The sequence below is a fragment of the Gracilimonas halophila genome, from assembly GCF_042684365.1.
In the GTDB taxonomy this organism is placed as follows: domain Bacteria; phylum Bacteroidota; class Rhodothermia; order Balneolales; family Balneolaceae; genus Gracilimonas; species Gracilimonas halophila.
In genome coordinates this window covers 230,687-461,372 of the sequence record NZ_JBHULI010000024.1, presented here as the reverse complement: position 1 = coordinate 461,372, position 230,686 = coordinate 230,687, and the positions used below count along the sequence as shown (strand labels likewise).

At 40.7% G+C, this 230,686-nt stretch carries 207 protein-coding genes, 1 tRNA gene and 5 pseudogenes (2 of these 213 cut by a window edge); 105 read left to right on the top strand and 108 right to left on the bottom strand.

Annotation, left to right across the window (positions count from 1 at the left end):
- Positions 1–3,740, bottom strand: partial view of a DUF2341 domain-containing protein gene (locus tag ACFSVN_RS08490; protein ID WP_390300988.1) — the beginning only. Its footprint begins 3,748 nt before the window's first position; 3,740 of the gene's 7,488 nt are visible here — the first part of the coding sequence; its start codon is at positions 3,738–3,740; its stop codon lies off the left edge, out of view.
- A 173-nt stretch (positions 3,741–3,913) separates the two neighbouring features.
- Positions 3,914–7,552, bottom strand: a complete 3,639-nt coding sequence (locus ACFSVN_RS08485) for a T9SS type A sorting domain-containing protein (RefSeq protein ID WP_390300986.1) — start codon at positions 7,550–7,552, stop codon at positions 3,914–3,916.
- A gap of 208 nt (positions 7,553–7,760) precedes the next feature.
- Between ACFSVN_RS08485 and ACFSVN_RS08480 the strand changes: the two genes are divergently transcribed.
- The 5 genes from ACFSVN_RS08480 to ACFSVN_RS08460 all read left to right on the top strand — a co-directional run bounded on the left by ACFSVN_RS08480 (position 7,761) and on the right by ACFSVN_RS08460 (position 11,438).
- A complete protein-coding gene (locus ACFSVN_RS08480) occupies positions 7,761–8,462 on the top strand; it encodes a sugar phosphate nucleotidyltransferase (RefSeq protein WP_390300984.1) in 702 nt (233 codons plus the stop codon).
- A complete protein-coding gene (gene rfbD / locus ACFSVN_RS08475) occupies positions 8,449–9,327 on the top strand; it encodes a dTDP-4-dehydrorhamnose reductase (protein ID WP_390300982.1) in 879 nt (292 codons plus the stop codon). The genes ACFSVN_RS08480 and rfbD overlap by 14 nt, the downstream gene beginning before the upstream one ends.
- Positions 9,324–9,869, top strand: a complete 546-nt coding sequence (rfbC, locus tag ACFSVN_RS08470) for a dTDP-4-dehydrorhamnose 3,5-epimerase (RefSeq protein WP_390300980.1) — start codon at positions 9,324–9,326, stop codon at positions 9,867–9,869. Before rfbD ends, rfbC begins: the two co-directional genes overlap by 4 nt.
- Before the next feature lies 1 nt (position 9,870).
- Positions 9,871–10,875: a dTDP-glucose 4,6-dehydratase gene (gene rfbB / locus ACFSVN_RS08465; protein WP_390300978.1), complete on the top strand. Its 1,005-nt coding sequence runs from the start codon at positions 9,871–9,873 to the stop codon at positions 10,873–10,875.
- Between the two features lie 89 nt (positions 10,876–10,964).
- Positions 10,965–11,438: an EVE domain-containing protein gene (locus tag ACFSVN_RS08460; protein ID WP_390300976.1), complete on the top strand. Its 474-nt coding sequence runs from the start codon at positions 10,965–10,967 to the stop codon at positions 11,436–11,438.
- Between the two features lie 17 nt (positions 11,439–11,455).
- On the opposite strand, the gene ACFSVN_RS08455 is transcribed toward ACFSVN_RS08460, so the two are convergent.
- Together ACFSVN_RS08455 and ACFSVN_RS08450 are read right to left on the bottom strand one after the other, a co-directional pair.
- Positions 11,456–11,608 carry a hypothetical protein gene (locus ACFSVN_RS08455; protein WP_390300974.1) on the bottom strand — a complete coding sequence of 51 codons (153 nt, stop codon included), beginning with the start codon at positions 11,606–11,608 and terminating at the stop codon, positions 11,456–11,458.
- A complete protein-coding gene (locus ACFSVN_RS08450; protein WP_390300972.1) occupies positions 11,601–11,774 on the bottom strand; it encodes a hypothetical protein in 174 nt (57 codons plus the stop codon). Before ACFSVN_RS08450 ends, ACFSVN_RS08455 begins: the two co-directional genes overlap by 8 nt.
- A gap of 152 nt (positions 11,775–11,926) precedes the next feature.
- Here ACFSVN_RS08450 and ACFSVN_RS08445 point away from each other — a divergent pair, with 152 nt between their 5' ends.
- Positions 11,927–12,721: a bacteriorhodopsin-like gene (locus ACFSVN_RS08445; RefSeq protein WP_390300970.1), complete on the top strand. Its 795-nt coding sequence runs from the start codon at positions 11,927–11,929 to the stop codon at positions 12,719–12,721.
- 69 nt (positions 12,722–12,790) lie between these two features.
- Here the strand turns inward: ACFSVN_RS08445 and ACFSVN_RS08440 are convergent, their stop codons facing one another.
- Positions 12,791–13,726, bottom strand: coding sequence for a Brp/Blh family beta-carotene 15,15'-dioxygenase (locus ACFSVN_RS08440; RefSeq protein WP_390300968.1), 936 nt, complete (start codon positions 13,724–13,726; stop codon positions 12,791–12,793).
- A 61-nt stretch (positions 13,727–13,787) separates the two neighbouring features.
- Complete coding sequence (locus tag ACFSVN_RS08435; protein WP_390300966.1) at positions 13,788–14,705, bottom strand: hypothetical protein; 918 nt, start codon at positions 14,703–14,705, stop codon at positions 13,788–13,790.
- Between the two features lie 186 nt (positions 14,706–14,891).
- Here ACFSVN_RS08435 and ACFSVN_RS08430 point away from each other — a divergent pair, with 186 nt between their 5' ends.
- From ACFSVN_RS08430 to ACFSVN_RS08415, 4 genes are all read left to right on the top strand, one after another.
- Positions 14,892–15,590 (top strand): alpha/beta hydrolase, encoded by a 699-nt coding sequence (locus ACFSVN_RS08430; RefSeq protein WP_390300964.1) that lies wholly within the window; start codon positions 14,892–14,894, stop codon positions 15,588–15,590.
- Between the two features lie 149 nt (positions 15,591–15,739).
- Complete coding sequence (gene rmuC, locus ACFSVN_RS08425; RefSeq protein ID WP_390300962.1) at positions 15,740–17,086, top strand: DNA recombination protein RmuC; 1,347 nt, start codon at positions 15,740–15,742, stop codon at positions 17,084–17,086.
- A gap of 125 nt (positions 17,087–17,211) precedes the next feature.
- Positions 17,212–17,601, top strand: a complete 390-nt coding sequence (locus ACFSVN_RS08420) for a transglycosylase domain-containing protein (protein WP_390300960.1) — start codon at positions 17,212–17,214, stop codon at positions 17,599–17,601.
- Positions 17,602–17,610: 9 nt separating this feature from the next.
- On the top strand, positions 17,611–18,534 hold the full coding sequence (locus ACFSVN_RS08415; protein WP_390302324.1) for a histidine kinase dimerization/phosphoacceptor domain -containing protein: 924 nt from the start codon (positions 17,611–17,613) through the stop codon (positions 18,532–18,534).
- A 13-nt stretch (positions 18,535–18,547) separates the two neighbouring features.
- Here the strand turns inward: ACFSVN_RS08415 and ACFSVN_RS08410 are convergent, their stop codons facing one another.
- Positions 18,548–19,237: an RluA family pseudouridine synthase gene (locus ACFSVN_RS08410; RefSeq protein ID WP_390300958.1), complete on the bottom strand. Its 690-nt coding sequence runs from the start codon at positions 19,235–19,237 to the stop codon at positions 18,548–18,550.
- A gap of 119 nt (positions 19,238–19,356) precedes the next feature.
- Here ACFSVN_RS08410 and uvrC point away from each other — a divergent pair, with 119 nt between their 5' ends.
- From uvrC to tkt, 9 genes are all read left to right on the top strand, one after another.
- Positions 19,357–21,198, top strand: coding sequence for an excinuclease ABC subunit UvrC (uvrC, locus tag ACFSVN_RS08405; RefSeq protein ID WP_390300956.1), 1,842 nt, complete (start codon positions 19,357–19,359; stop codon positions 21,196–21,198).
- A gap of 205 nt (positions 21,199–21,403) precedes the next feature.
- Complete coding sequence (locus ACFSVN_RS08400; RefSeq protein WP_390300954.1) at positions 21,404–22,045, top strand: RNA polymerase sigma factor; 642 nt, start codon at positions 21,404–21,406, stop codon at positions 22,043–22,045.
- Positions 22,032–22,577 (top strand): anti-sigma factor, encoded by a 546-nt coding sequence (locus ACFSVN_RS08395; RefSeq protein ID WP_390300952.1) that lies wholly within the window; start codon positions 22,032–22,034, stop codon positions 22,575–22,577. The genes ACFSVN_RS08400 and ACFSVN_RS08395 overlap by 14 nt, the downstream gene beginning before the upstream one ends.
- Before the next feature lie 140 nt (positions 22,578–22,717).
- Positions 22,718–23,515 (top strand): ParA family protein, encoded by a 798-nt coding sequence (locus ACFSVN_RS08390; RefSeq protein WP_390300950.1) that lies wholly within the window; start codon positions 22,718–22,720, stop codon positions 23,513–23,515.
- Positions 23,516–23,533: 18 nt separating this feature from the next.
- Positions 23,534–24,463 (top strand): ParB/RepB/Spo0J family partition protein, encoded by a 930-nt coding sequence (locus ACFSVN_RS08385; RefSeq protein ID WP_390300948.1) that lies wholly within the window; start codon positions 23,534–23,536, stop codon positions 24,461–24,463.
- On the top strand, positions 24,438–25,070 hold the full coding sequence (locus tag ACFSVN_RS08380; protein WP_390300946.1) for a DUF5683 domain-containing protein: 633 nt from the start codon (positions 24,438–24,440) through the stop codon (positions 25,068–25,070). Before ACFSVN_RS08385 ends, ACFSVN_RS08380 begins: the two co-directional genes overlap by 26 nt.
- Positions 25,071–25,077: 7 nt before the next feature.
- Positions 25,078–25,779 carry an LOG family protein gene (locus ACFSVN_RS08375; protein WP_390300944.1) on the top strand — a complete coding sequence of 234 codons (702 nt, stop codon included), beginning with the start codon at positions 25,078–25,080 and terminating at the stop codon, positions 25,777–25,779.
- Between the two features lie 130 nt (positions 25,780–25,909).
- Complete coding sequence (locus ACFSVN_RS08370) at positions 25,910–26,944, top strand: tetratricopeptide repeat protein (RefSeq protein ID WP_390300942.1); 1,035 nt, start codon at positions 25,910–25,912, stop codon at positions 26,942–26,944.
- 148 nt (positions 26,945–27,092) lie between these two features.
- On the top strand, positions 27,093–29,090 hold the full coding sequence (tkt, locus tag ACFSVN_RS08365; RefSeq protein WP_390300940.1) for a transketolase: 1,998 nt from the start codon (positions 27,093–27,095) through the stop codon (positions 29,088–29,090).
- A gap of 13 nt (positions 29,091–29,103) precedes the next feature.
- On the opposite strand, the gene ACFSVN_RS08360 is transcribed toward tkt, so the two are convergent.
- From ACFSVN_RS08360 to deoC, 5 genes are all read right to left on the bottom strand, one after another.
- Positions 29,104–30,177, bottom strand: a complete 1,074-nt coding sequence (locus ACFSVN_RS08360) for a PP2C family protein-serine/threonine phosphatase (protein WP_390300938.1) — start codon at positions 30,175–30,177, stop codon at positions 29,104–29,106.
- A gap of 177 nt (positions 30,178–30,354) precedes the next feature.
- Positions 30,355–30,888, bottom strand: a complete 534-nt coding sequence (locus tag ACFSVN_RS08355; protein ID WP_390300936.1) for an SPOR domain-containing protein — start codon at positions 30,886–30,888, stop codon at positions 30,355–30,357.
- A 9-nt stretch (positions 30,889–30,897) separates the two neighbouring features.
- Positions 30,898–31,767, bottom strand: a complete 870-nt coding sequence (locus ACFSVN_RS08350) for an aldehyde dehydrogenase family protein (RefSeq protein ID WP_390300934.1) — start codon at positions 31,765–31,767, stop codon at positions 30,898–30,900.
- A gap of 18 nt (positions 31,768–31,785) precedes the next feature.
- Positions 31,786–33,288 carry an aldehyde dehydrogenase family protein gene (locus tag ACFSVN_RS08345; RefSeq protein WP_390300932.1) on the bottom strand — a complete coding sequence of 501 codons (1,503 nt, stop codon included), beginning with the start codon at positions 33,286–33,288 and terminating at the stop codon, positions 31,786–31,788.
- A 42-nt stretch (positions 33,289–33,330) separates the two neighbouring features.
- Entirely contained in the window at positions 33,331–34,230 is a 900-nt protein-coding gene (gene deoC / locus ACFSVN_RS08340; protein ID WP_390300930.1) for a deoxyribose-phosphate aldolase, read from the bottom strand.
- Between the two features lie 226 nt (positions 34,231–34,456).
- Here deoC and ACFSVN_RS08335 point away from each other — a divergent pair, with 226 nt between their 5' ends.
- Positions 34,457–34,834, top strand: coding sequence for a DUF1761 domain-containing protein (locus ACFSVN_RS08335; protein WP_390302321.1), 378 nt, complete (start codon positions 34,457–34,459; stop codon positions 34,832–34,834).
- Positions 34,835–34,891: 57 nt separating this feature from the next.
- On the opposite strand, the gene ACFSVN_RS08330 is transcribed toward ACFSVN_RS08335, so the two are convergent.
- From ACFSVN_RS08330 to ACFSVN_RS08310, 5 genes are all read right to left on the bottom strand, one after another.
- Positions 34,892–36,925, bottom strand: coding sequence for a cation:proton antiporter domain-containing protein (locus tag ACFSVN_RS08330; protein ID WP_390300928.1), 2,034 nt, complete (start codon positions 36,923–36,925; stop codon positions 34,892–34,894).
- 162 nt (positions 36,926–37,087) lie between these two features.
- Positions 37,088–39,130 (bottom strand): S9 family peptidase, encoded by a 2,043-nt coding sequence (locus tag ACFSVN_RS08325; protein WP_390300926.1) that lies wholly within the window; start codon positions 39,128–39,130, stop codon positions 37,088–37,090.
- 95 nt (positions 39,131–39,225) lie between these two features.
- Positions 39,226–39,780, bottom strand: coding sequence for a DUF427 domain-containing protein (locus tag ACFSVN_RS08320; protein ID WP_390300924.1), 555 nt, complete (start codon positions 39,778–39,780; stop codon positions 39,226–39,228).
- Positions 39,781–39,798: 18 nt separating this feature from the next.
- Positions 39,799–40,284, bottom strand: a complete 486-nt coding sequence (locus ACFSVN_RS08315) for a TspO/MBR family protein (protein WP_390300922.1) — start codon at positions 40,282–40,284, stop codon at positions 39,799–39,801.
- A gap of 71 nt (positions 40,285–40,355) precedes the next feature.
- A complete protein-coding gene (locus ACFSVN_RS08310; protein WP_390300920.1) occupies positions 40,356–40,481 on the bottom strand; it encodes a hypothetical protein in 126 nt (41 codons plus the stop codon).
- A 228-nt stretch (positions 40,482–40,709) separates the two neighbouring features.
- Between ACFSVN_RS08310 and ACFSVN_RS08305 the strand changes: the two genes are divergently transcribed.
- The 16 genes and pseudogenes from ACFSVN_RS08305 to ACFSVN_RS08230 all read left to right on the top strand — a co-directional run bounded on the left by ACFSVN_RS08305 (position 40,710) and on the right by ACFSVN_RS08230 (position 61,567).
- Complete coding sequence (locus ACFSVN_RS08305; RefSeq protein WP_390300918.1) at positions 40,710–41,168, top strand: single-stranded DNA-binding protein; 459 nt, start codon at positions 40,710–40,712, stop codon at positions 41,166–41,168.
- Between the two features lie 140 nt (positions 41,169–41,308).
- Positions 41,309–42,694, top strand: coding sequence for a hemolysin family protein (locus tag ACFSVN_RS08300; RefSeq protein WP_390300916.1), 1,386 nt, complete (start codon positions 41,309–41,311; stop codon positions 42,692–42,694).
- Positions 42,695–42,698: 4 nt separating this feature from the next.
- A complete protein-coding gene (gene murB / locus ACFSVN_RS08295) occupies positions 42,699–43,724 on the top strand; it encodes a UDP-N-acetylmuramate dehydrogenase (RefSeq protein ID WP_390300914.1) in 1,026 nt (341 codons plus the stop codon).
- A 70-nt stretch (positions 43,725–43,794) separates the two neighbouring features.
- The gene (locus tag ACFSVN_RS08290; RefSeq protein WP_390300912.1) at positions 43,795–45,285 is read left to right on the top strand and encodes a M48 family metalloprotease; all 1,491 of its coding nucleotides are present in this window, start codon (positions 43,795–43,797) and stop codon (positions 45,283–45,285) included.
- 86 nt (positions 45,286–45,371) lie between these two features.
- Complete coding sequence (purB, locus tag ACFSVN_RS08285; RefSeq protein WP_390300910.1) at positions 45,372–46,667, top strand: adenylosuccinate lyase; 1,296 nt, start codon at positions 45,372–45,374, stop codon at positions 46,665–46,667.
- A gap of 650 nt (positions 46,668–47,317) precedes the next feature.
- Positions 47,318–47,671: a helix-turn-helix domain-containing protein gene (locus ACFSVN_RS08280; protein ID WP_390300908.1), complete on the top strand. Its 354-nt coding sequence runs from the start codon at positions 47,318–47,320 to the stop codon at positions 47,669–47,671.
- Positions 47,672–47,722: 51 nt separating this feature from the next.
- Positions 47,723–48,181, top strand: coding sequence for a MauE/DoxX family redox-associated membrane protein (locus ACFSVN_RS08275; RefSeq protein ID WP_390300906.1), 459 nt, complete (start codon positions 47,723–47,725; stop codon positions 48,179–48,181).
- A complete protein-coding gene (locus ACFSVN_RS08270) occupies positions 48,172–48,462 on the top strand; it encodes a hypothetical protein (protein WP_390300904.1) in 291 nt (96 codons plus the stop codon). Before ACFSVN_RS08275 ends, ACFSVN_RS08270 begins: the two co-directional genes overlap by 10 nt.
- A gap of 101 nt (positions 48,463–48,563) precedes the next feature.
- Positions 48,564–49,574 carry an NHL repeat-containing protein gene (locus tag ACFSVN_RS08265; RefSeq protein WP_390300902.1) on the top strand — a complete coding sequence of 337 codons (1,011 nt, stop codon included), beginning with the start codon at positions 48,564–48,566 and terminating at the stop codon, positions 49,572–49,574.
- A 170-nt stretch (positions 49,575–49,744) separates the two neighbouring features.
- Positions 49,745–50,671: an NHL repeat-containing protein gene (locus ACFSVN_RS08260; RefSeq protein ID WP_390300900.1), complete on the top strand. Its 927-nt coding sequence runs from the start codon at positions 49,745–49,747 to the stop codon at positions 50,669–50,671.
- 74 nt (positions 50,672–50,745) lie between these two features.
- On the top strand, positions 50,746–51,357 hold the full coding sequence (gene lepB / locus ACFSVN_RS08255; protein ID WP_390300898.1) for a signal peptidase I: 612 nt from the start codon (positions 50,746–50,748) through the stop codon (positions 51,355–51,357).
- A 596-nt stretch (positions 51,358–51,953) separates the two neighbouring features.
- Positions 51,954–52,346: pseudogene (tnpA, locus tag ACFSVN_RS08250) on the top strand (IS200/IS605 family transposase); the annotation flags it as partial.
- A 443-nt stretch (positions 52,347–52,789) separates the two neighbouring features.
- Positions 52,790–55,831 carry an efflux RND transporter permease subunit gene (locus ACFSVN_RS08245; protein WP_390300894.1) on the top strand — a complete coding sequence of 1,014 codons (3,042 nt, stop codon included), beginning with the start codon at positions 52,790–52,792 and terminating at the stop codon, positions 55,829–55,831.
- Positions 55,832–56,013: 182 nt separating this feature from the next.
- Positions 56,014–57,087, top strand: a complete 1,074-nt coding sequence (locus ACFSVN_RS08240; RefSeq protein WP_390300892.1) for an efflux RND transporter periplasmic adaptor subunit — start codon at positions 56,014–56,016, stop codon at positions 57,085–57,087.
- A gap of 93 nt (positions 57,088–57,180) precedes the next feature.
- Positions 57,181–60,345, top strand: a complete 3,165-nt coding sequence (locus ACFSVN_RS08235) for an efflux RND transporter permease subunit (RefSeq protein ID WP_390300890.1) — start codon at positions 57,181–57,183, stop codon at positions 60,343–60,345.
- A gap of 82 nt (positions 60,346–60,427) precedes the next feature.
- Positions 60,428–61,567, top strand: coding sequence for a 6-bladed beta-propeller (locus ACFSVN_RS08230; protein ID WP_390300888.1), 1,140 nt, complete (start codon positions 60,428–60,430; stop codon positions 61,565–61,567).
- Positions 61,568–62,044: 477 nt separating this feature from the next.
- On the opposite strand, the gene ACFSVN_RS08225 is transcribed toward ACFSVN_RS08230, so the two are convergent.
- Genes ACFSVN_RS08225 through ACFSVN_RS08215 form a run of 3 tightly spaced genes read right to left on the bottom strand, consistent with a single transcriptional unit; the run spans position 62,045 to position 65,483 of the window.
- Positions 62,045–63,529: a class I adenylate-forming enzyme family protein gene (locus ACFSVN_RS08225; RefSeq protein WP_390300886.1), complete on the bottom strand. Its 1,485-nt coding sequence runs from the start codon at positions 63,527–63,529 to the stop codon at positions 62,045–62,047.
- Positions 63,530–63,537: 8 nt separating this feature from the next.
- Entirely contained in the window at positions 63,538–64,611 is a 1,074-nt protein-coding gene (gene menC / locus ACFSVN_RS08220; RefSeq protein ID WP_390300884.1) for an o-succinylbenzoate synthase, read from the bottom strand.
- Positions 64,611–65,483 (bottom strand): 1,4-dihydroxy-2-naphthoate polyprenyltransferase, encoded by an 873-nt coding sequence (locus ACFSVN_RS08215; RefSeq protein ID WP_390300882.1) that lies wholly within the window; start codon positions 65,481–65,483, stop codon positions 64,611–64,613. The genes menC and ACFSVN_RS08215 overlap by 1 nt, the downstream gene beginning before the upstream one ends.
- 294 nt (positions 65,484–65,777) lie before the next feature.
- On the opposite strand from ACFSVN_RS08215, the gene ACFSVN_RS08210 reads away from it, so the two are divergent.
- The 5 genes and pseudogenes from ACFSVN_RS08210 to ACFSVN_RS08190 all read left to right on the top strand — a co-directional run bounded on the left by ACFSVN_RS08210 (position 65,778) and on the right by ACFSVN_RS08190 (position 70,551).
- Positions 65,778–67,952, top strand: coding sequence for a glutamine synthetase III family protein (locus ACFSVN_RS08210; protein ID WP_390300880.1), 2,175 nt, complete (start codon positions 65,778–65,780; stop codon positions 67,950–67,952).
- Between the two features lie 90 nt (positions 67,953–68,042).
- A pseudogene (locus ACFSVN_RS08205) lies at positions 68,043–68,363 on the top strand (tRNA-binding protein); the annotation flags it as partial.
- A gap of 58 nt (positions 68,364–68,421) precedes the next feature.
- Positions 68,422–68,865 (top strand): DUF2141 domain-containing protein, encoded by a 444-nt coding sequence (locus ACFSVN_RS08200; RefSeq protein WP_390300878.1) that lies wholly within the window; start codon positions 68,422–68,424, stop codon positions 68,863–68,865.
- A 98-nt stretch (positions 68,866–68,963) separates the two neighbouring features.
- Complete coding sequence (locus ACFSVN_RS08195) at positions 68,964–69,224, top strand: hypothetical protein (RefSeq protein ID WP_390300876.1); 261 nt, start codon at positions 68,964–68,966, stop codon at positions 69,222–69,224.
- Positions 69,225–69,339: 115 nt separating this feature from the next.
- Positions 69,340–70,551: an ABC transporter permease gene (locus ACFSVN_RS08190; protein WP_390300874.1), complete on the top strand. Its 1,212-nt coding sequence runs from the start codon at positions 69,340–69,342 to the stop codon at positions 70,549–70,551.
- 2 nt (positions 70,552–70,553) lie between these two features.
- On the opposite strand, the gene ACFSVN_RS08185 is transcribed toward ACFSVN_RS08190, so the two are convergent.
- From ACFSVN_RS08185 to ACFSVN_RS08160, 6 genes are all read right to left on the bottom strand, one after another.
- Positions 70,554–70,832 carry a GNAT family N-acetyltransferase gene (locus tag ACFSVN_RS08185; RefSeq protein WP_390300872.1) on the bottom strand — a complete coding sequence of 93 codons (279 nt, stop codon included), beginning with the start codon at positions 70,830–70,832 and terminating at the stop codon, positions 70,554–70,556.
- Between the two features lie 67 nt (positions 70,833–70,899).
- Positions 70,900–71,736 carry a 1,4-dihydroxy-2-naphthoyl-CoA synthase gene (locus tag ACFSVN_RS08180; RefSeq protein WP_390300870.1) on the bottom strand — a complete coding sequence of 279 codons (837 nt, stop codon included), beginning with the start codon at positions 71,734–71,736 and terminating at the stop codon, positions 70,900–70,902.
- Positions 71,733–72,554 (bottom strand): 2-succinyl-6-hydroxy-2,4-cyclohexadiene-1-carboxylate synthase, encoded by an 822-nt coding sequence (gene menH, locus ACFSVN_RS08175; protein WP_390300868.1) that lies wholly within the window; start codon positions 72,552–72,554, stop codon positions 71,733–71,735. Before menH ends, ACFSVN_RS08180 begins: the two co-directional genes overlap by 4 nt.
- Positions 72,554–74,266: a 2-succinyl-5-enolpyruvyl-6-hydroxy-3-cyclohexene-1-carboxylic-acid synthase gene (gene menD / locus ACFSVN_RS08170; RefSeq protein WP_390300866.1), complete on the bottom strand. Its 1,713-nt coding sequence runs from the start codon at positions 74,264–74,266 to the stop codon at positions 72,554–72,556. The genes menH and menD overlap by 1 nt, the downstream gene beginning before the upstream one ends.
- Positions 74,253–75,719 carry an isochorismate synthase gene (locus ACFSVN_RS08165; protein WP_390300864.1) on the bottom strand — a complete coding sequence of 489 codons (1,467 nt, stop codon included), beginning with the start codon at positions 75,717–75,719 and terminating at the stop codon, positions 74,253–74,255. Before ACFSVN_RS08165 ends, menD begins: the two co-directional genes overlap by 14 nt.
- Before the next feature lie 123 nt (positions 75,720–75,842).
- On the bottom strand, positions 75,843–76,118 hold the full coding sequence (locus ACFSVN_RS08160) for a DUF4290 domain-containing protein (RefSeq protein WP_390300862.1): 276 nt from the start codon (positions 76,116–76,118) through the stop codon (positions 75,843–75,845).
- 161 nt (positions 76,119–76,279) lie between these two features.
- On the opposite strand from ACFSVN_RS08160, the gene ACFSVN_RS08155 reads away from it, so the two are divergent.
- Positions 76,280–77,263 (top strand): PLP-dependent cysteine synthase family protein, encoded by a 984-nt coding sequence (locus ACFSVN_RS08155; RefSeq protein WP_390300860.1) that lies wholly within the window; start codon positions 76,280–76,282, stop codon positions 77,261–77,263.
- A 24-nt stretch (positions 77,264–77,287) separates the two neighbouring features.
- Complete coding sequence (locus ACFSVN_RS08150; protein ID WP_390300858.1) at positions 77,288–77,605, top strand: DUF3467 domain-containing protein; 318 nt, start codon at positions 77,288–77,290, stop codon at positions 77,603–77,605.
- 39 nt (positions 77,606–77,644) lie between these two features.
- On the opposite strand, the gene ACFSVN_RS08145 is transcribed toward ACFSVN_RS08150, so the two are convergent.
- On the bottom strand, positions 77,645–78,661 hold the full coding sequence (locus ACFSVN_RS08145; RefSeq protein ID WP_390302318.1) for an LptF/LptG family permease: 1,017 nt from the start codon (positions 78,659–78,661) through the stop codon (positions 77,645–77,647).
- 58 nt (positions 78,662–78,719) lie between these two features.
- The gene (locus ACFSVN_RS08140; protein WP_390300856.1) at positions 78,720–80,150 is read right to left on the bottom strand and encodes an LptF/LptG family permease; all 1,431 of its coding nucleotides are present in this window, start codon (positions 80,148–80,150) and stop codon (positions 78,720–78,722) included.
- Positions 80,151–80,397: 247 nt separating this feature from the next.
- Between ACFSVN_RS08140 and sov the strand changes: the two genes are divergently transcribed.
- Positions 80,398–87,648, top strand: coding sequence for a T9SS outer membrane translocon Sov/SprA (gene sov, locus ACFSVN_RS08135; RefSeq protein WP_390300854.1), 7,251 nt, complete (start codon positions 80,398–80,400; stop codon positions 87,646–87,648).
- Positions 87,649–87,662: 14 nt separating this feature from the next.
- On the opposite strand, the gene lnt is transcribed toward sov, so the two are convergent.
- Together lnt and rsmI are read right to left on the bottom strand one after the other, a co-directional pair.
- A complete protein-coding gene (gene lnt / locus ACFSVN_RS08130) occupies positions 87,663–89,210 on the bottom strand; it encodes an apolipoprotein N-acyltransferase (protein WP_390300852.1) in 1,548 nt (515 codons plus the stop codon).
- Positions 89,207–89,890 (bottom strand): 16S rRNA (cytidine(1402)-2'-O)-methyltransferase, encoded by a 684-nt coding sequence (rsmI, locus tag ACFSVN_RS08125; protein WP_390300850.1) that lies wholly within the window; start codon positions 89,888–89,890, stop codon positions 89,207–89,209. The genes lnt and rsmI overlap by 4 nt, the downstream gene beginning before the upstream one ends.
- A 160-nt stretch (positions 89,891–90,050) precedes the next feature.
- On the opposite strand from rsmI, the gene ACFSVN_RS08120 reads away from it, so the two are divergent.
- Both ACFSVN_RS08120 and ACFSVN_RS08115 read left to right on the top strand, forming a co-directional pair.
- Positions 90,051–90,437 carry a VOC family protein gene (locus ACFSVN_RS08120; RefSeq protein ID WP_390300848.1) on the top strand — a complete coding sequence of 129 codons (387 nt, stop codon included), beginning with the start codon at positions 90,051–90,053 and terminating at the stop codon, positions 90,435–90,437.
- The gene (locus ACFSVN_RS08115; protein ID WP_390300846.1) at positions 90,421–90,771 is read left to right on the top strand and encodes a hypothetical protein; all 351 of its coding nucleotides are present in this window, start codon (positions 90,421–90,423) and stop codon (positions 90,769–90,771) included. Before ACFSVN_RS08120 ends, ACFSVN_RS08115 begins: the two co-directional genes overlap by 17 nt.
- Before the next feature lie 4 nt (positions 90,772–90,775).
- Here the strand turns inward: ACFSVN_RS08115 and ACFSVN_RS08110 are convergent, their stop codons facing one another.
- The 3 genes from ACFSVN_RS08110 to ACFSVN_RS08100 are packed head-to-tail and all read right to left on the bottom strand — an operon-like array spanning position 90,776 to position 92,046.
- Positions 90,776–91,459 carry a DUF2490 domain-containing protein gene (locus tag ACFSVN_RS08110; RefSeq protein WP_390300844.1) on the bottom strand — a complete coding sequence of 228 codons (684 nt, stop codon included), beginning with the start codon at positions 91,457–91,459 and terminating at the stop codon, positions 90,776–90,778.
- Between the two features lie 3 nt (positions 91,460–91,462).
- Positions 91,463–91,843, bottom strand: coding sequence for a hypothetical protein (locus ACFSVN_RS08105; RefSeq protein ID WP_390300843.1), 381 nt, complete (start codon positions 91,841–91,843; stop codon positions 91,463–91,465).
- Complete coding sequence (locus tag ACFSVN_RS08100; RefSeq protein ID WP_390300841.1) at positions 91,840–92,046, bottom strand: hypothetical protein; 207 nt, start codon at positions 92,044–92,046, stop codon at positions 91,840–91,842. Before ACFSVN_RS08100 ends, ACFSVN_RS08105 begins: the two co-directional genes overlap by 4 nt.
- Before the next feature lie 161 nt (positions 92,047–92,207).
- On the opposite strand from ACFSVN_RS08100, the gene ACFSVN_RS08095 reads away from it, so the two are divergent.
- From ACFSVN_RS08095 to ACFSVN_RS08085, 3 genes are all read left to right on the top strand, one after another.
- Positions 92,208–92,906: an alpha/beta hydrolase gene (locus ACFSVN_RS08095; RefSeq protein ID WP_390300839.1), complete on the top strand. Its 699-nt coding sequence runs from the start codon at positions 92,208–92,210 to the stop codon at positions 92,904–92,906.
- 121 nt (positions 92,907–93,027) lie between these two features.
- Positions 93,028–93,699, top strand: a complete 672-nt coding sequence (locus tag ACFSVN_RS08090) for a response regulator transcription factor (RefSeq protein ID WP_390300837.1) — start codon at positions 93,028–93,030, stop codon at positions 93,697–93,699.
- A 68-nt stretch (positions 93,700–93,767) separates the two neighbouring features.
- Entirely contained in the window at positions 93,768–94,445 is a 678-nt protein-coding gene (locus ACFSVN_RS08085; protein ID WP_390300835.1) for a TrmH family RNA methyltransferase, read from the top strand.
- Between the two features lie 57 nt (positions 94,446–94,502).
- On the opposite strand, the gene ACFSVN_RS08080 is transcribed toward ACFSVN_RS08085, so the two are convergent.
- The 6 genes from ACFSVN_RS08080 to ACFSVN_RS08055 form a co-directional block, all read right to left on the bottom strand.
- Entirely contained in the window at positions 94,503–95,873 is a 1,371-nt protein-coding gene (locus ACFSVN_RS08080; protein ID WP_390300834.1) for a M28 family metallopeptidase, read from the bottom strand.
- Between the two features lie 119 nt (positions 95,874–95,992).
- Positions 95,993–96,967, bottom strand: a complete 975-nt coding sequence (locus tag ACFSVN_RS08075; protein ID WP_390300832.1) for a M23 family metallopeptidase — start codon at positions 96,965–96,967, stop codon at positions 95,993–95,995.
- 83 nt (positions 96,968–97,050) lie between these two features.
- Positions 97,051–98,082 carry an HPr(Ser) kinase/phosphatase gene (hprK, locus tag ACFSVN_RS08070; RefSeq protein ID WP_390300830.1) on the bottom strand — a complete coding sequence of 344 codons (1,032 nt, stop codon included), beginning with the start codon at positions 98,080–98,082 and terminating at the stop codon, positions 97,051–97,053.
- Between the two features lie 9 nt (positions 98,083–98,091).
- Positions 98,092–98,391 carry a ribosome hibernation-promoting factor, HPF/YfiA family gene (hpf, locus tag ACFSVN_RS08065; protein ID WP_390300828.1) on the bottom strand — a complete coding sequence of 100 codons (300 nt, stop codon included), beginning with the start codon at positions 98,389–98,391 and terminating at the stop codon, positions 98,092–98,094.
- A gap of 28 nt (positions 98,392–98,419) precedes the next feature.
- A complete protein-coding gene (xerC, locus tag ACFSVN_RS08060; RefSeq protein WP_390300826.1) occupies positions 98,420–99,337 on the bottom strand; it encodes a tyrosine recombinase XerC in 918 nt (305 codons plus the stop codon).
- 70 nt (positions 99,338–99,407) lie between these two features.
- Positions 99,408–100,556, bottom strand: coding sequence for a glycosyltransferase (locus tag ACFSVN_RS08055; RefSeq protein ID WP_390300824.1), 1,149 nt, complete (start codon positions 100,554–100,556; stop codon positions 99,408–99,410).
- Between the two features lie 59 nt (positions 100,557–100,615).
- On the opposite strand from ACFSVN_RS08055, the gene ACFSVN_RS08050 reads away from it, so the two are divergent.
- Positions 100,616–101,683, top strand: a complete 1,068-nt coding sequence (locus tag ACFSVN_RS08050) for a hypothetical protein (protein WP_390300822.1) — start codon at positions 100,616–100,618, stop codon at positions 101,681–101,683.
- Positions 101,684–101,698: 15 nt separating this feature from the next.
- Here the strand turns inward: ACFSVN_RS08050 and ACFSVN_RS08045 are convergent, their stop codons facing one another.
- A complete protein-coding gene (locus ACFSVN_RS08045) occupies positions 101,699–102,364 on the bottom strand; it encodes a lysophospholipid acyltransferase family protein (RefSeq protein ID WP_390300820.1) in 666 nt (221 codons plus the stop codon).
- Between the two features lie 49 nt (positions 102,365–102,413).
- On the opposite strand from ACFSVN_RS08045, the gene ACFSVN_RS08040 reads away from it, so the two are divergent.
- The 3 genes from ACFSVN_RS08040 (at position 102,414) to ACFSVN_RS08030 (ending at position 105,003) form a co-directional block, all read left to right on the top strand.
- Entirely contained in the window at positions 102,414–103,073 is a 660-nt protein-coding gene (locus ACFSVN_RS08040; protein WP_390300818.1) for an O-methyltransferase, read from the top strand.
- 60 nt (positions 103,074–103,133) lie between these two features.
- Entirely contained in the window at positions 103,134–103,631 is a 498-nt protein-coding gene (locus ACFSVN_RS08035; protein WP_390300816.1) for a protease complex subunit PrcB family protein, read from the top strand.
- 130 nt (positions 103,632–103,761) lie between these two features.
- The gene (locus tag ACFSVN_RS08030; RefSeq protein ID WP_390300814.1) at positions 103,762–105,003 is read left to right on the top strand and encodes a glycosyltransferase; all 1,242 of its coding nucleotides are present in this window, start codon (positions 103,762–103,764) and stop codon (positions 105,001–105,003) included.
- On the opposite strand, the gene ACFSVN_RS08025 is transcribed toward ACFSVN_RS08030, so the two are convergent.
- Together ACFSVN_RS08025 and ACFSVN_RS08020 are read right to left on the bottom strand one after the other, a co-directional pair.
- Positions 105,000–106,145, bottom strand: a complete 1,146-nt coding sequence (locus ACFSVN_RS08025; protein ID WP_390300812.1) for a THUMP domain-containing class I SAM-dependent RNA methyltransferase — start codon at positions 106,143–106,145, stop codon at positions 105,000–105,002. The genes ACFSVN_RS08030 and ACFSVN_RS08025 overlap by 4 nt on opposite strands.
- Positions 106,146–106,237: 92 nt before the next feature.
- Entirely contained in the window at positions 106,238–106,669 is a 432-nt protein-coding gene (locus tag ACFSVN_RS08020) for an FKBP-type peptidyl-prolyl cis-trans isomerase (protein WP_390300810.1), read from the bottom strand.
- Positions 106,670–106,756: 87 nt separating this feature from the next.
- Between ACFSVN_RS08020 and ACFSVN_RS08015 the strand changes: the two genes are divergently transcribed.
- On the top strand, positions 106,757–107,185 hold the full coding sequence (locus ACFSVN_RS08015; protein WP_390300808.1) for a CoA-binding protein: 429 nt from the start codon (positions 106,757–106,759) through the stop codon (positions 107,183–107,185).
- An 81-nt stretch (positions 107,186–107,266) separates the two neighbouring features.
- Here the strand turns inward: ACFSVN_RS08015 and ACFSVN_RS08010 are convergent, their stop codons facing one another.
- Together ACFSVN_RS08010 and ACFSVN_RS08005 are read right to left on the bottom strand one after the other, a co-directional pair.
- Positions 107,267–107,755: a YajQ family cyclic di-GMP-binding protein gene (locus tag ACFSVN_RS08010; protein ID WP_390300806.1), complete on the bottom strand. Its 489-nt coding sequence runs from the start codon at positions 107,753–107,755 to the stop codon at positions 107,267–107,269.
- 118 nt (positions 107,756–107,873) lie between these two features.
- Entirely contained in the window at positions 107,874–108,578 is a 705-nt protein-coding gene (locus ACFSVN_RS08005; protein ID WP_390300804.1) for a hypothetical protein, read from the bottom strand.
- Positions 108,579–108,621: 43 nt separating this feature from the next.
- Between ACFSVN_RS08005 and ACFSVN_RS08000 the strand changes: the two genes are divergently transcribed.
- Complete coding sequence (locus tag ACFSVN_RS08000; RefSeq protein ID WP_390300802.1) at positions 108,622–108,948, top strand: gamma-butyrobetaine hydroxylase-like domain-containing protein; 327 nt, start codon at positions 108,622–108,624, stop codon at positions 108,946–108,948.
- A gap of 60 nt (positions 108,949–109,008) precedes the next feature.
- On the opposite strand, the gene ACFSVN_RS07995 is transcribed toward ACFSVN_RS08000, so the two are convergent.
- Complete coding sequence (locus ACFSVN_RS07995; protein WP_390300800.1) at positions 109,009–110,106, bottom strand: aromatic ring-hydroxylating oxygenase subunit alpha; 1,098 nt, start codon at positions 110,104–110,106, stop codon at positions 109,009–109,011.
- A 73-nt stretch (positions 110,107–110,179) separates the two neighbouring features.
- Here ACFSVN_RS07995 and ACFSVN_RS07990 point away from each other — a divergent pair, with 73 nt between their 5' ends.
- On the top strand, positions 110,180–111,199 hold the full coding sequence (locus tag ACFSVN_RS07990; protein WP_390300798.1) for a Fe(3+) ABC transporter substrate-binding protein: 1,020 nt from the start codon (positions 110,180–110,182) through the stop codon (positions 111,197–111,199).
- Positions 111,200–111,320: 121 nt separating this feature from the next.
- Here the strand turns inward: ACFSVN_RS07990 and ACFSVN_RS07985 are convergent, their stop codons facing one another.
- The 7 genes from ACFSVN_RS07985 to ACFSVN_RS07955 are packed head-to-tail and all read right to left on the bottom strand — an operon-like array spanning position 111,321 to position 121,321.
- The gene (locus ACFSVN_RS07985) at positions 111,321–113,015 is read right to left on the bottom strand and encodes an ABC transporter permease (RefSeq protein ID WP_390300796.1); all 1,695 of its coding nucleotides are present in this window, start codon (positions 113,013–113,015) and stop codon (positions 111,321–111,323) included.
- Positions 113,016–113,043: 28 nt separating this feature from the next.
- Positions 113,044–114,486 (bottom strand): phytoene desaturase family protein, encoded by a 1,443-nt coding sequence (locus tag ACFSVN_RS07980; RefSeq protein WP_390300794.1) that lies wholly within the window; start codon positions 114,484–114,486, stop codon positions 113,044–113,046.
- A gap of 5 nt (positions 114,487–114,491) precedes the next feature.
- Positions 114,492–116,153 (bottom strand): S8 family peptidase, encoded by a 1,662-nt coding sequence (locus ACFSVN_RS07975; protein ID WP_390300792.1) that lies wholly within the window; start codon positions 116,151–116,153, stop codon positions 114,492–114,494.
- 46 nt (positions 116,154–116,199) lie between these two features.
- Positions 116,200–117,333 (bottom strand): DUF445 domain-containing protein, encoded by a 1,134-nt coding sequence (locus ACFSVN_RS07970; RefSeq protein ID WP_390300790.1) that lies wholly within the window; start codon positions 117,331–117,333, stop codon positions 116,200–116,202.
- Between the two features lie 33 nt (positions 117,334–117,366).
- Positions 117,367–117,825 (bottom strand): rRNA maturation RNase YbeY, encoded by a 459-nt coding sequence (gene ybeY / locus ACFSVN_RS07965; RefSeq protein ID WP_390300788.1) that lies wholly within the window; start codon positions 117,823–117,825, stop codon positions 117,367–117,369.
- An 11-nt stretch (positions 117,826–117,836) separates the two neighbouring features.
- Entirely contained in the window at positions 117,837–118,283 is a 447-nt protein-coding gene (locus ACFSVN_RS07960) for a hypothetical protein (RefSeq protein ID WP_390300786.1), read from the bottom strand.
- A gap of 59 nt (positions 118,284–118,342) precedes the next feature.
- Positions 118,343–121,321, bottom strand: coding sequence for a protein O-mannosyl-transferase family (locus tag ACFSVN_RS07955; protein WP_390300784.1), 2,979 nt, complete (start codon positions 121,319–121,321; stop codon positions 118,343–118,345).
- A 178-nt stretch (positions 121,322–121,499) separates the two neighbouring features.
- Between ACFSVN_RS07955 and ACFSVN_RS07950 the strand changes: the two genes are divergently transcribed.
- On the top strand, positions 121,500–123,038 hold the full coding sequence (locus ACFSVN_RS07950) for a sodium-dependent transporter (protein ID WP_390300782.1): 1,539 nt from the start codon (positions 121,500–121,502) through the stop codon (positions 123,036–123,038).
- Between the two features lie 138 nt (positions 123,039–123,176).
- On the opposite strand, the gene lon is transcribed toward ACFSVN_RS07950, so the two are convergent.
- From lon to rsmB, 5 genes are all read right to left on the bottom strand, one after another.
- Positions 123,177–125,717 (bottom strand): endopeptidase La, encoded by a 2,541-nt coding sequence (gene lon, locus ACFSVN_RS07945; protein ID WP_390300780.1) that lies wholly within the window; start codon positions 125,715–125,717, stop codon positions 123,177–123,179.
- Between the two features lie 129 nt (positions 125,718–125,846).
- Positions 125,847–127,361 (bottom strand): DUF5723 family protein, encoded by a 1,515-nt coding sequence (locus tag ACFSVN_RS07940; protein WP_390300778.1) that lies wholly within the window; start codon positions 127,359–127,361, stop codon positions 125,847–125,849.
- 24 nt (positions 127,362–127,385) lie between these two features.
- Complete coding sequence (locus tag ACFSVN_RS07935) at positions 127,386–129,671, bottom strand: ATP-dependent helicase (protein ID WP_390300776.1); 2,286 nt, start codon at positions 129,669–129,671, stop codon at positions 127,386–127,388.
- Positions 129,672–129,754: 83 nt separating this feature from the next.
- Complete coding sequence (locus tag ACFSVN_RS07930; RefSeq protein ID WP_390300774.1) at positions 129,755–132,457, bottom strand: valine--tRNA ligase; 2,703 nt, start codon at positions 132,455–132,457, stop codon at positions 129,755–129,757.
- 121 nt (positions 132,458–132,578) lie between these two features.
- Complete coding sequence (gene rsmB, locus ACFSVN_RS07925) at positions 132,579–133,898, bottom strand: 16S rRNA (cytosine(967)-C(5))-methyltransferase RsmB (protein WP_390300772.1); 1,320 nt, start codon at positions 133,896–133,898, stop codon at positions 132,579–132,581.
- A 392-nt stretch (positions 133,899–134,290) separates the two neighbouring features.
- Here rsmB and atpD point away from each other — a divergent pair, with 392 nt between their 5' ends.
- The 3 genes from atpD to ACFSVN_RS07910 all read left to right on the top strand — a co-directional run bounded on the left by atpD (position 134,291) and on the right by ACFSVN_RS07910 (position 137,069).
- Positions 134,291–135,790: a F0F1 ATP synthase subunit beta gene (atpD, locus tag ACFSVN_RS07920; protein WP_390300770.1), complete on the top strand. Its 1,500-nt coding sequence runs from the start codon at positions 134,291–134,293 to the stop codon at positions 135,788–135,790.
- 20 nt (positions 135,791–135,810) lie between these two features.
- Complete coding sequence (atpC, locus tag ACFSVN_RS07915; protein WP_390300768.1) at positions 135,811–136,068, top strand: ATP synthase F1 subunit epsilon; 258 nt, start codon at positions 135,811–135,813, stop codon at positions 136,066–136,068.
- 101 nt (positions 136,069–136,169) lie between these two features.
- Positions 136,170–137,069 (top strand): hypothetical protein, encoded by a 900-nt coding sequence (locus ACFSVN_RS07910; RefSeq protein WP_390300766.1) that lies wholly within the window; start codon positions 136,170–136,172, stop codon positions 137,067–137,069.
- A gap of 16 nt (positions 137,070–137,085) precedes the next feature.
- On the opposite strand, the gene ACFSVN_RS07905 is transcribed toward ACFSVN_RS07910, so the two are convergent.
- The 3 genes from ACFSVN_RS07905 to ACFSVN_RS07895 are packed head-to-tail and all read right to left on the bottom strand — an operon-like array spanning position 137,086 to position 141,232.
- On the bottom strand, positions 137,086–139,434 hold the full coding sequence (locus tag ACFSVN_RS07905; RefSeq protein ID WP_390300764.1) for a penicillin-binding protein 1A: 2,349 nt from the start codon (positions 139,432–139,434) through the stop codon (positions 137,086–137,088).
- Between the two features lie 14 nt (positions 139,435–139,448).
- Positions 139,449–140,210, bottom strand: coding sequence for a UDP-2,3-diacylglucosamine diphosphatase (locus ACFSVN_RS07900; RefSeq protein WP_390300762.1), 762 nt, complete (start codon positions 140,208–140,210; stop codon positions 139,449–139,451).
- A 2-nt stretch (positions 140,211–140,212) separates the two neighbouring features.
- A complete protein-coding gene (locus ACFSVN_RS07895) occupies positions 140,213–141,232 on the bottom strand; it encodes a polyprenyl synthetase family protein (RefSeq protein WP_390300760.1) in 1,020 nt (339 codons plus the stop codon).
- 101 nt (positions 141,233–141,333) lie between these two features.
- Here ACFSVN_RS07895 and pfkA point away from each other — a divergent pair, with 101 nt between their 5' ends.
- From pfkA to ACFSVN_RS07810, 17 genes and pseudogenes are all read left to right on the top strand, one after another.
- The gene (gene pfkA, locus ACFSVN_RS07890) at positions 141,334–142,323 is read left to right on the top strand and encodes a 6-phosphofructokinase (protein WP_390300758.1); all 990 of its coding nucleotides are present in this window, start codon (positions 141,334–141,336) and stop codon (positions 142,321–142,323) included.
- A gap of 3 nt (positions 142,324–142,326) precedes the next feature.
- Complete coding sequence (locus ACFSVN_RS07885; protein ID WP_390300756.1) at positions 142,327–143,613, top strand: glucose-6-phosphate isomerase; 1,287 nt, start codon at positions 142,327–142,329, stop codon at positions 143,611–143,613.
- A gap of 11 nt (positions 143,614–143,624) precedes the next feature.
- A complete protein-coding gene (locus ACFSVN_RS07880; protein ID WP_390300754.1) occupies positions 143,625–144,263 on the top strand; it encodes a deoxynucleoside kinase in 639 nt (212 codons plus the stop codon).
- Positions 144,264–144,316: 53 nt separating this feature from the next.
- Complete coding sequence (locus ACFSVN_RS07875) at positions 144,317–144,826, top strand: YceD family protein (RefSeq protein ID WP_390300752.1); 510 nt, start codon at positions 144,317–144,319, stop codon at positions 144,824–144,826.
- A 10-nt stretch (positions 144,827–144,836) separates the two neighbouring features.
- Complete coding sequence (gene rpmF / locus ACFSVN_RS07870) at positions 144,837–145,016, top strand: 50S ribosomal protein L32 (RefSeq protein ID WP_390300750.1); 180 nt, start codon at positions 144,837–144,839, stop codon at positions 145,014–145,016.
- A gap of 11 nt (positions 145,017–145,027) precedes the next feature.
- The gene (plsX, locus tag ACFSVN_RS07865) at positions 145,028–146,011 is read left to right on the top strand and encodes a phosphate acyltransferase PlsX (protein WP_390300748.1); all 984 of its coding nucleotides are present in this window, start codon (positions 145,028–145,030) and stop codon (positions 146,009–146,011) included.
- A gap of 13 nt (positions 146,012–146,024) precedes the next feature.
- Positions 146,025–147,017: a beta-ketoacyl-ACP synthase III gene (locus tag ACFSVN_RS07860; protein ID WP_390300746.1), complete on the top strand. Its 993-nt coding sequence runs from the start codon at positions 146,025–146,027 to the stop codon at positions 147,015–147,017.
- Positions 147,017–147,904 (top strand): ACP S-malonyltransferase, encoded by an 888-nt coding sequence (gene fabD, locus ACFSVN_RS07855; protein WP_390300744.1) that lies wholly within the window; start codon positions 147,017–147,019, stop codon positions 147,902–147,904. Before ACFSVN_RS07860 ends, fabD begins: the two co-directional genes overlap by 1 nt.
- A 10-nt stretch (positions 147,905–147,914) precedes the next feature.
- Positions 147,915–148,664 (top strand): 3-oxoacyl-[acyl-carrier-protein] reductase, encoded by a 750-nt coding sequence (gene fabG, locus ACFSVN_RS07850; protein ID WP_390300742.1) that lies wholly within the window; start codon positions 147,915–147,917, stop codon positions 148,662–148,664.
- A gap of 97 nt (positions 148,665–148,761) precedes the next feature.
- Positions 148,762–149,001 (top strand): acyl carrier protein, encoded by a 240-nt coding sequence (locus ACFSVN_RS07845; protein ID WP_390300740.1) that lies wholly within the window; start codon positions 148,762–148,764, stop codon positions 148,999–149,001.
- 24 nt (positions 149,002–149,025) lie between these two features.
- Entirely contained in the window at positions 149,026–150,270 is a 1,245-nt protein-coding gene (gene fabF, locus ACFSVN_RS07840) for a beta-ketoacyl-ACP synthase II (protein WP_390300738.1), read from the top strand.
- A gap of 5 nt (positions 150,271–150,275) precedes the next feature.
- Positions 150,276–151,022 carry a ribonuclease III gene (rnc, locus tag ACFSVN_RS07835; protein WP_390300736.1) on the top strand — a complete coding sequence of 249 codons (747 nt, stop codon included), beginning with the start codon at positions 150,276–150,278 and terminating at the stop codon, positions 151,020–151,022.
- A gap of 122 nt (positions 151,023–151,144) precedes the next feature.
- Positions 151,145–152,527 (top strand): magnesium transporter, encoded by a 1,383-nt coding sequence (mgtE, locus tag ACFSVN_RS07830; RefSeq protein WP_390300734.1) that lies wholly within the window; start codon positions 151,145–151,147, stop codon positions 152,525–152,527.
- A gap of 16 nt (positions 152,528–152,543) precedes the next feature.
- Positions 152,544–153,392, top strand: a complete 849-nt coding sequence (locus tag ACFSVN_RS07825; RefSeq protein WP_390300732.1) for a thymidylate synthase — start codon at positions 152,544–152,546, stop codon at positions 153,390–153,392.
- The gene (locus tag ACFSVN_RS07820; protein ID WP_390300730.1) at positions 153,389–153,856 is read left to right on the top strand and encodes a dihydrofolate reductase; all 468 of its coding nucleotides are present in this window, start codon (positions 153,389–153,391) and stop codon (positions 153,854–153,856) included. The genes ACFSVN_RS07825 and ACFSVN_RS07820 overlap by 4 nt, the downstream gene beginning before the upstream one ends.
- Positions 153,857–153,971: 115 nt before the next feature.
- Entirely contained in the window at positions 153,972–154,124 is a 153-nt protein-coding gene (locus ACFSVN_RS07815) for a hypothetical protein (RefSeq protein WP_390300728.1), read from the top strand.
- A gap of 12 nt (positions 154,125–154,136) precedes the next feature.
- Positions 154,137–154,403 (top strand): annotated as a pseudogene (locus tag ACFSVN_RS07810) (response regulator); the annotation flags it as partial.
- 10 nt (positions 154,404–154,413) lie between these two features.
- Here ACFSVN_RS07810 and ACFSVN_RS07805 read toward each other — a convergent pair.
- Positions 154,414–155,664 (bottom strand): HD domain-containing protein, encoded by a 1,251-nt coding sequence (locus ACFSVN_RS07805; protein ID WP_390300727.1) that lies wholly within the window; start codon positions 155,662–155,664, stop codon positions 154,414–154,416.
- Positions 155,665–155,777: 113 nt separating this feature from the next.
- Positions 155,778–156,215, bottom strand: a complete 438-nt coding sequence (locus ACFSVN_RS07800; protein WP_390300725.1) for an acyl-CoA thioesterase — start codon at positions 156,213–156,215, stop codon at positions 155,778–155,780.
- A gap of 23 nt (positions 156,216–156,238) precedes the next feature.
- Between ACFSVN_RS07800 and ACFSVN_RS07795 the strand changes: the two genes are divergently transcribed.
- The gene (locus tag ACFSVN_RS07795) at positions 156,239–157,420 is read left to right on the top strand and encodes a M20/M25/M40 family metallo-hydrolase (protein WP_390300723.1); all 1,182 of its coding nucleotides are present in this window, start codon (positions 156,239–156,241) and stop codon (positions 157,418–157,420) included.
- A gap of 76 nt (positions 157,421–157,496) precedes the next feature.
- On the opposite strand, the gene ACFSVN_RS07790 is transcribed toward ACFSVN_RS07795, so the two are convergent.
- The 6 genes from ACFSVN_RS07790 to ACFSVN_RS07765 form a co-directional block, all read right to left on the bottom strand.
- Positions 157,497–158,282, bottom strand: a complete 786-nt coding sequence (locus tag ACFSVN_RS07790; RefSeq protein ID WP_390300721.1) for a fasciclin domain-containing protein — start codon at positions 158,280–158,282, stop codon at positions 157,497–157,499.
- A gap of 9 nt (positions 158,283–158,291) precedes the next feature.
- Positions 158,292–158,843, bottom strand: coding sequence for a fasciclin domain-containing protein (locus tag ACFSVN_RS07785; protein ID WP_390300719.1), 552 nt, complete (start codon positions 158,841–158,843; stop codon positions 158,292–158,294).
- A 189-nt stretch (positions 158,844–159,032) separates the two neighbouring features.
- The gene (locus ACFSVN_RS07780) at positions 159,033–159,956 is read right to left on the bottom strand and encodes an L-threonylcarbamoyladenylate synthase (RefSeq protein ID WP_390300717.1); all 924 of its coding nucleotides are present in this window, start codon (positions 159,954–159,956) and stop codon (positions 159,033–159,035) included.
- The gene (gene mfd / locus ACFSVN_RS07775; RefSeq protein WP_390300715.1) at positions 159,949–163,293 is read right to left on the bottom strand and encodes a transcription-repair coupling factor; all 3,345 of its coding nucleotides are present in this window, start codon (positions 163,291–163,293) and stop codon (positions 159,949–159,951) included. The genes ACFSVN_RS07780 and mfd overlap by 8 nt, the downstream gene beginning before the upstream one ends.
- A 115-nt stretch (positions 163,294–163,408) precedes the next feature.
- A complete protein-coding gene (locus tag ACFSVN_RS07770) occupies positions 163,409–164,404 on the bottom strand; it encodes a vWA domain-containing protein (RefSeq protein ID WP_390300713.1) in 996 nt (331 codons plus the stop codon).
- Positions 164,405–164,406: 2 nt separating this feature from the next.
- Positions 164,407–165,402 carry a hypothetical protein gene (locus tag ACFSVN_RS07765; RefSeq protein WP_390300711.1) on the bottom strand — a complete coding sequence of 332 codons (996 nt, stop codon included), beginning with the start codon at positions 165,400–165,402 and terminating at the stop codon, positions 164,407–164,409.
- Positions 165,403–165,555: 153 nt separating this feature from the next.
- Here ACFSVN_RS07765 and ACFSVN_RS07760 point away from each other — a divergent pair, with 153 nt between their 5' ends.
- Positions 165,556–166,848 (top strand): peptidoglycan DD-metalloendopeptidase family protein, encoded by a 1,293-nt coding sequence (locus ACFSVN_RS07760; protein WP_390300709.1) that lies wholly within the window; start codon positions 165,556–165,558, stop codon positions 166,846–166,848.
- Between the two features lie 17 nt (positions 166,849–166,865).
- Here ACFSVN_RS07760 and ACFSVN_RS07755 read toward each other — a convergent pair whose 3' ends face one another.
- Together ACFSVN_RS07755 and ACFSVN_RS07750 are read right to left on the bottom strand one after the other, a co-directional pair.
- Positions 166,866–167,741, bottom strand: a complete 876-nt coding sequence (locus tag ACFSVN_RS07755; protein WP_390300707.1) for a DUF58 domain-containing protein — start codon at positions 167,739–167,741, stop codon at positions 166,866–166,868.
- Positions 167,742–168,167: 426 nt separating this feature from the next.
- A complete protein-coding gene (locus tag ACFSVN_RS07750) occupies positions 168,168–168,785 on the bottom strand; it encodes a hypothetical protein (protein ID WP_390300705.1) in 618 nt (205 codons plus the stop codon).
- A gap of 74 nt (positions 168,786–168,859) precedes the next feature.
- Between ACFSVN_RS07750 and ACFSVN_RS07745 the strand changes: the two genes are divergently transcribed.
- Positions 168,860–170,821, top strand: a complete 1,962-nt coding sequence (locus ACFSVN_RS07745) for an aconitate hydratase (protein WP_390300703.1) — start codon at positions 168,860–168,862, stop codon at positions 170,819–170,821.
- Positions 170,822–170,832: 11 nt separating this feature from the next.
- Here ACFSVN_RS07745 and ACFSVN_RS07740 read toward each other — a convergent pair whose 3' ends face one another.
- Positions 170,833–171,852 carry a glycosyltransferase family 2 protein gene (locus tag ACFSVN_RS07740; protein ID WP_390300701.1) on the bottom strand — a complete coding sequence of 340 codons (1,020 nt, stop codon included), beginning with the start codon at positions 171,850–171,852 and terminating at the stop codon, positions 170,833–170,835.
- Between the two features lie 99 nt (positions 171,853–171,951).
- Here ACFSVN_RS07740 and ACFSVN_RS07735 point away from each other — a divergent pair, with 99 nt between their 5' ends.
- Positions 171,952–172,497, top strand: coding sequence for a metallophosphoesterase family protein (locus tag ACFSVN_RS07735; protein WP_390300699.1), 546 nt, complete (start codon positions 171,952–171,954; stop codon positions 172,495–172,497).
- On the opposite strand, the gene ACFSVN_RS07730 is transcribed toward ACFSVN_RS07735, so the two are convergent.
- The 9 genes from ACFSVN_RS07730 to ACFSVN_RS07690 all read right to left on the bottom strand — a co-directional run bounded on the left by ACFSVN_RS07730 (position 172,487) and on the right by ACFSVN_RS07690 (position 179,295).
- On the bottom strand, positions 172,487–173,983 hold the full coding sequence (locus ACFSVN_RS07730) for a phytoene desaturase family protein (RefSeq protein ID WP_390300697.1): 1,497 nt from the start codon (positions 173,981–173,983) through the stop codon (positions 172,487–172,489). The genes ACFSVN_RS07735 and ACFSVN_RS07730 overlap by 11 nt on opposite strands.
- Before the next feature lie 14 nt (positions 173,984–173,997).
- Positions 173,998–174,528: a PH domain-containing protein gene (locus ACFSVN_RS07725; RefSeq protein WP_390300695.1), complete on the bottom strand. Its 531-nt coding sequence runs from the start codon at positions 174,526–174,528 to the stop codon at positions 173,998–174,000.
- Positions 174,529–174,615: 87 nt separating this feature from the next.
- A complete protein-coding gene (msrB, locus tag ACFSVN_RS07720) occupies positions 174,616–175,194 on the bottom strand; it encodes a peptide-methionine (R)-S-oxide reductase MsrB (protein WP_390300693.1) in 579 nt (192 codons plus the stop codon).
- A 94-nt stretch (positions 175,195–175,288) separates the two neighbouring features.
- Positions 175,289–176,770 (bottom strand): hypothetical protein, encoded by a 1,482-nt coding sequence (locus ACFSVN_RS07715; RefSeq protein ID WP_390300691.1) that lies wholly within the window; start codon positions 176,768–176,770, stop codon positions 175,289–175,291.
- Between the two features lie 98 nt (positions 176,771–176,868).
- Entirely contained in the window at positions 176,869–177,399 is a 531-nt protein-coding gene (locus tag ACFSVN_RS07710; protein WP_390300689.1) for a peptidylprolyl isomerase, read from the bottom strand.
- A gap of 7 nt (positions 177,400–177,406) precedes the next feature.
- Positions 177,407–177,877, bottom strand: a complete 471-nt coding sequence (locus ACFSVN_RS07705; protein ID WP_390300687.1) for an acyloxyacyl hydrolase — start codon at positions 177,875–177,877, stop codon at positions 177,407–177,409.
- A 144-nt stretch (positions 177,878–178,021) separates the two neighbouring features.
- Complete coding sequence (locus ACFSVN_RS07700; RefSeq protein ID WP_390300685.1) at positions 178,022–178,363, bottom strand: hypothetical protein; 342 nt, start codon at positions 178,361–178,363, stop codon at positions 178,022–178,024.
- Positions 178,364–178,368: 5 nt separating this feature from the next.
- Positions 178,369–178,602, bottom strand: coding sequence for a cold-shock protein (locus tag ACFSVN_RS07695; protein ID WP_390300683.1), 234 nt, complete (start codon positions 178,600–178,602; stop codon positions 178,369–178,371).
- A gap of 108 nt (positions 178,603–178,710) precedes the next feature.
- Entirely contained in the window at positions 178,711–179,295 is a 585-nt protein-coding gene (locus ACFSVN_RS07690) for a hypothetical protein (protein WP_390300681.1), read from the bottom strand.
- A 210-nt stretch (positions 179,296–179,505) separates the two neighbouring features.
- Here ACFSVN_RS07690 and ACFSVN_RS07685 point away from each other — a divergent pair.
- Positions 179,506–179,587, top strand: a tRNA-Leu gene (locus tag ACFSVN_RS07685).
- Positions 179,588–179,742: 155 nt separating this feature from the next.
- Here the strand turns inward: ACFSVN_RS07685 and galE are convergent.
- From galE to ACFSVN_RS07670, 3 genes are read right to left on the bottom strand one after another with little or no spacing between them, the layout of a single operon-like run.
- Positions 179,743–180,756: a UDP-glucose 4-epimerase GalE gene (galE, locus tag ACFSVN_RS07680; RefSeq protein WP_390300679.1), complete on the bottom strand. Its 1,014-nt coding sequence runs from the start codon at positions 180,754–180,756 to the stop codon at positions 179,743–179,745.
- Positions 180,757–180,760: 4 nt separating this feature from the next.
- Complete coding sequence (locus tag ACFSVN_RS07675; protein WP_390300677.1) at positions 180,761–181,120, bottom strand: taurine dioxygenase; 360 nt, start codon at positions 181,118–181,120, stop codon at positions 180,761–180,763.
- Positions 181,121–181,131: 11 nt separating this feature from the next.
- Positions 181,132–181,503, bottom strand: coding sequence for an acyl-CoA thioesterase (locus ACFSVN_RS07670; protein ID WP_390300675.1), 372 nt, complete (start codon positions 181,501–181,503; stop codon positions 181,132–181,134).
- 182 nt (positions 181,504–181,685) lie between these two features.
- On the opposite strand from ACFSVN_RS07670, the pseudogene ACFSVN_RS07665 reads away from it, so the two are divergent.
- The 4 genes and pseudogenes from ACFSVN_RS07665 to recD all read left to right on the top strand — a co-directional run.
- A pseudogene (locus ACFSVN_RS07665) lies at positions 181,686–181,766 on the top strand (ParA family protein); the annotation flags it as partial.
- 339 nt (positions 181,767–182,105) lie between these two features.
- Positions 182,106–185,168, top strand: a complete 3,063-nt coding sequence (locus tag ACFSVN_RS07660) for an exodeoxyribonuclease V subunit gamma (protein WP_390300673.1) — start codon at positions 182,106–182,108, stop codon at positions 185,166–185,168.
- A complete protein-coding gene (gene recB, locus ACFSVN_RS07655) occupies positions 185,165–188,662 on the top strand; it encodes an exodeoxyribonuclease V subunit beta (RefSeq protein WP_390300671.1) in 3,498 nt (1,165 codons plus the stop codon). Before ACFSVN_RS07660 ends, recB begins: the two co-directional genes overlap by 4 nt.
- Positions 188,663–190,468: an exodeoxyribonuclease V subunit alpha gene (gene recD / locus ACFSVN_RS07650; RefSeq protein WP_390300669.1), complete on the top strand. Its 1,806-nt coding sequence runs from the start codon at positions 188,663–188,665 to the stop codon at positions 190,466–190,468.
- Between the two features lie 280 nt (positions 190,469–190,748).
- On the opposite strand, the gene ACFSVN_RS07645 is transcribed toward recD, so the two are convergent.
- Positions 190,749–191,453, bottom strand: a complete 705-nt coding sequence (locus ACFSVN_RS07645) for an FKBP-type peptidyl-prolyl cis-trans isomerase (RefSeq protein WP_390300667.1) — start codon at positions 191,451–191,453, stop codon at positions 190,749–190,751.
- A 140-nt stretch (positions 191,454–191,593) separates the two neighbouring features.
- Here ACFSVN_RS07645 and ACFSVN_RS07640 point away from each other — a divergent pair, with 140 nt between their 5' ends.
- Together ACFSVN_RS07640 and ACFSVN_RS07635 are read left to right on the top strand one after the other, a co-directional pair.
- Positions 191,594–193,168 carry a DEAD/DEAH box helicase gene (locus ACFSVN_RS07640; RefSeq protein ID WP_390300665.1) on the top strand — a complete coding sequence of 525 codons (1,575 nt, stop codon included), beginning with the start codon at positions 191,594–191,596 and terminating at the stop codon, positions 193,166–193,168.
- A gap of 75 nt (positions 193,169–193,243) precedes the next feature.
- The gene (locus ACFSVN_RS07635; protein WP_390300663.1) at positions 193,244–194,413 is read left to right on the top strand and encodes an alkaline phosphatase; all 1,170 of its coding nucleotides are present in this window, start codon (positions 193,244–193,246) and stop codon (positions 194,411–194,413) included.
- 86 nt (positions 194,414–194,499) lie between these two features.
- On the opposite strand, the pseudogene ACFSVN_RS07630 reads toward ACFSVN_RS07635, so the two are convergent.
- The 14 genes and pseudogenes from ACFSVN_RS07630 to ACFSVN_RS07565 all read right to left on the bottom strand — a co-directional run.
- Positions 194,500–195,267 (bottom strand): annotated as a pseudogene (locus ACFSVN_RS07630) (PAS domain-containing sensor histidine kinase); the annotation flags it as partial.
- Between the two features lie 17 nt (positions 195,268–195,284).
- Positions 195,285–195,422: a PAS domain S-box protein gene (locus ACFSVN_RS07625; RefSeq protein ID WP_390300661.1), complete on the bottom strand. Its 138-nt coding sequence runs from the start codon at positions 195,420–195,422 to the stop codon at positions 195,285–195,287.
- Positions 195,367–197,208 carry a PAS domain-containing protein gene (locus ACFSVN_RS07620; protein WP_390300659.1) on the bottom strand — a complete coding sequence of 614 codons (1,842 nt, stop codon included), beginning with the start codon at positions 197,206–197,208 and terminating at the stop codon, positions 195,367–195,369. Before ACFSVN_RS07620 ends, ACFSVN_RS07625 begins: the two co-directional genes overlap by 56 nt.
- Positions 197,209–197,334: 126 nt before the next feature.
- A complete protein-coding gene (locus ACFSVN_RS07615; RefSeq protein WP_390300657.1) occupies positions 197,335–197,469 on the bottom strand; it encodes a hypothetical protein in 135 nt (44 codons plus the stop codon).
- 222 nt (positions 197,470–197,691) lie between these two features.
- Complete coding sequence (locus ACFSVN_RS07610) at positions 197,692–198,165, bottom strand: outer membrane beta-barrel protein (protein WP_390300655.1); 474 nt, start codon at positions 198,163–198,165, stop codon at positions 197,692–197,694.
- A 77-nt stretch (positions 198,166–198,242) separates the two neighbouring features.
- A complete protein-coding gene (locus ACFSVN_RS07605) occupies positions 198,243–198,740 on the bottom strand; it encodes a hypothetical protein (RefSeq protein WP_390300654.1) in 498 nt (165 codons plus the stop codon).
- Between the two features lie 157 nt (positions 198,741–198,897).
- Positions 198,898–199,932, bottom strand: a complete 1,035-nt coding sequence (gene nuoH, locus ACFSVN_RS07600) for an NADH-quinone oxidoreductase subunit NuoH (RefSeq protein ID WP_390300652.1) — start codon at positions 199,930–199,932, stop codon at positions 198,898–198,900.
- Positions 199,933–201,669, bottom strand: a complete 1,737-nt coding sequence (locus ACFSVN_RS07595) for a molybdopterin-dependent oxidoreductase (RefSeq protein ID WP_390300651.1) — start codon at positions 201,667–201,669, stop codon at positions 199,933–199,935.
- Between the two features lie 59 nt (positions 201,670–201,728).
- On the bottom strand, positions 201,729–203,015 hold the full coding sequence (nuoF, locus tag ACFSVN_RS07590; protein WP_390300649.1) for an NADH-quinone oxidoreductase subunit NuoF: 1,287 nt from the start codon (positions 203,013–203,015) through the stop codon (positions 201,729–201,731).
- Positions 203,016–203,017: 2 nt separating this feature from the next.
- The gene (locus ACFSVN_RS07585) at positions 203,018–203,563 is read right to left on the bottom strand and encodes an NADH-quinone oxidoreductase subunit NuoE family protein (protein WP_390300647.1); all 546 of its coding nucleotides are present in this window, start codon (positions 203,561–203,563) and stop codon (positions 203,018–203,020) included.
- A 1-nt stretch (position 203,564) separates the two neighbouring features.
- Positions 203,565–204,851 (bottom strand): NADH dehydrogenase (quinone) subunit D, encoded by a 1,287-nt coding sequence (gene nuoD / locus ACFSVN_RS07580; RefSeq protein WP_390300645.1) that lies wholly within the window; start codon positions 204,849–204,851, stop codon positions 203,565–203,567.
- 6 nt (positions 204,852–204,857) lie between these two features.
- The gene (locus ACFSVN_RS07575; RefSeq protein WP_390300643.1) at positions 204,858–205,370 is read right to left on the bottom strand and encodes an NADH-quinone oxidoreductase subunit C; all 513 of its coding nucleotides are present in this window, start codon (positions 205,368–205,370) and stop codon (positions 204,858–204,860) included.
- Positions 205,371–205,374: 4 nt separating this feature from the next.
- Entirely contained in the window at positions 205,375–205,857 is a 483-nt protein-coding gene (locus tag ACFSVN_RS07570) for an NADH-quinone oxidoreductase subunit B (protein WP_255135729.1), read from the bottom strand.
- 8 nt (positions 205,858–205,865) lie between these two features.
- Positions 205,866–206,240 (bottom strand): NADH-quinone oxidoreductase subunit A, encoded by a 375-nt coding sequence (locus ACFSVN_RS07565; RefSeq protein ID WP_390300641.1) that lies wholly within the window; start codon positions 206,238–206,240, stop codon positions 205,866–205,868.
- A gap of 237 nt (positions 206,241–206,477) precedes the next feature.
- Between ACFSVN_RS07565 and ACFSVN_RS07560 the strand changes: the two genes are divergently transcribed.
- The 16 genes from ACFSVN_RS07560 (at position 206,478) to mltG (ending at position 217,133) form a co-directional block, all read left to right on the top strand.
- Entirely contained in the window at positions 206,478–207,056 is a 579-nt protein-coding gene (locus ACFSVN_RS07560) for a bifunctional nuclease family protein (protein WP_390300639.1), read from the top strand.
- Between the two features lie 3 nt (positions 207,057–207,059).
- The gene (gene bshC, locus ACFSVN_RS07555; RefSeq protein WP_390300637.1) at positions 207,060–208,676 is read left to right on the top strand and encodes a bacillithiol biosynthesis cysteine-adding enzyme BshC; all 1,617 of its coding nucleotides are present in this window, start codon (positions 207,060–207,062) and stop codon (positions 208,674–208,676) included.
- Positions 208,673–209,248, top strand: a complete 576-nt coding sequence (locus tag ACFSVN_RS07550; protein ID WP_390300635.1) for a 5-formyltetrahydrofolate cyclo-ligase — start codon at positions 208,673–208,675, stop codon at positions 209,246–209,248. The genes bshC and ACFSVN_RS07550 overlap by 4 nt, the downstream gene beginning before the upstream one ends.
- A 41-nt stretch (positions 209,249–209,289) precedes the next feature.
- Positions 209,290–210,021 carry a PspC domain-containing protein gene (locus tag ACFSVN_RS07545; RefSeq protein WP_390300634.1) on the top strand — a complete coding sequence of 244 codons (732 nt, stop codon included), beginning with the start codon at positions 209,290–209,292 and terminating at the stop codon, positions 210,019–210,021.
- Positions 210,022–210,199: 178 nt separating this feature from the next.
- On the top strand, positions 210,200–210,766 hold the full coding sequence (locus ACFSVN_RS07540; RefSeq protein ID WP_390300632.1) for an ATP-binding response regulator: 567 nt from the start codon (positions 210,200–210,202) through the stop codon (positions 210,764–210,766).
- Between the two features lie 6 nt (positions 210,767–210,772).
- On the top strand, positions 210,773–211,168 hold the full coding sequence (locus ACFSVN_RS07535; RefSeq protein ID WP_390300630.1) for a sensor histidine kinase: 396 nt from the start codon (positions 210,773–210,775) through the stop codon (positions 211,166–211,168).
- 7 nt (positions 211,169–211,175) lie between these two features.
- The gene (locus ACFSVN_RS07530) at positions 211,176–211,340 is read left to right on the top strand and encodes an ATP-binding protein (protein ID WP_390300628.1); all 165 of its coding nucleotides are present in this window, start codon (positions 211,176–211,178) and stop codon (positions 211,338–211,340) included.
- Between the two features lie 5 nt (positions 211,341–211,345).
- Entirely contained in the window at positions 211,346–211,504 is a 159-nt protein-coding gene (locus ACFSVN_RS07525) for a PleD family two-component system response regulator (protein WP_390300626.1), read from the top strand.
- Between the two features lie 7 nt (positions 211,505–211,511).
- Complete coding sequence (locus ACFSVN_RS07520; RefSeq protein ID WP_390300625.1) at positions 211,512–212,114, top strand: response regulator; 603 nt, start codon at positions 211,512–211,514, stop codon at positions 212,112–212,114.
- A 183-nt stretch (positions 212,115–212,297) separates the two neighbouring features.
- Complete coding sequence (locus tag ACFSVN_RS07515) at positions 212,298–212,711, top strand: hypothetical protein (RefSeq protein WP_390300623.1); 414 nt, start codon at positions 212,298–212,300, stop codon at positions 212,709–212,711.
- Positions 212,712–212,897: 186 nt separating this feature from the next.
- A complete protein-coding gene (locus ACFSVN_RS07510) occupies positions 212,898–213,269 on the top strand; it encodes a hypothetical protein (protein ID WP_390300621.1) in 372 nt (123 codons plus the stop codon).
- A 30-nt stretch (positions 213,270–213,299) separates the two neighbouring features.
- Complete coding sequence (locus ACFSVN_RS07505; protein ID WP_390300619.1) at positions 213,300–213,617, top strand: DUF2752 domain-containing protein; 318 nt, start codon at positions 213,300–213,302, stop codon at positions 213,615–213,617.
- On the top strand, positions 213,601–213,942 hold the full coding sequence (locus ACFSVN_RS07500; protein ID WP_390300617.1) for a TM2 domain-containing protein: 342 nt from the start codon (positions 213,601–213,603) through the stop codon (positions 213,940–213,942). The genes ACFSVN_RS07505 and ACFSVN_RS07500 overlap by 17 nt, the downstream gene beginning before the upstream one ends.
- Before the next feature lie 5 nt (positions 213,943–213,947).
- Positions 213,948–214,484, top strand: a complete 537-nt coding sequence (locus ACFSVN_RS07495; protein ID WP_390300615.1) for an HD domain-containing protein — start codon at positions 213,948–213,950, stop codon at positions 214,482–214,484.
- 80 nt (positions 214,485–214,564) lie between these two features.
- Entirely contained in the window at positions 214,565–215,833 is a 1,269-nt protein-coding gene (locus ACFSVN_RS07490) for a BamA/TamA family outer membrane protein (RefSeq protein ID WP_390300613.1), read from the top strand.
- A 217-nt stretch (positions 215,834–216,050) separates the two neighbouring features.
- Positions 216,051–217,133 (top strand): endolytic transglycosylase MltG, encoded by a 1,083-nt coding sequence (gene mltG, locus ACFSVN_RS07485; protein WP_390300611.1) that lies wholly within the window; start codon positions 216,051–216,053, stop codon positions 217,131–217,133.
- An 8-nt stretch (positions 217,134–217,141) separates the two neighbouring features.
- On the opposite strand, the gene ACFSVN_RS07480 is transcribed toward mltG, so the two are convergent.
- Positions 217,142–218,842, bottom strand: a complete 1,701-nt coding sequence (locus ACFSVN_RS07480; RefSeq protein ID WP_390300609.1) for an ABC transporter substrate-binding protein — start codon at positions 218,840–218,842, stop codon at positions 217,142–217,144.
- Between the two features lie 143 nt (positions 218,843–218,985).
- Positions 218,986–220,572, bottom strand: a complete 1,587-nt coding sequence (locus tag ACFSVN_RS07475) for an AbgT family transporter (RefSeq protein WP_390300607.1) — start codon at positions 220,570–220,572, stop codon at positions 218,986–218,988.
- A gap of 140 nt (positions 220,573–220,712) precedes the next feature.
- On the opposite strand from ACFSVN_RS07475, the gene ACFSVN_RS07470 reads away from it, so the two are divergent.
- Positions 220,713–221,378, top strand: a complete 666-nt coding sequence (locus ACFSVN_RS07470) for a hypothetical protein (protein ID WP_390300605.1) — start codon at positions 220,713–220,715, stop codon at positions 221,376–221,378.
- Here ACFSVN_RS07470 and guaA read toward each other — a convergent pair whose 3' ends face one another.
- The 8 genes from guaA to metG all read right to left on the bottom strand — a co-directional run.
- Positions 221,379–222,929, bottom strand: coding sequence for a glutamine-hydrolyzing GMP synthase (guaA, locus tag ACFSVN_RS07465; RefSeq protein ID WP_390300603.1), 1,551 nt, complete (start codon positions 222,927–222,929; stop codon positions 221,379–221,381). It lies immediately after the preceding gene.
- A gap of 103 nt (positions 222,930–223,032) precedes the next feature.
- Positions 223,033–223,413 carry a glycine cleavage system protein GcvH gene (gcvH, locus tag ACFSVN_RS07460; protein ID WP_390300601.1) on the bottom strand — a complete coding sequence of 127 codons (381 nt, stop codon included), beginning with the start codon at positions 223,411–223,413 and terminating at the stop codon, positions 223,033–223,035.
- 1 nt (position 223,414) lies between these two features.
- Positions 223,415–224,767 (bottom strand): acetyl-CoA carboxylase biotin carboxylase subunit, encoded by a 1,353-nt coding sequence (gene accC / locus ACFSVN_RS07455; protein WP_390300599.1) that lies wholly within the window; start codon positions 224,765–224,767, stop codon positions 223,415–223,417.
- A gap of 9 nt (positions 224,768–224,776) precedes the next feature.
- Positions 224,777–225,250, bottom strand: a complete 474-nt coding sequence (gene accB, locus ACFSVN_RS07450) for an acetyl-CoA carboxylase biotin carboxyl carrier protein (RefSeq protein ID WP_390300597.1) — start codon at positions 225,248–225,250, stop codon at positions 224,777–224,779.
- Positions 225,251–225,258: 8 nt separating this feature from the next.
- On the bottom strand, positions 225,259–225,828 hold the full coding sequence (gene efp / locus ACFSVN_RS07445) for an elongation factor P (protein WP_390300595.1): 570 nt from the start codon (positions 225,826–225,828) through the stop codon (positions 225,259–225,261).
- A 66-nt stretch (positions 225,829–225,894) separates the two neighbouring features.
- Positions 225,895–227,241, bottom strand: a complete 1,347-nt coding sequence (locus tag ACFSVN_RS07440; protein ID WP_390300593.1) for a sodium-dependent transporter — start codon at positions 227,239–227,241, stop codon at positions 225,895–225,897.
- A gap of 48 nt (positions 227,242–227,289) precedes the next feature.
- Positions 227,290–229,311 carry an alpha-amylase family glycosyl hydrolase gene (locus ACFSVN_RS07435; RefSeq protein ID WP_390300591.1) on the bottom strand — a complete coding sequence of 674 codons (2,022 nt, stop codon included), beginning with the start codon at positions 229,309–229,311 and terminating at the stop codon, positions 227,290–227,292.
- Positions 229,311–230,686: the 3' portion of a methionine--tRNA ligase gene (metG, locus tag ACFSVN_RS07430; RefSeq protein ID WP_390300589.1), read on the bottom strand. Its footprint extends 658 nt past the window's final position; the window shows 1,376 of its 2,034 coding nt (coding positions 659–2,034); its start codon lies beyond the right edge, outside the window; the stop codon is at positions 229,311–229,313. The genes ACFSVN_RS07435 and metG overlap by 1 nt, the downstream gene beginning before the upstream one ends.

Sequence of the window (230,686 nt, the reverse complement as noted above, 5' to 3'; positions counted from 1 at the left end):
CCTCCGTTATTTCCACCTGCAGCATCATAACGGATTGTTAATGTCTTGTCTTGGGTTGAAGGTGTTTCAGCAATAAATAAACCCCGGTCAGTATTTGTCTGATCTGACTTCAAAACCATGAAAATGGTGAATTCAGTAGATCCATTGATATAGTTTTCACCGTCACTGTCAACAAAATGGTCACCGTCTCCCGCAAAATTTATTGAAGGTTGGTTATTGAGTGGTGTAGAGCTGCCAACATAGGATGGACGGGTTCCTCCATCTGCGGTTCCTGTATAATCGTTTCCATTGCCACTTTGATCCTGCCAGGTTACTACTTCGCTTCCGCTGGTGATAACTCCTGCATCGGCTCTGAGCCAAACCTGAAGGCCATTAATGGCCTCTACGGCGTTAACTTCAATGATCCGTTTTAGTGTATCACTTGCAAGCTCTCCATCATGAGCAATAAAACTTATTTCCCTTTCCGGGCCGGTTGGGATGGAGGCAAAGTTTGAGTATTCAACAGTTCGAATGGCTGTTTCATAATCGCTTAATGAGGTAGTTCCCTGCAACTTGAGCCGTCCGGTTTGGTCATCAAAATTCCCGGTAATTCCAAAGATCTCAGAATAAAGGAGTTCATCCTCCAAAGGCTTAAAATTATCGGTAATGATTACAAATGCGCTGTCAATTTGTGTGTCATCAGGGTCTGAAACCTGTAGGGTAGATGTTATCTCTATAGACGCATTATCATAATTTAGAGCCGAGGATTCAATATTGGTTAGTACCGGGGCTGAATTGGTAGCAATTACATCCAAATCTCTGGATTCTGTGTTACTGTTACTGGCTCCATCATTCACTGTAAATGAGATAGTTCGGGTTATCTCTACAGGATCGGCACTGAGGTTTTCATAGGTTACAGCTTCAAGTGCAGTAGCGTAATCAGCTTTTGATGCAGAACCGGTAAGTGTTAAAGTTCCGGTTGTGGCATTCCAGCTCCCTGTAATTCCAAGCTGATTGGAGAACCCTAATTCGTCTTCTCCGAGGGTATAATTATTGGTTATGGCAATAATAGCACTTTCCATATTTGTATCATCATTATCTGTGATGGATACTGTAAAAGCTACACTGCCATCTACAGCTCCACTTCCTTCGTTATAAGTCAGGGCTGGACCGGAAATACCTGAAAGGGAAGGGGTACTGTTTATTGCGATTACATTCACACTTCGTGAAGCCGTATTACTTACATCGTCCCAATCTTCCACTTCAAAATCTATGGTTCTGATAGCAGTTGATGGATTTACGGTATTTGTGTTCTCATAGGTGACTGAACGTAAGGCTGTCTGATAGTTTGCGGGAGAATCATCTCCGGAAAGTGTTAAAATACCTGTTGTAGAATTATAACTTCCGCTGATGTTTCCAACAGGTGTGAAGTCTAACACATCCTCAGAACCCACAAAATTGGAAGAAATGGTTACAGTAGCCCCCTCCAAATTGGTGTCATCAGGATCAGAAACAGTAATAGATGAAGTAAGAGAGATAGGTGGATCACCTTCCGAGTAATCAATATTAATACCTTCAATAGAAGATAGAACAGGAGGTTCATTACACCATTTATCACATAGATAATCGTATATACTGGCAATTTGTCCTCCATTTAAACTAGTATTCCATGAGGCGAATTCACCGATCAATCCATCAAAATTATTTGTTCCACCAGGGTTATTTCCAAAAGTAACCGGGTCCCTTGTACCATCTTCGGCCCCTATTACAGGCCCTCCATTATGGCTATTCATAGTGCCGGCTGTTTGACCACTAACCTGTACAGCTGCTCCATTCATACTGGCTTGCCAGGTGCCCGAACTGGCATTATGACTTGCTATTACTATATAACTCTCATTCGCTTGAACCGCCCCAAGATCAATTGATTCATCTCCATCAGTCCAACTGTTATTTGTACTCCAGGCATATGCATAGGCATTTCCGTCTTTCACAGATATCTGGTATCCATTCGCACCGCCGCCTTGTTCGTATACCACTTGAAGTCCTGCAGTTGTAGCTCCTGTTCGGAATACGATAGCAAATGATTTTTCAGTGAAATTACTGGTGTTCAGTAAAGCATTACTCGCCCGGTTTAATTGGTTTCCTGATCCATTAAAAATAATGCCGTTTCTTGTTCCAAAATATGAGGAGTTATAGGTTGGCTGTTCTCCTCCGGTTCCTGAGAATGAAAGATCTGTACCCGAGCCAACGGCGTTGTCTGAATGGTCACCCCAAGTTGCTATATTCGTTCCGTCAGCAGGCTGATTAGAAGCCAGGTCTCCGTTGACATCCTGAGCGTCAAAATGAAAAACAGGATTGGCAATATCTGTGGATAGATCCGATAGTGTGGTTATGATGTTAATATCTCTTGTAATGATATTACTGTCATTCGAGCCATCATTAACTGTAAAAGAAATAGTTCTGGTACTCTGGTCTGGACTTGATCCGTTCGTATTGTTATAAGTAACATCCCGCAGAGCTGCCTGGTATTGGGCTATGGTGGCCGACCCTGTAAGTGATAAAATGCCGGTACCTGAGTTCCAGGTTCCCGTAATTCCATTCTGATCGGTGAAGTTGAGTACATCCTCAGAAGCAATATAATTTCCGGTGATTTGAATTTCTGCACCCGAAAGAGTAGTAGTGAAAGGATGATCAACCGTTATCAAAGAGGTGACAAAAACTGAAGAACCTCCTGCAAAGAAACTCTGAGGAGTGGATTCAATATCAGCGAGTACAGGTGGATCCGGAATTTCAGAAATAAAACTTCCCGGCGCATTTTGATTATTATACTCTGTAGCAATCCAGTCTGCAGAGCGGGCGACATTGGAGATCCGTACCTCATCCATCAAGCCGTCAAATTGGAAGCCTGAACTTGATAGTGTCAGAGGATCTCCATTGTTGGTAAAATTAAATGGGGTGCCATTTGTGGCATCAACGGCACCATCAATATAAATGGCTCTTCCGTTTGTAGTTGAATTCGTGAACGTCAGGTAATAATTCGTCCCATCATTCAAAGCACTTCCATCAAAAGCGGTGCCATCGTCATTAAAAGTAATGTTGTTGAAATAATAAGCAGCATAGGAACTGTTATAAGCTCCTTTAGTAACAAGATCCGGGCCCACCGTATTTAAGTTAGATCCGTTCATCCAAAATGAGATAGTGATATCCCCGGTGATATTTAGAGTGGGATCGTCAGCGATACTTATAATGTCGTTTCCATTTCCCGCATTAAAATCACGTCCATCACCTATTAATCCGGGTACTACACTGGTTCCGCTTGTGGTTCCGTTATTTCCATTATTTGTTGCATCGGATAAATCCGCACCAAGGTGTAAAACCATTTGATAACCTGAATCCCATGTTGTATTAACAGATTGGTCCGTTGTTTGGCTTGTATTACCGTAATAAATGAAGAACTCAGTATCAGCAGTGGCACTTAAGGTGGGGAAGCGAACCCAGAATAAGATCTCTCCTGTAGTAGCATTGTATGATTCCAACTCATGGTCTAAAACAGTAGAACCATCTGCGGAGGTAAAAACAATATCGTATCCGTTTGGGCTTTCAACATCTCCACCGTTACCTGTTGATCTTAAATCATTGTCAGTGAGGGAGATAAGTACCGGAAAATCAGTCAGATTTCCAGAGCCGGAAACCTGAGCATTATCTACAGCAAATTTTTTACGCAGGTCATAACCCGGCACCTGTGCGGAAAGAGTTTCCACACTAATTAGTGCTATTAGCAGGGTCAATAGTCCAATATGTGCGCTGTGGATGATTTTCACACTTTCGGGTTAGGCTGAGTTTGGAGGCAAATATAGTTATTGGATATCTAAACTTGGGAATAATTAGCCATTTCTAACCCGTATGAAAATAATCTATAAGAAGGAAATAAGCATTATTTAATCAGCGTCATTTTTTTAGTAAAAACCCCGTTCTTCGTTACCAGCCGATATAAATAAACTCCACTCGAAACGCGGCTGGCATCCCATGTAAAAGTGTGGGTCCCGGCTTGTAATTCAGAATCAACAAGAGTTGCTACCTTGCGGCCAAGGATATCAAAAATGGAGAGTTCGGTATAGCTCTGAAGCGGAAGATCAAATTGAATTCTTGTAGTAGGATTAAAAGGGTTTGGATAATTTTGTTCAAGGGTAAAATCCGAGGGGAGCTCATTAGCATCTGAACCGGGATCAATTCTTAATACAAACCGGGTGTTTTCCGGATTTGTTTTACTTTGAATTTTAGGAAGTGATCCCTTGCTTTTATTTGTGGCTGCTTTTCCTTTGACGCCCTGATGGCTAAAGATATAGGAAGGCTGATCTCTAAGGCTTACTTCACTATTCTCTTTTTTATCAATTAAGGTAATAGTCCAGCCTTCCGGGATATTGTCCATATTTTGCAGCTTTAGATACATATTCTTAGAAACAGAATACCCCTCTTCGAATGCCTCAACCTGCAACGGAATTTCAATTGGAATACCAAAGTTACGAGGCAGATTATTGATTGAATATTTCTCGCCGCTGGATGAAAATGAGGATAATTCTATGTAATTGTTGATACCTGAAAATGGATTTAATCGATATCCATCTAATGGATCCTTCCCAATTTTTGCGTTTTCAGAAAACATAAAATGTGCAGAAACCTCACGATTATCTTCGTCCACTATTTTTACTGAGAACATGGGGTGACTATGCTTGCCCGATGAGTTTGTTTTACCGACATAGGCACCTCCGGTTGTTTTAGCACTTTCATTAACTACTAAAGAAGCGGGGGATGAGTTTGCCTTGACCCAGAATCCCTGAAATGGTGCTATTAAACCGCTGCCTAAATCTCCGGTTGAGCCGTTCCACGTTAAAAATTGATTGCTGTCATAGTCCCAGATATAAATAGTTTGATCAATGTTTGTTTTGGTCCAAGAAGTAGGATCATCCCAATCGATAGTAGCAGCATAGGGATTCCCAACCAAGTTCCATCTGGAATCGGCTGAAGCTGTAAAAGTAACACCTAGATCAACAGGTCCTTCATTTTCCTGGCCTTGAACATCCAGGGTCAATGGTAGTGGAAAAACATCATTGTAGTTCGGGTCAGTATCAATATCCCCAAAGATATAGGTGAATAATCCAACTCCCTCACTGATGGTGTTTGATGCATTAGAAGGGGCTCTCCATCGTTGATTATCAGTACCGGGATAGGTCTCATCATAAAAAAGGACATTAGGTTGTAATGTATCTCCGGGGTTTGACCCTGTACTGTAATAGGCTCCTGTAAAACCCTGTGTCACGGTTTTGTCAAAAAGATCATTGAAATCTGTGTTGATTGGTGAGGAAAGTAATCGCCATCCATTGGAACCGGTTATGGTTCGTTCAATTTTAAGGTTGCCGCTCCCAATAGACTTGGTATTTGCGATCAAATTCTTTCCGGAACCAATACTGAAAGTGCCACTTGTTAAAAAGAGTGTGCCATTGACCCGAATATTATTGGTTGATAAGGTTGCTCCGGAGCTATTTGATATCGCCAAATTTTGGACTGTTTCCGGCAAACCGCTTCCTGTATTTTGCCCAACGGTACCATTGTAAGTATAACTGCCTGAAGTGCTGAATGCACGGGTTGTGGTTTGAATGTTTCCTGATGCACCTGATGCGTTAATTCCGGCCGGTGAACCGATTCTGAGGGTTCCTGTGGTAACTTCAAATGTACCGTTCCCGGTAATGGTTTTTATCCCGGTAGTTAAAACCCCACCGCTTCCTACACGAAGAATAGCTCCTGACTTTACTTGTACCGCTGTTTGATTTTCGATGCTGTTAGAACTTGAGATCGTCACCAGATCGCCATCGCCTATGATAACGGTTGCATTATTTGTATTGCCGGGGTGATCGGAAGTAGAAGGTGTTCCGGAGTGGCCGGTTTTGGACCAGGTACTTGCGGTAGCCCAGTTCCCTGAAGTAACGCTGTAAAAAGTAATGGGGCCAACTTTGGTAAATCTCTTGATGTGGTTGTTGGATAATTCTCCACCATCAGTACTTTCCAGGTTATTCATAATGATCCGGTATTCCACATCCTCAAGAATAGCAGCTATGGAAAGTGTTACCTGCCGGCTGTTCCCACCGGTATTCAATGTAGCACTGTTTACAGTTACGGAGCTGGAATTACTTACCCTTTCAATGTCATAATTGGAAACATTCTCAGCAAATGATTCAACCATTGCTTTGTTAAAGGTGATAAATACCGTGTTAACATCGGTGGCGACAGCTGAGACGGCAAATGGGTCAGGACTCGTTACATTATCTGAACCATCTCCATTCACTTCTCCCTGAATATCTAATTGGTCATCGTCTTGTACATTTACGGAACCTCCTTCGTTAACAGTCAGGTCTCCCTCTATTGTAACTACATTTTCTGAATCTCCATCTGTTTGAAAAGTAGCGCCTGAGTCTACTACAACATTATTAAAAGTAATATTATTACCATTTGTAGTAACCGTTTGAGTACTGTCTCCACTAAAAGTTACCGTACTCGATTCCGCATCAAAATCACTGCCCCCACTCACTTCAAAATCACCGGAGAGCGCTAAATTACCACTTCCAAGCGACATGGAACCACCGCTTGTCACCGAAGCATTACCAGCTACATTTATAGTCCCGGAATCCACAAAGAGATTCCCATTGCTTGAGAAGTCAGCGTTACCATTAATATTTACGGTTGCATCCTGAACATAAAAATAACCAGAGCTTTGAACTTGCACATCACTGTTGATATCCACGGTTCCGGAACCCAGATAAGCATATGCGTTTCCCTCTACATCTAAAGTTGAATTAAAAACTAAATTCCCGGAATTAAGATTAAGCTCTCCATTACTGACGATATTGGCAGGACCATCAAATATCGCCGTTCCATCATCACCATTAAAGTCTCCATTTACGGTAGTTGTACCGTCAACGGTAAGAGTAGCAGTACCTAAATTGAAGATTGAGCTTTGGCCAACAGTCAGATCCCCGGATACATTAATTGTTCCTGAACCGGCGTCAAACCTTTTATTAGAGCTACTAACAGTTAGATCACCATTAAAATTAGCCGTTCCATTTCCTAAAGAAAACCCGGGCTGTGTTGTATTTCCTCCATTTAGAGAAATGTTGGCATTTGTTGTAAAATTGCCACTTGTCATTTCTACATACCTGTTTACATTTGATCCGAAGGTCATTGATGTTCCGGTATGATTAACGGTTCCTCCATCAATATGCAGGGAACCACCGTTTCCATTAAACTCAATTTCATTCGTAACGGTTAAAGTTCCACCGGATATAACTGTGAGATAGGTAATACCTGCCCCTGGATAGTAACTCCCCAGCTGAATAGAATTGACGGTTACAGAAGTGTTGAGGATGGGCTTGTTTGGAAAGTTAGTAATAACGACTCTGTAGCCAGGGCCGGGCACACCATTACTCCAGTTAGAGGCATTATTCCAGTCGCTGTTAACGGATCCATTCCAGGTGGTAGTTTGTGCAAATGCATCAATTCCGGCTATACCTGAAATTAGCATACATAAAATTAAAATAAGTAGACTTGTCTCGTGCTTGATCAATTTATGTCCTAAAATTCTCTGCAAAACCATTGTTGTTTAAAATATGCTTTACTTAAGTTATTGAGCAGTTAATAATTATTAATTAACAGACTCTAACAATGATTCGAAGATGTAAATTAACTTTTCTTATTTTGAGTAAAACTGAGCAATTGAATAAAAAATTTCTATGAAAGGTATCATATTAGCAGGCGGAACCGGCTCTCGGTTATTTCCCTTAACAAAGGTTACGAATAAACATCTCCTTCCGATTGGAAATAAACCTATGATCTATCATCCGATCGAAAAATTGACCGAAGTTGGCATTGAAGAGATCCTGATAGTGACAGGAACAGATCACATGGGAGATGTGGTAAATTTACTGGGTTCAGGTAAGGATTTTGGATGCCGTTTTACCTACAAAGTTCAGGATGAAGCGGGTGGTATAGCTCAGGCTTTGGGTCTTGCCGAAAACTTCGCAGGTAATGAACCTGTAGTGGTGATACTTGGAGATAATATCTTTGAATCTTCTCTTAAAAAAGCGATGGAAAATTATGACGGAACCGGAGCCCAGATCCTTATCAAAGAAGTTCCGGACCCAAAACGCTATGGTGTTGCTGAATTGGATGGCGAGGATGTGAAGTCGATTGAAGAAAAACCTGAAAACCCCAAATCAAGTTATGCTGTAACGGGGATCTATTTTTATGATTCAAAAGTATATGAATGTATTAAAACCCTGCAACCTTCCGGACGGGGTGAATTAGAGATAACTGATGTAAACAATTTCTACATCAAGAAAGGAGAAATGAAAAGTTCAGTAATGGAAGGGTGGTGGACCGATGCCGGAACTCCGGAATCTTATCAAATAGCAAACGAGCTTGTGCGGAGTTAATATGCGGGTCTTGGTTACGGGAGGAAACGGACAGCTTGGAAGTGAATGGGTCAGCTACCTGAATCGTCAGGAAGTTGAGTTTATTGCACTGCCTTCTTCAGACTTCGATCTTACTGATCATGCCGATACCCGGCGCGTAATGGGGAATTTAAAGCCTGACCTTATTATCAACTGTGCTGGATATACAAAAGTTGATCAGGCTGAGGAAGAACCTGAAAAGGCTTTTGCTGTTAACAGCGAAGGTGTTAAGAATCTTGCAGACTACTGTGCCTCGAATAATATAAAACTGGTTCACTTTTCTACTGATTATGTATTCCCCGGGACAAAAGAAGACCTGCAGAATTATCCTCAGGGATATTCGGAAGATCACTCCACAGATCCGGTCAATACCTATGGTGAAAGTAAATTAGCCGGTGAACAGGCGATTAGGGAATCCGGTTGCGAATTTATAATAATACGGGTGGCCTGGCTTTGTGGAAAGCATGGGAGTAATTTTGTGAAAAAAATGCTGAAAATGGGGAGAGAAAGAGAGGAACTGAACGTCATAAACGATCAGCTTGGATGTCCTTCTTTTGCCCACAACGTTGTTCAAAACTGCTGGAAATTAGTAGCAGAAAATAAACTGGGAACATATCACATTTGTTCAGAAGGAAAGATAAGCTGGTATGATTTCGCCAAAGAGATATTTGAGCAAATGGAAATACAGGTAAATTTGAAACCGGTTAGCAGTTCTGAATTCCCTGCCAAAGCTAAACGCCCGGCATTCTCTTTATTAAATACCCAAAAAATTAGTAACATCACCGGCATTAAACTAATTGACTGGAAAGAAGGATTAAAGAACTTGTTAGCAGAATTGAGAGTATGAAAATTTCAGAAACCCGTATACCTGCGGTTAAGATCATTGAACCCCGAGTGTTTGAAGATGACCGGGGATATTTTTTTGAAGCCTATCGCAAATCTGTTTTGGCTGAGGCCGGGATTGAAGATGAGTTTATTCAGGACAATGTTTCAAAGTCATACCGAAATGCGATTCGGGGTTTGCATTATCAAATTCAAAATCCGCAAGCAAAGCTCGTGCAATGCCTCAGAGGCTCGATTCTTGATGTTGCTGTAGACCTTAGGCAGGATTCTCCTTCATTTGGGAATTATGTAGCAATAAAATTGTCGGATGTAAGCAAGAGAATGCTGTATATACCTAAAGGCTTTGCTCACGGATTTTCAGTACTTTCAGATGAGGCCATTGTAGCCTACAAATGTTCGGACTACTACAATGCGGAACGGGAACGCGGTGTACGCTGGGATGATCCGATCATAAGAATAAATTGGGATGTAAGTCGCCCGATCCTCTCTGAAAAAGACCGCAAACTACCATTATTTTCATCTATCAAAGAAGAAGATCTATTTTAATATGCGTATCATTGTAACAGGGGGAGCCGGATTTATAGGCTCTAATCTTATTCTAAGACTTTACGAACAACATCCTGATTGGGAGATTTTCAACCTGGATAAATTGACGTATGCTTCGGATCACTCACACCTAAAATCCATCAAAGATTCGGGAAGATATTATTTTAAAAAAGTGGATCTGGTGAACAGGGATGAGGTCAAGGATGTGGTAAAGACATTCAAACCACAGGGAGTTTTTCACCTGGCAGCTGAATCTCACGTGGATAATTCCATACAGGGTCCGGAGCCATTTATTCAATCGAATATTGTAGGTACGTTCAATATTTTGGAACAGTGCAGGTTGCTGTGGAAGGAAGATGAAGACGACTGGAAGAACAATAGATTTCTGCATGTTTCAACCGATGAAGTATATGGTGAACTGGAGGGAGATGGCTTCTTTAATGAAGAGACTCCTTATGCACCGAATTCTCCCTATTCAGCCTCTAAAGCCGGCAGTGATTTTATCATTCGTTCATACTATCAAACTTATGGTATGAACGTCGTGACCACGAATTGCTCAAATAATTACGGTCCGCATCAACATGATGAAAAATTGATTCCTGTAGTCATCCGGAATGCCATTCAGCATAATGAAATTCCTGTTTACGGGAGAGGAGAAAACGTGCGAGACTGGTTATTTGTACATAATCACTGTGATGCTCTTGATGTAGCCTTTCAAACCGGTAAGGCCGGAGAAACTTATGTGATCGGTGGAAATAATGAATGGAAGAATATTGAATTGGTTCGCAAGATCTGTGACATCCTAAATGAAGAAGTTGGAAAAGGTCCTGATGGGGATTACAAGAACCTGATAACTTTTGTGGAAGACCGACTGGGACACGATTTCCGCTATGCCATTGACGCCTCAAAGATAAAGGAAGAGCTTGGCTGGGAAGCTTCTCAGGATTTTGACGGAATGCTTCGCCAAACAATTTTGTGGTATGTAAATACGTATAATTCTATGTGAATGAATATTAAATGCTAAATGTGATTTTTTGAACATTTAGCATTTAATATTCAAAATTTAACATTAATAAAAGAGAACCAATCGAGATTATGGCTGAGAAAAAATATTGGCTAATGAAATCAGAACCGGAAGATTATAGTATTGATGACCTCAAGGAAGATGGGGAAACCCCATGGACGGGAGTCAGAAATTATGGTGCCCGAAATTTTATGCGTGATGAAATGAATGTGGGAGATGGAGTTCTGTTCTATCATTCCAACATCTCAACGCCCGTGATTGTTGGAACAATGGAAGTTTGCAGTGAGCCATATCCAGATCCGCTTCAGTTTGATCCCAATTCAAAATATTTTGATAAGAAAAGCTCTGAAAGCGAACCTCGCTGGCAATTAGTGGATGTAAAGTTTGTTCAGAAGTTTGAGACTTCAGTTACCCGTGATGCCATGAAAGAAGAAGCAGCTCTTGACGATATGGAATTATTCCGACTGGGACGCTATTCAATTACTCCGGTTCGGGAAAGTGAATGGAAAAAGATACATGAAATGGCCGGGGCTGATATTAAATAAGCTTTTTCCTGCTGAGATTATTTTTTGATCTCAGCGTTACTTTCCTCTGGAAAGGAATCTGTGACACGTTCATCTTCCAGTTCTCTCATCTCCTTGATGGTTAAGCCATATCCAACAAGAAAAAGTACAGTAGCAACAATTCCGGCAAATAAAATAAACGGATCACCCATTGTAGCCTCCGTACATATTTTTGATATACACTCCGAATCCAAGGAGGGAGGGAACCCAGAGCCCGACGAAAAGTCCTGCTTCCTTATCCACAGCAAACCATAAATAAATGGAAAGAAACATAGACAGAAGAGCTGAACCTAAAATAAAAAGATCAGATTTTTTCATAATTATAAAGTCTATTTGATAGTTTAAATGTTCTGTTAGAGTTAATGTAAATCTTACCCTTAACATTCCTTTGAGCAAAAAAACGAGAAAGGGAACTTTCATATTAGATTAAAAGTTTTGTTGTAGTTAATTTAAACTATAACGGAGACGCTATGTTGGAACAACCAACCTTAACATTCGGTGAGTATACCTTAGTATACAATATGTTGTCTTTCGCTATCGCAGCGATGATCTTTTCAGGCCTGTTTTTTGTATTGGCCCGAGACAGAGTAGCCCCCAAGTACAGAATTTCTTTAGTGGTATCAACGCTTGTAGTAGGTATTGCAGCGTATCACTATCTAAGAATATTCAATTCCTGGGAAGCGGCATATATGATAACTGACGCAGGAAACTATATTGCATCAGGTAAACCATTCAATGATGCTTACAGATATATTGACTGGCTTTTGACAGTTCCTCTTTTGGTCGTTGAGCTGGTATTGGTAATCGGTCTTGCAAAAGACAAACAAAGCAGCATGCTTACAAAGCTGGTAATAGCCGCATTTTTGATGATTCTATTAGGGTATCCCGGAGAGATTTTAATGGCTGATTCCATGTTTTCAATGCGTGGACTTTGGGGCTTGTTGAGTACAATTCCATTCATCTACATCGTATATATATTATGGGTTGAACTTGGAACTGCAATGGAAGGACAATCAGGACAGGTTCAAGTACTTTTCAGAAATATCCGACTATTGCTATTAGCCACATGGGGATTTTATCCTATCGTATATATGGCTCCATTTTTTGGCTGGACGGGAGCAGAATCAGAAATCGCAATACAAGTAGGCTACTCAATAGCCGACGTGTTGGCGAAAGCCGGATACGGCGTGATGATCTATGCCATAGCAAGAGCAAAATCTGAAGCTGAAGGATATGAAGTTGGTCAAAGCGCTGTAAGTGCTTAAACCAGTCTATTCATGAAGAGAGCAATAAAAACCCTGTTGGTAAAAGGCAGGGTTTTTTTATGCGCTTTATTATTCCGGGTTGAAATTGCCGTACATCTTTTCAACTACAAACATATGGGGCAGGGTTAATACGCTGATCAGAATAAATAAAAGAGCAACAAGCAAGTCAGCATTTCCAAACGCCTGTAGGGCAAAATAAAGAACAATCAGGCCTGCATAAGACAATACGGAGTAAAGAAAGGTATTCTTATAGAACCATTTGAAAGAGACATTCATACCAAATTTATTCAGGTAGTTTAGCATGGTTTTAGTATGATTGAAGGCGTGCCAGCAACCAAAATAGACAGAGAATACAAAAATAGGCTCACCAAATGAAAATAGCAGTGACACAACAAGTGCATCTGCTGTAAACCAGGACCTAAGTAATTCGGGGCTTTTTAATAAACTGACCAATAGAAACATGACTGGATAAGTGAGGGCAAATGTCAGCGTAAAAATATAGGGTTCCATAACTCCAAAAAGCTGGTCCGAAAAAGAAAATCCCGTTACTTCTTCAATTACCACTGAGGAATAAAAGGGGTCACTACCAAACAGAATTAAGCCGACTATGGTTAAGCCACGGGAATAAAGCAGAATGTGTTTTGCAAACCCTTCTAAAGAAAAACGTTCTGCATCAGCTTGTCCAAAGTGATAGAGGGTCATCAACAGAAAAAGGATAAGTCCTGTCAGCGGAGAGAGGAACCAAAGTACTCCATATATAGCCATTATGCTCAGGTATGATATGTAAAATATGAGCTGATTTCTGGTATTCTTTGCTCGCCTGAATGCCTTAAAAGCTATCACATGATCCAAAGCTCCGTGTGGCATCCCTATTACGATGATCACAATAGCTAAGACCCAAAACCTGACCTCATGAATGAAGTCAGGAAACAATAAATTCAACAATAAGGCAGCTGCCCCTGCCAGTACCTGATAAATAATGTGTGAAGTGTGTGTTTTGTTCAAATTTTATCAGCTTAAAATTGAGTTTCAAGAAAAACTTAACAGTAAAAGATCAGTTCCACGGCTACAGGTAGGCATAACTTTCTCTGGTACTTTCTCCTTTGTCTATTTTGTCGTAGAGAGAATATAGGTACAGTACCAAGACACCAAAAGCCACGCCGGATATAAGTAACAGGATACTAGCCAGCCCGTCAGCTGAAAATGAAACCCGGATCAATACGGTGGTTACAACAAATCCGGTGTTTCGGATAAGCAGGCTGTAACGATCCGTGTATCGGAAAGAAGCGATCAGGATCAGAACATCCACAATGACCAAAGCCAGGAAGAATTCATGGTAGAAAATATTGTTGAAATCCCTAATGGTAGTTACTACACCTAAACTTAACTGGTTCAATTCAATGACCCAGTGGCTGAAACTATAAATGGAAAGAAAAAGAAACAAAGGAACCAAAAGAATACAGAGAATCTTTTTATAAAGAATAAACCCTTCGATATTAGCAGTTACTGTATGGTTTTTTCGGCTTACCAGCAGATAACGAAATAGGAAGATCAGAAAGAACAGAATGAGAAAACCAGTTATGTCGTAGAATAAAGTGAGATTTTCGGAAGCAAAAAGATCAACATCCTCTAAATCGAGATTTGAAATATCTTTAAAGATCTTACGAATGAGTATCAAAGAAACTATCTCGTACTGTTTGGCTATTGATACGGAGAATGAACGAGGTAAATAATAGATCAATAAATACACTTCGTAGAACAGGATAAAGGAAAAGGGGGTGTAAATAGCGGCAATGGGATTGGCCAGCAAACCCTCAACCTGAGCATGAACTTCAATAATATCAGCCATGTTAAAAAATACAAGAACCAAATGGACTATAAATCCTAAAGTTGCAACATAAAGAGTGGCAACTTCAATGGTATGTTTGATATCTTCATTGAAGAATTTTTCAAAAAATAAAAGGAAAAGCTTTTTAGAGAACATGCATTAGTAACCATAATTTACTTTGTTCAGTTCATACCTTTCAGCACACGTTTGTAAATATTTATTAAGATCATGAGAACATTTAAGAACTCATTTATAAGCGCAGGGGCCTTGTTATTACTCTGTTACCTCGCCGTTTGTGGTTATTTTTATTTAATACAGGAATCAATCATCTTTAGTCCTAGGATGCTTGATAAAGATGCCCGCTACGACTACAGCTTCGAATTTGAGGAGCGCTGGTTTGAGCCGGAACCGGATGTCCGAATTCATGCCATTCACGCTTATACCGATGCTGATTCAGTCAAAGGCTTAGTGATGTCTCTGCATGGGAACCGAGGAGCCAATCGAACAAATTCAGATAAATACACGCTTTTCCTGAATAACGGCTACGATATGATCTATCCTGATTATCGGATTTACGGAAAAAGCAGGTGGAATATGGATAATGAAAAAGATCTTGTTGGCGATATAAGCCATGTGTTTGAGGAAATGGCAGAGGAGTATGGAGAAGAGAATATTGCCATTGTGGGATATTCTCTTGGTTCAGGAGTTGCATCTCAGGTAGCCAAAGAGCACGACCCCAAAATGTTGATCTTGTGGACCCCCTTCTACAGTCTGGTCGATGTCAAAGACTCTCAGTTCCCGTTTCTTCCTGATTTCCTGATGCAATACCAGCTTAGAACTAATGTTGCTCTCCGTGAAATTGAAGAACCTGTTCATATTTTTTATGCCGGAGCGGATGAAGTATTGCCGATTAAACGATCACTTAAACTCACTGAATACCTCAAAGAAGGCGATACCTATAAAGTAATCGAAGGCCAGCGGCATGGATGGATCTACAGGAATCAGGAGTTGATTCAAGGCTTAGAGAAATTGTTCAGATAGCTAAGTAGATTTTAACAGATCACTATAGCCGGCATTGTTTAAGTTTCATGAACCTGCTGTAAAACAATTTCTTTAGTAGATGACAATAAGTGTCACCTGTGGCATTTATATTTGATCTATAATCGAATAGAAATCAAAAAGAATAACCTATGAATACCATTTCAATTGTAACCGGAATTATTATCGGGGCTATTGCCGGTTATATTATTGCTCATTTCAAATCCAAATCCGAAAGCTCACGGCTGGAAGAGCGAAATCAGAATCTTAAGGATCAGCTGGAGGAAGTTGAAACTGAATACGATCAGCTTCAGCAAAAAAGCGAGCAGGAGCTATCACAGGAAAGAGAGCGAGGTAACGAGCTGGATAAGAAGTTGGCTTCTCGTGAGGCAGATTACAGAAACTTGCAGGAGCGGCTCAATGAACAGAAGAAAGAGCTGGCCGAAATGCAGGAGCAGCTTACTACTCAATTTGAGAACCTTGCAAATAAGATCCTGGAAGAAAAATCCGAAAAATTTACCAAACAGAACAAGGAGCAGATCGATCAGTTGCTGAATCCTTTGGGAGAAAAGCTTGAGGCCTTTAAGAAGAAAGTCGAAGAGACTCATAAAGACGAAGTAGAAGCTCGAGGTTCCCTCAAACAAGAACTGAAGCATTTGATGGAGCTCAATAAAACCATGAGTGAGGATGCCAAGAATTTAACCAAAGCACTGAAAGGAGATAACAAGGCGGTCGGTGATTGGGGGGAAGTGATCTTAGAGAGAATCCTGGAACGTTCCGGTTTGACAAAAGGAAGGGAATATGAAACTCAGAAAGGTTTTTCCAAGGAAGACGGTATGGGGCACAACAAACCCGATGTGGTTGTGTATTTGCCGGATGAGAAATTTATGGTGATCGATTCGAAGGTTTCGTTGAAGGCGTATGAGAAATTTAGTTCGGCTGAAGATGAAGGTGAACAACAGCAATTCCTTAAAGAGCATGTGAATTCCATTCGTGCCCATGTTAAAGGTCTGAGCGGGAAAAATTATGAACAGATCCATGGTTCAAAAAGCCCGGATTTCGTTCTTCTCTTCATTCCTATTGAGCCTGCATTCAGTTCTGCGCTACAATATGATTCTAATTTGTACTACGAGGCCTTCGATCAGAACATCGTGATCGTTAGTCCTTCTACACTGCTGGCCACTCTTGCTACCATCGACAGTGTGTGGAAACAGGAATATCAGAATAAGAATGCGATGGAGATTGCTAAACGTGGAGGGGCACTGTACGATAAATTCGTGCTTTTCGTGGAAAGTATGAACGATATTGGGCAGCGTATCCGACAAACGCAGGATAGCTATGATGAGGCGATGGGCCGACTTTCAACCGGAGCCGGTAATCTGGTCCGCCAGGCTGAGATGATCCGTAAACTTGGGGCTAAAACTTCTAAACAGCTACCGGATGGAATGGTAGATGAATTTGAGGATGAAATGTTGGACGAAAATTCGGAGTCTGAATAAATTAAATGACCCTTCAAATAGCATAAGCCTAATACATAGGCTTAAATTTCATAAGATTCCGTTCATAAAAAGAAACAAAATTCTCCTAAGTCAGTATCTCTTTCAAAATTTAATACCTTTGGTCTATGGAAGAGCAAACTTCATTTCCCTGGAAAAAATATGGACAGATTGCCGGAGGGGTATTACTCGGCTGGACGTTTTGGTTTTGTCTTTTGCTCATGATCCTTCGATGGGTGAACCCGCCATTTACGGCTTTTACCATTCAAGAAAACTGGGAGGAGTTAGAAAAAGAAAGATATAACCTGAGAGAATTCTGGATTCGGGCTGAACAGATTCCGGATCACTTGAAATTGGCACTGGTCGCTTCCGAAGATCAGCGATTCTATGAGCATTGGGGACTTGATTTGGCAGCCATTGAAGAGGCCATAGAAGAAAAAAAGCTAAGCGATACCATTATCAATGCACTTCCAAGTCATTTTTATATGTTTGATGAGGAAATGAATTTCATAAGATGAAATAAGAATATAGTTGAAACCACGGGAAGGACGGATGAAGAACTCATAGATCTGAGTCCTGCAGACTTCTTTGAAGGTGAGGATATACAAAGAGTCAGCGAATACGTAAGAAGAACAATGAATGGATTTGAAGGTTCTATTCAGGCTGATCTGGTGATGAAAGACGGTTCAAAAGAACCTTATTTATATCATGCAATTGCATTCGAGAATAGTGGAAAGAAGTATTTTCTTGGAACGGGACAATCGGTAGCTGAGCAGGTAGAATATCAATCCAGTTTAAAAAATCTGATCCATGAAAAGGAGGTACTACTGCAAGAAGTTCATCACTGTGTAAAAAATAATCTGGCAGTGATATCCGGATTCCTTCAGCTACAGGAGTTGATCTCAGAAGATGAAGAGACTAAGTCCGTATTACTTTCAAACTATATGCGTGTGAAGTCGATGGCGCTTATACATGAAGAATTGTATAAAGCCAAAGATTTTACAGGGATCGATTTTGAGCATTACTTAAATGAAATGCTGATTGTTCTGAAGGATAAACTCTGTCCTCCTGAAAAGAATATAAAACTTCACGTTTGTTCTGAATCCATTTATATGAATTTGAATCAGGCTGTTCCTTTGGCATTGATCATCAACGAACTGGTTTCCAATGCATACACATTTGCATTTGAGGGGAAAAATCATGGAAATGTTTGGGTTCGTTTTAAACTGAGAGGAGATCAGATCTACCTTAGCATAGAAGATGACGGCATCGGTCTTCCTGATGATTTCATATTAGAAGAAAGCCCTACTTTGGGAACTACTTTAGTTGTTTCTTACTCAGAACAGATTGACGCAGACATTAATATCTCCTCAGAAAAAGGTACCCATTATGAGCTTAGGTTCTCAAATAAAACGGCTAGATCAGGATCAAATCTCCACATTGCAGTGTAGTTCTAAACAGTGATCAGTATTCAAACATGTTCCAGGGACGACCGGTAGGTTTTGGAGCTTTAAATATCATGAGTTCTTTTTTAGTAGGATGTTCAAGCTCCATTTTTACTGACCTTAATGCGATATCCTGATCTCCTTTTTTAGGATTTCCGTATTTATGATCTCCCCACAAAGGATGTCCTTCCTTGGAAAATTGCACTCGAATTTGGTGAGGTCGGCCGGTGATCAGATCTACTTCAATTACACTGAATTTGGCACTCTGCTTTATGCTGATAAACTTCAATCGGGATTCTTTTGCATCACCCTTAGGTGATTTGTACGCCTTTACAACATTGGTCCTGTTATCCTTTTTGAGAAAATGAACATACTCTCCGAATACCGGTGCCTGTCCTTCAACAAGTGCCCAGTAGGTTTTGTTAATGGTTCGTTTTCGAATTTGGTAGGAAAGCCGGGAAGCTGCTTTTGAAGTTCTTGCCAATACCATTACTCCGCTTACCGGACGATCCAGACGGTGAACCAATCCTAAAAAAACATCACCGGGCTTATTATATTTCTTCTTGATGTATTGCTTACAAAGGTTTAGTACATCAGGGTCGCCGGTATGATCTTCCTGCGAAAGCAATCCCGCTGGTTTATCGATCACCAAAAGATGATTGTCTTCGTAGATGATAGGAATGTTGGGAGTTGTTTTAGTTGTATCCATATGATCAAAATTATGAATTCTATAAACCAATAATGGAGTAAAAATTAATTTGAATAAGGTGAGGTCAAAATTTCAATAAACCAGTGCAATCAGCAACTGAATTCTGTTATCTTTAAGGCATGAGTAACGAAGGACAAGTAAAACTCTCAGAGAAAGTCGCAAATTTACCCACCTCACCGGGCGTGTATATTTACAGAGATGCCAATGAATCTGTATTGTATGTAGGTAAGGCAAAACGGCTTAGAAATCGTGTTCGGTCATACTTTCAGGATTCTCGTCCTACTGACGGGCGTATCAAAACCATGGTTTCAAAAATAGATGACCTGGAAGTATTTGTAACTGATTCAGAGGCTGAGGCACTTATTCTGGAGAACAATCTCATTAAACAATATCAGCCTCGGTATAATATCATGTATCGGGATGATAAGTCCTATCCATATATCTGCATCACCGATGAGACCAAGCCAAGGGTATTTCCAACCCGGACTGTGGTGAAAGACGGAAGTAAATACTATGGTCCTTATGACAGTGTGGGAGCTATGAAGAGGATGCTGGAGACTATCCGGAAAGCATTTGGGCTTTGTACATGTGCTGTTTCCCAAAAAACCATTGATAAAACCCGGGGTGTACCAAAATGGCATTCCTGCTTTGATGACTATCTGGAAAATTGTTCCGGTGATTGGGATAATGAAGTTTACCAGGCTACGGTCAAAAAAGTGGACCGGATGTTGAATGGTAAGACCGACCAGTTGATCCGTGAGCTTAAAGAGGAAATGCAGATCGCTTCGGATGCTTTGGTATTTGAGGAGGCCGCCCAGCTTCGTGATAGCCTTGAAGCTGTTCAGCATTACAGCCAGAAGATGAAAATGGTGGTTTCTAAAAAAGTGGACCGTGATGTGTTTGCTATCAGAAAAGACGAAGAAATTGGCGAGGCATGCGGTGTACTATTTAAAGTGAGGGAAGGGAAGATGATTGGAAAGTTTCATCGATTCCTGAAAAATATTGAAGGACTGGAAATGGGTGAGATGTTACAATCTTTTGTAGAAGATTATTATACCGGTCAGTACATGGCGGCTATTCCCGATGAAGTATATTTGAGTCATGAGTTACCCGAAACAGAACCTCTGGAACAGTATTTACAACAGGAGAGAGGAAAGATCGTACCGGTGCATGTCCCTCAGATCGGGGAGAAAAAGCAACTCATTAAAATGGCACAGGCGAATGCTAAACTACATCTGAATGAACGTGCACTTGAAAAAGCAAAAGCCGAACGAGACCGAATTCCTCATGCAGTAAAGGAATTGAAAGAACATCTAAAACTTGATCGCCTTCCGAGGAGAATTGAGTGTTTTGATAACTCGAATCTTCAAGGAACCGACCCTGTGGCATCTATGGTCTGTTTTGTGGATGCCAAACCAAGAAAGAGTGAGTACAAGCGGTTCAATATAAAAACAGTAGAAGGTCCGGATGATTTTGCTTCTATGAAGGAGGTCTTAGCACGCCGATATTCCCGGGTAATGAAGGAAGGGACTCAGATACCTGATCTTATTATTGTAGATGGCGGAAAAGGTCAGTTGAGCTCAGCAGTAGAGGCTCTTAAGGAAATCGATTTTTATGGAGAATGTGAGGTCATCGGTTTAGCTAAAAGACTTGAAGAAGTATTTTTGCCAGGAATGTCAGACCCGATCATGATCCCCAAGAAATCATCGGCACTCAAATTGCTACAACAGGCGCGGGACGAAGCTCACCGATTTGCCATAACTTTTCACCGCCAAAAAAGGAGCACTCGAACAGTAAAAACGGAGCTGCTTGATATAAATGGAGTGGGAGAGAAGACAGCTAAGAAGCTACTCATAGAATTTGGATCAGTAAAGAAAATAAAAGCAGCCAAAAAAGAAGAAATACAGGCTGTAGCGGGGAAGTCTGTGGGAGAAAAGGTATACAACTATTTTGAAGGATAGGTCGTCATCACCCAAAGAAGTACAAAACTGCTCACATTAACATGTTATATGAATACCGTGTCAGCAATAGTACAATAGTGTCAGATGGTAAAGTAAAAATGAGCACCATCTGAAACGTTCTTAATAATCTGAAAGTTATTGAAACATAAAGTATCTGTTTTAGTTTGATTATTTGGAGCAGAATCCCAAATTTAGGGTGAATATTATGAAATTGATTAAGAGACACGTAGAAAAACCTAATTACAAAAGCCTCAAAGACAGAGAGCTTGTAAAAATCTTCCGCAAGAATGCGGATGAATCTGCTTTTAATGAATTGATGAACCGTCATCAGCAAAAGATCTATTCTTATATTTACAGCATGGTAATGAATCCTGAAATTGCTAATGACCTTTTTCAAACTACCTTCACCAAGGTAATTACAAAAATGGATGATACGTACAATGAACAGGGAAAATGGATCGCCTGGGTTATGCGTATTGCACATAATGCAACCATTGATTATTTAAGAAAACAAAAACGATATATTGACGTTAGTGGATGGAGTGACGAAGATTCTTCAACCGATTATTTCGATCGAATGGAAGATGACAGTGTTGTGGATGCTGACGAGCAGATTGTTGAAGCCGAAACTCGTTCAAGCCTAATGAAACACATTGCCAAACTTCCTGAAGAACAGCGCTCGGTCGTTTTGCTTAGACATTATTATGAAATGCCATTTAAAGAAATTGCAGAACTTACCGATGTATCCATCAACACCGCTTTAGGGCGTATGCGATATGCACTCATAAACTTAAGAAAGTATTTTGAGGAAGAACGAGAAGAAGAGCAAAAACATGCACACGGATGAAAATAAGGCTATTCGTTATCTAATGAAGGAAATGGATCCTTCTGAAGAGATCGAGTTTGAAAAGCAAATGCGGGAAGACGGAGATCTACTGATCGAAGTTGAAAGCTTGAGAGCCACAAATAATAAACTTTCAGGTCTCCCGCATAAAACACCATCGGCTGATTTGACTGCCACTATTATTGAAAACGCTAAAGAGACTCAGTCAAGAAGAAGTTCGGGGACAGCAAACATTATATTTTTTATGAAAAGGGGTATAGCAGCGGCTATTCTTTTAGGTGCTTTCACCGGTGGATATATGTATTATTCAGACTATTCAAGTTCTCAGCCCCCTCAATCTACAGGGGCTGAAACTGTAGAACCCTGGGTTGACCGAAATGAGATCCTCCGGTTCTCAGCAGACCAGCAAGAAGAGCAATCCTCCACATTAGATGCAGATCTAGACAGAAGCTACGAGAAATTACAGTTAGTTAATGACCCCACAGGAACTAATTCCTCCGGCAATGGTATTTTGCTCACAGGGTCATCAAACTAAACGCCTGCAAGACATTGCTTTATATCATTAATGTGGAAAACTTTGGTACTTAATGTGAATAAGTATTTTTGTATGGCAGTGCACCTCGCTTTATATTATAATTTATCAGAAAACTATATCAAGCTTAAAGCAGGTTTTTAATGGGAAAAGTCATTTCAATTGCCAATCAGAAAGGTGGAGTAGGAAAAACAACTACGGCAATTAACTTAGCTGCTAGTCTGGCAGCAGTGGAACACCCTACCTTGGTAATAGACATAGATCCTCAAAGTAACACTACAAGTGGACTTGGAATCGATTCTAAAACAGTGTCTAGCTCAGTGTATGAAATGATGATCGGTAGTGCGGATATTGATGATACCATCCGTCAAACGGAGTTAGATTTTCTAGATCTGGTACCGGCTCACATTAATTTGGTAGGAGCTGAGATTGAGATGATAGATCGTGAAGAAAGAGAACGCATCTTAAAAAAAGCGATCGAAAGTGTACGAGATAAATATGATTTCATCATTATTGATTGTCCGCCTTCATTAGGTTTGTTGACTATCAATGCTTTAACGGCCTCAGACTCAATTGTGATACCGGTTCAGTGCGAGTATTTTGCATTGGAGGGTTTAGGTCAGCTTTTAAACACAATTAAGATCGTACGGCAACACCTCAATCCTGATTTAGATATTGAAGGCGTTCTGTTGACTATGTATGATACCAGAACAAGACTATCTAACCAAGTCGCAGACGAAGTGAAGCGCTATTTTGATGACCGGGTGTTTAAGGCAGTTATAGCCCGTAACATCCGTCTTGCTGAAGCCCCTAGTTTTGGAAAACCTGCACTTTTATACGATTCTACAAGTGTTGGTGCTAAAAATTACCTTGCGCTTGCCCGGGAGATCATTAAGAGAAATAAAAAGTTATTCAAGAACAGCCCGGTTCTTACAGATTAAGACAGATAAATAGTTATTATGGCTACCAAAAAAGTATTAGGGCGCGGTTTAGGAGCTTTTTTTCCTGAATACCAAGATGAAGGTAAAGCAGGCGAAGAGCCCAAGAAGGAAGGTGTTCAGAAGAGTATCATTAAGCCGGAGGACCGGGTAAACATTGTTCTTTTTGTTCCAGTAGATCATATCCGTAAAAATCCGCATCAGCCCCGCAAAGAGTTTGATGAAGAACGTCTGGATGAACTTGCTGATTCCATAAAAGAGCATGGCTTGATACAGCCTATCACTGTTCGGTATATAGGGGAGAAGCGATTTGAGCTAATAAGTGGTGAGCGAAGGCTGAAAGCTGCTAAATTAGCCGGCTTAAAGGAGATTCCGGCTTTTATTCGTGAAGCAGATGATGAACAAAGTATGGCTTTTGCTCTGATAGAGAATATTCAGAGGGAAGAATTGAATCCGCTGGAAGTGGCTTTGGGGTATAAGAGATTACTTGAAGAGTTTGATTATACTCAGGCTGAAGTTGCCAAACGTGTTGGTAAAAACAGGACTACAGTAACTAATATGTTGCGGTTGCTGAATCTCCCTGATTTTATTCAGTCGGCGTTAAAGGCAAACCAAATTTCGATGGGCCATGCCAGGGCACTTATAACCATTGAAGATGAAGATGTTCAAAAGAAGATATTAGATAAGGTTATTGATAGCGGTATGTCTGTTCGCCAAATTGAAGAGGCTGTTCGTGATGTTTCAAAACCGTCCAGAACTAAGAAAAAGACAGCTTCAACTAATAAGGAAGAACTAGATCCGTTTTATAAGGAAATTTCTGCGCGTTTACGACGTACATTTAGTACTAAGGTAAATATCAACCCAAAAAAGGAAGGCGGAGAAATAAAGATTGAATATTACTCTGAAGATGATCTTGAACGCATACTTGCAATTTTTGATTCGATCGATTAGCATTACACTTTTGTTTGGAGTGTTGATGACCGCTAATGGTTCCGCTCAAAGCTTTTCCTCATCAAAGAGTTTTGTTCCTGTCAATTACCAATTCAAGCCCGCCTTTGAAATTTCAGATTCTTTGCAAACGGAGTTTCCTGATCCTAAAAAAGTACTTCGTCAGTCTTTAATTTTACCCGGATGGGGACAGGTTACAAACAATCAGATCTGGAAGGTGCCTATTGTGTATGGTGTTATAGGTGGGTTGACTTACTACAGCATTCATTTGAATAAACGTTATGGAGATTACCGGGCTGCATATTATAACCTGAATCCCCAATCCCCCGATGATAACAAGTTTGGGCCTACCCCCGGATATATTTCTGAGGACGCAAACCTCGAAGCATTAAGACAAACAAGGAACAATTTCCGAAATAGAAGAGACTTGGTTTTTGTTTTTATAGGTCTTTCATATGCACTAAATGCTATTGATGCCTATGTGTTTGCTCACCTAAGATCTTTTGATGTATCCGATGATCTGTCTATGAACATACAGATGAAGCCGGTGATTATTGCAGCTAGAAAGAGTTCACCGAGTCCGTCAATATCACTTTCTATAAATTTTTAAAAAAATTATGAATAACGAACAAAGAGAATTTCAAAAAAATAATAAGCACAGTGGCTTTGATCGTGATATATGGAGCGTATTCAAGGTAATGGGTGAATTTGTTGAAGGTTATGACAAACTATTTCAAATAGGCCCATGTATTTCCATTTTCGGATCTGCACGAACTAAACCTGATAACGAGTATTATAAATTAGCAGTTGAGACAGCTGAAAAGATCACAAAGAAAGGATTTGGGGTGATCACAGGCGGTGGTCCCGGAATTATGGAAGCTGGAAATAAAGGAGCTGAGCAAGCCAAAGGAAAATCCGTGGGACTGGGAATCAGCTTGCCGTTCGAACAAGGGATAAATCAGCATGTAGACCCTGATTTTTCCATAAATTTCAATTATTTCTTTGTGCGAAAAGTTATGTTCGTAAAATATGCACAAGGCTTCGTTGTTTTTCCAGGAGGGTTTGGTACTTTAGATGAATTATTTGAAAGCTTGACCCTTATTCAAACCAGAAAGATCGATCAAATTCCTATCATTTTATTCGGAAGCGAATATTGGGAAGGTTTGATAGATTGGATGAATAACACGATGAAAGAATGGGGGACAATCTCTGACAAAGATAGTGACCTGTTTCAGGTAACGGACTCTACCGATGAAGCCGTAAAAATTATTTGTGATTTTTACAGTAAGAAGGAACCGATGCCTAACTTTCACTTTTAATTCGGAACATGAAAGCGCTTTCATAGGTTAAAAACATACTATTTCATTAAAAAGGCAGTTATAATTTTAATTTCAGTGTCATTTTTTATTAAATTCGGCGCTGCAACTAACGATCAAAACAAAAAAAGATATGAAGGTTTTAAAAACAAGTTTATGTGCCGCTTTATTAGTTCTTATGGCATTTCAAGTGCAGGCTCAGGATAGAACTCAGGCTGTGCAACTTTATAATCAAGGTTTGGAACAAGCTCAATCAAACGATTATGAAGCTGCCATTTCAACATTTACTCAGGTTATTTCAGTAGCAGAGCAATTAGGCCCTGAAGGTGAAGACATTAAAGGGAATGCAGAGTCTCAAATACCAAAAATGTACTATGGTATGGCAAGAGCTGCTTATCAGGAATTCCAATCAAACCGAGACATAGCGTCACTTGACAGAGCAATATCTGCGTTTAGTGATGTTGTAGAGATCAGTGAAGAATATAATGATGACCGCTATGTAAGTACTGCGAGAGGGGCTATTCCTCAGCTGTATTACAGTAAATCAGTTCTTTACTATAGTCAAGAAGATTTTGAAGCATCAGAAGAAGCGGTTGATGAAGCTCTCAATTTGAATTCAAATTATGCAGCTGCGTACTATCAAAAAGCCAAGATCTTTAAAAAAGTGAATGATACTGATGGTGACGGAATCATTGATGAGGGTGTTGATCAAATGATCGAATGGTATGATCGGGCAATTCAAGTTGCTGGCGCAACAAATAAACCCGATATAGCAGATAGAGCACGTGAAGCAGCTCATGATGAACTATTAGCTGTTGGCACCCGAGCTTCAGAAGATGATAATCTGGATTATGCTCTTGAGACTTTGAATAAAGCATTGGATTATGACGGACAATCTTCAAATGTATATTACCGAATTGCTGAGGCCCATAATAAAGCAGGAAATGCTCAGGAAGCTGTTGATGCCGCAACTCAAGGTCTTGAATATGAGAATGGCGGTAGAACTGACAGAGCTAAGATCTATTATGAGCTTGGATATGCCTATCAAACTCTGAATAATAAATCTGAAGCCTGTGATGCTTTCTCAAATGCGCTTTATGGATCTTTCCGATCTCCGGCAGAGCATAAAATGGAGTTTGAGTTGAAATGCGACTCAACAGCAAACTAAAATTTTGCTTTAAGTGACTTTAAAGCCACGTTCTTTTGAGCGTGGCTTTTTTTATGGAATTATTTTTTAATCCTTTTTATCCAAAACTGGCTTTTGGTATCTTTGCCAACCTTCAGTCATTAATCATAATTTTAATTCAATATTTTTTATGCCTGCTTCCAATCTTGATAATCTCTGTGTAAATACTATCAGAACTTTGTCTATAGATGCCGTTCAAAAAGCAAATTCAGGTCATCCTGGTATGCCAATGGGAATGGCTGATGTAGCTTATGTGCTTTGGACCAAGTTTTTGAAACATAACCCCAAGAACCCTGATTGGTTTGACAGAGATAGATTTATTCTTTCTGCCGGTCATGGATCCATGCTGATCTACAGCCTATTGCATTTAACCGGTTATGATCTGAGTCTTGATGAGATTAAAAATTTTCGTCAGATGGGAAGCAAGACTCCCGGGCATCCCGAATATGGCATGACTCCTGGTGTAGAAACTACAACCGGCCCATTAGGACAAGGATTTGGAACCGGGGTTGGAATGGCTATGGCAGAGCATTTTTTATCTGCCAAATTCAATAAGGAAGGGCATAATATTGTTGATCATTACACTTATGCTATTGTAAGTGATGGTGATCTGATGGAAGGAATTTCCCATGAATCTGCATCTATGGCGGGACATATGGGCTTAGGGAAATTGATCTATTTATATGATTCAAACCGGATATCCATTGAAGGTTCTACCGACCTGGCTTTCACAGAAGATGCAGTCAAAAGATTTGAATCCTATAACTGGTATGTAGTTGAAATTGACGGTCACGATCATGATCAGATCAACGATGCAATTAAGGAAGCTCAGTCTGTTACTGACAAACCATCCATCATTATATGCAAAACACATATTGGTTTTGGAAGCCCGAACAAACAAGACAGTGAGTCTTCTCATGGTTCTCCCTTGGGAGAAAGTGAAATTAAATTAACTAAAGAAGCTTATGGATGGGATCCGGAGAAAAAATTTCATATCCCGGAAGAAGCACTTAATAAGTTCAGGGAAGCTGTTTCTAATGGGGAAAAGGCAGAGGAAGATTGGAATAGCAGATTAGCAAAATATGAAAGCTCATTCAGTGAAGAAGCAAGCGTCTTCAATAAATGGAGAAACCGAGCATTATCCCCTGAACTGGAAAAGCATCTTCCCATATTTGAAGCAAATGAAAAAGGTATGGCCAGCCGTGCGGCATCAGGAAAAGTGATCAACGCCATTAAGGATGAGGTACCTAATTTATTTGGAGGCTCAGCTGATCTGGGAGGGAGCACAAAAACTGATATTGAAGACTATGGATCTTATGTAGTTGATTCACCGACTGGACGAACGGTTCACTTTGGAGTTCGTGAACATGGGATGGGAGCGGCTGTAAATGGAATGGCTTTGCATGGCGGAATGATTCCGTATGGAGCAACTTTCTTTGTTTTTACCGATTACATGCGACCGGCTATTCGCTTGGCTGCTCTTATGAAAGTGCCGTCTATTTTTGTTCTTACGCACGACAGTATTGGCTTGGGAGAAGACGGACCTACCCATCAGCCAGTAGAGCATCTTGCAAGCTTAAGAGCAATGCCAAATGTAACTGTTTTACGCCCCGGTGATGCCAACGAAACATCGTATGCCTGGAAGTCTGCGCTTGAAAATACTACAGGTCCAACCTTGTTGGTGCTCACACGTCAGAACTTGCCTACTCAGATCAGATCGGAAGAAAATCCTGCGAGCCTGGTACAAAAAGGTGGATACATATTTTCGGACTCCAATAAAGAAATCCCCGATACAATATTTTTAGGGACCGGGTCTGAACTCCAATACGCTATCGAAGCTAAGAAGAAGCTTGCTGATCAAGGCGTAGATGCCCGTGTGGTAAGTATGCCAAGCTGGGAGCTGTTTGAGAAGCAAGACGCTGCTTACAAAGAGAATGTGTTGCCTAAAGCGGTAACGAATAGAGTTTCCATTGAAGCCGCTGCCACCTTTGGCTGGGAACGTTATGTGGGAGCAAGTGGTACTGCAATTGGGTTGAACACTTTTGGAGAGTCTGCTCCTTATGAAGAGTTGTATGATCACTTCGGTATCACAACTGAAGCTGTTGTAAAAGCTGCACTGAGTAAGTAAACAGACCAATGAACTATTTTGATGGGCGGTGGATACATGTAAATGTAACATCGTCCAATGGGTCCACTGAGCCGATAAAAGATTCAAGAGAAGACTGAAGCTTACCAATGATCGTTTTGGCGTGAAGTGAACCATAGATCTCCATGAGTGATTCTATACGTTCTTCACCATATTCTTCACCACGGTTATTACGGGCTTCATTTAAACCATCGGTATAAAATAAGACCGAATCGCCGGGCTTGAAATGAAACTTCTTCACTTCCATGTTCTTATCAAGCAATTTGGTAGAGGTCATGCCTAATGCAAAACCGTTGGATTTAAGTTTAAATGTAGTATCTCTTTCTTTGTAGTAATAAATAGGAATATTATGCCCGGCCCGGATATACTCAAAGTGTTCTTCATCATTCGGGAAGAAAGCAACACAACCCGTGACAAAGGTTTTGTCTTTACTGTTGCTTTTGATGTAGTTATTCAGCTGAAGGAAAAGCTCTTTTGGATTCGGTTCTTCCTTTTCAATGATCATGCTTACCAATGCCTGAAGGCGAACCATATATAATGCAGCACTAAGTCCTTTACCGGATACATCTGCTATAACAACATACGTTCCTTTGTCAGTTTCGATTACATCAAGATAATCTCCGCCCACTTCTTTGGCTGTGTGGGCAAAGGAATAGACCTCAAGATTCTCTTTATTAAGGGAAGTGCCGGGAAGTAAACTCAACTGAATTTCACGGGCAAGATCGATCTCTTTTTGAACATCAGACTTTTCCAGCAGCTCGATCAGCAAAAGCATAAACATGGATAAAAAACCAAAGGGCAATAGGAGGTCACCGATCAGGAAATATTCAAGTATTCCAAAAAAGTTGAGCAGGTAATAAGCCACAAAGCTCACAGAGCCAAGCCCAAAAATTAAGCGTCTGGTTGGGTTTAACCTCTGGGTAAGATCTGAAAAAAGGCGAAGAAACTTAACATGTCCGGGAAGTTGCTGTCCCTGTTGCCGCTCAATATCTTCTACGGCTTCTTTATAAACTAATTTAAGCCGCTCTGTATCTGCGGAAAGCTCTTTAGAAAAGCGTTCACGGCTCATGCCGGAAACATATTCTTGATAGAATCTTTTAGTGTTGTAACCGGATTGCGCTTCGTTTTTTAAACCCAATGAAGTACGTGATCTAAATTTATGTTTTATGCTTCTTCGTAATAATAAACAAAAAGTTTTGTTTTATTCAGATTGGTTGCGAAGAAAGCTCCACCGAAATACAATTCCTTATTTCATTTGAATTTGAGTAGTATCGGAGGGGACGTTTTGAGGTATAACCCGATCATAGACAACCCAGGCATCTCTGAAAAAACGTTTAACGATGTTTGAGAATTGAATTGCTTTTTCACGCTCGTGAAAATCACCAACATGTACCCTGTAATAAGGAGCTCTGAAAAAGACATAAGTTTCTGGTTGATAATTAGCAATAGTTGTATCAGCCCAGGCTCTGAAGTTTGCTGCGGTAGTATCCGCACCGGTTACGTCTTGACCTGAGTATATTTGAATCCGATACCCCTCATAAAGATCTTTTTCAACTTTCTGTTCAACTTTCATTCGGTTGAAAGCTTCAGGAATTTCATTCTCACGGTAATTATATGAGTCAGAAAGCTGGGTTCTGTAAGATTGCAGGTCTATGCCTGAAGTTGTTACTTCTTCAGTGTAGTTTTCTTTGATATCGTCCATAGCTTCTTCAACGGTTTGCTGTGTTGTTGAACAGGCCACAGCTATCACTAGTAATAAAAATATGGGTAGGTATCTCATTGTATGCATTTAGTATCCAACGGGGTGCCAGGTAGTTTTAGTTTCCTGAAAATCAGTTACAAAATAGGGTGTTTGAGCTTCTTCACTATACCAATCTCTGACCGGTCGTTTTATAACTCTTTTTACGTTAAGTGAAGCATTCTCATCTATCATTTTCTTCATTTCTTTTGGGAGTTCATCAGTATAACACATGGCATTTACATCCATATGTGTACTAAAATGTTCCGCTATTTCTTCACGATAACCTGTTAGAATATTAACTACACCTCCAGGAACATCTGAAGAGTTTAAAACTTCTGCAAAACTAATGGAAGGCAGTGGAAATTCTTCAGAAGCTAAGATCACGCAAGTATTTCCCCCCGCTATTATTGGGGCTATCAAGGATACTAGTCCAAGCAAAGGGCTTTTTTCAGGGGCAAAAGCTGCAACCACACCGGTCGGTTCCAGCATACTAAAGTTAAAATGTGAGCTTGCCACTGGATTGATACTTCCAAATACCTGCTGGTATTTGTCGGTCCATCCCGCATAGTAGATCAAGCGGTCAATGGCTGTATTGATATCAGCTTCGGCTTCTGAGGTTTTAAAACCTATTGGGCCTAATTCCTGCATAAATTGAGCACGACGGTCTTCCATCATTTCGGCGATACGATAAAGAATCTGTCCACGATTGTAAGCACTTCTGCTACTCCATCCACCGAAGGCTCCGCGTGCTATTTTAACAGCATCCCGAAAGTCTTTTCTGGATCCCTGACATGCATTGGCCAGCAGGTTTCCATCACTGTCAACTGCTTTATAGGTGCGGCCGGATTCACTGCGGGGGAAATCTCCCCCGATATACATTTTATAGGTTTTCTTTACGTCAATTCTTTGTTCTGCCATGATCGGTGTCCTTTATAATTAGTTTTTGATGTATGCTGCCAGTCCGTGCATGCCGCCTTCTCTGCCAACGCCGCTTTCTTTGTAGCCGCCAAAAGGAGAGGTAGGGTCAAATTTATTATAGGTATTTGCCCATACTACGCCGGAGCGCATCTTGCTGCCCACCTTGAAGATCTTAGAGCCTTTATCGGTCCATATACCGTTAGCCAATCCATAAGGAGTGTTATTTGCTTTTTCAATGCCTTCATCGGCAGTGCGGAAGGTTTGAACAGTAAGCACCGGACCGAAAATTTCTTCCTGAACTACACGGTTTGATTGAGATACATTGGTGAAAAGGGTGGGACGTATGAAATATCCGTTTTCCGGAATTTCGCATTTGGCCTGATAGATATCGGCACCTTCTTCGACTCCTAATTCCAGATACTTGTTTACAGTTTCAAACTGCTCCTTGGAGTTAATTGCTCCGACGTCGGTATTTTTATCCAAAGGATCGCCTACGATCAGGGTTTCAAGCCTGTCTTTAAGTTTCCGAATCACTTTATCAGCTACACCTTCTTGCACTAACAATCTGGAGCCGGCACAGCAAACGTGTCCCTGATTGAAATAAATTGCGTTAATAATACCTTCTACTGCCTGATCGATAGGGGCATCTTCAAAGATCACTAAAGCACCTTTTCCTCCAAGTTCCAGAGTGTATTTCTTGTCGGTTCCTGCCAGAGATTTCTGAATGATCTTTCCAACGTTGGTTGAACCTGTAAACGCGATCTTATCAATATCCTTATGATTTACGATCTCTGCTCCGGTTTGTCCAGCACCGGTTACAATGTTAACGACTCCTTCCGGGAGCCCGCAGTCTTTCACCAATTCGGCAAATTTAAGGGCGGTAAGGGACGTTGTTTCAGCGGGTTTCAGAACAACGGTATTTCCTGTGGCGAGCGCAGGAGCTATTTTCCATGCGAGCATCAGCAATGGGAAGTTCCAGGGAATGATTTGACCACATACCCCGTATGGCTCCGGTTTTTTACCGGGGAATGCATACTCAAGTTTATCTGCCCATCCTGCGTAGTAAAAGAAATAGGCGGCAACTAAAGGGATATCCACATCACGGGATTCGCGGATGGGTTTCCCGCCATCCATGCTTTCCAGAACAGCAAACTCTCGAGCACGTTCCTGCAGCATACGTGCAATTCGGTAAATATACTTACCACGCTCTTTAGCTGAAATACGCGACCATTCCCCCTCATAAGCCTTTCGTGCAGCTTTTACGGCTTTATCGATGTCCTTTTGAGTAGCTTCCGCAAATTCAGTGATCTCTTCTTCGGTCGCAGGGTTCGTACTCTTGAAATAACGGCCTTTGGAGGGTTTCACGAATTTACCGCCAATGAATAATTCGTAGCGTTCTTTTATTTCTGCAAAATCAGAATCTTGAGGAGCGGGGGCATATTCCCAGACAGACTCAAAGTCCAACTTTGAGTTGGGTGAAGTAGGTTTGTAAGGGGCTTCTTTGGTTTCAGTGTTGGACATGATTATTGGTCTAAGTTCAAAAGTTCTTTTTGAGGGTATGAATCAATCATTACTAAAGTAATCGAGAGACTGGTAATGCCCTGTTTCTTGTTTTACGATCTGCATGAGAAGATCATTTGTAAGAGAACTGGCTCCGAAACGGAAATAATCTTTATTCAGCCATGCAGCACCAAGTGTTTCTTTTACTATAACTAAATACTGGATCGCTTGTTTCGCAGTTCTGATTCCACCGGCCGGTTTCATCCCGATCATTTTATCTGTCTCATAATAGAAATCACGAATGGCTTCCAACATCACTAAAGTTACGGGCTGAGTTGCTGCTGGACTAACTTTTCCGGTTGAGGTCTTAATGAAATCAGCTCCGGCATGCATGGCAAGGTCACTTGCCTTACGGACATTCTCAAGGGTGTGAAGTTCCCCGGTTTCCAGTATCACTTTCAAGTGAGCATCTCCACAGGCTTCTTTCACAGCAGCTATTTCATCAAATACGAGATTGAACTCACCATTCAAAAAAGCTCCCCGGCTTATCACCATATCAATTTCGTCAGCCCCTTCTGAGACAGCAAACTTCGTATCTTCCAGTCTCATTGACAGGGGAGCCTGGCCACTTGGGAATGCCGTAGCCACACTAGCCACATTAATATCGGTATCTTTTAATTCTTTCTTTGCAACACTGACCATACGGGGATATACACAAACTGCAGCTACCGTTGGCAGGTCGGGTATGGCAGGGTGAGGCTGACGGGCTTTCTTACAAAGCTGAATCACTTTTCCGGGAGAATCACTTCCTTCGAGCGTAGTATGGTCGATCATACTTAAGGCTAATTTCAATGCCTGCACTTTGGAGCCTTTTTTAATACTTCTGGAATTAAGACGAGCCACACGTTCTGTAACTCCAATCTCGTCAATAGGTATAGTCTGATTAAAATCAGGGTGTTTCATGTTGTTAAATTGATTCTGAAGATCTTTTCAGGAAGGTAAGAAATCTTAGGGAAAAGCTTGGGTTTCTGCATTCAATTAGGAAGAAATTATTATGGGGTTATTGTGAGATAGAGGGTTTTTTTGTTAATTCATTGAGATTCATCGGTTAATAGATAATCGTCAATGGTACAAATGAAAGTTCTAATCATAAATATGAGGACAAAAGTATGGAAATGGCAGCAATAAACTGGCTGTAATAGCCGCTTCATTAGTAGGGTTTGCAATCGGGTTTGTATGGTATGGCCCTTTATTTGGGAAGCCCTGGATGGCAGCCGTAGGGATGACTGAAGAAGATGCTCAAAATGGAAATATGGGAAAGATCTTTGGATTCACTTTCGTGTTTCAATTTATTATGGCTTACTGCCTGGCTATGTTCTTCGGCGGTGAGGTTAATGCACAAGAGGGAGCTTTCTATGGATTCCTGACCGGCTTTGGGTGGGTGGCAATGGCTATAGGAGTGAATGCACTGTATGAGCAAAAATCCTGGAAATATATTTTTATTAACGGTGGTTTTTGGTCGGTTGTTTTCACTTTGATGGGATTAATAATCGGGGGGTGGAAGTAACGATATTGTCGGAAAGAGCCTTTTAGGTCAACAGGCTCTTTTTGATCATAGTCAGAGCTAAATGTTATCTTCAAATTCTTCCGGCGCCTCTGCCTCGCGAAATATTTCAGCTGCATCTGCGAAGCGGGAAGCCAATCCAACCATCACCAGTCGATCTCCCGGTTCAAGTTTAAAATCTCCGGCAGGATTTCCAACATTCTTATCTCCTCGATTAACGGTTAGAACGGTGATCTCATAGGTATTTCTTAGCTTGAGTTCCGATAGTGTTTTTCCTGCTGCAAAAGACCCGTTTCTTACCAATACTGCCCGGGTATGTAATCCTTCTTCATCTAATCCCTGAAGTACCATGAGGTGTGCCTCTTGAATACTTCCTCTCATTATCTGATAATCTTCAGCACGCAATTCATTTATATGCTGCTGAATTTCTTCTTCCGGGATCATGTAAGCATTCAACACACTTGAGAATAAACGAACGGTAGTTTCCATTTCTTCCGGCACAACCGTATCGGCACCTGCCTCTTCAAGGAAATCAGCCTCAGCAAGGTATCTGGTTCTTACAATGGTCTGTATAGTGGGGTTCAGATATTTTGCGAGTTTAATGATACGCGGACTCACATCAGGATCATTGATAGCGATGACGCAAAGTTTGGCCTTGTACACCTGAGCATGTTCCAGAATATGAGTTCGGGCTGCATCACCGTAAACGGCGTTGATACCTTCATCATGCATTTCAGTAACAGACTTTGGATTCATTTCTATCACGATGAATGGAATACCGGTTTCTGTAAAAACCTTAGCTAAATTTCTTCCCGCCGGTCCATATCCAATAAGTATTACATGGTCTTCAAGATCAATTTCCTCTTCCGGGGTTTTTGATTCTTTCCTTTTTTCTCCAATCTTATTCAGAGGTGTTTTTGAAAGTAGCTCTCCGACACGTGGACTTATGTGCAAGAAAAGAGGGGTTAGAAGCATGAGCAGAACTGAAACGGCAATAAAGGTTTGAGATCCGATCTCACCAAAACCACCCGGAGTTAGGCCTGCTGTACGGCCAGCCCGCTCCAATACAAATGAAAATTCACCAATCTGAGCCAGCACCAATCCGGTAGCAGCCGCAATTCTTATGGGATAGCCAAGTACTAACAAACTGATGGAGCTTAATATGAATTTCAAAACAAGAACGCCGGCAGCAACTCCCAGTAACAATAGGGGGTAGTCGAGCACGAATTGCAGATCTAAAAGCATTCCCACAGAAACAAAGAATACAGCATTGAAAATTGTTTTTAGTGGGAGGATCTCACTCAAAGCATGATCACTGTAGTGACTTTCACTAACTACCAAACCGGCTAAAAAAGCACCCAGTGCCAAGCTTACATCAGCAAGGTTAGTAAGGGCTGCGGTTCCAAAGCATATGGCCATCACGGTTAAAATGAATAGCTCTTGTCTTCGGGTCTGAGCAACTTTCTCAAGGATCCAGGGGACGACCTTACGGGCAAGTACTACTACCACGGTGATGAGCAGAGCGGCTTTGCCGAGCACAATAAATACATCTGCAGTTGAGTCACTTTCACCTGAAAGGATAGGAATAAGGAGTACCATAGCGATAATAGCCAGATCCTGAAATATTAAAACTGCAAGGGATAATCGGCCGGTAGGCGTATCAGTTTTGCCTTGCTCGCTAAGCAACCCAAGGATGATGGCAGTAGAACTCAGCGCAACCAGGCACCCGGTATAGACAGCTACTTTCCATTCAACGCCAAAAAAGATAAGTATGCCAACAACTGCAGCTACAGATAGGGAGACTTGCAGCCCTCCACCAACAATGATAGCATTTTTGATACGAGCGAGTTTCTCTAAACTGAATTCGATCCCAATGGTAAACAGAAGCAATATTATACCGATCTCAGCGAGCATGTCTACCAATTCGATATCCTGAACCAGACCTAGAGCATTGGGTCCGATAATCACACCTGCGATCAAAAAACCTGCAATAGGAACTAATTTAATGCGATAACAAATGTATGCAATAAGGACGCTGACGAGAAACAGTGCAACGATCTCATTTAGAAAAGGGAGGCTTACCGCAAATACCATCGAAAGAAAATTTTAAACTTGAAATTGATTTGCAGGAAGATATTGAATCCCCATCGGTTATTGAAGCTTAGTTTTAGATTAGAGCTCTCAGCTTCAGATCAATCTCGATATGCAGTGAGATGATTCAAGAAAACTAAGAGCTGGAATCTGTTTACTAAGTGGCTAGTTTTTATATCGATCAAACCAACCTGTGATGTAACCTACTTTTCGGAACAGGTTACTTGGCTTGGCATAAATGCTGTGGCCTGAACCGGCAATACGAACCATAGTTGCATCAACACCCTGGAGTTTGAGTGCAGAATAATACTGCTCCGTTTCACTCATAGGTGTTCGGTAATCCTGTTGGCCTGTAAGCAGCATGGTTGGAGTAGTAACATTACCCATCAAAGAAATAGGAGAACGCTCCATATATTGCTCAGGATCATCCCATGGTTTTTCAGTGAACCAGTATTTACTGAAGAAAGAAATACCATCAGCGGTTAGTACAAAGCTATACCAGTTGATGACAGGTTTTGCCACTACAGCTGCGGCAAAGCGATCGGTCATACCGATACTCCAGGCCGTTAAAACTCCACCACCACTTCCTCCTGTAATGAATAGATTATCTTCGTCTATATACCCCTGGTCGATCACATAATCTGTTGCATCCATCAGATCGTTGTAATCTTCACTCGGGTAATTATTATTGATATATGCTGCAAAATCAGCTCCGTAACTTGTACTTCCACGAGGGTTAGTATAAACGACCACGTATCCGCGACTTGCCATGAATTGAAGTTCCGGAGAGAATCGAGGACCATAATTGGTATGTGGGCCACCATGAATTTCCAGAATCATGGGGTATTCTTTGTTAGGATCAAAATCTGGAGGAGTAATGATCCAACCCTGAGTTTTAAAATCATCTACAGACGATTCAACCCAAAATTCTTCAACATTACCTACTTTCTTAGCTTTGAAAAGTTCTGCGTTCAGGTTGGTTAATTTCTTATTAGCCATTCGGGTGGGGAAATGTCCAACTGCTAATTCGCTTGGCCGGGTTGCAGATACTTCAGAATAAGCAAATCGGCCGTTATTGGCTACAGAATATGAACCTCCTCCATAAGGGCGACCTGTTGAAGCACCGCCAAGGTTTTGGGCGATTTGGGTAAAGTCACCGTTAAGTTTGATGTTACCTACTTTACTGTTTCCTTCTTCATCATAGCGGAAAAAGAGAGAGCTGCTATTTGATGCCCATGTAATTGAGGATATGTCCTGTTCCACATCATCAGAGATCATTCGAAGATTTGAGCCGTCACGATCCATGATGTAGAGCTTTGTTAACTGATAACCAAGAAACTCATCTTCATATCCGGTATAAGCGATCAATTCCCCATTTGGTGAAACCTTGGGACTGCTGTGCGGACCTCTTTTATTGGTCAGCCGCGTCATTTCCCCGCTTTCGATATCCATTTCATAGATCTGTTCATTATTGGGATCGAGATCGGCATTTCCGGAACGGTCTGCAGTAAACAAGATATTTCCGTCAGGTGTCCAGTATGGAGACCCGTGATTGTAGTCACCTGATGTAAGCTGACGTGGTGCACCTCCTTCAGAAGAGATCACAAATATATGTGTATACCCATCTTTAACGTATCCTCCGCCATCTCTTCGATACGTTACTTTATCGATCACCTCTGCATTTTCTTCCCATTTAGCTCCCTCAGGCCGTGCAGGCATATCAGGTCTAATCGAAGAAGGAGAGCCAGGAACAAATTTAGAAAATAGAAGCATAGTTCCATCAGGAGACCAGCTTAGGTTTCCAGGGCTTTCCGTTAAGTTGGTTATAGAAGTGGAAACACCGGTATCCATCCAACGAATGAAGATCTGGTTTGAACCTTCTTCAGAAGAAGTATAAGCTATACGGTCTCCGCTTGGGGACCATGAAACACTTCCGTATCCGGTTTTACCCGATGTTAGCGGCCGATGTTCTTCTCCGGAAAATGAGATGGACCATAGGTTTACAAATCGGCGGTCTGTTATTACATCATATTGATGACGCTCGTATATGATCGTATTTCCATTGGGAGAGATTTCAGGGTTAGCGACCATTTGCAGGTCAAATAGATCCATATAATTGAAATAGGATTCATCTACCTGAGCGTGAGTATTAATGCTCGAAACAAAAGCAAAAACAATGAAGAGGAGAAAGTATCTTTTGATCATCATGGAACTGAATTAAGTTGGGATGTTGATTAGTTACAAACTCAAAAGTGAAGTTTAATAAATTCTGATAAGTGTTACAGAGCTATACATCGATGTATCTATAAAAAGGTCTCGTCTGATTCACCCTTAACCGGTCCCACAATTTCTTTGGTGATCCAACCGCCATAAAAACCTCCGGGTTGTGGTTTTACATGTTCTCCATTCACGTAGCAAAATGCCTTTGCAGGGTAGAAGCACAAATATCCTTTGATCTTGGAGAATTCGGACTTGGGTTGAGGGTAAGACCAGGCCGCCCGTTCTGCGATTTCACCATCAACTTCAATATTCCAGTAAATGGCATCGCCTTTCCACTCACAACGGGATTCTCCGGTCGTCTTTTTAAGGTAATCCATGTTAAGATCAGTTTTCGGGAGATAGAAAGTTGGAGGGCTTGCTGTTTCCAACAACCTGATCGCATTCATAGATCGCCCAATGATCTTATTGGCAAATATGATGAGAATTTCCCTTTCATCGGTAACCAATTTTGGTGGACGGGGATAATCCCATACCGATTCTTGTCCTTCTTTTGGTTTGTGTGCAAAATCAGGTCTTTTCTGCCCGTAATATTCCCACCCCGATGAATTTAATTTACCTTTGGCCGAAGAATTATTCATCAATAGAATCCATTATCATTAGTTAAGTAAGTATATGGAAAAATTCAGTATTGCTGCAAAGCTGACCCATAACAGATAAGGCAGAAGCAACCACGCAGCCCACGGTTTTATTTTCTTAAAATGAAGAATTGTAACACTTATAGCAATCAGAAGGCAAAGAATCTCTATAAAAGCAAAAAGTGGATTTTGATATCCAAAGAAAAGGTAGGACCAGATGCCATTTAGTCCTAATTGGACAGCAAAGAGATTGAGGGCTTTTTTTACCTCGGGTCGATGTGCTCCTGCTTCCCAAATTGCAGCTCCTGAAATTCCCATTAAGGTATATAAGACAGTCCATACAGGACCAAAAAGCCAATTGGGAGGATTAAAAGATGGTTTGTTAAGTTGAGCGTACCAACCGGGAATGGCGTCAAGAGTGACACTGCTAGCCAGTAAACCAACTCCATTACAGATGAGAATACCTATAGTGATCTTTACCCAATATGGAATGTTAGAAAGATTCATTGTTCCATAATACCAACAAGAAAGGGTAAAATCGAATGCTGTTTGTTAATACCTAATAAATTAACAGTGTGTTAAAGAGAGAATACCAAAAGCCCTATGAAAGAAATAAAGAGCAGTACAATTTTAAGCTTTTGGATCTTCTCTGCGTGATCGGATTCCTGATTGAGATAATCTTCTATGATTTGATCAGTGATCATGGTCTTTCTTTTTTACGTACAAGAGCATTTTATTCCAAGAATGTTACACTTTTAAAGCTCATTTCTTATTAGAAAGTTTTGAGAAAGGGTGGCTTTGGAGAGGAAAAGTAAGATCTAATCATTAAGTAGGACTTAATGATTGGAGAATTTTTGAAATTTTTTTGTAAGGAATTGTTCTGAACTAACTCTTACATTGCAAACAAATAATCAAAAATCACAGGATACGTTATGAGTTCACTTAATAAAGCGATGATAATTGGCAATCTGGGGCAAGACCCGGAAGTACGATATACACAAGCGAACACAGCCGTTGCTACATTGAATATTGCTACCAGCGAGCGGTATAAAGACAGCAATGGGGAATATCAGGAAAATACCGAATGGCACCGTGTAGTTGCCTGGGGGCGAACAGCTGAAATTTGTCAGCAGTACCTTACCAAAGGCTCCAAGGTTTATATAGAAGGTCCTATTCAGACACGACAGTGGGAAGACAAGGACGGACAAAAACGGTATACCACTGAGATCAAAGCACTGCGTATGGTAATGCTTGACAGTAAAGGCGGGAATGCCCAAGGTGGCGGACAGCCGCAAGGTCAAAACCAGAATCAGGGCGGTAGTAAGCCTATGAGCAGCAATGTAGAACTGGACAGTAACTTTGATGATATGGACGACGACCTTCCATTTTAAGTCAGGCTTACATGCACAAAATTACAAACGGCATGGGGATTCCCGTGCCGTTTTTTATTTGTAGCTCAGGTTAAGCTAAAATCTTATATTTTAAGTCATACATCAGAACAGCGATCAACCTAATTAAACAAACACTTTCATTGGATACACTCGAAGATCCTTTCAGTTTTGTAAAAGACTCACTTCAAATTCTGGCAGACAGCAGTTCTGTATTAACAGGTTTAGACCCCGTTGTATTAGGTATTCAACTTTTGGTACTGTTTTTGGGACTGGCTTTTTCTGCCGTATTCTCAGGATCTGAAGTAGCACTGTTCTCCCTCGCCAATCGTATGGAAGACCTGAAGCAGGATGAGACCATGGGTTCTGCTGATGACCGCATTATCAAAATGCTGGATAAACCAAGACGGTTACTAGCTACTATTTTGATCGGTAATACCTTCGCTAATATCGTGGCTTCAGTGTTGGCTGCAGTAATTACGGGTGATATAGTTGCTGCTTTTGGATTGTCAGAGGTTATTGTCTTCTCTATTGAGGTAATTGTACTCACATTCATGATCCTGATCCTGAGTGAGATCACCCCGAAGATCATTGCCATTAATAACCCACTTAAAGTATCACGAACAAACAGCGCATTTATATACTCGCTCTTTATTCTGCTGAAGCCGTTCTCAAAGCTGATCGCGGACAGCACCATCAGCCTGGAGCGCTACCTTCCCAAGCCCGCCAGTAAAATGACCTCTGAAGACATTCGTACTATGGCAGAGGTGAGTGAGCAAGAAGGTTCTATCAAAGAAGACGAGCGTGAGATCATTGAAAATGTGATCGGATTTGGAAGTATCACCGTTCGTGAGATCATGACTTCACGGGTGAATATTATTTCGGTATCCATCGATGAATCTCTGCAGGATGTGTTAACCAAGATCAGGGAAAATGGGTTGTCGCGAATGCCCCTGGTTGAAAATGATTTAGACAATATTCTGGGAGTACTCTATGCAAAAGATGTACTTCCATATTTGAATGCAGAGGAAGAGGAACCGTCATTAAACTGGAAGACGATCTCACGAAAAGCTCTTTTCATTCCTGCAACGAAAAAACTTGATGACCTGCTCCGGGATTTTCAGCAAGAGAAAACCCATATCGCCATTGTTGTAGATGAATATGGAGGAACAGAAGGTATTGTGACGATGGATGATATCCTGGAAGAAATTGTAGGTGATATCACAGACGATTCCGGAGAGGAAGAAAGCCTGTACACACGTTTCAAAAGCGGGATCTATATTTTTGATGCCAAGATCGACCTCGATGATATGGAAGAGGTCCTGGATTGTGAACTTACCAGCGATGAAGATGAATATGAGACTCTGGGAGGATTGATATATCACTTGACAGAAAACCTGCCAATGGTAGGAGAACGCATGACCTTCAAGAATCTGGAAATGACGGTTCACTCCGTAAAAAATAACCGGATCAAAAAGGTGCGCGTGAAAGTAGAGAATGTTGAAGAAGTAAATACACCGACTGACTGAGTCAATGGCAAACGTACCAGATGTAAAAGAGAATTTTGACCTTAAGGATAACAATACCATGGGGGTTCGTGCCAAGGCACGGTACTTTGCCTCAGTAACTTCTGCTGATGAACTAAGGCAGCTTTTATTGCAACGAGAGTATAAAGTGATCCCAAAATTAATGCTTGGCGGTGGAAGCAATATTCTGTTTGTTAACGATTTTGAAGGACTTGTGATCCATTTGAATATCAAAGGCAGAGAGATCCTTGAAGAGAACAACAAGGAAGTTTTGTTTAAGGTGGGAGCGGGTGAGAACTGGCATGAGACCGTGAAATATGCTGTTGATAACGGATGGGGCGGAATCGAAAATCTGTCCCTGATACCGGGATCTGTTGGTGCTGCACCCATTCAGAATATCGGAGCCTATGGGGTAGAATTGGAGGACGTATTTGAATCACTGGAAGCTGTAGATCTTGATACCGGAATCAGTAAAACCTTTGATAAGTCATCATGTGAATTTGGATACAGGGACAGTGTTTTCAAGAATGAGTTCAAAGGGAAGTATATCATTACCCAAGTAACACTGAGGTTACAAAAAGATCCCGAAGTGAATACGACTTACGGGGCTTTATCCAAACATCTCGAAGAGAAAGGGATATCGAATCCCGGAATCAAAGACATAAGTGAAACGGTCATTTCGATCCGCCAGAGTAAGCTTCCTGATCCTGCTAAAATTGGGAACACCGGGAGCTTTTTTAAGAATCCGGTGATATCCTCGGAAACATTCGAAGAACTTCAGAAAGAATATCCTAAGATCCCGAATTACCCGGCCGGAGAGGAGGTCAAAATACCTGCAGCATGGCTTATAGATCAGTGTGGATGGAAAGGGAAACAAATCGGGGATGCCGGAGTTCACAAAGTACACGCATTAGTTATAGTAAATTATGGAAATGCCACCGGCGCCGAGATCATTGAACTCGCTGAAAAGATCAGGCATTCTGTATTTGAGAAGTTTGGGGTTAAGCTAATTCCTGAAGTGAATATTGTTTAGGATCGAAAGAAGAGTATATTTTTGTACTGTTGTAAGGAAAGAAATCATATCAATTAAAAGAGATGTCAAAATGAAGATCAGGCCAATATTTATATCTATTGTAATTATTGCATTTTTAGGGCTGAACAGTTGTGTTACCCTCGAGCAAAATCCTGTTTCAGGTAACAAGCGTGCTTTTGGCTATACCTGGGAGCAAGAGGTACAGATAGGGAAAGATGCTGACAGTGAGATCATAGCTCAGTACGGACTTTATGAAAATGAAGAATTAACTAATTATGTATCTGATCTTGGACAATCTTTACTCGAAGTAAGTCACTTACGAAGAGAAGATACTCCCCAAAAATTCAGAGAGACAGAGTTCACCTTCCGTGTGTTAGACAGCCCTGTGGTAAACGCTTTTGCGCTGCCCGGAGGATATATTTATGTAACCAGAGGATTACTCGCCCACCTTAATAACGAAGCACAGCTTGCCGTGGTTTTAGGACATGAGATCGCCCACGTTGCGGCCCGACATGCTTCTCAGCGAGCGGCTACCCAGCAATTCGGACAGCTTGCTGTAATTGGAGGAGCTATTATCGGTGAATCCCTGGGATATGACGGCGGAAGTATCCTGCAGCTCAGTGGCCAGACAGCACAGTTGCTTTTCCTGAAATACGGAAGGGATGCCGAGCGGGAATCAGATGCACTTGGCGTAGAGTATTCTGCGATGAAAAATTATCAGGCTGCCGAAGGTGCTGACTTTTTCACTTCACTGAAACGGATCTCTGAAACACAGGGTGGAGGAATTCCAACCTTGCTTTCAAGTCACCCCGATCCGGGAGAGCGTGAAGAAACCATTCCTCAGCTTGCGCAGGAATGGGCTGAAAGGGGATACGAGCAAACCATTCTTGATAAAGAAGAATTTATGGGCATGATAGAGAATATCATGTTTGGGGATAATCCAAGACAAGGATTTGCAAGAGATGGCATTTTCTATCATCCTGATCTTGAATTCCTGTTTCCGGTACCGTCCGGATTTGATCTGTACAATCAGCCAAGTGCAGTGATCATGGTAAATGAAGACCAAACTGCCATCTCTCAATTCACCTTAGATTCTGAAAATGAAAGTCCCCGGACATCAGTGCAAACATTTTTGGCACAAGAAGGAATAACCGTTGAAAGTCAGACCGAGTATGCCGAAGCCGGAATGAATGGCTACCGGGGAGTGGCCACTGCTGCCACCCAGGATGGCAGTGAACTTAAGCTTCAGCTTACAGCTATTGAATATGGCGGATATATCTACCGATTCCTGAGTTATACTTCTGCTGCCGGGTATGAAAATTATGAAGCCCGCTTCAACTCTATACCATCCGGTTTTCAGGAGCTGCAGGACGAATCTATTTTAAATATCGAACCGGTGCGGCTTGAACTGATCACGGTCTCAGAATCAGGGATATTCAGTGAGTTCCTCCCGAACGAACTTCCCATGAACATCGAACCTATTGACGTAGCGATCATCAATCAGGTTGAACTGGATCAGACCATTGAAAGAGGTACCGTGTTGAAGATGCCGGTTCAGTAACAAATTCAAAGAAGGGCAAATACGGGCTTAATCTGTTCATTTAAAATCCTATCTTTGGGCTGAATTTTTAATCCAACGTATATTTCATGATCTCTCGCTACTCTCGTAAAGAAATGTCCGATCTGTGGACCGATGAAGCACAATTTCAAGCCTGGCTGGATGTGGAACTTGCCGCATGCTGGGCCTGGGCCAAACTCGGCAAGATCCCCATGGAAGACGTGGACAAACTCTACGAAAATGCCGGTTTTGATGTAGCCCGTATCAAAGAGATCGAAGCTAAAACCCGTCACGATGTGGTGGCTTTCACCCGAGCCGTTTCCGAAACACTGGGTGATGAAAAGAAATGGGTGCACTACGGACTCACCTCCACCGATGTAGTAGACACCGCCTGGGGCGTTCGGCTTAAAAAGGCTAACGTGATTCTGCTGGAAGGCCTTGAACGCATCGTGGATGTACTGGCCGAAAAAGCCAAAGCGCACAAATACACCGTGATGATGGGGCGGACCCACGGCATCCACGCCGAGCCAACCACCTTTGGTTTAAAGTGTGCTCTCTGGTATGCGGAAATGAACCGAAATCTGGAGCGATTTAAAAAAGCGGCAGATGATGTGGAATTTGGGAAGCTATCCGGATCGGTCGGGACCTTTGCAAACATCCCGCCGGAAGTTGAAGAACATACCTGTGAGAAATTAGGATTGAGTCCGGCGCCGATTTCAACTCAGACCTTGCAGCGCGACCGCCATGCCTATTATCTCTCCACGCTGGCGCTGATCGGCTCAACCATGGAGAAGATGGCCGTGGAAGTCCGCCATCTGCAGCGCAGTGAATTAAGGGAAGCCGAAGAAGCCTTCCGAAAAGGGCAGAAGGGATCCTCTTCCATGCCGCACAAACGAAATCCCATCAGCTCCGAGAATATCTCCGGTTGCGCCCGCGTACTTCGCGGATATATGGTCACCGCTTACGAGAATATCCCGCTTTGGCATGAACGCGACATCTCGCATTCCTCAGCTGAACGGATCATCCTGCCCGATGCCACCACACTGCTCGACTATATGCTGAACCGCTTCGCCGGAGTGATCGAAAACCTCGTAGTATTTGAGGACAACATGGAAGCCAATATCTGGAAAACACAGGGACTGGTTTTCTCCCAACGGCTCCTCCACAAACTCATCGACAAGGGCATGCCTCGCGAGCAAGCCTACGATACCGTGCAGCCTTTGGCAATGAAGTCCTGGGAATCACAAACGCTGTTCAAGCCCATCGTGGAAGCTGATTCGACCATCACTGAAGCCTTAACCCAGGAAGAGATCGATGAGGCCTTCGATCTGGAGCACCACACCCGGTATGTGGATGTGATCTTTAAGCGTGTTGGACTGGAGTGAGGGTAGTTTTGAGTTTTTAGTTATGAGTGATGAGTTGGAGTAACCTTGAAGCGTGCGAAGCTCCTTCAAGCGTTACGGGTCTGAGGCCAACCCCGAATGCTCCGGCTTCCCGTGCCATTCCTTCAAAAATCGTTAATCACCGTTCGTTAATCGCTAATCAAATTTGTTAGCTTCGGTTTCCCATACCTTGGAAAGACTAATTTCTGTATTCACCTTCCTTGTTCTTTTGTGCCGACAAAAGAACCTAAAACTCCCGACTGCGAAAAAAGAGCTAAAGCTGACTCCACTCCGCTAAAAGAAATCAATGCTCCATCACCGGGCTTGCAGGTAAGTTGGCTACCATGCGGTTTGATTTCTTTCTTAACGCTTCATTCCGCCATCTTCTTAACGCTATTTTTTCTAAGGTCGAATAATGTGATTCCCTTTGTTTCTGAAGGAGTAATAAAGGTTAGCTTCATTTATTTTGCACTTAAATTGTAACATTTTCTCTGCTTAATACTCTTAGATTTATAACTACGATAATATATCGTTAGCGGTGAAACGCTTTTGGGTGTGTATAGCTCATCCATTGGAAGGACATTTTTGACAGGTAAAAAGGCAATGACTTGTTAAAAACATAAACCTAAAACCATATATATATGAAACAACCAATGGAAAACGCGTTGCAGATAGCGCAGGAAAATCTAAAAGAAATACGAACGGTAACTGAGTGGGCAGAAAAGATGGGGTATAATTGTCCGAAGTATTTTTCACGGAATTTTAAAAGGCTTCACGGCACTCCACCAAAACAAAAGCTTATTGAATTTAGGATAGAGAAATTTCATGAGATTGTAAAAGAAAATCCCCAAAAAAGCTGCTTTGAGATAGGTTTCGAGCTTGGTGTTGGAGATGAGAAAGACCTTAACAGGTATATAAGAAAGCATACCGGAAGACCACCAACTGAGTGGAAAAAAAGGGGAGTATTATCGAGGAGTAAAAAAAGCGATGAAAAGTATTTGTCTTAATAGTTTATACAAATTAGACTGAAAAGAGAGATTTAAATAGACACATGAATAATGTTAAAAGCTTCAGTTATAAAATATTTCAGATGGATATTAGGCGGGGTCCTTTTAATAGCGGGCATATTAAAATTAATAATGCCAGATAATCTTATAGAGGTACTATTGTTTTTTGATTTGTTGAACGAAGAAAATGCTTATGTATTTGTTTACATGGCTTCAATACTTGAGATTTTTCTTGCCATCAGCCTTTTCTTTCAATTTAAACCTCGGTTTACGGCTATATCAGCGAGCGTCCTTTGTACCATATTCTTACTAATAAGTTTGGTGGGGTATTTTAACAACTGGGAGATAGTATGTGGCTGTTTAGGTGAATTCACTTTTGGTAATTTTGATGAGCTTATGGTAATTAGAAATGCAGTTCTGCTCGGGATGGCAGCTTTTATTTGTGGTTCAGTTTTTAAAACTAAAGAGACTCCAGAAGGGGTAAATAAAAACAATAATAAATGGAGATAATCATGAAGCTTAAAGCATATATAACCAACATTGTGGCAATACTATCTTTAGTGATTCTTGTAAGTGGATTTCAGATTCAATTATCAGAATCGGATGATATTTCACTTGAAGGAATAGTAGGGATGGAAACAGCATACGCCGGTCCTTGTGGTGCTGCCGGATGTGATGGTGCTGATATGTATTGTACCTCTGTAACTGTAGTACATATAGGTAACTGGCAAATGAAAAAAGACTGTAAGGGTAACCCTCCAGAGGAAAAAGAACTTCCAGAACAGAAGTAAAAAAATAAATACAAAGTATAAACTGAGAACTTGGACAGGCTTAATCTACTTTAATTAAGCTTGTTCTTTTATTTTATAAGTCTTAGAAAAAGGAGGTAAATATGGAAGCAAGACATCTAGCAATAACAATATTATTTTTTGTACTAATCCTAACTACGATTATTGATGTTTCGGCTCAAGATAAACGTACTTTGGGTGATTATACATTGGAGGTTACCCAAGATATTTTACTTTCAGAGCATGAAATTTTTCGTCCGGCTTCTTCAATTGATATATCAGAAAGTGATCATAGGATTGTTTTTTTTGATCTTGCCAAATACAAAATAGTAGTATATGATTTGACGCATTCAACATTTCAATTATTTGGAAATAGAGGAAAAGGCCCACAAGAAATTGGTCAGATTTTTGATCTAAAAGTTGATGATGGCATCATTTTTTTAATAGATACAGGAAATAATAAAATAATGAAATGGAATACTGATGGAGAGTTTATTGAAGAAATGTCAGTGGGATCACGTTTTATTAGGCCGGCGCGATTAACATTATGTAAAGGTTCAAACTTGATGTATATACTTTCTTCTCAATATGGTCCAAATGGACTTATACATCAATATGCTAAAGTTGGAGATTTAATTCATTCTTTTTATGAAATTGAAGATGAACAGGAACGATGGGTATACTATACAGATGGTACATTGGCGTGCGATGAGCAAGAAAATCTATACTATGCAAAACGCTATGTAAACGAAATAAAAAAATACAATGAAAATGGAGAACTTATTTATACCCTGCCTATTTATGATTCGGAACCTAATGAAGAGGTAGTGAAAACCAATGGGAGGTATACGTCTTTAAATCCCAGTGCACTACGATATACCAGTAATATTTATTATTTAAACGGAATGTTGTATGTGAGTTACTCCGGCTTGCCAAAAAATTTTAGGTATCGTTATATAGATGTGTATATGGAAAACCAGCAGAAATATCTGCACTCTATTCAACTTCCCTTTGAATTTAAGTCATTTGTGATGACAGAAGATAAAATTGCCATCCTAAGAGAAGATGAAAATGAAGAAATGTACTTAACAATATTTAACCACGAATATAAATGAGGAAAATGATGAATAGGATTGTTTTTCCAATATAATTTTATCTACGGAATGTAATAATGTTGACTTTTCATAAAATAAAAAGACTATTACTAATATTATATTTTGCCTTTTCTACAAACCTATATAGCCAATCAATCGGAAGCTTAAGTGATTGGGAGTTTTCAGAAAGGGTGGATATAGAAAGAGTGTATCTAGATACATTAGTCAATCTAAATAGAATCAGATTGGCAGAGTACGGATTATATGAAGTATATTTTCTTGAAGTTGATAAGGAAAGAAATTTAGTGTTTTATGATACTGGAAAGTATCAGTTAATTTATCTCCCAAAAGGACAAATTGATGATTTAAGAACTATTGGGAACGGAAAAGGAAGAGGTCCTGCAGAATTTGGAAACCCTTTTGATTTAAAATTCGATAAAAAGGGGGACATATGGCTCGCTGATGTAGAGAGAATGGAGGTACAACAATGGGGACCAAAAGGTGATTTTATACAGTCTTTTCAAATTGATAAATATGCAAGACCCTCAAAATTGGCGGTCACGGATCTAGGGAACATTTACATTTTATCTGAGCAGTATACACCGGAAGGAATTATCTACAAGTATACTTCTAAAGGAGAAAAAATTATCTCATTTCAAAAACCTGAAGTTAGAGATTATAGATCAGTACTTTATTTTGAAGGTGATATGCAGGTCCTGGGAGAAGAGTTAATTATATCGGGTCGGGTTAAACCATATTTACGTAGATATACAACTAACGGACAGCTAAAGTATTCGACAGGGATAGTTGGTTTTAAGAATATAGATAATATTTTGATCCACGAAAAAAGATGGAGGAGTAGAAATAAAGAATTAATCCGTGCTACTATTGACATCGAGGTTTACGACAATATCATATATACTGGAATTTCTAATCGTATTGATAGGTGGATCCGTATAATTGATTTGTATAAACCAAATGGCGAATACAAATCTTCCATTCATTTAAAAAACCCGGCTCGTAATTTTTCAGTTTATGGAAATAAAGTTTTCACACTAGAGTATAATTATGATAATGATGAAATTTATTTGGGTGAATATGAAGTATCAAGAAAATAAAAAAACTAGTTGTGTAATATTTTTTGTTCAATAGAAAACTGAGAAGAGAGCAAATTCTATTATAGCATTTCATTATGAAAACGAGAGGCAGAAAACCTAATAGGTTTCAACTAGTACAAAAAAAGGCCTTCCCACTCTTATTAGGGTTTATCGTATTGGTGCTTTTAGTTCTAGCAAGTGTAACCAAATTTAGCATATACCGGGTACAAGGTAATTCTATGTTCGATACTATTCACCAAGGTGATATTATTTTAATTTGGAAGAAATTTAAATCTAAAAATGTTTTCAAAAGGAATGATATAGTATTGTTTTATTATGAGATAAATGACGAAGTAATTCCATATGTAAAGAGAATAACTGCTATACCCAATGATATCATAAAGATTAATTCTGATAAGCTAGTTATAGATGAACAAAGCTATCCCCATGATGGGCTATATTACTTGATTTCAGGTGATACAAAAACTAAAGGGAGGGAATATCTGACATATTTAATGGATCAATCTTTTGAATGCGTAGAGGAGCATAATTTTAAAATAAAAACTATTTCAAGTAGCACGATTTTTAGCATTCCAAATAGATGTTATTTTTTGATAGGTGACAATCCGCATGAAAGTATGGACAGTCGATTTTTTGGGTTTATTCATGAGGACCATATTGTAGGAAAAGTGATAGCTGTTTTCTAAATAATGGTCTTATTTTATTCTGAGTTTTATATACTCTGGTTACGAAGTTCCATCTTTGTAAAGCTAACGGGAACGGTTAACGCAGCAGGAGTTATAAAACCAGAATGAAACCTGCTTATTCAGATCCCGACTCCCTGGCTATTTCGGAAACATACCGCACCTACGGCGCGGGGGCATAAAGCAGGCTATGTTGTATTACAAATATCCTGCACCGATGGAGCAGGTTGAGTTTTGTCTTGGGTTCATTGTTGTGTTCGTAAGAGTGACCATGCTGTCCGGTTTATATTGGAGAAAAAGCAGGGATTGAGGTGAGAACTTCCCCAGGTCTGAGGTGTAACCTAAGCGTGTCCCGTTAGGGACAATATGTATGTAAAAGTAAACAGCACCATCAACTGCGTCCCTTAGGGACGTTATGCTGAGTTTGCTTTGGCATCCTAATCTTACTTGATAACATACCGCACCTACGGCACGGAGCAGGTTTCAGGCATGGAGTTTTTACAACCGTGTTGCTCCTATGGAGCAGGGTGAGTGATTCGGTTTTCCTGAAAATAGTTTGTAAGGAATTGCTCTGAGGTCACTCTTACTAAAAAAAAGATATGGCAAACACCTATACTCAACTTTATATTCATTTTGTTTTTGCGGTGCAAAACAGGATCAGTTTGATACAACCCGAGTGGGAGGAAGAACTATACAGATACATAACAGGTATCATACAAAACAAATCCCATAAAATGATCGCTATTAATGGTATGCCTGATCATCTCCATATGTTCATAGGATACCAGCCAAAAGGAGCAATGTCAGAGCTGATCAAAGTTGTAAAAGGAGAGTCTTCAAAATGGATAAAAGACCGGGGATTAGTACATGGCAGGTTTAAGTGGCAGGAGGGATATGGAGCATTCTCTCACAGCAGGAGTCAAATTGATCGGGTATATCATTATATCAAAAATCAAAAAGAACATCACCGAGTGAGAACGTTCAGGGATGAATAGCTCGAACTTCTGAGAAAGTTTAATGTGGATTTCGATGAAAGATATGTTTTTAAACCGGTGGAATAAGATCAGATATTATTATTCCAAAACCTGTCCCGTTAGGGACAGCATGTTAGTAAAGGATGTCAGTATAGAGGCCACGTCCCATAGGGACGTTATGTTGAGTTGGTTTCGAGCTTATAAGTTTAATCGTCAACATATCGCACCTACGGCGCGGGAGTCAGACCATAGGTGCGGTTTTACAAATATGCTGCTCCGATGGAGCAGGTTTTTTGCGCGTATTCTTTTCATACAGGTTTTATACATTGGAAGGAGGTCTTAAGAGAACTATTTCCAGCTTGCACTCGTCTCTAAGCAGGAAACCAATCACTACTAAAACCATAGTTTCCAAATCCCAATATATTTTATTATTCTGAGCTAAGTAACCTAAAATTCTCCATTTGCTGCTTAAAAAACCTATAGCGTCTGTAATTTTAGTTCTGGCGGTACTCATTTTCGGGGGTATTGCATTAGAGCGGCTCTACATCGAGCTGATGCCGGATATTGACCGGCCTACGCTGTTGGTGCGTACGGACTATTCCGGGGCACCCGCTTCCGAAGTGGAGTTCCGCATTACCGAGCAACTGGAGGGGATGCTTTCCGGGGTTCGTGGGGTGCAACAAATTGAATCCCTTTCGCGGCAGGGACAAAGCCTCATTTTCCTCACCTTCGAGTGGGGCTTCGATATGGACATTGCCTTCCTGAACGTACGGGAGAAACTGGATCAGGCTAGGTATCTGTTACCTAATCAGGCCGACCGGCCGCAGCTGGTTTATTCTTCCGCTTCGGATGAGCCGATCGCTACCATTGCTTTGCAACTTGCCAATGTATCCAATCAGGAATTTTCGAATCGACTTTCCCTTAAGCGCTGGGCCGACCAGGTGTTTACCCGCCGACTGGAACAGCAGGAGGGAATTGCCCAGGCCTTGTTAGTTGGAGAGGTGCAGCCCGAAGTACAGATCCGGTTCAACCCGCGCTTTATAGACCGATATGGATTGTCACTTTCCCAGATCCAGCAGGCGGTAAGCGATGCCAATATTTTTTCTTCCACCGGAGAACTGCGGGACGGCTGGTACCGCTACGCCTTAAAGATCGAAAGCAGGATCGAGTCGCTCGATGATCTACGTAAAACGCCCATCATTTCCCTGGCAAGTGGTCGTGTATTGCTGCTGGAAGAACTGGCGGAAGTCCGCATGGCCGAAGCCGACCCTACTTCTTTTGCGTTGCTGGATGGGGAAGAGGTGCTGAATGTACTCGTCAAAAAAGAATATGGTTCCAACACCGTGGAGGTGTTTGAAACCCTGCAAAATGTACTAACCGAAATTCGCGATCAAAACCCGGATATCCTTATCGAGGTGATACAGGAAGATGCGAGCTACATCGAGAATTCAATTTCCAACCTACTGCAAACCCTGCTGATCGGTGGTGTGCTGGCCTTCCTCGTGCTGTTCCTGTTTCTGGATGATGCGCGGAGTCCATTTACCATCGGGATCTCCATTCCGGTCAGTATCTTCCTCACCTTCGTGGTGATGTTCCTTTTCGACATTCAGCTCAATATTATTTCCCTAAGCGGTCTCACCCTCGGGATCGGTCTGCTGCTGGATAATGCCATTGTGGTACTGGAGAACATCAATCGCTACCGCCAAAAAGGACTAGACCGTTTCGAGGCTGCCCGGGAGGGAACCAAGGAGATCAGTCTGGCCGTAACGGCTTCCACCTTTACCACTATTTCGGTATTTCTCCCTCTTATTTTTCTCGGCGGATTTGAGGGTGCCTTTTTCCGTGATCTTGCCGCCACGCTTTCCTTCAGTTTGATCGCCTCACTGCTGGTGGCTCTCTTCATTCTTCCGGTCTTTGTGGCGCAGATCAGCAAGGATGCCAAGTCTAAAGGAGTACTCAGTACAGTCTCAGAAGGGTTGGATAAGGTGGTGATGGCCTATGAGCGAAACTTATCTCGCGTCATCCAAAAACCACTTCTCATTATCGTATTCGCGCTGATCTTGTTATCAGGAGCCGCCTTTGCCTTCATGACTACAGAGAAAGCCGTACTTCCTCCCGATGAACCGGCTAAAGTGGATTACCTGGTGTCCATGCCCGGAAACACCGCCCTTCGTTCTGCCAAACAGGCTTCAGCTGATATTACCGGGATCTTACAGTCGAGAACCGATCAGCCCAACATATTATCACTTGGAGGATATACGGATAACACCAATTTGAAGCCGATCACCAACGAGGGGCTCAACCGTTTTACCATTTCCATTCCCGTCTCCGGATTTGAGGAAGCCGAAGAAGTAGATCGTATTATGAACGGGATCGCTCAAAGCTATTCCAACTGGAATTTTGAGAAACTCGAGGATGATGCCGTTGGGGCTGTTGGTATTGGCCGTGATGCTCCTGTTCAGTTCAGCGTGGTGGGAACCGACCGCGAGTTCAGCGTGAGGGTGGCAGATGCCTTTAACGAATTTGTGAATCGAAATTACAGGGAGACACAGCTTGATCTAAAATACCCGCAGCGTATTCAGGCTTATCAATTGCAGTTCAAAACACAGGAGTTGCTTTCCTATGAACTGACGGAAGCTGAAGTGATCCGATACCTGGAATCATTGACCCGTGGTTCTTTCATCACCGACTGGAACCGGCAGGACGAACAGATCTCTATTCGTCTGATCGGGGAGCGGAAAACGAATCTGGACCCCCGGGAGATCACCGTGGATGTACGGGACAAGATCATCCCGCTGACGGCGGTAGCTGAGATCGCCCGCATCGATGAAGCTGAGCAGATCGAACGCATCCGGCAGTCGCCTATCCTCACCTATAACTCCGACCTTACCTTTATGGATTGGTGGTGGGACGGAGGCGAGCTTCAGCAGCTGGTGAACCGGTTCATGCAGCAAAGTGGGCATGAGATCCAGATACGAGGTTCAGCCCTGCAGGTCATTAGTTTATTGAAAGAACTCGGGTGGCTGCTGATGATCAGTGTACTGCTGATCTACCTGATCCTTGCGATCCAATATGAGAATTTGAAGTATCCGTTCATCATCATTTTAGCCATTCCGTTTGCCTGGATCGGGTCGGTGTTTGCACTGTATATCGGGGGTATCAGCTTAAACGCCCTTTCATTTATGGGGATATTGATCCTGACGGGAATCGCGGTAAATGACTCCATTCTGAAAGTAGATTTCATGCGCCGCTATTTTGATGAGACCGGAAACCTGGACGAAGCCATCAAACAGGCGGGGATCAACCGTTTCCGTCCTGTGGTAATGACAAGTATGACGACCATTCTGGCACTGATCCCGATGCTCGTTCCTTTTGGAGATGGGTACGTGTTACGCCAATCACTGGCGGTTGCGCTGATGGGAGGAATGGTGACAAGCACCTTTTTGACCTTGTATTTGATCCCATTGGTGTTTAAATGGACGAATGGGGGGGATTCAAAATGAAAAATTCAAAATTTAAAATAGATCATTGCTTCCATCTGACGGATTGCCCGTCTGATGGATTTTATAGGTTACTGAGTTTGAAATCAGCTATTGGTCAGACGGGCTTAGAGCCGTCAGACCAAGAGTTATTTTGAATTTTTAAATATTACAAAGTGATTGAGAGTTTAAATAGACCCAGTATTATGAAACGACAAATGATACCAAAACTACTTACCTGTTTACTGATCACTGTAACGCTGCTTACTGCATGTAAGAGTGAAGAACCAGACCGGGAAACGCCGGATCCGGACAGCGTGGAAATCCGGCCTGAGGTGGTATTTGATGTAGTGGACGACGAACCTCTTCAGTTCTTTATCGAAAGCCGGGGAGTGGTAGAACCGCTTCAGCGCATTCAGATCACGCCAAGGATCGGCGGGTTTGTGGAAGCGCATTCGATCGCCGAAGGTCGTTTTGTTGAAGAAGGGGATATACTGTTGAAACTTGATGACGAGGAATGGGTGAATCAAGAACGAAGTGCTTACAATGAATATCAGCAAGCCAGGAATGAGTTTGAGATCGAATCCAGGTTAAGGGAACAGAGCGGCAACGGAAGTGAAGATCAGCAAAGTTTGTTACGCATCACTACCGGGCTTGCAGAAGCCGAACTGGCGTGGGAGCGAGCCAAATTGAATGTGAGTTACGCTACACTGAAAGCACCGTTCAGCGGAAGAATCTCGGCTAAACAGGTTGTTTCCCGGGGAGCCTATGTTTCAGCCGGATCAGAATTGGGTTCCCTCATTGACGCCGCAACCGTTCACATTCGATTTGATGTACTGGAATCCGAAATTGATAATCTGGATGAAGGAATGCTGGTAGAACTGGCAGGACCGGGAGGGACAGAATATGAAGGTGAGATCATCGCTATTTCTCCGGAAGTAGATCCTGAAACCAAAACCGGTCAGGTATTGGTGGAAGTAGAGAACAACAATTACGACCTCAAAACCGGTATGACGGTTGATGGCCGGGTATTCGTCCGAAGTCAGAAGAGTAAAGTACGAATGCCTCGCGAAGCACTTTTAGAACGCGATGGCAGAACGCTCGTTTTCCGGCTGCTGAATAATGAAGAAGTGGAATGGATCTATGTGGAGCCGGTGGCTATGAATTCCGAGTGGGTACTCATCGATCATCCCGAAATTGAAACCGGTGATACGCTTGCTGTGGATCAACACTTTAGCATCAGTCACCAGCAGAAAGTGGTACCACTGTTAGTTAATTAGGAATGTTAAATGTTGAATTTTAAATGATCCGAAGCCATTTAAAATTTCCCCTATAAACAACTCATAAGTTAAATAACACCTGAAATACATCCATTGCGTCAATTGTTGAACCGAAAATATCTCATTTCCTTTTTCTACATCATCGTGTGTGTGATCGGGGTGGCGGTATGGCGCGTTTTACCGATTGAGAGTACACCGGAGCTGAATCTGCCATCAGTGACGGTGAATTATAACTGGGGAAGTACCACGCCGGAGATCATGGAGCAGGAGATCACCCGGAAAGTAGAGCGGGAAGCTAACAGGCTGCGGGATGTGACCGACATTCGCTCCATCACACAGGAAGGCCGTTCAACCGTTATCATCACCTTCAGGAAAGATGCCCCGGTCGATTACCGCGTGTTAGAGCTGCGGGAATACCTATTTTCACTGGATGAAAACCTGCCTGATAATATCTCTCCGCCTACCATTAACCGTCAGGTACCGGAGGAGCTGGATGATCAGCAGACCTTCATCGTATATACGCTGAATGGAAATATGCAGCCGCGACAACTTTTGGAATATGCCCGTGAAAATATTCGTCCCAGATTACTGGCGATCGAAGGACTCGCCGAAGTAGCCATTCGTGGCGTTCAGGACCCGGCTTTGATGATCGAGTTTGATATTGATCAGGTAGAGAAATACAACCTGTCTCCGCGGCAGATATTGATGCAGGTTCGTGAGCAATTAAGCTGGCGATCAGCCGGATTTGTGGAACAGGGAATTTCGAGATACAGCCTCATTATCCCGCCAAAATTCAACAGCATCGCAGACATAGCGGGGCTTAAGATCGAGCTTTCGAACTCAATGATACAGCTAACCCTCGATGATTTTGCAGAGATCTCCATTCAGGATTATCCCGCGAAGACGATCAAGCGCATAAATGGTGATCCGGCCCTGACCATAGAATTCGTGAAGGAATCCGGAGCAGATGCATTCACCCTGGCGGAAAATGTGCTTGCAGCGATGGAGCAGCTGGAGGCGCAGCTCCCCGAAAGTTTATCCCTGATGCTCACCGTTGATTCTACCGAAGAACTCCGCCAACAGTTTGATGACCTTCAATTGCAGGCCATTTTTAGTGGGATACTGGTATTCCTGGTCGTGATCTTATTTATCCGAAAGATTAGGGCTCCGGTCGTGATCATAGGAAGCGTGGCCTTTTCGATATTACTGAGTTTGATCGTGTTGTATTTGCTCGATTATAGCCTCAATATCATCACACTTGCCGGACTTACCGTAGCTCTCGGAATGCTGATCGATAACGCCGTGGTGGTTTTTGAGCATTTGAATCCGGGGCTTCCTCCTGAAAAAGGTAAACGGCTTACTCACATCACCAACGAAATTGGAAATGCGGTGGTCCCGGTGTTGGGAAGTACATTCACAACCGTAGGGATCTTCATTCCACTGCTTTTTGCACTTGATGAACTCCGGATCTTCCTGGTTCCATTGGCGGTGGCGTTGACGGTGACCCTGGTTTGCTCGGTGCTCATTGCCTTCACCTGGATCCCATACGCATTGGTTTGGCTGACTCCCACAGGCTCCGAAAAGAAAAAGCAGGGCAGGATGAGTCAGTTTGCGGACCGATTGCTGATGCGAAGTTTTCTACTGAAATCAAAGCTCCGTTGGGTACTGCCGGTGATCTTGATCGGAGTGATAGGGATTCCTTTGTTTGCCATTGAAGAGCCTGAGTGGGATTCAGAAGAAGGAACGATGTGGCCGGAATTTACACAGGTCTATTTTGATAACCGGGATGCTATTGACGGATGGATCGGCGGGCTCACGAAAAAATTCAGTGATGAAACTTATTTCGGAAGTCCGTGGAGCCGGAATAATGAGGAGAGCATCAATGTATATATCCGTTCACCCCAGGGAACACCGCTTTCAGAGATCGATAAGATCGTGAAGAATTACGAGACCATCGCCAAACCATATGAAGAGGCGTTCAAATATTATGAGGCGAACCTGTCAGAGTATTTTGGGGCACGCATTCGCTTTGTGGTTGATCCGGAGTATTTTACACATCCGACAATTAATCCTGTTTATTTTTACGGGGAAGCTATGTTTCTGGGTGCCCGAACAGGAAATGTAGCTACGTCGGTATCAGGTCTTAATATTCAGGGGATCAGTACCGGATTTGGAGGCAGTTATTCCAGCCAAAGCATCCGATTAAAGGGCTACTCATATGATGGATTGTTGAATTTGGCGAAGGATCTGGAACGCAGATTAAAAACGAGTCGGCGCGTGCAGGAGGTGGACATCAATTCGTCCTATTATTCCACCCGTGATGACTTTCGGCAATATAAACTCCGATTGGACGAGGAGAAGATACTAGCCAAAGATCTGGACCGGCAGGAAGTGATCTCGACCTTACTGTTGGATCTGAATCCCGAGAATACGGTGGGTCGTGTGGAATTTGGAGGACAGGAAATGTACCTGATCGGTCGTAGTGAACGAGACAAGGCATTTGAGGAAGATATGATGAACCGCACCCGAACGTTTGGAGACGTGAATTTCAATATCTCCACCATTGGGGAAATTGTTCAGGAGGGCGGGTTGAATGAAATTCGCCGGACCAATCAGTCGTATGAGCGAACCGTAAGCGTAGATTATCTTGGAAACTACCAGATGGCTCGGGATTACATTGAATCGGTGATCGAAACGACTCCCGTCCCGGTAGGAGCAAGCATAGAATATGGCCGGGGATTTTTCGGATTTGGCAATGATGATAGTTCCCGAAACTTTTTTTTCGTGGCTTTGCTCAGTTTACTCAGCGTGTGGATGATCGTCTCGGCGCTACTGGAAAGCGTCAAATTTCCCATCTTTGTGATCCTGGCCGTTCCATACAGCCTGATCGGGATCATGCTGGGGACTATAGCCAACGACCTCGCCTTTGATCGCGGAGCAATTGCAGGGTCATTGTTGTGTATCGGGGTAGTGGTGAATAATGCCATCCTCATCTATCACCAAAAACAGCTGGAGCATGAAAACGGAATCTTTGGGTTACGCTGCTGGATGAAAGTCTATAAAAAACGAATTCGGGCTATTCTCATTACGACCGTTACCACCATCACCGGACTGTTGCCTATGATGATCTTTGGCAATAACGAATTCTGGGAGAATTTAGCGATCGTGGTTATCTGGGGACTTTCGGTGAGTACGATCCTTTTGTTGATAATGACGGGTTTGCGGGTTAGGAGTGACGGGGGGAAAGTTGAAAGTTGATAGGTTGATGGAGGTTCAGTTTAGTCTCGTTCAGGAAAGAATATTTTAATTGAAATTAAATCATAATCGAAAGAATCAGAAAATGAATACTAGAACTAATCGTGGATTGATCAGTGTTTTAATGGTTGCACTAATATTGACAGGCTTTGGATGCGGCAGTAGTGGAGAAGATTCCTCAGCCATTAGAAAAGAAAATGGAGTTATTTACAATCCTGACAAAGGGTTACTGCAGGATGAGGCCCCACCGGTAGATTTTGAGCTGGTAGAAACCATCGATCTCTCCGGGATTGAAGAACCGGTGATCAGCAGTATTGCATATCTGAAGATCGACGAGCAGGGTAATTTTTACTTTATAGATCGCAGGATCAATAAGCTCATATCGCTGGATCCAGATGGAAATTTACGCTGGGCTACCGGAGAAGAGGGTAAAGGTCCGGGTGATTTCGAAAATCCGTTTGGGATGAGCATTTACAATGATAAGATCTACGTTGCGAATGTGCAGGGTTCACGTCTCGATGAATTTGATATGGCCGGGAATTTCATCAAGACCTATGATCTGCCAAAAGATATCCGTTTTGCGAGTTTGGTTGATATCCGGGATGATGGGTTAATATTAATGAGTGGAGCCAATTTCGGAACAGTGGGATCACTTGTTTATACCATGGAATTAGGTGACAGCCTGAGGATTCGACAAAATATCAACATCATAGAAACTGAGGATGACGAATACAGCAGGGCCACTATGAGGGGAGGAATAGAGATGAGAGAAAATGTATTTATTTACTCGTTCAGTACAGAATACAGGCAACAGTTTTATGATTACGAAGGGAATTTAATGACGGAAGTACGGAGAGATTTTTCCGGAACCTTAGGCCCGGGAATCTATGCCGATGGCGGTAGTGTAAGTTTGTATAGTTTAGGAAATGTAAGCTCTCCTGTATTTATGGATAATGGAAATTACCTGGTGCGGGTCAACTATCCCACTAATATCGATGACCCACATGCCTATGCACGCCGCGCTTCGACCGGAGAAACCGAATCTCCTATTTATGCACGGATAATGGATGTCTTTAATGCCGAACACGAATTACTCTACACCTTTGATGATTTGGAATACGTGGAAGAGCTGGGTAGTTTAGGGATAAGAGACCAAGAGGGTTTTTATTACTCCGTTTTCAGTAACGATCTGCTTATCAAGAAGTATAAGCTGAATATGAACTAAGAGGCGCTTACGGAGTTGCACATTGGGACAACATGTTTGAAAAATGTCGGTCCAAGGATCTTTTCAGTATTGAGCGGAGCGGAGACTGGAAAGTTTCGGCAAAGGAAGTCTCCGACTTCCAATAAGGGCAACTCATTCTATTTAAATCAAAACTGGGTTGCCATGGTGCAAGTCAGAGACTTGCTGTGCAAAGACTCTTAAGTCAGCGCTCGTTGAACATTTATTGTTTGTAAATTTTATTTGAGCTCGTTTTAAGACTTAAGAGATCTGGGGAGCGTTATGTTGAGTTGGATTTCGGTATCCTGATCCACCCCATAACATACTGCACCTATGGTGCAGGAGGCTTTCCGGGGGCATGGTGTTACAACCATACTGCTCCATTGGAGCAGGATTGGACGAGTAGACAAATCGTGCATCGGTTCATCGGATTTCATGTCGCTTGTGTTTAGCGATTATCGAATAAAGAACCTACAAACACTACCCAAACTTTTTAACTAACTCCCAGCGCTTAACTTTGCCGGTATCAGTTTTTGGGAAGTCCTTGACGATCTTGAGTTCTTTGGGAAGTTTGAAGTCGGTGAGGGCATCTTTGAGCTGCTCCCTGATCTCATCTAACTGAGGTGTTTTCCCGTTTTTCAGGGTGACTACCGCTGTTACTTTTTGTCCCCATTCCTCATCCGGCACGCCAATGACTACCGCTTCTTTTATAGTTGGTAGTTTCAGCATGGCTTCTTCCACTTCATTGGGGTTCACGTTCTCGCCACCGGTAATGATGAGGTCATTTCTTCGGGATTCTATAAAAATATGACCGAAGCCATTCATGTGGCCATAATCCCCGGTATTGAACCATCCGTCTTTGTCGAACCGACGATCATTTTCATCTTCGCTATAATAGCCATCAAAAACCTGGGGACCTTTCAACCAAAGTGCTCCGGACTGATTTTTACCCAATACCCTTCCGTTTTCATCCCGGATCTGAATTTCATTGGGAGGGAATGGCTTTCCTACACTTTTAAGCGGAGTGTACATTCCGGAAGGAGCCAGAAGGGGATTGGCGATGATCTGTGCACAGGTTTCTGTCATGCCATAACTGGAGATGATAGGGATACCGCGCTCCGCTGATTTTCGCAGAAGGTTTTCAGTTACGGGGCCACCTCCCAGCAAAATAGATTTAAAATCACGATGCGTTTTAAAAAGAGGGTCGTCCAGTAAACGCTTCAACATGGTAGGAACCAGGGAAGCGGCCTGAAAACGCTGATTTTCACCTAAAAACTCCTTTACCATCTCCTCATGAAATTCCCCCAGCCTGTAAATAGCCGATTCATAGATCACCGACCTAAGGATGATCGAAATGCCGCCGATGTGATTCAGTGGAAGGCACAGAAGCCAAAAGTGATTGGGATCAGGTTTGAAATTCTGAGCGGAAGCTGAGGACGCACTAAGTATCTGCCGCCTTTTAAGAGGTACGATCTTGGGCTTGCCGGAAGTTCCTGAGGTAAAAAAGTACCCGAAGATCTGTTCTTTGTCTATGGTATCAGGATCGGGAAGCTCCATGTCTCTGATATCGTGCGTAAATGAATTGAGAAAAAAGTTCTCATCCATCTTGATCACATTTTCGTCTCCCAATCGTCCCCTGTTATTACCGTCACAAAAAATAAGTACCGGTTTCAGTGCATCAAGGTAGTTCTTGAGTTCTTCATTCTTCACATTGGGATTTATGGGAATAAAGGGGATGCCCAGTTTCCAGCATGCTGCAATGCAGAATATGAGCACATCACTCGACTCGGATAGAAAGGCAACGGGCCATTTGAGGGAGTCTGCTTTCTTTTCAACCAGATCTTTAAAAAAGGCCGTGAACCGATCAAGGTCGCTATAGGTATACATACCATGCTGAGAAGACAAGAACACATGCGGTGTATCGCCTTTCTTAAACTCAAACCTATGTAAGCGTGATTTGAACATATACCTTTTTATAACTCCTTTAGTCCTTCGTAATGTAATGAAATTCCCAGTCCAATTTTATACGGAAACTTAATGACGGGTAAGTTAAGCCATTTTTCTGATGCTACATCATGCTTCAGAAAAGAACCGGTAGCCAACCCCTGAGCCCGTTCGTATCTTCCCAAACCGGCTGAAATGGCCGCTATTGCTGCACGGCCAATGGCTGTTTCCAGTGATGTCGTAAAAACGGTCTCAATAGAATGAGTATCAGCGAGCTCTTTTGTTACGAAAATATCATTGAAAGTACCCATCAGCATCGGTTTGAAAATAAGTAGATCGGCCGCGTGAGTTTCTGTTAACTCTGAAATTATTGTTTTGTTCCGGGCAGATTCATCCGCTGCAATTTTTATCGGCGAAGCCTCCGTTACTTTCTTCAAACCGGCTATATTTTCTTTATGAACCGGCTGTTCGCAATATTCGATATCGAGTTCTTCTATACAGGTTAAATGTGTGATAGCTTCATCTACAGTCCAGGCCTGATTCGCATCGATCCTGATCTTTATATCGGGATATTTTTCCCTAAGTGAACTGAGAACAGATAGCTCGTTATTGAAATCACTTCCAACTTTTACTTTCAATGTTGTGAAGCCTTCGGAGGTCAAGGTATCAGCTTTAGATAGAGTGGCCGATGTATTACTGAGTGGCAAAGTTCCGTTCGATTGAATAGATGAATGAAAACCCGGAAACAGATATTGAACCAAAGGCTTATTAGAACGCTTGGCAGCAAGATCATATAGCAAGGTGTCTATACCAAAGCTCAAGGATGGAAACCGGTGTATCTGATCCAGTAACCGCAGAGTTTCCTGACCGCTTCCATCAATTATTGCTTCTTCCAGGTGAGCTTTATTCAGGAGAAGCACTTCTTTCACTTCCTCAAAACTTTCCTCTGAGAAACCGGGGAGAGGTGCGACTTCTCCATAAGCTTCGATACCGGAATCCTTATCCCGATATACCAGGATAATTCCCTCACGATGAGTGATCACATTCCCCGCTGAGCCGAAAGCAGATCTGAAAGGAATGTGATATGTGTAGAGCTTAAGCATCAGTTCAATATAATACCGATCGAGAATAAGATTCCGTAAATAACCATGAACTGAGCCGTTCTTTCCAGCATTGGATTGAGTTGAACTTTGTCTTCTTCCATCCAGACCCTGTACACATAATAGCCAGCAAGGGGACCTGCAGCAAATGGAAGTAATATCCAAAAGTTGTACTCAAGTTGAACTAAAAAATGGGGAGGGATGGCGTAAGCAAGCAGAACCATCAAGGTGTATTCCAGTTTCAGAGCACGTTCCCCAAATAGAACACCAAGGGTTTTCTTTCCTGATTTTTTGTCCTGTTCCACATCCCGCAAGTTATTCACCACTAAGATGTTCACGCACAAAGCCCCGACGGCAAGGGACGCCCAAAAAGAAGCTTCGGACCATTCAAGAGCATTTACGTAATAGGTGGTCATTACAGCTATGGTTCCAAAAAAGATGAATACAAATACATCTCCGAGCCCATTATAACCAAGAGGGAAAGGGCCGCCAGTGTAGAGAATACCGAAGAGAAGGGAAAGAAGTCCGATGATGAGTATCACCCATCCGGCAGACCAAACAAGGTACAGGCCTAAGAAGAAGGCGCCCCCCATCGTAAGGATGGTTGCATTAAGCATTTGTTTTGGGGTGGTGAGTCCGGCTGCAGTAGCTCTGCGAAATCCAATGCGTTCGTCAGTGTCTGAACCTTTGACGAAATCGAAATAATCGTTGGCGAAATTAGTTCCGATCTGAATGAGCATGGCACAGATCAGGGCAACGGTGGTATTGGTCCAGTTAAGTAATTCCGATTGGAAGGCCAGCGAGGCTCCAACAAATACAGGTGTTATAGCTGCAGCTAAAGTCTGTGGTCGCGCAGCTTCGATCCAGATGCTCAATTTTGATGTGTTCAACGAGAATTAATTTTGTGTATAAGTGTGGATAATTTTTAGACCGAAGATACTGTTTTTGAATGTGGCTTAAAAAGTGAAGTAAGGAACCAATCACAAAAAAATAAATTAAGCTTTAACCGCTCTGAAAGCGCTTTTGCTAAAACTAATTAAGGAAACGGAATATTAAACCTTCTAAAATTAATTGTTGAAAAAATTTTGATTAAATAATTTGAGTAAAACAAAAATTTAACTTTATCTTTGGTCGTCATTTTAATTAATAACTAAACTTTTTTAAAAAACATGGCCAAAGCGATTCAACGATATGATAATTTAGCTGCTGCCCGAAACTTCCGTCCGGGTAAAACAGAAAAATCTACGATGGATATCCCGGAGATCTTCGGGCAAAATACTTTGACACTTGACAAGTTAGAGGAACGACTTCCTAAATCTGCATGGAAAGATCTTCAAAGAACCATTGATGAAGGCCAAACACTGAATATTGATGTAGCAGACGCCGTAGCTTTGGCAATGAAGGATTGGGCTACCGAAAAGGGAGCCACACACTATACCCACTGGTTCCAGCCTCTTACAGGATCAACTGCTGAGAAGCACGACAGTTTCATTACACCGAATCAAGGTGGCGGTGCGATGGCAGTATTTTCAGGTAAGGACCTGATCCAGGGGGAGCCGGATGCTTCGAGTTTTCCAAGTGGGGGATTGAGACCTACTTTTGAAGCACGCGGTTACACGGCCTGGGATCCCACATCTCCGGCCTTTATTGTGGAGAATCAGAAAGGAACTTATCTCTGTATCCCTACAGCTTTTGCTTCCTGGAAAGGAGAAGCGCTGGATCATAAAACACCGTTGCTTCGTTCTAATGATGCACTGAATAAAGCATCTAAAGAAGCATTAAAACTTTTTGGTGTAGAATCGAAAAGAGTAGGTTCTACTGTAGGATGTGAACAGGAATACTTCCTTATTGATCAGGAATTTGTGTATCGTCGTCCCGATATTTTGACATCCGGGAGAACTTTGGTCGGTGCAAAACCTCCACGCGGACAAGAGCTTGATGATCACTATTTCGGCTCCATCCCTGAGCGGGTACTGTCATTCATGCTGGATGCTGAAAAGGAATTATACAAGCTTGGAGTTCCTGTAAAGACCCGTCACAATGAAGTTGCTCCAAGTCAGTACGAGTTGGCTCCGATCTTTGAATTAGCGAATGTTGCAGCAGATCACCAGCAGCTGACAATGATGATCCTAAAAAAGATCGCTAAAAAGTACGGCCTTGAATGCCTGATGCATGAGAAACCATTTGATGGATTGAATGGAAGCGGTAAACACCTGAACTGGTCACTTTCTACCGCTGAAGGAGATAATTTACTGGAACCGGGTGAAAGTCCGCACGAGAATATGAAGTTCTTGTTTTTCTTTACAGCTGTGTTGCTGGGTGTATATCGCCATCAGGATCTGCTAAGAATTTCCGTAGCGCATGCGGGGAATGATCACCGGCTGGGAGCCAATGAAGCACCTCCGGCTATCATCTCTTCTTTCATTGGTGAGCAGCTTGCGGATATCGTGGAGCAGCTGATCAATGGCGGTGCAAAAAGTTCAAAACAGGGAGGATTACTAGGACTTGGAACACCGGTACTTCCTGATCTTCCTAAACATGCAGGAGATCGAAACAGAACATCACCTTTTGCATTTACAGGTAATAAATTTGAATTCCGTGCATTGGGTTCTAATCAATCTCCATCATTCCCGATTGTTGTGTTGAATACTGTTATTGCGGAAGCGATCGAAGACATGACGGAAGACCTTAAGAAAGCGAAGAAAGGAGATTCCATTGAGAAGGCATTGGCAAGTGTACTTCGTGCTCGTTTGAATGAATGTAAGCCCGTGATATTTAACGGTGACGGTTATTCTGATGACTGGCAAAAAGAGGCGAAGAAACGTGGGTTGCTGAATCTTAAAACCACTCCTGATGCGATACCTTACCTCACCAAAAAAGAGAATGTGAAGTTGTTCAAGAAGTATAAAGTACTGAACGAGAAGGAAGTACATTCCCGAAAGGAGATCTGGACCGATCAGTATATCACCACCCGAACTATTGAGGTGGATACCATTGAGTCTATAGCCAAGACCATGATATATCCTGCTACGGTAAGGTATATTGGCGAATTGGCTAAAGCTGTAGAGAAAGCTGATGCACTTGGACTTGATAATTCCGGTTCAAAAACCATGCTTACCAAGGTAAATAATGAACTGAATAAATTAGGTGCAGCATTGGATACTTTAGCAGACGTCCAGGCTAAAATGAAGTATAAAGACAGTTCCGAGCACGCGGTAAAAGTGGAATCAGAAGTACTTCCTGTAATGAAAGATATTCGCGATTCCATTGACTTTCTGGAGCGCTATGTTGCAGATGACTACTGGCCACTGCCGGTTTATCGTGAGATGTTATTCATTAAATAAGACCAACAGCGGTCCTTTATTTACAAACCCTGTTTCCAAAAGGAGACAGGGTTTTTTACTTTCATGCTAAAAATGAAAGAAATTAGCTAGAGCGATTTTGAGCAGGTTGAGTTTAGAGCGGGAACAGTTATAAAAGCAGAGGTATTTCCGGAGGCACGTAAACCGGCCTATAAACTAACTATCGATTTTGGAGAGGAGATAGGTATCAAAAAATCATCTGCACAGATCACTGAGTTATACCAACCGGATGAGCTGGAAGGTAAACAAGTGATAGCGGTTGTAAATTTTCCGCCAAAACAGATCGGGCCATTTATGTCAGAATGTTTGGTTACGGGATTTCCCGATGCACAAGAAAGAGTGGTTCTGGCCGTTCCTGAAAAGCCTGTAAAAAACGGGATGAAACTATTTTGAAATTCAAAGGTTTCATAACTTGTTATTTATTGATCAATCAAATAATACTAATCAATCTATGAAGATTATTTTAAGCCTGATGCTGACGCTGTTCATTGTTGAAATTGTGGATGCACAGGAAATATCCTACCCTGAAAAATTATCTTCTTTTGAGCTTACCATTGAAGGGATCTCTGAGGAAAAAGGGGAGATACGAATTGCCGTTTTTAATTCTGAGGAATCCTATAATGAAAAGGAAGACCCTATCCATGCTATTGTGCTCCCTGTTGAAGGCGGAACCTTGATCTGGGATGAGGAAAAACTGCCGTACGGTGAGTATGCTATTGCCGTGTATCATGATAAAAATACGAATGGTGAGTTGGATTCAAACATACTTGGTATTCCCAAAGAGGCTTATGGCTTTTCTAACAACGCGCGTGGACGATTTGGCCCAGCTTCATGGAAAGATGCTCATTTTACTATTTCTTCCGGCTCGCATTCGATGAGTATACAAGTCAAATAAAATTAATTTTTTACGGCTTTCGTAATGGGGAACTAAAGTTGTAAGATTCGATGTGTTTTCCCATATTCACCATCATTTCTAACTAATGGAGAACCATTATGGATCATATACAAGGGGAAACAGCACCGGTAATGAGTCTTAAAGACTGGGTTATTTCGGTACTAATTTCATTTATACCAATAGTAGGTTTTATCATGTTGTTGGTCTGGGCATTCAGTGACAGCGCTAATCCAAATAAAAAGAACTGGGCGAAAGCTACGCTGATAATATTTGCTGCATTTTTTGTGCTTTATCTCATTTTCGCATTTTTATTTATGGGTGCGATCATGTCGTCAGCCGGACTTGAATCGATGGGATAGAAATCTATTAATGTCATTTTGAAAGGCTGCGGTATCCTATACTGCGGCCTTTTTTGTAGGTGAAACCAGAGGGTAGAAAAGGCGTACATAGGTCGGAACGCAAAAAAAAGAATGTATGCAACAGATATTTCAATCAGTATCCATCGCCCTGCAAAATATTAAAGCTAACCCACTTCACACTTTTTTATCAACCTTGGGAATCATTATTGGAGTCGCTTCATTGGTTGCCATTTTAGCTTTGGGAGATGGTTTGGAACAAACCGGAAGGGAGCAGATCGAGTCGACCACTTCCATACAAATGATGACCCTCACACCAAAAACCATAGATTTGGTTGACGGTGTTCGTGTTCCCAGAGATACAGTGTATCAACTTGGACTAAAAGAAGCCAGGATGGTTGAAGAAGAGCTCAATCAATGGGGATATACAGATCTTATTGCTCAGAGTTCGAAGATGGCAACCTATAAAGACTCTTCTATAGCGATCTATATACAGGCAACCCTGGATAATATACCGCACTTTACAGAAGCAGAAATAATAGGCCGATACTATGACAGAGAAGACATAGAAAATACCGCTGATAAAACGGTTCTTACTATACCGCTCGCAAGAAAGTGGTCTGAAGATCCCGAAGAATTGATAGGTGAGTCCATTTCTTTTGAGGGTACTTCGTATGAGGTTATTGGAATTCTACAAGATGAATCCCAGGGAGCACAAGCTTTAATTCCATTGAGTACCTATCAAAAAAATCTAAAGAATAGTAATACACCTAATATGATTTTCAAAAGCAGGAAAGTAGAGGATATTCCATCGATGAAAAGCTCGCTAGAAAATTGGCTTGATGAAAACTATGAGGATGGAAAAGAGGCTTTTTCAATATTTACCTATGAGGGAAGGGTAAAGCAGTTAAGCCAGGGAATTCTTGTTTTTAAGCTTGTTATGGGAGCAATTACGGGAATTTCAGTATTGGTAGGAGGAATTGGTATTATGAATGTCTTACTGATCTCGGTAACAGAGCGGACCAAGGAAATTGGCATACGGAAAGCCGCCGGTGCCCGTAAAAAAGATATCGTACTGCAGTTTATTTCTGAGTCTGTGACCATATCAATGGTGGGGTGTATAATTGGCTGGGCAGTGGGGGTGATAGGCGTATTTGGTTTAGTAGAGATCATAAACCGCTTTACAGATTTTGGCTTTCAGGCAGCCCTGAGTCTTGGAACTGTATTCGTGGTTTTGATTGTGGCTGTTCTGGTTGGGATGTTATTTGGAACCTATCCTGCCTGGAAAGCGGCAAATTTGACTCCGGTAGATGCTATCCGGCATGAGTAATATTAAAGCACATCCTGGAACTCAGGATTTTTATGAATAATAGCTTTTGCAAAAGGACAAAGCGGCATGATCTTCAGATCATTTTCCCTTGCAAATTCAACTCCTTTTTTGACCAATTGTTTACCATAACCTTTACCGCGTCCTGCATCAGAAACCTCAGTATGGTCAATGATGATCTTTGTTTCCCCGGCTTTGGAATAAGTCATTTCTGCGATGCGCTTACCATCTTTCTCGATGAAAAATTCCCCTTTACTTTCAGTAGATCGGTGTTGGATTTCCATAATCTATTTCTTAAAAATCTGTTTGGGTTTAATGAGTTTTAAAAGCCACCTTTTGTCGATCAACGAATTAAGAAGGAGATCGGTCAAATTTGTCCCAGTTGGGCTTCCTTTTTTCAAGGAAGGCATTGCGACCTTCTTCGGCTTCATCTGTCATATAAGCTAATCTTGTAGCTTCTCCGGCAAATACTTGTTGTCCAACCATGCCATCATCAATGGCATTGAAGGCAAATTTTGCCATCTTTGTGGCGGTTGGACTTTTCGTTAATATCTCTTGAGCCCATTCATAGGCTACTTCTTCCAACTCCTCATGAGGAACTACTTTGTTCACCATTCCTATTTCGAAAGCTTCCTGTGCAGAGTAGTTGGCACCCAGAAAGAAGATCTCACGTGCTCGTTTTTGTCCCACTTGCCGGGCAAGAAGGGCAGAGCCAAATCCACCGTCGAAACTTGCGACATCAGTATCCGTTTGTTTGAAAATAGCGTGTTCTTCACTGGCAAGGGTTAGATCGCATACTACATGGAGACTGTGACCACCTCCGACAGCCCATCCGGGAACTACTGCGATCACCACTTTCGGCATGAACCGAATGAGTCGCTGAACCTCCAGAATATTCAAGCGGGCAATCCCATCATCGGCTTTGTATCCGGTTTTAGAGCGCACGTTTTGATCCCCTCCGGAGCAGAATGCCCATTTCCCATCCTTTGGTGAAGGCCCTTCTCCGCTAATTAAAACAACGCCAATATCATTGTCTTCTTTGGCGTCATACAACGCTTCATAAAGCTCAAACACAGTTTTGGGACGAAATGCATTTCTTATCTCAGGCCGATTAAAGGCAATCCTTGCCACACCGTTTGATTTCTTATAAGTGATATCTTCGTAGTCTTTAACCGTTTCCCAATTCATGATATACTGTATTTATTAATGAATGATTTAAGATGCGAGATAAGGGTCTCTGGCTGATCCAAATGTACGCGATGCCCGGCGTTTTTAACAGTATGAAGTTCGGCATCCTGCAATTCTTTTTCCATTTGCCGATTAAGGTGAATGAATTTTGAATCTTTTCCACCAACCACTAATTCAACTGGGATTGCAATTTTGGACAAGCCATGCCTGATACAGGGCATTGTCCCGGTTCCAAACCCCTGTAAACTGTTTGCCAGCCAAAGAGGATTTTGCTGTTGTTGAATTTCATTAACCTGATCCAGCAATTGATCGGAAGCCGTTGAAGTATCAAAAAGAGGCATTTTTTTCCAGTTATCAAGAAAACCTTCAAAATTGCCCAGCAGATCGTCTGATCTTTTCGCATCTAATGCTTGCCTGGCCTGGCGTTCAGTTTCTCCTTCAATCCCAAAAGTACTGCTTTCCAGGATCACTCCCGAGAATAAGTCCTGACGATGAAGTGAAAGCTGAAGAGCCATTCTACCGCCCATACTATAACCATACAGGAAAGAGGGAATTCTTAATTGCTCACCGATGAGTTTGGAAAGGTCGGCTACCTGTTCATTGGTTGAAAAGCGATAATGTAGTTCAGCACCTTCTGTTTCTCCGTGTCCCAGCATGTCGATGGTAACGGGATTACAGAATTGCTTGAGTTGAGGAATGAGATGCCGGAAAGATCTCCCTGAACCCATGAAGCCGTGCAGCAAGATCAAGAAAGGGAGCTTTTCATTTTGCTGATGAACTTCGAAGTGATAAGAAATTCCGCGAACACGAATGTTCATTAACCCTTATTTATTTTGTAATTCCAGAGTGATTGTCTTTGTGACATGGACTCATCGGCACCCGTAATACATTCCATAACATGAACTCCTTTGCGTTCAATGAGTTTATCAAAGGTAGGGATAATTTGTTCGGGTCTCGAAACTAAAGTATGATCGATGTTATGAGCCCTGCACAACGCTGCGATCTTGGCCTTCTGTGGCGTCTCAAAGTAAGTATTGTATTTATCTTTGATCTTGTGAACAGGCAATATTCTGAAAATAGTACCACCACCGTTATTGAGCACAACGATCACTAAAGGCTGATTCACTTCCTTCGCCAATAAAAGTCCATTTGTATCATGCAAAAATGCAATATCGCCGATCATCAAAGTACCGGGTCTTTCAGTGGAAACACTCAACCCGATTGCAGTTGAAATGATACCGTCGATCCCGGCTGCTCCTCGATTTACATGTATCTCTTTTCCATCAAACTCGCCAAAAAGGGACATATCCCTAACCGGAAATGAATTAGATAGCATGGTGAAAGCTTTCTTAGGCTGTATTTCAGTGATCTTTGAAAAAACGTAGCCATCGGTGATAGGAGTGGATGGGTGTAGATTTTCTTCACGAAATACCTTGAATTCCTTTTCAATCTTTTTCCACTTCTTTAACCAGTTTTTATCAGCTGCACCTGTGACCTCAGGGATCTGAAGCGGAGCATTCAGCGTAACCTGTTTGTGTGAAGTAAGGCTTCCGTCGATCCAATTATTTGAATTCATGAAGCTGATCTGCATTACCTCTTTATATCTATCCAGATATTGATTTACAGCTTTACTTACCGGTTGCTGGCCAAATCTCATAATAAGATCTGCCTTTAGCATTTCACTGTTGCCCGGGTTCTTCATGAAGCCATCAAAACCCTGTATAGTATGTCTGGATGTTGGAACCTGAGATCCGGGCTCAGCCAAGATCGGAGCATCCAGTGCACGGGCAAGAGGTGTAATAAATTCCAAGCGATCAGCAGGTGTGGTGGGCCCTACAATAATAAGTGGTTTTTCTGCTGAGATCAGATCAGACCAAAAGGTTTCTCCCATTTCAACAGGACCTATTTCCTTTGCATATTTTGGAGAAGGTTTTCGGGATCGTTTCTCATTCTCAAATTCTATGTGCTTTAGAAACTTGTTATCCGGTTCAAAAGGTTTTGAAAATGGAAAATTAATGTGTGCGACTCCACCTTTAGCAACAGCTTCTTGAACAGCCTGTGCAGCAGCAAGCCGAAGTCTTTTATGGCTTCGTTCATTACCATCAGGTTCTCCTGCCTCATGAAAGAAGACCGGGTAGTTCCCGAATATCTTAAGCTGATCAATGGTTTGGGATGAACCAAGTCCACGATAATGGGAAGGTCGGTCGGCACTTAGAATAATGAGAGGAGTACCGGATTGGGCAGCTTCAACTACAGCCGGGAAGTAATTAGCCAATGCTGTTCCGGAGGTACATACCAGAGCGGTAGGCATTCCACTTGATTTCGCCATTCCAAGAGCCATAAAAGCAGCAGAACGTTCGTCAATTCCAATATGCTTGCTAAATCCGGAGTGAGCTGAAAAAGCCAAAGTGAGGGAGGTAGAACGGGATCCGGGTGATATTACTACGTGTTGTACACCTTCTTCAAATAAAGAGCGAACAAATAGGGTGCTCCCGTAAAAGGCTACATTCTGAGGTTCATTTTCTTGCATGTTCCAACGCGGTTAACATTGGGATGAATTTGAGATTTGTTTCATCCCATTCTTTTTGAGGGTTTGAGTCCTCAACAATACCACATCCTGCGAAAAATCGCACTTCATTAGTTTTAATTAATCCGCTGCGAATAGCCACTACAAACTCTCCCTCGCCGTGTGCATTGATCCATCCAACCGGAGCAGCGTACCAACCTCTGTCAAAATGTTCGAGCTTACTGATATAAGGCATGGCTGCTTCCCTCGGATAACCGCCAACCGCAGGGGTGGGATGTAACTTGGAAAGAACCTCTGTTCTTGAAACTCCTTTCTTAATTTTAGCATGAACAGGAGTATAGAGATGCTGCACATTTGATAATTTCTTGATACCGGGTGATACAGGATGCTCAAATACATCTGAGAACCGCTGAAGGTTTTCCTCGATCGCATCCAATACAAAAGCGTGTTCGTTGAGGTCTTTTTGGCTGTGAAGCAGCTCATACTCTAAAACGGCATCTTCAGAAGCAGTTTTCCCGCGGGAAATACTTCCCGCCAAACCTTCTGTAAGCACTTCGCGCTCCCTGAAAGATGCAAGACGTTCCGGTGTACTCCCTATAAAACTGGACTCTCCATCCTGACTGATCAAAAATGAGTAGCAATCAGGGTATTGGTTACGAAGGTAGTTTAAAATTCGGGTATCAGAAACCGATGTTTGAAGCTCAACTTTGAGTTCCCGGGCTAAAACGATCTTTTTAAACTTTTTGGCTTTGATAAGATCCGTTGCACTTTCAACAGAGTTTATCCAGTGGTTATAAGCTTCAGAATCGATGCCCGGTGTACGAACCGAGGAACGGTATGATTGTTTTTCCTCTACCTTATAGGAGCCGGCATCGCAAATGGAATCAAGGTGTTCCAGCGTATTTAAAAAATCATCATATAGAACATCCTTTTGACTACCTGCCGGGATCTTTTTTGTGATCGTAAGAATGGTAAGCTTCCCATTTTTTACAAGCACCCATTCAGGAAGGGTGAAAGAACCGGCTCCAAAATCTCTCCAGACTTTACCTATGTTGTGGTCAAAAAAGGAAAAACCGCCAAGTAAATGAACAGAAGCAAGGTGATGGTTCAGGTTAGAGATATGATATACTTTAGAGAGTAATTCCTTTCCCTGATCAGAGGATTGCCTGAATCTTTCCTGGCCGGTTGTTTGAATACGTGCTATTGAACCTGCAGCAGCAATGGCAAATTCATCGGATGGCTTTTCCCAATAATATTGGAAGCCTTCGTTATATCCGTTTTGTTCCAGGGCTGCCAGCGGATCTGTTGATGGGATCCGAATAGAAAAAGAGAGGTATTCATACTCTTTTTCAGGGCTCGAAGAAATAAGGTCTATAGCCTCATTTAGAGCCAATCCGGATATCTGCTGTTTGAAGCACTCCTTCACTTCATCAAAAACGGGATTCTTTGAATCCATAACCTGCTGTTCATTTAGTTTTCAATATAAATTGAAAGTACAGATTATTACAGCAATGTTAAACTATTTTTAGTTCCATTTTTGAGGGGCCCTGACAAGGGTGATAAGAAAGACTAAGAATGGTTACTCGGCGTCGTCATTGCCACCGGAGGAATAGGGATTGTGAATGCCATATTCGTCTGGATCATATTCTGCCAGCTTGAAAAAATGCTCCCATGCGGCTTCGCTTTTTCCATCTTTATCTACCCAGGTAGGATGGCTTTGCTTGATAAGTCCTACAACACGCTTTGCATATCCAACACGTTTTTCGGTGTCTTCTATGCGGGGGAGAGCTGCGATCATAAGGTCAAGATTATAGCCGCAGTCAAAGTCTTTGGGTTTTTGTTGGTGTATGAACATATTTGAGATTAGGTAAAATTTTTCCTGAAAATACGAGATTATAGTTCGAGATTACAAAGAGTTTTTATTTAATGATCTTCTCCAAAAATAATCATAAGCCAATCGACGAATTATTTCTTAAGTTTTAGACTGTCAAAAAAAATCATCATATAACTATATACATGTATCATAATTCAATACTTGAGGCGGTTGGAAATACCCCACTCATTAAGCTGAATCACGTTAACGGTAATTCTGAAGGTACTTTACTGGCAAAGGTGGAATATTTTAACCCCGGCCACAGCATAAAAGATCGGATCGCAATCAAAATGATCGATGATGCAGAGGCAAAGGGATTGTTGAAACCCGGCGGAACCATTATAGAGGGAACTTCCGGAAATACGGGAATGGGACTGGCACTGGTAGCTGTAAACCGCGGATACAATTGTATTTTCACCACAACGGACAAACAGAGTAAAACCAAAGTAGATCTGCTCAAGGCCTTGGGTGCTGAAGTGATCGTATGCCCAACAAATGTGGAGGCCGATCATCCTGACAGCTATTATTCGGTTGCAAAAAGATTAAGTGAGGAGATCGAAAATTCATACTATCCCAACCAATATGACAACAAGAGTAACCTGGAAGCTCATTATGAAACCACGGGACCTGAGATCTGGGAACAGACCGAAGGAAAGGTAACTCATTATGTAGCCGGGATGGGAACAGGAGGAACTATCTCAGGAGTTGGTAAATACCTGAAAGAACAAAATCCTGATATAAAAGTGATCGGTGTGGATAGTTTTGGGTCTGTGTATAAAAAATATTTTGAGACCGGGGAATTTGATAAAAATGAGATAAAGCCATATTTGACAGAAGGAATCGGAGAAGATATCATTCCGGGAACCATCGATTTTGATTATGTGGATGAAGTGATTCAGGTGAATGATAAAGATTCTGCACTTATCACTCGCCGATTGGCACGAGAAGAAGGATTATTGATCGGTTGGTCGTGTGGAGCCGCTCTAAAAGGGGCGCTTGAGTATATATCTGAGAATCCTTTAGGAAAGGATGATATAATGGTTATCATAATGCCTGACAGCGGAACACGATACATCCATAAAGTATATAACGACGAGTGGATGAAGGAACAAGGATTCCTGGATTAATTATAACTTTGAAAACAAAGTGTTATGGCTAAGAAAGATCAGACGATGAACCCCGGACAAATGGAAATTGAATTAAAAGAAGAAGAGGCTACCGGTACCTATTCCAATTTAGTGATGATAACTCATTCACCTTCAGAATTTATTCTGGATTTCATTGCTGTGATGCCTGGAGTACCTAAGGCAAAGGTAGTGAAAAGAATGATACTGACTCCTGATCATGCTAAACGTCTTGCCAACGCCTTGAATGATAATGTGGCACGATATGAAAAAGAACATGGTGCTATTTCTTCAAACGATAAAGTAGATATGCATATGTATAGAGGGCCTCAGCCGGAGGCCTGAGAATCTCGAACATTGAACATTCAACATTGAATGTTGAAGTTATTTTTTGGCCTCAATAAGTAATCCAATCCCTATCAGGAAAAAGAAAATGTGGGGCAAGGTGGCTGCTAATTCCGGAGAGAGTGCACCATAATAGCCAAAAGGTTCAATGATCTTCATGAAAGCGAGATAAAGAAAACTGATGGTTAGTCCGGCTGCAAGGTATGCACCTTTTCCTCCGCGTCTTCTGACGCTGGCAAATGCAAAGCCCACAATATTTACCACAATTATAGAAAAAGGGTAGGCCAGCCGTCCAAAGAACTGGACTTTCGGGATCTCAATACCTCCGGCACCGCTTCGCTCAATAGAAGCTATGTAATCAATAGCTTCCGGATAGGTGAGCTGATAGATGTCAGAGGTTGTTCTGGCAAGATCCCTTGGCAGGGTGTTAAGAACAGTATCTCTTCGTGAGATCCTGTTTTGTTGATATCCTTTATCTGTAAAGACAAGTTCAGTGAGATTTTCTAACCTCCAGCTTTGTGTTGAATCAACCCAAGCCATTCTAGTGGCTGTAGTGGTACGAGTGATCTTCTCATTGCTAAACTCAATAATGCGTATTCGGTAGGCTATTTGCTGCTTTTTATCAAAATAGTTCACTTGTAATTTAGTATTTGGAGAAGGCTGTCGATAGATATCACTTTGATCAATGCGTTCGGTCTTATTTTGCAGATACCTTTCCTCAAAATCGATGCGTTCAGCATTGGACCTTGGTATTACAAATGCATCAAGCAGGCTGATACTTAAAGCACATATTACAGAAAAAACCATATACGGTACTATTAGGCGATACAGACTTACTCCTGCTGCTTTCAGTGCGGTGATCTCTAATCTGTCTGACAGCTGTCCGGTTAAAAAAAGACACGCTACAAATACAGCAACAGGAAGTACAAGGCGAATCATCTCAGGTATAAAATTGAGATAATAGTTGTTAATTATCTCAGACATTTCAGCTCCATGGTCAGCAAAATTGTCGCTGTTTTCCGAAAAATCGATCATAATGAAGATGAAGATCAACATTAATAGCACTACAGATGTAATGCCGGCGAGACGAAAGAATATGTATCGATCGAAATGTTTAATCACTTTTCCTAAATAGTTCTTTAATACTGAAACCCGTTGCCAAATGTATGATCAAGTAAACCCCTGCAATAGAAAGTACAATATTGAAAGTCCACATTCCTACAAAGGGTGACACATAGAGCCGATCGGCTAACTTTTCACCTTGAATTAATGACACCCAATAGAAGGTGAGTACGACCGTACTTATAAGTGCAGCAAACCCAAAATTTCCTCTTTTGGTCATAATGCCCACAGGAGCTCCAAATAGAATAAAAACAACACAGGCAAAGGGGATTGATAATTTTTTATGTATCTCGACAAGGTAACGAGCGATTCTTCGTTCTCTCCATTCAATATTGGAATGAATGGATTCAAACTGATTTTTATATTCGGTGAGCTGCCGTAAAGATTCCCCGAGAAGGGACTGTTGTGTTTTAGCATTGTCGAAATTATTGGCGATCAAATAATCACTTTTTATAGGCTTGGCAGGTTCATGTTTGTCATTAGTTAGTACAGGCTCTTGAACAAAAAATGATCCTCTGCCTGCGCTAACTCTGTTTGGGTACAAGCTCGAGTCACTAGCTGCCAGCCTTACTTGCGTATTGATCTCTTGATACAGGGAGTCTACCACCACAAACATTGCTTTAGAACTCATAGTCCGGTCGCTTCTGTTTCGGTCTTCAGGGTTAGATCTCATAAAAGAAAGGTCAGATAGGTCAAGGGTCATAATATGTTTTTTAAACGCATTTCGCTCAATAACTTCATTGCGACCTCTTTCAGGTGTTGAGAACTTCAGGCTATAGCCGTTCAAAAGGTGTAGATTTAACGCCTGACTTCCCTTACTTACCAGTAAACCCTTATCAGCAATTATATAAGCCCGCTCCTTGTTATTTTCCGGTTTCTGAAACAATGTGATGTTATAAAGGCTATCTGTTTCGCCATCTATGTGTTCCACTAAGAAGGTATACCCCTCAATTCCATCATAGAAGATATTTGGTTTTAACTCAAAACCCGGTTTTTTTACTCTTATATCAATGAATAAAGAACGCGCTTTTTGGTTTGCTTCGGGAAGAACGTTGTTTGAGAACCATGCCAGTCCCAAAAAAAGTAGCAAAGAGGTAACTAAAACCGGCCGAATGATCTTCATTGGGTTAATTCCGGATGAACGCAGTGCTGTTAGTTCATTTAGCTCTGAGAATTTTCCGTAGGCCATTAAAGTTGCCACCAATACAGCCATAGGGGCCGCCAAAACCACCATATATGCTAAATTAGTTACAATCAGTTCAGCAATAACCTGAATAGGAATATCCTTACCGATAAGATTATCGATATGTAGGATGAGAAACTGCATCAACAGCAAAAACATCAGGGTAAAAAAGCAGAACAGAAAAGGATACAGATGCCTTTTTAAAAGATCTATTTGTAGCTTATTGATTAGTTTGAACACTGCTTTTCCGTGTACGTTATATTTATGTGCAAGCGGTAAATGATATGGAATTTAAACAACGACTGAAAAATTCATTCTTGTATTAAATTTTCAAGATATTCAAATATATGGTATTATCGGACGCAACCAATCACTTGCAAATTAAAAAAGAAAACCAGGTCAGCCTATCGCCCAAAGCTACAGACAATAAGTAATAACCGAGTCACTAATCATTCCGGTGAATTCTTTTTTAAAGTTAGTTTATTTCTTGCCATTCGCATGTATAGTGAATGTGTTGCTGATGATCGGTGTATCCTATGCCCAGGATACCACGGATATTGGAATGGATATAGCTGAATCTGACAGCGTTCTCGAAGGGATTAATTTTATATTCAGAGCTCCACAATCATCATCCGGGTTTGACAGTAGAACTTATCCCGGGAAGCTTTATTACATTCAGAGCTCTAAGGAACAGTTTACGACGAGCTGGGATTCATCCGGCATTTATCAAACAAGAAGGCTTATCCATGGTATCGATGTATCTTCTCCCACAGTCTTTACCTTCGAAGCTTATGCAAGGTTTAAAAGGGAGCAGCAAAAAAAAGAGAACAGGTATGCACTCATTCAAGAAAGTAAGGATGTTGAAGGGGATGGAAGAGGATTATTGGATTTTAGCTTACAGATCCCAGGAGGACAATCATCGGTATTTACAACCATATTCGGTAAACCGGAGGTAAACCTGAGGGTTAACGGATCAGCAAATATGAATGTAGGGGTGGCTATCCAAAATATTGATGACCCTACCATTGAACCTGATCTTCAGCGACGTGTCGACCCTACGTTTAATCAAAACCTTCAGTTAAATATTCAGGGTACCATTGGCGATAAGCTCACCATTGCAACGGATTGGGATACAGAGCGAGCATTCGATTTCCAGAACAGATTGAGCATTGTTTATGAAGGGTACGAAGATGAGATCATTAAAAGAATTGAGATGGGTAACGTCTCCATGGAAACGGGTAACTCACTGATCAGGGGCGGTGCATCACTTTTTGGTATTAAATCGGTGGCTGAACTCGGTTCATTCAAATTTACTTCGGTTGTTTCTCAGCAAAAGGGAGAGAGCGAGACGCAAACAATAACCGGTGGTGCTCAAGAAACAGAGTTTTCAGTACGCCCTTCCCAGTATCAAAATAATCGTCATTTTTTCATTGATTTTTATAACCTTCAGGAGTTTGAGAACAACGTGTCAGATCCTCAGCAGTTGGGACAGGCCTATCAGATCTCGGACCTTAGAGTTTGGATATCAGAACCACAGATCAACACTACCGACCCGGAAGCTGTGCGCGCTGCAGCATTTGTAGACCTCGGTGTTGTAGAAAACCTGGACGGCTCATTCGAGCTTCCAAACCCGGCAAATGACAGCATTGATGACGCTTTGCTTGATGCTAACAGGGGGAATACGAGTGCATCTGCTGAGTCTTTTAATGTGTCGGGGAATGATTTTTATAACGGATATTTTCGTCCTCTTCAGGAAGGTGCTGATTATACGATCAACAAAACATTGGGATATATCAGTCTTAACAGGACGTTAAATTCAGGGTCTTATTTAGCTGTTTCTTTTGTAAGGCAAGGTATAGCAGGTGAGGCAGAAAATATCATTGAAGTGGGAGATATATCACCACAATCAGCCGGATTGACCTACTTAAAATTGATTCGTACCAATAACCCTACACCAGACCTCAGGTCATGGCCACTTACAATGCGGAATGTTTACTCCCTGGGAGTATCAAATGTTATGCAAGACGGGCTGAGTGTAGATATCAAGTACAGAGTAGGCAATGTGGACGATACCAATCTGCCTGGAAGAAACCGTACTTTACTTCAAGATCTTGGTCTTGATCGTACCGATTCTGAGGGGGCTGAAAATCCGGATAACCAGATCGATTTTTCCGGTATCGTCCTGAATCCATTTAATGGGACCGTTTTATTCCCTTACCTGGAACCTTTTGGGAACAGAATACGAACTCTTTTACAAGGGACCGGTGCATCAGATTCACTCATTGAATCGGTGACATACGATGAGTTGTATACCGAGCGGCAAAACAATGCCGGTCAATCTAACAAGGATAATTATTACAGGATCGAGGGGGTTTCTAAGGGAGGCGTTTCCGGTAATTTTTCGATCGGGATCAGTTTAGTGGAAGGCTCTGTAAAAGTATTTGCCAATAGTACTGAATTAACTGAGGGAGTTGATTACGAAGTAGATTATTCATTTGGAACCGTTACAATTCTTAACGACCGTTATTTAGCCTCAGGACAGGACATAAGAATTGAGTATGAGAACAATCAGCTTAACGCCATAGGTCAAAAGAATTTTACAGGACTTAGGGCAGAATATGAGGTTAATGAAGATATAAGATTTGGAGGGACTTACTTTAAGCTGAAGGAACAACCTCTTTCAGATAAGATCACTATTGGTAATGAATCCATTAATAATACCATACTCGGGATGGATGCTACAGCGAGTTTTGATACTCCCTGGATCACTCAGTTCATAGATCAAATACCTTTATTACAGACCAAAGAAGAATCAAATATCAACATCAGTGGGGAGTTTGCACAACTTAGGCCGGGTGTTAGCCAGACCAATGCTGTAAGAGATGCCATTGATAATGGAAAGTTATTCAATGATGAAGAAAATGGTCTCGTATTTATAGATGATTTTGAAGGAACAAAGCAGAGTATTTCATTTATGAGTCCCACACGGTGGAATTTAGGAGCTGCCCCTGCGGCTGTTCCGGGATATGGTCCGGATGAAACCTATTTTACTAATCCTGAATTTACCCCGGTAAATACATTAGAATCAAAAATTGCCCGATCTGACCTCAGAAGTCAATTTTCATGGTATACCATTCCCAGGAATATCTCCAGCATTCTGGATGGAGCACAAGAAACGCCGGAGTCAGAAACAGTTTTAACAGAGGACGTATTCCCCGGAAGGGAAACCAATAATGCCGAGGAGGATGTCATAAATACCCTCGATATCTTTTATAACCCTGCTGAGCGAGGCCCCTACAACTATAATTATGATCTGAAAAATGCTCTTGAGAATAATCCTGAGAAACAATGGGGAGGAATGACGGCCGTAATTCCATCTGGGCAGGAAGACCTTACACAAAACAATGTTGAATTTATTGAATTCTGGGTACAGCCTGTTTTACCAGATGGCAGAGAGCCTACAGCCTCAGACGTGGAAGCTTATGATGGAAAGATCTACATAGATATAGGTACGATCTCAGAAGATGTGGTCCCTAATTTTGACCTTAACTCAGAGGACGGCCTCGCCAGTAACCTTTCCAATCTTGAGTTGGATAGTTTTGGTGAGAATGCAAGATCCTATGTTCCGGCAAATCCTACAGCACCACAGGGTCAGTTTTCTAATGAAGACCGGGAACTTGAGGATGTTGGCTTCGATGGTGTCCCTAACAGAGATGGCTTTGATACTCAAAAAACAGAGACTGCTCTTTTTAGTAATTTCGTTGATTCCATGCGTTTTGCCTATGGTGAGAACAGCCCTGCCTTTCAGGCCATACAAGCTGATCCTTCTAATGACGATTACATATTTTATGGAGAATCAAGGATACAGAATTTGCCGCTCCATGAACGTTTTCACCGAGTGTTGGGCTATCATGAAGGGAATACTCCAACGGCAGGAGGTGACAAAAGAGCGATCACCCCGCGTCCTGATTCTGAGGGCATGGTAAGCAGAGCTAATGTGGAGACTAATAATAATTACTATCAATATGAGATTGAACTGAATCCTGCTGACTTTAGTAATCTTGAAATCGGAAGTGAAGGAACTTATATCGTAGACAAAGTTTCCGGTGAGCGGCAACAGGACCGATGGCATTTGGTGAGAATTCCTTTGAGTGAATTCAAACGAAAAGTCGGGGATATTGATGGATTCCAAAACATAAGCCACATTAGGATGTGGATGTCTGGCTATGAAAAACCTTTCACGATGCGGTTTGCAACATTTGAGTTCATAGGCAGTCAGTGGAGAAAGGTGGAAGATATAGATGAGACTCAGAATGCATCCGGCGAATTCAAGGTATCAACCATTAATATTGAAGAGAATGCGAATCGAGAGCCAATACCATATCGTCAACCGGAAGGAGCTATAAGATCATTAAACCGGGGAGCCCAGGTTCAATCACTTGATAATGAGCAATCCATAGTGCTTGGAATTGAGGATCTGGGTCCTGGAGAGATCCAAATGGTCAAGAAAGTATATCCCGGTGGGTTGAATCTTCTCAACTACTCTAATATGCGGATGTTCGTTCATGGAGAAGGTTATTGGGATCAAAGTAAAGAAGGAAATGGCAGGAGGGATGCTGAATTAGTGATTCGTATGGGTACAGACCTCAATGCTAATTATTACGAATATCGGCAGCCTATTTCACCATCAGACCCAGATTTCCCTTACTCTAATTACAGTCCTGACGGAGGAGGTAATTTACTTGGGGATGCAGAAGAGGTCTGGCGCTATGAGGAAAATAGCATGAATGTCATCTTAGCAGCTTTTAATGAACTTAAGCAGTTAAGAGATCAGCAGCAGGGAATTGATCTTTCCCAAAAATTTGAACTTCCTTTATCTCCGGAAGAAGACGATGCCGTAGATGGAGCCGTTGTGGCCATAAGGGGGAATCCGTCATTAGGACGTGTTTCTGAATTCGGTATGGGAATCCAAAACCCCTATGATCCCTCAGATGTAAATTCACCCGGCGGCCCAAGCTTAGACGGTGAGTTTTGGTTGAATGAGCTACGTGTGTCCGGTTTTGATAATGAAAAAGGATGGAAAGCGAATGCCAAAGCAAGTTTTAAATTTGCTGATTTTGCAACGGTGAACACCAACTTCACCCGTACTACTACCGGCTTTGGCGGACTTGATTCCCGGCTTGGAACTCGAAGTGTAGCTGATGACATTGGCTATGACCTGAGTTCAACCGTTAACCTCCATAAACTGATCCCGGACCGATATGGCTGGAATTTCCCGGTAACAGTGTCAACCCGAAAAAATATATCTACCCCAAAGTTTTTACCCAATCAGGGGGATGTCAGGCTTGATGATTTTGTCAATGCCACAAACAGTAACCCATCACTCAGTGAAAGTGAAAAAGAGACGTTGATCAATCAGCGCATTGATGAAATTGAAACGGTAAGAGATAATTTCTCGATCAATGTCTCTAATATTTCAAAACGAAATTCAAAAAGTAAGCTCGCTCAATACACAATTGATAATACGAGACTGAGCTACGTATATAATGAAGGGAGTGCTAAGAATCCGGAAATACAATTTCAGAATGACTGGAATTACACATCTTCTCTTCAATACAATCTTGCCTTCAATAATGTGAAATTATTCCGTCCGTTCAGTTTTACGGAAGATGTACCTGTTTTGGGTGTTTTATCAGGACTAAGGTTAGGGTATATGCCCTCTTCTATTAGTGCATCCGCAAATTTGAATAGGTCTTACACAGAGAAAAGAAGAAGGCCTCAGGTATTGAGTGATGGCCTGGAAGAAATTCAGCCCCTACAGCAGAGTCATACTTTTAATCAAAGATCAACTTTTGGCTTCAGTTATAACCTGACACCAAACATTCCTATTTCCTTCAGAACAAATACCAATTATGATCTTTCAAGTGCAGGACGCCAAGATGTAAACGCAACAGGACTTGATGCAGACAGTGCCTCATACAGGCTGTTACCCACCTTTGAGGTTTTGAATAAGATTGTTACAGATACACTCTCGGCAAGAAGATCGAATTATGAGGAAACATATACTACAAGCTGGCGCCCGAATTTTAATAGGATCAGTGCATTGAACTGGCTGACCTATTCTGCTTCTTACAGTGGTGGTTATGGCTGGACAAACAGTCCGCGAGGTTCTGATCTTGGGGCTGGAGTCTCAAATAGTTTCAGGTTAGATCATACTTTAAAATTTGGAGTTGGTGACCTGATCGATAAGATATCTTTTTTCGAGAAAATGGAAGAAGCTGATTCCGAGGCTTCAAGGGAGAGAAATCAGGAAACTCCATATGGTGAGGAAGAACCGGAACCTGATCTGTTTAAAGATGCACAGTTTGTAGGGAGAAAAATACTATTGGCTCTATTCAGTATGCAGAGTATCGATATAAGCTATAATGATACCAAGACATCAAGTCAGGCAGGTTATAGCGGGGAGTCGCAATTGTATTATGCATTCTCAGGCCCGGGTAGCAGTCATTACTCTCCACCTTTTGGATACAGGATAGGTCTTCAAGAAGAGTTACCAAGGTCACAGCTAATACAGAGAGGTCCTGAGGGAAGAACCATCACACTTCCTAAAAACAACAATTACTCCGATAATGTCACACTTGGAACAAAGCTGAATTTATCGACTAATTTAACCCTGGATCTGAGCTGGAATACGAAATGGGATGAGCGAAGAACAGATAACATCTCATTAACTCCAAATGGAGAATTTGAATCAACTGTAACAGCCAGCGGAAATATCAGTTCTTCAGTCTGGGCGTTTGGGAAGGGTTACCGAGATCTGTTTGAGCGACAGCTTCAAACTGCTTTTGATGATCTTGACGGCTCAAATGTGATCAGTGATGAGACCGGGAACGGGGATGGCAGGGTGGTTTTGAATAGGAAAACGCTTGAAGAGGATTTTAGAAGTTCTTATCTGGGAGGAGGAAATGGCGTAATTGGTGAAAAGGGTTATACCCCCATTCCAAAACCAAACTGGCGATTGACGTGGTCTGGCGTTGAAGATTTGATTCCCTTTATAGGAAATAGCATGCGCAGAGCTACTCTGACACATAGCTATACAGGTAATTACCGAGTGGGTTGGAACCTAAATACGATTACCGGAGAACAACCCGGACAAGGGATTGGCGCATTCAGTGTTATCGATGTTAAAGGCGAATTTGAACCTACCTCTATCAATATAGAGCAGCGCTTTTCGCCATTAATTCAATTGAATGTTACCTGGCAGTCTGACCTAAGGACCCAGATCGGTTATGACAGAAGCAAGACAACCAGTCTTGCTCTTTCAAGCAGAACGGTAACGGAACGACTATCGAAAGGGTTGACTACTTCCATTAATTATACATTCAGGGGAATAAGGCTTCCATTCTTCCCAAGAATTAAGAATAACATTGATGTAACGATCAACGGGGGCTTCGCAAATGATACAGAACAGAAGTTTTATCTTAGTCAGGATATAGAGCAAGCGTTGAGTGTAATAGATCCTGTTACTAATGTCAGTCAGTATGATTTCACGGATCCATTTATTACAGGACAAAACCGTATCAATGCTTCATTTGTACTTGGATATCGGTTCTCCCAAACAGTGACTTCAAATTTTGAGTACACCTTTACAAAAGTGGAACCAAAATCCTCTGCATTTCCTCCACGTACAAACCATGACATACGCTTTAACTTCAGGATCGCTATTCAGTCGAGATAGAGGATAGCTGTGAATCACTCTTGTTTTTTGAATTTAAAAAAGCTCCAGAATACCCCTGACAGGATCAGACAAAAGATGGGTAGCCAGTTTCCAAAGCGCGTATATAAGGTTTGAGTAGTTTTGTTTTGAACCGTTCCCGTTAACCCGGTTCGTACCCAATAATCTGTCTTTTCAATAATTCTTCCATTTGGGTCAATGATCCCTGAAATGCCATTGTTTGCACTTCTTGCTATCCATCGGTCAAATTCAATGGCTCGAAGGCGAGCATAAGCAAAATGCTGATGATGTCCGCTGGTATCACCCCACCACCCATCGTTAGTAATAATGGTGAGGAAGGTGGCATCTATTTTCACAAATTCCCTGATCCAGGAAGGATATACCGAGTCGTAACAGATAAGTCCCGGAGTTGTGAAATGATCAGTAGAAATAAAGTCCGGGGTTGTTCCCTTTCCGAATTGCTGAATACTTCCCCAGTCTATCCAGCCAAATATATCAATGGCATTTAGGTACTCCACAAATGGAAGACGCTCCACTATCGGGACAAGATTAGCTTTTTCATAATCTGATATGCTTCCATCCGGCTTAAAGAATAAGGTGGCGTTAAAGTAATTGTATGGAAGACCGGTGCTGGGATGTATCCCCCGATAGAGAACATCGGTATCAGAGGCATATGATTTAAGGAGTCCGGTTCCGGTGATCAATGGGATATTCCATGATCTTACAGAATCTGAAATTTGATAAGATATACGCGATTCAGCAAAAATAGCCCCGTCAATTGCGTTTTCCGGCCATATGATGAGTTTAGTGTCGGTCGTAATAGTTCTTGCCGTAAGTGCAAAAAGGCTATCTACGACTTCTCTTAATCCACTCATACCGCCATAACTTTCATAGGAATCATGGTTAGGCTGAATGATGGCAACTTCAACGGGGTCTTGAGAAGCAGAATCAGGCTCACTTCCTGAATACAATAAAAATGAACAGGCAGGGAAAAAGAGAAACACTCCGATTGCTGCATATTGAATAGATTTCTCCTTGTGCAAAATAAATTGATAAGTGAGCGCTGAGGTCAGGATCACCCAAAAAGAAATACCGAGAAAACCGGTTACCGAGATATACTGAATGATACTTATCCAGTTTGACCACCCATTACCGACTGCCAGCCATGTCCAGGAAAGATCCCAGTTATGATGCAGGAATTCATAAGCTACCCATGCAGAAGTTTGCAGTAAAGCGATCAAAATGGGAGAGTTGCTTTTATTGGAAAAGAATTTCCCAAGACATAAAGGAATGGTCATGAGCACGCTGTTAGCCAGAATCGCGGCAATTCCTGCAGGCAGGCTTGCCATCATTAACCAGTAGGTGCCGATGAGATTCCAAACCACAAATCCCGGATAACTGAAGTAAGCAAGCTGTTTGTATGAATTACATTTGTAAGAAAGATGGAAGAACAAGATGAAAGCGGGAATGCTTAAGAAGGATAGATCTATAGGAGGGAAGGAGAGTCCCAGTAAAATACCTGCACTTATGGAAATGAACCATTTATTCTCGATCCAGTTTTTCATTCCGAATATCCTTTACCTGAAATAATAACCACAATTTCTCCTTTTATAGAATCCCGTTCTTCAAACTCTTTTTTAAGTTCTGTTATTGTGCCCCTGATAATCTCCTCAAACTTTTTGGTCAGTTCCCTTGCTACAGCTGCAAGCCGATCAGGCTCGAAGTGTTCTTCAAGCTCCGCTAATAGTTTCAGTAATCGGTTCGGACTTTCATATATAATAATGGTTCGTTCTTCTTCAGCAAGTTCCCCGAGCCTTTTTTGGCGCCCCTTTTTGTGAGGAAGAAACCCTTCGAAAACATAGCGGTCACTGGGAAGGCCACTGGCAATAAGCGCTGTGGTAGCGGCATCGGGACCCGGGATCACGATTATGTTATGCCCGCCTTGTTTCGCTGCCCTTACGGCTAAAAAACCAGGGTCAGAAATCCCAGGCATTCCGGCATCGCTGATCAAGGCTACGTCCTGATTAGCATCAAGGATGTTTGTCAAATGTCCGACTTTACGATGTTCATTATGCTGATGAAATGAAAACTTTGGTTTATCGATGCCAAAGTGCTGAAGGAGGTTGCCTGAAGTGCGGGTATCTTCACAGGCGATGTAGTCTACGGACTTAAGAATTTCCACCGCTCTTGGAGAAAAGTCCTGTAGGTTTCCAATGGGCGTAGCTACAATATAAAGTATGGACACAATATTAGTTTAGGTTAAGAAGAAGATAAATATCAAACTACCATCAACAAAAAACAAACCAAATGGCAGAACCCGACATATTCTATATCCCGCTTTGGAATTTCCTGAACGGGTTGTATGTTTGAGGACTTTAACATTATAAATTTATTTGAAAACGTATATGAAGTTCAAACCATCCGGAATAAATCACATTACCATTCGTGTTAACCGTATTGATGCCTCGAAAGAATTTTATGGTGACATCTTAGATCTCGAGTTGGTGAAAACCATGGGGCAAAGCATGGCAGTTTACAGGATCGGAAAAGAAGATACCCTGGTAATTGTTGAAGCAGAAACAAGTTATGACCCTACATCCAGAGATTTTCGTGTAGATCACTTTGGGTTCTACGTTGATAGTCCTGAGCAGGTTGATGAGTTGGCCAAATATTTCCGGGAAAAGGAAGTAACTATCATGAGTGGACCCGCAAACCGGAAAAAAGGCCGGTTTCTTTTTGTATCTGATCCCGATGGGAATATGATCGAATATTTTTATGAAGAAGAAAAATGAAATAGAGCAAGAGCTGGATCAAAAGGAGTTCGAGAATGAAATAGGAAGGGATCTGAATAGCCAATATCAGCGCATCGAAACTCATGAAAAGATGCACCAGGATAAAAATCCCTATCTGATCGGAGCTATGAATTTCTTTTCAACATTATTCTTTTTTGAACTTTTTTATTGGTTGGTAAAGAGCTTCATAAATGCTTTTACACTTGGTTTTACAGCCGGATTTTTTACAACCATGGATCCATACATACACATTGCAGTTTTTATTTTGTGTATAGCATCAGTGGTCCAAAAGAGATCAGCTGTAGAAGTTGTAATAGACCGGTGGCCTTTTTGAGGGTTTACCTGTTTATGTAGTAGGAAGTTCGGATCAGGAACAAATGGTTGATACCACCATCGCTGAAAATATCTTGTGTTCGGTATTGTAGGCCAAGCTCAAATTTCTGCTTATCATTGAAGTACCAACCCAACCCGATGTCAGCCCGATTTTCAGCATCGGCTTCATCTTTATTGAAGGCGCTCATCATTTCATTTTTAATGATGAAATACTTCTCCCCGGCGTCAAGTTTTTGTCCTTCAAGAGGGAAGTCATAGCTAAGCCGATATCGAATTCTATTTTGGTATGAACTAGACCGTACCCGTTGTTCAGCACGTAACCGATGGGCAATACGCTTATCTCCGATATATGAAACAAAACCTATCTGCTCTAAAAATCGGTGCTCATACTGATTTCCGGGCAAGAAAGGAGTAACATTTCTGTAATAATAACCTCCACCTATTTTAATACTTGGAGTAGTGCTGTATGAAAAGGTAAGTTTGGGTTCTATATATCGAACAGCTGATCTGTTATCGAGATCTCTAAGGGAATTAAACATCGAGACTTTTGCTGTGAATCCAAGTCTGTCCGATTGTTTCCAGGAATAGGAGAGGTCGTGACTCCAGATAAGATCGGCCTCCTGGGCTAGTGCTGTAGAGCTGAAAATTCCGGTTACCGAAAACAGCAATCCAATTTTTAAAAACTTCATATATTACCAGATGTTATCCAGCGAACGTCTCACGATCTTACGTTTCTGGAGAAATTGTCCATTTTTGTTAAACAAAAATTCAAAAGCCCCCAGTTCTTTTTTGTTTTGTGCTTCAACCTCCAATTCATAACGGATGGTGAGTTTTTCAAAGTCTCCATCAAGAAAACTTTTTGTAAGCTCATCACCGCCTGAATATTGGCGTTGAATACGGGTTATTTTGAATTTGGTGTACTGATCATTGAAATAAGAATTGATGGCATTACCTGTGTTTTCAGGAATTTGATCAAATTCAATGAGTTGCTCAATATCTTGAATCAAGCCTTCTTCATTGAACTCGATACTTAGTAAGTAGCTTTCGTAGATGAACTTAGCTTCATAACTCACTGAGTTGCCATCAAATTCGCGGTAAAAATCTGCTTTTTTTTTTCATTCCAAAATTGTTTTAGAATGTTCAATGCCGGGACAGGCATTTCGGTTTCTCCGATTGAAGTTTCTACTTCGCTTTTTTGATCCTGAGCGAACACATAAGGATTTGCAAGACTTAGCAAAATGATGGCTGAAAGGGAATATCTGTATAAATTTTTCATACCAGAATATTATCAACCTATGTTAGCAAATGTTTAATTCTGTATTAAACTACTGTGAAAAACTTCTGTCACTCAAAACGCGATTACTTATCTTTTCCAAACTAATCAGATACTTTTTGAGTGTTTAAGATTCCATTTAATATTCCAGACGAGCTTTTTATATGAAAGATGTTCTTACTTCAGGCAGTACGTACTTCAAGGTTGAAGTTCCTTATGAACTGATCGAGACCGGCAAGAAAGGTGAGAAGCCGACGATCGTGTATCTTCATGGCTACAATCAGAATATTGAATACTTTCAAAAGAAAGCTGCTTCACTTTTAAACATTCGCGCTTACCACTTATTTATTCAGGCACCATATCCTATCTACAACACTTCCCGGAATACTGAAGTAGCAAAATGGGGGAGAGCCTGGTATCTGTACGATGGAAATCAGGACCAGTTTATAAAGTCAATGGAAAAAGCGTCTGTTCTTATTGATGAGATCATAGAATCACTGCCCGGTGAGATCCAAAGTAATAGGTTTTGCGTATTCGGTTACTCAATGGGAGGATATTTGGGCGGCTATTATTCCTTGTCGCGCTATAAAAAGGTTAATGATCTTGTCATGGTAGGCTCAAGAATTAAAACAGAGGCATTTGAGGGTAACTTAGAATTGTCCAAGCATATAAATATACTTGCCTTACATGGAGAAAATGATGAAAGTGTTTACCCTGAACCACAAGAAAAATGTATAGAACTATTGAATAAAAAAGGGTTTAATGCGACTTTTAAGGCAGTGAAAGCCGGGCACCAACTGAACCCTGTTTTCTTTGACGAAACTCAAAAGTGGTTAATAAGGTCAGGATACTTTGAATGCTGATATTTTTTGTTATACTTTTGTTTCTAATGTTTGTTAAGTTATTTTAATTCGACTATAATAAAGCAGTTCAAAAATCAGTAGGCCCCCTTTACATTGTTAAAAACTTATTAGTAGGAAGGAAATGAATATACTTGTTATTGAAGACGACCCATCAGTTCGTACTTTAGTCAAGGCAGTGCTTGAGCATAATGGTAATTTAGTATCTACAGCAGATAATGCGACAGATGGTGAATCTAATGCTATTGAGAATGAGTACGACATGATCATCCTGGATTTAGGGTTACCGGATGGAGATGGATGCGAAGTATGTAAAAATATAAGAGCTAAGAATATTGAAACTCCGGTGCTTATACTTTCGGGAGAGCAAGAAACAGATGTAAAAGTCAAAATGCTTAAAGTTGGAGCAGACGATTACCTGACCAAGCCGTTTAATACCGAAGAATTGATCGCACGAATGACGGCTATTAAACGCAGGACAGAATCCGGAGGAGAGCAGCAGCTTACATGTAAGGAACTAAAAGTAAATCTCCTTAAGCGCGAGTTTTCCATAAATAATGAGAAAGTTCAGCTTACGAATAATGAGTTCAATCTTCTGGTTTATTTTATGAAGAACCGTAACCGGGTCATCACTCAGGAAGAACTTGCTGAAAAAGTTTGGGATATCCATTTTGACACTCAAACAAATTATATAAATGTATATATCAGTTATTTGAGAAAAAAGATCCGAGAACACACCGATGTAGATTATATAGAGACCATTCGTAAAAAAGGATTCGCTTTTCGGTGTGAATAGTATTGATGGAGATTCAATTTTAAGTCCTGCAAATAATCCATTTGCAGGACTTTTTTATGTGTAAGCATATGGACAGGTTAAAACAGGCGGAATTAGTAAACTATCTTCGTGAATTTGCCACTGAATCTCGTTGGGAGAAGATCACAGAGGTGGCTGAACAGCGAACCAGACATATAACGGTAGTTGTGGAAGATATTTATCAATCGCATAATGCAAGTGCGGTATTACGCAGCTGTGATGGCTTTGGTATTCAAGATGTACATATCATCGAAAATAAAAACGAGTTTGATGCCTCAAGTCAGGTTACCATTGGAGCAGACCAGTGGCTCACTCTTCATCGCTACAAAAAAGAAGGTATCGATAACACAGAAGCCTGTTTCAAAAGACTCAAGAAGCAAGGTTATAAACTTATTGCTACAACGCCACATGAAGACGATACCAACTTGAATGATCTGTCTATAACAGACAAAACGGCTTTGGTATTCGGATCTGAAATTGATGGTATCAGCAACAGGGCAAAAGAACTTGCCGATGGGTTTGTGAAAATTCCGATGGCAGGATTTAGCGAAAGTTTTAATATCTCTGTGAGTGCTGCTGTTTGTTTATACAATATTACTCGTAGATTAAAAGAATCAGATATCTTGTGGAAGCTTTCAGAGGAGGAGCTGGATGATCTGAAGTTAGAGTGGCTGAAAAAGTCTATCAAAGCAGGAGAACAGCTGGAAAAGGCCTTTCTCAACCAATAAAAATACCCTTATCCAATAAACTTGAATAAGGGCTTCTGATCTCATTCAAAGATGTACCTACCGGGGTAAGCGCGTATCAATATCTGCAACGGCATAAGCAAAAACAGCCATTGTAGCCACACATTCGTTGAAGTCTTCCTCATCAAGTTTGTCCATAGTATCAGCATCAGTGTGATGGTACCAAAAATACCGGCTTCCATCTACTACAAGGCCCATTCCGGGAACACCGTCACGCATAAGCGGACCAATATCAGCGCCACCTCCACCACGGGTTACCTCGCCGGATTCAATAGGTTTAAGTAAGTTTCCGATCTCGGAAAGTATTTCAAATGCTTCATCACTTCCCGTAAAACCAAACCCATAAGGATCGAAAACACCTGCATCTGACTCCATTGCTAATACATGGTCATCAAGTGATTGCTCTTCTTCCTTAACCCATCGATGATATTCGTTGCCGCCCTGGATACCGACCTCTTCACTTGTCCAAAGTACTACTCTAATGGTTCTTTTAGGTTTGATTCCCAATTCGATCATTAACCTTGCAGCTTCCCAGGAAGCGATACTCCCACCTCCGTCATCCATCACTCCTTCGCCTACATCCCAAGAATCTATATGCCCACCAAGCACGATGATCTCTTCTGGATATTCCGAACCCTCAATTTCTGCAATAATATTTCGGGATTCTGCATCTGGCAGTGTTTCGGCGTTCATTTCGAGGTGAATTTCAATTTTATCACCACGGTCATACAATCTTTGAATAAGCATAGCATCTTCAACAGTTATGGCAGCATGGGGGATTTTTTTAACTCCATCCTCGTAATACATTACGCCTGTGTGCGGGGTCTGCATAGAATAAGGGGTTACAGATCGGATTATACTGGCTACAGCCCCGTGCTTCGAAGCTTCGATGGCACCATTCAAGCGATATTGAACAGTTCGCCCATAGGATGTGAATTCTGCATTAAACAAAACGATCTTGCCTTCCACCGTGTCGCCTGCTTTTTCCAGCTCCTCAAAGCTTTTCACAACGATCACTTCAGCGGTAATTCCACCTTCAGGGGTCCCGACACTGCCACCGAGACCAAGCATTGGTAAGTTTCTTTCTCTGGGTGAAATTAGTGTTGCTGATTCTGTATTTCGTTTCCAGTTTGGTACCGACACCGGTTGGGTCCAAACACGATCGAAGCCATCCTCCTTCATCGTTTCTACGATCCAGTCTATCGACTTTTCTAAGTTTTCTGACCCGGAAAACCGAGGCCCAAAGGTATCAGACATATAAGTGAGTCTTTCCAGGGCAAGGTCGCTGTTCATGGCCTTATCAATAATGGCCCTTGCTTTTTCTTTATGTTCCGTTTCAAGTTGAGACTGAGCCTGTGTAGGTTGAAAAAGGAAGGTCATCAAGAATAGGATGGTAGCAAATGATCTCATATTTATTTGGTTGGATTAGATAGTTAGCCAAAGAAAATGAAAAAAGTATTATGATGCCATAAAAAAATCCCCGCACATAAATATATATCTGCGGGGATTTTTTAGTAAATCTAAGTGGATCAATCCAGGGAGTTCTTATTGGTTTCAGAGATCTCTTTGAACATAGCATACTCTTCCGGGGAAGTGTCTGCAAAAAAATAATATAATGGATCTACGGGGCGGCCTTTTAAATGAACTTCATAATGCAAATGCGGACCTTCTGAGAGACCTGAGTCGCCGGCCATGGCAATTTGCTGTCCACGTTCAACCTCCACTCCGGTTCTAATTCCTTTGGCATAACCCGAAAGGTGAGCGTAAAGTGTTTCAAATCCAAATCCATGATCTACGATCACGATCTTACCAAGTGTACTTTGAGGTCCGGCATATTTGATGGTTCCGTTACCAGTGGATAGGACCGGGTCGCCGACGTCAGCTCTGAAATCAAGGCCGTTGTGTGGGCGGGGGTATTTCAATATTGGATGATTTCTCATTCCGAACCCACTCAATAAGATCCCGGCAGTTGGTTTTATTGCCGGTATATGGCCCATTTTTTCTTTGTTGATATTGTATTGATTCTTGATCTCTTCAAAGCTGAGCTGTTGTATACCAATACGGCGTTCGAGATTATCAACCTTCGATGCAGTCCATTTAAGAAGTTCAGAAGTAGATTCAGAATAAACATCAAATTCATCATAAGGATCAGAGCCACCAACACCGGCCTGACGTTCTTCGTAAGAAATTTTTTCCATTCCCAAAACGGAACGATACATCTCATTGTCTTTTTCAGCGATGTTAGAGATCTGACTATCAAGATCTAAAAGAGCTGAACGGGTGGTTTCAAGCTGTTCGAACAGAGCTTCATTTTCAGCTTTGAGAGCTAATTCTGCAGGCGTGCCTACATAATTCGAGAGTAAAATTATACCTATTCCGGTAAGTACTACCCCTGAAAGTATCCATATTGATAAATTGTAAACAACTTGTTCAACACGGTTGTACTTGATAGGTACAAATTCACAATTTGCTTCGTCGTAGTAGTAATGATTTTTTAGAGACATACATTATCCTTATTCCAAAACTTTTCAAAGATAGTAAGCTGAGTATCACATTCAAAGAGTAAGCGTAAACTCTAATGTTACAATTATTCTATATCGCCTTCGAAATATTCAATAGCTCGTTTTGGCGACATATCGCCTCCTTTGGCTTTTTCACTGATACTTGATTTAATTCGTTCCTGAAACGCTTTTGCGGGATCATAGCCATAATGTTTCAATAAATAATTCATGGCAATTACTTCGGCTATCACAGTAATATTTTTCCCGGGAGTAATTGGGAGGTGAATAAGCGGAATATCTAAACCAAGTACATTTACTGAATCGTGATTGAGTCCTGTTCGTTCTACTTCACGTGTTTCATCCCAAAGCGTAAGTTCCAGCACTACTTCCAGCCTTTTTTGATATCGAATAGCCCGAATACCAAACATGGACATCACATCTACAATGCCAAGTCCGCGGATTTCCATAAAGTGCTTGCTCATTTCAGTAGCAGAAGACATCAGGACATTGTTCTTTTTGGTAAGCATGACAACATCATCAGCAACCAAACGATGGCCACGTTCAACAAGGTCGAGGGCAACTTCACTTTTGCCAATTCCTGATTTACCTGCAACCAGAATTCCAATTCCGTATACATCCATCATAGAACCATGAACCATGGTTTGAACTGCAAACTGGTCTTCCATGAAATCCCTAAGGATATACATGAAGCGTGTGGTTTCAAGCGGGGTAGAATAGATTGGAATGCCGGCTTCCCGGGAAATCTCAAGCAAATGTTCCGGAAGCTGATTGCCATCCGTCAAAAAAATAACTGGAATATCAAATTGAGTGATATATCGAAACGACTCACGTTTTTTATCTTCACTCATATGATCCAGAAATTGAGTCTCTGTATTGCCAATGATCTGAATACGCTGATACGTAAACAGGTCAATATACCCTGCAAGAGCCAATCCCGGTCGATGCAGGTCAGCTTCATAAATAAATCGATCTGCACTGCATTCCTCAGAAGCGCAAGATTCAATTTTGATATGTACGCGTTCACGTAATTTCTCAACCAGGTATTCGACTGAGATTTTTTCTTTACGCGGGATTGGATCCTGTGGGTTAAATGGCATATATGGTGCTTATTGGGTTGCGTGCATTTTTTCTTTATATCTCTTCAATTGCCTGCTTATGGTATCAATCGCGTTATGTACAGCTTGTTCATAGGTTTTAGCAGATTCTTTTACGGTGAGGACTTTTCGGGGTACTTTAACGATCAATTCCGCTTGTTGTGGGTTTTCATCGGAGGGGGTGGGTTCTAAAATAATATCACACATTACAATTCGGTCATAAAACTGTTCTAGTTTTTCAACACTGTCTCTGCAGTATTGCTGAAGATCTGCGCTTGCTTCAAAATGGCGTGCTGTGAATGTAGTTTTCATACTTCTAACTCCTTAAATGTAATGTTATTTATGTTTTTGCTCTTGGATGGGCTTGCTCATACACGTTCTTTAGCCTCTCGATGCTAGTGTGTGTGTATACCTGCGTTGCCGCGAGGTTTGCATGGCCCAAAAACTCTTTTATGATCCTAATGTCTGCACCGTTGTCTAACATATGCGTTGCAAAGCTATGGCGCAATACATGCGGACTCTTTTGAGTGACCTCACTCGTTTTCTTTAAATACTTTTCTACCATATAGCGAACTGCTCTGTCGTACATACGCTGACCGCTTGCTGCTATGAATAAAGATTTTTTGGCATCGGAATCTGTGCGATCTCCATAAAGTTCGCTTCTTTTTTCAAGGAACTCTTTGAGTATAGCCGACACTGTTTTTCCTAATGGAATAATACGTTGTTTATTGCCTTTTCCATTTACGATAACCTGATTCTGTTTCAGATCTATATCTGTGATATTCAATCCTGTTAATTCGCTTAAACGCATCCCCGTTCCATAGAAGAGCTCTAAAATAGCTCTGTTCTGTAATCCCTGAACGGTTTCAATGTTTACGTCTTCCATCATTCGCTCAATATCTTCTACAGTAGCTGTTTTTGGAAGGGTTTGCTCTTTCTTAGGGACTACCAATAAATGAGCCGGGTTCTTGGTAATATATTCACGCTTAAAACAATACTTAAAGAAGGATCGCAAAGCAGCAACTTTTCTGGCAATTGAAGTTTTAGCCAGCCCCTGTTCTGTAAGGTCACCCAGCCATAGCCTGATACTTAACCGTGTTATGGCATTAACATCAACTTTGTCAATATCAATTTCCTCAGTATTTGCTGTGAAATTGAGAAAAGACCGGAGATCATTCTCGTATGAAATAATGGTGTGTTTAGAGGCATTACGTTCCACACTCAGATATTTCAGGTATTTCTCGATCAGTGCTTTCATATGCCTTGAATATGTCTATGTATCTGCAAAAAAGAAAACAAATATTGATGAAGAGGAAATGAATTTTGATTCACACTTTACGTCCTTTCCAGTTCGCTTTCCTGCCGGTGTAATGATCCCATAAACATCGTATCCCCAATACTTCATACCAAAGTATGGTAAAAGGTTGAAGAAGGCTTACAAGTGGATTCCATCCAAATTTAAGGTCCATAATCCAGCGCTGGATGAGAATTATTGCTACCAGAACACCAGCAAACAGTTGTTGCCCGGAATTTCCGATTAAAAGAATGAGAAATGGAACTACATAAACAATAAGTTGCATGGCCGCCATGAATAGAAAAAGGGGAGTGTTTCGCCCAAAACCGACAAAGAAATTTTTACGGAGCCCTTCAAACAGGTCTTTGTGAGAGCGATACATTCTGCAATGCACGGTTTTAACACCATCAAACATGGTGATCTTAAATCCGTGACTTTTTATAGTTTTTGAGAGCTCAACATCTTCAACGATCTCTTGTTTTACGGAAGTATGTCCTCCGATGGCATCATATACTTTTTTGTTAAAAGCAATGAATTGTCCACAGGCGGCAGCAAATTGAGGCCCTAATTTATTCCGTAATTTACCGGGAAGCCATTTAGGATTTTGTTCCACATACTTAGCCGGGAGCAGGCTATATAATCCATAATAGATCATAGGGATAACAAGTTTTTCCCAAAAGGTTATAACGTGTTGTTTAGGCCATATAGTGATAGTATCAGATATTTGTAATGCATTGACAGCCTTGTAAATAGCATCTTCATCTAACCAGACATCCGCATCAATGAAGATCAGGAATTCCCCTTTTGCATGCTCACTTAACTGATGACAAGCCCATGGTTTTCCCAGCCAATCTTCTGGCTTGGGTTCACCTGTCAGGTGATGCAAATTGTTTATTATACCCGACAATTTATCTAAGATCTCAGTGGTGCCATCCGTGGAATTATCGTTAAGTACAAGTACTTCAAAATTTTGGTAGTCTTGTTTAAGAGCACTTGTTACACACCGCTCGATAACTGCTTCTTCGTTTCGGGCAGGTATGCAAATACTTACCAGTGGAGACTTATTACTTTCCGGTTTGAAAGATGCTATTTTGCGCAAAGAACGAAATTCAAACCAGTTGCGTACAAATACAAACATTGTGAAAGCGAGATAGGAAGCAGCAGCGTATAATAGTATGTCCATTGAACGAAAGATGTCAGACTTCACGTTGCCGTTCAGTCTTATTATAGCATTATTTGATTATGAATATATCTACAGACTTAGACCAGGTTTCACCGGATCCCAATAAACCGCCAAGCGGTTATGAATGGTGGTATTTTGATGGGTTAAGCATGGATGGTACATACGGTTTTGTTGTCATATTCTACCATGATAACCCATTCTCTACCCACAAAATAAGAAAACTGGAGAAAGACCCTTGTAAGAAGGAGTTCCATCCGGCCATCAGTGTTTCAATATACCGCAACAAGAAGACCATCTATTATAGTTTCCTTGAATTCAAGGAAGATGAATTCAATTGGGATAAAGATGGTCTTAAGCTCTCCATTCAGAATAACTTCTTTCAGTATGATCTTAAGGGGAATCGTTTTTCTTTTGAAATGAAACTTGACCAAGAGTTAGCTTCAGGGCATAAGATCAATGGAACCGTAAAAGGCAGCGGAGGATTGTCTCCAAGCTCTTTGATCAATTCGGAAAGCACGGATCAGCATACGTGGAATTTACTACTACCTGTTTTTGACTTTGAATCTGAACTTATGATAAATGGGCTAGATGGTAAGGATCACATTATGACAGAAGGAAAGGGGTACCATGATCATAACACGGGTAACGAACCCATGAAAGAAAGTTTCAAAGAATGGTATTGGGGGAGATACCACTGTAAGGATTTTACGCTGATCTATTATTTGATGGAGAAGCATGGTTCTCAGCAACTCGAGGCTTGGATGATCGATGCTGAGAATCAGTCTGTTTTAGAGTATTTAACAGAAGCTGACTGGAGCTATAAAACCAGGAATTGGTTCGGATTGAATTCAGCTCGTAAAATCGAATTAAATTCACCGCAAGTATCTGTAAATATTCAGCTAAAAGATAAGATAGATGATGGTCCATTCTATCAAAGATTTATTGGTGACTCAATTGTTAACTATAATGGACAAGTTTATGCGGCACAGGGTATTTCAGAATATATATATCCTGAAAATATCCATAATAAAGTCTTCTGGCCATTGGTGCATATGCGATTAAGGTATATGGATCAGGCTCCTCATTGGGTTCAAAGATCTAGCTTGATGTATCCCTGGACGTGGTAACCTAAATTATTTAGGCTAAAATTGCTGATCGAACCCTTCGTCAGTAAAGCCGGCAACCTCTCTTGTTTGTAAGATTATACGGTGTAAATCTTCCTGAAATAATTCCGTTAATTCATTTTTGCTCAATGATTTATCATAAACAGTTGATATTCCTATTGATAAATAAAGCTCAGGTTTGCTACTTCTCAAGGTGTGAGAGTAAATTGTGATCGGAACAAAGTCGATATCATCCAGATTTTGGTATAACCATGCAAGGCCTTTCCTGAAATTCGGTTTGTTTTCAGAAGCGGGAGTGATCCTTCCTTCGGGATAAATGAACAGGCAGGCATTGTCTCTTTTCATTGAATCTACGGCATAGCGCAACGAGGATATTGAAGCCCTGGGGTCTTCGAGGTTAATAGAGAATGCTCCGATCTTACTGAAAAAAGTGTATTGCCTCATTTGCTTGTCTTCCATCAGGGCACGGGCTTTTTGATGGAAAAGGTTTTCATTGAGATACAGTGGAATAAGGCCATCCCACCAGGAATTATGATTCAAAAAATAGACGGTTTTGGAGTCCTGTTTTGGGTGATAATCTTGTTTGATCCACAGGTGTTTGAATCTGCGTTTCAGTGACCATTTGGTGTAGTGATCAAAAAACCAGATAAAAAAGCGGGATTCGTCTGCAGGTGTAATATTCAATGTGTTCTTTTTTTGGTGATAATAGGGTGTTGTGCCTTATCTTTCAATTATGAAGAAGCACAGACATAATCCAATCGTTCAAATCACAGATCAACGCATCGAAGAGTATTCGCTTAGAATGACCACAGTTGAGTCTGAGCGCATCAAAGAGCTGGTAGCCTCATCACGTAGTGAGTTAGACTATATCGACATGCTCAGCGGAAATTTGGTGGGTCAAATACTTAAAATGCTTATTAGGGTCAGCGGTGCTAAACGCATACTGGAGGTGGGTACTTTTACCGGATATTCAGCAGTTATGATGGCAGAGGCACTTCCTGAAGATGGAGAGATCATTACTATTGAAATGAATATCCTTTATCAGGAACTGGCGGAACGCCATTTCAAAATGTTTGATGTGGAGAATAAGATCACTTTAATGAAGGGGAATGCACAGGAATTAATAAAGGATATAGAAGGGTTTTTTGGCCTCATTTTTCTGGATGCAGACAAAGTGAGCTATTCTTTTTACTATGAACAGGCACTGAAGAAACTGGAATCAGGAGGATTACTGGTGGTTGATAATGTGTTATGGAATGGAACTGTTTTGGAGCCCTCTGACCATAAAGCAGAAGCACTGGGTCAGTTCAATGGATTAGTACAGCAAGATAAAAGGGTAGAGCAAGTTTTACTGCCTGTCAGAGATGGGCTTACGGTGATTCGAAAGATTTAGTGTTCTCAGTGCTAATTCGTTATTTTAAGGCCTATTGCACAATATTTAAAAGGGAGAATTATGAAATTTTCAACAGTGGTCGTAATTATGATAACAGCAATGGGGCTTTCTTGTTCAGATACCCCGGCCGGAGAAGAGGGTGTAGTATTGGAAGATGTGGTAGAAATTGAGTTCGGGTCTAATGCGCATTACTACCCCCAAGAAGGGGATGTGACCAAAAAGATCTCCTCAGGATCGGTTTTTCAACAAGAATGGGAAACGGTTCATCAGTCCATGATTCCAATTCCTGAATTACCTGAGGTTAATTTTAACGAACGGATGGTAATACTCCTGATGATAGAAGGAAAGTCAACCGGGGGGTATACAATCGATGGTCCACAGATACGCTTGGTGGATGACCAAATTGTTGTCAAATACGCGGAAGTACATCCCGGAAACAGTTGTGGTACAACTCAAGCGTTAACCAGGCCATATAAATTCATTTCGATACCTAAGTCTGATAAGAACATAAAGTTTCAAAAGGGGAAAACGATATTTTTTGACTGTAGTAAACTATAATACAGTTGTATCATTTGAGTTGTGTGCTGCTACAGTATTCTTACCTTCGCTAAAAATTGACACTTGCGATCGGTAGAATTTCTATGAGTTTATAGCGAAACTACGCCGAAGTGAATTAAGATCATCAAGGATGACGCTAAAAGTATTAATTATTGGCAAAGTATGGCCTGAGCCGAACTCTTCTGCAGCAGGGACGCGAATGATGCAGCTTATTGAGATTTTAAAAGCTGAAAGCTGGGAGGTTACTTTTGCTTCCGCAGCTTCGAAGAGCAGTTATGCTTCAGATCTGAATGAGCTGGATGTGCCATCTTTGTCCATAAAACTCAATGATTCTTCCTTTGATAGCTTTGTTTCAGGACTTAATCCAGATGTGGTACTTTTTGATCGTTTCATGACGGAAGAGCAATTTGGGTGGAGGGTAGCAGAACAATGCCCTGATGCACTTCGGGTGTTAGATACGGAAGACTTACACTGTTTAAGGGAGGCAAGGCATCGTGCCTGGAAAAAAAACAGGGATTATCAAGAAGCTGATCTTTTTAATGACCTTGCCAAAAGAGAGATCGCGAGCATTCTTCGGTGCGACCTTTCACTGATTATTTCAAGCTACGAAATGGAAGTATTATCCCGTGTTTTTAAAGTGGATGAAAATGTGCTTTTGCACCTTCCTTTTTTACTAAATCAGTTAGGTGACGATATCACAAGTTCATGGTATACAATGGATAATAGAAAACACTTTATATCTATTGGTAACTTCTTGCATGAGCCGAATTGGAATGCAGTTTTGTATTTGAAAGAGGACATCTGGCCCTTGATAAGGAAGCAATTAACGGAAGCAGAGCTTCATATTTACGGAGCATATCCATCCCAAAAAGTAGAGCAATTGGATAACCCCGGTGAAGGATTTCTGGTGAAAGACCGAGCTGAAAATGCTAAAGAAGTAGTTGGGAAAAGCAGAGTACTTTTAGCACCACTCCGATTTGGGGCAGGGCTTAAAGGTAAACTCATTGAAGCCATGCAATGCGGTACTCCCAGTGTAACTACAGAAATTGGAGCCGAAGCTATGCACAGTGATCTGCCATGGCCGGGATCCATTGAGAATGATCCCCGGGATTTTGCTGAAAAAGCAGTAAAGTTATATCAGGATGAAGGCAGGTGGAAGGAAGCTCAGCAATCAGGAATCCATATTATTAATCAGTTATACCCGAAAAATGTGTTGAGAGATGCGTTTATAAAAAAGATCGAAGAGATACAGGGTGATCTTGATGCTCATCGAAGACGGAATTTCATCGGAGAGATCTTAAAACACCACACTGCTGCAAGCACGAAGTATATGAGTAAGTGGATAGAGGCAAAGAACAGGATCACAGATTAGTAGAGTTCGTATTCAAGCAATCGCGCATCTATGGTAGAATTATAGAATTCGATACGCTGATTGGTTCTGAGTCCGATCTTTTTAGCCAGGTCAAAGTTCCCTGTAAAAACATAGCCCCAATATCCTGTGGCTTCCTGTTTAAAGAAATCTCCAATGCCTTCATAAGTAGGCTCTAAGTCTTTTTCATTCCCAATACGGTCACCGTAAGGAGGATTTAGCATGATTATGCCGGTCTTATCAGAGGGAATCTCAGTTTCACTGAAATCACACTTTTTGACTTCAATCAGATGATCGAGTCCGGCTGTTCGGGCATTCTTACGGGTAGCATTTACGGCTCGCACATCATGATCGGTGGCGATAATACGTCCTTCAAAATCCTTTTCGCTTTTATTTTTAAGGTCTGTACGAAGATCATTCCAGCGCTCCTCATCAAAGCCAAGAATATGTTTGATCCCATAATTAGGTCGCAACAAGCCTGGAGCTTTATTTAGCGCCTGTAAGGCCGCTTCTATGGCAATGGTTCCGCTTCCGCACATAGGATTGATGAAATGCTGTCCCGGGTTCCACCTACTTGCAAGGATCAATGCCGCGGCCAGTGTTTCCTGCATGGGAGCTACACTTGTTTCGGTTCGGTAACCTCGACGTGAAATGGACTCTCCTGAAGTATCAAGATAGATTTGTGCCCGATCATTTTTCCAGAAAATAAACACTACGGTTTTATTCAAATTCGGGCCTGAGTCGGGCCTTGATCCTGTTTTTTTACGAATACGATCCACAATAGCATCTTTTGCTTTCATATTGGCAAACTGCGTATTTGTGACCGTCTTATTCTTAATGAAGGAAGTAACGCTCACATATCCGTGCTTATCGATGTAATCTTCCCACGGAATTTTAACCAGCTCATTATAAAGCTGCTCTCCATTTTGAGGCCGGCAATCCTTCAGCATAAAATGCACACGATGTGCTGTACGAAGATTCAGATTCAACATCATACAATCATTCAAACTGCCTTTAGTCTCAATACCCGCCAGCCGTTCTTTGATGATCGGGAATCCAAGATCGGTGAGTTCTTTTTTGAGATAAGGGGTAATCCGCTTTGGGCAAGTGATAGAGATCGTACTTTGCTGGGAAAAATCGGCCATAGGAGTTTTTTAGCTTTCAGGAATATGTAGGATATAAAAAATGGAGTTCCTCTCTCGAAGAACTCCATTGTGTAAATTTTGATAGATCGAAATTAGTTTACGATATCAACCAATTCAATATCAAAAGTCAGGTCTTTGCCTGCAAGAGGGTGGTTTGCATCGATCATGATGTTTTCCTCTTCAACTTTTGTGATCTGAACCGGAACAGGTTGTCCGTTAGGTTGATTCAACTGAAGCTGCATTCCAACCTGAGGTTCAATATCCTCTGGAAGTTGGTTTCGCTCAATTGATAATTCAAGATCTTCTCTGCGCTCGCCATAAGCGTCTGCAGATTCAATACTAGCAGTGGTTTTATCTCCGACTTCTAAACCAACAACAGCTTTTTCAAAACCGGGAATCAATTTTCCTTCTCCCAGTGTTATTTCAAGAGGATCTCTTTCAACAGAAGAATCAAATACTGATCCGTCTTCTAATTTTCCAGTGTAGTGGACTTTTACGGTGTCACCGTCTTTTACTTTAGACAAAATAAATCTTGTTTTAATTGTGAATATATTGTGCTAATTAAGATACAGAAAATTTCACACTTATGAGGATCGTAAACACCTATTAACATGATCAGCGATAACAAAGACATCCAAAAGATCTTGAAAGAAGCCACAACCGTAGCTATGATCGGTTGCTCACCCAATGAGTACAGGACAAGTAACTATGCAGCTAAGTTTCTACAGGACAAAGGATATCGGGTAATCCCGGTTAATCCGGTGGCCGGGGAGATCTATGGAGAAAAGAGCTATGATAAACTGACGGATATCCCTTCTGATATTCAGATCGATATCGTGAATGTATTTCGAAATTCGGAGTTCTCTGCCAAAGCCGCACAAGATACTGCCGACTGGAAAAAGCAAACCGGTCAAGCTCCGGTGGTATGGACTCAACTCGACGTTTCATCCTTTGAAGCCGAGAAGATCGCTGAAGAGAACGAACTCCCTTATATAAAAAACCGATGTATTATGGTGGAATGGGACAGGAATTTTAAATGAGCCAATGAAAGTTGAGAGTTGATAGAGTGATAAGTGCCGAAAATACGTCTGTCACTCTATCAACTCTCAACTTTCAAACAACTACTTCATATTCACAAACTGTAACGGAACGCCCATATCTTTGGCTTTCATGTGTTTTATGACAGCCTGCAGATCATCGATCTTTTTACCATCAACACGCACCTGATCGTCTTGAATCTGAGGTTGAACTTTCACCTTCAGGTTCTTGATCTCCTTTACGATCTTCTTAGCCGTCTCCCGGTCAATACCTTCTTTAAGCATTACGTCCATTTTTAAATGACCTTGTGATGAGCCTTCCGGATCTTTGAAATCCAATACTTTGGAACTGATTCCTCGTTTAATAAAATTTTTGACCAGCATATCCTTCACAGCCTCCAGCTTCATGCTTTCGGCTGCCACCAAGTGGATACGGTTCTCTTTTTTGTGAAACTCCACCTCGGTGTGAAGTCCGCGGAAGTCGTACCGAGTATTGATCTCTTTCAGCGTGTTGTTGATAGCATTATCAACTTCTTGGGCATCTACTTTATTTACGATATCAAATGAGGCCATAAAGGAAATTTTAAATTTTAAATTGGAAATGATAAATCGGCGTAATGTTCAATTATTGTTGAAGCGATAATTTCTTAAAGTGATGAAGTAAGTTGAATACAAACTACTTCATCACACTTCACTCTAACTCTTCGTATTCGTCAAATTCGTCTTTTTCTAGTTTTTCGGCAATTTTTTCAGATAAAATTTTCTCCACAAACAATTCGTCTTCATCCGGGATCATTGTTTTGAAACTGCGGATGGAATCATTCAGCTTATATTCAATTTCAATGATACCCTCAGAGAACCAGGAATAAGTAAAGAAATTCTCCCAGCTAATTTTCCGGTCTAATAGGACGAGCCCTTTTTCTCGAATCTCCGGTACCAATCGAATGGTGAAACTATACGCACCAACTGCTATAATTGATAGTCCTGAAGTTACGCGAATAGGAGTGAGGGGAAGGTCAGATAAAACAGCAGTGCGCTGAATTCCAAATAAGATGATACCCAGTGCCACCAGATTTGGAAAGATATCGGTCCAGAATGAGCGATTCACATAAATGATCTCTCCAAAATCACGTTTTTGCTGAAATTGTTGAATCGCAGCCCCTAAAAAGAACCCAAACAAGGAAGCATACACATTAGCCATAACGGCTCCGGCAATGGCTTCAGGAAAATAGCCTATACGGTGCATCCATTGCAGGATCAAGAATAGAAAAACTATGCCAAGCAGGGTTAGGGAAAGACGGCGAGGGGTAACCCGGTCGATGTATAAAAGTCGTTTAAAGCCTAGGTAAATACTTAGTGTGGCAACGATAAATGCTGAAACAATTATCCAAAGCATTGATTAATTTTAGTTAGAAGTTTAATCTTATAAATAGTTTTTGATGGACGAATCGACCACGCCTACGGGCATTGAAGTTAGCAATAAAGATCAGGTTCTGGAAATTTCATGGCACGATGGACATACTTCTGTTTTTCCGCTTTACGGATTGAGGGTAAACTGTCCGTGTGTAACTTGTAGAGGGGGGCATGGAAGTATGGGAGACTTTGAACCGGAAGCTTTTTTTGAAGAGAATCTATCACGTATCGAGATCAGAAATATTGAGCAGGTTGGGAATCATGCTATTAAAATAACGTGGGGAGACGGACATAATTCCGGGATGTATCAGTGGGAAACACTAAGGTGGCTGGATCCTGAAAACCACAAGTGACGAATAATGAAGTGATGAAGTAATTGTATTCGATTTACTTTATCACTCCTCACTTAATCATTATATAGCGTTTTTGATTTCTTGTTTTAACAAGCTTTGAAAGTGATACACGCCAAGTTCTCTTTTCACTGAAAAACGACCTTGATGGTAAACTTTTGATTGAATCCCTCGCTGTACCGCTTCACAAATCTCAATATCCTCATTCTGGATATCATCACTATAAGCTATGTCCTCTTTAATTATTCCTGATCTTTTCCTGGCTTCAGTCTCATCATAGAAATAACTGAAAATGACTTTACAGCGAGTGGGGGATACAGGGATAACCAGATTCATTTGAAGTCTGCCGGGTAAAATATTGAGCATCATATTTGGAAAAACGAAATAGTAAAAAGCCTCTCCGCCATTTTCTGAGTATAAGTTATCACCATTTTTAAAGGGGCTGTGTTGCAAAGAATACCATTTTTCAGTTTCTGTTACATAAGACCGGTAATCCAACAGATTCGCAAGTTCGGGATGAACGATCGGGATATGATAACCCTCCAGATAATTATCTACATATACTTTCCAGTTACAATTAATTTCATAAACCTGTTCTCTTTGAAACTGGAGGTTGCTGAGGTTAAGTGGTGCTATACGCTTTTCAATTCCTTCTAAAAGTTGAGCTAACTCAAAGTCGTTAGTATCGACTCGCGCGAATATTAAACCTTGCCAAATAGAAACCTCGAATGGTTCCAGGCCAAAGTCTTTTTTGTCAAAAAGTTCAACAAGATTCCAGTCTGGAATTCCTCGCAAAGAACCGTCATCTAAATAAGTCCAGCCATGGTATTGGCATTGGAGAACGGTTTTGGTCCCTTTCTTGATAGCTAATGGGCCTCCACGATGTTTGCAAACGTTATAAAAAGCTTTGATCTCATTCTTAGTATTTCGGAAAATAATGATCGGATTTCCAGCTACTTCACCCGCGTAAGAATCACTTGCTTTGGGTATCTGATCTATATGGCAGACGTACTGCCATTTTTTATTGAAAAGATTTTGCTGTTCAAAAACATGTATATCCTCTTTATGATACCAATCTGATGGTATGGTCTTGGCTTTTTCGATAGGGTCAATTTGCAAAACCTTATCTGTAAATAAATTTTTATAACTTTTATTACTCATCAATTTAGATTTAATCTAAATAAAGTTTTATTTTAGAAACGTTAATTAAAAAATTCACAAACCAATTTTACTAATGAAATCTAACATGTTGTTACTCATTGTATTTTCAATGCTCTTTATTTCTTGTTCTGATCAGGAAGAAGTTAACGTTTATTCTGCGCGGCATTACGACACCGATCAGGAATTATACGCGGAGTTTACTGAAAAAACCGGAATTGAAGTTAATCTTATTGAAGGCGGTTCAGATGAGCTCATTGAGCGGGTTCGAAGTGAAGGAGTAAATTCTCCTGCCGATATTCTGATCACTGTAGATGCCGGTAGACTTTGGAGAGCCGAAGAAGCTGACATCTTACAACCTATTGAATCCGAAATCCTTGAAGAGCGTATTCCTTCAGAATTTCGTCATCCGGACGGACTTTGGGTGAGCCTCTCCAAACGAGTAAGAGGCATTGTAGTAAATCCTGAGGCAGTGGAGAATTATGAAGAGCTGACCTATGAAGATCTTGCTGACCCTCGTTTTGAAGGCCGTGTATGTGTTCGTTCATCCAACAACATTTACAATCAGTCGTTAGTGGCTTCCATGGTTGAAACGATCGGAGCTGATGCTACCGAAGAGTGGGCAGAAGGACTAGTTGCTAATTTTGCCCGGGACCCACAGGGTGGAGACCGTGATCAGATCCGTGCAGTTGCAGTAGGTGCTTGCGATGTCGCTATTTCAAATCACTACTATTTAGCTGTGATGATGACAGGCGATGATGAAGCTGATCTTGAAGCGGCCTCAAAAGTTGAGTTTGTTTTTCCAAACCAGGGTGAGAATGAGCGCGGTGCACATATCAATGTTAGCGGCGCAGGTATCCTTAAAAACTCCCCGAATAAAGATAATGCAGTTCGGTTTCTGGAATATCTTACGACTCCTGAAGCTCAGAAGTATTTCATAAGCGGTAATAACGAATACCCTGTGAATGATGAGGCTGAAATAGCTGAAGTACTACAAGGCTTCGGTGAATTCAAAAGTGATGCTGTAAACGTGTCAGCTTTGGGAAGAAACAACCCTGAAGCTATTCAGATCATGGACAGAGCCGGCTGGAGATAGTCTAAAGAATATTGAATATTCAATAAGGAATATCGAATAGCGAAGTGATCAATTTCGTTATTAGGTATTCCTTTTTTTATTGATAACAGTTTATCTGAGTTATCAATACGATCTACGGTCACTATTGAGTTTCTGACTTTCGTGATCTGGCGATGGTTCGGCTAATAATGATCACGGGTATAATTCCAACTAAAACGATCATTAAAGCGGCCCCGGATGATTCCGTAAGCCTTTCATCGGAAGCATATCGGTATACCTGCACAGCGAGTGTGTCAAAGTTAAACGGGCGTACAATTAAGGTTGCCGGAAGTTCTTTCATCACATCTACAAAGACGAGTAAGCCGGCAGTAAGTAATCCACCAGACATCATAGGGATGTGAATACTTCTCAGTACTTTTGAGAATCGATATCCCAATCCTCTAGCTGCTTCATCCATATTGGGGGTGATTTTTTCCATGCTTGCTTCAACTCCTCCAAATGATACGGATAGAAAACGTACGAGATAGGCAAAAACCATTGCAAAAATAGTTCCGCTGAGCAAGAGTCCGGAAGAAAATCCTAAATATTCCCGGAAAAAGGAATCGATGGAGTTATCAAAATAACCGAAGGGAATAAGCACACCCACAGCTATCACAGAGCCTGGAATAGCATAGCCTAATGAACTCACACGATTAAAGAACTTTACGGATCTGGTTGGATTCAACCGGGCCGAATAGGCCATTATCAAAGCCATAACTACGGCTAAGAACCCGGTTAGTGCAGAAACAGTGAAAGAGTTAAAGGACAGCTCAATGAACTTTAAATTCAAATGATCGAGGTTTGAGAAAAACATCTCAAGAAGAAGAATGACCGGAAGAATAAAGCCTATCAACACCGGAATAAAACAAACAGTAAAAGCAGCTAAAGACTTAAACCCTTTTAACTCAAATCTGTTTAGGCGTTTAAAACGGGAAGAATTTGCTTTTTCATTGCTGATCTTATTTCTGGACCAGCGTTCTAAGATCAGTAAAACTACAATGAATGAAAGGAGAAATGCAGCTAATTGTGCAGCAGCAGGGCGTTCACCTAATCCAAACCAGGTTCTATAAATTCCTGTTGTAAATGTCTGCACACCAAAATATTCCACTGTTCCGAAATCGTTAAGGGTCTCCATTAGTGCGAGGGCAAGTCCGGCCGCGATTCCGGGCCGTGCAACAGGGATAGCAACCTTGAAAAAACTTTGCCAGGTCGAGTACCCCATAATTCGGCTGGCCTCAAGTAAACTGGTTGATTGTTCTAAAAAGGAAGAACGAGCCAGCATATATACATAAGGGTAGAAAGCCAAAGACATGATAATAATAGCACCCTCAATAGAACGAATATTGGGAAACCAATACTCACCAAGACTTAACCCAAAAAGGTTGCGGATCATTGTTTGAAGCGGCCCGGCGATATCAAGGAAGTCTGTGTAGATATAAGCCATCAGATAAGCAGGGATGGCAAAGGGAAGGATGGAGGCCCATTCAAACACTTTTCTTCCCGTAAAGTCTGTCATGGTGATCAGCCAGGCGGAAGAAACACCTAAGACGATCACGCCCAGGGAAACTCCAGATATGAGAATCAGAGAATTCAGAACGTAGTCATCCAGAACAGTGTCAGCAAGATGACTCCATACTTCTCCTGCAGGAGTAAATATTGAAAATACCACCGTCAGAATTGGTATGGAGATCAGCAGGGCGATGGCCATACTGAAGAAGGTCCATTTAGGGGATTTCTGTCGGATCTTTGACGAGTCGGATCGTAAATTTTGTATCGTTGTATGCAGTGCTTTTAGCATGCTGAAAGATAAGCTTCTGTGGCTTTAATTATGAATTGAAACCAAACTCATTTTTGAGGACAGATTCAGCTGCATGATACCCACTCATTCCATGAACTCCACCGCCGGGTGGGGTAGATGAAGAGCAAATATAGAGTCCATCTGCAGGAATTTTATACGGATCCCATTTAAGCACAGGTCTGCCAAAAAGTTGGGTTGAGATCTGAGCGCCACCGTTAATATCTCCACCAATATAATTGGAATTATAGGTTTGCATTTCCCGAGTGTGCATGGTGTTCTTAGAAATTATGGTATCTCTAAAGCCGGGAGCAAAACGCTCTATCTGATTTTCTATGAACTCAGTCATGTCTTTTTCAGAGCCATTTGGTACATGACAATAGGCCCATAATGTGTGTTTTCCGTTAGGGGCCCGGCTTTTATCAAAGATACTCGGTTGAGCTACTAATACATATGGTTTTTCGTGATGTTCTCCTTTCCATGCCGCTTGTTCACTAGTGGCAATTTCCTGAAATGTACCCCCAAGATGCAGAGTTCCTGCTTTTCTGGAATGTTCATTTTCCCAGGGTACCGGTTCAGAAAGAGCCCAGTCTATTTTAAAAACTCCGGGTCCATATGTGTAAGTAAGTAATTTCTCTTTGTATTTCCCGGGAAGTTTATCGCCGGCAATCTTTGCGATTTGATGAGGAGTGAGATCAAATATTACGGTTTTTGAGGTAGGGATATCAGCCATACTATTAACTTCGTGATCTGTGATGATCTCGCCGCTCAATGACTTGAAAAGTTCAGCAAGTGCATTAGTGATAGCAGAAGAACCACCCTTGGCAAAAGGCCACCCAACGGCATGGGCAGAACTCCCCAATACCAATCCAAATGAGGATGTAAACGCTTTACTTAAGGGGATGATGCTATGGGCTGCACATCCCGCAAAAAGCGCTTTGGTTTGAGGGTCTTTGAATAAAGAATTGGTAAAATGTTTTGCTGAAAAAAGGCCATACCATCCGAATCGAGCCATCAGTAAGGGATGTTTTGGGATACGTAAGGTTCCAAAGATATCTTCAGAAAGATAATCCCAGTTCTCTGTAAATTCTTTGAAGATCTTTAGGTAGGCTTTACCGTCAATTCCCAACTGCTCGGCTGTTCTCTCGATACTTCGAAAAGCGGCAACCGCATCTCCATTATCCAAAGGGTGAACATATGGTATATCGGGATGAATAAATTCGAGCCCGAATTTTTGCAGATCCAATGTTTTAAAAAATGGGGAGCCGGCGGCTGTAGGGTGAACTGCAGAACAGACATCATGCAAAAATCCGGGTTCTGTAAGTTCCTGAGTTCTTGTACCTCCACCAATGGTTGATTTGGCTTCAAGAATGATCACTTTCAATCCTTCCTGAGCAAGCCTGACACCTGCACTAAGTCCGTTAGGGCCGGAGCCGACTATTACTGCATCGTATTCTTTAGGGTCTGTTTTCAAAACTTTTAATTAGATCTTTCACCTGCCAGTTTTAATGCTTCATAGGCATTTATAATGCCCCCTGTACTTGAAAGTTCTGAAAAATGGATGGCTTCCATAGTTCCCGGTTTGTAAACCATCTGATTTACTTTGGTAACCGTTTCAAGAATAATGTCCTTAACCTCCGATGTTGAAAGCTCAGGATAATAAGACATTATAAGGGCTGCAACTCCCGCAACAACAGGCGAAGCCATGCTGGTTCCACTATTCATCTGATATTCATTTTCAGGATAGGTGGAATATACATCTACTCCGGGAGCGAAAATATCAACGTTAGACTTCCCATAGTTTGAAAAACTTGCTACCAGGGTTGAATCTGATTGCCATGAAGAAGCACCGACACTTAGGTAATTGGTTGCTTTCCCTCCATCCTTATAAAATCGGGTGGGGTAGGAGTTTGTACTGTCAATATTATCACTTCCATTTCCTGATCCTGAAACCATCAGTACACCAAGGCTGTCAGCGAATTTCATAGCAGCATCCACATATTCTTTTTGTGGGGAATATCCTTTTCCGAAACTCATATTGATGACCCGGGCTCCATTTTCAGCTGCGTAGCGAATAGAATTGGCAACATCTTTATCTCGTTCGTCACCATCAGGCACAGTGCGTAGGATCATTAGCTCAATATGGTCAGCAATACCCTGAGCTCCAAGATCATTGTTTCGGATAGCTCCAACAATACCCGCAACGTGTGTACCGTGATCACCGGTTGGCCCGATTACATCATTATTTCCATAAATTCTATTTTCCAGATCATCATAGTTATCTCTAACAATAGTTCTTGGGTTGAAGTCTGGATTAAGTCCATATTCTGCGAGTCCGCTTATATGCTCATAATAATCTTCCAATTCTTTCAGTTCAGCTTCACTCGCTCCGTTATTAAGCAAATATGTGATGATCTGTTTGGCTTGTTGCATTTGTTGACCATCTTCAGAAGTTACCTGAAGCATGTCTGAATCAACAGAATCGATACTGGCAATACCAAGTGCTCTTTTAGCAAATTGAATTGCTTGTCGGGTTTGGCCTATCTGGTTTAGTTCTTGTCTATTTTGCTGAACACGCTGTTCAAAAGCCTCTTTAATTTCCAGGTAATATTGGTAGTCTTCCTGCTCATCTGATAAAACAGAATCTTCTTTAACGCCTTCAAACCTTTCACTGTATTTGGCATAAAGTCGGGTTAGTTCATAAGTATCTTTGTTGACATGACTGCCATCCGGACCTCCAATAAAATTCCAGCCGTTGATGTCATCTATATATCCATTCCCATCGTCATCTTTCCTGTTTCCGGGAACTTCGTCATCGTTCACCCATATTTTATCTGAAAGGTCTTCATGTTCTATATCCGTTCCTGAATCTATGATAGCTACGATCACCTTTTCTTTTGGCTCAAGCCCTGATAATAATTCAGTATAAGATTTTTCAACCCCTGTGCCATAGTAGGGGAAGGCGTTGGTTGAGTTTAAATGCCAGGTTTCCGTGGCCTTTACTTCAGTTACTTCAGAAGTTTGTGAATCATCAGCTTCTATCTGATCAGTATCAGTTTCAGTAGTGGTTCTAGTCCCGGTACAACTTATCACAAAGGTAGAGAGGAAAACCAGGATGAAGAGCTTATTTAAATATTTCATGAATAGGGTTTTTGAAATTACTTGGATGAAATTGATGAGATAAGAATTATTTTTTTAATCTTTGGATCAATATATCAGCCATTACTGTAAAGCTGATAATAAACGCTAATAACAGGATACTCGCAACCGGTTCCCAAATAATGAATCCTCCAAAAGTACCAAGTACGGCTCCTAAATATTGAATGTATTTTAGCTGATCGTTGCTGGCGTTCTTTATAAGGTTTTCGAGCTTCTTTTCATCATACTGGCGGAGGTTGTCTTCAACTAAGGCATGCACATCCAGTTGATTGATGAGCTTATATAATAGTCCGGTTACCATCTCTTCAATAACGGAACCGTGTTCATCCAGTTTTGCAGGAAGTTCATCAAGAAAGGTGTCCATCTTATTCAGTCCATGCTCTATTCCTGTTGGTAATTTTACAAGCGCACTTTCCACAAGATCCTGCATTTCTTGCCCTTTCAAAAAGCTGTAAGCCCTGAGGGCTACTTTCTCGAATGAATTCTCTTCAATGGCATCGTCAATTTGCTCCATCAGTTTTTTTGCTATGGAGGAGCGCACTTCTGGGTCGGCGATCATCTCATCCACATAACTGACTACAAGTACTTTCAAGCTTGCTCTGAATTCAGGATCGTCTATTATGTTCTTGACGTAAACGGTAGCTTTTTCCCGATATTTAGCAATAGCCTGTGATTCATGAATCTTTTGCTTTATGATCTGCGGATTGATAAGATCCTCAGAAACAGCTCTTGCCAATCTGTATGCAATGCGATCTTTTTGAGCAGGTATGAGTCCCTGACCAAGTAGTGGTCGTTTATGGGTTGGCCTGAAAAGCATGGTAATAGCCAGCCAGTTTGTAAGAAAGCCTATTAAACCACTCACACTTACGATTCTGAGCAGGCCTTCAAATGAAAAATTATGGCCAAATAGATCGGCTGTCATATTGTTAAAATCCCAGAAAAAGGATACGATAAAAACTACAAGCAGGAGGTAGGGAACTGAAAGTAACAAGATCATCAACCAGGGATGTTCTGTAGTTTTTTTTGGCGGAATATATTTTACAGGAACTGTTTCTTCTGAGCTAGAATGTTTTTGCACCTGATTTTGGATCAACTCCCAGAGTTGTCGCCCATACTGTTTTGTCTGCTCTTTAAAAGTATTTGAATTTGGCTCTTTACTCATGCAATTTTTTGAGTGGATGTACGAGATAAGTGATTATTTGTTAGACTCTAAAAGTCTTAAATAATTATTTTCGAGATTGGTCATTTCTTCTTTTTTGGCTTTTGTGTCATCTTCATAGCCGATAAGATGTAACAAGCCGTGAATAAAAATACGCTTAAATTCGCGTTCTGCAGGTTCACTAAACTCTTTTGACTGTTCGAAAATTCGGGGGACACAGCAAAACAGGGTTCCTTCAATGGAACTTTTGTCTTCGGATTCGGCTCCATCATCATACCTGAAAGAAATGATGTCTGTTATATAATCCCGGTCTAAATGTTCTTCATTGATACGAACGATCTCGCTTTCATCAACATACACGAGTTCAACCAACACAAATTTGGCGGTCTCTTGATTGCTAATGATATCCAGAGCTAAGTCTGCCTGACTTTTAGATAAAGGAACTTCCACATCGCTATCATTGAATATCTGAAGGATGGAAGTTTCGTTTTTCAAAGGATCTTGAGTTAGAATGAGAAGTCGTCATCCATGGACTCGGTGAGAGAAAGAGCGATCCCACACATCATTAAGTCTTCAGGAAGTTGAGTAAAGTCTCCATTCAGGATGGCATGGTCAACATTTGCATATAAGCTACAACCGGCAGTTTTTTCAACGATCAATCCGGAGGTTTTGTCACCTGATCTTCCAAAGAATGTAACTTGTTGCAGCATCTCACTTGCTACAAAAGCAGTGCAGTTGTGAAGTTGAAGAAATGTATTATAGGCGTAAACTGAGACCATATTCATTTGCTCATCGTTTACCTCTAATCCAAGGTGTATTTCCAGTGCGAGCTTTCGGGGTTCATCTTCGTTTTTTACCTCGAAACGAAATACATCATTACCCAATGGTTTAGGCTTGGTTCCGAGAACTTTACCTATTGCGTCAATATTTTCTTTAGTGAACTGATGAATCATAGCTTGTTAATTTGTGTATCCAAATATACGGCACCAAGATATAAGATTAAATGATAGAGTTAATTGAGTCCATATTGACTGATCTCCTGCTCATTCTCTTCTTTAGTTAACGGCAATTGAGGGAACGTTTGTCCCATCTGTTCGTTAACACTTTCTGCAAGATCAATTGCTTTCTCAGTTTCATCACCTTGGAAATATACATATTGAATAAGTGCCAAAGACTGACGAAGGCTTCTTATCTGTGATATATATTCCTGAGCGTTTGACTGGAGTTGATTCAACTGTGGCCTGATTTCTCTTTGAGTGCGGATGTCGCCTTGATTTCGGGCACTTTCAAATTCAATATTTAAACGGTTGAATTCAGCTTCAATTTGAGCAAAGTTATCCAAATTACTATTAAGGTCTTCTATCTGTTCTTCCTGAGCTGAACTGGCAAGCCGTATGGCATCTTCATGAGCATCTATCTGTGCATATCGAACAGCATATAAAAGTTTTAAGGTTTGATTCGTTTCATCAGCCCGGAATGGAACTTTATCCTCACCCCATTTCAACCAATATGCGGCACTGTCAGCCATACCTTGATCTTTATATTCCATAGCCAAAGCCATGAAGTTAAAGCGGTAGTTGCTGAGCATTCTTCTAATATTCTCGTCCAGGTACAGATCCGGATTATTCCATTCCCTGAATTGGAAGTTTTCTAATCTGTCGGTAAATATTTTAGTATTGATGTGCCCGTCTCTTCCTTTACCAAAATTCTTAGGAACCACACGGTAGGCTTTTCCTTCAGTTCTAAAATAATTGTGAAGGTTAAGCTGACTTTGGTCTGAAACTGTATTGGCAAAATAAACCGGACGCAGCCAGTTATTGGTTTGTAAGATATCAAGAATCAAACGATCCTGGACCTGAAGGTAATAAATTCGATTACCTTGTTGGTCTTCTCCATACAAACGTCCATTTAATCGCCAGTTTACAACATCATCAAGTGAATCAACAGGTATTTCAAAGTCAATTCCATTTTGAAGTATTGGGAGGGAAGTATCCGGTTTTACACCAATGGACTCTTTATAACTTCTGTCATCAGAGAATGCATTTCGGAGCATCTCTTTATCCACAGGTATTTCAATGGTCTGAGGTTGCCACTGACTAATTCCAGCTGTTACCCGTTCCAGTTCTTCATCCGACAATGAGATCGGAAGAGGAGCAGATTCATGTGACCACTGATCCCTGAGCTGTTTTATATACCAGTCTGTATTTAACAAACTCAGGCAAACAATTCTGACATCGGTTCTGACACCTTCAACTTCCTGCAGATACCAAAGCGGGAAGGTATCATTATCACCGTTGGTAAATAATATGGAATTTGGAGCGGTAGATTCGAGCAGGTTACGGGCATAATCAGGTGCTACGTAACGATTGCTTCGGTCATGGTCGTCCCAATTCTCAGATCCCATCCAAACCGGAGATGCCAGTAAACAGAATACAACTGCAGCATAGCCTAATAGTTTATTATTGGCATATCCTTTGATTAATTCCACTAATCCGGTTACTCCCAAACCGATCCAAATTGAAAATGCGAAAAAGGAGCCCACGTAAGCATAATCCCGCTCACGGGGTTGATAGGGGGTTTGATTCAGGAAGACAATTATGGCCAATCCTGTGACAATAAATAAGGCCATTATGGCGAGTGCCCGCTGCCAGTCAGAATTGAAGTGGTAGATCATTCCAAATAATCCCAAAATAAAAGGGATAAAGAAATAGGCGTTATTAGCTTTGTTATCAGGGTAAGCGGGTTCCTCAAAACCTGATCGCCACCCTGCATCCTGAATGTCTGCCTCCCTGCCTATAAAGTTCCAGTTGAAATACCGGAGATACATATGATTAACCTGATAATCCCAGAAGTAAGACCAGTCCGAATTATATCGTGCGTAATAATCGAGGTGATTAGGAGCCGGGGAATATCGTCTTGGAAAGAATTCCTCATTATTCCGGTCTATCTGCTGTGTATCTTCATTGAAATTATTGCCCTTCAAAATAGGGGTAGCACCATATTGCTCCCGCTTCAGATAGCTGATAAAGTCTTCAACGGTTTCCGGATCATTCTCATCAATGGGGGGGTCAGCTATAGAGCGGATCATAATCACTGAGTAGGATGAGAAACCAATGAGTATCATAGCATAACTAATGGCAATGATATTGGCGAGCCGCATTTTATTCTTTTGAGTATAATATATAGCATAGGCCACGGCTATCATTACCAAGAAAATAAAAGTAAGAGAACCTATAAGTCCATAGGTGGCATCGTCAATCCCATTTGCGATAGATGGAATATTTTGAATAGTGAAAGGGTAAATAGCAAAAAAGCTGATAACAGAAATAGCACCCATTATCAGGAAACTTTTCCATTCGAAATCATATAGCTTAAAGTAGACGATAAGTGCTACAAAAAAGAGAGCAAGAAGATTTAATAAGTGAACCCCAATGGCAATACCGAACATATAAGCAATAAGTACAAGCCACCTTTCATTGTAATCCTGATCATAATTTTCAGCCCACTTCAAGGCCAGCCACACCACAATGGAGGTAAAGAACATAGACATGGCATAAACTTCAGCCTCCACGGCACTGAACCAAAAGGTATCAGTAACAGCAAAAGTAAGTGCTCCTACCAAAGCGCCACCATACATTCCGATCTTATCCATGATATCCATGCTGTCCGGATGTCCTTTCCATTCTCTGACCAAGCGGATCACGATCAGGTATAAAAACATCACGGTTAATGCCGAAGAAAGTGCACTTATAAAGTTTATGCTTACTGCGACATAACCGGCAGGCATAAACATGGAAAAGAGTCGGCCTACGAGGGAATAGAAAGGAGCTCCCGGAGGATGATTTACCTGTAAACCGTGTGCAACAGCAATGAATTCTCCGGAGTCCCAAAAACTGGCAGTAGGAGCCAGTGTAAGGGTATAGATTACAAGAGAAACAATAAAAGCAAAAAGAGCGAGGTACTTGTTGGTGGTTTTATGATCTGAAAACATGTAATATTTTTTAACGGCTCAAAGAAATTTTTGGATATTGCTTGAATACGTTTTATGCTTGGCTCGCAATGATAAGCACAGCCTTATACTAATCAAAATCTAAGATACATAAGAATTTAAACTTCTCGCAGCTAAAACGGGAAAGTTTGCTTTGTATTTTAAAACATATTTAACACCAATGTCAGCAAATACAAACGAAAGGTTTTCTTCCAAATTAGGACTGATTCTCAGTGTATTGGGAATAGCAATTGGAACCGGTAATATTTGGCGTTTTCCAAGGATCGCCGCACAAAATGGTGGTGAAGAAGGGGCAGGAGCATTCTTATTTGCCTGGATCTGCTTCCTGCTCTTATGGTCTATACCACTTATAATTGCAGAATATGGGATGGGTCGTAATGGCCGGAAAGGGGTAGTTGGATCTTTTGTAGCTCTTATTGGTGAGAAAAAAGGCTGGTTAGGTGGTTTTGTAGGCTTCGTTGCAACAGCCATTATGTTTTATTACAGTGTCGTTGCTAGCTGGTGTCTTTATTATCTGATCACGAGTATTACAACCGCCTTACCTGCTGACCTTCAGCAAGCAAATGCCATATGGGAGGGATTTCAAGGCTCTAACTGGCCACTTGCAGGACATGCCTTTGTGATGTTTGTAGGAGGCTTTATTGTTATAAAAGGAATTTCATCTATTGAAAAAGTAAACAAGGTGCTTATTCCTTCTTTATTGTTGGTGCTTGTGGTCTCACTTTTTAAGGCACTTTCTTTGGAGGGGAGTGGTCTTGGACTTGAATACCTGTTTACCCCTGATTGGTCAACACTTAAAAGACCTCAGATCTGGCTGGAAGCTTTAACACAAAATGCATGGGATACCGGGGCTGCCTGGGGTTTGATCCTTACATACGCAGCATATATGCGTAAAACAGATGATGTCACTGTTACCGCCTTCCAGACCGGTATTGGTAATAATGTGGTTTCCTTGGTTGCTGCTATAATTATTTTCTCTACTGTGTTTGGAACTTTAAGCCCAACCATGGGTGATAGCGAGATTCTTGAGGTAATGCAAACATCAGGGCCGGCATCAACAGGTCTGACCTTTATTTGGATGCCTCAGCTATTTGCCACTATGGGTGGAGGTGGAATATTTGCCATCTTATTTTTCCTTGGTCTTACCTTTGCTGCCTTTAGCTCATTGATCTCCATGATCGAGCTTGCTGTTAAAGTATTTGTTGATATGGGAGCTGTTAGAAAAAGAGCAACTATGATCATCTGCGGAGCCGGTTTTGGGTTCGGTATTCCTTCAGCAGTTAACCTTACCTTCTTCGCAAATCAGGATTTTGTATGGGGAGTTGGATTGATGGTTTCAGGGGCATTGATATCGTATGCCGTAATTAAATATGGCACACAAAAATTCAGGGAAGAATTGATAAATACCGAAGATCGGTCAACAACACTTGGCAAATGGTGGGAGGTCATCATTAAATATGTGGTTCCTATAGAAGTGGTTACTTTATTGGGATGGTGGATGTACTTAAGTGCTGCCGAATATGCCCCGGATACATGGTACAATCCTCTTAGTACATATTCTGTAGCTACTGTAGTATTGCAATGGGGACTTGCATTAGGACTGGTTTGGTTCTTCCGAAAACGGCTGATGAATAAAATGAAGAAGAAAGAGGATACGCTGGATAAACCACCTGCATCTCCTCCAACAAAAGCTGATTAATTCTATGATTCACATTCTGGTTTGTACGCCCAGGTTCAAATAATGTAGAATCATAACAGTATATATTGCTGAATATCTTAAATAAAAAAAGCCGCAAACCCTTGAGAGTTTGCGGCTTTTTTATTTTAGTGCGAACTGTTAATCGTCTGAGTCTACAATACTGACGTCTTCAGCAGGCATTTTCCCATTACTTCCGCTTACAGCGGCCTTGTGGGATTCGCTCACCTTAAAAAACTCATGGGGATCTTGAACCGGTTCCTTTTCAAGTATGATATCCAATAGTGGCTCCATACGTTCTAAATATTGAACTTTAAGGTCACCAATAACTTCTTGTTCAATTTCGGCTACATCCTTTTCATTTTTCTTTGGCAGTAATACTTCTTTAATACCGGCTCTTTTTGCAGCCAATACTTTTTCTTTGATTCCACCAACCGGTAACACCAATCCACGGAGTGTGATCTCACCTGTCAATGCAATGGTTCCTTTCACTTTTCTCTGAGTGAAGATGGAAGCTATAGCAGACATCAATGAGACACCTGCTGAAGGTCCGTCTTTAGGTACTGCACCGGCAGGCACGTGTACGTGAAGATCCCAGTATTTGAAAGCCTCTTCCGGAATACCAATGTGATCGGAATGTGCTTTTAAATATGAAATAGCCAGCATAGCCGATTCTTTCATAACATCACCAAGCTGACCGGTAATATTAAGTTTACCTGAACCTTTGGAAACACTGGCCTCTATAAACAGGATGTCACCTCCATAAGGAGTCCAGGCTAAACCTGTAGCTACACCCGGAACAGTGGTTCGTTCTGCAGCATCACTGAAGAACTTCCGTTTACCTAAAAATTCTTCAACATCGCTTTCATCGACATCGAATTCTTCGATCTCGTTGGAAGCGATCTTGGCTGCAACACCGCGGCAAACGCCAGCTACTTGTCGCTCAAGATTTCTTACTCCTGATTCCCTGGTGTATTGATCAATAATTCTTTCAATGGCATCATCTGTAAATGAGATCTGATCCTTCTTTAATCCATTTTCTTCTATCTGTTTTGGGATCAGATATTTTTTTGCGATCTGTGTTTTCTCTTCCAGTGTATATCCACTAATATTAATGATCTCCATACGGTCTTTTAAAGGAGCCGGTATGGTATCAAGGGAATTTGCGGTAGCTATGAACATTACTTTGGATAAGTCATATTCAAGCTCTAAATAATTATCGGTAAAGGTGTTGTTCTGTTCAGGGTCTAAAACCTCCAAGAGGGCAGAAGTGGGGTCCCCGCGATAATCAGCACCTACTTTATCTATTTCATCTAACATGATCACGGGATTGCCTTTCCCGGCTTTTTTCATGGAGCGGATGATCCTTCCAGGCAAGGCTCCTATATAAGTTCTGCGATGACCTCGAACTTCTGCTTCATCACGAATACCACCCAGGCTGAATCGTTCAAACTCTCTATTTAAAGCTCTCGCAATCGACTTCCCAAGTGATGTCTTACCAACACCCGGAGGCCCGTAGAAGCAAAGGATAGGGGCCTTCATGTCTTTCTTGAGCTTCAGTACAGCTAAGTATTCGACAATACGCTTTTTAACTTTTTCAAGACCATAATGGTCTTCATCCAATACCTTCCTGGCAAATTCCAGATCCAATTTGTCTTCTGAAAATTCTTCCCAAGGGAGATCCAGTATCCATTCCACATAACTGTAAATGATGCCGTAGTTTGGAGATGCATTGGGAGTCATTTCTAATCGCTGAAGTTCTTTCTCAGCGGTCTCTTTTGCCTCATCAGGTAATTTCTTTTTAGCGAGACGGTCACGAAGTTTCTCAATGTCCTGCTGTTCAGCATCTTCTCCAAGTTCTTCCTGAATAGCCTTCATCTGCTGACGAAGGTAAAACTCTCTCTGTTGGTCATCGATATCTGACTTTACCTTGGTTCGGATCTTCTCACTCATATCCAGAACCTGAACTTCCTTCTCAAGGAATTCCATAACTTTATCCAGATTATCAGAGAATTTTCTGATCTCGAGAAGCGACTGTTTATCCGATACGGAAACATTGAGGTTCGATGAGATAAAGTTCAACAGAAATGTAGGACTGTTGATATTGTTAACTGCAATGGAAGCCTCTGATGGGATATTCGGAGACATGTTGATGATCTTACTGGCTGTCTCTTTTATGTTCCTGACGGAGGCATCAAGCTCAAGCCCTTCAATATCCATTTCTTTAGGGTAGGGCTCAACATCAGCTTTGAAGTAAGGATCGTTTTGGGTGAAATCTGTTATTTTGAAATTAGATTTACCTTGAATAACGATACTTTTACTTCCATCAGGCATTTTGATGAGCTTCAAGATCTGTGCAACGGTACCGATTTTGTGCAGATCTTTATACTCTGGTTCTTCGATATCCTCGTTTTTCTGAGTTACTACGCCTATAATTTTATCTCCTTCATAGGCCTCTTTTACGAGTGCAAGAGAACGGTCGCGACCAACAGTAATTGGCACAACCACACCCGGAAACAATACGGTATTCTTCAGTGGAAGAATGGGAAGGGAGTCGGGGATATCAGCTTCAGTGAGTTCCTTTTCCTCCTCTTCTGACATTAGAGGTATAGCTTGTTCAAAATCATCGAAGTTATCATCCGACTGGTCTAAATCCTGAAATAAATCAAAACGTTGTCTCATAAAATATGTGTCTGCAAAAATTTTTCTGTTTTATTAATCAAAGGCAAATACAAAGCCATTTCAATCATCTTATACAAACCGTCATAATCACCCGCTGCCTGTCAGTAAAGTAGGGCAAAGTGTCAGGCTTTAAAAGTGAAATTGAAGAGTAGCAGCGGCTGCTCCGGTAACTTCAGGGGTTTCAATTAATGAGTTCGGTGTAAATATTCCGGCAAGGGAGAGGTCCCATTTTTTAAATTCTAAAGCCATACCAATACTTAGGAACTCAGGTGTTTGAGCTTCGAACTGAATTCCTCCACGTAGAGGCAGGAAATTAAGGGGCCGGAGTTCCATTCCAAAGGAAGAAATAAGTTTGGTCGAATTAAATGCGTTATTTGTAAGTCCGACACTTACATCTCCCATAAGCTTGAGGCGATTGATCTCTAACAAAGCCCCACCGTGTAAAGACATGGGAAGGAGAGAGGAAAATGAGCTTTGGTCAGGAGGGTTTCCGGTAAAAGGATTATCTTCTCCAAACTGCTCAATGAAATTTATGTATTGACCTCTCGAACCTATAAAAGCTTCTCCGGCAATAGAAGTTGGCAGGTCAGATACAAGAGTAGTATCCCGAGCGGATAAAATGGAGATATCATCATTGTTGTAGGAGATGAAACCTATATCTGTCATAGAAAATGAAAGTCTCAGTGAGCGTCGGGTTGGCTGACCATCTCTTTGAATGGCTGAAAGATCTCTACCCAATGTTAGCAGGTATGTGACTCCAATATCAAGTCCGGCACCAATTCCATTTACATTGAATGAAGTTGTGGAGAAAAATTGTGTATTAGCCTGATTGATGGGAGTACCACTTAAATATGCAAGGGTTAAAGCTCCAAACTGCCCGGTGGCATTATAGGTGAAACTCTGCACTCTTTCTGAGGCTGGGTTGCCATCTAATTCCCTGTAAACGTTATTCCATTCTGCATTTTGATATCCTGTTCCTATGATCAATTTCGGAGCAATTCCAATAATAAAATTATCAAGCTTTGATGTGAGTCCTGTTAGAAACTGAAAGGATTCTGCATATCCAAAAGAGAGCTCATGCAAACTCTGATATCGGTGAATAAGAGAACGATCCAGGATAAATTCATCATCTGATGTTTGCTTGAAAGAATCGCTGTACCAACCCTGACCAACTCTAAATCTCGAGGAAGTACGTGTGCGTAAAGCAACAGAAAAAGCCCGGTCGTTTTTGAGCCATTTCAAACCTATTAAAGTAGCATCATATCTGAACTTATTATCAGAAAGTGTAGTCCCCCTTGGATAGTTAGAATCGATGATGTCGATTCGGTCATTTCCGGAAATGGATGTTTTTCCAGGGCTGTAAAGTTCAAAATAGTTCTTGGTATTCTGAAACTGTTGAGAGAGGTCGCTATAATTTTGAGTACCATCTAAATACAGACCAACAATGCCGACCCCAAAAGAGAATGATCCCGATTTGTCTTGAATCAGCAAATTGGCGGGATTATAAAAATTAGCATTATAATCGGTGATATAAGTACTTCCGCCTCCTCCGAGCGCCATATTTCGGGGAGTTAAGACGGGTTGTGCCACGCTTTCAAAAACGTACACCAACATAAAAAGCAGAATAAATAATACCTGCCGCATCAAAAAATACCTTCCAAATTTTAACTAATCAATTACCTGTAAAGGTGCCGCCCGCAGCATCAGTTTTTTTTGACCACGGTTCTTGAAAAATACAACAACTTTAGCATCTGTTCCTAATCCACTTCTGGAGATGATCTTTCCGGGACCAAACTTGTTATGAATAACTTTTGTCCCAACCTGAAAAGGGTCTTCACCATCCTCATAATCATATTGGATGGTCGCTGATGGAGACTTATAAGTTTTTTTGGTGTGAGATTGTTTCCAGTCGTAGTCTACTTCATAGTCAGAATTACCAGATGATCTGTTTTCAAATCGATCTTTCTTCTGAGTGATGGTGGCGCCTGTTTCTGTCTGAACCACACCGGCATCAACTTCATCTAAAAATCGTGATCGAGCCTGTCTGGTTTCCTCACCAAATTTAAAACGGCTTCGGCAGTGGCTGAAATACAAACGTTGCTCAGCCCGGGTAATTGCCACATAAAAAAGACGCCGTTCTTCTTCTATATCTACATCAAAGTTATCACGTGCTCCCATAGGAAAGAGATTCTCTTCAAGCCCGACAATAAAGACGACTGGAAATTCAAGCCCTTTTGATGCATGAACAGTCATCAGGGTGATCGCCGGCTTGTCCTCATCGAATTTATCGGCATCAGTGATAAGACTTATTTCCTGTAGAAACGCACTTAGTGAGGGTTTGGCTTTCCCTTTAGAGTAATACGAGATGGCATTCTGCAATTCAATGATGTTGTCTCTTCGCATCATCGATTCATGAGAATTCTCTTCAACCAGAGCTTTCATGTAGCCTGACTGTTCCAATATCGATTTGGTAACATTTACCAGCGATTCTCCATTCTCAAGATTATCTCGCAGCCGGTCGATCATATTCACAAATTCACGAACCCGGGCTTTTGCAGGTTTATAGACATCCAGCTCTTCCACATGCTGAATGATACTCCACATTGATCGTCCCTCAGACCGAGCCTGTTTTAAAATATCCTGGATCGATTTGTTCCCGATCCCCCTGGATGGTTCATTGATGATCCTGAGGAGGTTGGTCTCATCATGTGGATTGACAAGCAGTGTTAAATACGCAAGTACGTCTTTGATCTCTTTTCGTTGGTAGAATGAAAGCCCGCCAACCAATTGATAGGTCAGGTCTTTACGCCTCAGTGCTTCTTCAAATACACGCGACTGATAATTGGTTCGATATAAGATGGCAAACTCATTATTCTTGTAGCCTTGTTGCATCTTAAGATTCTGAATATGACTTGCTACCCGATTGGCTTCATCCCGTTCATCAAAGTTCTCGAGAACTGTGATCCTTTCACCATAATTCTGTTCGGTCCATAAAGTCTTATCAAGCTGCTTGGTATTTTGCTTGATGATGGAATCGGCACATTGCAAAATGGCTTTTGTAGATCGGTAATTCTGCTCTAAGGGAACCTGAGTGGCATTCTCATAATCTTCCTTGAAGTTCAGGATGTTGGAAATATCGGCTCCGCGGAAGGAATAAATACTCTGGGCATCATCGCCTACCACACAAATGTTTCGGTATTTGTCGGCCAGCATCTTGGTTACTTTATACTGAGCATGATTGGTATCCTGATACTCATCAATCAATATATATTTGAAACGATCCTGGTACTTCTCCAGGATATCCGGGTGTTCCTGAAACAACTCGATCGGCTTTACCAGCAGATCATCAAAGTCCATGGAATTGCTCTGTTTCAGTCGCTTGTTGTAGATCTTATACACCCGTGCGGTAATATCATCAAGCGTACTGCTGACAAATTTTTCCTGGTAGGTATCGGCTTGAATCAATTGATTTTTTGAGTCACTGATCTTGTTGTGGATGGTTTTTGGCTTAATCTCTTTTGGATCAAAATTAAGTTCCTGAAGGATCTGCTTCACAACGGTTTGAGAATCATTGGAATCATAGATCGTAAAGTCTGCGCCATACCCGATCTTGTCGGCTTCAAATCTCAGGATCTTGGAGAAGATTGAGTGAAAGGTTCCCATCCATAACTTTTTCCCTTTGTCTCCGATCAAATTCTGAATACGGTCCTTCATTTCCCGGGCCGCCTTGTTGGTAAAGGTGAGAGCAAGGATTTGTTCAGGAGCGGCTTTATACTGTTGAAGCAGGTAGGCGATCCGGTATGTGAGTACGCGGGTTTTACCGGAGCCGGCACCGGCTACAATTAATAGGGGGCCATCTGTATGGGTTACCGCTTTTAACTGCTGCTCGTTCAGCGTGGAAAGAAAATCCGGCCGTCCCTTGGGTTCTTCTGATGGAAGTGAAAATGTTTTCATAATATTATTTAACCACGGAAGATACAGGCCTCACTGAGTATTATGAACTCATGCAACTCTGTAATCCTCAGTGAACTCTGTGGTTACTCTTCAAAATCCTTCAACTGTTCCCGTAATTTTTCGAGACTGTCTTCGGTATCTGTTTTCTTTTTCTTCTCTTTCTCGACAACGTCATCAGGAGCGTTATTTACAAATCCGGCATTGTTCAGTTTGCCATTAATACCCTTAAGAAAACCTTCAAGCCGGTCAATTTCTTTTTGGATACGCTCACGTTCTTTCTCAAAATCTACCAGGCCTTCCAAGGGGACATAGATTTCGTTTCCATCAACCATGGAAGAAGAATAGACTGTTGGTTTTTCAATTTCAGTGCCAACGGATAAAGATTTAATACTCTCCAGCTTCTCTAAAACTATTCGATTTTCTAAGATCTCATCCGCTATATCTTGCTGTTTTGTCTGAATCAATACATCTAATTCTTCCTTAGGAGAAACATTCACCTCTGAGCGAATATTACGTAACGAAGAAACCATTTCCTGTAATGTGCCGAAAAGCTTGATGTCGTTTTCATTTAATCTTGATTTATCCACTTCAGGCCATTGTGAAACCAATAACGCTTCTTCAGTGGAACGCTCCTGAATATGCTGCCAGATCTCTTCACTGATAAAAGGCATAAAAGGGTGGAGGAGCTTCATCAATTGCTCAAAAAATCCTAAAGCCGTATTCAGTTTTTCTTTAGGAATGTTTTGCCCGTATTCTTCCGGCTTGGCAAGCTCAATATACCAATCGCAGAAGTCATCCCATATTAGCGAGTAGACTTTCTTAATAGCATCATTCAGCTTGTACTTATCGAAGTCTTCATTAACTCCGGCAATGGTCTGCTGAATGCGGGCAGCCATCCATCGGTCGGAAATATCCTCTTGGTTGATGGAGATGGTTGGTTCGTATTTCACACCTTCTTCCATATTCATGGTAAGGAAGCGAAAGGCATTCCATACCTTATTGGAAAAATTTCGGCCTTGTTCGCAAAGCTTTTCATCGAAGGGGAGGTCGTTTCCGGCGGGAGTAGCAAACAACATTCCCATGCGTATTCCATCCGCTCCGTATTTATTAATAAGCTCCAGCGGATCGGGCGAATTCCCAAGACTTTTGCTCATCTTGCGGCCTTTCTTATCACGTACAATACCGGTGTAATATACATTGTCAAACGGTTTGTCTCCTTTGTACTCATAGCCGGCAATAATCATACGCGCCACCCAGAAAAACATGATCTCAGGAGCCGTTACCAAGTCTTTGGTAGGGTAGTAATAGTCTAATTCTTTGTTGGGTTTTCCGGTTCGGATATATTCCGGATCAAAAACCGAAATGGGCCACAGCCAGGAAGAGAACCAGGTATCCAGCACGTCTTCATCCTGGCTCAGGTCAGAAATTTTTAAATCTTTATTGTTAGTTTTCTCCTGAGCTTTCTTCAGGGCTTCATCTTCAGACTTTGCTACCACAAAATCCTCTTCGCCTTCTCCATAATAATAAGCAGGAATTCGATGCCCCCACCAAAGCTGTCGGGAAATACACCAATCACGCACGTTTTCCATCCAGTGCCGGTAGGTGTTCTTGAATTTCTTCGGGTGAAATTCGACCGTATCATCCATTACATTATCGAGAGCGGGCTGAGCCAGTTCTTTCATGGAAACCCACCATTGCAAAGAAAGTCTTGGTTCTATCACCACGTCGGTTCTTTCGGAATAGCCGACTTTGTTTTTATAATCCTCTACTTTTATCAGGAGATCAGCTTCTTCAAGGTCTTTGGAAATTTTCTTGCGAACATCAAAACGGTCCATGCCGATATAAAGCTCACCTTCTTCGCTAACTGTCCCATCTTCATTCAGCATGTTGATAGTCTCAAGGCCATGCTTCTGACCGATATTATAATCGTTTTCATCGTGAGCCGGAGTGATCTTCAGACAACCGGTTCCAAATTCCATATCTACATAATCATCCTCGATGATTGGTACCTGGCGATTCACCAACGGTACGATCACTTTCTTGCCTTTCAGATGTGTATACCGCTCATCATCCGGATTTATACACACAGCGGTGTCACCAAGTAAAGTCTCAGGTCGAGTAGTGGCGATAGTCACAAAATCTTCCTCGCCAACGATCTTGTACTTTATGTGATAGAGCTTGGAATTCACTTCCTTATGAATCACCTCTTCGTCACTGAGAGCTGTTTTTGCAGCCGGATCCCAGTTGATCATCCTTGCACCGCGATAGATCTTTCCTTTTTCGAACAGATCGATGAAAACATCGATCACGCTCTCAGAATACTCGGGATCCATAGTGAAATTGGTACGATCCCAGTCACAACTGGTTCCTAATTTCTTGAGTTGTTCAAGGATGATACCGCCATGCTCATGTGTCCATTCCCATGCGTGTTCGAGAAATTCACCTCTTCCGAGATCACTTTTTTTGATGCCTTTCTCGCGAAGACGGCGAACTACCTTGGCTTCTGTAGCAATGGATGCGTGGTCGGTACCGGGAACCCAACAAGCATTATAGCCCTGCATCCGCGCTCTTCTAACCAACACATCCTGAATGGTGTTGTTGAGCATATGTCCCATATGTAATACACCTGTTACGTTGGGAGGAGGGATGACTACAGTGAAAGATTCTCGGTCATCCGGCTCAGAATGGAAATAATTGTTCTCCATCCAATGCTGATACCATTTATCCTCAACTTTAGAGGCGTCGTATTGTGCAGGAATTTCTTGTGGATTCTTTTCTGAACTCATAGATCGTAATCGGATAACAAAATTTAAATAAAACTACTGTTGAAAGAATATCAGGACTCAAAACCCAGAATTCAGAATGAAGGGTTCTTACTCCTGTATTCTGATTTCAGAGTTCTTGTACTTACTTCACTCGTTTCAAAAGTACGCCGAAGTGACCGTCACAGCCATGTGTGTGTGGGAAAGTCTGATAGGATTTCCCGTCTTCAGCCAAAACTTCCTCAGGCAGGTAATCTTCCAAAGGCTCCAACTCAAAGTTGTCCATTTTGGATAAGAATTTTTCGATCTGCTCCATATTCTCTTCAGGCTCTAACGAACAGGTGCTGTAAACCAGTCGGCCACCACGTTTAACCATGTTAGCAGCTTCTTCAAGTAATTCTTCCTGGAGGGCAGCAGCTTTCTTCAACCCTTCTTCATCACGTCTCCAGCGGAGATCAGCACGTTTACTCAGAACACCCGTACCGGTACATGGTGCATCCAGAAGTACTGCATCTGCCAGACCTAGTGATACTTCCAAAACATCTCCTCCTTTTATCTTGATGTTTTCAGCTCCGTAGTTCAAAGCACTCTCAGCTAACATTTTCAGTCTTTCGGAAGAAATATCGACGGAGGTGATCTCACCTTCACCTTGCATCAGATCTGACATCATGATCGATTTTGTTCCGGGAGCTGCGCAGAGGTCAAATACTTTCTCGCCAGGCTGGGGGTCTAAAATGGTAGGGGCAAATCCGGCAGCGATATCCTGAACTAAACAAATTCCTTTAGCAAGCAATCCCTTTTCAATAAAAGATTGAACGGAATCTACTTTATAGTAATAGGGAAGCCAGTCGCTAGCTTCAAAATCAACATCCATTTTTTCCATACGGAGTTCAAAATTCTCCGGCTTAGTTCGCAGGCTGTTTACCCGCACATAATAATGAGGGCGAGAATTATTAGCTTGCATCAGTTTAAAAGCTTCACGCTCACCAAAACGTTCTCTCCAGCGGGCAACCATCCATTCTGGATGAGAAAAGGAAGTAGCTACTAATTTGTTCCTGTCTTTATAGGCTGGTTTTGGAAGCTTATCACGATCTCTTTGGAGATTACGCATAATGGCATTGACCAGATCACCGGTTTTTGAACCGAGTTTCATTTTCGCGATCTCAACAGCTTCGTTTATGGCTGCATAATCCGGAGTACTATCCATAAAAAGCATATCATAAATAGCGAGGCGAAGGATGTTTTTTAATCCCGGCTTCATTTCCGCAACAGAAACACTGGAAAATTCATCGATCAGAAAATCGAGATAACTTCTTTTACGTAATATATTTTGTACGTATTCCCGAACTTGTGCTCTCTCACGAGTTTCTAAATCGTTTGCATGGGCAAAGTCGAGTATCTGCTTTTCATCAAATTCAATGAGAATGTCTATACTTACCGAGCGTTCTGAAATTTCAGTTTCCAAAGGAGTCGAGTTTTTAAAAATTGTGGTTACCTGCTACAAAAAAAGGTGATTAAGCTCACCTTTTTCCGGTTGATTCAATAAAAGAAGTCACGGTTAAAGGCGTAACTTTAATAGCTTATAAAGATAAAAGTTTAACGCCGGACTTGCTAATGATAACTGCTGTGTTTTGCAGGTTTTTTTTAATGAAATAATAAAAGTGTCTTGGGTTTAGTGTTTATTTCTTCTTTTTCCACTCAAAGCCTCTCAGATTGCGATAGGGTGGGGTTAATATTTACCTACTTTTTTCGTTGCCTCTCTTTATGTATCTCCCTATCTTTACCAGCCTTTGCAGTAGTGCATTAATAAGGCTGCTAATTATCAAAGCAAAAACTAACAAAATCGCGATTTAGCACATGAATAAAGGAAAGATAGCACAGGTAATTGGACCTGTAGTTGATGTTGATTTTTCAGACAGTAAAACTCCCGCTGTTCTCAATGCTCTTGAAATTGAGATGACAGACGGCTCAACCCTAACGCTTGAGGTTGCTCAGCACCTTGGTGAAGATCGTGTGCGTACTATCGCGATGGACTCTACCGATGGACTTGTTCGTGGTATGGATGTAACTGATACCGGAAAGGCTATCTCAATGCCTGTTGGTGAAGATATCCGAGGCCGGCTGTTTAATGTAGTAGGTGCCTCCATTGACGGCATCGATGCTCCGGAAGGAAAAAACTCTTATCCAATTCACCGTGATGCACCTGCTTTTGATCAATTGGCAACATCTACCGAGATGCTTGAAACCGGGATCAAAGTGGTAGACTTGCTTTGCCCTTATGCCAAAGGTGGAAAGATCGGATTATTCGGTGGTGCCGGTGTAGGTAAAACCGTATTGATCCAGGAATTGATCAATAATATCGCGAAAGAGCACGGTGGACTTTCTGTGTTTGCCGGTGTAGGTGAGCGTACCCGTGAAGGAAATGACCTTCTTCGAGAATTCCTTGAATCAGGAATTATTAATTATGGCGATGAATTTAAAGAGTCTATGGAAGCAGGTGAGTGGGATCTGTCTAAAGTGGACAAAGAGAAATTAAAAGAATCTCAGGCTACACTGGTATTCGGTCAGATGAACGAACCTCCTGGAGCCCGTGCACGAGTAGCACTTTCCGGATTGACTGTTGCCGAGTATTTCCGTGATGAAGTATCACGTGACATCCTTCTTTTCATTGACAATATTTTCCGATTTACACAGGCCGGTTCTGAAGTGTCTGCACTTCTTGGACGTATGCCTTCTGCGGTAGGTTATCAGCCAACACTGGCTACTGAAATGGGTGACCTTCAGGAGCGTATTACTTCTACCAAAGACGGATCTATTACATCGGTTCAGGCTGTTTATGTACCTGCCGATGACTTGACTGACCCTGCTCCGGCAACAACCTTTACTCACTTAGACGCCACTACGGTACTTTCCCGTGCGTTGACACAGATCGGTATTTATCCTGCGGTAGATCCTTTAGATTCTTCGTCAACCATCCTGGATCCTAAAGTTGTAGGACAGGAACATTATGATGTTGCTAACCGGGTAACCCGACTGCTTCAGAACTACAAAGATCTTCAGGATATCATTGCCATCTTGGGTATGGATGAACTTTCAGATGAAGATAAATTGGTAGTAAGCCGTGCACGTCGTGTTCAGCGTTTCTTATCACAAAACTTCCACGTGGCCGAGCAGTTTACCGGTCAGCCGGGTGTTTATGTGAAAGTAGATGAAACTATTCGTGGCTTCAAGATGATCCTGGATGGTGAATTAGATCATCTTCCTGAAAGTGCTTTCTACATGGTAGGAAACATTGATGAGGCGATCGAAAAAGGCGAGAAGTTACTTGCTGAAGCTGAAAAAGAAGAAGCTGCTTAATTAACTTTTAGAACCCGATCATGAGCACATTTAACGCACAGATACTTACACCAAATGGCTCTCTCTTTCAGGGAGAGGTAAGTGGGGTGAAATTACCTGGAACCCAAGGAAGCTTTGAAGTCAAAGCCAATCACGCTCCTATAGTATCTACTTTAGAAAAAGGGAATGTGTTGGTTAGAAAAGCTGATGGTGATACCACTTATGCTATTTCAGGTGGATTTGTCGAGGTCAATAATAACAAATTGACGCTTTTGGCTGAATCTGTAGAAGAAGCCTGATAGCAGTACATAGTTAAATTTTAAAGCCTCATACAATTATTTGTATGAGGCTTTTTTTATATCCAAAGCAATTATATTCCTTAAAAGCATACATATCGACTATGAAGAATTTACTATTTGTTTTAATTGGGATACTTCCTCTGCCTATTTTTGCTCAGCAACAACCTGATATGTCTTTTGAATTTTCAATTACAGAACCTGCCTATGAAAAAGGGGCAGGCCCAATGCTGTGTATAGATTCGGCCCATAACAACCTCCACACGCTCGAAAGTGGATTTTCCCCATTTGCAAGAGTTATGAGGGAGGATGGGTATAAGTTTAAAGATGTGGACTATTTATTGGATGAAGAGGTCCTGCCATGGGAGTGTGCAGTTTTTATTATTGTTAATCCGCTTCATGAAAGCAACTTAGGGAATTGGGTACTTCCTAATCCCTCTGCATTTTCAGAACAGGAGATAGCGAACTTGAATAAATGGGTAGAAGAAGGTGGATCGTTATTTTTGATCGCAGACCACATGCCCTTTGCCGGTGCAGCCTATAATTTAGCTGATTCATTTGGATTCAGGTTTCGAAATGGTTTTGCAACGCTGGCTAAAGAAGATAATCAACCGGATCTGTTTAGTATTGAAAATGGACGATTACTGAAAAGTCCTGTATCAGGAAATGAAGTTACGAGCGTGACTACTTTTACAGGTTCAGCTTTCACATATCCTGAAGCTGCTATTCCTGTTCTTGTTTTTAAGAGGGGAGACTACAGCCTGGAACCTGAAGTAGCCTGGCAATTTGATGAAGATACCAAAACGGTGGAATTGGGTAATTATACGCAAGGAGCAATCATGGAATATGGTGCAGGTAAAATTGCTGTATTTGGTGAGGCCGCCATGTTTACCGCTCAAAAGATCCAGACTCCACAGGGGGAATTCAAAATAGGACTAAACAATAGAGATCTTGCTCCCCAAAATCTCTTATTCCTTTTAAATCTCGTACACTGGCTGGATTGATAAAATTGTTTATCAACTACCAACCAATCCTGCCTTTATCCTGATCTTTAATGAGTTCATTCCGGGTCTCATTGGGATCTTCCGGCATCACAAATCCGGGTGGCGGATCAAATGCGTCATATTTCCAATAAGTGTCTTCATCATTAGTAGCATAGTTGATGAACTGACCGACTATAGGAAGTGCAGTTCTTGCACCCTGTCCAATACTAACGCTACTTGGTATGTTCTGGTTGAACCTGATCCTTCGGTCTTCACCTCCAACCCAGGCACCCATTACCAAATGAGGCATCATTGCAACAAACCAGTTATCAGCGGCATCATTGGTAGTCCCGGTTTTTCCGGCTACATCTTGCCGTACTCCGTAGGTATTTCTAAGCCGAACTCCCGTTCCATAAAAATCCTCTCCGCCTCTTATAACACCTCTAAGCATGTCCGTTATAATATATGCGGTCTCCGGGCTGATTACTTCGGAGGTATAATCAGGATGAAATTCCTGTAAAATATTGCCTTCTTTGTCTTCAATTCGTGTAATGGCAATAGGTTCAATATGTACGCCGGCGTTCGCAAAAGTAGTGTATGCACTGGTAAGTTCAAGTAACGAAACACGTGCAGTTCCCAAAGCTATGGAAGGGAAGGCGGGGGTATCACTCATGTCAATTCCCAGATTGGATGCCATGTCTTTGATCTTACGGGCAGCAGGGTCTAATTCCCAAAGTTTATTGGTTCCCGGTGCTCCGGCAATTTCAGGAAGAAGACGAACAGTTACGTTGTTCATACTGCGTGCAAGTGCTTCTCTGAGTGAAACATCTACAGGTCCTTCCGCAACAGTTTTATCTTTAGGATTCCATATATCTCCTTTACGATCATAGAATGAGGTCGGAAATTTGGAGAATTTGTGATAGGGCTTATACCCATTATCTATGGCTACAGCGTAAACAAAGGGTTTGAAAGTAGAGCCTGCCTGTCTTCGGGATTGATACACATGATCATACTGAACATTACCATAATCGGTACCGCCCACCCAAGCTAAGATATTGCCATTAGCCGGTTCAATTGCTACAAAACTGGCTTGAAGCCGCGTGCGTGCTTTCTTGACAGAATCAACATAGGCGGTGTCAGCAAAAAGAGAATCAAAAACGACTTGTTCTATTTTGGTATCATATTTTGCAAAACCATTTTTGTAACGATCGGTTTCACGCATGAAACTTCGAAGGAAAAGTGGAAATTCTTCCCAAAGAATGTCCATGTATTCATCACTTCCGGATGAGGTCCATTCACGCTCAAAAATACTTTGCAAGGAATCTAGTTTAGTCTTAACCGCGCGTTCAGCATGCTTCTGTAATTTTGAGTCGATGGTTGTGTAAATTACCAATCCATCTTTGTATAGATCATAGCCGTTTTCTTCCAGCCATGGATTTACTTTTTGACGCACATACTCTCCAAAATACCTGCTCTGTCTTCCGGTCTTAAAGGGAGGGTGATAATCGAGTTCGATCACCTGCTCTGTGAGAACTTCATGTTCACTTTGTGTAAGGAAATTCCGCTTATACATCTGACCGAGGACAATATCCCTTCGGGTTTTGGAGCGTTCCGGAAATATTCTTGGGTTATAGGCATAAATAGCTTTAAGCGAGCCTATCATTACAGCAGCTTCAGTGATGGTCAATTCTTTTGCTGGTTTCCCAAAATGTGTTTGGGCTGCTGCTTCAATACCAAAGGTGGAGTTTGGAAACTCCACGGTATTCAAATACATCTCGGCTATCTCTCGCTTTGTATATCTGCGTTCTAGTTGTATAGCAGTTATCATTTCACGGAATTTCCTGGAAACCGAAAACTCCTGTCCGATCTTTTTATACAAATTTCTCGCTAACTGTTGGCTTATGGTGGAGGCTCCTTGCCATCGACCATTTATCAGGTGCCAGGGAATAGCCAGTGTTCGAAACATATCCATACCCCAGTGGTTATAAAATCTATGGTCCTCTGTAGCGACCAAAGCATCAATTACATGGGGAGAAATTTCATCATAGCGAACCCATTTCCGATTCTCTGTAAAATACTTATCGAGTGTCACACCATCCCGACTTCGAACTTCTGAGGCAATTGCTGTTTCAGGATTTTCAAATTCGTCAGCTGAGGGAAGTCCCTGAAAGAGATAGAATACATAACCTGTAACAAGGAGTAATATAAATCCGGCAGCCATGCCAGACCATTTTACTATGGTATTGAAATAAGGATTTTTATTCCCGGAGGGAGATCCTTGCGGATCTGTATTCCTTTCCTTTCGTTCTTGTAGAATTTTTTTACGGTACTCGGGATCGTTGAAATACCGTTTATGATCAATAGGTTCTTTTTTATCGTCACTCATAATGTTGATTTATTTCACTCGAAAGGTATAAAATTTTTCGATGCCGCTTCCCATGTAACGAGACTTAATCCTGTATTGTTATATAAAGCCATCGTTCTGTGATTAAAAAACGTACCAAGGTTTATATAGCATCCTCTGGAAAATGTTTCCATCCTTGGAACATGGTCATGACCACTTATAATATAGTCCAAGTTGTGCTTACTGAAGATCTTTTTGGCTTGCCGGTTCAAAGGCTCCGGATTATGATTGTCTTTTCTACGGGTAAAAGAAGAAAATGCTTTCATAGTTGCCAGCCCTAATTCAGGAGATAACATCTTTTGATAAGTTCGCACAAATGTATCGTTACGTAACAGTTTATGGAATGCAGCCCTGGGGAAATCGATCTTAGCTGCGGCTACTCCGTCACCATGCATTAACAAAACTCGTTTTTCTGCGATCTCCTTTAGCCTGAAATTTGATTCCAGGTCGAATCCACGATCCTTAAAATGGCCAAAAGTCCAGTTGTCATGATTCCCTGTGATAAAAAGAGCCGGAGTTACAGTTCTGTTATAGTCTTCAAAAGCGTCCAAAACTTTCCTTCCAAGATCGGGGACAAATCCTTTTTCTGGATATTCCATCCAGTAATCAAAAAGATCTCCTAAAATATTAATTTCAATTCTTTCCCTTTTACAATGCTTGATCAGGGCTATCAGATCTTCTTCGATCTGCTTATTGGTATTTGCTGAAAATGCACCAAGATGTACATCTGATATAAAAAGGTGCTGCTCAAAACTCATTATTATTTCTTTCGCGTAATTACAAATTGTATGAGATCAGCAAAGTCTTGCTTTGCAGGTGATAAGGGCACGGAATTCAAGCTATCGATGGCTTTATTAGCATAATCGTACATGGTTTGCTTTGCGTATTTCATTCCTCCATTTTCGTGAACAAAATCTACGATCTCATCAATATTATTTGTTGATTTTTTCCGCTTTTTCATAAGTGCTCTAATGTGTGCGGACTTCCTTTTTGGGGCGTGTTCAAGAGCTTTGATCAATGGAAGTGTAACCTTTCTTTCTTGAATATCATTTCGAGTGGGTTTACCAATATCATCCATGCCGTAATCAAACAGATCGTCGCGGATCTGAAATGCGATTCCTATACACATTCCGATCTCTCTCATTGTTTCATGGATATTTTCATCATCAGTCACCGAAACGGCTCCGCACTCGCAACAAGTAGAAATAAGGCTTGCTGTTTTTTCTGAGATGATCTGGAAATAGCGGTCTTCGGTCATATTAAAAAGCCCGGCAGTTTTGAGCTGACGAAGTTCACCTTCACTCATTTTCTGAACAGCCCGTGATTGCACTTCAAGTAAATTATGCTCTTTATTTTCCAAGGCAATTAGTAATCCTTTTGACAAAAGATAATCACCTAACAATACACCGGCTTTATTTTTCCAGATCTTATTGATGCTCACAAATCCCCGTCTACTGTCAGCTTCATCTACTACATCATCATGAATAAGGGTAGCAGTATGCAAGAGTTCGATCATGGTTGCTGCAACATAACTTCGGTTATTGATCTCTCCGAATAAGTTGGCTGTCATAAAAACAAGCGTTGGGCGAAGCTCTTTCCCTTTTTGTCGTAATAGGTAGTTAATGATCTGGTCGAGTAAGAATACGTCTGACTTGATGGTCTCCTTAAAAAAATTCCTGAACTCCGATAAATTTTCCGAAACTGGAGTAGTGATTTCTTTTAAAGTTTTTCTATTAACGGTCTCGGAATTTATATGTTCTAACTCTTGGTTATCGATCATCAATTGTGGTGAAATTTTCTTAAACTTGGCCGTGTAATAATTTACTGATAATACGGAACAATTATTTACTCTCAATAACTCACTCACACTCATTTAATTTTATGTCAACAGATATTGTCAATGTTAAAACCATTGGAGTTTTAACAAGTGGAGGAGACTCTCCAGGAATGAATGCAGCGATAAGGGCTGTGGTACGTGCCTCCGCCCAAAATGATGTTTCAGTTTATGGTATCAAGCACGGATACTATGGCTTGATCAACGATGAATTTATAAAAATGGATACCCATTCAGTATCTAATATCATTCAGCGAGGGGGTACGATTTTGAAATCTGCCCGGTCTGATGAATTTTATACTGAATCAGGCAGGAAAAAAGCCGCTGAAAATTTAGAAAAATATGGTATTGATGCCTTGATAGTAATTGGAGGTGACGGGACATTTACAGGGGCTAATAAACTTAGCAAGGAACACAACATTAATGTGGTTGGTATACCTGCAACGATTGATAATGATATCATAGGTACAGATGAGACCATTGGATACGATTCTGCTTTGAACACAGCATTGGATGCCATTGACAAGATTAGAGACACAGCTGATGCCCATGAGCGAATGTTCCTTGTTGAGGTTATGGGAAGGGATACCGGTTTTATTGCTCTTGAAACAAGTATCGCAAGCGGCGCTGAGTTAGCTTTGTTACCCGAAGAACTGACCAATATTAAGGAAGTTAAAAGGCAGCTTCATGAAATGCTTAAACAACAACGCAGAAGTAGTTTAGTCGTAGTAGCGGAAGGAGATGAAACAGGAGGCGCCGTGAAATTGGCGGAAAAAATTAAAGATGATTTTGCTCAATATGACATGAGGGTATGTATTTTAGGTCATATTCAAAGAGGCGGATCTCCAACAGCCCGGGATCGGGTTTTGGCCAGCCGTTTGGGAGCTGCAGCAGTGAAGGTATTGAAAGAAGGTCATAGTGAAGTGATGGTTGGTGTAGTGAATAATGCGCTGAAAATTACGCCGCTTAGGGTTGCAATTTCTAAAAAGAAAGAAATTGATCATAGATTAATAGACTTAGCAAAAGTACTCAGGTAATACATGATTAAATGTGATATTGGTTTCGCACGGAAGTTCATTGAAGACGATGCTTATTTTAAGGCTCGTAAAAAAGCTGACAATGCACTTGATCAGCTAAGAGATAAAACCGGCCCAGGCTCGGAATGGTTGGGATGGAGAGATATCCTTGCTGATCCGAATGATGCAGAGCTTGAACAAATAGGTTCCTTGGGAGAGGAAATACGCGCTAAAGCGGATGTATTTATTGTCTGCGGAATTGGAGGATCCTATCTTGGAGCAAAAGCTGTTATTGATGCTCTTTCACCTCATTTTGGGAGCAACGGCCCGGAAATATTATTTGCAGGCCATCATATAGGAGGTAAGTATTTAGAGGAAATGCTTACCTATTTGAAGGAGCCAAAAGAGGATGGTTCCGCAAAGAATATCTACCTGAACGTGATCTCCAAGTCTGGTTCAACTCTTGAAACAGCTCTTGCCTTCAGAATACTTCGTGAGCTACTGGAGAAAATGTATGGAGAGGACTCATCAGAGCATATCATTTGTACCACAAGTAAAGAGCGTGGCTTACTCAATAAAGTCATCGATGAAAAAGGATATCGTAAATTTATAATTCCTGAGGATGTTGGTGGTCGTTACTCTGTGCTTACCCCCGTTGGATTATTACCTATAGCCGTAGCAGGAATTGATATCAGAACGTTATTTTATGGAGCCGTTTCTGCATATAATCAATACGAAGACAATGCAGAAGATCTATTGGAGTATGCAGCCCTAAGAAATGCGATTCATGAATCCGGGAAAACCATAGATGTTTTTGCCACTTTTGAACCTGAACTCACATCTTTGGGAGGTTGGATACAACAGTTATTAGGTGAAAGTGAAGGGAAGGAAGGGAAAGGGATATTTCCTACTGTTGCTACCTTTTCTACCGACCTGCATAGTCTTGGTCAATTTATTCAGCAAGGTCAGCGCAGCCTCATGGAAACATTTATTATTGTTGAAAAGCCATTTTCTAAACTCAGGGTTAATGAAATAGAGGGTGATGGAGATAACTTGAATTACCTGGCTGGCCGATCATTCCATGAAATAAATACCAAAGCCAGAGAAGGAACAACAGAAGCTCACAGTGAAGGAGATGTTCCTATCGTTAGAATTTCAATGGAGACACTTAACGCTGAAAATATTGGAAAGCTTATTTATTTTTTTGAATTGCTAACGGGAATATTTGTGTATAGTCTTGGGGTAAATCCCTTTAATCAGCCCGGAGTAGAAGATTATAAGAAAGCCATGTATCGACTACTTGGTAAATAACTAAATTAATTATGGATCAGGAAAAAAGAGAATCAAAATATATAGCCGTAGCTGGAAATATAGGTGCGGGTAAATCTTCATTAACAGGATTGCTTGCTAAGCATTTCAATTGGGAAGCTTTCTATGAATCAGTAGATGATAATCCATATCTGCAAGATTTTTATGAAGACATGCGCCGATGGAGTTTTAATTTGCAGATCTATTTCCTGTCAAGCAGATTTCGCCATCAAAAAGAAATGCTTAACGATGATGTAAACCTGATACAGGATCGAACCATCTATGAAGATGTGGAGATATTTGCAAAGAACCTGCATCAAATGAATCTGATGAGTGACAGGGATTTTGTCAACTATGAAGCCTTGTTTCAGGAGATGAGTTATTATCTTCGCCCACCCGATTTACTTATCTATTTACGTGCACAAGTTCCCACACTTGTAAAGCAGATCCAACAGCGGGGGAGGGATTATGAAAACACCATTCGAATTGAATATCTGGAGCGATTGAATAAACTCTATGAGGACTGGATAGACCGTTATCCCCATGAAAAACTGATTATTGATACAGATGATCTGGATTTTGTTAGCAATCAAGAGGATCTGGGTAAGGTAATAGACCTTATAGACCAGCGAATGTTTGGGTTATTTAATTGATTGAACCACACTTGTATTATGCTTATTTTAGGTAGCTATTGAGGAGATGTTCTATGCTAAAATTTAAGATCTTTGAAATACCTGAAGAACAAAGTGAGAAAACCTTTGAATTGGGCTCAGATGAGCTTGATTTAGGAGAACTCGCTTTTAGGGGCGGTATGGTTCATATAGAATTTTACCGCACACTTCATTTTGTGAGAACTCAGTTTACAGTTGATGCAAAAGTAGAGTTGATCTGTGATCGCTCTTTGGAAGCATTTGATTACGAAGTTCATCAAGATTATGAAGTGCTTTTTAAGGCAGAGCAAGTAGAAGAATCAGCTGATGAAAATGGAGCCGTAAGAAATTACGACCATGCATCGAAGCAAATAGATCTTGAGCAAGATGTAAGAGATACTATTTTACTGAATCTCCCAACAAAAAAATTACATCCCCGCTTTTTGGACGAGGACGGCAATCCAAAGGAAGTATTGAATGAACAATTCGGTGATATTCCTGAAGATGAAGAAGACCAAATTGATCCAAGGTGGGAAAAATTGAAAGAATTAAAAGAACAACGATAAGGTATATTTAATGGCACATCCAAAACGAAGAACCTCGAATGCGCGTAAAAATAAGCGCCGTGCTCATCATGCTATTTCTGACGTTACGTTAGCTAAATGCTCAAACTGTGGAGCATTGCACCGCTACCACCATGCCTGCGCAGAGTGTGGATACTACCGTGGCCGTCAGGTAATGAAAGCAGCTAACTAAATTATTGATATATGATTGTTGCAGTTGATGCAGCCGGTGGAGATTTCTACCCTAAAAACCCAGTTGAAGGAGCTCTTCAGGCTATAGAAGAGAACAGTGAACTTACTGTTCTTTTAGTAGGCCCTGAAGATATCATCAAAAAAGAACTTGTTAATCATTCTTATGATGAAAAGCGGCTTTTGGTTCATGATGCTCCACAATTGATAGGAATGGAGGAATCGCCTGCTCAAGCTGTTAAAACGAAGCAACAATCATCAATTGTGGTTGGTATCGGTTTACATAAAGCCGGTAAATGCGATGCATTTGTAAGTGCTGGAAATACAGGCGCTTTACTTGCAGCCTCTATGTTTATTTTAGGTAAACTGAAAGGGGTTTTAAGACCAACCATCGCAGCCTATTATCCTACACTAAAGGGATTCAGATTATTGGTGGATGCCGGAGCGAATCTGGAGATCAAACCGGAAACGGCTGTTCAATTTGCTAAAATGGCTGAGATCTATTGTGAACAGATCTTGAACATTACTGATCCCAAAGTAGCACTATTGAATGTTGGTGAAGAGGAAGGAAAAGGAACTGAGACCCTTAAAGAAGTCTTTCTCACGCTTAAAAAAGAAGATAACTTTATCGGTAATGTAGAAGGAAAAGATATTCTTCCTGGTAAAGCTGATGTTTATTTATGCGATGGCCTGGTAGGAAATATAGTACTCAAGTTTGGAGAATCTATTCCCGAGATTCTTCAGCAAATGATGAGTGCAGCAATAAAAGACATGAATCTGTCTCAAAACGAAATTCAAAATATTCAAAAAGTACTCCATACTGCTTTATCACCTTTTAACTATGAAAATGTAGGCGGTATTCCTTTCTTAGGGGTTGATGGCGTGAGTATTGTAGGACACGGCGGAAGCTCTCCTTTAGCCATTAAAAATATGATCAAAAGTGCTGTTCAAACAGTTGAACAAGACGTGAACGGTAAAATAGTAGCATCTTTAAATTGAGCTGAATCTCTTCATGGAAGTAAAAAGAGCAAAAATAACGGCAGTAGGACACTATTTGCCTGAAAACCGAATGACGAACAAAGATCTTGAAAAGTTGGTAGACACCAATGATGAATGGATCCGAACCCGAACAGGCATTGAAGAGCGAAGAATTTTAAAAGACCCTGACAAAGCGACTGCTTTTATGGGGACTGAAGCTGCTAAAGAAGTTCTCGAACAACGCGGTATATCAGCTGAAGAGATCGACCTCATTATTTTAGCTACCGTCACTCCCGACTACCTTTTCCCTGCAACAGCTTGTTTGGTTCAAAAAAATATTGGAGCAAAAAATGCTTTTGCCTTTGATTTATCAGCGGCTTGTTCCGGTTTCTTGTATGCTTTGAGTACAGGGGCCATGTACATAGAATCAGGCCGAGCCAAGAAGGTAATGGTGATCGGTACCGATAAAATGAGTTCGATTTTGGATTATACGGATCGGACCACATGCATTTTATTTGGTGACGGAGCCGGAGCTGTATTGCTTGAAGAATCGGAAGACGGAACCGGTATTATCGATCAAAAACATTATGTGGAAGGAGATTCGGAATGTAGTCTCTATCAACCTGCGGGCGGTAGTAGAAACCCTGCAACGAAAGAAACGGTAAAAAATAAATCTCATTATTTGAAACAGGATGGTAAGGCTGTTTTCAAAAAAGCTACGATGGGAATGGCAGATGTTTCTCTTGAGATCATGAAACGAAATGATCTGGATCCCGAGGATGTGGCTTGGTTAGTTCCACATCAGGCAAACATGAGAATTATTGATGCTACAGCTCGACGAATGGGGCTTTCAAATGAAAAAGTAATGATCAACATAAATAAATACGGAAATACTACAGCCGCTACTATTCCGCTTTGTTTATACGATTGGAAAGACAAACTTAATCACGGTGATAACATTGTATTAGCTGCCTTTGGTGGAGGATTTACCTGGGGAGCCATTTATTTAACTTGGGGGATGAAATAATGAGTACCGCTTATCTATTCCCGGGACAGGGATCTCAATTTGTTGGAATGGGAAAGGAGTTGTACGACTCTAACACTGATGCTGCTAAATACTTTGATCAGGCCAATGAAATACTTGGTATCAACCTTAAAGAAATCATGTTTGAGGGGCCGGAGGAAAAGCTAAAGCAAACAGAATTTACCCAGCCTGCTATTTTCCTTCATTCCGTAGCTTTGTTTAAAACTTTAGATGCAAAACCGGATATGGTTGCCGGACATAGTCTTGGAGAGTTTTCAGCATTAGTTGCATGCGGGGCTGTTTCTTTTGAAGATGCGTTGAAGATTGTACGTAGACGAGGAGAATTAATGCAACAAGCCGGAACTGAAAATCCGGGAACTATGGCAGCTGTGATTGGTATGGATGATGAAGCTGTTGAAAAAGTGTGTACTCAAGCCTCAGAGGAAACAGGAAAAGAGGTGCTTGCTGCTAATTACAATTGTCCGGGACAGCTTGTTATATCAGGTTTTAAAGAAGCTGTTGAGAAAGCAGTTGCATTGGCTAAAGAGAATGGAGCACGAATGGCTATGTTGCTTCCGGTAAGTGGTGCATTTCACTCATCTCTTATGCAACCTGCATATGACGGCCTTAAAGAACAATTGGAACAGCTTGAGATTGTTGCTCCAGATTGTCCAATTTATAGTAATTATACAGCTGAGCCTACCAATGAACCTGATGAAATAAGATCAAATTTACTTAACCAATTACTTAATCCGGTTCGCTGGACACAGACTTTGAATAACATGAGCTCAAACGGAGCGGATTCTTTTGTGGAGGTAGGCCCCGGTAAAGTATTACAAGGGTTAGTAAAACGAACTCTGAAAGGCGCAGAAATCTCAGGACATCAATAAGGAAAAGATTATGAGTTTATCATTAGAAGGAAAAACATGTTTGGTAACGGGAGGAAGCCGGGGAATTGGTCGGGCAATAGCTCTCAAACTTGCTGACTTTGGAGCTGATGTGGCCATAACCTATGCACGTTCATCCGAAGCTGCTGAAGAAGTGAAAGCTGAGATCGAAGCAAAAGGCCGAAAAAGTAAAGCTTTACAAGCCGATGCTGTCGTATATGAAAAGGCGGAATCTGTAATTAACGAGATCGTTGAGGATTGGGGTAAGATCGATATTATTGTAAACAACGCAGGTATCACAAAAGACAATCTCATTCTTCGGATGACCGAAGAGCAGTGGGATGATGTCATTACCACGAATTTGAAAAGTATTTTTAACTACTCCAAAGCTGCTGCAAAACCGATGATGAGAAACCGCGGGGGTTCCATTATTAATATCAGTTCTGTAGTAGGTATTTCAGGAAATGCAGGGCAAAGTAACTATGCTGCCTCTAAAGCCGGTATTATTGGATTTACGAAATCATATGCCAAAGAGCTTTCTTCAAGAAATATTCGTGCAAATGTGATTGCTCCGGGATACATTCTCACCGATATGACCGGTGAGCTTGATGAGAAAGTATTGGAAGGCATTAAAGCTGAAACTCCACTTGGGAGAGCAGGGGAAGCAGATGAAGTTGCCGATGCTGTTGTATTTCTTGCATCTGATATGAGCTCTTACATAACCGGGGAAGTTATTCGGGTTGATGGCGGTATGGCAATGTAATTGTGCATATTGCAGATACTTGTATGAATTTTTAAGTTGAAATAACTTATTTTATCAAAATTATAATTATCAACTAATCACTGAAAAAGGATACAAAATGTCACAAGACGTAGAATCAAAAGTAAAAGCTATCATTGTAGATAAACTTGGTGTAGATGAATCAGAAGTAGCAGGAGATGCGAACTTCACCAACGACCTTGGTGCTGATTCATTAGATACCGTAGAATTGATCATGGAGTTCGAAAAAGAATTCGATCTCAGCATTCCTGACGAAGACGCTGAAAATATCGCGACTGTAGGAGATGCTGTTACCTACCTTTCAGGAAAATTATCCTAATTTAATACTTACAGAAAATCACCTATGAGCACTCGGAGAGTTGTAGTTACGGGTATCGGTGCTTTTACCCCAATTGGTAAAAGTGCGCCTGACTTCTGGAACGGATTAGTTTCAGGTAAAAGCGGTGTTCGCTCGCTCGAACATTTTGATACGACCGACTTTGCCACAAAATTTGCTGCTCAGATTGAGGATTACGAACCTACTGATTACTTCGATCGTAAAGAAGCCAGAAGATTAGATAAAGTTGCTCAGTATGCACTTATCGCTTCCGGTGAAGCCATCGAAGACAGTAAACTTGATCTGGAAAAAATCGATAAAGATGAAGTTGCCGTATTAGTAGGAACAGGAATCGGCGGAATGGAAACTTTTTATGAGCAATCTGTTTCGTTTCATGAGCATGGACCAAGAGGGGTATCCCCATTCTTTATCCCCATGCTTATTCCTGATATCGTATCCGGGCAAATCTCTATCAAATACGGATTCAGAGGACCCAACTACTGTGCTGTTTCAGCATGCGCCACAGGTTCTCATAATATAGGATTGGCTTACGATTCCATTCGGTACGGCCAATCAGATTATGCTGTTGCCGGTGGTACAGAGGCACCTGTAACCCGAATAGGGATATCCGGATTCAATAGTATGAAGGCAATGTCTACCAGAAACGATTCTCCTGAAACAGCTTCACGACCATTTGATAAAGATCGTGATGGTTTTGTTCTGGGAGAAGGAGCCGGAATTTTTATTCTGGAAAGTCTGGATTCAGCGCTTGAACGTGGGGCTCGTATTTATGGTGAGATTAAAGGCTACGGTTTCTCAGCAGATGCTTACCACATAACTGCTCCTGATCCTGACGGAAATGGGGTGACGTTATCATTAAACAGAGCAATGAAAGCTGCGGGAATCAAACCTGAAGATGTTGATCATATCAACATGCACGGTACATCAACTCCATTAGGTGATATTGCAGAGACCAATACCATCAAAAAGGTTTTTGGAGATCATTCCAAGAACATAAACCTGAACTCCACCAAGAGTATGCATGGTCATACTTTGGGAGCAGCAGGAGCTATTGAGTCTATTGCAACACTGCTTGCCATTTATCACGGTATGGTACCGCCAACCATTAACATTGAAAATCAAGATCCTGAATGTGATCTTAATTACACAGCTAATGAAGCCGTTGTTAGAGACGTTGAATATGCATTGAATAATGCATTTGGTTTTGGTGGTCATAATTCAACCTTAGTATTTAAAAAATACAAGGACTGATATATATGCCGAGATGGTTCAGATCCCTTTTCAGCTCTAAAAAGCAGGAAGATCTCAGCCCTGAATTAAAAAGCAGAATTCAAAAATTGGAAAGGATCGTTGGTTTTCAAATCGACGATCCTTCTTTATTTTTAAAAGCTTTAAGGCATCGTTCAACACTCTCTCAGGAGAAATACGAAACCTATGATTCGTACGAACGACTTGAGTTTTTGGGAGACGCTGTTTTAGATCTTATTGCAGCAGAGATACTTTTCAATAATTATCCCGAAAAAGATGAAGGGTTCCTAACCAAAGTACGCGCTAAGTTGGTAAGGGGAGATACACTTACAGATTTTTCAAAGAAACTTGGTCTAGAAGATCTGATGGAACTCGGAGAAAGGAATGGAGCAGGAAAGATATCAAAAAGTATTTTAGCCGATGCTTTTGAATCAATTATTGCCGCCATCTATATTACTAAGGGCTACAAAGAAGCTTATCAATTTGTTGATACAGTAATTGAGAACAACCTGGTTATTGATAAGCTTATTAATACAGTCGATAATTATAAGAGTGCACTTCTTGAATTAGCTCAGGCTCAAAAAAAACCAATTCCTCACTATGAACTGATCAGTGAAAGTGGCCCTGGACATAACCGGACTTTTATGGTTAAGGTATTAGTAGGAAATGAAGATTTAGGCCAGGGTAAAGGAAAAAGCAAAAAAAAGGCAGAGCAAAAAGCTGCGAAGCAAGCTCTGAAGAAGTTGAGAGACTGATACTCAGTTAGATTCTTTTCTTGTTTAAGTTTCTTTAAAACATCTGTTCAGAAACTTGTTTTTTGCGGGATTTACCCCGATTCTAAGTCCCATCTAAAAAGGTAATATTTCACCGGAGAACAATGTTCGTTCAACTCATAAAACCTGAATTCGAAGAGCTTATTGAAGCTAAGGACTGGGTTGCACTTAAAGAGGTATTGAATGATGTACCTTCTGCTGATATAGCTGATCTTTTATTGGAACTCCCTGGTGAAATTGCCATCGTGGTATTCCGTTTACTAAAGAAACCGATCGCTGCAGATGTCTTTGCTGAATTACCTTCATCTAAAGGAGTAGAACTTCTCGAGCTTTTTAATAAGCAGCAGCTTAGTGATGTAATGGGCAACCTGGAACCCGATGAACAGGTTTCGATTCTTGAAGAACTCCCCGGTCATCTAACCCAGCGTGTGATGAATTCTATCACCAGGGAAGACCAAAAACAGCTTAAAAAATTACTTGGCTATCCTGAAGAGAGTGTAGGCCGATTGATGACACCTCGCTATGTGAAGGTGAAATCGGATTGGACCATAAAACGCAGTATGAAACATATTCGGGAGTATGGAGAAACCGCAGAGACCATTAATGTTATTTATGTAGTTGATGATAAAGAACATTTGATCGATGACCTTCGTATTACTCATCTCATTTTAGCTGAACAAGACAAGCAAATTGAGACCTTAATGGATCGTTCTTTTGAAGCACTTTCCGTTAATGATGATCAGGAAGAAGCCGTGAAAATGCTTGCTAAATACGATAGAGTAGCTTTACCTGTTGTTGATTCTGATGGTGTTTTGGTAGGTATTGTAACGGCCGATGACATTATTGACGTTGCTGAAGAAGAGACTACCGAGGATATGCAGAAAATGGCCGGTATGGATGCTTTGGATGATTATTATTCCCAAACATCCATCTTTGATATTGTCAAAAAACGATTATGGTGGTTGATCATTCTTTTTGTAGGCCAGATCTTAACAGCTATTGCAATGGGAGGGTACGAAGAGATTCTTCAGAAGGTAGTTGCCCTTTCATTTTTTGTGCCTCTTATAATTTCCAGTGGAGGTAACTCCGGTTCTCAGGCAGCAACACTTGTAATACGGGCCCTGGCTACCGATGATATAAAACTTGAAGACTGGAAAAAGGTATTTAGCCGGGAATTTACCTCGGGTTTAATGTTAGGCAGCTTGATTGGGTTGATGGGTTTCTTCACCTTAATAGCATGGGATTTGCTTGGAGGCCAAATACTTAGCATGACTGTTATTTTAACAGCAGCAGTTGTTGGCTTAAGTCTTTTCGCAATTGTATTGTTCGGTAATTTTACCGGTGCCATGTTACCATTCGTATTATCCAAACTTAGTATTGACCCGGCTGTTTCATCTGCTCCTTTTGTGGCAACTATTGTGGATGTAACGGGAATCATTATTTATTTTAGTATAGCTATCTTACTTTTAAGCGGAACTCTCCTTTAAAAAGCAGAATTATCTCATGAAACAATATCACGATCTTGTTAAAAATGTACTAGAAAATGGAGTAAGGAAAGAAAATCGTACCGGAACCGATACGATATCTAATTTTGCTGAATTTTATAAAGTAGATCTTTCTGAAGGCTTTCCTTTGCTTACTACAAAGAAGGTATATTTTAGGTCTGTGATACTGGAGATGTTATGGTATCTAAGGGGAGAGGATCACATTCGCTGGCTACGCGATGAAAATGATTGCCATATCTGGGATGCCTGGGCAGATGAAGACGGCTATGTAGGCCCTATTTACCCCGTACTTTGGAGGAAATTTCCGTATTTCGAAAAAGAAGAAGTTAGATTTGAAGGTAATTGTTCAGCAATAAATAAAGATGTTTGGGTTCGCAAAGAATTTGATCAGGTACAACGAGCGATTGATATGCTGAAAAATAACCCAAATAGCAGACGCATAGTAGTGAGCGCGTGGCACCCGGGTTTATTAGAAGAAATGGGGCTTCCTCCATGCCATATTATGTATATTTTTAATGTAAGTGATGGGAAATTAAACTGTCATCTTACTCAGCGATCCGGCGATATTGCATTAGGTATTCCTTTTAACCTTGCTTGTTATTCAGCTCTTACTATGGCAATTGCTCAGGAAGTAGGTTTAGAACCGGGTACTTTTGCACACACTATTGTAGATGCTCACATTTACGAAAACCATGTGGAAGGACTGAAAGAGCAACTTACCAGGGAACCTAAGCCGCTTCCTACTCTTAAAATCGCAAAAAAACCTGTAGACCAGTTAACATTTGATGATTTCACGCTTGAAAATTATGATCCAGATCCTGTTATCAAATTCGAGGTTGCAGTATGATCATTACACTAGTTGCGGCCCATGACAAAAACCTGGTGATTGGAAAAGACGGTGGATTGCCCTGGAGATACCCTGAGGATCTAAAGCACTTCAAAAAAACAACGCTGGGGAAGACCATTATTATGGGAAGAGGTGTGTTTGAAGAACTGAATGAGATCCCACTTCCGGAAAGAAAGAACATCGTTCTCTCAACTACAAAAACATATGATAACGTAGACACCTATACTTCACTTGAAGAAGCTTTAGACGCTGTGGATGAGGAGGAGGTATTTGTCATTGGCGGAGGAGTGCTTTATCGTGAAGCATTAGATCAAGCTGATAAACTTATAATCACCGAAATCCATAAAGAATATGATGGTGATACCTTTTTTCCGGAATATCGAGATCAGGTAGGGAAGGAATGGGCAGAAGAATCAAGAGAAGAAGCGGGTGAGCTTTCATTCGTTGTTTATAAACGTATATAGGCAAAATTTACAATTATTAATTAGGAAAGATTAACCTGTAATAGGTTTATTCATTTTATAATTTAATTCCGATATAAATATTTGGAAGAGAACCATTTATCGGTTTTAAATTATAATGAGCCAAAGAACAGAACTTAGCAATATATCTAAACAGAATAAGGGATTGACCGCTCTTATTGTGGATGATCTGTCTATCAACAGAAGTATTGCCAGGATTATTTTGGAGAGGAATAATTTTAAGATCCACGAAGCCAAGAATGGGAAGTAAGCTTTAGACCGGTTTCATAAACTTAAACCGGATGTTGTTTTAATGGACATTTGTATGCCTATCATGAATGGTATTGAGGCTATGAAGCAGATTCGGGAACTCAATAAAAAGGATCATAAGATACCTATCATTGCATACACTTCCGGAGAACATGGTGAATCAAGATCAGAGTTGATGGATCAGGGGTTTTCAGAATATCTCCTTAAGCCATTTAAAGAAAAAGACCTCTTCGAAAAGATCTCACTGTTTCTTCCACTTAATTTTTCAAAAGGAAATTAGCACTTTCTCCCTATACAGAGATCGTTTTCAGGTGAACACAATATTGTTTGACAACTGGTTCTGTTAAAGCAATTATGTTTTTTGTTTCAGCTGCTTTTGAGAACTCGATGGCTTTCTCATCTTCCAGGATCCAGATGCTTTCATTTTTATATTTATAAGCCTCGGAATAGCTATGCTCAAAACTTATGTAATATTTTAATACCTCATCATTGTATGGCAAACGAGCTTTCTTCAAAGCTTTTTTGGTTTGATCCAGAACATTATCCCTCTGAGACTTATTGAGTTTTTTATCCACAAAAGTTGTTCTGAAAAGGTCTCGATTCAAGAACCGAAAGCTTAGATCTGCTAAAATTTTATCTTCACTTTTAGTCCACTGCTTAATGGACAAATATATGTCATGATCATCCATTTCAGTGTACCTAGTTATCATTTCCTTGGAGATTACTTTCTTAGCGGATGGTTGTTCTGTTAAAAAGTAAGCAAGAGAAGAGGAAGCAAAGGATACCTCTTTACCATCAGCAATAAGATCACTGACTCTCTCAAAAATACTTCGCAGTAAAAAATCAGCGCTGAGTACAGTTTTGTGTTGATAAACTTGCATATACATCAGTCTGCGAGCAATGATGTAATTTTCTACGGCATAAATTCCTTTCTTTTCGATAACAATATTTCCTTTAAAAACCCGCATGGTTTTAAGGATTCGATTGATACCGACCGTACCTTCTGAAACACCTGTAAAAAAACTGTCTCTTCTGAGATAGTCTAATCGATCAAGATCTAGTTGCGACGAAATAAGTTGATGTAGAAACTTCTTCTTATGCTGATTGGTAAATATTGAAATTGCCTCATCCAGAGCCCCATTAAATTCTTTATTGAGCTCTTTCATTATCGCCAGACTCATCATTTCATGGTTGAAATCTTTGATAAGAGAATGCTCCAGAGTATGGGACAAGGGGCCATGCCCAACATCATGCAATAAAATCGCCATTAGTGTACCGTCATATTCAGGCTGACTTATGGTGGTATCTTTTTCACGTAGATTATTTAGAACTCTTTGCCCAAGTTCTAAAGCACCAAGGGCGTGGGAAAATCGGGAATGCTCTGCGGCAGGAAACACCAGGTAACCTAATCCTAACTGCCGAATACGCCGTAACCTTTGAACATATGGATGGTCAATTAGTTTTAGAATAGGTCCTTTTGGGACGGTTATAAACCCGTGAATAGGGTCGTTGAAAATTTTATATCGGGTGCTTTTGTCCATATCAGAACTGCGAATGTTAGGTTTGAACCGTCTGAAGATATTAAAAAGTGAAGAGTGTTAAAGCGAGTGCTAATAAAGTATGTGGTTTAAAATATATTGAACATTCTTGTACACTAATGATCTTTAATGATCATATCGTCAAGATTTTCTATATCCGGAAGTCGGGTTGGTCGTTGTTTCTTCATATCAAACCAGACACCGGTAGATTCTGCGACACCCACCAGAGCTTTCGATTCCTTATCATAGATTCCTTGTAGTGCGGTGATACTTGAATTTCCAACCTCGCCGATTCCGGTTCCCACTAAAACAGTGGCAGGAAATTTGATCTGTTTTAGGTACTCGATGGTACATTTCACCAACACAAAGGTTTTCCCTTCTGTGAACTCAGTTTCCATTTGGCCAACTTCTCCAAGGAATTTGATTCGGGCTTCTTCAAGATAGGTATTGAACAAAGCATTATTAACATGGTTTAATGGATCCAAATCCCGAAATCGAACAGGAATTTCAGTCCAATGATAAAAGAACTCGGCGTCATATTTTGGTCTGAACATAGTGATTTATTTTTAGCCTGAAGATGCGGGGGAAATCGGGAAATGACAAATCTAAAACCCTTATTCTGGAAGCTATATTTCTTATATTCCTGCCGATCAAATTCAAACAAAGTAAAACTACGATGGCCAAGAAAAACGAGCGAGATTTTTTAGATGAATTACTTATCACTCCAAGCCCAACCGGATATGAAAAAAAAGGAGTGCAGGTCTGGAAAGAATATGTAGATCAATTTGCGGATGAAGTGGTGACCGATGCCTATGGCTCATGTGCCGCAAAAATCAACATGAGTGGTGATGTAGCCACTGTAATGTTGGAAGCACATTGTGATGAAATCGGAATGGTGGTTCAGCATATAACCGACCAGGGATTTGTTTATATCAATAAACTCGGAGGTAGTGATTCCACAATCGCGCGAGCTAAGAAGGTGTACATTCATAACAAGAGAGGAAGAGTGGTTGGGATAACCGGAAACACCGCGATCCATCTTCAGGACAATAAGAACGGCGGAGGCAAACAGCCGGCCTGGAAAGATATTTATGTGGATATCGGGGTTTCTTCAAAGGAAGAAGCATTGGAACTGGTTCAAATCGGAGATCCTATCACCTACGCTACCGACACAGAATTTTTAAATGATGATCTTCTTTCAGCCCGGGCCTTGGATAATAGAATTGGCGGGTATGTAATTGCTGAAGCTATGCGAAAGCTGAGCGAAAAGAAAAAAGACCTTAAAGTCAATGTGATTGCATTGAATTCTATTCAGGAAGAAGTAGGAGGGTTTGGAGCAAGAATGATGAGCTATCGTTTTATGCCGGATGTTGCATTGGTAACAGATGTAACACATGCTACTGATACGCCCGGAATTGATCAGAAAGAGCATGGAACCATAGAATTGGGTAAAGGGCCTACTGTACAGCATGGAGGCGCTAACCATCCAAAAGTGGTTGAGTTTGTTGAGGAAGTTTGCAAAAAGAAGAAAATCGACATTCAACATGAAGCAACTAGTGTAAGAACCGGTACCGATACGGATAGTATTTTTTATCAGCAGACGGGAATTCCAAGCGCGTTGCTTTCAACCCCGCTTCGATATATGCATTCTCCTGTTGAACTGGCATCTATGAAAGATGTGAATACGCTCATTGATATTATGGTTGAAACGGTATTAGCGATGAGACCCGACCAAACATTTTCGGTATTTGAAGATTAATACTTCAAAAGAGTGAGATATAAAAAAAGCCTGTCCAAGAAATTGAACAGGCTTTTGTTTTATATGAAAATAGTGATCAGTTTGTGAAACTTGGTGGAATCAGTACACCATCTATGATATGTACAACACCATTTGTTCCTTCAAGATCTACGGTTACCACACCTACATCTCCATTGAAGAATACATTATTCTCAGCGTCAATGGTTACGGTGATATCTTCACCTTGTACCGTCTCAATGGTCATTCCGTCAGTGAGGTCTCCTGCTAGCGCTTCCTGTGCAGCTACATGATAAAGGAGAACTTCCTCAACTTCACTTGCGGTCAAACCATCAAGTGTAGCGCTAATTTCTGCAAAAGCAGCATTAGTTGGGGCCAATACGGTAAATGGTCCGTCACCTTTCAAAGTTGTTACAAGATCAGCATCAACTACCAAGTCAACCAGTGTGGTTAAGTTATAGTTTTTCTGAGCTATCTGGACAACGTCCAAAAACTCATTAGGCAGAATAACAGCATCAATGGCATGAATAACACCATTAGATACGTCAACGTCAGCAGTGACAACTGAAGCTGAACCGTTTACAAATACTCCATCATTGTTGGAGGTTATAAACACATCTTCTTCTGATAATGATTCTACGGCTTGTTCCGGATCTAGCTGGTTTGAGAATACTTCTCCTGATAACACATGGTAGGTCAAAATCTCAGTGACCTGCTCATTAGTCAATGAAGCAAGTAGTCCGTCGGGAAGACTTGCAAAAGCATCATCGGTTGGAGCAAATACGGTAAAATCACCTTTATATTTCAGGGTAGAAGTTAGACCAACTTGGTCGACCGCACCAACTAAACTGGTAAAAGTGCCCAACTCGTTTGCTTAATCCACAATATTAGCTTCTCTGATTCCAGCAGGAAGTAATACTGCATCAACGGCATGAATGATTCCATTTGAGGCTTCAATATCTGCAGTGGTTACGCTAGAGTAACCGTTAACAAGTACTTCACCTTCACCTTCAGCTTCAACTAAAAGCTCTTCTCCTAAAAGAGATGCTACGTCCTGACTTGCTTCCAGATCAGCGGAAGCAACAGTTCCCTCCACAACGTGAAATTGCAGAATTTCCTGAAGCTGTTCATTGGTCAAACTTTCCAAAGTTCCTTCAGGCAGATCATTAAAAGCTTCATTTGTTGGAGCAAAAACAGTAAATGGGCCGTCTGCTTCCAATGCTGCCGTTAAACCGGCGTCCGTAATAGCCTGCACCAGGATCGAGAAATCATCGTTCTCTTGTGCAGTTTCAACAATGTTCAGCTCTGTCATTCCACTTGTTCCACTGTCATCTGAGTCATTATCGCAACCGATAAATGTTACAGCTGAGACGAGAACAAGAGAAAGAAATAAATTAAGCCTTGATGGTATTTTTACTTTCTTCATGAATAGTCGGTTTTATTAAAATTGACTACCATTAAATCAATTTTTATAAACTTTCAGTTCCCATTGAAAACTCAAAAACCCGCCATTAAGTTATTTTAGGGGTTAATTAGCACATGAGTTTCCTAATTTTATCAAGTTAGAATTAGGATTATAAAACGATGGGGAGGAGACACTTATGAAGCTGAAATATCAACCTTTTGCTTTCTGAATTCGGTTCAATAAAGCCGAATAAAAAGAAGGAAAATTATTTTTGTGATCATCGATATTTTCGATAAAAATGGTTGAATAATCTTCAAGATCAGCCTGACGAAATCGATCATAAAGTTCTCTTGAGAGCATTAAAAGATCACCGTTATATGAGATTATATTCTCGGAATTATCATATTCTTTTTGGACAAGATACAAAGTATCATTTTTAGGCACCTTAATGCGACCGTATTCAACGGTTGCTTGTGGCTTGTAATGTGAATACTTCTGACCTGGACTTCGAGGTTTTTTTTCCATCGAAGAAACAGTTTTTACTTCTAAGTAAAGAATCAAACTAAGTTCTTTCTCTCCAATCATTCCCGGTCTGAGGATCAAAGGAGTTTCTTTTGTCAAGTCGACTACTGTAGATTCCAAACCAATTTCAGTAGCTCCTCCGTCAATAACCGGAAAGTTTTCACCGAAATCATTTTTTACATGAGCTGCCTTTGTTGGGCTGGGTTTTCCCGATCTATTGGCACTTGGAGCTACAAGGGGACCTGTTTGGGAGATTAACTCAGAAGTAAGAGGATGGTCGGGCATTCTAAGGGCAACCGTATCAAGTCCTGCAGTGATCAAATCAAGTACTTTTGGCTTTTTCTCAAGAATGATGGTAAGCGGACCGGGCCAATAGAATTCCATAAGTTTTTGAGCTGTTTTCGGAATTTCATTGGCAAAATCATAGACTTGTTCAATGTTTGAAACATGAACGATCAATGGATTGTCAGATGGCCTGCCCTTGGTCTCAAATACTTTTTTAATAGCAGCAGGATTCCACGCATCAGCCCCCAAGCCATATACGGTTTCAGTAGGAAAGGCGACTACTTCACCGGATCGTATCAGTTCAATATATTTTGAAAGGTCATGCATGGACTTCACTCAATACTAATCCTTTTAAAAACTCCAGTGCTGCATTGATATCCGGAATATCCTGAACCACAAATCGTACCGTATCTTTCTTCTGTATGACTTGGAATTTACCCTCTCGTTCGGCTTCAATTTTTTCAAGCACTTCCTGAAATGTACCCGAATCATAGAATACTTTCCCCATTTCTGATTCTTGTTTGGGGCATACCAGCCACATCCGGTCGGCACGAATTGTTACTTTTGTTAAGAAATTCTTGGATGCAAATAATTTGATCTTGCTTGCAAGTATTAGGTAATCAGCTTCTTTTGGTGTTGGCCCAAAGCGATCTTCGATCTCTTCTTTCCAGTCATCAATTTCCTCCGGTTTATTAGCCTGTGAAAGTTTGCGGTATAAATTGAGACGCTCTACACTATCTGATACATAACTCTGTGGGAGCAAGGCTGTTTCATCAAATTCAACGGTTGTTTCAGGGTGCTCAACTTCAACCTCAACATTATCAAAAAGGTCACTGAACTCAGACTGTTTAAGTTCGTTCACTGCATCATTCAAGATCTTGGTATAAAGATCAAACCCGATATCATTGATGAAGCCACTTTGCTCAGCACCTAAAATATCCCCGGCACCACGTATATCAAGATCACGCATTGCGATGCTAAATCCTGAACCCAGGTCTGAGAATTCTTCAAGTGCCAATAAACGTTTTCGCGCTTCAGTACTCAAAGTTTGGATGGGATTGGTGATCAGATAACAAAAAGCTTTCCGGTTAGATCGCCCGACACGTCCTCTAAGTTGATGTAGTTCAGCAAGACCAAAATGGTTGGCGTGATTTATGATAATGGTATTTGCATTGGCAATGTCGATCCCATTCTCTACAATATTGGTCGAAACCAGTACATCAAATTTATGCTGATAAAAATCTCCGATGATCTTCTCGAGCTGAGACCCTCTCATTTGTCCATGCCCGAAACGTACTCTGATATCAGGGACAAGCCTTCGTATCATTTCAGCAACTTCCTCAATATTCTTGACTCGATTGTGGATGAAGAAAACCTGTCCGCCCCGGGAAATTTCCTGGAGAATGGCATCTCGGATAAGCTCTTCATCAAAGCTGTGAATTTCCGTATACACCGGTTGGCGGTTGGGCGGAGGGGTGCTTATGATGCTAAGATCACGAGCGCCCATCAAAGAAAATTGCAAGGTTCTCGGAATGGGAGTCGCAGTTAGGGTAAGAACATCCACTGTAGCACGGAAATTTTTTAGTTTTTCCTTAGCCGAAACTCCAAATCGCTGCTCTTCATCCACGATGATAAGGCCGAGGTCTTTGAACTTAACGTCCTTGGAAAGTAAGCGGTGCGTGCCAATAACCACGTCCACTTCACCTTCTTCGAGCTTACTGATCACTTCTTTTTGTTCTTTCGTTGTTCGAAAGCGTGAAAGAGCTTCAACACGAACCGGGAACTTCTCCATCCGCTTCATAAAGGTTTTGGAATGTTGCTCCGCTAAAATAGTTGTCGGAACCAGCACGGCTACCTGTTTATGATCCAGTACCGCTTTAAATGCAGCTCTTACGGCAACTTCGGTCTTGCCAAATCCTACATCACCACAAATAAGGCGGTCCATGGGATGCTCACTTTCCATATCACTTTTAACAGCCTGTATGGCGTCATATTGATCCGGGGTTTCCTCAAATTCAAAATTGGCTTCCAGTTCAGTCTGCCATTCATTGTCCTGAGAAAAGCTGTGTGCTGTTTGAGCTTTACGTTTTGCATAAAGCTGGATCAACTCTCTGGCAATATCTTTTACTTTCTTCTTGGTTTGTTCCTTCTTTCGGGCCCATGCACCTGAACCAAGTTTTGTGATCCTTGGTACTGTTCCCTCTTTACCGGAATACTTCTGAAGCTTGTGAAGGCTCGTTACATTCACGTATAGGGTAGAATCATTTTTATACTGAAGAACGACGACTTCCTGTTCAGTGTTTTTTACGTTGATCTTTTTGAAGCCCATAAACTTACCGATGCCGTAATCAACATGAACTACAAAATCGCCTCTGCTGAGGTCTTTTATCTCCTTGAAGGAGATTCCTCCATGGAAGCGCCGCCTTTTTGTTTTAGGACGGTGATATCGGTTAAAGATCTGGTGATCTGTATAGACAGCTAATTTTGCAGGTTCATAGACAAATCCTTCATGAAGCGATTCTACGATCAAACGATAGTTGAACTCATGGTTGGCTTCCCCAAGTAATTCCTCAAAGCGATCTCTCTGGCCGTCATTATCACATAAAATGATAGTGGTTAGTTCATCTTCTGTGTTTTTGGTGATCTGTTCTCTTAGCAGCTTAAAGTTACCGTGGAAATCAGGTTGTGGCTTTGTTTCAAGAGTCTTTGTCTGCTCATCTTTTTCAGACACTCCAACGTTAGCCACAAAAAGCTGATGATCAAACTTTGAAAGTTCTTTCTCAAATACTTCTCCTGAGAGATATCTTTGCTCCGGAAGGTCGAGCCCTTCATTATTCTCGTGATCTTCGTAAGCATCTTCAGCTTTCTCATAATTTTCTCCGATCTTAGAGATCATAACATCACGATTTGAGGTAACCAATAAGGTCTCATTATCGAAATAGGAGAGGAAAGATGATTTTTCTTTTTCCGGAAGGTTAGTGAGGTCGGGAATGATACGCGCTTCATTCAGAAAAGCTATAGACCGTTGCGAATCTGCATCAAACTCTCTGATAGTATCAAGTTCATCCCCAAAAAATTCAAATCTAAGAGGATATTGTCCTGAATAAGGAAATACATCGAGGATCCCTCCACGAACGGCAAATTCACCGGGCTCATCCACAAAACGAACCGGGGAATATCCTTGATCAGCAAGTTCTTCTTTAAAAACGTCCAGATCTATCTCATCACCCTTTTTGAGTATAAGACTAACTTCATTGAGGGCAGATGGTGGTGCTATTTGCTCTCCGATAGCTTCTACAGATGTCACTACGATAGACTTGGAATGATCAGAGATCTCCTGAAGTGCTTCCGACCGCTGTACTAACAGCCCTGTATCTTTTAGTTGCTGCTTGTCATATGGTTTGCTATTAGAAGAGGGGAAAAGAATGACGGTCTTATTCCCTGAGATCACATCAAGGTCTGCTTTAAGAAACCTGGCTCCTTCATCTGTTTCTGAGATCACCAGAAGCCGATCCTTTCTAGAGCCCAGGTCTTCAAGTAGAAAGCTATTTAGTGCACCGATGCTTTTTTTGAGATTCAGGGATTTTTTGGAAAGAAGGTGTTCATATACTTCATCGAAGATCCCGACCTTCCGGAGTTGTTCCTTTATAAAAGAAATGCTCATGTATAGCTTTTTATGGACTTAAAATAGAGATGAAAGATACGCTGTTATATTGCCGATTAGCAATGAAAATTGGCATAAAATGAGCGAACTGTAAAACGATTGGAATCCTGATCATTCAGGATGTTTCAATTCCAGTTAATATCGTTTTATTTAATACGAAGCTTATTAAAAGAAGTCCAAACGACCAAGCCAGATATATAGCGTATAGATCTTTGTAATCTGTATAGATTAATTCTTCTACTTCTGTGGTTTCCAGTTCGTCAATTTCTTCATAAATGCTTTCGAGTTCGTCAGAATCTGTGGCTCTGAAATATCTTCCGCCTGTAAGTTCTGCAACACTTGTTAGCATTTCTTCATCAATATTCACCTCTATGTTTTGATAACGCCTTCCAAAGATCGGATCCTGAATAGGGTAAGGAGCAGTTCCACGCGTTCCGGCTCCAATGGTATAGATCTTTATGTTATAGGTGAGTGCCAAGTCTGCTGCAGTAACGGGATCGATCTCACCGGCATTATTTTGCCCGTCAGTGAGGAGGATTATAACCTTACTTTCAGCTTTGCTTTCTTTCAATCGGTTGATAGCTGTTGAAATTCCCATTCCAATAGCTGTACCATCTTCAATAATTCCCATTTCAAGATCATTGATAAGATCCTTAAGCAGTCGGTAATCAAGCGTAGGTGGAACAACAGTGAAACTTTGCATGGCAAATGTCACAAGGCCTATTCTGTCAGAATTTCGCTTGTCAACAAAGTCTTTGGCAACTTCCCGGGCTGCTTCAAAACGGTTTGGTTTCAAATCCTCAGCACGCATGGAGGTTGACATATCCAGTACCATTACAATATCGATCCCTTCTGCATTTCGTTCTACAGTAGTAAGACGTTCTTGTGGCCTTGCCAGGGCAACAATAAGTAAAGTTATACCGGCCCACATCAATAGAGCCTGCAACCAGTGGAGGTGTGATTTCCAGTTTCCGGGGAGGTCATCTAATAGGTCCAGTGAAGAAAAGGTGAGTGTGGTATGCTTTTGCTTAAAAAATCGGTATAGATAGACCCCTATTAATACAGGAAGAATTAATAATGCCCAAAACCATTCAGGATTAGAAAATTCCATCCTTAATCCTCCGCTTTTTGTTCAGAAGGTTTGGGTTTGAACTGCTCTTCATATTTTGCTTTAAGGCGCGAAATACGAGTTGAGTCGGCTAATTTAGCACGTTCCATAAATTCGATAGCATGATCAAAAGTTTTCCAGGCGTCTTCAAGGGTTGGGGTGAATTTTGCAAATTTAACAAGGTCTGCTTTTCTAAGGACAACCCTGGTTTTCTCCGCCATTGTATCATCTACACCATAAGCATCCAGATAACGAAGTAACTCAGTGGAAGTGGATTCTAATGCAGGGATTTTATAAAGTTCTTCAAAATAAGTACGTATTGCATCACCCATCTCGCTGTAAAAAAGTTTGAAGTTTTTGGTCTCAGCAAGATCTGATTCCTTATTAATTCTGTGCAGACTTTTTTCAAGCTCTTCAATTGGGTTATAAAATGGTTCGATCTCAATTTTAGGTTCGTTATCAGCTTTTTCAGGCTCTTTTCTAAATTTATACCACCAGATCAAAAAGGCTGCTAAAAGTGATCCGGCTAATATCCATGGCCACCATGGTCTTGAAAAAGCAAAGTTAGGCTTCATTGGCTTCAGTGTAGTATCACCTTCGGCAACTACGCTTTTAAAAAAAAGAAGAACAGGATCTGTTCTAAGTTGTAGGGTATCTTCTTCAGAATAAAAAGTGACAGGCAATCCAGGCAAATTGAGATCTTCATTCCCGAAATACTGTAGATTATATATCAGACTGTCACTAAACTCTGATAATTTGAATTGTTGCCTGTCAATAAGCTCAACAGATGGGGGGAAGGAAGTGGTATCCGGAAATTCTATTTTTTGATATTCCTGATCTTGCTGAATTATCAGGGAGTATCTAAACGTATCACCAATGCTTATTGAGTCTGTGTTAACATTTGTTCGAACAGTTTGGGCATGAATATTTACTGAAAAGAATAGTAAAATCAATATGGTAAGCGATTGTAAAGCGTTAGGCTTTAACAAGATGATTTTCATTTAGGGTGTGTCAAAAAATTTGGTTTAAAATTTAAAACTGAAAATATAACATTGAGATGTAAATATTTTAGAAATTTGGGGATGCTATACATTTTATGAAAGTAGCATATTAATTCTTATTATTTTAGCAACGAAAAATCTACAGTTCTATAAATGATAATTATCAAATCTAAGTGGGGAATAGGGTTAATTACGTTTTTTACAGCCGTTTCCCTGGCGTTGATGCTAAATTTTACGGGAGATTATACTCCTCCGGAATTTAAAATATCAGCTGAAAATGTAGTTGAGATCAAAGAAGACGTTGAGCTTGATTCTTACGGCTTTAATGTAATAAATGCTGAAGTAGAAGAGGGGCGAGTAAAGCGGAATCAAAGTTTGTATTTGATACTGCGTGATTTGGACGTAAGCCCTCTAACCATATATGAGATCAATAGAGAGTCAAAAGGGGTGTTTCAAAGCAATCGTGTTAAACCCGGTCAGCGATATATAGTATATAAAGAGGCTGAGTCTTCACAAGCTTATCGACTTATTTTACATCAAGATGCTCTTGATTATGTAATATTTGACTGGAAGAATGGGATAAACGTTGGTACCGGAAAAAAAGAGGTTACAAAAAAGGTTCTGGAAGCTTCAGGAGTTATTACTTCCTCATTGTATGAGTCACTTGTAGAGCAAGACAAAAATATTCTTATAGCCAACCGATTAAGCGAAATCTTTGCCTGGCAGATCGACTTTTTCAGATTATATCCCGATGATAACTATACATTGATCTACGAAAAACAATTTGTAGATGGAAAGCCTTATGGTATAGGTGAAATACTTGCTGCAGAATTTGAGCATAACGGCATAACATACGATGCGTATTATTTTAAGGGTGAGAAGAGCATAGGTTTTTATGACAGTGAAGGAAATGGCGTACAGAAAGCCTTGTTGAAAGCTCCATTTAAATTTTCTCAAAGAATCAGTTCCTCATTTAACAGAAATCGATTTCATCCGGTCTTAAAAAGAAGATTACCTCACACCGGAGTAGATTATGCTGCTCCTATTGGAACTCCTGTATTATCAGTAGGAGACGGAGAAGTAACGGAAGCTCAATACAAAGGACCAAATGGTAATATTGTCAAGATCAGGCACAACGGAACCTTCACTACAGCTTATCTGCACTTGAATGGATTCGCCAAAGGGATTACGCCGGGTACAAGAGTACGACAGGGGCAGGTGATCGGTTATGTGGGTAAAACCGGACGGGTAACCGGAGTGCATCTTCACTATATGATATATAAAAATGGGCAACCTGTAAATCCATTGACTATAGATCTTCCACCATCAAAAGCCATAGATGAATCAGAGAGGAGCAAATTTGAGGAGTTGATGAAGCGCTTAAAAGAACAAATGGAAGAAACAAAGCCCCAGGAAAACGTAGCTTCAGCTGTTACTACTGATTGAGTCAAACAGAAATAAAATCAGTACCTGCTACCGCGACGTTGAAAGAAATTCATTAAGGGCTTTACGTAAGACTGATTAGTTTGAACTTCCACGGCATCGATCTTCATCTTAAGCATCATGTCATGGATATAAGCTTTCTGCTCCATACGTTTGACCTTATATGCTTTCCGAACTTTCTTGCTTGAAGTGTCAACGATTTTTTCAGCTCTTGTTTCGGCATCTCTTAATGTTACCAACCCAATATCCGGCAGTTCATCTTCAAGGTGGTCGTTTATGATGATACTCACCAGGTCATGCTTTTGATTAGTAATTCTGAGTTGTTTTTCAAACTTATCATCCCTGAAATCCGAAGCTAAAACTACAATTGCTCTTCGGTCAAGTAGTCGGTTTATATAAGAAAGGGCATCAGCTATATCGGTGCCTGTTCCAGTTGGTTTGGTGGTAAACAACTCGCGGATGAGCCGGAGTACATGAGTCCTTCCTTTTTTAGGAGGAACCACTTTTTCGATATGATCACTAAATAGCACCAATCCAACTTTGTCACTATTTTTGATAGCACTAAATGCCAATACAGCACAAAGTTCAATAGCAAGATCCATCTTACTTTGACTCTGACTCCCAAATGTACCGCTTTGTGAAATGTCGATACAAAGCATCAGTGTTTGTTCCCGTTCTTCCTCAAATATTTTTATGAAGGGATCACCGGTTCGGGCTGTTACATTCCAATCTATCTGCCGGATGTCATCACCATAAGTGTAGGCTCTTACTTCTGTGAACTCCATTCCACGTCCTTTAAAAGCAGATTGGTATTCACCGCCAAACAAAGTATTTACGATACCCTTGGTTTGGATTTCGAGCTTCCGGATTTTTTTGAGTAATTCTTTTGGGATCATGAAGTCTGCTTATTTGATGGGACGAAGATAAGAAATGGCAGGTATAATCAAGAATCTGAAAAGTAAAAAAATCTACTGTCGGTCTGCCGGCTCCAAGTCCGTCTGATCGATTGCTAAAATCAAGTAAGTAAGCCAATCTTAACCTCGTTACGGTGCTCCGCTCCGTAATGCCCCTCCGAGGCTCTGCCTCAAGATGTATGCTAAGGCTACTGATCTAATCTACCCTCTCGGTCTGATGGCTCTAAGTCCATCTGACCTATGGTTTGAAACGAGTAAGCAAGTTGATTTTGTTTAGTTTAAAATTCTGTAGCCTATTCTATCGATCAGACCGGTAATCGGTCAGATCGAGTTCTGGGTTGTTCAACCTACCTCTGGGTCTGCCGGTTAAAGTCCGTCAGATCGGTGAATGAACTATTAATCAAAAGATCACACATCTATCTCTATATCTGTGTAGTCATATTTTTCTCGTTCTAAAAGGGGGTAAAGAAGGAATAGAAGCAAAGTGACCACTCCGATCCAATACATTGCCCAAGCATAAGTCATGTGATCATTCAACACTCCATTCATCATAAAGAGATTATAAAAATCGTGAGATGATTTTGGAAGGTTACCTATCAAGGGCATTTTTCGTTCAAGGGCATCAGCGGCATAAGCAGCAGATTCGATCCATGCAAAAGCTGTTAGGAGCAAGCCCACCTGTGCAGTAACACGACGATGATTCCACCACCCGAACAGAAAAATTATAAAAGGGAGAGTGACCTCAAGTAACGTTCCGCCAAGAATAGTCAAAAAGCGATTGCCAAAGAATCCGAAAAAGGTATGGCCTGCCTCATGAATGATCAGTAAAAAGTTGTCGATAAAAAAGAAGAAGGGGGAAAGGTAAAAAGGGTAACTGTACATCCATGCAAAGGAGATCTCCCATTTTAACGCCATCCAGAATTGATCTGCCAATATCCAGCAAAAGGGAATACATACTACTGAAAACCACCACTTCTTTATGTGAGGCAAAGATTTATCGAAATAATGTTCTAAGTCGATATTCAATATTATTGAACCATTTGAGCTTCAATTGAGTTGAGATAGTAGAAATTATAGACATATCAAACAATAAGCTACCTATGAGTAAGCCACTTAACGTTACACAAAAATTAATTAAGGATCATTTAGTTGAAGGGGAAATGAATCCCGGGGAAGAGATCGGGCTTAAAATTGACCAGACGCTCACACAAGATGCTACCGGAACATTGGTGATGCTGGAATTGGAAGCCATGGAACTGGAAGATGCTAAAACCGAAGTTTCTTGTCAGTATGTTGACCATAATCTCCTTCAAACCGATTCCAAAAATCCCGATGACCACTTATTTCTAAAGTCTGCAGCTGAACGATTTGGAATGTGGTTTAGCCGCCCTGGAAATGGAGTAAGTCACCCAATTGAAACTGAACGATTTGCCATTCCAGGTAAAACACTTGCAGGCTCTGACAGCCATACACCTGCCTCAGGTTGTATGGGAATGTTTGCTCTTGGAGCAGGAGGACTTGATGTAGCTTTTGCGATCGCCGGCGAACCGATGCATATCAAAATGCCAAAAGTGCTGGGTGTTGAGCTTAAAGGAAATCTCCCGGATTGGGTGAGCGCCAAAGATGTGGTTCTTGAAATGCTTCGCCGATATGATGTGGATGGTGCTACCGGTTATGTGATTGAATATTTCGGGGATGGATTAAAGAACCTGTCAACTATGGATCGTCATGTTATCGCCAATATGGGTACTGAAATGGGGGCTACAACTACAGTTTTTCCTGCAGATGATGAAGTGCGACGTTTTATGAGCTCACAGGGCAGGGGGGATGATTTTGTTGAACTGGTAGCGGATGAAGGTGCTGAATATGATAAGTACGAAGAACTGATACTTGATGATGTTGAGCCTCTTATCGCACTCCCAAGCAGCCCTGGTAACGTAGTTCCGGTCCGGGAAGTGGAAGGTAAACCAATATACCAGTCGTATGTGGGGTCTTCTGCCAATCCTGGATATCGTGATTTCTGGATGGCTGCTGAAATAGTAAAAGATAAAGTGGTCCATGAGAACGTATCGCTGGATATCAACCCAACTTCACGGCAGATCATTGAAAATATGGTGAAGAACGATGTAATGTTTCACCTCGTGCAATCTGGGGCACGGATTCACCAGGCCGGTTGTAATGGTTGTATAGGAATGGGACAAGCACCTGCATCAGGACAAAACAGCTTACGGACTGTTCCCCGGAACTTTCCTGACCGTTCAGGAACAAAGGAAGATTCCGTCTTTTTGGTTAGTCCTGAAACAGCAGCAGCTTCAGCTCTTACAGGCAAGATTACTGACCCCCGGGATCTGGAAGAGCTATATGATATGAAATACCCACAATTTAAAGAGCTTGAGAATCCAATTGTTAATACGGATATGCTGAAAGAGCCGGTTCCAATGGAGGAAAGAGGGGAGATCAAGAAAGGTCCAAATATTTCATCCATGCCGGATTTCGACGAACTTGGGGATTTTGAAGTTCCGGTGTTACTAAAAATGGGTGATGACATTTCCACGGATGAGATCCTGAGAGCAGGAGCAGAAGTACTTCCATTTCGGAGCAACATCCCTGAGATCAGTAAATTTACCCTTGATGTAGTAGATGAGAACTTCCATGACAGAGCGATAGAAGCCAAAGAAGAACATGGCGGACACATGGTTATTGCCGGCGAGAATTATGCTCAAGGTTCCAGCCGTGAACATGCGGCTATTGCTCCACGGTATTTGGGTCAGCGTGCGGTGATCGCTAAAAGTTACGCGCGAATAGGGTGGCAAAACCTGATAAACTTTGGGATCCCACCCTTTGAGTTTGCCAATGATGAAGATTACGACGACATCGACCAAGGTGATGTTCTGAGAACTGAGAATATTCGGGCAAGTATTGAAAGTGGAAATACCGCTAAGATTATCAATGTCACCAAAGGCAATGAATACATAGTAAAACATACTCTAAGTAACCGACAGCGAGAGGCGGTTTTAGATGGGGGTGTAATTAATACTTTTAAAAAGAAGAAAGCTTCTTAAGCCGGAGAATGCTATTTCTTGAGGTCGTTAAACCGGTTTACACCTCTAAAGAAGTGCTTCCAAATGATACTGATATTCATCATTGTTTCAGGCTCATCATGGCTCACTCTTTTTGATTGAAGCTCTTTACGATTTTGGCTTAATTTCCCAACATTCAAAAGAAAATGAATATGGGCTTTAGCTACTGCGAGCCATTCTTTGGGTTTTCCTTCATACAAAGCTTTCCATGCTGCAATAATATCGAGCAGAATTCTTAGGATAAATCTTTTTCTGAGGTTAACCGAGGAATAATTTTTCCACAGCATAAATAAGCTGTTTCGAAAGTTATAGTACACTTTTCGGGGAGAACCCATAGGCAGTGAGCCACCTCCAAGATGATAGACTATGCTCTCAGGTGCATAAGCTATACGGTAACCTTGGTTTTGTAGTCTCCAACTGAGATCGATCTCTTCCATGTGGAATTCGAAATCTTCATCAAACCCGGCCTGACCAATAAATACATCCTTTCTGATAGCCAAAGCTGCACCTGATGCCCAAAATAGATCAGTTTTATCATCATATTGCCCTTCATCTTTTTCAACTTCATTGAATATTCGTCCCCGGCAAAACGGAAAGCCGTATTTATCGATATATCCACCTGCTGCACCCGCATATTCAAAATGATCGTGTTGTTCTAAGCTCCTTATCTTGGGTTGAGCGGCAGCAATATTGGAGTCACTGAATGCTTTATTTATACCGTGAAGCCAGTTTTTATTCACTTTCACATCATTGTTGAGGAAGACTAAAATTTCTTTTTCTGCAAATGGAACTGCTCTGTTATTTCCCCCGCAATAACCGTAGTTTCCATCGAAGGACGCAATTTTAATTTCAGGATACGTTGACTTGATCCATTCTTTGGATCCATCATCAGAGGCATTATCAGCTATAATAATTTCAAAGTTCGGATAATCAGTTTTGGTTACAGAAGGAAGAAAGTTTTTGAGATGCTCTAGAGCATTCCAGGTTACAATAATTATGCTAAAGCCTTTCAACGAATGAATAAAATTTTGTGAATGTTGATTAAAAAAGTAGAACAAAAGGTGTAAATATATTTCCTTGTTCTAAAGAAGTTTAAAGATGATACAAAAAGTATGATCAAAATAGGGCTAATTTCAGATACTCATAATTATCTAGACCCTCAGGTTTCAGAGTATTTCAAAGACTGTGATGAAATATGGCATGCCGGAGATTTTGGTACTATTGAGGTAGCTGATCAGCTAAAGGAGATCGCTCCCTTAGTTGGCGTTTATGGGAATATAGATGGACAAGATATTCGTAAAGAATACCCACTTCATCAGCATTTTGAGCGAGAAGGCCTTCGCATATGGATGACTCATATTGGAGGAATCCCAGGCAGGTATTGCATTCCTATACGTGAAGAACTTGAGAAAAACCCACCGGATATTTTTATTTGTGGGCATTCACATATTTTGAGAATTTCCCGGGATCAGGATCTTGAAAAGATGCTGTATTTAAATCCGGGTGCGGCAGGAAAGCAAGGTTTCCAAACCCATCGTACTATTGTTCGCTTTGAGATCGATGAGGGTAAAATCCATAATGTGGAAGTGATCAACCTAGATGTTGAAGATGAATTGAATGAGGAAAAGGGACAGGCTGAAGTTAAATCTAAACAGTGATAGATTCTTCGGTTGTTTCATTTCTATCGATTAATTCCATAGCATTAAAGGCTGATTGAACAACCAAAGGAATTCCGCCGCCCGGATGTGTTGATCCTCCTACAAAGTACAACCCATCGATTTCCTTGGACTTATTTCTGGGACGTAAAAACGCAGAAAATTTATTATTTGAGGAAGTCCCGTAGATACTGCCTTTGTTTGATAAGTATTGTTTATAAAAGTCTACAGGAGTGATGCTTTTCCTGTAAAGGATACTATCTGAAAGTTCTTCCAAGCCTTTCTTCTCCAAAATGTCTATCACCTTGTTTTCGTACCATTCAGTGTACTTATCCCAACTATAGGAATCCGACAGGTACGGAGCATTAATAAGAATAAATAGATTAGAAGCTCCCTCCGGAGCGTGATCAGGATCAGAGTATGAAGTGTTTGCGATGTAGACAGTTGGATCGTCAGGCATCACTTTCTCTTTAAAAATCTGATGAAACTCATGTTCATAATTCTCTGAGAAAAATATATTGTGATGGGTAAGCTGATCAAATTGTTTATTCACCCCCAATAGTAATACAAATCCCGAGCAGGAGGGTTCTATTTGTTTAGCCTTTTCTTTTCTGCGGGGTGAAATGGAATCATTTGGGATAAGATTTGTAATCGTTTCCGTAGCGTCACTGTTTGAAACTATGAGGTCGAAGGGGATCTGCTTATTATTCGAAAGCTCTATTCCTGACACCTTTCCTTCTTCCACTAAAACAGATTTTACAGTGGCCTTGAAATGGAATTTTACTCCCAATTTCACCGCTAAATTTTTGATAGCTTCGGCTACTTTATATAAACCACCTTTCACATAGTATCCTCCCTGATTGATCTCCACATGTGGGATGACATTAAGAGTAGCAGGAGCGAGAAAGGGGGAAGACCCGTTATAGGTTGTGAATCTTTTGAAAAATTTCCTGAGGTATTCAGATTCGAATCTGCTATCTACCCGGTCACTTACAGTTGTAAAGGCATCAATACCAAAAAAACTAAGCAGGTCAAGTTCTTTTAGATCCCGGAATTCAAACAGTGGATTAAAAATAAAAGCATCAGCTGTTTTTTTATACAGTGTTTCTGCATAATCAAGAAAATCGGTATAAGCCATAGTATCATTTGGGGCAATCCTATTGATCTCCTCAACGGTAGCTTGACGGCTTTCGAAATTATTAAAAATGGTGCCATCCGGATAGAAATATCTGCAGATAGGATCGAGAGGCTTAAGTTCTATATGGCTGCTGAGCTTATCACCACATTGCTCAAAAAGTTTTTCGAGAATAAAAGGCATAGTAAGCAAGCTGGGACCGGTATCAAATCGAAAACCATGCGATTGAACCTCATTCATCTTCCCGCCGGCAGAGTCATTCTTCTCAAAAACGGAAACTTCATATCCTTTTCTGGCTAGCAAACAAGCCACAGACAGGCCACCAAGCCCGGCACCGATTACACAAACTCTCATAATTTCTTTAAGCTTTAGTTCGAGATCTTTTCTTCAATTCGCTTTAAAGAATCTCTAATTTCTATAAGTATTTTGTTGGTTGAATCGTTTTCCGGAGAGGCAGAAGATATGCTCTTGTCGGTTACTTTATCTCTTTGTTCAAATACTAAATTTCGAAACTTAAAAGCATCTATAATTCCTATCAAAGATAAATCGGAGGTGCCCTGTCCGGTATTACCTGCTGTTTCAATTTTTAAAATACTCAAACCAAAATATTTAAGGAGAGGACCTTCTTTAAAAGTGAGATCCTGAATTTTATCTAAAGGAATAGTGCGCTCTGTATGAAAAATATATCCTCTCTTAAATCTTAGTGATCGTGTTGTGAGTTCACATTCCAAACGTTCAAAATATTTGTTAAGATATATGGAGCCAAAGATAAGCCATAATGGAATCAGTGGTATTAGTACTACAGTTAATACACTGATCAAGGAACCATACCAGAGTATGTAAGTTTTGATTTTTGGGTTGAAGGAAGCTTCCTGAAGGACAGCAGCTTTTGTATTCATTTTAAATTCTAATTTAATTGCTGGATAATAAAAAAGGCGTCTTTTTACAGACGCCTGATAATCTAAATAGTTGCGAACATATCCAACCTACATATCTTTTGATTCTTCAGAAGAAGCCATTTCATCATCTCCGATAAAATCCATAGCTGCTGAGTTCATGCAATACCGTAATCCGGTTGGTTGTGGTCCGTCATCAAATACATGGCCTAAATGGCTGCCACAGTTTGAGCATACGATCTCAGTGCGAGTCATCCACAGGCTGTTATCTTCACGTTCTCCGACCAGTGAGTCGGCTAAAGGCTTCCAGAAACTAGGCCATCCGGAACCGCTTTCATATTTATGTTCTGAGCTATATAATTTTTGCCCACAAGCACCGCACACATAAAGACCTTCTTTCTTATTCCCGTTGTACTCATTCACCCAGGGAAGTTCAGTTCCGCTTTCACGAAGTATCCGGTATTCCTTGTCCGTTAATATTTCCTTCCATTCCGTCTCTGACTTTTGAAAAGGGTATTCCTCTTCTGGCATAGTGTCCTGCACGGCAGTCTGTATTACATGCTCTTCAGCTTCAGCCTCTAAGGGAGAGGGGGCAGGAGTAGCTTTTAAAAAGGTAATCAACAACAAACCTGCAACAGTTACTGTACTGGCTATAATTGCGTATTTCATATTCATAATAGTTTTTTATTTATGATAGCACATCTTATAAACAGTACGAAAGTAATTTTAGTTTAGATTGGGGTAATTTAATTCTATCTAATAGCTACCAATCAATATCCCAGTTATTGAATTCATCTTTAAAGCGGAGGGGTGCTTTTTGTTTGAAGAGACGAATTCCTGCAGTGAAACCTACCCAGAATTGGTAATCACGTCCTTTCCATTCCGGTGACCAAAGGCTATACCAGCTATAATCTTTGGCACCATCAACACGGGTAATTTGGGCGTTAAAGGAAGGACCGCCATATAATGAAAATCCGTTTCCGAATCGTTTTCCGACCAAAAATTTATAGGAATAGATCAGATTAAGATCTTTAGACCATTCATCCTCAAATTGATGAGTAACTGCAAATTCCTGATTCACAAACATGGTTTCATTTTTCCAGTTTTGAAAAGAGTCATTAATATTTTTCTCTAATCCAACTGCTAACCCTATGCGGTAAACATCACGATCTAGCAAAGTATTGTATCCAAACAAGGCAGAGTTATAAACACGGTGTGTTCCCAGTGTTAAACCAACATCAGTGAAGCCCCCATCTGAGAAACGAACATCAATATTTTTACGTCCATTGCCATAATAGCTAATCAATCCAATAGGAACTCCTTCAAATTCCTTGGCAACATTGATCAAACCGATCTGTAATCCTGTAGCGGTTTGAGAAGCATTTAGGAGACCGGCAATCTGTAGACCGGTAAGGTTCCGGGCAATGTTAGCACCACCTGAGATAGAAGCCCCTTCAAGGTTATTTGCGATATTCAGGCCACCCGATATAAGTAATCCACTTGCATCCTTGCGAGCTACATTAACTCCTCCAGAAGCCATTAATCCTTCAATATTTCCCAAAGCAACATTAGCTCCAGCTGCTGCCTGAAGTCCGGAAATATCAGCGCCGGCAAAGTTGAAAACACCAGCTGCCTGAAGTCCCTCTACATCTTCTTTGGCAATGTTTGCAATTCCTGCTGCTTGTAATCCTGAGATGTCGCCCCATGCGGCATTTAAAATACTTGCTCCCTGCAAACCTTCAATATCACCTTTAGCGATGTTTCCGATGCCGGCAAATTGTAATCCACTGGAATTATCTCCGGCTATGTTAAGACCTCCAACAACCTGTATGCCTTCAAGGTCTTCGCCTGAAAAGTTAGTTAAGCCTGCAACTTGAATACCACTCATATCATTTTTTGAGAAATTCCCCAGACCGGAAATATTAACTCCTGACATGTGACCTCCTGAAATATTTCCCAATCCCGCTAACTGGAAGCCGTGGCTATAGTGTTTGTTGTAATTAACTAATCCTCCAATCTCACCGCCATCCAAACCACCATGGCTGCCAACCAGAATATTAATGGAATATTTGGCAGTATATTGAGGCGCTTCTAATCCATTGGTGCTTAAAGGAGGGAAGAGGGTTACCCTCCATTTACGGTATTCCAGATCTTGTTCAGAATGATTTTGAGAAAAAGCTTGCAACGGAAGTAGTGAAATCCCTGCAGTGAAAATAATGAGTGGAAATAGTATTCGCTTGATCATTGAGATTGTAATCTTATTAGTTCTGATTATTGGGATGCACTACGATCTCAGTGAAAAAAAGTTTAGTTCTTTTCTGTTATCAGAAAGGTGAATGATTACTAAACAACTGCCGGTTTAAGATGGTCGAATTGCTCGTCCAATACTTCATTCCAATGCTGTACTTCGTTAATATTTCTGAGGAGTTCTTCATATTTGTCATCCAGTTCAATGGACTCAATTTTGTCTCCCTGGGATATAGAATTAACAATATCTTGGTCTTTCTGTGAGATAACCTCACCAAAAACAGCATGTTTTCCATCAAGCCATGGTGTAGCTACATGGGTGATAAAGAATTGACTTCCATTGGTATTAGGACCTGCATTAGCCATCGATAGCTTGCCCGGTTGATCATGGACCAACTCATCATGGAATTCATCTTCAAAACGGTATCCCGGCCCGCCTCTTCCATCTCCATTTGGGCAGCCTCCCTGAATCATGAAATCATTTATAACACGGTGAAAACTCAAATCATCAAAAAAACCGCGGGATGCCAGGTTTGCGAAATTTGCTACTGTTTTAGGAGCTCTTTCCTCAAATAACTGAATATTAATGGTTCCTTTTTTAGTGGTAATACTAGCTTTTATGCTCATGGATAAATTATTGAATGGAAAAATTTAGAAATAAAAAATTAGAGTCTAAACCGGGATTTTCAAGCCCGGTCTGGGCATTTGAAATATGGTGAAATTTATAACCGATAGCTATGATTGCGAAATGATTGATCTTAAAACTATTGGCGATGGTGATATCAAAGGTAAAATTTAAACTCCGAGCCTGATCTGTTGGAAAGTTATCTTCCATATATATAATGCCTCCTGAGGTTTGAAAATACGGGCCAAACCAATTTGAAATGGAATGTGTAAGAGAGAAGCCTACGGGCGAAAAACCAAAACCAGATCGAGATACTCTTCGATTATTTTCATCCCTTTTAGGGTAATCGAATTGAATGTATGGAATAATGTCGGCTGTGTACCAAAGTCGTTTAGTAGGGGAGTAGGTCTTTATGACCTTTTGAAAACCAAGTGCAAAGATCTGAGTTTGAGATTTTTCTGTTTTCCCTAAAAATCTCATTGAATTGGCTGAATATCCTCCCCAAACAGACCATCGGGTTTCCTTTTCAAAAGATTGGGGTTGCGCATTCAAAGGTTGTAAAAAGAGCAATGGCAAAGAAAAAATAAACGAATAACAAAAGGCCTGAATTTTAAACTTCAACGATCAAGGATGACAGATTAATTTTTTTTTCTTTTTGAGAGAGCTAAAACTTATCACGGAAACTACCCAAATGATTCCCCACGCACCGCTCAGATAGTAGTTGGCAGAATAAATCAATATAGCTACAGTTAATGCATAAATAACATTATAAAATAAAGGTGGGGCAGTGGTGTTATTTGCTTTTTGTTGAAGGGCCGGCATAAAGAACGCCAAAACTTTGCTTAATAAGAGGAGGGATGTATAAACCCACAGAATAACTTCCAGCACAGTATTTTCATACATGGCAAAAACCAGTATGAAAAGTAACACTATTACATCGAGGTACGCATCTTTTATCCAACCCATTTCATTTATTCCGCCTCGTCTTCTACAGGGTTTAAGGAAACTACTTCCTTTGCATGCAGACCTTTATCGCCCTCATCCAAAACAAACTCAACTTCTTCGCCTCTTCTTAATTTCTTGAACCCCTCAGCTTGAATTTCAGAATAATGAACAAAGGCATCTTCACCTGTATCCGTACTTATAAATCCATAACCTTTGGTATTATGAAACCACTTTACCGTACCCTTTTGCTTATCAGACATACATACCCGAATTATATTAAAGTTTAAATTACAAGGATATATTTTTCCTTAGGAACAAACCTAAAATAATTTTTGGCGGTAATACAATCAATAGGAACTTATATTTAGTTATCTGATGTGAAAATCTTCTATCCAGATAATAAATCCGTTGGGTTTAGTGGATTCAGACAGCTCAGTATTAGTTTTAAGCTGGTAGTCCGCTTCATTTGAGATATCCACCAGGAGTCCTCCTATTTTAATGATCTCACCATCTCTCAAAGATTTTATCCTTTTATCTATCTCAGCGGTAGAGGGGATCAAGTGCCAGAGATCACTTTCCCCATAAATTTTTGGAACGGATAATGGAGGGCGGGTAGGGTCTAGCTCAAATTCTCTTTCTCCCAATTGAAAATATATATAATCAAGATTACGGCTGTCTGAAAGTTCATTCCATCCAACGATGGCATCAACAGGGGAGTATTTTGAAAAAGAATCAAAGAAATATCTCTTTTTCTTAATGACGCGTACCTCTGCATCAATGATCTTTTTCGGGGTAAAAGTGGCTCCTTTAAATGTAAATGGTTCTTGCCATGTTAGACGTTCTATCTTGGGTTCCTCTTTGGCTGTAATCCCGGGACCATGATTCACGGGGAAATTTGAATATACAAGATAGCCTGATGCTACAAGAACACAGAAAACTAAATACTTGACCATAATTGCTCCTTCCTTTTTTTATTACAAGAGTATTTGTAAAGTACTTTTGTTACAGATTTGTTAGAACTTTTTAATCACCTTTACCCTGAAATGTTCCCTGATCAGAAAGAAAAATTTGTATAAGCGTATGGTCATATATTTTCTAAAAATATGATAAAACCCTTTTGTTATTTACCTCTTACAAGCCTTATCTTTGACGCCTTGATAATAGCCAAAGTGGCGGAACTGGTAGACGCGCACGACTCAAAATCGTGTACCTCCGGGTGTGTGGGTTCGACTCCCACCTTTGGTACAAAAGCCTTACATCTAGTAAGGCTTTTTTTATTTGCTCACATATACCTTTCCCGAAAGCTATTTTATTCTTTTCGCTAAGTAGAGCATTGAGTATTGATAACAATACTGAGTGTTGATACAGATAAGTAAGAGTAACAGTAACAACTTTATAGATCAGCTTTGATAGCCATTTGGAAAGTTAGACTGCCATCGCCAGGCATCTTCACACATTTGCTTTACGTCAAACTTTGCAGTCCATCCCAATTCTTTTTCGGCTTTAGAAGGGTCAGCATAACACGAAGCTATGTCACCCGGTCGCCTTGGGGCTATCTTATAGGGTACTTTTTTACCGGAAGCTACTTCGAAAGCTTTAACCATATCCAGAACACTAGACCCATTACCTGTTCCTAAATTATAAATAACCAGGCCAGGGGAGGTATCTAGTTTTTCTAATGCCTTAAGATGCCCCAAAGCCAAATCAACTACGTGGATATAATCTCGAACTCCGGTGCCGTCAGCGGTAGGGTAGTCATCTCCAAATACTGAAAGTTCTTTCAATTTGCCTACTGCAACCTGAGATATATAGGGCATCAGATTATTGGGAATATCATTCGGGTCTTCGCCAATCAATCCACTTTTATGCGCCCCGACAGGATTGAAATAACGTAATAAAGCGATATTCCAGCTATCATCAGCTAGATATAGGTCTTTAAGTATGTATTCAATAAACAGTTTTGTGCGACCATATGGATTTGTAGCCGAGAGGGGGAAATCTTCGGTGATAGGAACTTTATGAGGGTCGCCATAAACGGTAGCTGAAGAGGAAAACACAATGTTTTTAACTCTGTGCTTTTTCATGACTTCACACAAATAAATAGTGCTTGTGATGTTATTGTCATAATACTTCAGTGGTTTAGCCACTGATTCACCAACAGCTTTGTACCCAGCAAAATGGATAACTGAATCTATCTCATGAGAATTGAATATGTTTTCAAGCGCTTTTTTATTCAGCAGATCTTCTTCATAAAATTTGAGGCCTTTTCCGGTGATCTTCTGAACCCTGTTCAAAGCTTCTATATTACTGTTTGAAAGATTATCGATCACGATTACTTCATGATCATCATTCAGAAGTTCCAGAACTGTATGACTTCCAATGTATCCGGCACCGCCTGTTACCAATACAGTCATAATATTACTCTTGATTCAATTTAGCGTCTAATTCTTTGAGGACTATTGTGCAAATTTCATCGATCTTTTTGACGGAGGTTTTTAGTGCTTCATCAGGTTTATCATCCCAAAGCAATGTTTTCGCATGTTCATATTCCTCCAGAATTTGATCCAGACCAAGCATCTGCGCCACCGGTTTTATTTTGTGGCCAGCTTTACGAAAATTTGTTTCATCACGAGCTAATAAATGTTCTTTGTAGCTTTGTTGAAACTCAGAAAAAGACTGGACGGCAGCTTCGGAAAATTCATTTATAAATTTTTCCTCCCCGTATAGCATTTCATGAACCGCGGAAAAGTCGATCAGACCATCTTTTTTAGTGCTCAAAATATAATCTCTTATTCGTTAACGGGTTCAATGATATTGTGCGGGGTAGGTTTACCAAACTCATCAAGATGTACAAATACAATTTTATCAATACTGATGATAGTTTCTTTAGTAAACTTATTCCTAACCACACATTTTACAGTTATTGATGTACGACCGAATTTAACGGTTTCCATCCCAATCTCTATAACTTCACCAAGTTTTGCTGAGTTTACGAAGTTAATCTCAGACATGTATTTAGTGACAATGTTTCCTTTTCCAAGCTGACAAAGTACATAGATGGCAGCTTCTTCATCTACCCAAGAAATTACAGTTCCTCCAAAGAGTGTGCCGTGGGCATTCAGGTCTTCCGGTTTAATTAGTTTTCTACTGAAAAATCTCATTTTATCCTTATTGATTATTGGTACATTAAAGATAAGAGATAAAGCAATAATGAAATAATTTCATTTGGCATTCTTAGAATTAATAAGTTTTATTGGATAATCAATAGAACTAATATTATTGTAACAAAAACAGCTGAGGATACTCTCTCTAGGTAAAAAGAACATATCACGGCTTAGATATTATGAAGACAATTGCATTAACAAATCAGAAGGGCGGCGTTGGAAAAACAACCACAACCATTAATCTTGGTGCCGGGTTGGCCAATAACCAATGAGTAAGAAAAAGAGCCTGGGACATAATCCACTGGATATAGCACGCGGAGGCATGCTTCTTTTGATTTTATTACTCCTTCAAAAGATGAGGAGGAGGATGGGCTTCTTACGAGTGAGGAAGATAAAAAGGTCAACAAGACCACTGTCAGCTACTATCTTGAAGAACCATTGGTCAAAAGGGTTAAAAACCTGGCAGATCAAAAAGATATGTCCTATTCAGCATTGGTAAATGGTATCCTCAAAGATTCTTTAAAAGACATCACTACCGGTTAAATTTATAGTTTATAAACCCTCTGCTTTTCTTATCATAAGCCCACACTTAAGGGACTATGATTCATATTTATAACTCACATTCTTTAGATAAGCTCGCACAATATTTCTCCGATATTTTACAAGAGGAGCGCTCTGATCCTTTGCAGCCAACCTGGATTATTGTCCAAAATAACGAGATCAAAGAATGGCTGTCCCTTCAGTTAGCGTCTAAACAAGGTATAGCAGGTAATTTCAGGTTTATTTTTCCGTCTGAGTTTATGTGGGTTCTTTATCGGTTAAAAGAAAAAGATATCCCTCAGTCGCTTCCCTCGGATTTAGCTGGAATGCAATGGGCACTCTTTGACCTTTTTGAAAAAAAGCCAGAGCTGCTGGATCTGATCCCTGTCTATGATACTGAGTCTGATTCTCTTCAGAAACGATTTCAATTAAGCGGTCAGGTCGCAGATATTTTTGACCAATACCAGGTATATCGGCCTAAAATGATTCAATCCTGGCTTGACCATAATTTGAGTACAAACAACAAGCATGAGAAATGGCAGTCAGCTCTCTGGAAACGGTTAAATGAATATTGGAATAAAAATGAATTAACACATTCAATACCGAGTCGCTCAGAAGCTTACAATGGTCTAGTTAGTTGGATGTTAGGTAAAGGAGAGGATTTTACTAAGCAGTTACCGGAGCGTATTTTCGTATTTGGATTATCCCACTTGAATAAGCCTTTTTTAGAGATAATCAGTCATTTATCAACTTTAAAGAATGTCCATTTTTTCCATCGTTATTCTTTACAAAGTTATAAGAATAAAGATCTCCAAAAACTTCTGTCAAGCTGGAACGCATCTTCCAAAGATCAGTTTCATCTTTTTCAAAGCTTGTTAAAGAACTTGGACTCTGAAGTTAATACTGTTGAATTGGATGAAAGTCAGTTTTCAAGTATTTCTGAGATAAGTGTTCATTCTTGTCATAATTCCCGGAGGGAGGTTCAAGTTTTAAAAGATTCTGTTCTTGATTACCTCGAAGAGCACCCAAATGCAGGGCCTGGGGATGTATTGGTCTTGGTCCCAGATGCTGAAACATACAGCTCAGAATTAGAAATGATATTTGAAGGGAATGAAAGCGAGCCTTCTATTCCGATTACTCAGCTACACAGGAATCAGCAGTCTGACATCTATACATTGACTGCCTTATTGGACGCAATAGATTCATCCCATAAACCCAGTACCATTCTTGAACTCATTAATCTTGAGCCCACCAAGAAAACTTTTTCATTTACTGATGATGAACTTGAGCGTTTGGAGGAATGGGTTATCAACAATAAGATCCATCGGGGAATTGGGAGTGCGTTTAACAGTCCTTACAGCTGGCAGAAAGGGGTTAATCAGCTTTTATTGGGGGTTTTTATGGAGCCCGGCGAAATAGAACTGTATAGAGATCTTATTCCATATCGTTCTATTGCATCGAATGAGCATATAGAACTTACGGCCAGATTTTCTTCATTCATCGATTCCTTAATTGAGGCTGCAAATGGGGCGCAGGAAGCTAAAACCCCAATGGAATGGCTTAATTATGTAGATAAACTTTATCAAACCTTTCTGGGTGGCACCAAAGAAGAAACATCAGGGGTACATCGTATTCTAGAGAGTTTAAAGGAGTATTTGCATTATTCAAATGTATCTGGAAAAATTCCTTTTCAAATGATGATAAGTTGGATCAAGTCACAGTTTAGTACAAATGACTCAACTTCGGGCCGATTTGGACAAGGAATTACAGTAAGCTCATATATTCCATACCGCTCTGTCCCGTTTAGATTTATAGCTGTAATGGGCCTTAATGAGGGGGTTTTTCCACGTAAAGCAATCCGACCTGAATTTGATCTGATCTACGCCTTACCTCAACCAGGAGATCGTATTCAAAAAGAGGATGATACCTATCTATTCTTAGAAACTCTGCTAGCCGCCGGTGACCAACTTCATATAAGCTATCAGGGGCAGGATCAGCGTTCTGATGCAAAAAGGCTTCCCTCAATGCTTGTTCAACAGCTTTTAGACGTATCGGATAAAGGCAGAATCTCTTTCTATGAACATAAACTGCACCCTTTCAACAGGAGCTATTTTTCAAATGAAAATGGAATGAGATCTTATTCTTCATTAAACCTTAAGATCGCAGAAAATCTTGAAGAGCAATCAGGCTCCGATCGCATTTTTACAAATGAGTCCCTTAAAGAACCAAGTGCTGATGTGCATGAAATAGTATCTGTAAAAGATCTTATATCATTTTTTACTAATCCATCTAAATATATAGCGTTAAATAGTTTAGGTTTTTCTGACAGTATTTATTTAAATGACATTACAGACCGGGAGTCTTTTAGCCTGAATAGTTTGGAGTCTTACCATTTGGATGATTTTATTCATGCCTCATTATTAAAGGGTAACTCTAAAGAAGATATTTTTGAGTTTGTCAAGACTTCAGGGATGATTCCGGATAAGCTGAAAGGAGAGAAGCTGTTTGAGGGTGAGTTTGATCAGATTCGGAAACTGAATTATCAATTAGGTCTTTTAACCTCAAGAAAAGAGCAGATCATTGATGTTGAACTTAGTATAGAGGAAATAAGTGTTATTGGTAAAATATCTGAGCTGTATGGAGATATACTCGTTACAAGTCGTGTTGGTAAGAGAAAACCAAAATATGAAGTTGGTCACTGGCTGAAACATCTTATCCTAATGGAAATTGGTATTCCTATTCAGAAAAGTTTGTTTCTATCAATGGAGGGGAATGAACTTGAAGTATTGGAATTACATTCAAAAGACATCCCTGAAGATACATTCTCTGGCTATTTGAGGTGGTTTTTAAGTAAGGAACCTATGCCGGTAACTGCTTCTTTTTTCCCGGCTACATCAAAATCCTATACTCAAAAATGGAATGAAGCAAAGGATAAAAAAAGTGCTCTTAATGAAGCCAGGAAAACCTGGGAACCTTCCTATAAAAATACTTTCGTTGAGTCCAATGATTACTATAACCGGGTGCTGTGGAGGAATCGTGATCCTTTGATCAGAGATGATTTCCATGATAATGCATTAAAATTTTGGGAACCATTTCTAAAAGCTTGTGAGGAAGTAGGATGAGTAAAAGTAAACTCCTTCAGGTATTTGATGTTCCTCTCAAAGGCATTTCTTTGGTTGAAGCAAGTGCTGGAACAGGAAAGACTTATAATATCACTTCTATATATGTTCGGGCGATTTTAGAGCAAAATCTGGAGCCTTCTCAAATATTGGTCATGACCTTCACGGAAGCCGCTACAGCCGAGTTGAAATTACGGCTTCGAAGCAGGCTCAGGGAATCGCTTAATGCAGTGATCAATAAAGATGCTGGTGAAGATGATTTCTTAACAAATTTGTTGTCGGGGAGTTTTGTGGGGGCAGAACAAAAGCTTCGTAATGCTATCGAGCTTTTTGATGAGTCGGCCGTATTTACCATTCATGGTTTTTGTAATCGTTTATTGAGCGAGTACAGCCTCCAGTTTGATGTGCCGCCAAATTTTGAGCTGCTTACAGATCCTTCAGAAATGCTACAGGACTGTGTTGATGATTATTGGCGAACCTTCATTAAATCCGCAGAAAAGGATGACTTAAAATGGTTTGTTTTGGACTATCTAACGGACGTTGGGTTTGGCCCCGATGAACTCAAAAGCTCAGTTGAAACCATTCTTGCTCATCCTCAAAGTAAAGTAGTACCTGAGAACATCAGTATATCTGATCTTCAAGATTCGCTTAATGAGTTAGAAGCAGCTTTTAAAACGCTTCAAAAGCATTGGGAGAGGGAAGGAGATATTATTGCTGACATGTATCTCAATAGAAAACTGAATGGTACTGCTTTTAGGAAGGGTAAATCCTGGGAACAGGATTGGGAAAACTTGAAGGAGTTAATCTCCTCAGACCGCCCAAAGGTGAATATTTCTGATCGGATGGTTCGCTTTGGTAGCTACATGAAAGAAAGTGGTAGTAAAAAGGATTTCACTGTTCCTGAGTTGGATTTCTTCACAGCTATGGATTCCTATGTTGAAATTACAGATCGTTTGAAACTTATTAAGCCAGCTTTTATTAAAGACTCCGTTGAAGACATTAGAGAGAAGTTCAAGGAGAGAAAGCGAAAGGCGAATGTTTTAAGCTATAATGATCTGCTTGAAATAACACAAAAGGGCATAAGGAATGACAAAACAGGATATTTGACTGACCGTATAAGGGAAAGTTACCCATTGGCTTTGGTTGATGAATTTCAGGATACCGATCCCGTTCAGTATGGTATATTCCGTAAGATCTATTATGATCATCCGGAGGCAGGATTATTTATGATAGGTGATCCAAAACAGGCTATCTATAGCTTTCGAGGGGCAGATATTTTCACATATCTGTCAGCAAAAAAGGATACTGATAAAGGACAGTCTTACAAGCTTCTTCATAATTATCGTTCTAATAGACGAATGATAGAAGGAGTTAATAATTTATTTGATGCAGCGGATAACCCATTCTTGCTGGAAGACTTATCCTTTCAATCAGCTCAATTTCCGGAATCAAAAGAGGATTCGGACTATATAAAAAATAGTTCAGGTGAAGTAATAAATCCATTGCAATTCATAGAGTTAAATGATGATATTTATACCAATAAAACAGAATTAAATAACACTATTTATGATACAGTTAGCAAAGAGATAGCAGAAATACTATCTAATGATTATACGATCAATGGAGGAAAGGTCAGAGAAAAAGACATTGCAGTTTTAGTACGGGAGGGTAGAGAAGGCGAGGCTATTCAGTCAAGTCTGAGAGAATTTGGTATTTGTAGTGTGCTGCGATCACGGACTAGCGTCTTCAAAACCCAAGAGGCCGATGAGTTATTTCGAGTACTTAATGCAATACAACGAATAAGCTATGAGCCCGGAGTCAGGGCTGCCCTTGCTACTTCACTATTGGGTTTTACAGCGAAAGATCTCATCGATCTTAATAAGGATGGAGACAAATGGATAGAAATTATTCAATTGTTCATCAGGATTAGAGAAGTTTGGAAAGAAAAGGGTATTGAAGCTGCTATTGATGAGTTATTTACTTTGTTTAATGTACTCCAAAGAATATCAGAAGAAAATGCAGCTGAGCGCCGAATTTCAAACCTTATACATATATCTGAACTATTATCTAAGGCTGCAAGGGAGCAACATCTGCATGATAAAGCGTTGCTCAAATGGTTTTATTCCAAGGTCAGTCAGGATGACTCTAAAGATTCATCCGAAGATGAGCAGCTAAGGCTGGAAAGTGATGAAGGGCTGATACAGATAACGACTATTCATTCATCAAAAGGACTTCAATACCCCGTTGTCTTTTGCCCTTTTTTGTGGAGCTCCAAAGCTACGCCTAAGAAGGATGATATCTTGAAATTTTATAAAGAAGGTTTCACTCATATTGATATCAGCCAGGGAGCTAACCACTCCAGAAATTCCGATCATATTGCTTTAACTGAGAAGCAAAATCAGGCAGAGGATGTACGACTTACTTACGTGGCATTGACCAGGGCCATTTCCGCATGTTATGTGATCTTACCCAACTACAGAGATATTGATAACTCTCCGCTTGGGTTTATTTTGAGAAGAAATTCCGAAGCCACAAAGGTAAATTTCGGATCTATAAAGGAAACACTTGAATCAACTGAGAATATAAAAGTATGCCCACCCACAGCATCAAAGGTGGTTACAATGTCTCTTGATGCCAATGAAAAAGAAGAACTAAAGAAAGCTTCTTTTACCCGTAATGATCTTTTCAGATTCCCGAGATTACTCAGTTATTCATCTCTTTCAGGACAAAAGGAGAAGCGAGAATTCGGGAAAGATTATGATGAAATTGAAATAAATACCGTTCCCACCACTGAACGCAATGATCGGTTTGGATTTCCTAAGGGAGCTAATGCAGGGACTTGTTTGCATAATATTTTTGAAGATCTGAATTTTACTGACCCTTCAAACATCAATGAGGTTATAGAGCAGAATCTTAATTATTCCGGTATAGATGAGAGATGGGAACCACAGACTATAAAGTGGATTTCTGAGGTTCTTGAACACCCATTAAAGAGTCCTGATATTTCTCTTTCAAAGCTCTCAGATCCTAATGTCCTCAAAGAGATGGAATTCTTTTTTCCTGTTCAGAATCTGAAAGCGGAAGAGTTGTGGAAGATCATTCGAACTGAATCTCCAAAATCCATTCCGGGGGAAACAGTGCAAGGATTTATGAAAGGGTACATTGACCTTACTTTTAGAGCAGATGGTAAGTTTTATATCCTTGATTACAAGTCGAATTATTTAGGTGATCAATTGGATGACTATGGAAGTGAAAAACTGCGGAGAGCGATGGAAGATTCCGGCTATGATCTGCAATATCATATTTATACGCTGGCTTTGCATAGGTTTCTTTCGTCACGAATAAAAGATTATGACTATGAAGCTCACTTTGGCGGAGTGCTATATCTGTTTTTGCGGGGGGTAAATCGTGATGTGCCAGGAAGCGGAGTATATTTCGACCAACCTGACCAAGAGGTTATTCAGAAACTCGATCAATATTTTAAGGGGGAAGTATAAGTGAATATTCTTGATAAAATGGAGGTTTGGCACCAGAATGAAATCATTACCGGAATTGAAAAGGAATTCGTTCGGTTATTGATTGAATTGGATAAGGATGTTTCCAAGCCTGTTTTGCTAGCTGCGGCCTCCTGTGTATTTGCTCAGCAACAAGGCCATCTGTGTATTGATCTAAGTAACCCGGAATCATTACCCGATTTTCTTTTTGAAGATGAAAATACGGGTATTCAAATAGATCAGAATGTTCTTGAAATTTGGGAAAATGAACTCCAGAGAAGCAAATTGGTAAGCCAAAATGGGGAACTTGCCCCTCTGGTTCTTGAGAACCGCAGATTATATTTTCATCGTTTTTGGAAGTATGAAGAGGAATTGACTAAATGGATAAAACAACGGTCTTCTGTTACAAATGCCATCAATAAGCAGGACCAAAAAATTCTGGCAGGTTTACTTAGGTCTGGAGGAGATCTTTTTGAAGTAGACTGGCAGCAGGTAGCCGTGTGTTTAAGCTTTTTAAAAGATCTGGTTGTGATATCAGGAGGACCAGGTACCGGTAAAACATATACGGTTCTGAATATCATCGCAGCTCAAGCAAAAGCGCATCCTGAGGAAAAGTTTAAGATCGCACTTGCCGCACCAACCGGAAAAGCTGCCCGAAGGCTTATAAACTCCATTGAGGAAGGAAAAGTACATCTTCCTGATATATTTAAAGACGGAATTGAGCTTCCTGAGCATGCCCTTACCGTTCATAAATTGTTAGGTGCTGATCATAATGGCAGTAATTTTAAGTTTGATCAAGATAATCAGCTGCCCTACGATCTTGTGATTGTAGATGAAGCATCTATGCTGGATATCACTATGTGGGTAAGACTTATTCGTGCTGTAGGTCCTGACACAAAGTTAATAGTTCTCGGAGATAAAGATCAGTTGGCTTCTGTTGAGGCCGGTTCTATTCTTGGAGATATATGCGGCGGAGAAAATAGTTTTTCTGAACAAATTGCTGCTACAGTAGGAAAACTGACAGGGGCATCTATACCGGTTGCTAAAAATGTACCTTCAGTTAATGATTGTATTGTATTCCTGACAAAGAGTTATCGTTTTGGGGAACAGAGCGGAATTCAAAAGCTTGCTGAAGCTATCAATCGTGCAGATCCTACCGAAGTTCTGAAAGTCTTGAAAGATCCTGAATTTAGTGACGTAGCTATCATTGAACCATCCAGGGAAAGCATAGATAAGCTTATTGAAACATTCTCCATTCAGCACTACGAAGAGTATAACTCTAAAAGTCAGGATCTAAGAATGAAAGAGGCTAATCGGAAGAAGATCCTATGTGCCATACGAAAATCGGATCTGGGGGTAGAACAACTTAACAGCTGGTCAGAGTATAGGATCAAAAGGAAGAATAACCTATTAACATCCAACGAGTGGTATGATGGAAGGCCTGTAATGGCTACCAGGAATGATGCTATTTTACGGATAAGGAATGGAGAGATCGGTTTATATAATGAAGAACAGGAAAGCGTGATATTTGAAGGAGAGCAAGATGTAGTTGTATCGCCGACCAGATTATCAGGCTATGAACCTGCTTTTGCCATTACAATACATAAAAGTCAGGGTTCAGAGTTCGAGAATGTGGCAATAGTGTTGCCAAGTAAAGAAAATTCAATACTTTCTAAAGAAATTTTATACACAGCTGTAACAAGAGCCCGACTTAACACTCTTTTAGTTGCACATGAGGAAATTGTAATAAAATCTGTACTTAGATCGGTATCAAGAAATAGTGGGGTTAGACACAAACTTTGGGAATAGCAAAGTAAAAGAATTTCGGAGTCGGAACATTATCACATAAAAAAGCTACAACGCATATAACATTGTAGCAAAAAGTTTGTACCCCAAAAAGCCAACGTATCAGGGGGGAGCAGTTGATAGCTGTTTCCCCCTTATTCTTTTCTGAATATGCTCATCTATTCTATTAAAAGCACTTAGATAATTTTAATGTGAGTTAGTAGTCTTTAATTTTTTGCTTTAAATGAAAAAAGCCCCGCTCAAGATAATGAGCGGGGCTTTTTATTTCCTTAGAAAGAGATTATCACTCTGCCGGTTTTACTTCCAGTAATTCAACTTTGAAAATCAGTGTTGAATTAGGTCCAATCGGACTTCCCTGAGGACCGCGGGCACCGTATGCGAGTTCAGAAGGAATATAGAACTCATAAGTAGCACCTTCCTTCATCAATTGAACACCTTCTGTCCAGCCCGGAATCACGCGGTTAAGAGGAAATTCAGCAGGATCGCCTCTGTCATAAGAACTATCAAAGACCTCACCGTTAATTAGTTTCCCTTCGTAATGTACCCGAACAACATTTTCAGCTGTTGGAGATTCACCTTCACCTTCTTCAATAACTTTATATTGAAGTCCGGATTCAGTTACCATTACGCCTTCCTTGTTTTTGTTTTCTTCAAGAAAAGCGGCTCCTTTTTCCATATTCTCACTTCCTCTTCTTTCAGAAAGCTCCTGAACATAGGTATTAATAACAGCAAAGAGTTCATCCCTGGACATAATTCCTTCTTCTGAATTTAATGCTTCATTAAATCCGGCAAGGTAATTTTCCATATCAATATCGTTGAGGCCCTCACTGTCTAAAAGCATGCCGTTCTGGTATCCAATAGCATAACTTACACTGTCAATTTGAGAGGAAAGGTCGGCTTCATAGTTACCGTCCGTATTTTGTTGGCAAGCTGAAATAAGGAGTACAGTACTTATAATCGCAGCTAAACTTAAGTTCTTCAATTTCATAGTTAGTTTTAGTGGTTAAGATTTATGATAAACTGATAATTAGATTCATAAAATAGGGTAAATAATAGCAAAGTGGAATAAATAATCACTTATCTGTGTATATTACGGGATCATAAAAAATTTCATAACAGACGAATACATTGACCTTTAACGATTTTGACTTTAACGACGAGCTGAAAGCAGGCTTGCGCGACATTGGCTATACTGAACCAACTCCTATTCAAGAACAGGCCATCCCCATAATTTTGGAGAAAAAAGACCTTATCGGTGCCGCTCAAACGGGTACCGGTAAAACCGGGGCTTTTGTGATACCGGTGATACATCAGATCTTAGAAAACCCATCTGAACATACACAAGCCTTGATCTTGTCTCCAACCCGGGAACTTGCACAGCAGATAGATGAGCAAATTTTTGCTCTTGGCTACCATACAGGAATTTCATCCGCTACGGTAATTGGGGGAGAGGATTTTGCAAAACAGGCCAAAGCGCTTCGCTCAGGAATAGATATTATTGTAGCTACTCCCGGTAGATTGATAGATCAAAGTAAAGTACTTGATGTTGATTTCAGCCATGTGAAATTTCTTGTGCTTGATGAAGCTGACCGTATGCTCGATATGGGATTTTTGCCTGATGTAACCAAGATCATTAAAAAGCTGCCCAAGGAACGCCAGACATTGTTATTCTCAGCAACCATGCCTGATCAGATCAAAAAGCTGGCTAATGACTTCATGAATGATCCTGAGAAGATCGAGATCGCTATTGAGAAGCCTTCCGGAAGTATTTCCCAGAAGGGATATTTTGTGGAACAAAAAGAGAAGTTGAATCTTATTCAGGATGTTCTGGATGATCTCGAATGGGATTCGTGCATAATTTTCTGTGCTACCAAACGAGGCGTGGATGAACTGGAAAGGTTATTGATCAAAAAAGGAATCAAGGCAGGCAGTATTCATGGCGATAGGGATCAGGATGAACGAAATAAGTCACTGCATGAATTTAAGAGCGGTAAAGTTCCTGTAATTGTAGCTACCGATGTATTGGCAAGAGGAATAGATGTAGCCGATGTTTCCCTTATTGTAAATTATGATGTGCCCCGGCAGGTAGATGATTATGTGCATAGAATAGGACGAACGGGTCGTTACGATAAATCAGGTGTAGCCATCACTTTTGTAAATAAGAAAGACCGTCGTGCATTCAGTGCCATTCAGGATAAGGTAGGCGACCAATTGGAAATGTTGGAAATAGGTAGTTCCAATAAGAAATCATCCAAGTCAGATTCCACTAAGCCCGAACCCAAAGAAAAAGTTCGGAAGAAAACTCCCGACTCTAAGAAAAAAACTACAAAAGACACAGATCAGTCTTCAGATCAGAACAATGTTTCTGCGAAAAAGAAGAAGGATTCTCAATCAGGCTCTACAGAAAAAAAGGCATCTAAGAAAAAGACTGAAAAGAAACCTAAAAAGCTTTCTGCCAAGGAAATTGCAGAGGCGAACCGAAAAGTCCAAAACCTCAAAAGTGTAGAGGTGATCTTAGCAGGGGATAAGAAAGTAGCTAAGTCTTCCAAGAAAGGTTCTGATAACAAGCAGAATGGATCGTCCAAAAAACAAACAGGACCGGTTATACCAGCTGAACGTATCAAAAAAGCCACAAAACGAAATCAAAAATCACTAAAACCTGCTAAAGGGTTTTGGGGTTTGATCAAAGCTTTGTTCTCCTGATTTATTGATCAGGATTTTACATTTTCTTAATCTAAAAGCCGAAGTAATTCATTAACTTGAAAGAAAAAATTTGTCATGAAAAAACTCAGCTCGATATTATTTATTACTCTTTTAACAGTAGCCTGCCAACAAACAGAGCCTGAAAACACAGAGGTTATTTCAGTCATGGAATCTGAAGGTTCAGTTCCTGAGTTATTACCCTTGGTGGAGACCAATACTATAAAAAATGTGATCCTTTTAATCGGAGATGGAACAGGTTTAGCACAGATCACAGCCGGGCAATACGCTATTGTAGGTCCGGATGGACTGCTTCACATGCAGACTATGCCGGTAACAGGCTTTGTAAAAACACATTCTTCTGATAACCTGATCACAGACTCTGCCTCGGGTGCTACAGCTTACTCCTGTGGACTTAAAACCTACAACGGAGCCATTGGTGTTGATCCAAATCAGGTGCCCTGTAAAACCATTTTGGAGCTTGCTGAAGAGAAAGGGCTTAGCACCGGATTGATCTCAACTTCATCTATTACCCATGCAACACCTGCAAGTTTTGCAGCGCATGTTGAACAAAGAAGTATGCAGGAAGAAATTGCGGCTGACTTTTTGGATTCCGGCGTAGAAGTGTTTTTAGGTGGAGGAGTTCAGTGGTTTTCTGAGAATCAGCGAAGCGATTCTTTGGATCTTTTAGGGCAATTTGAAGAAGCCGGGTATCAAATACTGATGAATGAACAGGATCTTCAGAATTCAGATTCAGATCGTTTGCTTGGACTTTTTGCAGAAGATGGAATGGAAAGAAATGAAGGTGAACCTTCGACTGCCACAATGGCCCAAAAAGCTTTGGATATAATGAGCAAAGATGAAGATGGGTTCTTTTTGATGCTTGAAGGCAGTCAAATAGATTGGGCAGGACATGGAAACGACTCCGAATACTTGCTGCGTGAAGTTGAAGATTTTGATAATGCTGTTAAAGCCGTACTTGATTTTGCGCGGGAAGACGGAGAGACCTTGGTTGTACTTACAGCAGATCATGAAACAGGAGGGATGACCCTTCAGCAACAGTATGCAGACGGTGATTCACTTGAAATTTATTGGACTACAAGTTACCACACTGGTACGCCCGTTCCTTTAATGGCATATGGACCAAGAGCTTTGGAATTCATGGGCTGGAGAGATAACACATATGTTGGGCAGAAACTATCTGAGTTACTTCAGGTCGGAGAGTTGCCGGTTTTGCTGGAAGACTGATCCTAATCGAATCCGGCGTTTCCGATACCTTTTTTTGTTTCCTGTTTCTCAAAACGGAGGGTGCAGGTAGTACCATTACCCGTATTTTAGTATTCACCTGTTCCGCTTATTTGATCACAAAGCACATTGATCAGATGAATTCCTAATGAGCCACCCTGTTCTAACATCCCTTCAGGAATACCTACACCATTGTCCATTACTTCAATAATGATTTCAGTATTCAGTTCTTTCAAATTAAAGCTAATAGTACCTGCTTTTTTATCCTTAAAAGCGTGTTTATAGGCATTTGTAATTACTTCATTAACTATAAGAGAGGCAGGAATAGCCTGGTTTATATTCAAAGTGATGGGGTCACAGTGAATATCAATGCCTATTTTATGGTCAGGCTGTAGCGTTTCGGAGATATTTTCAACCAGTTTTTTTAATGTATCAGAGAACTCCAGTTTTGAAAAGCTGTTAGACTGGTATAGAAGCTCATGAACGGTTGCCATCGTTTTGATACGCACTACACTATCATACAGTTTTTCTTGTAAGACTTCATTGTCAGATTCAAAAGCCTGGAGTTGCATCATCCCTGATACGACCGCAAGGTTATTTTTCACACGATGATGAATTTCAGCAAGTAAGGTTTCTTTCTCAGAGAGAGAGGCTTTTATAGCTTTTTCATTTTGTTTTCGATCAGTTATGTCTCTGCCAATAGCCACCCAATGTGTAAAATCACCTTTACTGTTTTGAACCGGAACCATGGAAGTATTGATCCAAAACTTTTCACCGTTCTTTTTATAATTTATGAACTCCACCTCCAGAGGTTTATAATTATCCATGGCTTTGCGGAGTTTACTGCGGATCTTATCATCTGTGTCAGGTCCATTTAAAAGTGCAGTGTTTTACCCGTTACTTCCTCTTCAGAATATCCGGTGAACTTTGTAAAAGCGTCGTTTGTAAAAATTATCTCACGTCCGCATATGTTGGTTATGCCATGTAATACGAGCTTGTGCGAATTCTTCAAACAACATAGCTCTTGGAATAATATTAGCTGCCTTTTCAAGCAACTTAGGTATGGTAAGGTCTCCTTCATTTAGATTTGTAATATCGTATAGGCAACGTTGCTCTTTGATTCTTTCAACCAATGCTTCATTAGACCTTTTCAGCTCTAATTCTGCCTCTTTCCGCTCAGTTATATCTTGAGTTGTCCCATAAATTCGGACGCATTTTCCATCCCTAAAATCGGGCTTCCCAATATTTCGTATCCATTTTCTATTTCCTTTAGCTGTAGTGATCTGCAATTCAATGTCATAGGATTTACCTACTTCCAGTGCCTTTTCTACAACTTTCTCTACAGCATCCCGATTCTCATTCTTTGTGTAAAACTCGATAGCAGTATTTAACTCAGGTTTAAAATCAGGATCAACTTCAAAAGTTTTCTTTACTACTTCTGACCAATATAATTGATCATTTACCATGTCCACTTCCCAATTTCCAATGGATGCTATTTTATAGACTTGATCCAGTTCAATTTGGAGTTCCTTTTCTTTATTGATATCAATTATAACTCCGCGAATGACTTCCGGTATTCCATCTTCAGTAATTACCGTAATTACATCTCGTACCCATATATATTCTCCATTTTCTTTTTTAAAACGATATTCAAGTTCATGGTTCTTTCCGGCTTGAGTCAGTTTTATGAATTTATCACAGGTTTTCTTTTGGTCATCGGGATGGATGTGATCTTCCCAAAAACCAACGGTGGAAGCCCAAACATCTGCATCATGTCCTAAAATGGGTAAAGACTGGGGGCTCATGTAGGAAGTTTGTAATGAGTCAGGTTCAGCTTCCCAAACAACCCCGTCAATAGTTTGTATTAGAGATTGGTACTTTTCCTTAGCTTCGGCAATAGCTTCCTGGTATTCAATGCGATCTGTGATGTCTCTGAAATTGTCAACAATACCATTTATAGCAGGATCGTGAAGCATGTTAGTTATGGTAGCTTCGAACCATCGATAACGGCCATCTTTATGCTTCATTCTGGCAGGAGTAACTTCCAAAGGTTCTCCTGGTTTGTCCATACATTTTTCCAATTCAGAAGCTACTATTGATATATCATCCGGATGCACAAGTTTCATTAGGTCCATTTCGTACGCTTCTTCCTGAGAGTAACCTAATACGTTTTTTATGGAAGGGGAGATGTAGGTAGGTTTAGCTTCAGGAGATAGAATGAATAGAACATCATTCCCGTTTTCTACTAATGCCCGGTATCGTGCTTCACTTATCTCTAATTCTTTTTTGGTGTCAAATTCTTTAGTCTTTTCATAAACTGAAAAAAGGGCACCGTAAATAGCCCCGTTCTCAAGAATTGCAGGCCGATATGTAGTATAGAAATACCGATTGCGACCATCCGTATTTGTCATTTCAAGATCGGCTTTGACTATTTCCCCATTAAAAACCTTTTCTAAAATATCATTTACCTTATCTACTCTTTCCGGAAGAGCAAATTCCATAATAGATATACCTACTTCAGGATCTTTACCAAAAATATCTCTGGTTTTCTCGGCATAGGCTTCGTTGAAGTTCAAGATCTTCCTTTCCCGATCAATGAGTACAAAACTATCCTCTGCATTGTTGAGCATCAGTTCGTACTTGTGTTCATTCAGCCTTTGTTCAGTAATATTAGTTGCTGAATTTATAATGAACTCAACAGAACCTTCATCATCAAAAACCGGAACATTTACAACTCTCCAATAATACTCCTTGTAGGTTCCGTCTTTGAGAGTTATGTCATAACAGATGTCATTCATTTAATCCGTTTGTTTCGTATTCAATACTCGTTGGAAGGATGCGCGCAGCCGTTCAGGCCCGGTAGGCTTTGCTTCATCCGGGTTGGCTGGAAATGCCTCAAAAATAGAGCGACCGATAAGGTCTTCTTAATTCCCGCCGGTCATCTCCAAATAAGCATCATTCATTTGAACGAACGAAAATTCAGGATCATCAGCAGAAACAATAGAAGTAGGGGTAGGAGATGCCTTAAAGATCTCTATAATTTTTTGACGATCAATCATTTTAAATCCTTCTTGAGAACAATCCTCTTAAGCTGTACTAGTAGTGATTATTGGACCTTAAAAAAACCAATTATTTTTTAATTAAACAGGAAGCCAACGATGTATTTTTTAGCACTTTAAACTATAATCAAATATTAAAATAAATTAATATTTAGAGATAGACAATAAAAAAAGCCGCAACAAAATGCGACTTTTTAGTTGTTCAAAAATGAATTGTTTTTTTTAGAAATAAAAAGAGGCTGAGATTCGCAGAGCAGTTGAGAGATTATTGGCACTGTCGCCAACTCTTGAATTTAGATTTGCATCTCCACTAACACTGAAGTTCTCGGAAAAAAAGTATTCAGCTCCATACCCAACACCAATATTAAAGTCAGTAATAGAGGTATTAGCATTATTTATAGAAGTGTTGCTAATCCCAAGTGTTCCGGTCGCATAGGTAGCGAAGGAGTTTTCACTATTTATATAGTAACGGGGACGTACACCTAAAACAAAATTAGTGGTCTGGTCCTGGGTTGCATTTAAACCAATGAAAGGAGCAATTGATAAGCTTTCATTAAGCATATAGGGGACCTCGATACTTGTTTGCCCGGTGATATTTGCTCGAATACCTACATTTCCAGTTTCGGGAATAGATTGAGCATTAAGGGTTAAAGTACATAAGGTTGTGATGATAAGTAACCCAGTTGTTTTGATCATAGAATTCATAGGAATTATTTATTTGTTTGATGTTATATACAAAGGATAGATTTAATCTCTGTTTGTTGCAAAATAAATTAATCGTCTATCCCATATAACTCACTAATTTGGTTATAGTTCCTATAGTCAATGCCTTTGCCTTTTACAATAACTGAAGAAGGAATAGCTATTACTCTAAGCACATCCCGATCAAACAGTTCTTCATTTGCCTGATTATTTCCACCTACTTCGCCTTCAATTATCAGACTGAAGTTATTGATATCGAATGAATACCTGAGGTTAACAAGGTCATGTTCGAAAGGAACAGAAAAGGGCAGGGCTTGCCAGGCGGTTGTTCCTTCGAACCTTAGATAACCTAATACCATACCGTAATCAACCATTTCTTCATCTAAGTTATCCCAACCGTAATCAGCCACGGATATGAAATCGTCTTCAGCTATGAAATCATTTGATCTAACATTAATAGTACTGCTATAAACGGTATCAGCTTCACCTTCAACATCATTATCGTAAATGGTACATGAGAAAAGAGAAAGTAGACTAAGAAGGACCAGTAATAATTTGAATGGTCTCATGATTGGCTCCTTTATTTTAAAATTGGGTTGCTTAATAATAGAAGAGAAGCCATTCATTTATTATCACATGAAGTGATTAGTCTGTTCATGCGATATGGTTATATAAAAAAGCCGAACTCAAATGAGCCCGGCTTTAAAATCACTAAATTGATCTTGTTTAAAACCAGTGAGTGTAGGCATACATCCCAAAAGCGATAAGCGCAAAATTAAGAATGCTAAGAGGAAGTAATCGTCCCCAGCCTAACTTCATAACTTGATTATACTTGAAGCGGGGGATGGTCCATCGTACCCAAATGAATACGAAGCACCAGAACACTACTTTACCCATAAAAACTGAGACATCTAATATCCCTTTTACTAAAGGATCTAATTCAGGTAGCCAATATCCTGCAAAAGGGAGGTGATAACTTCCGAAGAAAAAGGTAGTTATCAGGATACTTCCGATAAAAACATGCATGTATTCAGCCAAAAAGAACATTCCAAACTTCATTCCGGAATATTCAGTATGAAATCCCCCTACAAGTTCCTGCTCGGCTTCAACGAGGTCAAAAGGAGTCCGGTTGGCTTCAGCAAATGCTGCGATAATAAAAATTACAGCTCCGATCGGGTTGATAAATACATTCCATAAATGTTCTTGAGAAGCTGCAATCTCAACTACACTTAATGACCCTGCTACCAAAACTACGGAAGCAACAGCCATTCCCATCGGTAACTCATAACTTATCATTTGAGCAGCAGCTCGAAGCCCGCCCAACAATGAATATTTACTGTTAGAGGCCCATCCTGCAAGGGTAACACCGTAAACTCCCAAAGAAGCTACTGCAAGGATAAATAAAACACCTCCGTTTATATCAGTAACATAAAGTCCTTCACCAAAAGGGATAACTGCTACCGACATGATTGCCGTTATAACCGGGATCATCGGGGCAATGGCATGTATTCTCTTAAAACCCTGAGCCGGGGTAACATCCTCTTTAAGGAGTAGTTTAACCACATCGGCAACCGGTTGTAAAAGCCCAAAAGGACCAACACGGTTTGGACCAACACGATTCTGAATAAAAGAAGCAATACGCCGCTCAGCATAAACCAAAAGAGCTGCTGAATTAAGATAGGCAAATACACCTAACCCAAGAACAGCTACCCATGTTGGGATAAATAGAAGTCCGAAAATATCAATTCCACCTGTACTCATTTATGCGGTAGCCTCTTGCTTATTTGAAGGATTAAGGTTGATGCCCATTTCATTGTCCATACGTTCGTAGCTGATATTTTCAAAAACTGGGTTTGTAGATGCGATTTCATCCATTATTTCTCTTGGATGACCGAAGCTTATACTTAAGCCCATTCGCTCAGCAAGCTGATTCATGATCTCCCAGGAAGGAGCGCAGTCGACTTTATTATCCTCAGTAACCCAGTTATCAAAATTGGTACCATAACGATCTAAACGTCCTTGGTTCATTTCGAAATCTAAGCTGCGGTTTGTGTATTTGGTTTCCTTAGCAGGGAAGGAGCGCTGAATTCGACCATCTATATTCACATAACTAGCAGCGTGTTCTGCAATGCAAGTTACAGGAATGACCAAGTCAGCCGCTTTGGATGTTTCACACTCATTGGTTGATAAAAGGATACTGTATTTGCCTTTAAGATCATCCGCTGTCAGAACTTCACGATCAATAAGCTCATCAGAGAGCATGATAACGACCTTGGCTTTTTTAACATCAGCGGCAAGATCTGAACTCTCTTCATATCCCAATAATTTGACACCTGAAGTATTAGGAGCCTGATCATCAGTCAATAAGAAATCATCTCCGGCACCTTCTTCAATATGGGGAGTGAACTTGAAATTATTAACACCCCAAAGGTTGAATACCTTCATTAATGCGTAATTTTCTTCAACGGAAGCATGTGCACTACCAACCACCAATACTTCTTCCGGTTTGTGAGACTCCAAGGACTCAGCAAAAGTTTCGATAGCATTATTCCAGGATGTTTTGGATTGGTTATCACCATCTAACTTGATAGCAGGGCGCGAGATACGGTTTTCGTTAAATCTTCTGTAAGCTTCTCTTCCGACGTCTGACATCCAGTGGTTATTCACCTCTCCGTTATATCTTGGAGTAATACGCATGATCAGATTATCTCGAGTCCAGAGATCAATATTCGTTCCTTTACCATTGGTGATATCGATGCTTGGGGTTTGATTCATTTCCCAAACACGAGCCTTAAATCTAAAGTCAGTAGAGGTAAGGGCACCGACCGGACAAATATCTACGGTGTTCAGTGAATAAGGGTCATCGAATTCTCTTCCCGGTGCAGCCATCGGGTAATTCTTATCACCGCGTTGTACAATGGTTAGTTGATCGGTTCCACTAATTTCTTCGGTAAACCGAACACATCTTGTGCAATTGATACACCTTTCAGCATCCAGAGTCACTCTAGGGCCTAACTGAATTCTTTTAGGCTTATGCTGTTTTTTAACTTCAAAACGGCTGCCTTCAGGACCGTATTTATACGTCTGTATTTGAAGAGGGCATTCACCGGCCTGATCACAAATTGGGCAGTCCAACGGATGGTTTATAAGAATGAGCTCCATGGTATCTTTCTGAGCTCTGGCAACTTCGTCATCCGATTCCTGGGTTTTTACAACCATTCCATCCTGCATACCCAATGAACATGAAGTTTGCATTTTTGGGAACCATCTGATCTTGCGATCACCGTTCTCGTCCAGCTCAAACTCTCCGGTTTCACGGTCCTTAACAGGAGTTCCCGCCTTTACAAAGCATTGGCGACAGTTTGCAGGAGCGCTCATTTCAGGATGATAGCAAAAGAAAGGGACTTCCTTGCCTTGATCTAAAATGAACTGAAGAACGCCACGTTCGTCGCCTTCTTCAAATTCGTATCGTTGTCCGTCTATAAATATTTCTGACATATTGGATTGTTGATTTATAATTTTTGATTGATGAGTCAACCAAAAACAATCATTTTCTTTTAGGCTACAGCATGCACGCTTTTCTTACAGCGTGCTTCAAATTCATCTCTGAAACGATTAATAGTATGTCGAACCGGCCAAGCTGCGGCGTCTGCCAGAGCACAGATAGTTCGACCCTCCATTTGGGTGGTGAGGTCAAGCAACAGATCAAGATCTCTTATCTCACCTTCACCGTTCTTAATCTTCAGTAGTATTTTTTCTAACCAACCGGTTCCTTCCCGACATGGAGTACATTGTCCACACGATTCATGATGGTAGAAGTGTGAAATTCTCCACAGTGCATCTACCATATCAGTGTCTTCATCCATTACGATCATTCCTGCGGTTCCCATCATAGATCCTGCTTCACGTAGAGAATCGGCATCCATTGAAACGCCTTCGAGTTGGTCTGCTCGCAGGATCGGGGTAGAAGAACCACCTGGAATCAATCCCTTCAATTTCTTTCCGCCTCGAATTCCCTGGGCAACGTCATTAATGAGTTCCATCACCGGCACACCGGAAGGTAATTCATATACTCCGGGCCGATTTACATGTCCTGATATTCCGTAAAGTACCGGTCCGGGGTGAGTCTCAGCTCCAATATTCTTAAACCAGGCTGCGCCATTATTAATTACCGAAGGCACATTAGCCAGTGTTTCAATATTATTGATGGTAGTTGGACGTCCCCAAAGTCCTTTTTGAGCAGGGAAGGGAGGCTTAACCCGAGGATAACCTCGTTTTCCTTCCAGTGACTCCAACATCGAGGTTTCCTCACCACAGATATAGGCTCCGGCTCCTCCTGTTACTTCAAATTCTACGCTGAAATCGGTTCCGAATAAATTCTTTCCAATAAAGCCTTTATCACGAGCATCTTGTAATGCTTTCTCCATCATCTTGATCCATGAATAATATTCTCCACGGATATAAACATAAATAGTGGTTACTTTCATCGCATATGCAGCGATCAAAGCTCCTTCAATAAAAATGTGAGGGTTGTATTCAAAGATCTTACGGTCTTTGAAGGTTCCGGGTTCAGACTCATCACCATTACAAGCAAGGTAACGTGGGCCTCCATCAGCAGGAGGCATGAACGACCATTTTAGTCCGGCATTGAAACCCGCTCCGCCACGTCCGCGGATATTGGCTTCTTTAACCTCATTGACTACGCTTTCAGGAGTCCAGTCGTCTCCTTTGACAACCTTTTCAAGCGCTTTATAACCACCATTTTCTATATACACATCGATCTTATCCAGATTTGGAATATCAGGGATAAGAATCGGTTCAAAGGATTTCCAATCAGAAGCCATAATTACTTGTTATTAATATTTTCGAGGAGAGGCATTCCTACGGATTCAAATTCGGGCATTTCACCATCTTTAAGGCTGTCAATAACCTTATCAAGTTTCTCTTCGGTGAGATTGTTTACATAAATATCATTCGTGATCTGCATCATTGGGGCGTAACCACAGGCTCCAAGGCACTCAACGGATTGAATACTAAACATTCCGTCTTCGGTAGTTTCACCTGCTTTGATCCCAAGCTTATCTTCGAGATAATGAAGCATCTTGTATCCGCCACATAGTTGACAGCTGGTAGTAGTACATACATCCAGAACATATTTGCCTTTACGTTCTTTATAGTATTGAGTATAAAATGTAGCTACACCATGTACATGTGATTCCGGTAAGCCTAGGGTTTCAGCAACCAAGCGTTGCACCGGAGGTTCAACGTGCCCGAATCTTCTTTGAGCAACCCAAAGAGTAGGCAGGGTAGCAGGCATTACTTCCGGAAATTTAGCCTTTATGGCTTCTATTTCTTTTAAATCTTCTTTTGTGAATTCGTAAGTTTCTTCCATCTTATTTATCTGCTTCTCCCATTACTGGGTCAATTCCACCAATTATAACTACCGTATCAGCTACCATTTCTCCGTCCAGGATATTTTCCAACACCTGAAGGTTTCTGAAGGAGGGAGCATTTACTTTCAATCTCCATGGGTGGCCGGTTCCATCACTTTGAATGAAATAACCTAGTTCTCCTTTTGGAGATTCTACGGCATGATAAACTTCTTTGCCGGCCGGAGGACAAATACCGGTGTCGGTCATCATAAAATCATGGATCATCCCTTCCATAGAATAATACACTTCGTCTTTTGAGGGATAGGCATGTTTTGCGTTGTTAGCTCTGATAGGCCCTTTTGGCATTTTATCAAAACATTGCTCAATAATTCGAATACTTTCGGCCATTTCTTCCATTCGTACGAAATAACGGGCAAGGTTGTCACCTTCAAGCCGTGTAGGAACTTCAAAGTCCACTTCATCATATTTTAAATAAGGAGTGATAATACGTTGATCGACTCCATATCCTGCAGCTCTCAATACCGGGCCTGTAGCTCCAATATCAAGGGCATCTTCCGTTCTTACGATGCCTACGTCCTTATTTCGGTCAATAAAAATTCGATTTCGGTCTAAAAGCCCGTGCCAGTCTTTAAGTTCGTTAGGAAAGGTTTCTACGAATTCTTTGATACGAGCTACGGCGTCATCCGTAAAATCATTAGCAACACCGCCAATTCTGGAATGTGATACTGTGAATCGATGCCCGGCCACTTCATCAAAAATATCATAAATCTTTTCACGCTCGCGGAAGGTCCATATGAAAAAAGAGATTGCACCAGCATCCATGACCATCGTTCCAAGCCATAAAAGGTGTGAAGAAATGCGAGCCAGTTCCATGCATATCATTCGGATATATTGAGCTCGTTCAGGAACTTCAACTTCAGCGAGTTTCTCAACGGCCATACAAAGGGCTACGTTGTTACTGTAAGGAGATAGATAATCCATGCGATCGGTATAAGGCATGAATTCCTGATAGGTTTTGTTCTCTGCAATTTTCTCAACTCCACGGTGAAGATATCCGATATCTATCTTGGTTTTCTCGATAAGCTCGCCGCGCAACTGAAGGATCAAACGAAGCACACCGTGAGTGGCAGGGTGCTGAGGCCCCATGTTAAGGATCATTTTTGCATTCAGTGGATCCTCTGTATCGATCTCTTCGATAGTAGTATGCTTATCTTCGAGGCTTTTATAGATGCCACGCTGATGCTTTTCAAAAAACTTCGGCTTTACCTTACTGTTTATCTCATTCATAATTCCTTACTCCGTATCTGGGGTTGTGTTAGGCAGTTCAATGGAACCGGGGATACCCAACAGCGGAAATTCTTTTCTAAGCGGGAAGTATTCAAAATCTTCCGGCATATATATTCTTCGAAGATCAGGATGCCCTTCAAAACGAACACCGTACATATCATACACTTCTCTTTCTAACCAACTAGCCGACTTCCAAACAGATGTAACTGTATTCACCTTTGGGTCTTCCTCTTCAACACGCATCTTTATGAACAATCGGTCTTGTGTTCTTAGATTTAACATGTTGTAGATCACTTCAAAGCGTTCATCAGATGTGTAACGATCTGTACCGATGATATCAGTGAGATAAATAAAGTGATGTTTGGTTTTAAGATGACTACAGATTTCAATAATGTTTTCTGCTTCTACACGGATGTATGTATGGCCACAAGATTGATAGACTTCTATCAGGTCCTCTGAAAAATCAGATGACAAACTATCTACCACACCTTGAATTGTATCATTTAATTCTAAACTCATATTCTTAGGTATCCAATAAAACGGAATGCTCGGTTTTAATTTTATCCTGAATTTTCATTAAAGCATGAAGCAGTGCATCAGGTCGGGGAGGGCACCCGGAAACATATGCATCTACCGGTAAGTAATTATCAACACCTTGTACTACTCCATAGCAACGATGCATTCCGCCGGTTGAGGCACAAGCTCCCATAGCTATACACCATTTTGGATCAGGCATTTGATCCCATATTCTTCGGATAGCGTGCGACATCTTATATGTAGACCATCCCGCCACGATCATAACATCACTTTGTCGAGGGGAAAACCTCATAACCTCTGATCCGAAACGAGAGGCATCATAACGTGGACCGGCAAAGGCCATCATCTCAATAGCACAACAGGCTAATCCCATTGGCATTGGCCAGGCAGCGTTAGCTCTAGCCCAATTTGTAAGTGCATCGATTTTAGTTGTAAAAAATCCTTCACCAAGTGCTGATTCAATTCCCATGGTATCTCTTAAGCTTTAAAATGATTTAAGTCCCAGTCTAGTGTTCCTTTTTTGAGTGTGTACAGAAGTCCAACAAATAAAACTACTATAAAAACCATCATGGCAATGAACGTTCCAAAGCCAAGGTCCAGATATCTTACAGCCCATGGATAGATGAAAACAACCTCAAGGTCGAATACTATGAACTCCATAGCCACTAAGTAAAAACTTATGGAATATCGATCTCTGGCTTCACCCACCGGATCCATACCACTTTCATATGGATTGAGTTTAGTTTTGTTGGGGCGAAAGGGGCCTAGAATTTTGGATAGTGTCAATAATACTAAAGCCAAAACGACGGCTACAACAGCAAGAATTAAAATCGGAAAATAATTTTCGAGCATATTCTGAAATGTTCTCGGTTAATAGGCTGAAAAGTTAGCCTCAATGTTTTGCAATGTCAACGAAATTGGGCGAGAATATAGCCTTTATTTGAATTTTTATAGAACTAAAATCAAAGAAAATTCAATATTCTTTTTCTAAATGCATAAAGTTGGTTTATTAAATACCTTGGTTTAAGACTTAACCAAAATTCGTTACCTTTTACAATAAACTACTAAAAGCTGATAGAAGGTGTTGATTTGAGTAAAGTATTAATGGAGATTTTAGGGCTCTCAACAAGCCCGAGCAGCGGCGGAGCATACGCACTTATTTTAAGCGAGGCGGAGGGTAATCAAAGGCTACCAATAATCATTGGTTCATTTGAAGCGCAAGCAATTGCTTTGGAATTAGAGAATATAAAGCCTCCAAGGCCAATGACTCATGATCTGTTTAAAAATTTTGTTCTTAGTTTTAATACTGAGATCAAGCAAGTTTTTATTAATGATCTGTCTGAAGGTACATTCTATGCTCAAATTATTTACGAACGGGATAACCAGCTTATAGAAATTGATGCCCGGCCAAGTGACGCTATTGCTTTGGCTGTACGTTTTAATGCTCCAATTTATGTGAATCAAGAAGTATTGGATGAAGCAGGAATTACTACAGAACCTGAACATCAAACTTTAGAAGAAGCATTAAAAGGTGAAGAAACTAGTCCGGGACAAAAAGAGTTATCGCAACTCGAAAAACTTGAAGCAGAATTAAAAACTGCCATTAAAACTGAAAATTATGAGAAGGCGGCTAAGATCAGAGACCGCATTTCAAAACTGAAGGGATAAATTTTGAACATTTCCGGCTGTTCGTTTAGCGAACTTTCATATTCGACACTTTTTAAGACCTACCTTACAAATTTTGAAAAGCTTAGCTCTTTTTATGAGTTTGATCCATTGAATGATCAAGAGTTCAAGCGGAGAGCAAACTCTCTGAATCCATCAACTGTGAATAAAGAGCAATTTATCTCAGCTCTTTCCCAATACCATAAAAAATTAGGAATTGAAGAACTGCAGAAAGTACCTCTGGAAAAGTATGCCAGGGATAATGCACTTACTGTAGTTACCGGGCAACAGCTGGGAGTTTATGGAGGGCCTGTTTTTACTATCTACAAAACGATAACAGCTATTCTTCTCGCACGTAAGTATGAAGAGCAATTACAGCGCCCGGTAGTACCGGTATTTTGGCTTGCAGATGAAGATCATGATTTTGATGAGATCGCATGGACAGGGATTACAGGGAGAACTGATTTCAGTAAGATAAAGCTTGAGCAGGAGAGATCGGGAATCCCCGTTTCAGATGAAAAGGTAACAGAGCAGATAAATAGCTTTAAAGAAAAAATTAAAGAAGAGTTATTTGAGACTGATTTTTCTGAATCTCTCTGGGAAATGCTTGATGCTCAGTACAAAGAAGGGAATACCCATGTTCAGGCTTTCTCCGGATTGATGAATGAATGGTTTGCCGGACAGGGAGTTTTAATAGTGGGCAGTAATTTCCCGGGCATAAAAAAATTAGTCTCAGAAACTCTTCAAACATCAATTTCTGAGTCAGATAGTATTCGTAATGCTATTGAAGAAAAAAGTGTGGAATTAGAGCAGGACTTTCATCGGCAGGTTACAAATGGCGATTCCAATTTATTCTATCTTTCCGACTCTGCAGAGAGAGTGAAAATTAATAGAAATAAAGAGGGTTGGATTGCCGGAGATACAAAGTGGACAAATGATGAATTGTTGAATGAGATCAGCACTCACCCTGAGAGATTTTCTCCGAATGTTTTTTTACGGCCAATTATTCAGGACAAACTGCTCCCTACACTTGGATATATAGCAGGTCCTGGAGAGATAGCTTACTATGGGCAAATGCGCTCTTTTTACGGTGAATTCGATCTCCAAATGCCTCCGATCATCCCTCGCTTTACAGCAACTATTATTGAATCCGGCATATCGCGTATTATCGAAAAGTTACCTTTTGAAGTATCTGAATATGAAAAAAGAATAGAGGATCTTGAATCAGAGTTTGTTGAAAAGACCGATACTGTTGATATCGAAGAAGTATTTTCCAGTTGGAAGGAGCTGATGGAAGGAGCCGCCAAAGAGCCCTTAAAAATAATCAATGAGATCGACCCCACACTTGATGGGACCGTAGGGAAGACCGTTGCTGGTTTTACAAATGAATTGGATAGATTAAAAGGGCGGGTATACCGATCCATAAAACAACAAGAGGAAACACAAATAAATCGAATTGAGAAGATCAAAGTGAATTTATTCCCTGGTGGCGGCCTTCAGGAGCGCTCAGTTTCTCCTATCTATTTCATGAATAAATACGGACTCGATATATGGGATAAATTGATTCATAATATTGAAGAAGAGGGCTTAGACCTGACGAAGCATCATTTGATAGAATTATGAGTTCGATCCGCCAACAAAAACAAGACCTGAGAGATACAGTATTAAAAAAGAGGAAAGAGTTCTCCAAAGAAGACTGGCGTTCTAAATCCGAGAAAATAATCGAGAAGATTCTGAATTCGGATAGCTATAAAGTATCTGATACTATTCATACATATGTATCAATGAATGATAGACGGGAAGTTTGGACCGATCCATTGATCAGACAGATATTAGCTGATGGAAAGCAGGTAATTGTTCCTGTTATAAATTCCTCGGAGGGCTCATTATTACACAGTCAGATTTACTCATTGGATGAGCTTGAATCAAATGATTGGGGTGTTAGAGAACCTGAGACCAAAAGACTGATCGATATTTCCGAGTTAGATTTAATCGTTATTCCGATGGCGGCTGGAGATAGAAATTGTAACAGGTTAGGCTACGGTAAAGGATTTTATGACCGGTTTCTTAAACAAACTACAGCTTCAAAAATTGGCTTGACCTACCTGGACTTTATATTTGATGAAATCCCGGTAGAGGAGTTCGATATTAAATTAGATGCTATTATTACGGAAGAAGAAGTGATTTTGCCGTAACATTACATCATCGCAATCGTAGGGCATAACGGAGGAAAATTATGGCAGACAAAACAAAAACACGATCAGCATCAAGAACCGGAACCGCAACACTTGAGTTTGATGAGTTTGAATTAAACTCAACCATGCAAGAGTTTCTTAAGGAAGAAGAGAAAGATACTGGTAAAAGTATTTGGAATATCGCAACCATCTCAGGTATGGTTATGATATTTCTGGCATTTACTTTTTTAATACAATCAGTAGGATTACCAGTTGGCAGCTTTTTATCCGGATTATCTGAGGGATTGGTCGGCTCATCTGCCTTACCTTTAATTGGAGGAGGATTGATCACTTTGGTTGGGTTTGGTTTTTTAGTAGGCGACAGAAAACGAGCCCGAAAGATCAAGAAAGCAAGAAAAAAGGCTGCTAAATCTCAGTCTAACTCTTACACTGATATTCCCGGATCTGAAGACACTCGTTATTCATCAGGCTCAAAGCTCAATAACGCGCTTGATTCTAAAGGGAGCAGGTCTTCAAGTCAGTCCTCAGCTTTAGATTTCGATGAGTATGGATACCGTCACTCCAAAAGACTTATGAAGTCACGCTCGGACAAGAAATGGGCCGGTGTTTGCGGTGGACTCGCGAAATATTTTGGAATCAGTGCAACTGTAGTACGGTTTATATTTGTAGCGGCTTTTTTTATGGGATGGGGAGCAAGTCTATTGGTTTATTTCGGGTTATCATTAGCCATGCCTAAAGAACCGGTTGAAATGATGGACGACTTTAACTTCTAATCTTTTTTCAATTTATTTTGTCAGTTAGAGAGCGATGATATTTTAAAGACATTCTGTTGTTCAGAATGTCTTTTTTAATTTAATTTAGCTGAGTATTCATCTAAATAACATTATCTTAGAAGATTAATTCTAAGTAATTTAGGCCAAAAATTTAACGGTCCACTAACTAAAAGATATCGTGAATCCAGCTGACAGTTTAATCCTAATTGTTGATGACACGCCTGCTAACCTTCGATTATTGTCTCATGTTTTAAGTAAAAATGGATACAACTTTTTAGAGGCATCGAATGGGAAAGAAGCTGTTCAAATAGCCAAAGAGCATGAGCCTGATTTGATATTATTAGATATCATGATGCCTGATATGAATGGATATGAGGTTATCAAAGAGATCAAGTCAGATAAACTTATTCAAGATTTTCTCATAATTTTTTTAAGCTCTCTTACGGATACCGATGATAAGGTTGAAGGATTTAAATCCGGTGGAGTTGATTATATCACCAAGCCTTTTCAAAAAGAGGAAACCCTTGCCCGGATTAATACGCACCTAAAGATCAGGTTTCTTCAAAAGCAGTTAAATGAACGTATAAAAGTGCTGAGACAGCGTGAAATCGAGTTAAGCAGGCTGAATCAAAAAAAGGATGATTTAGTCAGAATGGTGAGCCATGATATTAAAAATCCGCTAACCGGTATCATAGGTTTGGTAAAGCTCATGCGTGAAAGTGACAAGATCAGTGCAGAAGAGTAGATACAGATGCTTTCCGTAGTTGAAGAAAGCGGAAGTAATTTATTGAATATGGTAAGGGAAGTTTTAGATCGTGAGAGTAAAAAGACTGAACCTGAAACACTTGATTATTCCACTGTTCAGGTCTCTGAACTTCTGGAGCGTGTTATTTCCATGAATAAAGCGAAATCTGTTGTTAAGGAAATTTCACTATCCTATAAAGTTCAGCCCAATAAGCTACAAGCTGTTATTGATGAAAATAAAGTTGAAATCGCGGTAAATAATCTGGTAGCAAATGCACTTAAATTTACTCCCTCAAAAGGAAAGATCAGAGTAAAGGCATCTTTAAATGATGATCATTTGTTGTTTGAGGTAAAAGACACCGGTATCGGTATCCCTAAAAAAAATGCAGTCAGATCTGTATAAAGATACTATGAAAACATCGCGAAAAGGGACTAGCGGCGAAGTCGGAACCGGGCTTGGTTTAGATATTGTTCAGCTTTATGTTGAGCTGCACGGAGGTGAAATTTGGGTGGAATCAGAACTAGATAAAGGAACCAAATTTTTCATCAAAATACCCCAAAATAAAGACTCATAAATTTAATGAAGAATATGAATTATAAGGTCTTAGTGATAGATGATGATGAGCCTATTCATTATATGATAAAGAATTTATTGAAGAATGAATTCTCTGTTTTGAATGCAAGCAATGTGCAAGAAGCCATCGATATATTATCCGAAAAAAATGTGAATCTTATCTGACATTCATATGCCCGGAATATCCGGCTTGGAATTTCTGGAATCCATACGTCTGGATGAGAAAAAGAAAAGGATTCCAGTATTAATAATGACCAACTTGCCTACCGTTGAGAAGGAAAAGAAAGCATTTGACCTTGGTGCAGCTGACTTTATCAAAAAAGAACTTCTGAACAATGATAAAGAGAAAGTACTGGAGATCATCCGAATGAAGATCGTAACCGATGTTCGGGTAGAAGGTGTCAACGAAGATCAATCCAGGAATAAAGATCGGTTGGTCATGAAGTTGATGGAAACGGCTATTTCCGGAACTTTTGAAGAGACTGTTAAGGTTTTTTGTGAAAGTCTGAATGAAATTGTGGAAAGTAAGTATGCCGGTTTTTGGATGGTTACAAGCGGCTCCACAGAACTTCTTTTTGAAAAATCAAATAATGTTGAAAGTCCGGGTCAAATAAATGATCTGATGTCAGAACGTTCTTTTAAACATTTAAAGGAATCCAAGGAACCATATTTAAGTAACCACATATTCAATGAAGAGCTGGGCTTTTTTCATAAGTATTCAAAAGAACATGAGCTTGCGGCAGAAATCGCTGTCCCATTGTTTGCATTAAGTTAACGAGAGTTGCTTATGAACAACATGAATGTTCCGGCAAGTGCAAATATGTTTGGGGTTTTGGTCTTAAAACGATCGGTATTGTATTCTACGGAAGAGTTTGAACTTATATCCAGATTGATAAAACAGTCTGGATCAATTTTATACCGTCTTTACAAAAAAGCCCATTCTTAAAGAGCCAAATTCATGCATATCCTGCTAATTATTGAAGGTCCTGCTTTCTTTGATGCCGATCAGGAAGAAGATCTGCAATATGATTATCGTAAAAATGAGGGAATAATCATTTCATTAAATGGTGAGTATCGCGATGATAATTTTAATGATACTTTCGCGAGAGGAGGGCTTTCGGCTCAGATTGGAGATCGTACAGATAAATATCATTCCATTAAAACGGAATACCTGATATTTTCAGATGATGAGTTACAGGCTCAAACAGCATTGCAATATCAGGGACTTGGCTATGAATTTACAAATAGGTCTGATAATCAGCTTTTAGAGTTTAAAGTAGGATCGGCCGTCCTTTTTGGTGAAGATGATGTGATACCTGAGGGTTTGATTTCCCTGGGGATTTTTTATGATTCAACATATACGTCAATATAGCTTAACGGCGGTTCTGAGCTTACTTCAACAGCACTTGATAACGATTATTATCAGGCTCAGCTGCAGGTCTACCGACAGGATTTTTGGTTTCATGGAAATATTTCAACGGTTGTCTCCGCTAATGGGAAATATTATACCAATGAGGTGTTAAGATATGGCGGTCAGCTCAGAACTTATCTTGAGTTGATGGAATCAAAATGGAGGATAAGGCCTATCGCTGAATTATCATATAACGATGCGACCGAGAATTTTACTTCTGGAATTCCTTATTACACTCCGGACCAATATTTTTCACAGGGTCTTGGAGTAGATGTTCAATACAGAAATCCTGATTCCTTCGATTATAGAACCCGTTTTATTGGAGAAATAATGGGTAAGCATGAGAGAAGGGATGGTTATTATTTAACAGGCCGTTTAGAAATTGAACATACTTTTGATAATTTCTGGAGTATAAGGATTGGTTCAGAGATCTCAACGAGTGGTGTATACAGATCGAACCGATTATTTTTTACCGTTTCACATGTGTTCCCAAGAAAATTACTTCCATTTGGAAAGTAACTTTAACAAGTTAAGTCTCGTAACTAAATCATGAAGTTCATTCATCAACATTTGGAGTGGCTGGTATTCTCAGCTGGATTATTGGTTTTGGCTTTTATGGATCCTGAATATGCAGGCACTTCATTTTGTTTATTTGATCTTGCCGGAATAGATTTTTGTCCCGGTGAAGGATTAGGGCATTCGATATCATATACTTTTAAAGGAGAAATTGACTCTGCTATGAATGCACATTTTGCAGGGCCTATCGCAATTTTAATACTTAGCTCAAGAATCACTTACTTGTGGCACAGGCTTTATAAACAATCAAAACTAACTTTAGGAATTAAAAATCATGGCGAATGTAATTGACCATCTACCGGAAATTGACGGCGACGAAGCATTATATGTAGGTAAATTAATTTCAAGCCTGTCTGATGAACAAGCTTCGAAATTCGCTTCTGTATACCGCTCCAGACGTAAAGACCCGCAAACTATAATGATCACTTGTATCCTTGGGTTTTTCCTAATTGCAGGTATCCACCGGTTAATGCTTAATCAGATCGGGATGGGAATTCTTTACATATTCACCGGTGGGCTTTGCCTGATTGGAACCATTGTTGATCTGGTAAACTATAAAGACCTGGCCTTTCAATACAATCGTGAGGTAGCTAAAGAAGTACATTCATTTATTTGATGAATATGACCAGGGAACAATCCATAAATCTGTTAAAAACTTATATCGAAAGTGAAAGCCTTCTCAACCACTCAATGATGGTAGCTCAAGCCATGGAGGCCTACGCCCGTCATTTAGAGAAAGGAGAGGCTGAGATCGAGGAGTGGTGGACAGCAGGGCTACTACATGATCTTGATTGGGAAAAATACCCTGATGAACACCCCAATAAAGCTGTAAACGAGATTTTACCTGAGAAAGGATTTTCTATTAAAATCATAGAAGCGATCAAAGCACATGCCCCTGAACGAACAGGGAAGGAGCCGGAGTCTGAAATTGAAAGATACTTGTTTGCTTGTGATGAGTTGTCCGGATTTATGAATGCTGTATCTTTGATGAGGCCTAATAAGTTCGAAGACATGAAGGTGAAATCGGTCACGAAAAAACTTAAGGATTCAAAATTTGCAGCTAATGTTCCCCGTGAAGATATCCGGAAAGGTGCTCGATTGATCGGTAAGGAATTGCAAGATCATATATCATTTTTGATTGAAGTATACCGTACTTAAAATCCTATTTCCTTTTTTAAGTTTTTTAAATTAGATTTTAATAGTGGGTTTAAGAGATAACATCAATCAAATAAAACACTATGAGAGCATTATGTACAACACTTCTTATGGTACTAAGCCTATCGCTTAGCGTATCTGCACAAAACCTCGATGTTACATTTCATAATTCAATTGATCTATATGAAGGGTTAGATGAGGGGTTCTATTCCGAAAGTAGTTTTGGCGTGAAAAATCCGGTGTATTCAGCATTCCCGGTAACTGAAATGATCCGGCATAACAGAGTCGATGGATTATTTATAGGTTATCAGGAAGAAAAAATGGATTGGAATAATTCTAATTTTTTGGGGATTGAAAATGTAGATCTACATGGATTGATCGGGTACTCAACAGCTTTGAATGAGATCCAATATTCAATTGGTGCTGAGAAGAGTATTGGTGATTACCGTAAATGGATGTTAATTGGTGGTGAATTTTACAATTCTACATCTACTGAAGATTATTGGAGATCGGGTATTTTTGAAAATAGCGTATCCTCAATTACTGCAGGTTTTGATTTTCATGATTATTACAAAGCCGATGGATATGGGTTTTATACTTTATTAAAACCGATTAGATTTTTTGAACTTGGAGTCGCATACAATTACGATAAATTTAGTTCACTTGAAGCAAATTCTGACTTTGCTTTATTTTCAAGCTATTCGTCTTTCAGACCAAATCCGGCAATTGATTCGCAATTTGATCAGATTAGTCAACAGAGTGTGAATTTAGGGTTGACTCTAAATCGGAAGGGTATTGCTGACTTTTCTCCGGTATCTGCCACTGTTTCTGTAAAAGCGGAACTGGCAGGCATTAGCGGCTTTAATAACGATTTTACTTACAACAGCTATCAGGTTGAAACTAAATCTTTTCTTAGATTAGATAGCAGTACACTTTTTAAATGGAGGGTTATGGCCGGAAGTATAACCGGAGTGGCTCCTGACTTTAAGAACTTTAAGTTAGGTGGAATTGGCAGTATGAGAGCACTGGGATATAAGTCACTTACCGGTAATCAAATGTTGCTGAGTAATTTTGAGATTGAATTTGGGAAGTCTTCTTCTCATGAAAGAAGGTGGCCTGATCTGAGTTCAACTTCTATTTCTCTTTTTCTTGATTCAGGGACTTCGACTATAAATTCTAAAAATTATAGCGCCTCAAATCCTATAGAAAATTTTGATCTGTCGGTATCTGACTTATCTCATAATATCGGCATAGGTCTTGGTTTAGGCATGATAAGGTTTGAAGTTGCCAAGCCAATTGCCGGAGCTGAAGGTCAGTCTTCTTTTTGGATTCGATTTAATCCAACATTTTAGATTTAATACGATCACTTAATAAAAAGAAACCCGGACCGATCAAAGTCCGGGTTTTTTCTTTAGGGCATTTGGTGCTTATGCAGCATCCAAAAGCTCTTTTGCTCTTCTTGAGACAAATACGATACTATAATATTTATGTTTCATCAGCTTATAATTTGTTCTTCTACGATCTAAAATTGGACTGTTCCCTTTTAGTCAGGTATTAGTATCTTTAAGTATGAATTTGCTGAACTTAATAGCCCTCAAAAAAACTGAGTTAATAGCAACACTGCTGGTATTTGTATTGATCCTATCTGCTGTGTTAAGCTCTCGCCTCATTCGTCTTACTTCCGGTTCAGCTCTTTATTTTGAAGAAGAAACAGAGGTGTTTTTTCATGAACTTGGGGATTTGAATGATCTATTTTCAATACTAACTCTGGAAGATATTGAAGCTGATGAAACAGAACTGGAATGGGCAGCTAATATTTTAGGGTGGAAAAGATTTCAACGTGGCAGATATATATTTGAAGGAGCATACTCATACAATGATTTTCTTTCAAGAATGACCAAAGGAATTCAGGATCCTTCAAATGTAGTCATTTTGCCAGGTAGTACACCTGAACTTTTTTCAGAATCTGTTTCTAATAAATTCTATTTCAATGAACAAGAATTGCTCCGGATTATTACAGATAGCACATTTCTTGCTGAGAAAGACTTAACAATGGAGCAATTATTTGGAAGAATGTTGCCTGAAACATATCTGATGTATTGGACAACAACACCAAAAAACTTTGTGAATAGAGTATTAAGAGAATTTAGTGCGTCTATTTCCGAAGAAGAAATGAATAAAGCGGAAGAAATGGGATACTCCATCGATGAGATCCTGACGATGGCTTCTATAGTGGAATGGGAAGCAAAGATACCGGAAGAAAAAGCCCGTATCAGCGGATTATATTGGAATAGAATAGAGAGAGGCATGCGGCTTCAGGCAGACCCAACAGTTAACTATGCATTAGGAGAACGAAGAAGATTACTTTTTGAGGATTATCAAATTGACCACCCTTTTAATACATACCAAAACAGGGGTTTACCACCCGGGCCGATCACAAATCCTAGTTTATCAACTATCAGAGCTACCTTATATCCTGAAGACCATAATTATTTATATATGGTTGCCAACCCTGAGGGTGGCCATGTTTTTACCAGAACCTTTGAAGAACATCGGGCAGAAAGCGAAAAATGGCGCATATGGCTTCGAGAGCAATACCGAATCAAGAGGCAGCTTGAAGAAGAAGAGGCTGAAGACAGCGAAGCAAGTTGATCAACAGATCAATCTTGCGCAGTCACTTTTTTCACTTTAACCTCTTGGTTAATTTGTGTATTTCTGAAGCTAACCACGGTTATTAGGCCTCGATAATTATTGAATCTTTTCAACCCTTCTCTAAAATAAGCAGGGTTTTTTACCCTTTTTAGAGTCTCTAACACTACGTTAGCAGCGTCGTATCCTATATAAGCAAACCTATTTGGTTCGGTATCGAATCTAAGACGAAAAGAACTGGTAAATTCCTGGCTGATTGTACTGTCTGCATTCACTTCAAATGTTTTAGTATAATAAATCTCAGCTTGTGATGACCATCTGGAATCAAGATCTGTAGCTTCCCATTCTTCCGATCCCAGTATCGTCATTTCACTTTGCATGGCTTCAAGGTTAGTAAGTAGAGAACTCATCAATGTCTGTGCTATATTTCCTGTAAAAGGGGCATATACTGCATCGATATTATAATTAAATACGGTATCTACTTCAGGATTGAAATATTTCGCATATTCACTTATATCGTAGCCATCGGAAGCAAGGTCTTCCACATAATATCGAACAACCTCTCCGCCTAATTTACGGGCCTCATCCAAGAAAGCAATTGCTGAAGGTTCTCCTAAAGAACCTCGTTCCGCTATTACAGCCAGGGTGTCAAACCCTAAAGTATTAATGGCATGTTGAGCCATTTTCTTACCTTGAATGGCAAAGGTTGGATTCAGCTGATACGTGTAGTTATGATCTAAGTTCAAGTTATCTGAATTTGCCAGAGGAGTGAGAAGCGGAGTCTCATATAATTCCGCATACTTTGAAAGTTCAGTGGCAACTTCAGAAAAAAGAGGACCAATAATAGCATCTACATCATGATTCCATACAAAATCGTTGGCTATTGAAGATGCATTGGAAGCGAGGGCTTCAGTATTTCTATAAGTTATAAAAGCTTTTTTGTCAGAATTCTGACTGTTGAATTTTTCTATTGCCAGCTGAATACCAAAATACAGATGCTGAGGTATTTCAAATTGAGAAGATTCTATATCAAATTCAGGTAGCGCAACACCAATATTATACGATATACCCTTGGGTGCTTCAGGAAATTGACTTGGGTTATAACGCTGCAAGTATCTTACAGAGTCATTCAACACGGATTCAATAGAAGACCATTGCGTAGTGTCGGGATCAACAACCGAACTTTTGTAAGCTGAGAATAGGGAGCGGGCTGAAGCAAGATCTACACTTCCTATGGCTGATTCAACCAGGTCTAACCTTACACTGTCATTATTTGAGGCACGGAATGCTTCAAATCTTTGGTCTAAGGAAAGGTAGGACAGTAGATCTCTATAGAAATTATATGCGTCTCTTCTTACTGATAACTGTCTGGAATATTCCTTTATATCATATAAAGCGTTAAGGGAAGCTCCGAAATTTTTTAACTGGAAATCTGCAAGTGCATTGGTGTATCTGGCTTCCCAAAAAATATCGTCAGAAGTACTGTCCACCTTATTCAAGTAATATTTTGCTTTCAGGAAATTGTTTAGTGCGAAATAGCTTTTCCCGGCAAAAAGATTTGATTCAGGTAGGTCAATGTCATCAAATATGCGTAATGCACGTTCGTAGTTTCCTTCTTCATAAAAATCAATTCCCGTTTGCAAAGTTTGTGCAACAAGTGTTGAAGAAGCTAATGTAAATAATAAAAGGGTGGTTAAGGTCAGTCGTTTCATTAATCTTATTAAATTGGTTACTAACATGTAACTGTGTTGAAACTAAAAAGTTCTGCAATGGAATGCTTCTTTACAGAAATAAATATTTCGGAAAAAGACCGGGTCATTTTATGTAACCCGATCTTTATTGAATGCAACTGCTATCAAGGAGCAGGATAGAGGTAATTAGACTCAAAGCTAAGCGGAATTCCTATCCACCAGTATAATAGTAAGAAGATCGTCCATACTACCATAAATATTAATGAATAAGGTAGCATCATGGAGATGAGGGTTCCAATACCCGTATTTTTACCGTAGCGCTGACAGAATACTACTACAAGGGGAAAGTATGGCAATAGCGGAGTAATGATATTAGAAACAGAATCTCCCACGCGGTAGGCTGCTTGTGTTAAGTCAGGAGAGATGCCTAGTTGCATCAGCATTGGTACAAAGATAGGGGCGATCAAAGCCCATTTTGCTGACGCAGACCCGACTAGCAGGTTTACGATCGCACTTAACATTATGATACCTACTACGGTTATCTGCCCGGGTAAAGCCAGTGATTGAAGGAAATTAGCACCTTTAAGGGCTACCAATAATCCTATATTTGATTTTGCAAAGGCATCAATAAATAATGCGCAAAAGAAAGCCATTACAATATAATACCCCATGCTTTCCATCGACTTTTTCATATTGTCGATCATATCCTTGGAAGATTCATACTTTCCGGAAGCATATCCATAAACTACTCCGGGAATTAAAAGGAAAATGAAGATTAACGGTACAATTGCTTGCATTAATGGAGCTTGAAAAGAAAAGAGGGAACTTACATCGGGATTATTCCAGTTTGGATCACGGAGTGCTGAACTTTCAGGCCATGCCCAGATAAACAAACCAACCACACCCAAAATCATAGCGCCAAAACCCAACCAAAATGCACGACTCTCCCTACCGGTGACTTTCTCCATTTGCGGCATCTCATCTTCATCGCCGTCCACCTTAACTCCATCAAGTCGGGGCTCAACAATTTTGTCGGTTATATACCAACCCACTAAAACAATAAGAATACTGGACGCAGCCGTGAAGTAAATATTATTAAGAGGATTCAGGGCAATTTCAGGATCAAGGATCCTGGCTGCTTCGAGCGTGAAACTCATAATAAGCGGATCTATGGCAGAGGGAATAAAATTCGCTGAAAACCCACCGCTAACCCCGGCAAAAGCAGCTGCAATCCCGGCAAGGGGATGCCTGCCCGCTGCATAGAATATTACCCCGCCTAAAGGAATCACCAGTACATAGCCTGCATCAGCGGCCGTATGGCTAACGATAGCTATCAAAATCAGCATGGGTGTTAAAAACGCTTTTGGGGTAAAATTCAAAAGCTTCTTAAGACCTGCGTCGATCCAGCCGGAATGTTCAGCTACACCCACACCCAGCATGGCAACCAATACAATTCCCAGAGGAGCAAAAAGCACAAACGTCTCAATCATATTAGCCAGAAAAGCCGCTAAACTTGCTCCTGTTAATAAGTTGTTCACTGCCAGCTCATCTCCGGTAAGCGGATGGGTTGCATCAAAATCAATAGGTGAAAGTATCGCTGATAGTATCCAGACTAATACTAACAACATAAAGAATAACATTGCAGGATCAGGCAACTTGTTACCTGATTTTTCAATGAAATTTAGAAACTTGTTAAATAAAGATGTCTTGATCTCTTTTTTGGGTCCCGATTCTTTTTGTCCCTGTTCCACGATATATAAATTAATTTCGATTTTCGATGGAGGAAAATAACACATTCACAATTCTATTCAATACCTTAAATATAGTATTGATTTATTGAGATGAGATCTCGTAATTCATTGCTATTACAAATGGGATAAATAAGGGGACTATGTTTAAAAAGATCAAAGCTAAAATTGAACGACTGCAACAAGAGCGCCCTAAACTCGATTTATCACATTTTGATGATCCATTGGCAGGCGAAATAGACTGGTTTCCGTTGAAGGGTGGAGGTACTAATTTTAAAACACGCAGTCTGAGTAAAAAAAGTTTTAATCGGTATCACTTTAAAGCCACACTTGGTTCTTTATTTTTTTCCGGGGTATTTACTCTTTGTGGAATTGGATTACCGCTCGGTATTATTCTGAGCAACGACCTTCCAATATTCAGTTTAGAGACACTTGGTATTGTTTTTTTTGGCTCAATATTTACGGGTGTGGGTTCTTTATTGGGCTATCAATACCTTCAACCTGTTGTATTCGACAAAAGTGTTGGGTATTTCTGGAAAGGGTGGAAAGAACCTGAAATGTATGGACGGGATAATCCCAAAGGAGCAATTCGGTTAAGTGAGATCCATGCGATTCAGATCCTCGCTGAATATATCCGTAGTGATAACTCTTCGTATTACAGCTATGAATTAAATCTCATTTTGAGGGATGGCAGTCGATTTAATGTGATTGATCACGGTAAGCTAGACCAAATGAGAAAAGATGCAGAGGAACTTTCCTCATTTTTGGGTAAGCCTGTATGGGACCTTACTAGCCATGTAAACCGATAATTATTCCCATTCTATGGTAGCCGGCGGCTTTGAGCTTATATCGTAAACTACCCGGTTGATCCCTTTGATCTCATTGATCATTCTATTTGAGACGTGAGCCAAAAACTCATAGGGTAGGTGAGCCCAATCGGCTGTCATGCCGTCAACACTTGTTACTGCTCTTAAAGCAACAGTAAACTCATAGGTTCGTTCGTCACCCATTACCCCTACACTTTGTACCGGAAGTAATACAGCAAGAGCTTGCCAGACCTCATTATAGAGGCCTTGCTTTTTTAGCTCTTCAATAAAAATAAAATCAGCTTCCCTAAGAAGATCTAACCGCTCCTTAGTTGGTTCTCCAAGTACTCTTATTCCCATTCCTGGACCTGGAAATGGATGTCTTCCAATAAAATGCTCAGGTATTCCCAGCGTACGTCCTACTTCTCTCACTTCATCTTTAAATAACTCTCTAACCGGTTCAATGAGTTCAAGTTTCATCTTTTCAGGAAGTCCACCAACATTGTGGTGTGATTTTATAGTAGCAGAAGGGCCTTTAAAAGATACGCTTTCAATGACATCAGGGTAGAGGGTGCCTTGTGCCAGATACTTGAAATCAGCGTCACTTCCGATCTCTTTATCAAAAATCTCAATAAAAACTCGCCCGATTACTTTTCGTTTTTCTTCAGGATCAGAAATCCCCTTGAGTTCGCTTAAAAATTCTGATGAGGCATCGACTCCTCGTACAGGAAGGTTCAGATCACGAGTATAAAGCTCCATTACAGATTGGAATTCATTTTTTCTGAGCAAGCCGTTATCAACAAACACGCACTGTAACTGATCTCCAATTGCTTTATGTATTAAGGTAGCAACTACGGTGGAATCAACTCCTCCGGATAACCCGCAGAGTACCTTATCATTTCCGACTTTTTCCCGAATGGATGCGATCTGTTCATCTATAAAGGATTCAGGAGTCCAATCACCTTTTAACCCACAAATGGAATAAGCGAAGTTTTCAATAAGTTGTTTTCCATGATCGGTATGGGCTACTTCCGGATGAAATTGTACTCCATATATATCATTCTCCTTGTGGCGTACAGCTGCTACTTTTGCATTTGCTGTATGCCCTATGATATCATAAGAGTCTGGCAGTTCGTGAATATGATCACCATGGCTCATCCAAACTACACTCCCGGTAGGTATGTCCTTCAGCAGATCACCCGCATTATCGATCAGAAGATTAGCCCGGCCATATTCTCGTTTTTCTGCTTTCTCTACACTTCCCGGAATTTCTGAATGCGCAAGTAGTTGAAGTCCGTAACAAACTCCCAATATGGGAATTTCCCAGTCAAGGATCTCTGCTTGAAGATGCGGAGCACCTTCATCATTCACACTCATTGGCCCTCCTGATAAAACGATCCCACCCGGAGTGGGACTAGAGACTTTAGTCAAATCCACATTATAAGGGTGAATTTCGCAATAAATATTCAGCTCTCTGAGTCTTCGCGCAATCAATTGAGTGAACTGTGAACCATAATCAAGAATAAGGACCCATTCGGAATGTCGGCTGTGCATGAGAGAAATTTGAGGTGTAGTAATAGTTAGTTTAAATAAGTAAACCTGCCAGGTATTCTCAGAAATGAGTTACCCGACAGGTTTGAAAGTCTTTAAAGCCTGATCAGGCAATAACGTTTTCGTATTCCTCGGGGGTAAGGAGGTCTTCGAGCTGAGATTCATAATCAAGCTTAACTTTTACCATCCAACCATCACCATAGGGGTCATCATTAACAAGTTCAGGCTCATCTTCAAGGGTTTCGTTAACCTCAACGATCTCACCGTCAACCGGAGCGTAAAGATCAGATACTGTTTTTACGGCTTCAACTGTACCGAATGTATCGTCTTTAGAGATCTCAGTTCCTTCGGGATCGAGTTCTACGAATACTATGTCACCAAGCTCCCCTTGAGCGAAATCTGTAATTCCGATGGTAGCTGTTCCATCACCGTTATCTTTGATCCATTCGTGCTCACGGGTGTATTTTAGATCTGCAGGTATACTCATATTAGTCTTTCTTAGGTATATATTTAAATTCTCTTTCTAAATATTTGGTATCAAATTTCCCTTTTTTGAAATTTTCATCATCCATCAGCTGAATATGAAATGGGATATTTGTTTTAATGCCTTCAATGATAAATTCCTTTAGCGCACGCTTCATCTTTTTGATAGCTTCCTCACGTGTAGGGGCGCTTACGATCAATTTTGCGATCATGGAATCATAGTGCGGAGGTATTCGGTATCCGGAATAGGCGTGAGTATCTAAACGAACTCCATGCCCACCCGGTGGGTGGAAAACGGTAACCTCGCCGGCAGATGGACGGAAGTTATGCTCGGGATCCTCAGCATTGATTCGGCATTCTATAGCATGGTTAGTAAATTCAAGAGGAAATTCTTCAATCTTCTCACCTGCAGCAACTCTGATCTGTTGTTCAATAAGGTCGATACCGGTTACTTCTTCCGTGACAGGATGTTCTACCTGGATACGGGTGTTCATTTCCATGAAATAGAAGTTATGGTCATCATCCACTAAAAACTCTACCGTTCCTGCTCCTTCATAATTTACTGCTTTAGCAGCATTTACAGCAGCATCTCCCATTCTTTTACGGAGTTCTTCGGTCATAAGTGGGGAAGGGGATTCCTCAAGTACTTTTTGATGACGACGCTGCATAGAACAATCTCTTTCACCATAGTGAACAGCAGTTCCATGCTGATCAGCCATAACCTGAATTTCTACGTGATGTGGATTAAGAACAAAGCGCTCAATATAAACCGCAGGGTTATTGAATGAAGTCTCTGCTTCCTGACGACACATCTTATAATTCTTTTCAAGATCTTCGGCTTCCATAACCATACGCATTCCACGTCCACCACCACCAGCAGAAGCTTTAATGATAACCGGGAAACCGATTTCATCACATACCTTTTTAGCCTCTTCGTAGCTGTCAACCTCACCGTCACTTCCCGGTACAACGGGAACTTTATTTTTGATCATGGTTGATTTAGCTACGGCTTTATCTCCCATTCTATTAATGGCGTCAGGAGAGGGGCCGATGAATTTAATGTCATGCTCGGAACAAATACGAGAAAACTCAGCGTTTTCAGCAAGAAATCCATAGCCCGGATGAATAGCTTCGGCATTAGTGATCTCTGCAGCTGCTAAAATACTTGGTATCTTTAAATAACTTTCCTTGCCGGCAGGGGGGCCTATACAAACGGCTTCATCAGCGAATTTTACATGCAGACTGTCAGCGTCAGCGGTAGAATATACAGCTACCGTTTTAATATCCATTTCCTGACATGTACGAATAATTCGTAATGCAATTTCACCTCTGTTGGCAATCAGAATTTTTTTAAACATGAAAACCGTTTAGTCTTTTTTGATAATGAAAAGTGGTTGTTCAAATTCAACAGGTTGTGCATCATCCACAAGAATCTTTTGCACAGTTCCGCCAAATTCGGCTTCGATCTCGTTCATGATCTTCATTGCTTCCACAATACATAAGGTATCACCTTTGGAAACTTTGTCTCCAACTTTTATAAAAGGATCAGAATCAGGGGAAGGAGATTCATAGAATGTACCTACGATTGGAGAGGTTACGGTCTCACCTGCGGGCTGATCATCACCTGATTCTGCGCTTTCACCTGATGCTTGTTGCTGAGGTTGAGCGGGAGCAGCAGGTGCGGCGGCAGGCTGAGGAGCTGCGGGTTGTATATAACTAACCTGCTGTACTTCTCCTTGTTTTTTAACTTTAATTTTGAAGTCACCTTCTTCAAGTGAAACTTCATTGACATCACTTTCCGATATCAGTTCTAATATGTTCTTAATGAGTTTTAAATCCATGATAATATTTATTTAGCTCGTTCTATATATTCTCCGGTACGTGTATCTACGCGTACTTTTTCACCTTCGTTGATAAATAGGGGGACGTTTACAGTTGCACCAGATTCCAATGTAGCGGGCTTGCTACCACCTTGTGCAGTGTCTCCGCGTAAACCGGGATCGGTTTGTTCGATAACAACTTCAATTTGGTCTTTTGGTTCCGCATAAAGGATAGACTCTTCATCTGCGTTTACCATTACATTACAATTCTGTCCTTCTACAAAATATCCTTTCCGTTCTACCTGACTGGCATTTACGGGAACCTGTTCATAAGTCTCATTATGCATCAAGTAAAAAAGCTCTCCATCATTATAGAGATATTGATACTCGTGTTGTTCGATCCTTACGGATTCAGCATTCTCACCTGAACGCCAGGTTTTATCGATGTTCTTACCGTTCATGATCCCTTTAAGCTTTGTGCGAACAAAAGCCGGGCCTTTTCCGGGTTTAACATGTTGGAATTCAGTAATGGAGTAGAATTCTCCATCTAAATCGAGAACCATTCCATTTCTAAAATCTGATGTAGATACTTTCGACATTATTTATTTATGCTCCTTTAAATTTCGCCCAAAAATAGCACCTGCCTGAATGGATAACAAACAAGTTTAAATGAAATTAGAGATCAAATTGTAGAGTATCGCTGCAGGACAAATAAATTTGATGAAAATAGGCCAAACTTTAGAGAACAAGGTTTGCTTGATACCTGCAAATCCATATTCCATTTCATTGATAGCATTTTCTGTTGTCCAAAAATAGCCTACAAATAAACAGATCAGGAATCCACCAATAGGTAATCCAATACTGTTGAATATGTAATCAAACCATCCTATAAGAACCGGGAAGAAAGATACTATTATCGAAACAGCCAAAATAGATAAACCTACAGACCAGGCAGCTTTTTTTCTTTTTACTTCAAACTCATCGATAACATATGATACCGGAACTTCTAACAAGGAAATGGTTGAAGTTAAAGCCGCGATACTTAGGAGTAGGAAAAATGTCACTCCCAATATCATTCCCACAGCTCCACCAATTGTATGGAATAGGGCAGGGAGTATCTGAAATACAAGATCAGTGCTAGAGGCGAGCGAGCCACCCGCGTTAATATTGATACCCTGACTTTGGGCAAGGTACATTGCAGGAACAATAAGCAAACCTGCCAAAAACGCAATTCCAACATCAGCAAGGGTAACAAAAGCGGCTGCCTGAGGAATATTTTCTTTTTTATTAAGGTATGAGCCGTAAGTGATCAAGGCTCCCATCCCTAACGAAAGGGAAAAGAATGCTTGCCCCATGGCAGAAAAAATCAGGTTGGCGTTTATTTTACTGAAGTCAGGAAGTAAATATATCCGAACACCTTCTGCGCTTCCCGGTTGTAGAAGCACATAAATAATCATTATGATAATGATTCCAATCAGCATGGGCATCATTGCTTTAGTGGCTCGTTCAATTCCATCACTTACACCACCTGTTATAATCTTTATGGTGCCGAGCATAAATACCGAGGCAATGATCGCATTTTTAAAACCATTATTGGTATCAGTCAACCAATTTGCAGCACCATCCCATCCGAAATAGAAGAATATCTCTTCAAAGGCATAACCAAAAGCCCACCCTGCAATCACGGTATAGAAAGAGAGGATCATCACCCCACAAATCACACCCCAAAGACCTACAAACGGGAAAAACTTATTAGAGCTAATAGCCTTGAATGCACCAACAGGGTTTTTACCGGATTTCCTACCTATGGCTATTTCAGCAGCCATAACAGGGAAGCCTATAGCAAACGTGCAAAGTAGATACACTAATAGATAAGCGGCACCACCTTCTGTGGCAACTTTAGTTGGGAAGGCCCAAATATTTCCAAGGCCAACGGCAGAGCCGGCAGCAGCAAGTATAAAACCGAGTTTTGAATTCCATGAACCGCGATCGGTAGTAGTTGTTCCAGCCAAGTGATTTCCTCCTTAGGATGATTAATTGTTTAGACAGCGTAAAATATTTTAAGCATTGCTCACACGCAACTTTCTTAGGATAACTCCTGAACTTGCGGGAACACTTAATTTTTGTTGCACACTTTTTATGGTCTTATTACCTGCTTTAAGTGCATCAACGACTAATTCCCAGTATCCATCCGGCAGATCTATTTCGTGCTTGGTTTGGGAATTGGTGTTCAATGATACAAAGTAATCGTACATATCACCCGAACTTTTTCCATTAATTGAGAAAGTTATGTGCAGTGGATCCTGATACACTTTAAAATGTATATCATCGGGATCAGCCTTTCTAAAGGCTGGTGATGTTAAGCGTAAATTTATCAAACCTTTATAGTATTTATATAAATGATTATTAAGCTCAATTTCATTATAGTTAAGCCAATTTGTAGCATCATCTTTGTTGTAGGTATCCCGATCTAATGTTCCTTTTCTGGGATCATTTTGGTTTGGATCCATAATAACTTTTGCGCGTGCCCATTCTTGTCCAGCATGCAACATGGTGATACCCTGAGACACAAAAAGAATGAGTGCACCAAGTTTAGAAATTTTTTCTTCTTTCTTTGAGAGAGATGTAGCTTCGTCTTTGTTTTCGAATATTTTCTGAGCTTTATCTGGGTCTAAAGCTATCCTTATATAATCGCCGAGTGTGTAACCGTCATGGCTTTCAAGGTAATTGACACTGTGCCCGGAGTGGTTAAAAAGTCCAAATTCTCCTGAACGTAATGTACCTCGGATCAGGTTTTCTATAGCAAACCGAGTATGTAAGCCAATATTTCCAAAGATAAGCCCCTGATCATCCAATGGGTTATAGCCTTTGATCGCATTTCTAAAACGATCATTCCATGAAGCCCAACCGTGATCTGAAAACCCATCCGGTTTATACTCACTGCCCCAAGGCTCAGCAATAAGAATAACGTTTGAATTTATTTTTTGAGCTTCTTCTTTGATACGGTCTATAGTCTCCCAATCCAGGATCCCTGCAAGATCAAACCTGAATCCATCTACATGATACTCTTCCATCCAATGTTTGACAGATTCTATGATCAAAGCCCGGGAACGTTCTGAAGTAGTATCTATATCATTCCCTGTCCAGCTGTCGTTCAATAAGTTACCGTGATCATCTAATTTAAAATAATGGTCTTTTGCTGTGTATTTTAATGGGTTAAGATCATAATGAGATGCATGGTTATAGACAACATCCATTATCACAGAAATGCCTTCGCTGTGGAGCGTTTTGATCAAATTCTTCAGCTCAAATTCAGCTTTATTTGATCTACCGGTAATCGCACCCAATTCAAGGCTAGCATCAGAAGCATACACTGTTTCCGGAGCAAGGAAGAATGAGGTCATGTATCCCCAATAGTTTAGAGAATAAGGATTCCATGTATTCTTTATTCCTTCCTCGGTTTCTTCTTCAAAAGGAGGTTCAAAATATCCGAATTTTTGAAGTGGAAGAAACTCTACAGCATTAACTCCTAATTTCTTAAGATGGTGTATACCACCATACTCAGCTTCTCTAAAGTCATTATAAATTCCCTGAACGTATGTTTTAGCGGAAGGGTGTGCCACCATGTCTTTGATATGGGTTTCATAAATAATCAAATCTCTGGGATCATCAGGAGCTACAAATGTATCACCCTCCCAATCAAAATTGCTTTCAGGGACTATCTTTGTTTTTGGGAATTGCAAATGATGGTTTTTGGTGGTGACGTTCGTACTCATGGGGTCCGCAATGGGATGGGAGGGCTGCATAAAAAAGGGATCGTCTTTTGGCCCCAAAATATCATAGGCATACCAATGCCCATAAAAAGTATCTTGAATGATGATCTCCCAAATACCTTCTTTATTTTTTTCTAAAGGCAGTCTAAGACCTGTTTTATCCTCATAAGATTCAAAAATAACTACTTTGACAGAGGTAGCCTTAGGAGAAAAAAGCCTGAATATAGTCGAACCGGCCTCTATTGTACAACCCAAAGGATATGTATTTAGATCACTGATCGTACATCCATTCTCAAGTTGGGATTCCATTACGTAATGGGGCTACCCGGCTCTGCAGTAGTTTCTACAAACTTGAGTTCGCCTTCCGGAGTTTCTGCCATAAGTATCATTCCCTGACTTTCTACGCCCATAAGTTTCTTAGGTGCTAGATTAGCTACAACACTTACTTTTTGCCCAATGAGGTTTTCTGCATGAAAGTCATTTGCAATACCTGACACAATGGTTCGCTCCTCAAGTCCGATATTTACTTTGAGTTTCAGGAGTTTATTGGATTTTTCGATCTTTTCAGCAGAAATGATCTCACCGGCTCTGAGATCTATTTTCATGAAATCTCCAAACTCAATATCCTTTTTAAGTTCCGGTACATCAGGTGTTGGGTCGGCCGCGGCAGCTTTATCGTGAAGTTTCTGTATTTGTTCTTCGATGATATCGTCCTCAATTTTGTTAAAAAGTATATCTCCCTGGGTTACAGCAGTACCTTCAGCAAGCATATTTGCATTGATATCTGACCAACTGAAATCATCACTAAGTCCAAATTGAGCTCTTAACTGCTTCATCTTGGCAGGAAGGATAGGATCAAACAAGCAGGATAGTGCAGCACTGATCTGTAGACTTACATATAAGGTGTTCCCACATTTTACAGGGTCATTTTTACGGGTCTTCCAGGGTTCGGTCTCTGTAAAATATCGGTTGCCTATCCGGGCCAGATTCATGGTTTCGTTTATGGCTTCCTTAAAACGGAAGTTTTCATAGGCTTGAGTCACCTTTTCCTTTTGATCTTCGATCGCATCAAGGGTTTCCTGGTCCAGGTCGGATGGTTCTATCAATTCAGGAACTTTTCCTTCCGCATAATTTGCTGTGAATGATAAAGAGCGATTGGTGAAGTTGCCCAGAACATCAGCTAATTCAGTGTTGATGTGCATTTGAAAATCCTTCCAGGAAAAATCAGAATCTTTAGATTCGGGAAGGGTAGTACCAAGGGCATACCGGAGGAGATCCGGCTCAAATTCTTCCAGGTACTCATGTAACCAAACTGCCCAGCCCCGTGATGTTGATAATTTCTTTCCTTCAAGGTTCAGGAACTCATTGGCAGGTACATTTTTGGGAAGTACGTAATCACCATGTTCCATTAATATCACGGGAAACATAATGCAATGAAAAACGATATTGTCTTTACCAATGAAATGGTAAAGCTCGGTATCCTCATTTTGCCAGTAATCTTTCCAAAGCTCAGGTTTACCTTGTTCCTGAGCCCACTCCTTGGTAGCTGACACATAACCGATGGGGGCATCAAACCAAACGTATAATACCTTGCCTTCGGCTTCATCAAGTGGCACGGGTACCCCCCAAGTCAGGTCGCGAGTAGCAGCACGATCTGCGAGGCCGTCTGTAAGCCAGCTTTTAA

Coding starts and splice junctions, on each gene's coding strand:
- ACFSVN_RS08485 (WP_390300986.1), bottom strand. CDS start 7,552: ATGCTAATTTCAGGTATAGCCGGAATTGATGCATTTGCACAAACTACC.
- ACFSVN_RS08480 (WP_390300984.1), top strand. CDS start 7,761: ATGAAAGGTATCATATTAGCAGGCGGAACCGGCTCTCGGTTATTTCCC.
- rfbC (WP_390300980.1), top strand. CDS start 9,324: ATGAAAATTTCAGAAACCCGTATACCTGCGGTTAAGATCATTGAACCC.
- rfbB (WP_390300978.1), top strand. CDS start 9,871: ATGCGTATCATTGTAACAGGGGGAGCCGGATTTATAGGCTCTAATCTT.
- ACFSVN_RS08460 (WP_390300976.1), top strand. CDS start 10,965: ATGGCTGAGAAAAAATATTGGCTAATGAAATCAGAACCGGAAGATTAT.
- ACFSVN_RS08455 (WP_390300974.1), bottom strand. CDS start 11,608: ATGGGTGATCCGTTTATTTTATTTGCCGGAATTGTTGCTACTGTACTT.
- ACFSVN_RS08450 (WP_390300972.1), bottom strand. CDS start 11,774: ATGAAAAAATCTGATCTTTTTATTTTAGGTTCAGCTCTTCTGTCTATG.
- ACFSVN_RS08445 (WP_390300970.1), top strand. CDS start 11,927: ATGTTGGAACAACCAACCTTAACATTCGGTGAGTATACCTTAGTATAC.
- ACFSVN_RS08435 (WP_390300966.1), bottom strand. CDS start 14,705: ATGTTCTCTAAAAAGCTTTTCCTTTTATTTTTTGAAAAATTCTTCAAT.
- ACFSVN_RS08430 (WP_390300964.1), top strand. CDS start 14,892: ATGCTTGATAAAGATGCCCGCTACGACTACAGCTTCGAATTTGAGGAG.
- rmuC (WP_390300962.1), top strand. CDS start 15,740: ATGAATACCATTTCAATTGTAACCGGAATTATTATCGGGGCTATTGCC.
- ACFSVN_RS08420 (WP_390300960.1), top strand. CDS start 17,212: ATGGAAGAGCAAACTTCATTTCCCTGGAAAAAATATGGACAGATTGCC.
- ACFSVN_RS08410 (WP_390300958.1), bottom strand. CDS start 19,237: ATGGATACAACTAAAACAACTCCCAACATTCCTATCATCTACGAAGAC.
- uvrC (WP_390300956.1), top strand. CDS start 19,357: ATGAGTAACGAAGGACAAGTAAAACTCTCAGAGAAAGTCGCAAATTTA.
- ACFSVN_RS08400 (WP_390300954.1), top strand. CDS start 21,404: ATGAAATTGATTAAGAGACACGTAGAAAAACCTAATTACAAAAGCCTC.
- ACFSVN_RS08395 (WP_390300952.1), top strand. CDS start 22,032: ATGCACACGGATGAAAATAAGGCTATTCGTTATCTAATGAAGGAAATG.
- ACFSVN_RS08390 (WP_390300950.1), top strand. CDS start 22,718: ATGGGAAAAGTCATTTCAATTGCCAATCAGAAAGGTGGAGTAGGAAAA.
- ACFSVN_RS08385 (WP_390300948.1), top strand. CDS start 23,534: ATGGCTACCAAAAAAGTATTAGGGCGCGGTTTAGGAGCTTTTTTTCCT.
- ACFSVN_RS08375 (WP_390300944.1), top strand. CDS start 25,078: ATGAATAACGAACAAAGAGAATTTCAAAAAAATAATAAGCACAGTGGC.
- ACFSVN_RS08370 (WP_390300942.1), top strand. CDS start 25,910: ATGAAGGTTTTAAAAACAAGTTTATGTGCCGCTTTATTAGTTCTTATG.
- tkt (WP_390300940.1), top strand. CDS start 27,093: ATGCCTGCTTCCAATCTTGATAATCTCTGTGTAAATACTATCAGAACT.
- ACFSVN_RS08360 (WP_390300938.1), bottom strand. CDS start 30,177: ATGAGCCGTGAACGCTTTTCTAAAGAGCTTTCCGCAGATACAGAGCGG.
- ACFSVN_RS08355 (WP_390300936.1), bottom strand. CDS start 30,888: ATGAGATACCTACCCATATTTTTATTACTAGTGATAGCTGTGGCCTGT.
- ACFSVN_RS08350 (WP_390300934.1), bottom strand. CDS start 31,767: ATGGCAGAACAAAGAATTGACGTAAAGAAAACCTATAAAATGTATATC.
- ACFSVN_RS08345 (WP_390300932.1), bottom strand. CDS start 33,288: ATGTCCAACACTGAAACCAAAGAAGCCCCTTACAAACCTACTTCACCC.
- deoC (WP_390300930.1), bottom strand. CDS start 34,230: ATGAAACACCCTGATTTTAATCAGACTATACCTATTGACGAGATTGGA.
- ACFSVN_RS08330 (WP_390300928.1), bottom strand. CDS start 36,925: ATGGTATTTGCGGTAAGCCTCCCTTTTCTAAATGAGATCGTTGCACTG.
- ACFSVN_RS08325 (WP_390300926.1), bottom strand. CDS start 39,130: ATGATGATCAAAAGATACTTTCTCCTCTTCATTGTTTTTGCTTTTGTT.
- ACFSVN_RS08320 (WP_390300924.1), bottom strand. CDS start 39,780: ATGAATAATTCTTCGGCCAAAGGTAAATTAAATTCATCGGGGTGGGAA.
- ACFSVN_RS08315 (WP_390300922.1), bottom strand. CDS start 40,284: ATGAATCTTTCTAACATTCCATATTGGGTAAAGATCACTATAGGTATT.
- ACFSVN_RS08310 (WP_390300920.1), bottom strand. CDS start 40,481: ATGATCACTGATCAAATCATAGAAGATTATCTCAATCAGGAATCCGAT.
- ACFSVN_RS08305 (WP_390300918.1), top strand. CDS start 40,710: ATGAGTTCACTTAATAAAGCGATGATAATTGGCAATCTGGGGCAAGAC.
- murB (WP_390300914.1), top strand. CDS start 42,699: ATGGCAAACGTACCAGATGTAAAAGAGAATTTTGACCTTAAGGATAAC.
- ACFSVN_RS08290 (WP_390300912.1), top strand. CDS start 43,795: ATGAAGATCAGGCCAATATTTATATCTATTGTAATTATTGCATTTTTA.
- purB (WP_390300910.1), top strand. CDS start 45,372: ATGATCTCTCGCTACTCTCGTAAAGAAATGTCCGATCTGTGGACCGAT.
- ACFSVN_RS08280 (WP_390300908.1), top strand. CDS start 47,318: ATGGAAAACGCGTTGCAGATAGCGCAGGAAAATCTAAAAGAAATACGA.
- ACFSVN_RS08275 (WP_390300906.1), top strand. CDS start 47,723: ATGTTAAAAGCTTCAGTTATAAAATATTTCAGATGGATATTAGGCGGG.
- ACFSVN_RS08270 (WP_390300904.1), top strand. CDS start 48,172: ATGGAGATAATCATGAAGCTTAAAGCATATATAACCAACATTGTGGCA.
- ACFSVN_RS08265 (WP_390300902.1), top strand. CDS start 48,564: ATGGAAGCAAGACATCTAGCAATAACAATATTATTTTTTGTACTAATC.
- lepB (WP_390300898.1), top strand. CDS start 50,746: ATGAAAACGAGAGGCAGAAAACCTAATAGGTTTCAACTAGTACAAAAA.
- ACFSVN_RS08240 (WP_390300892.1), top strand. CDS start 56,014: ATGAAACGACAAATGATACCAAAACTACTTACCTGTTTACTGATCACT.
- ACFSVN_RS08230 (WP_390300888.1), top strand. CDS start 60,428: ATGAATACTAGAACTAATCGTGGATTGATCAGTGTTTTAATGGTTGCA.
- ACFSVN_RS08225 (WP_390300886.1), bottom strand. CDS start 63,529: ATGTTCAAATCACGCTTACATAGGTTTGAGTTTAAGAAAGGCGATACA.
- menC (WP_390300884.1), bottom strand. CDS start 64,611: ATGCTTAAGCTCTACACATATCACATTCCTTTCAGATCTGCTTTCGGC.
- ACFSVN_RS08210 (WP_390300880.1), top strand. CDS start 65,778: ATGGCCAAAGCGATTCAACGATATGATAATTTAGCTGCTGCCCGAAAC.
- ACFSVN_RS08200 (WP_390300878.1), top strand. CDS start 68,422: ATGAAGATTATTTTAAGCCTGATGCTGACGCTGTTCATTGTTGAAATT.
- ACFSVN_RS08195 (WP_390300876.1), top strand. CDS start 68,964: ATGGATCATATACAAGGGGAAACAGCACCGGTAATGAGTCTTAAAGAC.
- ACFSVN_RS08190 (WP_390300874.1), top strand. CDS start 69,340: ATGCAACAGATATTTCAATCAGTATCCATCGCCCTGCAAAATATTAAA.
- ACFSVN_RS08185 (WP_390300872.1), bottom strand. CDS start 70,832: ATGGAAATCCAACACCGATCTACTGAAAGTAAAGGGGAATTTTTCATC.
- ACFSVN_RS08180 (WP_390300870.1), bottom strand. CDS start 71,736: ATGAATTGGGAAACGGTTAAAGACTACGAAGATATCACTTATAAGAAA.
- menH (WP_390300868.1), bottom strand. CDS start 72,554: ATGAACATTCGTGTTCGCGGAATTTCTTATCACTTCGAAGTTCATCAG.
- menD (WP_390300866.1), bottom strand. CDS start 74,266: ATGCAAGAAAATGAACCTCAGAATGTAGCCTTTTACGGGAGCACCCTA.
- ACFSVN_RS08165 (WP_390300864.1), bottom strand. CDS start 75,719: ATGGATTCAAAGAATCCCGTTTTTGATGAAGTGAAGGAGTGCTTCAAA.
- ACFSVN_RS08160 (WP_390300862.1), bottom strand. CDS start 76,118: ATGTTCATACACCAACAAAAACCCAAAGACTTTGACTGCGGCTATAAT.
- ACFSVN_RS08155 (WP_390300860.1), top strand. CDS start 76,280: ATGTATCATAATTCAATACTTGAGGCGGTTGGAAATACCCCACTCATT.
- ACFSVN_RS08150 (WP_390300858.1), top strand. CDS start 77,288: ATGGCTAAGAAAGATCAGACGATGAACCCCGGACAAATGGAAATTGAA.
- ACFSVN_RS08145 (WP_390302318.1), bottom strand. CDS start 78,661: ATGTTGATCTTCATCTTCATTATGATCGATTTTTCGGAAAACAGCGAC.
- lnt (WP_390300852.1), bottom strand. CDS start 89,210: ATGAAAAACTGGATCGAGAATAAATGGTTCATTTCCATAAGTGCAGGT.
- ACFSVN_RS08120 (WP_390300848.1), top strand. CDS start 90,051: ATGAAGTTCAAACCATCCGGAATAAATCACATTACCATTCGTGTTAAC.
- ACFSVN_RS08115 (WP_390300846.1), top strand. CDS start 90,421: ATGAAGAAGAAAAATGAAATAGAGCAAGAGCTGGATCAAAAGGAGTTC.
- ACFSVN_RS08110 (WP_390300844.1), bottom strand. CDS start 91,459: ATGAAGTTTTTAAAAATTGGATTGCTGTTTTCGGTAACCGGAATTTTC.
- ACFSVN_RS08100 (WP_390300841.1), bottom strand. CDS start 92,046: ATGAAAAATTTATACAGATATTCCCTTTCAGCCATCATTTTGCTAAGT.
- ACFSVN_RS08095 (WP_390300839.1), top strand. CDS start 92,208: ATGAAAGATGTTCTTACTTCAGGCAGTACGTACTTCAAGGTTGAAGTT.
- ACFSVN_RS08090 (WP_390300837.1), top strand. CDS start 93,028: ATGAATATACTTGTTATTGAAGACGACCCATCAGTTCGTACTTTAGTC.
- ACFSVN_RS08085 (WP_390300835.1), top strand. CDS start 93,768: ATGGACAGGTTAAAACAGGCGGAATTAGTAAACTATCTTCGTGAATTT.
- ACFSVN_RS08080 (WP_390300834.1), bottom strand. CDS start 95,873: ATGAGATCATTTGCTACCATCCTATTCTTGATGACCTTCCTTTTTCAA.
- ACFSVN_RS08075 (WP_390300832.1), bottom strand. CDS start 96,967: ATGTCTCTAAAAAATCATTACTACTACGACGAAGCAAATTGTGAATTT.
- hprK (WP_390300830.1), bottom strand. CDS start 98,082: ATGCCATTTAACCCACAGGATCCAATCCCGCGTAAAGAAAAAATCTCA.
- hpf (WP_390300828.1), bottom strand. CDS start 98,391: ATGAAAACTACATTCACAGCACGCCATTTTGAAGCAAGCGCAGATCTT.
- xerC (WP_390300826.1), bottom strand. CDS start 99,337: ATGAAAGCACTGATCGAGAAATACCTGAAATATCTGAGTGTGGAACGT.
- ACFSVN_RS08055 (WP_390300824.1), bottom strand. CDS start 100,556: ATGGACATACTATTATACGCTGCTGCTTCCTATCTCGCTTTCACAATG.
- ACFSVN_RS08050 (WP_390300822.1), top strand. CDS start 100,616: ATGAATATATCTACAGACTTAGACCAGGTTTCACCGGATCCCAATAAA.
- ACFSVN_RS08040 (WP_390300818.1), top strand. CDS start 102,414: ATGAAGAAGCACAGACATAATCCAATCGTTCAAATCACAGATCAACGC.
- ACFSVN_RS08035 (WP_390300816.1), top strand. CDS start 103,134: ATGAAATTTTCAACAGTGGTCGTAATTATGATAACAGCAATGGGGCTT.
- ACFSVN_RS08030 (WP_390300814.1), top strand. CDS start 103,762: ATGACGCTAAAAGTATTAATTATTGGCAAAGTATGGCCTGAGCCGAAC.
- ACFSVN_RS08025 (WP_390300812.1), bottom strand. CDS start 106,145: ATGGCCGATTTTTCCCAGCAAAGTACGATCTCTATCACTTGCCCAAAG.
- ACFSVN_RS08015 (WP_390300808.1), top strand. CDS start 106,757: ATGATCAGCGATAACAAAGACATCCAAAAGATCTTGAAAGAAGCCACA.
- ACFSVN_RS08010 (WP_390300806.1), bottom strand. CDS start 107,755: ATGGCCTCATTTGATATCGTAAATAAAGTAGATGCCCAAGAAGTTGAT.
- ACFSVN_RS08005 (WP_390300804.1), bottom strand. CDS start 108,578: ATGCTTTGGATAATTGTTTCAGCATTTATCGTTGCCACACTAAGTATT.
- ACFSVN_RS08000 (WP_390300802.1), top strand. CDS start 108,622: ATGGACGAATCGACCACGCCTACGGGCATTGAAGTTAGCAATAAAGAT.
- ACFSVN_RS07995 (WP_390300800.1), bottom strand. CDS start 110,106: ATGAGTAATAAAAGTTATAAAAATTTATTTACAGATAAGGTTTTGCAA.
- ACFSVN_RS07990 (WP_390300798.1), top strand. CDS start 110,180: ATGAAATCTAACATGTTGTTACTCATTGTATTTTCAATGCTCTTTATT.
- ACFSVN_RS07985 (WP_390300796.1), bottom strand. CDS start 113,015: ATGCTAAAAGCACTGCATACAACGATACAAAATTTACGATCCGACTCG.
- ACFSVN_RS07975 (WP_390300792.1), bottom strand. CDS start 116,153: ATGAAATATTTAAATAAGCTCTTCATCCTGGTTTTCCTCTCTACCTTT.
- ACFSVN_RS07970 (WP_390300790.1), bottom strand. CDS start 117,333: ATGAGTAAAGAGCCAAATTCAAATACTTTTAAAGAGCAGACAAAACAG.
- ACFSVN_RS07960 (WP_390300786.1), bottom strand. CDS start 118,283: ATGATTCATCAGTTCACTAAAGAAAATATTGACGCAATAGGTAAAGTT.
- ACFSVN_RS07955 (WP_390300784.1), bottom strand. CDS start 121,321: ATGTTTTCAGATCATAAAACCACCAACAAGTACCTCGCTCTTTTTGCT.
- ACFSVN_RS07950 (WP_390300782.1), top strand. CDS start 121,500: ATGTCAGCAAATACAAACGAAAGGTTTTCTTCCAAATTAGGACTGATT.
- lon (WP_390300780.1), bottom strand. CDS start 125,717: ATGAGACAACGTTTTGATTTATTTCAGGATTTAGACCAGTCGGATGAT.
- ACFSVN_RS07940 (WP_390300778.1), bottom strand. CDS start 127,361: ATGCGGCAGGTATTATTTATTCTGCTTTTTATGTTGGTGTACGTTTTT.
- ACFSVN_RS07935 (WP_390300776.1), bottom strand. CDS start 129,671: ATGAAAACATTTTCACTTCCATCAGAAGAACCCAAGGGACGGCCGGAT.
- ACFSVN_RS07930 (WP_390300774.1), bottom strand. CDS start 132,457: ATGAGTTCAGAAAAGAATCCACAAGAAATTCCTGCACAATACGACGCC.
- atpD (WP_390300770.1), top strand. CDS start 134,291: ATGAATAAAGGAAAGATAGCACAGGTAATTGGACCTGTAGTTGATGTT.
- atpC (WP_390300768.1), top strand. CDS start 135,811: ATGAGCACATTTAACGCACAGATACTTACACCAAATGGCTCTCTCTTT.
- ACFSVN_RS07910 (WP_390300766.1), top strand. CDS start 136,170: ATGAAGAATTTACTATTTGTTTTAATTGGGATACTTCCTCTGCCTATT.
- ACFSVN_RS07905 (WP_390300764.1), bottom strand. CDS start 139,434: ATGAGTGACGATAAAAAAGAACCTATTGATCATAAACGGTATTTCAAC.
- ACFSVN_RS07900 (WP_390300762.1), bottom strand. CDS start 140,210: ATGAGTTTTGAGCAGCACCTTTTTATATCAGATGTACATCTTGGTGCA.
- ACFSVN_RS07895 (WP_390300760.1), bottom strand. CDS start 141,232: ATGATCGATAACCAAGAGTTAGAACATATAAATTCCGAGACCGTTAAT.
- pfkA (WP_390300758.1), top strand. CDS start 141,334: ATGTCAACAGATATTGTCAATGTTAAAACCATTGGAGTTTTAACAAGT.
- ACFSVN_RS07885 (WP_390300756.1), top strand. CDS start 142,327: ATGATTAAATGTGATATTGGTTTCGCACGGAAGTTCATTGAAGACGAT.
- ACFSVN_RS07880 (WP_390300754.1), top strand. CDS start 143,625: ATGGATCAGGAAAAAAGAGAATCAAAATATATAGCCGTAGCTGGAAAT.
- ACFSVN_RS07875 (WP_390300752.1), top strand. CDS start 144,317: ATGCTAAAATTTAAGATCTTTGAAATACCTGAAGAACAAAGTGAGAAA.
- rpmF (WP_390300750.1), top strand. CDS start 144,837: ATGGCACATCCAAAACGAAGAACCTCGAATGCGCGTAAAAATAAGCGC.
- plsX (WP_390300748.1), top strand. CDS start 145,028: ATGATTGTTGCAGTTGATGCAGCCGGTGGAGATTTCTACCCTAAAAAC.
- ACFSVN_RS07860 (WP_390300746.1), top strand. CDS start 146,025: ATGGAAGTAAAAAGAGCAAAAATAACGGCAGTAGGACACTATTTGCCT.
- fabD (WP_390300744.1), top strand. CDS start 147,017: ATGAGTACCGCTTATCTATTCCCGGGACAGGGATCTCAATTTGTTGGA.
- fabG (WP_390300742.1), top strand. CDS start 147,915: ATGAGTTTATCATTAGAAGGAAAAACATGTTTGGTAACGGGAGGAAGC.
- ACFSVN_RS07845 (WP_390300740.1), top strand. CDS start 148,762: ATGTCACAAGACGTAGAATCAAAAGTAAAAGCTATCATTGTAGATAAA.
- fabF (WP_390300738.1), top strand. CDS start 149,026: ATGAGCACTCGGAGAGTTGTAGTTACGGGTATCGGTGCTTTTACCCCA.
- rnc (WP_390300736.1), top strand. CDS start 150,276: ATGCCGAGATGGTTCAGATCCCTTTTCAGCTCTAAAAAGCAGGAAGAT.
- mgtE (WP_390300734.1), top strand. CDS start 151,145: ATGTTCGTTCAACTCATAAAACCTGAATTCGAAGAGCTTATTGAAGCT.
- ACFSVN_RS07825 (WP_390300732.1), top strand. CDS start 152,544: ATGAAACAATATCACGATCTTGTTAAAAATGTACTAGAAAATGGAGTA.
- ACFSVN_RS07820 (WP_390300730.1), top strand. CDS start 153,389: ATGATCATTACACTAGTTGCGGCCCATGACAAAAACCTGGTGATTGGA.
- ACFSVN_RS07815 (WP_390300728.1), top strand. CDS start 153,972: ATGAGCCAAAGAACAGAACTTAGCAATATATCTAAACAGAATAAGGGA.
- ACFSVN_RS07805 (WP_390300727.1), bottom strand. CDS start 155,664: ATGGACAAAAGCACCCGATATAAAATTTTCAACGACCCTATTCACGGG.
- ACFSVN_RS07800 (WP_390300725.1), bottom strand. CDS start 156,215: ATGTTCAGACCAAAATATGACGCCGAGTTCTTTTATCATTGGACTGAA.
- ACFSVN_RS07795 (WP_390300723.1), top strand. CDS start 156,239: ATGCGGGGGAAATCGGGAAATGACAAATCTAAAACCCTTATTCTGGAA.
- ACFSVN_RS07785 (WP_390300719.1), bottom strand. CDS start 158,843: ATGAAGAAAGTAAAAATACCATCAAGGCTTAATTTATTTCTTTCTCTT.
- ACFSVN_RS07780 (WP_390300717.1), bottom strand. CDS start 159,956: ATGCATGACCTTTCAAAATATATTGAACTGATACGATCCGGTGAAGTA.
- mfd (WP_390300715.1), bottom strand. CDS start 163,293: ATGAGCATTTCTTTTATAAAGGAACAACTCCGGAAGGTCGGGATCTTC.
- ACFSVN_RS07770 (WP_390300713.1), bottom strand. CDS start 164,404: ATGGAATTTTCTAATCCTGAATGGTTTTGGGCATTATTAATTCTTCCT.
- ACFSVN_RS07765 (WP_390300711.1), bottom strand. CDS start 165,402: ATGAAAATCATCTTGTTAAAGCCTAACGCTTTACAATCGCTTACCATA.
- ACFSVN_RS07760 (WP_390300709.1), top strand. CDS start 165,556: ATGATAATTATCAAATCTAAGTGGGGAATAGGGTTAATTACGTTTTTT.
- ACFSVN_RS07755 (WP_390300707.1), bottom strand. CDS start 167,741: ATGATCCCAAAAGAATTACTCAAAAAAATCCGGAAGCTCGAAATCCAA.
- ACFSVN_RS07745 (WP_390300703.1), top strand. CDS start 168,860: ATGAGTAAGCCACTTAACGTTACACAAAAATTAATTAAGGATCATTTA.
- ACFSVN_RS07735 (WP_390300699.1), top strand. CDS start 171,952: ATGATCAAAATAGGGCTAATTTCAGATACTCATAATTATCTAGACCCT.
- ACFSVN_RS07730 (WP_390300697.1), bottom strand. CDS start 173,983: ATGAGAGTTTGTGTAATCGGTGCCGGGCTTGGTGGCCTGTCTGTGGCT.
- ACFSVN_RS07725 (WP_390300695.1), bottom strand. CDS start 174,528: ATGAATACAAAAGCTGCTGTCCTTCAGGAAGCTTCCTTCAACCCAAAA.
- msrB (WP_390300693.1), bottom strand. CDS start 175,194: ATGAAATACGCAATTATAGCCAGTACAGTAACTGTTGCAGGTTTGTTG.
- ACFSVN_RS07715 (WP_390300691.1), bottom strand. CDS start 176,770: ATGATCAAGCGAATACTATTTCCACTCATTATTTTCACTGCAGGGATT.
- ACFSVN_RS07710 (WP_390300689.1), bottom strand. CDS start 177,399: ATGAGCATAAAAGCTAGTATTACCACTAAAAAAGGAACCATTAATATT.
- ACFSVN_RS07705 (WP_390300687.1), bottom strand. CDS start 177,877: ATGAGATTTTTAGGGAAAACAGAAAAATCTCAAACTCAGATCTTTGCA.
- ACFSVN_RS07700 (WP_390300685.1), bottom strand. CDS start 178,363: ATGGGTTGGATAAAAGATGCGTACCTCGATGTAATAGTGTTACTTTTC.
- ACFSVN_RS07695 (WP_390300683.1), bottom strand. CDS start 178,602: ATGTCTGATAAGCAAAAGGGTACGGTAAAGTGGTTTCATAATACCAAA.
- ACFSVN_RS07690 (WP_390300681.1), bottom strand. CDS start 179,295: ATGGTCAAGTATTTAGTTTTCTGTGTTCTTGTAGCATCAGGCTATCTT.
- galE (WP_390300679.1), bottom strand. CDS start 180,756: ATGACTGTATTGGTAACAGGCGGTGCCGGATACATTGGAAGTCATACA.
- ACFSVN_RS07670 (WP_390300675.1), bottom strand. CDS start 181,503: ATGAGATTTTTCAGTAGAAAACTAATTAAACCGGAAGACCTGAATGCC.
- ACFSVN_RS07660 (WP_390300673.1), top strand. CDS start 182,106: ATGATTCATATTTATAACTCACATTCTTTAGATAAGCTCGCACAATAT.
- recB (WP_390300671.1), top strand. CDS start 185,165: ATGAGTAAAAGTAAACTCCTTCAGGTATTTGATGTTCCTCTCAAAGGC.
- ACFSVN_RS07645 (WP_390300667.1), bottom strand. CDS start 191,453: ATGAAATTGAAGAACTTAAGTTTAGCTGCGATTATAAGTACTGTACTC.
- ACFSVN_RS07635 (WP_390300663.1), top strand. CDS start 193,244: ATGAAAAAACTCAGCTCGATATTATTTATTACTCTTTTAACAGTAGCC.
- ACFSVN_RS07620 (WP_390300659.1), bottom strand. CDS start 197,208: ATGAATGACATCTGTTATGACATAACTCTCAAAGACGGAACCTACAAG.
- ACFSVN_RS07615 (WP_390300657.1), bottom strand. CDS start 197,469: ATGATTGATCGTCAAAAAATTATAGAGATCTTTAAGGCATCTCCTACC.
- ACFSVN_RS07610 (WP_390300655.1), bottom strand. CDS start 198,165: ATGATCAAAACAACTGGGTTACTTATCATCACAACCTTATGTACTTTA.
- ACFSVN_RS07605 (WP_390300654.1), bottom strand. CDS start 198,740: ATGAGACCATTCAAATTATTACTGGTCCTTCTTAGTCTACTTTCTCTT.
- nuoH (WP_390300652.1), bottom strand. CDS start 199,932: ATGAGTACAGGTGGAATTGATATTTTCGGACTTCTATTTATCCCAACA.
- ACFSVN_RS07595 (WP_390300651.1), bottom strand. CDS start 201,669: ATGTCAGAAATATTTATAGACGGACAACGATACGAATTTGAAGAAGGC.
- nuoF (WP_390300649.1), bottom strand. CDS start 203,015: ATGGCTTCTGATTGGAAATCCTTTGAACCGATTCTTATCCCTGATATT.
- ACFSVN_RS07585 (WP_390300647.1), bottom strand. CDS start 203,563: ATGGAAGAAACTTACGAATTCACAAAAGAAGATTTAAAAGAAATAGAA.
- nuoD (WP_390300645.1), bottom strand. CDS start 204,851: ATGAATGAGATAAACAGTAAGGTAAAGCCGAAGTTTTTTGAAAAGCAT.
- ACFSVN_RS07575 (WP_390300643.1), bottom strand. CDS start 205,370: ATGAGTTTAGAATTAAATGATACAATTCAAGGTGTGGTAGATAGTTTG.
- ACFSVN_RS07570 (WP_255135729.1), bottom strand. CDS start 205,857: ATGGGAATTGAATCAGCACTTGGTGAAGGATTTTTTACAACTAAAATC.
- ACFSVN_RS07565 (WP_390300641.1), bottom strand. CDS start 206,240: ATGCTCGAAAATTATTTTCCGATTTTAATTCTTGCTGTTGTAGCCGTC.
- ACFSVN_RS07550 (WP_390300635.1), top strand. CDS start 208,673: ATGAGTTCGATCCGCCAACAAAAACAAGACCTGAGAGATACAGTATTA.
- ACFSVN_RS07545 (WP_390300634.1), top strand. CDS start 209,290: ATGGCAGACAAAACAAAAACACGATCAGCATCAAGAACCGGAACCGCA.
- ACFSVN_RS07535 (WP_390300630.1), top strand. CDS start 210,773: ATGCTTTCCGTAGTTGAAGAAAGCGGAAGTAATTTATTGAATATGGTA.
- ACFSVN_RS07530 (WP_390300628.1), top strand. CDS start 211,176: ATGAAAACATCGCGAAAAGGGACTAGCGGCGAAGTCGGAACCGGGCTT.
- ACFSVN_RS07525 (WP_390300626.1), top strand. CDS start 211,346: ATGAAGAATATGAATTATAAGGTCTTAGTGATAGATGATGATGAGCCT.
- ACFSVN_RS07520 (WP_390300625.1), top strand. CDS start 211,512: ATGCCCGGAATATCCGGCTTGGAATTTCTGGAATCCATACGTCTGGAT.
- ACFSVN_RS07515 (WP_390300623.1), top strand. CDS start 212,298: ATGCATATCCTGCTAATTATTGAAGGTCCTGCTTTCTTTGATGCCGAT.
- ACFSVN_RS07510 (WP_390300621.1), top strand. CDS start 212,898: ATGGAATCAAAATGGAGGATAAGGCCTATCGCTGAATTATCATATAAC.
- ACFSVN_RS07505 (WP_390300619.1), top strand. CDS start 213,300: ATGAAGTTCATTCATCAACATTTGGAGTGGCTGGTATTCTCAGCTGGA.
- ACFSVN_RS07500 (WP_390300617.1), top strand. CDS start 213,601: ATGGCGAATGTAATTGACCATCTACCGGAAATTGACGGCGACGAAGCA.
- ACFSVN_RS07495 (WP_390300615.1), top strand. CDS start 213,948: ATGACCAGGGAACAATCCATAAATCTGTTAAAAACTTATATCGAAAGT.
- ACFSVN_RS07490 (WP_390300613.1), top strand. CDS start 214,565: ATGAGAGCATTATGTACAACACTTCTTATGGTACTAAGCCTATCGCTT.
- mltG (WP_390300611.1), top strand. CDS start 216,051: ATGAATTTGCTGAACTTAATAGCCCTCAAAAAAACTGAGTTAATAGCA.
- ACFSVN_RS07480 (WP_390300609.1), bottom strand. CDS start 218,842: ATGAAACGACTGACCTTAACCACCCTTTTATTATTTACATTAGCTTCT.
- ACFSVN_RS07470 (WP_390300605.1), top strand. CDS start 220,713: ATGTTTAAAAAGATCAAAGCTAAAATTGAACGACTGCAACAAGAGCGC.
- guaA (WP_390300603.1), bottom strand. CDS start 222,929: ATGCACAGCCGACATTCCGAATGGGTCCTTATTCTTGATTATGGTTCA.
- gcvH (WP_390300601.1), bottom strand. CDS start 223,413: ATGAGTATACCTGCAGATCTAAAATACACCCGTGAGCACGAATGGATC.
- accC (WP_390300599.1), bottom strand. CDS start 224,767: ATGTTTAAAAAAATTCTGATTGCCAACAGAGGTGAAATTGCATTACGA.
- accB (WP_390300597.1), bottom strand. CDS start 225,250: ATGGATTTAAAACTCATTAAGAACATATTAGAACTGATATCGGAAAGT.
- efp (WP_390300595.1), bottom strand. CDS start 225,828: ATGTCGAAAGTATCTACATCAGATTTTAGAAATGGAATGGTTCTCGAT.
- ACFSVN_RS07435 (WP_390300591.1), bottom strand. CDS start 229,311: ATGGAATCCCAACTTGAGAATGGATGTACGATCAGTGATCTAAATACA.